The organism is Sphingomonas sp. CFBP 13733, assembly GCF_014841795.1.
Taxonomy (GTDB): domain Bacteria; phylum Pseudomonadota; class Alphaproteobacteria; order Sphingomonadales; family Sphingomonadaceae; genus Sphingomonas; species Sphingomonas aerolata.
Genome location: NZ_JACYUP010000002.1, coordinates 172006 through 402691, shown reverse-complemented (window position 1 = coordinate 402691; position 230686 = coordinate 172006). Strand labels below are relative to the sequence as shown.

General features: G+C 67.2%; 211 protein-coding genes, 2 tRNA genes, 1 other RNA gene and 1 pseudogene (2 of these 215 running past the window's edge). 114 read left to right on the top strand and 101 right to left on the bottom strand.

Features of this window, described 5'->3' with window-relative positions; all coding sequences use genetic code 11:
* From nusA to IFT71_RS05990, 10 genes are all read left to right on the top strand, one after another.
* Positions 1–474, top strand: partial view of a transcription termination factor NusA gene (gene nusA, locus IFT71_RS06035; protein WP_192139693.1) — the end only. It extends 1242 nt beyond the left edge of the window; only the last 474 of its 1716 coding nucleotides appear in the window; its start codon lies off the left edge, out of view; its stop codon occupies positions 472–474.
* Positions 474–713: a tautomerase family protein gene (locus tag IFT71_RS06030; RefSeq protein WP_031392998.1), complete on the top strand. Its 240-nt coding sequence runs from the start codon at positions 474–476 to the stop codon at positions 711–713. The genes nusA and IFT71_RS06030 overlap by 1 nt, the downstream gene beginning before the upstream one ends.
* A 196-nt stretch (positions 714–909) precedes the next feature.
* Positions 910–1596 (top strand): DUF448 domain-containing protein, encoded by a 687-nt coding sequence (locus IFT71_RS06025; protein WP_042466764.1) that lies wholly within the window; start codon positions 910–912, stop codon positions 1594–1596.
* Positions 1593–4442: a translation initiation factor IF-2 gene (gene infB / locus IFT71_RS06020; RefSeq protein ID WP_192139692.1), complete on the top strand. Its 2850-nt coding sequence runs from the start codon at positions 1593–1595 to the stop codon at positions 4440–4442. The genes IFT71_RS06025 and infB overlap by 4 nt, the downstream gene beginning before the upstream one ends.
* Before the next feature lie 117 nt (positions 4443–4559).
* Positions 4560–4949 carry a 30S ribosome-binding factor RbfA gene (gene rbfA / locus IFT71_RS06015; protein ID WP_031396110.1) on the top strand — a complete coding sequence of 130 codons (390 nt, stop codon included), beginning with the start codon at positions 4560–4562 and terminating at the stop codon, positions 4947–4949.
* 33 nt (positions 4950–4982) lie between these two features.
* The gene (locus IFT71_RS06010) at positions 4983–5558 is read left to right on the top strand and encodes a thymidine kinase (RefSeq protein WP_192139690.1); all 576 of its coding nucleotides are present in this window, start codon (positions 4983–4985) and stop codon (positions 5556–5558) included.
* Positions 5559–5687: 129 nt separating this feature from the next.
* Positions 5688–6596, top strand: a complete 909-nt coding sequence (gene truB / locus IFT71_RS06005) for a tRNA pseudouridine(55) synthase TruB (RefSeq protein ID WP_192139688.1) — start codon at positions 5688–5690, stop codon at positions 6594–6596.
* A gap of 21 nt (positions 6597–6617) precedes the next feature.
* A complete protein-coding gene (rpsO, locus tag IFT71_RS06000; RefSeq protein ID WP_031394369.1) occupies positions 6618–6887 on the top strand; it encodes a 30S ribosomal protein S15 in 270 nt (89 codons plus the stop codon).
* Between the two features lie 194 nt (positions 6888–7081).
* The gene (gene pnp / locus IFT71_RS05995; RefSeq protein ID WP_056405276.1) at positions 7082–9502 is read left to right on the top strand and encodes a polyribonucleotide nucleotidyltransferase; all 2421 of its coding nucleotides are present in this window, start codon (positions 7082–7084) and stop codon (positions 9500–9502) included.
* Positions 9503–9716: 214 nt separating this feature from the next.
* Positions 9717–10433 (top strand): hypothetical protein, encoded by a 717-nt coding sequence (locus IFT71_RS05990; protein WP_192139686.1) that lies wholly within the window; start codon positions 9717–9719, stop codon positions 10431–10433.
* A 67-nt stretch (positions 10434–10500) separates the two neighbouring features.
* Here the strand turns inward: IFT71_RS05990 and ssrA are convergent.
* Positions 10501–10856, bottom strand: a transfer-messenger RNA (tmRNA) gene (gene ssrA, locus IFT71_RS05985).
* A 60-nt stretch (positions 10857–10916) separates the two neighbouring features.
* On the opposite strand from ssrA, the gene IFT71_RS05980 reads away from it, so the two are divergent.
* Positions 10917–11348 carry an RrF2 family transcriptional regulator gene (locus IFT71_RS05980; protein ID WP_031394858.1) on the top strand — a complete coding sequence of 144 codons (432 nt, stop codon included), beginning with the start codon at positions 10917–10919 and terminating at the stop codon, positions 11346–11348.
* A 35-nt stretch (positions 11349–11383) separates the two neighbouring features.
* Here IFT71_RS05980 and mscL read toward each other — a convergent pair whose 3' ends face one another.
* Positions 11384–11854 carry a large conductance mechanosensitive channel protein MscL gene (mscL, locus tag IFT71_RS05975; RefSeq protein WP_056679956.1) on the bottom strand — a complete coding sequence of 157 codons (471 nt, stop codon included), beginning with the start codon at positions 11852–11854 and terminating at the stop codon, positions 11384–11386.
* Between the two features lie 104 nt (positions 11855–11958).
* On the opposite strand from mscL, the gene IFT71_RS05970 reads away from it, so the two are divergent.
* From IFT71_RS05970 to IFT71_RS05955, 4 genes are read left to right on the top strand one after another with little or no spacing between them, the layout of a single operon-like run.
* Entirely contained in the window at positions 11959–12558 is a 600-nt protein-coding gene (locus IFT71_RS05970) for a LemA family protein (RefSeq protein WP_192139684.1), read from the top strand.
* Between the two features lie 16 nt (positions 12559–12574).
* A complete protein-coding gene (locus tag IFT71_RS05965; protein WP_192139682.1) occupies positions 12575–13429 on the top strand; it encodes a TPM domain-containing protein in 855 nt (284 codons plus the stop codon).
* A gap of 1 nt (position 13430) precedes the next feature.
* The gene (locus IFT71_RS05960) at positions 13431–14102 is read left to right on the top strand and encodes a TPM domain-containing protein (RefSeq protein ID WP_192139680.1); all 672 of its coding nucleotides are present in this window, start codon (positions 13431–13433) and stop codon (positions 14100–14102) included.
* Positions 14099–14602: an NUDIX hydrolase gene (locus IFT71_RS05955; protein WP_197976044.1), complete on the top strand. Its 504-nt coding sequence runs from the start codon at positions 14099–14101 to the stop codon at positions 14600–14602. The genes IFT71_RS05960 and IFT71_RS05955 overlap by 4 nt, the downstream gene beginning before the upstream one ends.
* A gap of 57 nt (positions 14603–14659) precedes the next feature.
* Here IFT71_RS05955 and IFT71_RS05950 read toward each other — a convergent pair whose 3' ends face one another.
* Together IFT71_RS05950 and hrpB are read right to left on the bottom strand one after the other, a co-directional pair.
* On the bottom strand, positions 14660–14941 hold the full coding sequence (locus IFT71_RS05950) for an ETC complex I subunit (RefSeq protein ID WP_031440756.1): 282 nt from the start codon (positions 14939–14941) through the stop codon (positions 14660–14662).
* A 9-nt stretch (positions 14942–14950) separates the two neighbouring features.
* Positions 14951–17407 (bottom strand): ATP-dependent helicase HrpB, encoded by a 2457-nt coding sequence (hrpB, locus tag IFT71_RS05945; protein WP_192140218.1) that lies wholly within the window; start codon positions 17405–17407, stop codon positions 14951–14953.
* 140 nt (positions 17408–17547) lie between these two features.
* On the opposite strand from hrpB, the gene IFT71_RS05940 reads away from it, so the two are divergent.
* Genes IFT71_RS05940 through IFT71_RS05930 form a run of 3 tightly spaced genes read left to right on the top strand, consistent with a single transcriptional unit; the run spans position 17548 to position 21974 of the window.
* Entirely contained in the window at positions 17548–20067 is a 2520-nt protein-coding gene (locus tag IFT71_RS05940; protein ID WP_192139678.1) for a penicillin-binding protein 1A, read from the top strand.
* 57 nt (positions 20068–20124) lie between these two features.
* Positions 20125–21252, top strand: coding sequence for a peptide chain release factor 2 (prfB, locus tag IFT71_RS05935; RefSeq protein ID WP_031394840.1), 1128 nt, complete (start codon positions 20125–20127; stop codon positions 21250–21252).
* Between the two features lie 2 nt (positions 21253–21254).
* The gene (locus IFT71_RS05930) at positions 21255–21974 is read left to right on the top strand and encodes a class I SAM-dependent methyltransferase (RefSeq protein ID WP_107932122.1); all 720 of its coding nucleotides are present in this window, start codon (positions 21255–21257) and stop codon (positions 21972–21974) included.
* A gap of 34 nt (positions 21975–22008) precedes the next feature.
* On the opposite strand, the gene IFT71_RS05925 is transcribed toward IFT71_RS05930, so the two are convergent.
* Positions 22009–22401, bottom strand: a complete 393-nt coding sequence (locus tag IFT71_RS05925) for a JAB domain-containing protein (protein WP_192069827.1) — start codon at positions 22399–22401, stop codon at positions 22009–22011.
* 85 nt (positions 22402–22486) lie between these two features.
* On the opposite strand from IFT71_RS05925, the gene IFT71_RS05920 reads away from it, so the two are divergent.
* The 7 genes from IFT71_RS05920 to IFT71_RS05890 all read left to right on the top strand — a co-directional run bounded on the left by IFT71_RS05920 (position 22487) and on the right by IFT71_RS05890 (position 29436).
* The gene (locus IFT71_RS05920) at positions 22487–23281 is read left to right on the top strand and encodes a thymidylate synthase (RefSeq protein WP_192139676.1); all 795 of its coding nucleotides are present in this window, start codon (positions 22487–22489) and stop codon (positions 23279–23281) included.
* A 75-nt stretch (positions 23282–23356) separates the two neighbouring features.
* On the top strand, positions 23357–23875 hold the full coding sequence (locus IFT71_RS05915) for a hemerythrin domain-containing protein (RefSeq protein ID WP_031395906.1): 519 nt from the start codon (positions 23357–23359) through the stop codon (positions 23873–23875).
* Positions 23876–24040: 165 nt separating this feature from the next.
* Positions 24041–24505: a dihydrofolate reductase gene (locus IFT71_RS05910; protein ID WP_192139674.1), complete on the top strand. Its 465-nt coding sequence runs from the start codon at positions 24041–24043 to the stop codon at positions 24503–24505.
* 77 nt (positions 24506–24582) lie between these two features.
* On the top strand, positions 24583–25506 hold the full coding sequence (locus tag IFT71_RS05905) for a bifunctional riboflavin kinase/FAD synthetase (RefSeq protein ID WP_192139672.1): 924 nt from the start codon (positions 24583–24585) through the stop codon (positions 25504–25506).
* Positions 25507–25579: 73 nt separating this feature from the next.
* Positions 25580–28534 (top strand): isoleucine--tRNA ligase, encoded by a 2955-nt coding sequence (locus IFT71_RS05900; protein WP_192139670.1) that lies wholly within the window; start codon positions 25580–25582, stop codon positions 28532–28534.
* A complete protein-coding gene (gene lspA / locus IFT71_RS05895; RefSeq protein WP_031395901.1) occupies positions 28527–29030 on the top strand; it encodes a signal peptidase II in 504 nt (167 codons plus the stop codon). Before IFT71_RS05900 ends, lspA begins: the two co-directional genes overlap by 8 nt.
* Entirely contained in the window at positions 29023–29436 is a 414-nt protein-coding gene (locus IFT71_RS05890; protein WP_192139668.1) for a DUF3035 domain-containing protein, read from the top strand. Before lspA ends, IFT71_RS05890 begins: the two co-directional genes overlap by 8 nt.
* Before the next feature lie 218 nt (positions 29437–29654).
* Here the strand turns inward: IFT71_RS05890 and IFT71_RS05885 are convergent, their stop codons facing one another.
* The 6 genes from IFT71_RS05885 to phaR all read right to left on the bottom strand — a co-directional run bounded on the left by IFT71_RS05885 (position 29655) and on the right by phaR (position 34331).
* The gene (locus tag IFT71_RS05885) at positions 29655–30503 is read right to left on the bottom strand and encodes a TorF family putative porin (RefSeq protein WP_107932116.1); all 849 of its coding nucleotides are present in this window, start codon (positions 30501–30503) and stop codon (positions 29655–29657) included.
* A gap of 222 nt (positions 30504–30725) precedes the next feature.
* Positions 30726–31379: a 5,6-dimethylbenzimidazole synthase gene (gene bluB / locus IFT71_RS05880; RefSeq protein WP_192139666.1), complete on the bottom strand. Its 654-nt coding sequence runs from the start codon at positions 31377–31379 to the stop codon at positions 30726–30728.
* 42 nt (positions 31380–31421) lie between these two features.
* A complete protein-coding gene (gene metC / locus IFT71_RS05875) occupies positions 31422–32633 on the bottom strand; it encodes a cystathionine beta-lyase (protein ID WP_037530281.1) in 1212 nt (403 codons plus the stop codon).
* On the bottom strand, positions 32630–33490 hold the full coding sequence (locus IFT71_RS05870) for a sulfurtransferase (protein WP_159511741.1): 861 nt from the start codon (positions 33488–33490) through the stop codon (positions 32630–32632). The genes metC and IFT71_RS05870 overlap by 4 nt, the downstream gene beginning before the upstream one ends.
* Positions 33491–33574: 84 nt before the next feature.
* The gene (locus tag IFT71_RS05865; RefSeq protein WP_107932107.1) at positions 33575–33760 is read right to left on the bottom strand and encodes a hypothetical protein; all 186 of its coding nucleotides are present in this window, start codon (positions 33758–33760) and stop codon (positions 33575–33577) included.
* 1 nt (position 33761) lies between these two features.
* The gene (gene phaR, locus IFT71_RS05860) at positions 33762–34331 is read right to left on the bottom strand and encodes a polyhydroxyalkanoate synthesis repressor PhaR (RefSeq protein ID WP_166746851.1); all 570 of its coding nucleotides are present in this window, start codon (positions 34329–34331) and stop codon (positions 33762–33764) included.
* Positions 34332–34403: 72 nt separating this feature from the next.
* Here phaR and IFT71_RS05855 point away from each other — a divergent pair, with 72 nt between their 5' ends.
* Complete coding sequence (locus IFT71_RS05855) at positions 34404–35417, top strand: alpha/beta fold hydrolase (protein ID WP_244654784.1); 1014 nt, start codon at positions 34404–34406, stop codon at positions 35415–35417.
* Positions 35418–35449: 32 nt separating this feature from the next.
* Positions 35450–36637: an acetyl-CoA C-acetyltransferase gene (locus IFT71_RS05850; RefSeq protein ID WP_192139663.1), complete on the top strand. Its 1188-nt coding sequence runs from the start codon at positions 35450–35452 to the stop codon at positions 36635–36637.
* A gap of 89 nt (positions 36638–36726) precedes the next feature.
* Here the strand turns inward: IFT71_RS05850 and IFT71_RS05845 are convergent, their stop codons facing one another.
* A complete protein-coding gene (locus IFT71_RS05845; RefSeq protein WP_192139661.1) occupies positions 36727–39930 on the bottom strand; it encodes a TonB-dependent receptor domain-containing protein in 3204 nt (1067 codons plus the stop codon).
* Between the two features lie 468 nt (positions 39931–40398).
* Between IFT71_RS05845 and IFT71_RS05840 the strand changes: the two genes are divergently transcribed.
* The gene (locus IFT71_RS05840; RefSeq protein ID WP_192139659.1) at positions 40399–43656 is read left to right on the top strand and encodes a TonB-dependent receptor domain-containing protein; all 3258 of its coding nucleotides are present in this window, start codon (positions 40399–40401) and stop codon (positions 43654–43656) included.
* A gap of 141 nt (positions 43657–43797) precedes the next feature.
* Here IFT71_RS05840 and IFT71_RS05835 read toward each other — a convergent pair whose 3' ends face one another.
* The 3 genes from IFT71_RS05835 to IFT71_RS05825 form a co-directional block, all read right to left on the bottom strand.
* Complete coding sequence (locus tag IFT71_RS05835) at positions 43798–44841, bottom strand: alanine racemase (RefSeq protein WP_342212620.1); 1044 nt, start codon at positions 44839–44841, stop codon at positions 43798–43800.
* A gap of 88 nt (positions 44842–44929) precedes the next feature.
* Positions 44930–46999, bottom strand: a complete 2070-nt coding sequence (locus IFT71_RS05830; RefSeq protein WP_192139655.1) for a TonB-dependent receptor — start codon at positions 46997–46999, stop codon at positions 44930–44932.
* Between the two features lie 81 nt (positions 47000–47080).
* The gene (locus IFT71_RS05825; RefSeq protein ID WP_166746858.1) at positions 47081–48265 is read right to left on the bottom strand and encodes an acetyl-CoA C-acyltransferase; all 1185 of its coding nucleotides are present in this window, start codon (positions 48263–48265) and stop codon (positions 47081–47083) included.
* A 336-nt stretch (positions 48266–48601) separates the two neighbouring features.
* On the opposite strand from IFT71_RS05825, the gene IFT71_RS05820 reads away from it, so the two are divergent.
* Complete coding sequence (locus IFT71_RS05820; protein WP_234387580.1) at positions 48602–49051, top strand: hypothetical protein; 450 nt, start codon at positions 48602–48604, stop codon at positions 49049–49051.
* Positions 49048–49797 carry a TorF family putative porin gene (locus IFT71_RS05815; protein ID WP_192139653.1) on the top strand — a complete coding sequence of 250 codons (750 nt, stop codon included), beginning with the start codon at positions 49048–49050 and terminating at the stop codon, positions 49795–49797. Before IFT71_RS05820 ends, IFT71_RS05815 begins: the two co-directional genes overlap by 4 nt.
* A gap of 189 nt (positions 49798–49986) precedes the next feature.
* Here IFT71_RS05815 and IFT71_RS05810 read toward each other — a convergent pair.
* A tRNA-Val gene (locus IFT71_RS05810) sits at positions 49987–50061 on the bottom strand.
* Positions 50062–50105: 44 nt separating this feature from the next.
* The gene (cpdR, locus tag IFT71_RS05805; protein ID WP_031394969.1) at positions 50106–50483 is read right to left on the bottom strand and encodes a cell cycle two-component system response regulator CpdR; all 378 of its coding nucleotides are present in this window, start codon (positions 50481–50483) and stop codon (positions 50106–50108) included.
* A 97-nt stretch (positions 50484–50580) separates the two neighbouring features.
* On the opposite strand from cpdR, the gene IFT71_RS05800 reads away from it, so the two are divergent.
* The gene (locus IFT71_RS05800; RefSeq protein ID WP_192139652.1) at positions 50581–51459 is read left to right on the top strand and encodes an N-formylglutamate amidohydrolase; all 879 of its coding nucleotides are present in this window, start codon (positions 50581–50583) and stop codon (positions 51457–51459) included.
* Between the two features lie 305 nt (positions 51460–51764).
* On the opposite strand, the gene IFT71_RS05795 is transcribed toward IFT71_RS05800, so the two are convergent.
* Both IFT71_RS05795 and IFT71_RS05790 read right to left on the bottom strand, forming a co-directional pair.
* On the bottom strand, positions 51765–52532 hold the full coding sequence (locus IFT71_RS05795; protein WP_031394972.1) for a SapC family protein: 768 nt from the start codon (positions 52530–52532) through the stop codon (positions 51765–51767).
* 64 nt (positions 52533–52596) lie between these two features.
* On the bottom strand, positions 52597–54045 hold the full coding sequence (locus IFT71_RS05790) for an FAD-binding oxidoreductase (RefSeq protein WP_192139650.1): 1449 nt from the start codon (positions 54043–54045) through the stop codon (positions 52597–52599).
* Between the two features lie 66 nt (positions 54046–54111).
* Here IFT71_RS05790 and IFT71_RS05785 point away from each other — a divergent pair, with 66 nt between their 5' ends.
* Both IFT71_RS05785 and IFT71_RS05780 read left to right on the top strand, forming a co-directional pair.
* Positions 54112–54585, top strand: coding sequence for a hypothetical protein (locus IFT71_RS05785; protein ID WP_031439984.1), 474 nt, complete (start codon positions 54112–54114; stop codon positions 54583–54585).
* Between the two features lie 130 nt (positions 54586–54715).
* The gene (locus tag IFT71_RS05780; protein ID WP_192139648.1) at positions 54716–56296 is read left to right on the top strand and encodes a DEAD/DEAH box helicase; all 1581 of its coding nucleotides are present in this window, start codon (positions 54716–54718) and stop codon (positions 56294–56296) included.
* Between the two features lie 210 nt (positions 56297–56506).
* On the opposite strand, the gene IFT71_RS05775 is transcribed toward IFT71_RS05780, so the two are convergent.
* From IFT71_RS05775 to IFT71_RS05745, 7 genes are all read right to left on the bottom strand, one after another.
* Positions 56507–57124 carry a glutathione S-transferase family protein gene (locus IFT71_RS05775; protein WP_192139646.1) on the bottom strand — a complete coding sequence of 206 codons (618 nt, stop codon included), beginning with the start codon at positions 57122–57124 and terminating at the stop codon, positions 56507–56509.
* 117 nt (positions 57125–57241) lie between these two features.
* Positions 57242–58111 carry a dienelactone hydrolase family protein gene (locus IFT71_RS05770; protein WP_192139644.1) on the bottom strand — a complete coding sequence of 290 codons (870 nt, stop codon included), beginning with the start codon at positions 58109–58111 and terminating at the stop codon, positions 57242–57244.
* Between the two features lie 35 nt (positions 58112–58146).
* Complete coding sequence (locus IFT71_RS05765; protein WP_192139642.1) at positions 58147–59211, bottom strand: MBL fold metallo-hydrolase; 1065 nt, start codon at positions 59209–59211, stop codon at positions 58147–58149.
* 176 nt (positions 59212–59387) lie between these two features.
* Entirely contained in the window at positions 59388–60065 is a 678-nt protein-coding gene (locus tag IFT71_RS05760; RefSeq protein ID WP_081874195.1) for a DUF1013 domain-containing protein, read from the bottom strand.
* 111 nt (positions 60066–60176) lie between these two features.
* Positions 60177–61211 carry a glycosyltransferase family 4 protein gene (locus IFT71_RS05755; RefSeq protein WP_192139640.1) on the bottom strand — a complete coding sequence of 345 codons (1035 nt, stop codon included), beginning with the start codon at positions 61209–61211 and terminating at the stop codon, positions 60177–60179.
* Positions 61212–61256: 45 nt separating this feature from the next.
* Positions 61257–62138, bottom strand: coding sequence for a UDP-2,3-diacylglucosamine diphosphatase (locus IFT71_RS05750; RefSeq protein WP_159511757.1), 882 nt, complete (start codon positions 62136–62138; stop codon positions 61257–61259).
* Positions 62139–62297: 159 nt separating this feature from the next.
* A complete protein-coding gene (locus tag IFT71_RS05745) occupies positions 62298–63278 on the bottom strand; it encodes an NAD(P)H-quinone oxidoreductase (RefSeq protein WP_192140214.1) in 981 nt (326 codons plus the stop codon).
* Between the two features lie 118 nt (positions 63279–63396).
* Between IFT71_RS05745 and IFT71_RS05740 the strand changes: the two genes are divergently transcribed.
* From IFT71_RS05740 to IFT71_RS05675, 14 genes are all read left to right on the top strand, one after another.
* Entirely contained in the window at positions 63397–63591 is a 195-nt protein-coding gene (locus IFT71_RS05740; RefSeq protein ID WP_031394982.1) for a DUF1192 domain-containing protein, read from the top strand.
* Positions 63592–63734: 143 nt separating this feature from the next.
* A complete protein-coding gene (gene clpA / locus IFT71_RS05735; protein ID WP_031394983.1) occupies positions 63735–66053 on the top strand; it encodes an ATP-dependent Clp protease ATP-binding subunit ClpA in 2319 nt (772 codons plus the stop codon).
* A 151-nt stretch (positions 66054–66204) separates the two neighbouring features.
* Positions 66205–67851, top strand: a complete 1647-nt coding sequence (locus IFT71_RS05730; protein ID WP_192139638.1) for a GGDEF domain-containing protein — start codon at positions 66205–66207, stop codon at positions 67849–67851.
* A 75-nt stretch (positions 67852–67926) separates the two neighbouring features.
* A complete protein-coding gene (locus IFT71_RS05725; RefSeq protein ID WP_192139636.1) occupies positions 67927–68124 on the top strand; it encodes a hypothetical protein in 198 nt (65 codons plus the stop codon).
* 96 nt (positions 68125–68220) lie between these two features.
* Positions 68221–68460, top strand: coding sequence for an exodeoxyribonuclease VII small subunit (locus tag IFT71_RS05720; RefSeq protein WP_031394986.1), 240 nt, complete (start codon positions 68221–68223; stop codon positions 68458–68460).
* Positions 68461–68467: 7 nt separating this feature from the next.
* A complete protein-coding gene (locus tag IFT71_RS05715) occupies positions 68468–69367 on the top strand; it encodes a polyprenyl synthetase family protein (RefSeq protein WP_192139633.1) in 900 nt (299 codons plus the stop codon).
* Positions 69368–69388: 21 nt separating this feature from the next.
* Complete coding sequence (gene coaD, locus IFT71_RS05710; RefSeq protein WP_031394988.1) at positions 69389–69910, top strand: pantetheine-phosphate adenylyltransferase; 522 nt, start codon at positions 69389–69391, stop codon at positions 69908–69910.
* 116 nt (positions 69911–70026) lie between these two features.
* Positions 70027–70749 carry a peptidylprolyl isomerase gene (locus IFT71_RS05705; protein WP_192139631.1) on the top strand — a complete coding sequence of 241 codons (723 nt, stop codon included), beginning with the start codon at positions 70027–70029 and terminating at the stop codon, positions 70747–70749.
* Positions 70750–70756: 7 nt separating this feature from the next.
* Positions 70757–71812, top strand: coding sequence for a tRNA preQ1(34) S-adenosylmethionine ribosyltransferase-isomerase QueA (gene queA / locus IFT71_RS05700; protein ID WP_192139629.1), 1056 nt, complete (start codon positions 70757–70759; stop codon positions 71810–71812).
* Complete coding sequence (locus IFT71_RS05695; RefSeq protein ID WP_342212602.1) at positions 71784–72263, top strand: EF-hand domain-containing protein; 480 nt, start codon at positions 71784–71786, stop codon at positions 72261–72263. The genes queA and IFT71_RS05695 overlap by 29 nt, the downstream gene beginning before the upstream one ends.
* An 11-nt stretch (positions 72264–72274) precedes the next feature.
* Positions 72275–73408, top strand: a complete 1134-nt coding sequence (gene tgt / locus IFT71_RS05690) for a tRNA guanosine(34) transglycosylase Tgt (RefSeq protein ID WP_342212601.1) — start codon at positions 72275–72277, stop codon at positions 73406–73408.
* A 9-nt stretch (positions 73409–73417) separates the two neighbouring features.
* Entirely contained in the window at positions 73418–73633 is a 216-nt protein-coding gene (locus tag IFT71_RS05685) for a hypothetical protein (protein WP_197975095.1), read from the top strand.
* Positions 73634–73641: 8 nt separating this feature from the next.
* Entirely contained in the window at positions 73642–76479 is a 2838-nt protein-coding gene (locus tag IFT71_RS05680; protein ID WP_192139623.1) for a M16 family metallopeptidase, read from the top strand.
* 101 nt (positions 76480–76580) lie between these two features.
* A complete protein-coding gene (locus IFT71_RS05675; RefSeq protein WP_244654782.1) occupies positions 76581–77585 on the top strand; it encodes a cell wall hydrolase in 1005 nt (334 codons plus the stop codon).
* A gap of 76 nt (positions 77586–77661) precedes the next feature.
* On the opposite strand, the gene IFT71_RS05670 is transcribed toward IFT71_RS05675, so the two are convergent.
* From IFT71_RS05670 to IFT71_RS05645, 6 genes are all read right to left on the bottom strand, one after another.
* Entirely contained in the window at positions 77662–77886 is a 225-nt protein-coding gene (locus IFT71_RS05670; RefSeq protein WP_056405216.1) for a hypothetical protein, read from the bottom strand.
* Positions 77887–77989: 103 nt separating this feature from the next.
* Complete coding sequence (locus IFT71_RS05665; RefSeq protein WP_031394996.1) at positions 77990–78202, bottom strand: cold-shock protein; 213 nt, start codon at positions 78200–78202, stop codon at positions 77990–77992.
* 249 nt (positions 78203–78451) lie between these two features.
* Positions 78452–78865, bottom strand: coding sequence for a glycine zipper 2TM domain-containing protein (locus IFT71_RS05660; RefSeq protein WP_192003563.1), 414 nt, complete (start codon positions 78863–78865; stop codon positions 78452–78454).
* Positions 78866–78939: 74 nt separating this feature from the next.
* A complete protein-coding gene (locus IFT71_RS05655; RefSeq protein WP_192139621.1) occupies positions 78940–79383 on the bottom strand; it encodes a DUF3597 domain-containing protein in 444 nt (147 codons plus the stop codon).
* 25 nt (positions 79384–79408) lie between these two features.
* Complete coding sequence (locus tag IFT71_RS21690) at positions 79409–79693, bottom strand: hypothetical protein (protein ID WP_192139619.1); 285 nt, start codon at positions 79691–79693, stop codon at positions 79409–79411.
* Positions 79694–79720: 27 nt separating this feature from the next.
* On the bottom strand, positions 79721–81349 hold the full coding sequence (locus IFT71_RS05645; protein ID WP_192139617.1) for a hypothetical protein: 1629 nt from the start codon (positions 81347–81349) through the stop codon (positions 79721–79723).
* A 179-nt stretch (positions 81350–81528) separates the two neighbouring features.
* Between IFT71_RS05645 and IFT71_RS05640 the strand changes: the two are divergent.
* Positions 81529–81657, top strand: a pseudogene (locus IFT71_RS05640) (BrnA antitoxin family protein); the annotation flags it as partial.
* Here IFT71_RS05640 and IFT71_RS05635 read toward each other — a convergent pair.
* Positions 81648–81923 carry a type II toxin-antitoxin system mRNA interferase toxin, RelE/StbE family gene (locus IFT71_RS05635; RefSeq protein ID WP_192139613.1) on the bottom strand — a complete coding sequence of 92 codons (276 nt, stop codon included), beginning with the start codon at positions 81921–81923 and terminating at the stop codon, positions 81648–81650. The pseudogene IFT71_RS05640 and the gene IFT71_RS05635 sit on opposite strands and share 10 nt — an antisense overlap.
* Complete coding sequence (relB, locus tag IFT71_RS05630; protein ID WP_192139611.1) at positions 81920–82096, bottom strand: type II toxin-antitoxin system RelB family antitoxin; 177 nt, start codon at positions 82094–82096, stop codon at positions 81920–81922. Before relB ends, IFT71_RS05635 begins: the two co-directional genes overlap by 4 nt.
* Positions 82097–82399: 303 nt before the next feature.
* On the opposite strand from relB, the gene IFT71_RS05625 reads away from it, so the two are divergent.
* Together IFT71_RS05625 and IFT71_RS05620 are read left to right on the top strand one after the other, a co-directional pair.
* The gene (locus IFT71_RS05625) at positions 82400–83299 is read left to right on the top strand and encodes an RNA-directed DNA polymerase (RefSeq protein ID WP_192139609.1); all 900 of its coding nucleotides are present in this window, start codon (positions 82400–82402) and stop codon (positions 83297–83299) included.
* Positions 83300–83320: 21 nt separating this feature from the next.
* Positions 83321–84046 carry a hypothetical protein gene (locus IFT71_RS05620; RefSeq protein ID WP_192139607.1) on the top strand — a complete coding sequence of 242 codons (726 nt, stop codon included), beginning with the start codon at positions 83321–83323 and terminating at the stop codon, positions 84044–84046.
* Between the two features lie 29 nt (positions 84047–84075).
* Here IFT71_RS05620 and uvrA read toward each other — a convergent pair whose 3' ends face one another.
* A complete protein-coding gene (gene uvrA / locus IFT71_RS05615; protein ID WP_192139605.1) occupies positions 84076–86973 on the bottom strand; it encodes an excinuclease ABC subunit UvrA in 2898 nt (965 codons plus the stop codon).
* 137 nt (positions 86974–87110) lie between these two features.
* Between uvrA and IFT71_RS05610 the strand changes: the two genes are divergently transcribed.
* Positions 87111–87617 (top strand): hypothetical protein, encoded by a 507-nt coding sequence (locus IFT71_RS05610; protein WP_206757442.1) that lies wholly within the window; start codon positions 87111–87113, stop codon positions 87615–87617.
* Positions 87618–87656: 39 nt separating this feature from the next.
* On the opposite strand, the gene IFT71_RS05605 is transcribed toward IFT71_RS05610, so the two are convergent.
* From IFT71_RS05605 to IFT71_RS05555, 11 genes are all read right to left on the bottom strand, one after another.
* Positions 87657–88313, bottom strand: a complete 657-nt coding sequence (locus tag IFT71_RS05605; RefSeq protein ID WP_342212600.1) for a DUF4893 domain-containing protein — start codon at positions 88311–88313, stop codon at positions 87657–87659.
* A gap of 1057 nt (positions 88314–89370) precedes the next feature.
* On the bottom strand, positions 89371–90777 hold the full coding sequence (gene lpdA / locus IFT71_RS05600; protein WP_192139601.1) for a dihydrolipoyl dehydrogenase: 1407 nt from the start codon (positions 90775–90777) through the stop codon (positions 89371–89373).
* A 127-nt stretch (positions 90778–90904) separates the two neighbouring features.
* Positions 90905–92143 carry a 2-oxoglutarate dehydrogenase complex dihydrolipoyllysine-residue succinyltransferase gene (odhB, locus tag IFT71_RS05595; protein ID WP_192139599.1) on the bottom strand — a complete coding sequence of 413 codons (1239 nt, stop codon included), beginning with the start codon at positions 92141–92143 and terminating at the stop codon, positions 90905–90907.
* A gap of 164 nt (positions 92144–92307) precedes the next feature.
* Positions 92308–95247: a 2-oxoglutarate dehydrogenase E1 component gene (locus tag IFT71_RS05590; protein WP_192139597.1), complete on the bottom strand. Its 2940-nt coding sequence runs from the start codon at positions 95245–95247 to the stop codon at positions 92308–92310.
* A 160-nt stretch (positions 95248–95407) separates the two neighbouring features.
* Complete coding sequence (sucD, locus tag IFT71_RS05585; protein WP_031395407.1) at positions 95408–96292, bottom strand: succinate--CoA ligase subunit alpha; 885 nt, start codon at positions 96290–96292, stop codon at positions 95408–95410.
* Between the two features lie 54 nt (positions 96293–96346).
* Positions 96347–96643, bottom strand: a complete 297-nt coding sequence (locus IFT71_RS05580; RefSeq protein ID WP_192139595.1) for a GIY-YIG nuclease family protein — start codon at positions 96641–96643, stop codon at positions 96347–96349.
* 67 nt (positions 96644–96710) lie between these two features.
* Positions 96711–97673 (bottom strand): malate dehydrogenase, encoded by a 963-nt coding sequence (mdh, locus tag IFT71_RS05575; protein WP_192139593.1) that lies wholly within the window; start codon positions 97671–97673, stop codon positions 96711–96713.
* A 262-nt stretch (positions 97674–97935) separates the two neighbouring features.
* Entirely contained in the window at positions 97936–99027 is a 1092-nt protein-coding gene (gene zapE, locus IFT71_RS05570) for a cell division protein ZapE (protein WP_192139591.1), read from the bottom strand.
* A gap of 129 nt (positions 99028–99156) precedes the next feature.
* On the bottom strand, positions 99157–99627 hold the full coding sequence (locus IFT71_RS05565; RefSeq protein WP_192139589.1) for a PaaI family thioesterase: 471 nt from the start codon (positions 99625–99627) through the stop codon (positions 99157–99159).
* A 380-nt stretch (positions 99628–100007) separates the two neighbouring features.
* On the bottom strand, positions 100008–100790 hold the full coding sequence (locus IFT71_RS05560; protein ID WP_031393667.1) for a succinate dehydrogenase iron-sulfur subunit: 783 nt from the start codon (positions 100788–100790) through the stop codon (positions 100008–100010).
* Positions 100791–100924: 134 nt separating this feature from the next.
* Positions 100925–101506, bottom strand: a complete 582-nt coding sequence (locus IFT71_RS05555) for a ClpP family protease (RefSeq protein ID WP_031393666.1) — start codon at positions 101504–101506, stop codon at positions 100925–100927.
* 96 nt (positions 101507–101602) lie between these two features.
* On the opposite strand from IFT71_RS05555, the gene IFT71_RS05550 reads away from it, so the two are divergent.
* Both IFT71_RS05550 and brnA read left to right on the top strand, forming a co-directional pair.
* Positions 101603–101878: a BrnT family toxin gene (locus tag IFT71_RS05550; protein WP_031393665.1), complete on the top strand. Its 276-nt coding sequence runs from the start codon at positions 101603–101605 to the stop codon at positions 101876–101878.
* Positions 101856–102140, top strand: coding sequence for a type II toxin-antitoxin system BrnA family antitoxin (gene brnA / locus IFT71_RS05545; protein ID WP_197976043.1), 285 nt, complete (start codon positions 101856–101858; stop codon positions 102138–102140). Before IFT71_RS05550 ends, brnA begins: the two co-directional genes overlap by 23 nt.
* 2 nt (positions 102141–102142) lie before the next feature.
* On the opposite strand, the gene IFT71_RS05540 is transcribed toward brnA, so the two are convergent.
* Genes IFT71_RS05540 through sdhC form a run of 4 tightly spaced genes read right to left on the bottom strand, consistent with a single transcriptional unit; the run spans position 102143 to position 104962 of the window.
* Complete coding sequence (locus IFT71_RS05540; RefSeq protein WP_031393663.1) at positions 102143–102430, bottom strand: hypothetical protein; 288 nt, start codon at positions 102428–102430, stop codon at positions 102143–102145.
* Positions 102430–104232: a succinate dehydrogenase flavoprotein subunit gene (gene sdhA, locus IFT71_RS05535; protein WP_031440116.1), complete on the bottom strand. Its 1803-nt coding sequence runs from the start codon at positions 104230–104232 to the stop codon at positions 102430–102432. Before sdhA ends, IFT71_RS05540 begins: the two co-directional genes overlap by 1 nt.
* Entirely contained in the window at positions 104232–104618 is a 387-nt protein-coding gene (sdhD, locus tag IFT71_RS05530; protein ID WP_031440117.1) for a succinate dehydrogenase, hydrophobic membrane anchor protein, read from the bottom strand. Before sdhD ends, sdhA begins: the two co-directional genes overlap by 1 nt.
* Positions 104618–104962 carry a succinate dehydrogenase, cytochrome b556 subunit gene (gene sdhC, locus IFT71_RS05525; protein ID WP_446740756.1) on the bottom strand — a complete coding sequence of 115 codons (345 nt, stop codon included), beginning with the start codon at positions 104960–104962 and terminating at the stop codon, positions 104618–104620. The genes sdhD and sdhC overlap by 1 nt, the downstream gene beginning before the upstream one ends.
* Positions 104963–105259: 297 nt before the next feature.
* On the opposite strand from sdhC, the gene IFT71_RS21685 reads away from it, so the two are divergent.
* The 4 genes from IFT71_RS21685 to IFT71_RS05505 all read left to right on the top strand — a co-directional run bounded on the left by IFT71_RS21685 (position 105260) and on the right by IFT71_RS05505 (position 109739).
* Positions 105260–106603 carry a methyl-accepting chemotaxis protein gene (locus IFT71_RS21685; RefSeq protein ID WP_031393659.1) on the top strand — a complete coding sequence of 448 codons (1344 nt, stop codon included), beginning with the start codon at positions 105260–105262 and terminating at the stop codon, positions 106601–106603.
* 21 nt (positions 106604–106624) lie between these two features.
* Entirely contained in the window at positions 106625–108016 is a 1392-nt protein-coding gene (locus IFT71_RS05515) for a methyl-accepting chemotaxis protein (RefSeq protein ID WP_197976042.1), read from the top strand.
* A 66-nt stretch (positions 108017–108082) separates the two neighbouring features.
* Entirely contained in the window at positions 108083–108787 is a 705-nt protein-coding gene (locus IFT71_RS05510) for an SDR family NAD(P)-dependent oxidoreductase (protein WP_192139585.1), read from the top strand.
* On the top strand, positions 108777–109739 hold the full coding sequence (locus IFT71_RS05505) for a 50S ribosomal protein L11 methyltransferase (RefSeq protein ID WP_192139583.1): 963 nt from the start codon (positions 108777–108779) through the stop codon (positions 109737–109739). The genes IFT71_RS05510 and IFT71_RS05505 overlap by 11 nt, the downstream gene beginning before the upstream one ends.
* A 390-nt stretch (positions 109740–110129) precedes the next feature.
* Here the strand turns inward: IFT71_RS05505 and phhA are convergent, their stop codons facing one another.
* On the bottom strand, positions 110130–111005 hold the full coding sequence (gene phhA, locus IFT71_RS05500; RefSeq protein ID WP_192140208.1) for a phenylalanine 4-monooxygenase: 876 nt from the start codon (positions 111003–111005) through the stop codon (positions 110130–110132).
* Between the two features lie 22 nt (positions 111006–111027).
* Here phhA and IFT71_RS05495 point away from each other — a divergent pair, with 22 nt between their 5' ends.
* Complete coding sequence (locus IFT71_RS05495; RefSeq protein WP_192139581.1) at positions 111028–111693, top strand: TIGR02117 family protein; 666 nt, start codon at positions 111028–111030, stop codon at positions 111691–111693.
* 224 nt (positions 111694–111917) lie between these two features.
* Here IFT71_RS05495 and IFT71_RS05490 read toward each other — a convergent pair whose 3' ends face one another.
* Together IFT71_RS05490 and IFT71_RS05485 are read right to left on the bottom strand one after the other, a co-directional pair.
* Positions 111918–112196 (bottom strand): hypothetical protein, encoded by a 279-nt coding sequence (locus IFT71_RS05490; RefSeq protein ID WP_192139579.1) that lies wholly within the window; start codon positions 112194–112196, stop codon positions 111918–111920.
* Positions 112197–113201: a glycerophosphodiester phosphodiesterase gene (locus IFT71_RS05485; protein WP_192139577.1), complete on the bottom strand. Its 1005-nt coding sequence runs from the start codon at positions 113199–113201 to the stop codon at positions 112197–112199.
* Between the two features lie 129 nt (positions 113202–113330).
* Between IFT71_RS05485 and IFT71_RS05480 the strand changes: the two genes are divergently transcribed.
* The 6 genes from IFT71_RS05480 (at position 113331) to IFT71_RS05455 (ending at position 121246) form a co-directional block, all read left to right on the top strand.
* Positions 113331–113894: a 2Fe-2S iron-sulfur cluster-binding protein gene (locus tag IFT71_RS05480; protein WP_081874216.1), complete on the top strand. Its 564-nt coding sequence runs from the start codon at positions 113331–113333 to the stop codon at positions 113892–113894.
* On the top strand, positions 113891–114871 hold the full coding sequence (locus IFT71_RS05475) for an FAD binding domain-containing protein (RefSeq protein WP_037530016.1): 981 nt from the start codon (positions 113891–113893) through the stop codon (positions 114869–114871). The genes IFT71_RS05480 and IFT71_RS05475 overlap by 4 nt, the downstream gene beginning before the upstream one ends.
* Before the next feature lie 2 nt (positions 114872–114873).
* Positions 114874–117105: a xanthine dehydrogenase family protein molybdopterin-binding subunit gene (locus tag IFT71_RS05470; protein ID WP_192139575.1), complete on the top strand. Its 2232-nt coding sequence runs from the start codon at positions 114874–114876 to the stop codon at positions 117103–117105.
* Positions 117106–117467: 362 nt separating this feature from the next.
* The gene (locus IFT71_RS05465; protein ID WP_192139573.1) at positions 117468–119672 is read left to right on the top strand and encodes a xanthine dehydrogenase family protein molybdopterin-binding subunit; all 2205 of its coding nucleotides are present in this window, start codon (positions 117468–117470) and stop codon (positions 119670–119672) included.
* Between the two features lie 46 nt (positions 119673–119718).
* Entirely contained in the window at positions 119719–120642 is a 924-nt protein-coding gene (locus IFT71_RS05460; RefSeq protein ID WP_192139572.1) for an XdhC family protein, read from the top strand.
* Complete coding sequence (locus tag IFT71_RS05455; RefSeq protein WP_056405176.1) at positions 120629–121246, top strand: nucleotidyltransferase family protein; 618 nt, start codon at positions 120629–120631, stop codon at positions 121244–121246. The genes IFT71_RS05460 and IFT71_RS05455 overlap by 14 nt, the downstream gene beginning before the upstream one ends.
* Here the strand turns inward: IFT71_RS05455 and IFT71_RS05450 are convergent.
* The 4 genes from IFT71_RS05450 to IFT71_RS05435 all read right to left on the bottom strand — a co-directional run bounded on the left by IFT71_RS05450 (position 121221) and on the right by IFT71_RS05435 (position 126156).
* Positions 121221–122429, bottom strand: a complete 1209-nt coding sequence (locus IFT71_RS05450; protein WP_192139570.1) for an ABC transporter permease — start codon at positions 122427–122429, stop codon at positions 121221–121223. The genes IFT71_RS05455 and IFT71_RS05450 overlap by 26 nt on opposite strands.
* A 196-nt stretch (positions 122430–122625) precedes the next feature.
* On the bottom strand, positions 122626–123282 hold the full coding sequence (locus IFT71_RS05445; RefSeq protein ID WP_192140207.1) for an ABC transporter ATP-binding protein: 657 nt from the start codon (positions 123280–123282) through the stop codon (positions 122626–122628).
* A 55-nt stretch (positions 123283–123337) separates the two neighbouring features.
* Positions 123338–124723 (bottom strand): efflux RND transporter periplasmic adaptor subunit, encoded by a 1386-nt coding sequence (locus tag IFT71_RS05440; RefSeq protein ID WP_031440132.1) that lies wholly within the window; start codon positions 124721–124723, stop codon positions 123338–123340.
* Positions 124723–126156, bottom strand: coding sequence for an efflux transporter outer membrane subunit (locus IFT71_RS05435; protein ID WP_244654780.1), 1434 nt, complete (start codon positions 126154–126156; stop codon positions 124723–124725). Before IFT71_RS05435 ends, IFT71_RS05440 begins: the two co-directional genes overlap by 1 nt.
* A 362-nt stretch (positions 126157–126518) precedes the next feature.
* On the opposite strand from IFT71_RS05435, the gene otsB reads away from it, so the two are divergent.
* The 3 genes from otsB to IFT71_RS05420 all read left to right on the top strand — a co-directional run bounded on the left by otsB (position 126519) and on the right by IFT71_RS05420 (position 130500).
* Positions 126519–127277 carry a trehalose-phosphatase gene (gene otsB, locus IFT71_RS05430; protein WP_192098943.1) on the top strand — a complete coding sequence of 253 codons (759 nt, stop codon included), beginning with the start codon at positions 126519–126521 and terminating at the stop codon, positions 127275–127277.
* Positions 127278–127345: 68 nt separating this feature from the next.
* Positions 127346–129115 carry a glycoside hydrolase family 15 protein gene (locus IFT71_RS05425; protein WP_192140206.1) on the top strand — a complete coding sequence of 590 codons (1770 nt, stop codon included), beginning with the start codon at positions 127346–127348 and terminating at the stop codon, positions 129113–129115.
* Positions 129112–130500, top strand: a complete 1389-nt coding sequence (locus IFT71_RS05420) for an alpha,alpha-trehalose-phosphate synthase (UDP-forming) (RefSeq protein WP_031394052.1) — start codon at positions 129112–129114, stop codon at positions 130498–130500. Before IFT71_RS05425 ends, IFT71_RS05420 begins: the two co-directional genes overlap by 4 nt.
* 207 nt (positions 130501–130707) lie before the next feature.
* Here the strand turns inward: IFT71_RS05420 and IFT71_RS05415 are convergent, their stop codons facing one another.
* A complete protein-coding gene (locus tag IFT71_RS05415; protein ID WP_192139566.1) occupies positions 130708–131793 on the bottom strand; it encodes a mechanosensitive ion channel family protein in 1086 nt (361 codons plus the stop codon).
* Positions 131794–132054: 261 nt separating this feature from the next.
* Here IFT71_RS05415 and IFT71_RS05410 point away from each other — a divergent pair, with 261 nt between their 5' ends.
* From IFT71_RS05410 to IFT71_RS05345, 14 genes are all read left to right on the top strand, one after another.
* Positions 132055–133713, top strand: coding sequence for an MFS transporter (locus IFT71_RS05410; RefSeq protein WP_192139565.1), 1659 nt, complete (start codon positions 132055–132057; stop codon positions 133711–133713).
* Positions 133710–134906 (top strand): HlyD family secretion protein, encoded by a 1197-nt coding sequence (locus IFT71_RS05405; RefSeq protein WP_192139563.1) that lies wholly within the window; start codon positions 133710–133712, stop codon positions 134904–134906. The genes IFT71_RS05410 and IFT71_RS05405 overlap by 4 nt, the downstream gene beginning before the upstream one ends.
* Before the next feature lie 338 nt (positions 134907–135244).
* Positions 135245–136600 carry an efflux transporter outer membrane subunit gene (locus IFT71_RS05400; RefSeq protein ID WP_192140204.1) on the top strand — a complete coding sequence of 452 codons (1356 nt, stop codon included), beginning with the start codon at positions 135245–135247 and terminating at the stop codon, positions 136598–136600.
* Positions 136601–136812: 212 nt separating this feature from the next.
* Entirely contained in the window at positions 136813–137520 is a 708-nt protein-coding gene (locus tag IFT71_RS05395; RefSeq protein WP_192139561.1) for a phosphocholine cytidylyltransferase family protein, read from the top strand.
* Positions 137517–138623 carry a hypothetical protein gene (locus tag IFT71_RS05390; RefSeq protein ID WP_192139559.1) on the top strand — a complete coding sequence of 369 codons (1107 nt, stop codon included), beginning with the start codon at positions 137517–137519 and terminating at the stop codon, positions 138621–138623. The genes IFT71_RS05395 and IFT71_RS05390 overlap by 4 nt, the downstream gene beginning before the upstream one ends.
* 56 nt (positions 138624–138679) lie before the next feature.
* Positions 138680–139786 carry a CDP-alcohol phosphatidyltransferase family protein gene (locus IFT71_RS05385; protein ID WP_446740752.1) on the top strand — a complete coding sequence of 369 codons (1107 nt, stop codon included), beginning with the start codon at positions 138680–138682 and terminating at the stop codon, positions 139784–139786.
* An 85-nt stretch (positions 139787–139871) separates the two neighbouring features.
* Positions 139872–141200, top strand: a complete 1329-nt coding sequence (locus tag IFT71_RS05380) for a lipopolysaccharide biosynthesis protein (RefSeq protein ID WP_192139555.1) — start codon at positions 139872–139874, stop codon at positions 141198–141200.
* 95 nt (positions 141201–141295) lie between these two features.
* Positions 141296–141760, top strand: coding sequence for a DUF2141 domain-containing protein (locus IFT71_RS05375; protein WP_042467124.1), 465 nt, complete (start codon positions 141296–141298; stop codon positions 141758–141760).
* Between the two features lie 66 nt (positions 141761–141826).
* On the top strand, positions 141827–142864 hold the full coding sequence (locus IFT71_RS05370; protein WP_192139553.1) for a diacylglycerol kinase family protein: 1038 nt from the start codon (positions 141827–141829) through the stop codon (positions 142862–142864).
* Positions 142861–143754, top strand: a complete 894-nt coding sequence (locus IFT71_RS05365; protein ID WP_192139551.1) for a hypothetical protein — start codon at positions 142861–142863, stop codon at positions 143752–143754. Before IFT71_RS05370 ends, IFT71_RS05365 begins: the two co-directional genes overlap by 4 nt.
* Positions 143751–144521, top strand: coding sequence for a nucleotidyltransferase family protein (locus IFT71_RS05360; RefSeq protein ID WP_192139549.1), 771 nt, complete (start codon positions 143751–143753; stop codon positions 144519–144521). Before IFT71_RS05365 ends, IFT71_RS05360 begins: the two co-directional genes overlap by 4 nt.
* Positions 144522–144622: 101 nt before the next feature.
* Positions 144623–145351, top strand: coding sequence for a 4-hydroxy-tetrahydrodipicolinate reductase (gene dapB / locus IFT71_RS05355; protein ID WP_166747166.1), 729 nt, complete (start codon positions 144623–144625; stop codon positions 145349–145351).
* A 4-nt stretch (positions 145352–145355) separates the two neighbouring features.
* Positions 145356–146045, top strand: coding sequence for an endonuclease III (gene nth, locus IFT71_RS05350; RefSeq protein WP_192139547.1), 690 nt, complete (start codon positions 145356–145358; stop codon positions 146043–146045).
* Between the two features lie 23 nt (positions 146046–146068).
* Positions 146069–146145, top strand: a tRNA-Arg gene (locus IFT71_RS05345).
* A gap of 30 nt (positions 146146–146175) precedes the next feature.
* On the opposite strand, the gene IFT71_RS05340 is transcribed toward IFT71_RS05345, so the two are convergent.
* Positions 146176–146880, bottom strand: a complete 705-nt coding sequence (locus IFT71_RS05340; protein WP_192139545.1) for a dihydrofolate reductase family protein — start codon at positions 146878–146880, stop codon at positions 146176–146178.
* Positions 146881–147038: 158 nt separating this feature from the next.
* Here IFT71_RS05340 and IFT71_RS05335 point away from each other — a divergent pair, with 158 nt between their 5' ends.
* Together IFT71_RS05335 and IFT71_RS21835 are read left to right on the top strand one after the other, a co-directional pair.
* Positions 147039–148043 carry an SDR family oxidoreductase gene (locus IFT71_RS05335; RefSeq protein WP_192139543.1) on the top strand — a complete coding sequence of 335 codons (1005 nt, stop codon included), beginning with the start codon at positions 147039–147041 and terminating at the stop codon, positions 148041–148043.
* Between the two features lie 144 nt (positions 148044–148187).
* On the top strand, positions 148188–148982 hold the full coding sequence (locus tag IFT71_RS21835) for a retroviral-like aspartic protease family protein (RefSeq protein WP_192139541.1): 795 nt from the start codon (positions 148188–148190) through the stop codon (positions 148980–148982).
* A 57-nt stretch (positions 148983–149039) separates the two neighbouring features.
* Here IFT71_RS21835 and IFT71_RS05325 read toward each other — a convergent pair whose 3' ends face one another.
* The gene (locus tag IFT71_RS05325; protein WP_192139539.1) at positions 149040–149879 is read right to left on the bottom strand and encodes a hydroxypyruvate isomerase family protein; all 840 of its coding nucleotides are present in this window, start codon (positions 149877–149879) and stop codon (positions 149040–149042) included.
* Between the two features lie 154 nt (positions 149880–150033).
* Here IFT71_RS05325 and IFT71_RS05320 point away from each other — a divergent pair, with 154 nt between their 5' ends.
* Positions 150034–150309 carry a hypothetical protein gene (locus IFT71_RS05320; RefSeq protein ID WP_243845694.1) on the top strand — a complete coding sequence of 92 codons (276 nt, stop codon included), beginning with the start codon at positions 150034–150036 and terminating at the stop codon, positions 150307–150309.
* Between the two features lie 10 nt (positions 150310–150319).
* Here the strand turns inward: IFT71_RS05320 and IFT71_RS05315 are convergent, their stop codons facing one another.
* Both IFT71_RS05315 and IFT71_RS05310 read right to left on the bottom strand, forming a co-directional pair.
* Positions 150320–150847, bottom strand: coding sequence for a hypothetical protein (locus IFT71_RS05315; protein WP_192139537.1), 528 nt, complete (start codon positions 150845–150847; stop codon positions 150320–150322).
* 97 nt (positions 150848–150944) lie between these two features.
* On the bottom strand, positions 150945–151205 hold the full coding sequence (locus tag IFT71_RS05310; protein WP_037532231.1) for a hypothetical protein: 261 nt from the start codon (positions 151203–151205) through the stop codon (positions 150945–150947).
* Between the two features lie 244 nt (positions 151206–151449).
* Here IFT71_RS05310 and IFT71_RS05305 point away from each other — a divergent pair, with 244 nt between their 5' ends.
* Positions 151450–152568 (top strand): fatty acid desaturase family protein, encoded by a 1119-nt coding sequence (locus IFT71_RS05305; RefSeq protein WP_192139535.1) that lies wholly within the window; start codon positions 151450–151452, stop codon positions 152566–152568.
* Between the two features lie 77 nt (positions 152569–152645).
* The gene (locus IFT71_RS05300; protein WP_192139533.1) at positions 152646–152963 is read left to right on the top strand and encodes a hypothetical protein; all 318 of its coding nucleotides are present in this window, start codon (positions 152646–152648) and stop codon (positions 152961–152963) included.
* A gap of 76 nt (positions 152964–153039) precedes the next feature.
* Here the strand turns inward: IFT71_RS05300 and IFT71_RS05295 are convergent, their stop codons facing one another.
* The 4 genes from IFT71_RS05295 to IFT71_RS05280 form a co-directional block, all read right to left on the bottom strand.
* On the bottom strand, positions 153040–154101 hold the full coding sequence (locus tag IFT71_RS05295; RefSeq protein ID WP_244654779.1) for an acyl-CoA dehydrogenase family protein: 1062 nt from the start codon (positions 154099–154101) through the stop codon (positions 153040–153042).
* Positions 154102–154135: 34 nt separating this feature from the next.
* Entirely contained in the window at positions 154136–155344 is a 1209-nt protein-coding gene (locus tag IFT71_RS05290; RefSeq protein WP_192139529.1) for an acyl-CoA dehydrogenase family protein, read from the bottom strand.
* 167 nt (positions 155345–155511) lie between these two features.
* Positions 155512–157065 carry an alginate export family protein gene (locus IFT71_RS05285; protein ID WP_244654778.1) on the bottom strand — a complete coding sequence of 518 codons (1554 nt, stop codon included), beginning with the start codon at positions 157063–157065 and terminating at the stop codon, positions 155512–155514.
* A 52-nt stretch (positions 157066–157117) separates the two neighbouring features.
* Positions 157118–158464: a dicarboxylate/amino acid:cation symporter gene (locus IFT71_RS05280; protein WP_274602309.1), complete on the bottom strand. Its 1347-nt coding sequence runs from the start codon at positions 158462–158464 to the stop codon at positions 157118–157120.
* Between the two features lie 230 nt (positions 158465–158694).
* On the opposite strand from IFT71_RS05280, the gene IFT71_RS05275 reads away from it, so the two are divergent.
* The gene (locus tag IFT71_RS05275; RefSeq protein WP_197976041.1) at positions 158695–160455 is read left to right on the top strand and encodes an ATP-binding protein; all 1761 of its coding nucleotides are present in this window, start codon (positions 158695–158697) and stop codon (positions 160453–160455) included.
* Positions 160452–161777 (top strand): sigma-54-dependent transcriptional regulator, encoded by a 1326-nt coding sequence (locus IFT71_RS05270; RefSeq protein WP_056409201.1) that lies wholly within the window; start codon positions 160452–160454, stop codon positions 161775–161777. Before IFT71_RS05275 ends, IFT71_RS05270 begins: the two co-directional genes overlap by 4 nt.
* A gap of 330 nt (positions 161778–162107) precedes the next feature.
* On the opposite strand, the gene IFT71_RS05265 is transcribed toward IFT71_RS05270, so the two are convergent.
* The 15 genes from IFT71_RS05265 to rpiA form a co-directional block, all read right to left on the bottom strand.
* The gene (locus tag IFT71_RS05265; RefSeq protein ID WP_192139525.1) at positions 162108–163163 is read right to left on the bottom strand and encodes an AbrB family transcriptional regulator; all 1056 of its coding nucleotides are present in this window, start codon (positions 163161–163163) and stop codon (positions 162108–162110) included.
* A complete protein-coding gene (locus IFT71_RS05260; RefSeq protein ID WP_192139523.1) occupies positions 163160–163822 on the bottom strand; it encodes a spermidine synthase in 663 nt (220 codons plus the stop codon). The genes IFT71_RS05265 and IFT71_RS05260 overlap by 4 nt, the downstream gene beginning before the upstream one ends.
* Complete coding sequence (locus IFT71_RS05255; RefSeq protein ID WP_192071407.1) at positions 163819–165117, bottom strand: Hsp70 family protein; 1299 nt, start codon at positions 165115–165117, stop codon at positions 163819–163821. Before IFT71_RS05255 ends, IFT71_RS05260 begins: the two co-directional genes overlap by 4 nt.
* A gap of 100 nt (positions 165118–165217) precedes the next feature.
* Positions 165218–168496, bottom strand: a complete 3279-nt coding sequence (locus IFT71_RS05250; protein ID WP_192139521.1) for a PAS domain-containing protein — start codon at positions 168494–168496, stop codon at positions 165218–165220.
* A gap of 47 nt (positions 168497–168543) precedes the next feature.
* Positions 168544–169011, bottom strand: a complete 468-nt coding sequence (locus IFT71_RS05245) for a YaiI/YqxD family protein (protein ID WP_192140200.1) — start codon at positions 169009–169011, stop codon at positions 168544–168546.
* A gap of 252 nt (positions 169012–169263) precedes the next feature.
* Positions 169264–171030 (bottom strand): DEAD/DEAH box helicase, encoded by a 1767-nt coding sequence (locus IFT71_RS05240; protein ID WP_056409192.1) that lies wholly within the window; start codon positions 171028–171030, stop codon positions 169264–169266.
* Positions 171031–171087: 57 nt separating this feature from the next.
* Complete coding sequence (locus IFT71_RS05235; protein WP_274602308.1) at positions 171088–172260, bottom strand: NAD(P)/FAD-dependent oxidoreductase; 1173 nt, start codon at positions 172258–172260, stop codon at positions 171088–171090.
* A 363-nt stretch (positions 172261–172623) separates the two neighbouring features.
* Positions 172624–172806, bottom strand: a complete 183-nt coding sequence (locus IFT71_RS05230) for a hypothetical protein (protein ID WP_031396458.1) — start codon at positions 172804–172806, stop codon at positions 172624–172626.
* On the bottom strand, positions 172806–173261 hold the full coding sequence (locus tag IFT71_RS05225; RefSeq protein ID WP_031441771.1) for a GreA/GreB family elongation factor: 456 nt from the start codon (positions 173259–173261) through the stop codon (positions 172806–172808). Before IFT71_RS05225 ends, IFT71_RS05230 begins: the two co-directional genes overlap by 1 nt.
* A 4-nt stretch (positions 173262–173265) precedes the next feature.
* The gene (locus IFT71_RS05220) at positions 173266–174009 is read right to left on the bottom strand and encodes an HAD-IIB family hydrolase (protein ID WP_031441770.1); all 744 of its coding nucleotides are present in this window, start codon (positions 174007–174009) and stop codon (positions 173266–173268) included.
* Positions 174006–174815 (bottom strand): Cof-type HAD-IIB family hydrolase, encoded by an 810-nt coding sequence (locus IFT71_RS05215; RefSeq protein ID WP_342212599.1) that lies wholly within the window; start codon positions 174813–174815, stop codon positions 174006–174008. Before IFT71_RS05215 ends, IFT71_RS05220 begins: the two co-directional genes overlap by 4 nt.
* Before the next feature lie 8 nt (positions 174816–174823).
* Complete coding sequence (gnd, locus tag IFT71_RS05210; protein ID WP_056409181.1) at positions 174824–175807, bottom strand: phosphogluconate dehydrogenase (NAD(+)-dependent, decarboxylating); 984 nt, start codon at positions 175805–175807, stop codon at positions 174824–174826.
* A 147-nt stretch (positions 175808–175954) separates the two neighbouring features.
* Complete coding sequence (gene tal / locus IFT71_RS05205) at positions 175955–177079, bottom strand: transaldolase (protein WP_192139515.1); 1125 nt, start codon at positions 177077–177079, stop codon at positions 175955–175957.
* On the bottom strand, positions 177079–179172 hold the full coding sequence (gene tkt / locus IFT71_RS05200) for a transketolase (RefSeq protein WP_192139513.1): 2094 nt from the start codon (positions 179170–179172) through the stop codon (positions 177079–177081). Before tkt ends, tal begins: the two co-directional genes overlap by 1 nt.
* Positions 179173–179242: 70 nt before the next feature.
* Positions 179243–179917 carry a ribose-5-phosphate isomerase RpiA gene (gene rpiA, locus IFT71_RS05195; protein ID WP_192139511.1) on the bottom strand — a complete coding sequence of 225 codons (675 nt, stop codon included), beginning with the start codon at positions 179915–179917 and terminating at the stop codon, positions 179243–179245.
* Positions 179918–180446: 529 nt separating this feature from the next.
* On the opposite strand from rpiA, the gene IFT71_RS05190 reads away from it, so the two are divergent.
* The 3 genes from IFT71_RS05190 to IFT71_RS05180 are packed head-to-tail and all read left to right on the top strand — an operon-like array spanning position 180447 to position 186493.
* Positions 180447–181637 carry an efflux RND transporter periplasmic adaptor subunit gene (locus IFT71_RS05190; RefSeq protein ID WP_192140196.1) on the top strand — a complete coding sequence of 397 codons (1191 nt, stop codon included), beginning with the start codon at positions 180447–180449 and terminating at the stop codon, positions 181635–181637.
* 6 nt (positions 181638–181643) lie between these two features.
* Entirely contained in the window at positions 181644–184919 is a 3276-nt protein-coding gene (locus IFT71_RS05185) for a multidrug efflux RND transporter permease subunit (protein WP_192139509.1), read from the top strand.
* Positions 184919–186493 (top strand): efflux transporter outer membrane subunit, encoded by a 1575-nt coding sequence (locus IFT71_RS05180; RefSeq protein WP_446740751.1) that lies wholly within the window; start codon positions 184919–184921, stop codon positions 186491–186493. The genes IFT71_RS05185 and IFT71_RS05180 overlap by 1 nt, the downstream gene beginning before the upstream one ends.
* Before the next feature lie 46 nt (positions 186494–186539).
* Here the strand turns inward: IFT71_RS05180 and IFT71_RS05175 are convergent, their stop codons facing one another.
* Complete coding sequence (locus IFT71_RS05175) at positions 186540–186977, bottom strand: phasin family protein (RefSeq protein WP_236701822.1); 438 nt, start codon at positions 186975–186977, stop codon at positions 186540–186542.
* A 262-nt stretch (positions 186978–187239) separates the two neighbouring features.
* On the opposite strand from IFT71_RS05175, the gene acnA reads away from it, so the two are divergent.
* Positions 187240–189924 carry an aconitate hydratase AcnA gene (gene acnA / locus IFT71_RS05170; RefSeq protein ID WP_192139505.1) on the top strand — a complete coding sequence of 895 codons (2685 nt, stop codon included), beginning with the start codon at positions 187240–187242 and terminating at the stop codon, positions 189922–189924.
* 458 nt (positions 189925–190382) lie between these two features.
* On the opposite strand, the gene mtnP is transcribed toward acnA, so the two are convergent.
* The 10 genes from mtnP to IFT71_RS05125 all read right to left on the bottom strand — a co-directional run bounded on the left by mtnP (position 190383) and on the right by IFT71_RS05125 (position 199238).
* Entirely contained in the window at positions 190383–191246 is an 864-nt protein-coding gene (gene mtnP / locus IFT71_RS05165; protein WP_192139503.1) for an S-methyl-5'-thioadenosine phosphorylase, read from the bottom strand.
* On the bottom strand, positions 191243–192634 hold the full coding sequence (locus IFT71_RS05160) for an amino acid permease (RefSeq protein WP_192139501.1): 1392 nt from the start codon (positions 192632–192634) through the stop codon (positions 191243–191245). Before IFT71_RS05160 ends, mtnP begins: the two co-directional genes overlap by 4 nt.
* 167 nt (positions 192635–192801) lie before the next feature.
* On the bottom strand, positions 192802–193155 hold the full coding sequence (locus IFT71_RS05155) for a HesB/IscA family protein (protein ID WP_031441054.1): 354 nt from the start codon (positions 193153–193155) through the stop codon (positions 192802–192804).
* Positions 193156–193282: 127 nt separating this feature from the next.
* Positions 193283–193744 (bottom strand): SUF system Fe-S cluster assembly protein, encoded by a 462-nt coding sequence (locus tag IFT71_RS05150; RefSeq protein ID WP_192139499.1) that lies wholly within the window; start codon positions 193742–193744, stop codon positions 193283–193285.
* A complete protein-coding gene (locus tag IFT71_RS05145; protein ID WP_197976069.1) occupies positions 193741–194949 on the bottom strand; it encodes a cysteine desulfurase in 1209 nt (402 codons plus the stop codon). Before IFT71_RS05145 ends, IFT71_RS05150 begins: the two co-directional genes overlap by 4 nt.
* A gap of 2 nt (positions 194950–194951) precedes the next feature.
* On the bottom strand, positions 194952–196025 hold the full coding sequence (locus IFT71_RS05140) for a SufD family Fe-S cluster assembly protein (protein ID WP_192139495.1): 1074 nt from the start codon (positions 196023–196025) through the stop codon (positions 194952–194954).
* A 157-nt stretch (positions 196026–196182) separates the two neighbouring features.
* Complete coding sequence (gene sufC / locus IFT71_RS05135; protein WP_192139493.1) at positions 196183–196926, bottom strand: Fe-S cluster assembly ATPase SufC; 744 nt, start codon at positions 196924–196926, stop codon at positions 196183–196185.
* Between the two features lie 2 nt (positions 196927–196928).
* Entirely contained in the window at positions 196929–197198 is a 270-nt protein-coding gene (locus IFT71_RS21205) for a hypothetical protein (protein ID WP_206757441.1), read from the bottom strand.
* Positions 197195–198685: a Fe-S cluster assembly protein SufB gene (gene sufB / locus IFT71_RS05130; protein WP_056020496.1), complete on the bottom strand. Its 1491-nt coding sequence runs from the start codon at positions 198683–198685 to the stop codon at positions 197195–197197. The genes IFT71_RS21205 and sufB overlap by 4 nt, the downstream gene beginning before the upstream one ends.
* A 124-nt stretch (positions 198686–198809) precedes the next feature.
* Positions 198810–199238: an SUF system Fe-S cluster assembly regulator gene (locus IFT71_RS05125; protein ID WP_031441060.1), complete on the bottom strand. Its 429-nt coding sequence runs from the start codon at positions 199236–199238 to the stop codon at positions 198810–198812.
* A gap of 235 nt (positions 199239–199473) precedes the next feature.
* Here IFT71_RS05125 and IFT71_RS05120 point away from each other — a divergent pair, with 235 nt between their 5' ends.
* From IFT71_RS05120 to IFT71_RS05110, 3 genes are all read left to right on the top strand, one after another.
* Positions 199474–200505, top strand: coding sequence for a quinone-dependent dihydroorotate dehydrogenase (locus IFT71_RS05120; RefSeq protein WP_192139491.1), 1032 nt, complete (start codon positions 199474–199476; stop codon positions 200503–200505).
* 91 nt (positions 200506–200596) lie between these two features.
* On the top strand, positions 200597–202351 hold the full coding sequence (gene ggt / locus IFT71_RS05115) for a gamma-glutamyltransferase (protein ID WP_192139489.1): 1755 nt from the start codon (positions 200597–200599) through the stop codon (positions 202349–202351).
* A 199-nt stretch (positions 202352–202550) separates the two neighbouring features.
* The gene (locus tag IFT71_RS05110) at positions 202551–204341 is read left to right on the top strand and encodes an AMP-dependent synthetase/ligase (protein ID WP_192139487.1); all 1791 of its coding nucleotides are present in this window, start codon (positions 202551–202553) and stop codon (positions 204339–204341) included.
* Positions 204342–204374: 33 nt separating this feature from the next.
* Here IFT71_RS05110 and IFT71_RS05105 read toward each other — a convergent pair whose 3' ends face one another.
* Positions 204375–204860, bottom strand: coding sequence for a hypothetical protein (locus tag IFT71_RS05105; protein ID WP_192139485.1), 486 nt, complete (start codon positions 204858–204860; stop codon positions 204375–204377).
* Positions 204861–205011: 151 nt separating this feature from the next.
* On the bottom strand, positions 205012–207981 hold the full coding sequence (locus IFT71_RS05100; protein WP_192139483.1) for a M16 family metallopeptidase: 2970 nt from the start codon (positions 207979–207981) through the stop codon (positions 205012–205014).
* A gap of 153 nt (positions 207982–208134) precedes the next feature.
* Between IFT71_RS05100 and IFT71_RS05095 the strand changes: the two genes are divergently transcribed.
* The 12 genes from IFT71_RS05095 (at position 208135) to IFT71_RS05040 (ending at position 218786) form a co-directional block, all read left to right on the top strand.
* Positions 208135–209013, top strand: coding sequence for an aspartyl/asparaginyl beta-hydroxylase domain-containing protein (locus tag IFT71_RS05095; protein ID WP_192139481.1), 879 nt, complete (start codon positions 208135–208137; stop codon positions 209011–209013).
* An 83-nt stretch (positions 209014–209096) separates the two neighbouring features.
* Positions 209097–209669 carry a NifU family protein gene (locus tag IFT71_RS05090; protein ID WP_031396534.1) on the top strand — a complete coding sequence of 191 codons (573 nt, stop codon included), beginning with the start codon at positions 209097–209099 and terminating at the stop codon, positions 209667–209669.
* Positions 209669–210268, top strand: coding sequence for a malonic semialdehyde reductase (locus tag IFT71_RS05085; protein WP_192139479.1), 600 nt, complete (start codon positions 209669–209671; stop codon positions 210266–210268). Before IFT71_RS05090 ends, IFT71_RS05085 begins: the two co-directional genes overlap by 1 nt.
* 39 nt (positions 210269–210307) lie before the next feature.
* Positions 210308–210940, top strand: coding sequence for a tRNA (adenosine(37)-N6)-threonylcarbamoyltransferase complex dimerization subunit type 1 TsaB (gene tsaB / locus IFT71_RS05080; RefSeq protein WP_192139477.1), 633 nt, complete (start codon positions 210308–210310; stop codon positions 210938–210940).
* On the top strand, positions 210940–211449 hold the full coding sequence (locus IFT71_RS05075; protein WP_192139475.1) for a GNAT family N-acetyltransferase: 510 nt from the start codon (positions 210940–210942) through the stop codon (positions 211447–211449). The genes tsaB and IFT71_RS05075 overlap by 1 nt, the downstream gene beginning before the upstream one ends.
* 75 nt (positions 211450–211524) lie before the next feature.
* A complete protein-coding gene (locus IFT71_RS05070; protein ID WP_031394622.1) occupies positions 211525–211947 on the top strand; it encodes a Fur family transcriptional regulator in 423 nt (140 codons plus the stop codon).
* Positions 211948–212140: 193 nt separating this feature from the next.
* Positions 212141–212665, top strand: a complete 525-nt coding sequence (locus IFT71_RS05065) for a lysophospholipid acyltransferase family protein (RefSeq protein ID WP_342212598.1) — start codon at positions 212141–212143, stop codon at positions 212663–212665.
* Between the two features lie 286 nt (positions 212666–212951).
* Entirely contained in the window at positions 212952–214271 is a 1320-nt protein-coding gene (miaB, locus tag IFT71_RS05060; RefSeq protein WP_192139474.1) for a tRNA (N6-isopentenyl adenosine(37)-C2)-methylthiotransferase MiaB, read from the top strand.
* A gap of 428 nt (positions 214272–214699) precedes the next feature.
* Positions 214700–215704, top strand: a complete 1005-nt coding sequence (locus tag IFT71_RS05055) for a PhoH family protein (RefSeq protein WP_056409148.1) — start codon at positions 214700–214702, stop codon at positions 215702–215704.
* Between the two features lie 123 nt (positions 215705–215827).
* The gene (gene ybeY, locus IFT71_RS05050) at positions 215828–216337 is read left to right on the top strand and encodes an rRNA maturation RNase YbeY (RefSeq protein ID WP_031438936.1); all 510 of its coding nucleotides are present in this window, start codon (positions 215828–215830) and stop codon (positions 216335–216337) included.
* 8 nt (positions 216338–216345) lie between these two features.
* The gene (locus IFT71_RS05045; protein ID WP_031393856.1) at positions 216346–217245 is read left to right on the top strand and encodes a hemolysin family protein; all 900 of its coding nucleotides are present in this window, start codon (positions 216346–216348) and stop codon (positions 217243–217245) included.
* 215 nt (positions 217246–217460) lie between these two features.
* On the top strand, positions 217461–218786 hold the full coding sequence (locus IFT71_RS05040; RefSeq protein WP_192139472.1) for a PQQ-dependent sugar dehydrogenase: 1326 nt from the start codon (positions 217461–217463) through the stop codon (positions 218784–218786).
* 91 nt (positions 218787–218877) lie between these two features.
* Here IFT71_RS05040 and IFT71_RS05035 read toward each other — a convergent pair whose 3' ends face one another.
* Entirely contained in the window at positions 218878–219180 is a 303-nt protein-coding gene (locus tag IFT71_RS05035) for a polyhydroxyalkanoic acid system family protein (RefSeq protein ID WP_031396320.1), read from the bottom strand.
* Positions 219181–219190: 10 nt separating this feature from the next.
* Positions 219191–219610, bottom strand: a complete 420-nt coding sequence (locus IFT71_RS05030) for a VOC family protein (protein WP_192139470.1) — start codon at positions 219608–219610, stop codon at positions 219191–219193.
* Between the two features lie 642 nt (positions 219611–220252).
* Between IFT71_RS05030 and lnt the strand changes: the two genes are divergently transcribed.
* Complete coding sequence (gene lnt / locus IFT71_RS05025) at positions 220253–221812, top strand: apolipoprotein N-acyltransferase (RefSeq protein WP_192139468.1); 1560 nt, start codon at positions 220253–220255, stop codon at positions 221810–221812.
* Positions 221813–221884: 72 nt separating this feature from the next.
* On the top strand, positions 221885–223102 hold the full coding sequence (gene metK / locus IFT71_RS05020) for a methionine adenosyltransferase (protein ID WP_037530583.1): 1218 nt from the start codon (positions 221885–221887) through the stop codon (positions 223100–223102).
* A gap of 90 nt (positions 223103–223192) precedes the next feature.
* Here the strand turns inward: metK and IFT71_RS05015 are convergent, their stop codons facing one another.
* The 4 genes from IFT71_RS05015 to IFT71_RS05000 all read right to left on the bottom strand — a co-directional run bounded on the left by IFT71_RS05015 (position 223193) and on the right by IFT71_RS05000 (position 226229).
* Entirely contained in the window at positions 223193–224305 is a 1113-nt protein-coding gene (locus IFT71_RS05015) for an AI-2E family transporter (protein WP_107045674.1), read from the bottom strand.
* Between the two features lie 89 nt (positions 224306–224394).
* On the bottom strand, positions 224395–224679 hold the full coding sequence (locus IFT71_RS05010) for a hypothetical protein (protein ID WP_042466252.1): 285 nt from the start codon (positions 224677–224679) through the stop codon (positions 224395–224397).
* A gap of 33 nt (positions 224680–224712) precedes the next feature.
* Positions 224713–225381, bottom strand: a complete 669-nt coding sequence (locus tag IFT71_RS05005) for a phosphatase PAP2 family protein (RefSeq protein WP_192139466.1) — start codon at positions 225379–225381, stop codon at positions 224713–224715.
* A gap of 2 nt (positions 225382–225383) precedes the next feature.
* Entirely contained in the window at positions 225384–226229 is an 846-nt protein-coding gene (locus tag IFT71_RS05000; RefSeq protein ID WP_192139464.1) for a formate/nitrite transporter family protein, read from the bottom strand.
* A gap of 65 nt (positions 226230–226294) precedes the next feature.
* Between IFT71_RS05000 and trmB the strand changes: the two genes are divergently transcribed.
* On the top strand, positions 226295–226975 hold the full coding sequence (trmB, locus tag IFT71_RS04995) for a tRNA (guanosine(46)-N7)-methyltransferase TrmB (protein WP_192139462.1): 681 nt from the start codon (positions 226295–226297) through the stop codon (positions 226973–226975).
* Here trmB and IFT71_RS04990 read toward each other — a convergent pair.
* Positions 226972–228060: a GNAT family N-acetyltransferase gene (locus IFT71_RS04990; RefSeq protein WP_192139460.1), complete on the bottom strand. Its 1089-nt coding sequence runs from the start codon at positions 228058–228060 to the stop codon at positions 226972–226974. The genes trmB and IFT71_RS04990 overlap by 4 nt on opposite strands.
* Positions 228061–228182: 122 nt before the next feature.
* Between IFT71_RS04990 and IFT71_RS04985 the strand changes: the two genes are divergently transcribed.
* The 4 genes from IFT71_RS04985 to IFT71_RS04970 form a co-directional block, all read left to right on the top strand.
* Positions 228183–228659: a DUF2721 domain-containing protein gene (locus tag IFT71_RS04985; protein ID WP_192139458.1), complete on the top strand. Its 477-nt coding sequence runs from the start codon at positions 228183–228185 to the stop codon at positions 228657–228659.
* Entirely contained in the window at positions 228656–229069 is a 414-nt protein-coding gene (locus tag IFT71_RS04980; protein WP_056679477.1) for a DUF4345 domain-containing protein, read from the top strand. The genes IFT71_RS04985 and IFT71_RS04980 overlap by 4 nt, the downstream gene beginning before the upstream one ends.
* Before the next feature lie 39 nt (positions 229070–229108).
* Positions 229109–230305, top strand: a complete 1197-nt coding sequence (locus IFT71_RS04975) for a thiolase family protein (protein ID WP_192139456.1) — start codon at positions 229109–229111, stop codon at positions 230303–230305.
* A gap of 158 nt (positions 230306–230463) precedes the next feature.
* A protein-coding gene (locus IFT71_RS04970) for a peptidylprolyl isomerase (RefSeq protein ID WP_192139454.1) crosses the window boundary here: on the top strand, positions 230464–230686 show its start. It continues 449 nt past the right edge of the window; the window shows 223 of its 672 coding nt (coding positions 1–223); it begins with the start codon at positions 230464–230466; its stop codon lies off the right edge, out of view.

Genomic DNA, 230686 nt, shown 5'->3' with positions numbered 1-230686 from the left:
CGCGCGACCGAGGCGCTCGAGCGTCGCGACGCGGCCAGCCGCGAAGAGCGTACCGCGCTCGGCGTGGAGGACGCGCTGATCGACATGCCGTATCTGAACGAGGCGATGCTCGTCACGCTCGGCAAGGCGGGCATCAAGACGCTGGACGATCTCGCGGATCTTGCGACCGACGAGCTGGTCGAGAAGAAGCGCGCCGAACCGCGCCGCCGCAACGACGACGCGCCCAAGCGTCCCGAGCCCAAGGGCGGCATCCTCGCCGAATATGGTCTCAGCGACGAACAGGGCAACGAGATCATCATGGCCGCGCGCGCGCACTGGTTCGAGGACGAAGCCCCCGAGGCGGACGCGGACGAGACTCCGGTGGAAGCGGCTTCGGCTGAGGACACGGCGGTCGAGGACACTGCGGCGGATGACGTCGCGGCGGATGACGCTGCGGACACGACCGACGCGAAGAGCGAGGACGGCAAGGCCTGATGCCGTTTGTCAGCATCCGCATTTCGGGGTCCGCGACTAAGGACCAGAAGGCCGGCATCGTCGCCGACGTCACCCAGTCGCTCGTCGAGCGGCTGGGAAAGAACCCGGCTGCGGTGCAGATCGTGATCGAAGAGGTGTCGACCGAGAATTACGGCGCGGGTGGCCAGCTGCTGGTCGACCGCGACGCCCCGAAGACGACTCCGGCGCAGGAGGACGCACATGCGGAACCCTCCCGATGAGACGCTAGGCGCTACCAACGGCCTTCCTTCCTCCCCTCCCGCAAGCGGGAGAGGACCGAAGGGTGGGCGCCCGGCCTCGGCTAAGAACAAGGGTGCAGGTGGGCGCGAGCCTAACCCATCCCGCGTGCGCGAGGGGGATGAAGACGCCCCCATTCGCAAGTGCATCCTGTCGGGCGAGCGCGATGTTCGGCCGCATATGGTGCGACTCGCGCTGGCCCCCGATGGCCAGATTCATCCCGACGTGCGTGCCAAGGCTCCTGGCCGTGGCGCGTGGATCGGGGTGACACGAATCGAACTCGAAGCGGCGATCAAGAAGGGCAAGCTGAAGGGCGCGCTCGCGCGTGCGTTCAAGACCGGCGAGTTCGCGATTCCCCCCGAACTGCCTGCGCAGATCGAAGCCGCGCTTGAGCGCAACGCACTTGACCGGCTCGGGCTCGAATCGCGCTCGGGCACCGTGCTGATCGGCTCCGACCGGATCGAGCAGAATGCGCGCCAGGGCAAGCTGAAGGCGCTGTATCATGCGTCCGACGCGGCCGAGGACGGCAACCGCAAGCTCGACCAAGCGTGGCGCATCGGCAACGATGTCGAAGGCTCGGGTCTGCGGGGGTTGGCACTGCCCGCGTCACGTACCATATTGGCGTTGGCGCTGGGGCGGGAGAATGTGGTACACATTGGCCTGACTGACCGCGCTGCAGCAAAGCGGGTGAGCGAAGCGCTCGACCGTTGGCTGCATTTTATCGGCCCCGAACCTTCTCCCGTGTCTTGCGAAACGGCCTCGCAGGGCGCATCGGCGTCTCAACAAAACGGGACGTCACCCATAACAGGGGCGTCCGGATCGACCGGACACAGCCCGGCCGTGGACATGACTGAGGAATTTGAGTGAGCGACACGGACAACGAGAAGCCGAAACTTGGCATGCGCGCACCTTTGGGTGTGAAGCGCACGGTCGAGACCGGCCAGGTGAAGCAGAGCTTCAGCCACGGCCGATCGAATACGGTGATCGTGGAAACCAAGCGTGCGCGCGTCCTGCGCCGTCCGGGCGAGCCCGACGGTCCGGTCGCCGATGCGCCGGTTGCCGCGCCCGCGCCGGTTGCGGCCCCCGCACCGGCTCCGCAGGCGCGTGCGCCGCAGCCCGCCCCCGCACCGGTACGCCAGCAGGCACCGAGCAACCTGTCGCCGCAGGAGCGGCAGGCCAAGCTTCTCCGCGAGGCGGAAGAGCAGCGGATGAACACGCTCGAAGAAGGGCGTCGTCGCCAGGAAGCCGAGCGCGCCAAGGCCGCCGAGGACGAGCGCAACCGCATCGCCGAACGCGCGCGTGCCGAGGCGGAAGCCAAGGCTGCACCTGCGCCGAAGCCCGTTGAGGCGCCTGCACCTGCACCTGCACCGGCACCCGTCGTCGAAGCAGCGCCGATCGTAGCGCCGACGCCTGCTGCCGCGCCGGTTGAAGCCCCCGTTGCGGTGGCCCCTGCCCCCGCTGCGGCCCCGGCACCCGCGCCGACTCCGACGCCAGCTCCGGTAGCGGCGCCAGCACCGGCTCCCAAGCCGGCGCCCGCGCCTGTCGCACCGCCGGCCCCGCCGCCGATTCTCGAATTGTCGCGCGATCCGTCGATGCCGGCACCCCGCCGGTTCTCGCCAGTCGCCCGTCCCGAGCGTCCTCCGCCGCCGCCGAAGCCCGTCCCGGCACCTGCGCCTGCAGCGCCGGCGACGACGGCCAATGCCGGCACGACCGCAGCGCGCCCTGGTGCAACCGGTGCCAACGCGCCGGCTGGTGGCGTCCGTCGCGACGCACCCCCGGCACGGCCGCAGCAGCGTGACCGCAAGGGCGACGATCGTCGCACCTCGGGCAAGCTGACCGTCAACCGTGCCCTCGGTGATGGCGATGGCGCCCGCGCCCGTTCGCTCGCCGCGCTCAAGCGTGCGCGTGAGAAGGAGCGTCGTGGCACCGGTGGTCCGCGCGAGCCGCAGGCCAAGCAGGTCCGCGACGTGGTCGTCCCCGAGGCGATCACCGTGCAGGAACTCGCCATCCGTATGGCCGAGAAGGGTGCAGACCTCGTCAAGGCGCTGTTCAAGATGGGCATGCCCGTCACGATGACGCAAACGATCGACCAGGATACGGCCGAACTGCTCGTCACCGAATTCGGTCACAACCTGACGCGCGTCAGCGATGTCGACCAGGATCTGGCGAACGACACGATTGACGATGCCGAGGAGACTCTGCGTCCGCGTGCCCCGGTCGTCACGATCATGGGGCACGTCGATCACGGCAAGACGTCGCTGCTCGATGCCCTGCGCGGCACCGACGTGGTGCGCGGCGAAGCGGGTGGCATCACCCAGCATATCGGCGCGTATCAGGTCACGCTGAAGGACAAGTCGAAGATCACCTTCCTCGACACGCCGGGCCATGAGGCGTTCACGCAGATGCGTGCGCGTGGTGCGGATGTCACCGACATCGTCATCCTGGTGGTGGCGGCGGACGACGGCCTGATGCCGCAGACGGTGGAGGCGATCGCCCACACCAAGGCAGCAGGCGTGCCGATGATCGTCGCGATCAACAAGATCGACAAGGAAGGCGCCAATGCCCAGAAGGTGCGCGAGCGCCTGCTGAGCGAGGAGATCGTGGTCGAGGACATGGGCGGCGACGTCCAGGACGTCGAAGTCTCCGCGACCAAGAAGATCGGTCTCGACACGCTGATCGAGAAGATCCAGCTCCAGGCCGAACTGCTCGAACTGCGCGCCAATCCGGATCGCGCGGCCGAGGGTACGGTGATCGAGGCCAAGCTCGACAAGGGTCGTGGCCCGGTCGCGACGATCCTCGTCAATCGTGGTACGCTCAGGGTTGGCGACATCTTCGTGGTCGGCGGCGAGAGCGGCAAGGTTCGTGCTCTGGTCGACGACAAGGGCAAGCAGATCAAGGAAGCGGGTCCGGCGATGCCGGTCGAGGTCCTCGGTCTGTCGGGCGTGCCGTCGGCAGGCGATCCGTTCCAGGTTGTCGAGAACGAAGCACGGGCCCGCGAAGTCGCGGAATATCGTCGCAGCGTGAAGACCGACAAGCGGACGGCATCGGTTCCGGCCAGCCTCGAGAGCATGTTCTCGGCGCTGAAGGAAAAGCAGGCGATCGAATATCCGCTGGTCGTGAAGGCCGATACGCAGGGTACCGTCGAGGCGATCGTCGGGGCGATCAACAAGATCTCCACCGACCTGATCAAGGCGCGCGTGCTGAGCTCGGGCGTCGGTGGCATCACCGAGTCGGACGTCACGTTGGCGGCGGCATCGGGTGCACCGATCATCGGCTTCAACGTTCGTCCGAATGCCAAGGCTCGCGAGATCGCGGAGCGCCAGAAGGTCGCGTTCAAATATTATGACGTGATCTACGACCTGATCGACGAGATCCGGGCGGGAATGGCCGGCGAGCTTGGGCCGGAAGCGTTCGAGACGGTCGTCGGTCGTGCCGATATCCGCGAGGTCTTCTCGGCGGGCAAGCATGGCAAGGCGGCGGGTCTGCTCGTTACCGAGGGCAATATCCGCAAGGCGCTCAAGGCACGCATCACGCGCAACGACGTCATCATCTACCAGGGCGAAATCGCATCGCTGCGTCGCTTCAAGGATGATGTCGCCGAAGTCCGCGCCGGGCTGGAGTGTGGCGTGACGTTCACGTCGAACTTCGTCGACATCAAGGCCGGCGACGTCCTCGAGACGTTCGAAGTCGAGATGCGCGACCGCACGCTGTAATACTGAAGCCCTCTCCCCCTCGGGGAGAGGGTTGGGTGAGGGGCAGTACCGGGCGGTAACGCTTGCGGCCGCCCCTCACCCCCACCCTCTCCCCGGAGGGGCGAGGGAGTTAGAAGAATGAAGACCGATACCCCAGAGATCAAAACCGTCCGCGCGCTGCGCGTGGGCGAACAGGCGCGTCACGCGCTCAGCGACATCCTCGCACGCGGCGACGTGCATGATCCGGTGCTCGAAAAGCACCTCGTCACGATCACCGAGGTCCGCATGTCCCCCGACCTGCGCCACGCCACCGTCTTCGTGAAGCCGTTGCTCGGCAAGGACGAGGAAAAGGTGCTGAAGGCGCTGCGGACGAACACCGCCTATCTCCAGCGCGAAGTCGCGACCCGTGTGCAGACGCGCTATGCCGCCAAGCTGAAATTCGTCGCCGACGAGAGCTTCGACGAGGGCACGCATATCGATACGTTGCTACGCGATCCGCATATCGCGCGTGACCTGTCCGAGGATTGACGCCGCCGCGCGACGCGTCTTTGGGTTGAGCCGATGGCCAAGCTGTATTTCTATTATGCGTCGATGAACGCAGGCAAGTCGACCAACCTGCTTCAGGCGGACTTCAACTACCGCGAGCGCGGGATGAGGACGATGCTGTTCACCGCCGCGATCGACGATCGCTTTGCGGCGGGCACGATCACGTCGCGGATCGGGCTGGAGGCACCGGCGATCGCGTTCGACGCGGAGACCGATATCGGCGCCTGCATCGCCCGGCAGCACGCCGAGGATGCGATCTCCTGCGTACTCGTCGACGAGGCACAGTTCCTGACCGCATCCCAGGTCGACCAGCTTGCCCAGATCTGCGACGTGGTCGGCATCCCGGTGCTCGCCTACGGCTTGCGGACCGATTTCCAGGGCGCGCTGTTCCCCGGCTCTGCGCGACTGCTCGCGCTCGCGGACTCGCTGGTCGAGATCAAGTCGGTGTGCATGTGCGGGCGCAAGGCGACGATGAACCTGCGCGTCGACGCGAACGGCCGCGCGATCGCCGAGGGGCAGCAGACCGAGATCGGCGGCAATGACCGCTATGTCGCACTGTGCCGCCGGCATTTTACCGCGGCTTTGGGCTAGTACCCCTCCCCCTGCCCGTTCGTGCTGAGCGAAGTCGAAGCACTTGTGCCAAATGTCCTTCGACTTCGCTCAGGACGAACGGGAGGGACGGACGAGCCCCGCACTCCCCATATTCAAGGACCCCAAGACATGCATGGCTGGATCATTCTCGATAAGCCGCTGGGATTGGGCTCGACGCAGGGCGTGTCCGCGGTGAAGCGCGCGCTGCGCAACGGCGGCTATGCCAAGTTCAAGGTTGGCCACGGCGGCACGCTCGATCCGCTCGCGACCGGCGTGCTGCCGATCGCGGTCGGCGAGGCGACCAAGCTTGCCGGGCGGATGCTCGACAGCGACAAGATCTACGATTTCACCATCATGTTCGGGGTCCAGACCGACACGCTCGACGCCGAGGGCGTTAGCTTCGCCACCTCCAACGTGCGCCCGACGATGGCAGCGGTCCAGGCGGTGCTGGCGCAGTTCACCGGCCCGATCGCGCAGGTGCCCCCCGCCTATTCCGCACTCAAGATTGATGGCGAGCGCGCCTACGACCTCGCCCGCGCCGGGCAGGACGTGGTGCTCGCCAGCCGAAACGTGACGATCCACGCACTTACGCCCCACCCCACCCGTCTTTTGGATGACGAGGTCGCGGAGGAACTGGAGGCGGTCACCCTCACCGCGCATGTCTCCAAGGGCACCTATATCCGCTCCCTCGCGCGCGACATCGCCTTGGCGCTCGGAACCGTCGGTCACGTCACCATGCTGCGGCGCGTCAAGGCCGGCCCGTTCGACCTCTTATCGGCGATATCGCTGGACAAACTGGACGAACTCGCTAAGGCCTCCGCGCTTGAAGATGTACTACTGCCCTTGAGGGTGGCGCTGGACGACATCCCGGCTCTCTCCCTCACCCCCGACCAGGCAGGGGCGCTCCGACAGGGGCGTATCTTGGCCGGGATCGCCGCAGACGATGGCCAATACTTCGCCGAGCTGGACGCTGTCCCGGTCGCGCTGGTCGAGGTCGAGGACGGAGACGTCCGGGTCGTTCGCGGTTTCAATCTGTGATGTCGAAGGACTGAGAATTTCATGACGATTACCGCTGAACGCAAGACCGAGCTGGTCAAGATCCACGCACGCCAGGACGGCGACACGGGTTCGCCCGAAGTCCAGGTCGCGATCCTGACCGAGCGGATCAAGAACCTGACCGAGCACTTCAAGGGCCACAAGAAGGACAACCACTCGCGTCGTGGTCTCCTGATGATGGTCAACAAGCGCCGGTCGCTGCTGGATTATCTCCGTCACAAGGACGGCCAGCGCTATCTGGATCTGATCGCGAAGCTCGGTCTCCGCAAGTAAAACGAACGGCTCCCTTCGGGGGGCCGTTTTTGTATATACGACTTTGATCCCGCGCCATCGCGCGCGGAGGCAAACGCCAGGACGCAATTCGGTGGACTGGCAAGGAGCGACAACTCGCTCCACACCGCCGCGAGCCGGCTTAGCTCGCACATAGGCCCCGGTCGGCATCTGGCCGCCGGAGTGAAGGAAACGAAATGTTCGATACCAAAACCGTAAGCGCCCAGTGGGGCGGCAAGACGCTGACGCTCGAGACCGGCCGCGTGGCCCGTCAGGCAAACGGCGCCGTGCTCGCCACCCTCGGCGAGACCGTCGTTCTGTGCGCCGTCACGGCTGCACGGACCGTCAAGGAAGGGCAGGATTTCTTCCCGCTCACCGTCCATTACCAGGAGAAGTTCTCCGCAAGCGGCCGTATCCCCGGTGGCTTCTTCAAGCGTGAGCGCGGCGCGACCGAAAAGGAGACGCTGACCAGCCGTCTTATCGACCGCCCGATCCGTCCCCTCTTCCCAGAGGGTTTCTACAACGAGATCAACGTGATCTGCCAGGTTCTGTCGTATGACGGCGAGAACGAGCCGGACATCCTCGCGATGGTTGCGGCGTCGGCTGCGCTGACGATCTCGGGCGTGCCGTTCATGGGCCCGATCGGCGCAGCACGCGTCGGCTATGTCGATGGCGCCTACATCCTCAACCCGACGCTCGACGAAGCCAAGGCGGGTGATCTCGACCTCGTCGTCGCCGCCACCGGCCAGGCCGTGATGATGGTCGAGTCGGAAGCCAAGGAGCTCTCGGAAGAGATCATGCTCGGCGCGGTCCAGTTCGCGCACAAGGCTTGCCGCGAAGCCGCCAACCTGATCATCGATCTGGCCGAGCAGGCTGCCAAGGATCCTTGGGAAATGGCCGAGCAGGCCGACCTGTCGACCGCCAAGGACAAGCTGAAGAAGCTGATCGGCAAGGACATTGCGGCCGCCTACAAGGTGACCGACAAGTCCAAGCGTTCGGACCTGCTGAACGCCGCACGCGCCAAGGGCAAGACCGCCTTTGCCGATGCGACCCCGCAGGACCAGATGGCGGCCGGCAAGCTGATGAAGAAGCTGGAGGCGGAGATCGTCCGCGGCGCCATCCTCAAGGACGGCACCCGGATCGACGGCCGCACCACCACGCAGATCCGTCCGATCGAGGCGATGGTGCACTTCCTCCCGCGCACGCACGGCTCGGCCCTGTTCACGCGCGGCGAGACTCAGTCGATCTGTACCACCACGCTCGGCACGCGCGACGCAGAGCAGATGATCGACGGCCTCAACGGGCTTTCGTACGAAAACTTCATGCTGCACTACAACTTCCCGCCCTACTCGGTCGGTGAAGTCGGTCGCTTCGGTGCGCCGGGTCGTCGCGAAGTCGGCCACGGCAAGCTCGCCTGGCGCGCGCTGCACCCGGTGCTGCCGTCGAAGGAAGAGTTCCCGTACACGATCCGCGTTCTGTCGGACATCACGGAGAGCAACGGCTCATCGTCGATGGCGACGGTCTGCGGCGGTTCGCTGTCGATGATGGATGCGGGCGTTCCGCTCAAGCGTCCGGTGTCGGGCATCGCGATGGGCCTGATCCTCGAGGGCAAGAACTTCGCGGTTCTGTCGGACATCCTGGGCGACGAGGATCACCTCGGCGACATGGACTTCAAGGTCGCCGGCACGTCCGAGGGCATCACCACGATGCAGATGGACATCAAGATCGCCGGCATTACCGAAGAGATCATGGGCAAGGCGCTGGCACAGGCCAAGGAAGGCCGTGCGCACATCCTGGGCGAAATGGCCAAGGCGCTCGACCACACGCGTGAGGAGCTGTCGGCACACGCACCGCGTATCGAGACCTTCACGATCGAGAAGTCGAAGATCCGTGAAGTCATCGGCACCGGCGGCAAGGTGATCCGCGAGATCGTCGCGCAGACCGGCGCCAAGGTCGACATCGACGACGAGGGCGTGATCAAGGTGTCGTCGTCCGACCCCGCGCAGATCGAAGCCGCGATCAAGTGGATCAAGGGCCTCGTCGAGGAAGCCGAAGTCGGCAAGGTCTATGACGGCAAGGTCGTCAACCTCGTGGACTTCGGTGCGTTCGTGAACTTCATGGGTGGCAAGGACGGTCTCGTCCACGTGTCCGAAATCAAGAACGAGCGCGTCGAGAAGGTCTCGGATGCGCTGAGCGAAGGCCAGGAAGTCAAGGTCAAGGTCCTCGAGATCGATCCGCGCGGCAAGGTTCGCCTGTCGATGCGCGTCGTCGACCAGACGACCGGCGAAGAGCTGGAGGACACGCGTCCTGCCCGTGAGCCGCGCGAAGGCGGTGATCGTGGTCCGCGCGGTCCGCGTCGCGATGGCGATGGTGGTCGTGACGCCGGTAACGGCGGTGGCGGTCGTGGCCCGCGCGGCGAAGGCGGCGGCGGTGATCGTGGTCCCCGTGGCCCGCGTCGTGATGGTGATGGCGGTCGTGATGGCGGCAACGGCGGGGGCCGTGGCCCGCGTCGCGACGGCGGTGGCCAGGGCGGCGAGCGCGCTCCCCGCGCCGAGCGTTCGGACGGCGACAAGGCCCCCGAGTTCGCCCCGGCGTTCCTGACGGGCGATCGCGACTAAGCGATCTTGCCGACTGGCAACTAGCGAAAGGGGATCCGGGCAACCGGGTCCCCTTTTTCGTGGCGATCACGACTGCGGAAGCCGGCGGCGCGATGCCGCGGGATCCGCGCTCGGCAATTTGTACGAGAATGACGGCCGGACACGCTGCTATCGGCTTGCAGGGTCCAGCGTGCATGCGCATTCTCGGCCAAGGCAGCAGAGATGCGGGGGCATCATGGCAACCTTGGCGACCAGCGTGTCGGCGATCACCGCCGAGCGGCGTTTCTATCTCATGCTGGCTGCGATCATCGCGGTCACCGTCTTCGCGGGGTTCGGGCTGGACCTGCAGCGGACAGACTGGAACATCGTCGGGCTTCCCGCCCAGGTCCATCTGCACGCTGCCGTCTTCTTCGGCTGGATCATCCTCTACGTCGCGCAGAACTGGCTGGTCGACCGGGGGTCGATCGCAACGCACCGGCGACTGGGCGTCGCAACCGCGTGTCTGGTCCCGGTCATGGTCGTGGTGGGCGTCGCGACGACGGTCATGGCCGTCCGGCTAAACCGCGTCCCGCCCTTCTTCTCGCCGGGCCTTTTCCTCGCGCTCGACCTTCAGATCATCGGCTTTGCGATCCTGGCGGGCTGGGCGATCCAGTTGAGACACCGGTCCGACTGGCACAAGCGCCTGATGCTATGCGCGACGATCCTGATCATGTCGCCAGCGCTGGGGCGCATTCTGCCGATGCCGCTGATGGGCCCGTCCGGCACATGGGCGATCTTCGTCGCCACCATGGTCTATCTGGGGGCTGCGATGCTGTTCGATGCGCAACTGCGCGGGCGGGTGCACTTGGCCTATTGGTGGGGCGCGGGAATGCTGACCCTCGTCCAGCTGCTGATCGGCATCGTCGGGTTCAGCCCGCGGCTCGACAAGCTGGTCGCGCAACTTGCCGCCTGACGGCGGGCGCGCGCTTGAGTATGATTTGAGTGGGGAGCTTCTGTTGCTCGGTGCCCCCCGTACCGCCGGTTTCCACTTCTGTTGCCCGGTGTGGCCCGAACCGCGCTTTCGTCCGTATAACTTAGGTCGTTAGACCGTCAGTTATGCGGCAATTGCGAGTGCTTCGTTATCGTTGGCACTTGTGTATGGGCCGTTGCGGTGGTCCCATTCCGAGCGAAACATAGCGTCGTTGAACACACGTCGATCCTAGTTCGACCCCGTCATCGTCCCCCTCTTGCGAAGAGGGCGGTGGTGGAGTCGCCGGGTACTGCCCCCGGGTCCGCTGTGTCTATGACACGCCACGGTTTATCGCCATAGTCACCGAGAGAGAATTCCCCCGATGACGCTTGTGATATAGAGCGGCGGTCGGCCGATTAAAAGCCCGTGATTTTGCCCTTTGCGGCCTTTCGCTCGCCACAAACCGCGTGCATAGAAATCTGTATTATGTTGACGCAGCGCTCTCGCTACGCGCTTCGCGCGATGATCTTCCTTGGCGGCGCCCCGGTCGGTGGCCCACCGATCCCGATGACCCGCATCGCGGCCGAGGCCAATGTCCCGCGCAAGTTTCTCGAGCTGATCCTTGCGGACCTGCGCGAGTCCGGCTTGCTGCACAGCCATCGCGGCAAGATGGGCGGCTATCGCCTGTCGCGCCCCAGCCACCTGATCTCGCTCGGCGAGATCATCCGGATCATCGAGGGCCCGCTCGCGCTGGTGCCCTGCGTCAGCCGGACGGCCTATCGGCCCTGCCTCGACTGCAAGAGCGAGGCGGACTGCGCGATCCGCTTTGCGATGATGCGCGTCCGCGACGAGACTGCGCGGATCCTCGACGGCACGAGCCTGGCGGATGCCAACGCCGAGGATTTGGCCGCAGCCTGATCTCCCCCTCCCCCGCAGGGAGAGGGGCAGGACGGTCAGCCGCGTGCCTTGAGCTCGTCGCGAATCTCCCGCAACAGCGCGATCTCAACCGGCTCGGGCGCGGGCGCGACCGGAGTCGCTTCTTCCTCACGCTTGAGCCGCGCGGTTTCACGCTCGATCAGCGCCGCCGCGCGGTTCACGACGCGCAGGATCATGAAGATGATGAAGGCGACGATCACGAAGTTGACAAGTTGCGTCGCGAACGCGCCATAGCCGAGCAACGGCACCCCCGCCTTCTTCAGCGCCGCATAGTCGCTGAGCGACCCGACATAGTTTGCGGGGACGGGACCCATCCGCCAGAAATAGCTTGAAAAGTCTAGCCCGCCGAAAATCTTGCCGATCACCGGCATGAGCACGTCGTCGGTCAGCGAGGTGACGATCTTGCTGAACGCCGCCCCGATGATCACCGCAATAGCCAGATCAAGCACGTTGCCGCGCATGATGAACGCCTTGAATTCCTTGAGCATTTGCGCCCCCTTTTCCAGTCCACCGCACGCTAGCCATCGATTTCGGTTTCGCCAAGCCGGTCCGCTGTCCTATGGGGGTGATACAGACCAGCAGGAGAGCCCCGATGTCGTCCTATGCCCAGATTCTTCGCGGATTCGCCGTCGTTGCGCTCGCAACGATGCTTGGCGGCTGCGGGATCAACAGCATCCCGACCGCCGAGGAAAATGTGAAGGCGCGCTGGGCCGATGTCCAGAACGACTATCAGCGCCGTGCCGACCTGATCCCCAACCTCGTCGCGACGGTCAAGGCGGCCGGCGCGCAGGAAAAGAGCATTCTTGTCGAGGTGACTCAGGCGCGCGCCGCGGCGAGCACGGTGCAGGTGTCGGGCGACGATCTGACCGACCCGGCGAAGATCGAGCAGTTCTCGCGCGTGCAGGGTGCCGTCGGGCTGTCGCTGCAGCGGCTGCAGGAAGCCTATCCCGAACTCAAGAGCCAGGCCAATTATACCACGCTGATGAGCCAGCTCGAAGGCACCGAGAACCGCATCACGATCGCACGGCGCGACTATAACGGCGCGGTCCAGGCCTATAACACCAAGATCCGCACCTTCCCCGACGCGGTCGGCGCGAAGATCTTCCATGGCGCAAAGCCGATGGTGCCGTTTGCCGCGACCACGCCGGGGGCCGAGACGGCGCCGACGGTGAACTTCGGCAACGCGAGCTGATCGCGGGGCCGGCGGCATGATCCGCGTCCTCGCGGCGCTCCTCTTCGCGGTGCTGCTCGGCAGCGGCACCGCAGGCGCCCAGACCTTCCCGAAATTCACCGGCTTCGTCGTGGATTCGGCAAACGTGATCCCGCCCGAGCAGGAAGCGGCGCTCACCAAACGACTCGACGATCTGCAAAAGGCGACGGGCAACCAGCTGGTCGTCGCGACCGTCGCCGATCTGCAGGGCTATCCGATCGAGGATTATGGCTATCGCCTGCTGCGGAACTGGGGGGTCGGGCTGAAGGACGCCAATAACGGTGCGATCCTGCTCGTCGCGCCGAACGATCGCAAGGTGCGGATCGAGGTCGGCTACGGGCTGGAACCGGTCCTGACCGACGCGTTTTCGAGCGTCGTAATCAACCAGCAGATCCTGCCGCGCTTCAAGGCCGGGGACATGACCGGCGGTATCGTCGCGGGCACGAATGCGGTCGCGGACCAGCTCGCTTTGCCCGACGCCGAGGCCCGCGCGAAGGTCGGCGCGGCGGCGGCGGAATATGACAAGACGCATCGCCGCGCGCCGTCCGGCAGCGGTGGCGGCGTGCCGATCGGGCTGATCATCTTCGGGATCGTGGCCGCCGCGATCGTCATTCCGATGATCTCGCGACGTGCCGGTGGCACCCGCTATTCAAGCGGTGGCGGCGGCAACGGGACGCTGCCGATCGTGCTGTGGAGCATCGCCAACGAGATGTCACGGCGCGGCGGCGGTGGCGGTGGTAGCAGCTGGGGCGGCGGCGGTGGTGACAGCGGCGGCGGTGGCTGGATGGGCGGCGGTTTTGGCGGCGGCGGCGGCGGCTCTGCCGGCGGCGGCGGCGCATCGGGGAGTTGGTGACATGCGATTGAGCGAAGCCGATCACGGCCGCGTCACCGCCGCGGTGACGCAGGCCGAAACCACGACGACGGGCGAGATCGTCGCGATCGTCGCGCGCCAGTCCGACGCCTATCACGACGTCTCGCTGCAATGGTCCGTGCTTGCCATGCTGCTGAGCCTTGCGGTGCTCGCGCTGCACCCGGTGGCGGCCGACCAGATCTATGCGCGGCTCGTCGATCCGTGGGCGCAGTCGGCACCACAGGGCGCGTTGTTCGCGATCGCGCTCGTCCTGATGACGCTGGTGTTCCTGGGCATGCGCCTGCTGCTCACTATCCCCGCGTTGCGACTCGCGCTGACGCCGGGCGCGACGAAATCGCGGCGGGTGCGCAGGCGTGCGGTGATGCTGTTCCGGGCGGGCGCGGAAAAGCGCACGCGGGGCGCGACGGGCGTGTTGCTGTACCTGTCGCTTGCCGAGCACCGCGCGGAGATCGTCGCGGACTCGGGCATCCATTCGCGCGTGCCGAACGAGATCTGGGGTGCGGCAATGGCGGCCGTGCTCACCGCGGTGCGCGACGACCGGCCGGCGGACGGCATGGCCGATGCCGTCGCGCAGATCGGCACGGTGCTCGCCGAGCATTTCCCGCGAACCGGTGCGGCGAACAACGAACTTCCCGACAGGCTGATCGAATTATGAGCACGACCGTATGGGCGGGCAAGTTCCTGACCGTGCAGACCGAAGGCACCTGGGAATATGTGGAACGTCGCGGGCAGATCGCGGCAGCCGTGATCGTCGCGATCGACGCGGGCGACGTCATCCTGGTCGAACAGTTTCGCGTACCGCTGGGCCGCGCCTGCCTCGAACTGCCTGCCGGGCTGGTGGGTGACGAGACCGAAGGCGAGAGCGTCGCGGTCGCCGCCGGGCGCGAGCTCGAGGAGGAAACCGGCTACCGCGCGGCCGCGATCGAGGATCTGGGGCTCTTCTATTCGTCGCCGGGGATGACGTCGGAATGCTTCACCCTGGTTCGTGCGACCGGGCTGACCAGGGTCGGCGACGGCGGCGGCGATGGTGACGAGAACATCACCGTCTACCGCGTACCGCTCGCCGACATTCCCGCCTTCATCGCGGCAAAGCGCGAGGCGGGCGTTGCGATCGACGCAAAGATGCTGTTGATCCTCGCGGGATCGATCCTCTAGCGACGAGCGCGCTGAGCCGTTTTCAGCCCCGTCGCCGGAACGGCGGCGGGTTGCCGCTTACTTAAAGTTGTCCGCGTAGCTCTGCAGCTTCAGCGTCTTCTGCGGCGCCGGTACGACCGTGTAGCCGAACCCTTCACGCTCGCAATGCGCGATCGCGGCCTCGGCGGTCGGGAAGAACAGGCGGAGCTGGTCGCGCGTGTCGCCGCTGCCGGCCCAGCCGGTCAGCGGGTCGGGGCGCTTGGGCTCCGAGGGTTCGAATTCGAGCTGCCAGCTGTCGGTCCGGTGCTTACCGGACTGCATGGCGTTCTTGGGGCGCTGGAAGATACGGGCGGTTGGCATGGGCCCCCCTTATCGCGAAGTTGCGCCCCTTGCATCCGCCTTTTTCGTGCGCAGCGTCGCCGATGCCGCGGCGGGATCGTCGGGCCAGGGATGCTTGGGGTAGCGACCGCGCATTTCCTTGGCGACCGCGACCCAGCTCCCCGCCCAGAACCCGGGCAGATCGCGCGTCGTCTGGATCGGGCGTCCCGCCGGTGACGTGAGGCTCAGCACCAGCGGGACGCGCGCTTCGCCGATGGTCGGGTGCACGCCGAGCCCGAACAGCGCCTGGACGCGCAGCTCGACACGGGGCCCTCCCTCGGCGGCATAGTCGATCGCGTGCGTGCTGCCCGCCGGACTCGTGAAATCGGGCGGCGCGAGGCGGTTGATCGTCTGCATCGCGTCCCAGCCGAGCAGGTTGCGCAACGCCTCGACGAGTGCCCCCGGGGCGATCGCATCGAGTCGGCGCTTTCCGACGAGCAGCGGCGCGAGCCATTCGTCCAGGCGGTCGAGCAACGCCGCATCGTCGAGCGGCACACCCGCATAGGCGGCGCGGTCGCGCAACGCCTGCCCGCCGTCGCTCCACGGCAGCAGCGAAAGACCGTGCTCGCGAACCGCCTCCAGCAGCGCAGCGAGGATCGCGTCGGGATCAGCGCCGCTGTCCGGACCGCTCGACAGCCGGATCGCCCCGAGCCGCCGGTCTCGCAGCGCCTGAATGCCGCCGGTCGCTGGGTCGAAGCTGACCGTGCGGCGCGATTCGATCCGATCGGCGAACAGCGCCTCGACCGTCGCCTGATCGATCACCGCCGCAGACAAAATCCGCGCGCCCGCCGCGGCCCCCTGCGTGTCGGCCACTGCAAGCCACTCCGCACGCGCCAGCGGCGACGTCGGATCGAGCCGGAACCCGCGTCCGCCGACCGATGCCCAGGTTTCGCCGGACGGATCACGCCGCCGGGCGACGCGGTCGGGATAGCCAAGCGCGATGCACGTGGCGACGCCCCCGTCTGCCGGCGAGAGAGACCCGCGCGACGGTGCGAGGCGGGCCCACCGCTCGGCCATCCCGCGCGCGGCCTGCGCCTTCGCGCCGCGTTCGGTCTTCCAGCGGCGCAGGCGGGTTTCGACATCGACGTCCTGACCACCGATCCCGCGCTCGCCGAGCAGCACCGCGACCTGTGCAGCGACGTCCGCGAGTCCCCGCTCCCCGGCGCGCAACAGCATATGGGCAAGGCGTGGCGGCATTGGCAGCTTCGCGATCGCGCGACCATGCGCCGTCGGGCGACCGTCTGCGTCGATCGCCTGGAGCGTCGCCAGCCGGCGCAGCGCCTCGTCGATCGCCGCAGCGGGCGGCGCATCGATCCAGCGCAGGTCGCGGGGGTCGGCGACACCCCACAAGGCACAGGCGAGGACCAGCGCGGACAGATCGGCCTCGAGGATTTCGGGCGGATCGTATCGCGGCAGTCCCGCGGTCGCGGCCTCTTCCCACAACCGGTAGGCGGTGCCGGGGCCCAGACGCGCGGCCCGGCCGGCGCGCTGCGTGACCGCGGCCTGGCTCGCGCGTTCGGTGACGAGGCGGGTCATGCCCGCCGCACGGTCGTAACGCGGGCGCCGCGCAAGACCCGAATCGACGACGATCCGGATCCCGTCGAGCGTCAGGCTGGTCTCGGCGATGCTGGTCGCGAGCACGACCTTGCGGCGGCCGTCGGGTTCGGGAAGGATCGCCGCACGCTGCGCCGCCGGATCGAGGCTGCCATGGAGTTCGTGCACCACGATGCCGTCGGGCAGGTTCGCGAGCCGGTCCGCGGTCCGTTCGATCTCCGCGACGCCGGGCAGAAAGGCGAGAACGCCGCCCTGCTCCTCGCCGAGAGCCCGGCGGATCGCCGCCGCGATGCCATCCTCGATCCGCGCCTCTGCCGCGCGACCGATATGCCGCAGCGTCAGCGGATAGCTGCGCCCCTCGCTCTCGATCACCGGCGCGTCGTCCATCACCGCTGCGAACCGCGCGCCGTCGAGCGTGGCCGACATCGCAACGAGCCGCAGGTCGGGACGGAAGCCCGCCTGCACGTCGAGCGCGAGCGCGAGCCCGAAATCGCCATCGAGGCTGCGTTCATGCACCTCGTCGAACAGCACCGCGGACACCCCCGCCAGTTCCGGGTCGGACTGGATCCGCGCGACGAAGATGCCCTCGGTGACGACCGTAACGCGCGTCGCCGCGGATCGCTTGCTGTCCATCCGCGTCGCATAGCCATAGGTCCGGCCGACCGGCTCGCCCGCCGTCGCCGCCATGCGCTCCGCCGCGGCGCGCGCGGCCAGCCGGCGGGGTGAGAGCAACAGGATCTCGCCGGTGCACCAGGCTTGCTCGAGCAGCGCAGGCGCGACCGCGGTCGTCTTGCCCGCGCCCGGCGGCGCGACGAGCACGGCGGAGGACCGCGAACGCAGCGCAGCGAGCAGGTCGGGCAGGACGGCAAGGATCGGAAGCGGCGGCGGGGTCATCGCCGCCTGCTGCCACAGATCGATCGTGGTGCAACCGCTTTTCAGGGGTCCGCGCACCACCGCGACCGTCGTGTCCAGCCCCCACCCCGCCGAACGCGGCTGGCAAGGACGCGCGAACCTGCTAGACGCGGGGCACGAATATGGCGTCCGATCCTTCCCCAAACTCCTCGACGGCGACCCGCCGGACCACCGACAGGCTGCGCGGCAGTGTCGCGCGCGTCTGGGCGAGCCGCTGGACCAAGGCGGCGCTCGCGTTGTTCGGCCTCGGGCTGATCGCGCTGTTCGGCTTCTGGCTGATCGTCGTCCGCGACCTTCCTTCGGTCGATACGCTGCGCACCTACGAACCGCCCTTGCCGACCAATGTGCGCGGGATCGATGGGGCGCCGATCCACAGCTATGCGCGCGAACGTCGCGTCGAGCTCAGCTTCGCCGAATATCCGCCGATGCTGATCAATGCGTTCCTGGCGGCGGAGGACAAGTCGTTCTTCGAGCATCACGGCGTCGACTTTCCGGGACTTGCCGGCGCGGTCTTTGACTATGTCTCGAAGATCGGCAGCGGCCGACGCGCCCGCGGCGGATCGACGATCACGCAGCAGGTCGCCAAGAACCTTCTGATCGGCAACGAATATTCGCCGACGCGCAAGCTGCGCGAAGCGGTGCTGGCGTATAAGATCGAGGATACGCTGACCAAGCCTCAGATTCTCGAACTTTATCTGAATCAGATCGCACTTGGCCGGAACGCGTTCGGCGTCGAAGCCGCGAGCCACGCCTATTTCGACAAGGACCTCGACCAGCTCGATCTCGCACAGATCGCCTATCTTGCGATCCTGCCCAAGGGTCCGTCGAATTACGATCCGGTGCGCTATCACGACCGCGCAATGACGCGGCGTAACTATGTGCTCGACCGGATGCTCGAGAACGGGTTCATCACCCGCGCGCAATTCGACGCGGCGAACGCCGAACCGCTGGGCGTCGTGCTGCGACGCACGCCGCGGTTTGAAAGCGTCGGCGGCTATTTCGTCGAGGAAGTCCGCCGCCAGCTAATGGCCAAGTTCGGCGAAAGCGCGAAGGACGGACCTTACAGCGTCTACTCGGGCGGCCTCTGGGTGCGGACCTCGTTCGACACGCGGTTGCAGGATCTGGCGCAGCAAGCCTTGCGTGATGGCCTGGTCCGCTTCGACAGCGGGCGCGGCTGGAACGGGCCGATCCGCCATGTCGAGATCGAGGATGACAATTGGCTCCAGCCGCTGCTCAACAGCAACATCGCGCTCGATTACCGCAACTGGGTCGCGGCGATCGTGACCGGCAAGGACGGCAATAGCTGGAACCTCGGCTTCCGCACCGGCAAGACCGGCACGCTGCCGCGCTATGCCGCGCAGATGGCGGTGCGCGGCAAGGGCGGCAATGCGTTCGGGGCGATCAAGACCGGCGACATCATCGCGGTTGCGCCCGAAGGCGGCGAGTTCGCGCTCCGGGCGATCCCCAAGGTTTCGGGTGCGTTCGTCGTCGAGGAGCCTGCCAGCGGCCGCGTCCTTGCGATGCAGGGCGGCTTCGACGACCGGTTGCAGGCGTTCAACCGCGCGACCCAGGCGATGCGCCAGCCCGGATCGACGATCAAACCGATCGTCTATTCCGCCGCGCTCGACAACGGCATGACGCCCGCCTCGATCATCGTCGACGGGCCGTTCTGTGTCTATCAGGGCGCACGACTGGGGCAGAAATGCTTCCGCAACTTCGGCAATTCGCGCGGCGCCGGGCCGCACACGATGCGCTGGGGCATCGAACAGTCGCGCAACCTGATGACGGTCCGCGCCGCCGCGCAGACCGGCATGCCCAAGGTCGTTGCCACCATCAAGAAGATGGGCGTCGGCGATTACGCGCCTTATCTCTCCTTCGCGCTGGGCGCCGGCGAAACCACCGTGGGGCGGATGGTCAACGCCTATTCGATCCTCGCGAACAACGGCAAAGGCGGGCCGCCGTCGCTGATCGACTTCGTCCAGGATCGGCACGGCAAGGTAATCTGGCCCGAGAACTGGCGCGCCTGCGACCGGTGCAACGCCCCCGACTGGGACGGCAAGTCGATGCCGCGTCCGGTCGCGCGCCAGCGCCAGGTGCTCGACGCGATGACCGCCTATCAGATGGTCCACATCACCGAAGGCGTGGTGCAGCGCGGCACCGCCGTGACGCTGCGTGATCTCGATCGGCCGATGTTCGGCAAGACGGGCACGAACAATGGCCCGACCGACGTCTGGTTCATCGGCGGAACCCCGCAATATGTCGGCGGGCTGTATATCGGCTTCGATACGCCGCGGAACCTTGGCAGCGCAGCGCAGGGCGGCACGCTGGCGGCGCCGATCTTCAAACAGTTCGCGGTCAAGGCCTATGCCGATCTGCCCAAGCTGCCATTCCGCGCACCCGCGGGCATCCGGATGGTCCGGATCGACCGGGGGAGCGGCCGTCCGGTCTATGGGACATGGCCGAACACCGATGATCCCAAGCCGGGCGTCATCTGGGAAGCGTTCAAGCCCGAAAGCGAACCGCGGCGTGCCGCGCGCCGTGCGGGCCCCGCCCCCACCACCACCACCGCGCCGACCGCCGCCCCCAAGGCAGAGGCTCCGCGCGACAGCGATTTCTTGCAAAGACAGGGCGGAATCTACTAGCCGTCCCCATATTCCGGGGCTGGCTGTTCATGCCGACCCCAACACTGGAGAATACCCATGCGCGCCGAAGCGCAGGCTCACGTTGACACCATCAAGGACGCGCTGGCGTTGTTGCGCCGTTTTCTCGACTGGGACCGCGCACTGCGTCGTCTCGACGAGCTGAACGCGCGCGTCGAGGATCAGGCGCTCTGGTCGGACCCCAAGGCTGCGCAGGAGGTGATGCGCGAGCGTCGTCGGCTCGACGAGGCGATCAGCGCGACGCGTGCGATCGAGAGCGAGCTCAGCGACACGTCCGAGCTGATCGAAATGGCCGAGGCCGAGGGCGACACCGCGATGGAAGCGGACGGCGTCGCCGCGCTCGCCGAACTCGCCGCCCGCGCAGACAAGGACAAGATCAAGGCACTGCTCGCGGGCGAGGCCGATGCCAACGACACCTATATCGAGGTCAACGCCGGCGCCGGCGGGACCGAGAGCCAGGACTGGGCGGGCATGCTCAGCCGGATGTATTCGCGCTGGGGCGAACGCCATGGGCTGAAGGTCGAGCTGGTCGACCAGCATTCGGGCGAGCAGGCGGGGATCAAGTCCGCAACGCTGCTGCTGAAGGGCGAGAACGCCTATGGCTATGCCAAGACCGAGAGCGGCGTCCACCGGCTGGTGCGCATCAGCCCCTACGATTCGGCAGCACGCCGGCATACGTCGTTCGCCAGCGTCTGGGTCTATCCGGTCGTCGATGACAATATCGAGGTCGAGTATAACGAGAGCGACCTTCGTATCGATACGTATCGCGCATCGGGCGCAGGCGGCCAGCACATCAACACGACCGACTCGGCCGTGCGCATCACGCACGTCCCGACCGGCATCGTCGTGCAGTGTCAGAACCAGCGATCGCAGCACAAGAACAAGGCCGAGGCCTATAACCAGCTCCGCGCGCGGCTCTATGAACGCGAGCTCGCGATCCGCGAGCAGGCGGCCAATGCCGAGAATGCGTCGAAGACCGATATCGGCTGGGGCCACCAGATCCGGTCCTATGTGCTGCAGCCGTACCAGATGGTGAAGGATCTGCGGACCGGCGTGGTCTCGACCAGTCCGTCGGACGTGCTCGACGGCGATCTCGAGGCCTTCATGGCCGCCGCGCTGTCGCAGCGTGTAACCGGCGAGGCGGTCGAGGTGGAGGACGTCGATTGAAGATGACGCGCGTCCTGGCCCTGCTGCTGTCCCCAATCTGGCTGCTAGCGGCATGCGATGGCAGCAAACCGCTGATCCAGCGTGAACCCAAGGATGCGGGGCCCTTCCCCGCCGCCGACCGGCCGGTCGCGTCGATCGTTTCCGCGCGCTGGTCGAACGAGGAGGCGCGCGACCGGCTGAACGAGGCGGGCGAGGTCATGACCAAGGCGGACATCCGCAAGGGCATGACGGTCGCCGATATCGGCGCAGGCGAGGGCTATTACACGATCCGCGCCGCCGCGCGGGTCGGCAAGGACGGTCGCGTTCTCGCAGAGGACATCGTTGCGAGCGTGCGCGACCAGCTGGCGGAGCGCGTCGCGCGCGAGGACCTCGCCAATGTCAGCGTGCGACTCGGCGAAGCCAATGATCCGAAGCTGCCCCCGGCGAGTTTCGACCGCGTGCTGATGGTGCACATGTATCATGAGATCGAGCAGCCCTATGAATTCCTGTGGCGGCTTCGCCCATCGCTGAAACCCGACGGACTGGTCGTCGTCGTCGATGCCGATCGCGAGACGCGCAACCACGGCACGCCGCCCGCACTGCTCAAATGCGAGTTCGCGGCGGTCGGCTATACGCAGGTCGACAGGGACGAGATGCCGTCGGCAGGCGGCTATATGGCCATGTTCCGCGCGACCGGCCCGCGCCCCGCGCCCGAGGCGATCCGCGCCTGCCGGACGAAATAGCGCCACCGGGCGGAGCAAATGGTGCTCCGGACCGTCAGACCACCCCCATCGCGCGCAGGCTCGCCACCCGCTCGCCAGCGATCACCACGTGATCGAACAGTACGACCTCCACGGTCCGCAACCCGGCCGCTAGCGCACGGGTAAACGCCACGTCGCGCGTACTCGGTGTCACGTCCCCGCTCGGATGATTGTGCGCGATCACCACCCCCTGCGCCGCGAACGCCAGCGCATCGGCAGCGATACTGCGCACCGCGATCCGCACCTGGTCGCGCCCGCCCGCCACATGCCGCATGCCCAAAAGCCTCCGATTCGGATCAAGATAGGCGACCGCCACCGCCTCGGTCGGTGCATGCCCGAGTCTTGCGAACAGCGCGCATGCCGCTGCAAGGTCGGCAATGATCGGAGCGGAGGCGGGCGAGGCGGGCACCACCTCGACTGCCGCATCGCCGCCCCTGTCGCATCCACAACTGCATCCGCTTGAGCGATCCGTCCCGCATCGCTAGGCCGTCGCGATGCGCCAATATCTAGACCTCATGGACCGCGTGCTCTCGACCGGAGTCGAGACGATGGACCGCACCGGCACGGGCACGCTCAGCGTCTTCGGCGCGCAGATGCGCTTCGATCTCGCGCAGGGCTTTCCCGTGCTGACGACGAAGAAGCTTCACCTCCGCTCGATCATCGTCGAACTCCTGTGGTTCCTGCGCGGCGACACCAATGTCCGCTGGCTGCAGGACCGCAAGGTCGCGATCTGGGACGAATGGGCGGACGAGAGCGGCGATCTCGGCCCCGTCTATGGCAAGCAATGGCGCGACTGGGTGGCCGGCGACGGTCGCCATATCGATCAGATCGCCGAGCTGGTCGACCAGATCAAGACCAACCCCGCCTCGCGCCGCCAGATCGTCTGCGCGTGGAACCCGGGCGATCTGCATGCCATGGCGCTGGCCCCCTGCCACTGCCTGTTCCAGACGCATGTCGCGAACGGCAAGCTGTCGCTCCAGCTCTACCAGCGCTCGGGCGACATCTTCCTCGGCGTGCCGTTCAACATCGCCAGCTACGCGCTGCTGACGCATATGCTCGCGCAGCAATGCGGACTCGAGGTCGGTGAGTTCATCTGGACCGGCGGCGACTGCCACCTCTATTCGAACCATCTCGAGCAGGCACGACTGCAACTCGGCCGCACCCCCAGCCCGCTCCCGCGGCTCGAGATCGTGCGCAAGCCGGACTCGATTGACGCATATGAGTATGAGGATTTCGTACTCCACGACTACGTCGCGCAGCCGCATATCAAGGCGCCCGTCGCGGTCTGAACAGAGAGCGAATCGCAATAGGAACTGGTTGCCGTCCGCGCGGTTGACCGTCCGAACCCATTCGGAAGGCCTATCATGGACATCACCCAGCTCATCCTCGACGAACACGCGCAGCAGCGAGCGCTGTTCGCGCAGATCGACAGCATCGACGCCAAGGACACCGAGGCGCTGTCGGCACTGTGGACCCGCCTTAAGAACCTGCTCGACGCGCATGCCGAGGCGGAGGAGCGCTTCTTCTACCCGCGGCTGATGAAGATCGGCACCGGCGGCAACGACGCCGACTCGGCCGCCGAGGAGACCGAGGACGCGATCGAGGATCACAACGACATCCGCGAAACCGGCGAAGCGGTCGACAAGCACCCGGTCGGCTCGGACGCGTGGTTCGAAGCGGTCGGCGAATGCAACAAGGCGAACAGCGATCACCTCGCCGAGGAAGAGCGCCAGGGCCTGACCGACTTCCGCAAGCATGCGACGCTGGAAGAGCGGCACGAGCTGGGCGTCCGGTTCGCGGCGTTCGAGGCGAACCACCTGAACGGCGTGAAGGTCGTCGAGAAGGATCCCGAGGCGTACGTCAAGGAACACGCCCCGAACTGATCCACCCGCTTCTTACCACCCCGGCGAAGGCCGGGGTCCAGGTGGAAAGGTGGTCGTACGGAGCGCCGTCATTCACCACCAACGTCCCCCAACTGGGCCCCGGCCTTCGCCGGGGTGGTGATACAAGCATAGCCCCCCGCCCCCATATCCGCCATGATGCGCCGCATGATCACCTTCTACCTCGCCCGCGCCAGCAACGGCGTCATCGGCCGCGACGGCCAGCTCCCCTGGCGCCTCCCCGCCGATCTCAAGCGCTTCAAGGCGCTGACGATGGGCAAGCCGATGGTGATGGGCCGGAAAACGTTCGAGAGCTTCCCGAGCCCCCTCCCCGGCCGCCGCCACATCGTCCTCACCCGCGGCCACTGGCACGCCGACGGCGCGGAAGTGGCGCATTCGATCGACGAGGCGCTCGCGATGGCCGGCGACGACGTCGCGGTAATCGGCGGCGCGCAGATCTATGCGCAGCTGCTCCCCCATGCAGACCGGATCGAGCTCACCGAAGTCCATGACGAACCCGAAGGCGACGCCTTCGTCCCCGCGTTTGACGGCTGGCACGAGATCGCCCGCGAAGACTACCCAGGTGAAAAGCAGCGCCCACCCTACAGCTTCGTCACCCTCACCCGCCGCTGAGGATTGTTCTCCCACGAAGGCGCGTCAGCGTAAGGAAGGACTATCGTCATCCGCGGCGTCTGGGTACTGACCCGTGCATGCAACGGCTCGACGGTGGCGCATCCATCCCTTCGCATCTGGCGGACGGGATCGTGGCGCTGGGTAATTTCGACGGATTCCATCTCGGTCACCAGGCGGTGGTCGCGCGCGCGATCGCGTGGGCCAAGGCGGAGGGTCGCCCTGCGCTGGTGGCGACGTTCGATCCGCATCCGGTCCGCCATTTCCGCCCCGATACGCCCGCCTTCCGCCTCACCACGCTCGACCAGCGCGAGCGTCTGTTCGCAGACGCTGGCGCCGATGCGATGGTGGTGTTCCATTTCGACGGCGATCTCGCCGCGCTGACCGCCGAGCAGTTCGTCGCCGACCGGCTCGAACGCAATCTGCGGATCGGCGGCGTGGTGACGGGCGAGGATTTCACCTTCGGCCATGCCAAGAGCGGCACGGTCCACACGCTCGCCGCGCGCGGGCCGGTCCACGGTTTCCGCGCAGAAACGGTCGGCGCGGTTGCGCTGGATGGCGAGACGGTGTCCTCGACCCGGATCCGCGAGGCGCTGCGTGCCGGCGACATGGCGACCGCAACTCGGCTGCTGACGCGTCCGTTCGCGATCGAGGGCGTGGTGCAGCATGGCGACAAGCTCGGTCGCACGATCGGCTATCCGACCGCCAATCTCGACATGGGCAACTATCTGCGCCCCGCCTACGGGATCTACGCGGTGACCGGCCGGCTGGAGGACGGCCGCGTGCTCAAGGGCGCGGCGAACCTCGGCATCCGCCCGAGCTTCGATCCGCCGAAGGAACTGCTCGAACCGCATTTCTTCGATTTCACCGAAAACCTGTACGGGCAGACGATCGAGGTCGCGCTGATCGACTATCTGCGCCCCGAGGCGAAGTTCGACAGCCTCGACGCGCTGATCGCGCAGATGGACATCGACTGCGACCGCGCGCGCACCATTCTCGGCTGACCGCGGCGGCGCCGGTGCGTGCGGGAGGGGGGATGGCAACGCGCCCTCCGCTCGGCTACAGCCCGGCCCACTTATGACCGATACTCCTGCGCCCGCCCGCGATTACCGCGACACCGTCTTCCTGCCGAAGACCGACTTCCCGATGAAGGCCGGTCTCGCCGCCAAGGAGCCGGCGATCCTCGAGCGCTGGGCGAAGCTCGGCATTTACGACCGGCTGCGCGAACAGCGGCTTGGGCGCGAGCGGTTCATCCTGCACGACGGCCCGCCCTACGCGAACGGCGACATCCACATGGGCCACGCCATGAACAAGGTGCTGAAGGACATCATCGTCCGCTCGCAGTCGCTGATGGGCAAGGACGCGCCCTATGTCCCCGGCTGGGACTGTCACGGCCTGCCAATCGAGTGGAAGGTCGAGGAAGCGTATCGCGCCAAGAAGCTCAACAAGGACGACGTCCCCGTCGACCAGTTCCGCGCCGAGTGCCGCGCCTATGCCGAAAAATGGGTCGACGTGCAGAAGGGCGAGTTCGAGCGGCTCGGCGTGATGGGCGACTGGGCCGATCCGTACCTCACGATGAAGTACGATGCCGAGGCGACGATCGTCGGCGAGCTGCTCAAGTTCGCCGAGAGCGGCCAGCTCTACCGCGGTGCGAAGCCCGTGATGTGGTCGCCGGTCGAGAAGACCGCGCTCGCCGAGGCCGAGGTCGAATATGAGGACATCGTCTCGACGCAGATCGACGTCGCGTTCGAGATCGTCGACGCGCCGAACGCGGCCGAGCTGGTCGGCGCGCATGCGGTGATCTGGACGACGACGCCGTGGACGATCCCAGTGAACCAGGCGCTGAGCTATGGGCCTGAGATCGAGTATGTTCTACTCGCGGACGGCGATCGCCGGTTCCTGATCGCAGAGGCGCTCGTCGGCAGTTTCAATGCCCGTACCCTCTCCTCCCGTCATCCCGGCGAAAGCCGGGACCCATCTACCCAGGTGGGAGACGGCGGTAAGGTGGGTCCCGGCGTCCGCCGGGATGACGGAGCAGAAGGCGCGATCATGTGGCGCGGCAAGGGCTCGGATCTCGAAGGCGCGACCGCGCGGCACCCGATGCACGCACTCGGCGGGTTCTTCGCAAAGCCGCGCCCGTTCCTCCCCGGCGACTTCGTCACGACCGACGCGGGCACCGGGCTCGTTCACATGTCGCCGGATCACGGCGAGGACGATTTCGAGCTCTGCAAGCAGTACGGCATCGACCCCGTCTTCGCGGTCGACGGTGCGGGCATGTACCGCGCCGACTGGGCCTGGCTCGGCGGGCAAGGGTCCGTCATCAACAAGAAGTTCGTGGCCGCCGACGGCCCGATCTGCACCGACCTGCGCTCGACCGGCGCGCTGCTCGCGGCGAGCGACGACTTCAAGCACAGCTACCCGCATTCGTGGCGTTCAAAGGCCAAGGTGATCTTCCGCGCGACGCCGCAATGGTTCATCCCAATGGATGCGGCCACGTCGGTCGGCACCCAACGTGCTTCGACTTCGCTCAGCACGAACGGGGTTGGGGATGCGGCCGCACCCCCGTTCGCCCTGAACGAAGTAGCAGGGCCTGGGTCGAGCAACGGCGCAACCCTCCGCGAGATCGCGCTCGACGCGATCGCCGCGACCACCTGGATCCCCGCACGCTCGGAAAACCGGATCACGTCTATGGTGCAGGGCCGCCCCGACTGGGTCATCTCGCGCCAGCGCGCCTGGGGCGTGCCGATCGCGCTGTTCGTTAACCGCGCCACCGGCCAGTACCTCAACGACCCCGCCGTCAACGCGCGCATCGTCGAAGCCTTCCGTGCGAACGGTGCGGATGCGTGGTACGCCGACGGCCACCAGGCGCTGCTCGGCCCCGACTATGCGCTCGCCGACTATGAGGTCGTGAAGGACATCCTCGACGTCTGGTTCGATTCGGGCTGCACGCACGTCTTCACGGTCGAAGCACGCTACGGCGAGGGCACCCGCGCCAACCTGTACCTTGAAGGGTCGGACCAGCATCGCGGCTGGTTCCAGTCGAGCTTGCTCGAAAGCTGCGGCACGCGCGGTCGCGCACCCTATGACGCGGTCCTCACCCACGGCTTCGCGCTCGACGGCCAGGGCCGGAAGATGTCGAAGTCGCTCGGCAACGTCGTCGATCCGCTGAAGATCATCGGCGAGAGCGGCGCGGACATCCTGCGCATGTGGGTCGCCTCGACCGACTATTTCGACGACGTGAAGATCGGCAAGGAGGTGCTCGCCACCGCGTCGGATTCCTACCGCAAGCTGCGCAACACGTTCCGCTACATGCTCGGCGCGCTCGAAGGCTTCGACCAGTCCGAGCGTGTCGCGGTGTCCGACATGCCCGAGCTCGAGCGCTATGTGCTCCACCGTCTCGGCATGATCGACACCGAGCTGCGCCAGGCGGCGGAAGGCTATGAGTTCAACCGCTACACGCGGCTGCTGACCGACTTCGCGAACGAGGACCTGTCCGCGTTCTTCTTCGATATCCGCAAGGACTCGCTCTACTGCGACGCGCCCGGCGACGTGAAGCGCCGCGCGTACCGCACCGTCCTCGACGTGCTGTTCCACGCGCTCGTCCGCTACGCCGCGCCGGTGCTGTGCTTCACCGCGGAGGAAGTCTGGCAGTCGCGCTTCCCGAGCGACGACAGTTCGGTCCACTATCTCGAATGGCCATCGCTCCCGTCGCTCGACGCGGACGACGTGGTCGGCGCCAAGTGGCAGGAGATCCGCGCGCTGCGCGTCGCCGTCACCGAGGCGATCGAGCCGTTGCGCCGCGAGAAGACCGTGCGGTCCAGCCTCGAGGCAGAGATCACCGTCCCGTCGATGCTGCTCGACGCCGATGCGCTGGCCGAGGCGTTCATCGTCGCCAAGGTCACGCCGGGCGATGCGGTCACCGTGACGCGCACCGACTTCCACAAATGCGGCCGATGCTGGCGCCACCTCCCCGAGGTGACCACCGACGGCGAGCTCTGCGACCGGTGCGAAGAGGTGGTGGCGCATGCGTAACCTGCCAAAGGCCGGCTTCGGGGCGGCGATCGCCCTGTTCCTCGCCGACCAACTCAGCAAATGGGCCGTAACGCGCCCGCTCGGGATCGATTCGCTCGGCGATGCGCAAACGATCACGTCGTTCTTCGACCTGCGCTTCGTGCCCAATATCGGCATTTCTCTCGGGTTGCTGCCCGCCGATGGCCATCTGACGCGCTGGGCGCTGGTGCTGCTGACGGGCGCGATCTCGGTCGGGGTCGCAATCTGGATGACGCGCGAAAAGAACCGGGCGGATCAGATCGCGCTGGGCTTCGTGCTCGGCGGTGCGGTCGGCAATATCCTCGACCGGATCCGCCTTGGCTATGTCGTCGATTTCGCCGACCTGCATATCGGCGAGTGGCGCCCGTTTTTGGTCTTCAATGTCGCGGATGCAGCGATTACTGTCGGCGTGCTCGTCCTGCTTGTCCGGGCGCTGCTCGTGCGCGAGAAGCCCCCTGTGGAGAATTCCCATGCGTAAGTTTGTGCCCCTGGCTGCCGGTCTGGCGAGCGTCGCGTTGCTGTCCGGCTGTGGCGCTGGCAAGAGCCTCGATCGTGCGCGGCCGGACGAGTTCGCCGTCGCCCGCCAGGCCCCGCTGGTCATCCCGCCCGATTTCGCGCTGGTCCCGCCGCAGCCGGGTGCCGCACGGCCGCAGGATACCGCCGCAAATGCCCAGACGCTTGACGCGCTGTTCGGCGGCACCGCTGCGCGCAGCCCTGCCGAAGCCAGCGTGCTGAGCGAAGCTGGCCCCAGCGCCGCCGATCCCGGCATCCGGTCGAGCGCGGGCGATCCCGGCACGACCGTAATCGACAAGGGCTCGACCACGCGCGACATCGTCGCCGCCCCCGAAGGCGACGGCCAGGATGCGCGCGCCACTGCCAACTGATCGGTTGCTGCAAGACGTGAAAAAGGGCGGCTCCCGCAGGGGGGCCGCCCTTTTTCGTGTTCGGTCGATGGCCACCCCGCCCGCCCCTGCTCCGTAGGATACCCCAGCTTTCGCTGGGGTGACGAGAGGGAGGCAGGAACCAACCGTGCAAAAAGTCGCAACCGCGCGCTCCCGCCATCCCGGCCAAGCGCCAGGACGACGACAGCACTCGCGCTACGTCAGAACGCGGCGGTCAGCGACGCCAGCACCTTTCCGTTGGCGATCGAACCGACGCCGTCCTGCCCACGGCTGAAGCTCGGCTGGAGATACGCCGACTCCGCCTTGCTGATGTCGGTATCGACATAGGCGACGCCCAAGGTCAGCGGCGTGCCCGGAATCACGTAATCCGCACCCACCAGCCAGTCGAAATACTCCCCCGTCGGCGACACGCTGGTGGCGAACGGCCCGAGCCCCTTGTTGCCGTTCGAATAGCCGACATGCGCCTTCACGGTCAGGCCGGTATCAGGAATGCCGCTGCTGACATCGCCCCACAAATACAGGTTCGAATCCTTGGCGTTGACGCGGTCATAGACCCCGTTGGCGGCCGAGGTGCCGTTCGAATACCAGGGGCCCAGTGCCTGCTGCTTGGGCGCATAGGCGACGCCCGCGGTCAGCGCGACCGGGCCGGCGGTGCCCGAGAGCTTGGCATAGGGCTCGATGAAGTCGGTATTGTCGAAGCCCGACGGGTACATGTACCAGGTCGCGCCGACGTCGAGCGTGCCGCCGCCGACGGGAAGCTTGTACCCGGCGATCAGGTCGAGCTCCATGTTGGCGCCGCCGAACGTGCCCCAGCCGGCGAGGTTCGACCCCCAGGTGCCGATATAGACGCCGCTTTTGTGCGCGATCGTGATGCCGCCCTGGACCGCGAGATTTTCGTCCGACTGCGACACACCGCGAAAGCGATAGTCGCTGACAAGTCCGACCGATCCGCTGACCGTGACGTCCTTGGGTGGCGCCGTATCCTGCGCGAACGCAGGGGGTGCGGCAGCCAGCGCGAGGCTGCCGAAGAGGATAGTGGAGAAGCGCATCGTTTCCCTTTCGAAACTGGAAATTCGATGTCCCCGCCTGCACCCGCGGACGCCGCATCTATCGAGGCATGGCCTCCGAGCACGGTCTTTCCTGCGGTGACAAATGAATGACAGTCGTTGATGCACTGCACAAGCGATTATTGCGCCAGGCGCGGTGTTGACGCCATGGATGTTGCGCACCGGCCACACCGTCTCGGTCGCGACGCTTGGGTGCGCGCCGGCCTATCGACGCAGGATCGGCGTGCGACGCGGCGCTTCCCACCCCTCACGCGCCAATTCGGGCATGTCCGCGTCGCTTTCGGGATAACCGAGGCAGAGATAGCCGACGAACCGCCATCGCTCCGGCACGCCCGCAATGTGCGCGATCCGCGCGGGGTCTAGGATCGAGACCCAGCCGAGCCCGATCCCCTGAGCGCGCGCCGCCAGCCACAATGTGTGTATCGCGATCACGGCGGAATAGGCGGCGCTTTCCGGCATGGTCTGACGCCCCAGACCATGACCCTGGCTCGGATCGGGTTCGACGAACACCGCGATGTGAACGGGCGCCTGCTCGAGCCCGGCGAGCTTCAACCGGGCGTATAGCGCGGCACGCGTCTCGTCTTGCCCGGCCAGCGCGGCGGCATTGCAGGCGGCAAAGTCCGCGAGGATCGCGTCGCGTCGCGCGGAGTCATCGATCGTCACGAACCGCCAGGGCTGGCTGAGCCCCACCGACGGCGCGGCGTCGGCGATCGCGAGCAGCGCGTCCACTGCGCCTGCGGGCAGCGCGTCGCGCCGGAACCGGCGGACATCACGGCGCCAGCGGAACAGCAGGTCGAGCCTGGCCTGAAACGCCGTATCGAAGACCGGGCCTCCAGCGTCGGGCGGTTCTGTGTGCATGGCCGGCACGCTGTACCCGATCACGTCCGGCGAGCAAGGTCGCTAGCCGCGCACCGCCCGAAAGGCAGCAAGCCCGGCATCGAGATCGGCGATCAGGTCCGCCGGATCCTCGAGCCCGATCTGAAGGCGGATCATCGGCCCGGCGACCTCGCGGCGGGTGACGCTGCGATAGCGGTGCGGATCGACCGGCAGCGCCAGGCTTTCGAACCCGCCCCAGCTATAGCCGATCCCGAACAGCTCGAGCGTGTCGATCAGCGCGGCCCGCGACGCCTCGTCACCGCCGTCCAGCACGAACGAGAACAGCCCGCTCGATCCTTTGAAATCGCGCACGAACAGGTCGTGCCCCGGGCAACCGGGCAGGGCAGGATGCAACACCTGCGCCACCTCCGGACGCGCCTCCAGCCACTGCGCGATCGCCAGCGCGCTCGATTGATGCTGGGCCAGCCGGACCGCCATCGTCCGCAGCCCGCGACTGCCGAGCCAGCAGTCGTCGGGACTGGCGATCTGCCCCAGCTGAAAGCTCGTCTCGCGCAGCGCCTTGAAATGGCCGGGCCCTGCCGTCACCGATCCGAGCATCGCGTCCGAATGGCCGACGACATATTTGGTGCACGCCAGAATCGTCAGATCGACGCCGTGGCCGATCGCTGGAAAGAACAGCGGCGTCGCCCAGGTATTGTCGAGCAGGGTCGTCACGCCGCGTGCACGCGCCGCCGCGACGATCGCGGGAATATCCTGCACCTCGAAACTGAGCGAGCCGGGACTCTCCATGAAGATCGCGCGGGTCTTTTCGCCGATCAGGTCGGCGATCCCCGCACCGATCAGCGGGTCGTAGAAGCGGGTCGTGATGCCGAACCGCTTGAGCAGGCCGTTCGCCATCCCGCGCGTCGGGTCATAGGCGCTGTCGACCAGCAGCAGTTCGTCGCCCGGCGACAGCACCGAGAGCAAAGCCGCGGCGATCGCCGCAACGCCCGATCCATAAAGGAACGTGCCCTCCGCCCCGGGTTCGAGCGTGGTCAGCGCATCCGCAAGGCTCCACTGCGTCGGCGTGCCCTTGCGACCGTAGAACAACCGATGATGCGTATCGCGGGTCGCGCTGTCGCGAAGATGGCCAACGGAATCATACAGGATCGTCGACGCCCGCCAGACCGGCGGACTGACGATCGCCCCTTCCCCGACACCACGAGTCCATTCCGCGCGACGTCCGGCGAGCACCACCTTGGTGGCGTCGCCGACCGGCCTTGTCGTTTCGGTCATTGCGTTCCTGTCGCCTTCGCGCCCATTGCCTTCGGCGTCGACGGATCGCCGCCCCATTCCGACCAGCTGCCGTCGTACAGCGCGGCTTCGTTGCCAAGGAGGTGCGCGCCGAACGCCAGCACCGCCGCGGTGATTCCCGATCCACAGGTCGTCACGATCGGCCTTGCCAGATCGATGCCCGCGCCCTCGAATGCCGATCGCAGCGCGTCGCCCGTCTTCCACGTGCCGTCCGCGTTGAACAGCGTGGCATAGGGCAGTGATTTGGATCCGGGGATATGCCCCGATGCGGTGCCAGGTCGCGGGTCCGCCTCGGCACCGGTGAACCGGGCGGCGGAGCGTGCATCGACGACCTGCTCGGCGCCGCTCGACAGGTTCGCGGTCATCTGGTCCTTCGTGCGAACAGCCTTGTCGTCGGCCCAGATGGTGAAGTGGCGATGCCGCACCGCCTGCTTGCCCGACTCCGTCTCGCGCCCTTCGGCCTGCCATTTCGCCAGACCGCCGTCGAGGATCGCGACATTGTGCGCACCGAAGGTTCGCAGCATCCACCAGGCGCGTGCCGCCGTGCGCCAGGGCGAGCTGTCGTACAGCACGATGCGGCTGCCGTCGCCGAGCCCGAGCGACTGCATCCGGCTGGCGAACTTGGCGGGCGACGGCAGCATGTTGGGCAGGTCGCTGTCGGTGTCGCGAAGCTCGGCGAGGTTCATGAATACAGCGCCGGGAATATGCGCCGCCGCATAGTCCGCCGCGGCGTCGCGACCCTCGGCATAGGTTGCGTCGACGACCCTGAGATCGCCAGCGCCCGGGACGCTGGTCTCGAGCGCGTTCGCCAACCATTCGGTGCTCACCAGCGTGTCCATGCCCTGCCCTCCTGACGGTTGGCGCGGATAGTAACCGGCGCACGGCCGAACGTCGAGGCCGCGGCTCGGCCGCCGCCCCGCCAGCTAGGTCTTGAACGCCAGCCCGATCGTTACCGCCAGCCCGATGAGCGAAAGCATCTGGACGGTCGGCCAGTCGACCCAGCCGACCGCGTCGGGATCGCGCCGCCGATGGCGACGGCGGGCGCCCAGACCCGATGCGATCGCCAGCGCCGCGAAGCCGCCGCTCGCCGTCCACAGCAGCGGTGCCATGTCAGCTCCCGAGCTTTTCCACCTTGTCCTGAAGACTGGCGAGTTCGGTGCGCAGGGCAGCGATCTCCTCGTCCTTCGTCGCCACCGGCCTGGCTGCTGGTGCGGGGGATGCTGCACCCGCAGCATTGCCGGGGGCAAAGGCCTGCGCTGCAACGTCGAACATCGCCAGATTTCGCTTGGCAATGTCGGCGAAGGGTGAATGGGCAAACGCCCCTTCGACCGCTGTCTTGAACTGTTCCTGATTGCGGCGGAAGCTGTCCATCGATGCCTCGAGATAGCCGGGCACCATCTTCTGCATCGAATCGCCATACATCGAGATCAGCTGGCGCAGGAAATTGACCGGCAGCATCGTCTCGCCGCGGCTTTCCTCCTCCATGATGATCTGGGTGAGGACGTTGTGCGTGATATCCTCTTCGGTCTTCGCATCGACGACCTTGAAGTCACGGCCCTCGCGAGTCATCGTCGCGAGATGATCGAGCGTGATGTAGGATGATGTTTCGGTATTATAAAGCCGCCTGTTGGCGTACTTCTTGATGATGACAAGCCCGTCGACCGTGCTTTGCTTCTTCATATGCAGCCCCTCCACGTGACCGGAGCAAACGCTACGCGCTTTGACATTGCGCCGCAACATGGTCCACGGCCGTTGCCGCTGTTCCTTGCCATGTTGCGCAACGAAACCGCAGCATCGCCCGACCGCCGCGCGCGGGCGCTGGCCGGGCTCGACCGCTATCAGGCCGCGCCCCGGGATCTTCCCCTGCCACCCCGTCCCATCCGTGCGTCGGCCGGCCGGGCGGTCCTGCGCGACTATGGCGGTGGCACTACGGGCAAGCCGGCCGTCATCGTCATACCCTCGCTGATCAACCCGGCGGCGATCCTCGATCTTTCCGCGGACACGTCGCTGATGCGGTGGCTGGCCACGCGGGGCTATCATGCGCACCTGCTCGACTGGGGAACGCCGGGACCAGAGGATCGGGACCTCGACCTCGACGCGCACGTCGCGCGCATCCTCCTGCCCCTGCTGCACGGATTTGCCGAACCGCCGATCCTGGTGGGCTATTGCCTGGGCGGCACCCTCGCCGTCGCCGCTGCCGCCTTGACGCGGGTGGCGGGGCTGGCGACGATCGCGGCACCCTGGAATTTCGCCGGCTATGGCGAGACCGCGCGTGTCCAGATGGCGCGACTTTGGCGCGCCGCTGCTCCGTTCGCGCGCCAGACGGGGCTGTTGCCGATGGAAGTGCTGCAAAGCGGGTTCTGGCAGCTCGCGCCCTCGCAGACGATCGCGAAATACGAGACGTTCGCCGACCGCGATCCGACCAGCCCCGCCGCGCGCGCGTTCGTCAGGCTGGAGGACTGGGCGAATGCGGGTGCGCCGCTCCCCGCTGCCGCCGCCGCCGGACTGTTCGGTGACATGATCGCCCGGGACCTCCCCGGACGCGGTCTGTGGCGGATTGCCGGTCGCCCGATCGCCCCGCGGGCGTTGTCCTGCCCCGCGGTCGAGTTCGTCGCCCGCAACGACCGGATCGTGCCCACCGCCACCGCGATCGGGCTCGCGGACCGGCGCGACGTCGATGCCGGCCATGTCGGCATGATCGTCGGCAGCCGCGCCCGCGACCAGCTCTGGGAGCCGCTCGCGAACTGGATAGATTCGCTCGGCTAGCGTATTGCATCCTCGAAACGAGAGGACCCGTCATGACCGCCACCCACCCCAGCGACATCGTCATCACCGCCGCCAAGCGTACGCCGGTCGGCAGCTTCCTCGGCGCCTTCGCCACCGTCCCCGCGCATGAGCTCGGCCGGACCGCGATCGAGGCGGCACTCGCGCAGGCGGGTGTCGACGGTGCCGATGTCTCCGAAGTGATCCTCGGCCAGGTGCTGACCGCGGCGCAGGGGCAGAATCCTGCGCGTCAGGCGTCGATGGCGGCGGGCGTTCCCAAGGAAGTCCCCGCCTGGGGCGTCAACCAGGTCTGCGGCTCCGGGCTGCGCGCGGTGGCGCTTGCCTGCCAGGCGATTCAGACCGGCGACGCGACGATCGTCGTCGCCGGCGGTCAGGAATCCATGTCGCTGTCCGCGCACGCCCAGTCGATCCGTGGCGGGCAGAAGATGGGCACTCTCAGCCTCGTCGACACGATGGTCAGCGACGGTCTGACCGACGTGTTCAACGGCTATCACATGGGCATCACCGCCGAAAATCTCGCCGAGCAATATCAGGTTACGCGCAGCGAACAGGACGCCTTCTCGGTCGGCTCGCAGAACAAGGCGGAGGCGGCCCGCGGATCGGGCCGGTTCAAGGACGAGATCGCGCCGGTGACGATTGTGGGCCGCAAGGGTGACACGATCGTCAGCGACGACGAATATATCCGCGCGGGCGCGACGATCGAGAGCGTGTCGGGCGTCCGGCCGGCGTTCAAGAAGGACGGCACCGTCACCGCGGCGAATGCGAGCGGCCTCAACGACGGCGCCGCCGCGCTGGTGCTGATGCGCCGCGACGAGGCAGAGCGCCGCGGCAGTCCGGTGCTCGCGACGATCCGAAGCTGGGCCTCCGCCGGCGTCGACCCGTCGATCATGGGCATCGGCCCCGTCCCCGCCACGCGCCGCGCGCTGGAGAAGGCCGGCTGGACGATCGCCGATCTCGACCTGATCGAGGCGAACGAGGCGTTTGCCGCCCAGGCGTTGTCGGTCGGCAAGGAGCTCGGCTGGGATGCCGACAAGGTCAACGTCAATGGCGGCGCGATCGCGATCGGCCACCCCATCGGCGCGAGTGGCGCGCGTGTGCTGACGACGCTGATCTACGAAATGGAGAAGCGTGACGCCCGCAAGGGTCTCGCGACGCTGTGCATCGGCGGCGGCATGGGGATCGCCATGTGCCTCGAACGGTGAGACTGCCGTTGCCGCACTTATAAGCCTCAAACGAATAAAGGGGGCCGCTCGGTAAGACGAGCGGCCCCCTTTTTCATATTATCGCTCGGTCAGAACTTACCGGCAACGCTCACCGCGAACCGGCGACCGATCAGATCACTATAGCTGGCCGGGATGATGATCCCGTTATACTTTTCGCCGACCCTGTTGAAAAGATTGGTCACGGCAAAGGTAACCCGGAAACGGTCGCTCGCGTTGATGTAGACGCTTGGATTGACCGTCACGAAATCCTTCAGCTTGTCGATTTCCCGAATATCGGCCCCACGGCTGACGCGGGAGAAGAGCTGCTCGCCGGTATAGTTGAACGAGGTCGAGATGCCGAAGTCGTCATGAAAATAGGAAAGGTTGTACTGGCCCTGAAACGTCGGATCGCCCAGCGTTCCGTCGGTCCGCACGGGGGCAACGCCGGTGATGTCGTTGACGCGCTTGAGCGAGACGAAAAGATTTCCCCGCATCCCGACCGAGCCAGGAATGCCCAGCCCCGACAACGAACGATTATAGGTGAGTTCGGACTGGATCCCTTCGAATTTGATCCTGTTTCCGTTGACGAAACCACTTCCGACACCCGGGTTTAGGGGGTCGTTGACCACCTGGCCGCCATTGTTGCCACCGTTCGCCGATGCGCCGCCTTGTCCCTGTGCATAGCGTCGGATCTGTGAGCAGAACGCATTGCCGTTCGCCGGATCGGCGGCGTCGAACGTCGAATTGTCGAAACACGCCGATGCGATCTGCGCGACCGTCAGGCTGGCAATTGGATCCGAGATCTTGATGTTCACATAATCGACCGTCAGCGTCAGGCTGGGAATGAAACGCGGCTGCAGAACGACACCATAGGTGAAGCTTTTCGCCACTTCATTCGCAAGCCCGACATTGCCCCCGTTGCGTCCCGGGACGGTGGCGGCTGCGGCATCCAGTGGCGTGGCATTCGGGAATGCCGACAGGAAGGCCGCGCAGTTGCGGGCACGGTTTTCGGGCGCGGCACCGGCATTGATGTTGGCGGGCGAACACAGGTCGGGAACCGTGGTGAACACGTTCGCAACGGGGGAGAACAGCTCGGTGATGGCAGGTGCGCGGAACGACTTCGTATAATTGCCGCGCAGCGCGATATCCCGGATCGGCGCGAACGACACGCCGCCTGCATAGGCTGTAAAACCGCCATTGACGGTGTTGTTTACGTGACGGCCGCTAGCATTCAACTGAAGTGAATGCAGGAATGACAACCCGTTTTGCGCCGTGACAATCGGAAGGATGACTTCACCGAACACCTCGTCGACATTGTATCGTCCCGCGACCGGAAGGATGGCGACAGCACGCCCCTGCCCCAGTTGCTCGAAGGTGCTGGGGGTGAAGCTGCCGCGCTCCTCGCGATGTTCATAACCGAGGTTGAAGCCGGTCTCATTGCCGAACAGGTCGAACGGGCTGCCGCCGACATTGACGTTGTAAACGATCTGTTCGAGCCGGCTCCTCGTGATGTTCTCGGATACGATGTAAGACCGTGCCTCCGGGCTCGAAAGACCTTCACCCAACAGGTTGAGCGGCACGCAGGCGGCGTCTGCGACTGGCGTACCGCCCGGTGCAGCCTGCACCAACGGGGTTGCCGTGCACACGATCTGTCCCGAGGCGTTCCGCGTGACGTTCACCGCATTGATGAACCGCTGCGCGTTGATGTCCTGGCGCGTATCGCGAATATCAACCCGACCGATGTTGCTGCTGGCTTCATAGTTGAAACGACGACCACCAACATTGAAATCGCCGCGGACGCCGGCGACGGCACGATATTGCTTGTTGGTCGAGAAGCCCGTCAGGTCGGCCAGATCGAGCGATGCACGCGAGACCTGGAACCGCTGGACCCCGAGCGCCGTCAGCTGCGCGCGCGCCTGATCCGTCAGGAACGGGCTTGCGGTCGTGAACGTCAGCGCACCGCTGAGACCGCCGAAAAGGCTGCTGTTGAAGGTCGGCTGCTGAACCAGCTCGTCACCGCGCGACTGGAAATAGGTTGCCTCGATGAAGACCTTGAACGCATCGGAAAAGTCGTAACCGGCAAAGCCGTTAAACACGTTGCGCCGCAGATCGCTGGTGATCTGCGAATAATCGTTGAAGCGGAACCCGTCGCCGCCGCTGGCTTGCTGAACGCTGAGGAACCGAATGCCGCGATTGTACGGCACCAGATTACCGCTACGATCAAACTGATAATTCTGGACGGCCGCGGCAACAGCGCCGGTTCCATTCACGTTGGCGAACGCCGATGTGATCAGACCACCACCGGTCAGTAGCGGCAACGTCCGGTCGCGGATCAGGATCGATCCCGGAATCCCGTCGCTCGCAGAATTGTTGAAGCCGATCCCGCTATTGACGCGACCGTCATTGGCGGCCGTCGTACCGGCGGGACGACCAAGCTGCGCGGCCTGCGCGGTCGAGGGATTGTCGCCACTTCCGATATTGTCGCGCAGAAATCCCCGTGAATTGTACAGCAAGCCCTTTTGATAATCGCGCGTATAGGCCAGCGTGATGTTACCGCGGCCATCGTCAAAGTCGAAGCCACCCGCCAGCGCCAGGTTGTAACGGAATGCGTCGCCCTCTTCCGTGATACCGCTCAATGCGGTGTAGCGGACGCCCTTCAGGCGGGTGTCGAGAATGAAATTGACCGTCGAGGCAATCGCGTCCGAACCATAGGTGGTCGCCCCGACCGTCGAGGTCTGTTCGATACGGTCGAGCAACAGCGTTGGAATAACGTTGACGTCGACCTGCGTCCCCGCGCCGCCCTGGTTGAAGATCGTCGTCACGTTGGACGATACCGAGCGGCGGCCGTTGATCAGCGTGAGCGTCCGGTTCGAACCGAGGCCAAGTCCGTTGATGAAATTGACGCCTTGGCCAAACGAACCCTGCGCGCCCGCGGGCGTGATGCTGCCGCGAATGCCCGGCGTCTCGTTCAGCGCATCGGCGGCATTGGTCAGGCCACGATTGGACAGATACTGGTTGTTGATCACCGTGATCGGCACGGTGCCTTCGACGTTCGGCAGGCGGATACGCGATCCGGTAACGGTGATCTCTGCGGGGCCGGACTCGCGCCGCGTTGCGCCATCGGCGCCCACCGCCGACTCGCCCGCGACCGGCGCGCACAGCGACCCATCGGCCAAACGCTCCTGGCCGGGCGTGCATTCAGGGGTGGTCGAGGTTTGTGAATAGGCGGTGCCGGAAAATCCCGCAGCCAAGACGGCAAGCGCGGATACGCGAACGAGCAGATTGCATCGCATTAGTTATATCCCCCTGTGAACACGTGATTTTCTAGGGAGACATCGGACGAAGATCGACCCTTACATGACGGAATTGTCATTTGGCGCCGCACGCGTTGTAAGAATGCAACATATTTGTCACAATATGTCGATTTATAATCTATGTTTGTTGTAAAAAACCTCCACAAGGCCGCTTGGGTGTATTTTGGTTTAAACCCTATGGTTGCGATCGCACGGCGGAAGCTGTGAGCCTCGTTGACAACGACGCGGCCGCTATCGCCCCACTGCGGTGATAACGCCACCTCGCCTCTTCGAGTTCACAACATGGAATATGGAAGGGGATGTGTCGAATTGTTGCGTGAACGCTACAGTTTTGTGAAAACTCGGACTTCCGTTCATGCTGCAGCAATAAACCAATTGCGCGGCCAATCGCATGGCGTCACCCTCTCGCCATCGAATAGGGCATAAATGCCAACGCAAAGGGGTTTTATGAAATTTTCTCGCTTTCTGGGCGCGACGGCGATCGTCGGCGCGCTTGCGGCACTGCCCGGCACTGCGCTGGCACAAACCGCACCGGATCAGGTCGCACCTGTTGCGGAAGCACCCCAGCGCGAAGCGTCACAGCCCGCGAACGACGAGATCCTCGTCACCGGGTCGCGCATCGCCAGCCCGAACGGCGAATCCGCGGTTCCCGTCAGCACGATCAGTGCGGTCGAACTGACGACGACCGCCAAGACGTCGATCGGCGACGTCCTGAACGATCTGCCGCAGCTCCAGAGCACCTATAGCCAGGCGAACTCGACCCGCTTCCTCGGCACGGCCGGCCTCAACCTGCTCGATCTGCGCGGCCTTGGAACGCAGCGCACGCTCGTGCTCGTCAACGGTCGCCGGCATGTCGGGTCCGACATCCTCAACAACGCCGTATCGGTCGACACCAACACGATCCCGACTGACCTGATCCAGTCCGTCGATCTTGTGACGGGCGGTAATTCGGGCGTCTACGGATCGGACGCGCTGGCCGGCGTCGTCAACTTCATCCTGAAGGACAATTACGAGGGTCTGCAGGTCCGCGGCCAGGGTGCGATCAGCGAGCGCGGCGATGCAGGATCCTATTTCGGCAGCGTCCTGGCGGGCAAGGATTTCGCCGACGGTCGCGGCAACCTCGCGGTCAATCTGGAATATTCGCGGCAGAATGCGCTCTACGCGTCGCAGCGCGACTATCTGCGCCAGGCCAACGGCTTCATCGCAACCGATTCCGACTCCGCGGGCGTCGCTACCGGTCAGACGAACCTGAACTATGACGGCATTCCGGATTCGGTGTTCTTCCGCGATATCCGGTCGGCAACGATCTCGGCCGGCGGTCTTGTCGCCTTTGCAAGCCCGACCGGCGCGTGCGGGCGCGACAACACGCCGACGGCGACGTTCAACAATGCCGGACGCCCCTTCTCGTGCAACTTCCTGTTCCAGTCGTCCGGGGCCCTCGCGCAGCAAACCGGCTCGCGCGTCGGCCTTGCCGCAACGGCCGGCACGGGCAGTGCCACCAACCCGTTCCGCGCCAGCGCAGTGCCGGCCGGATCCTATCTGAGCGGCAATGGCGACACGCGCCGTGAAGGGCAGCTGATTCAGATCCTGCCAGAACTTAACCGGTACTCGGCCAATCTCATCGGCCATTTCGAGGTATCGGACGCCTTCGTCCCGTTCATCGAGGCCAAATATTCGCGCACCGATTCGGTCGGACAGGGGAGCTCGGGACCGGCCTTCTTCACCGGCCAAACGCTGGACCTTCTCTACGAGCGTCCGCGACTTGATAACCCCTATCTGTCGGCCGATGCGCGCAACACCATCGCTGCGCAGATCCTCGCAAGCGGTATCAATCCGACCACCAACGCACCGCTCACGGCCGCGAACATCACCGCGATCAACAACGGGTCCTTCCGCTTCATCCTGCGCAAGAACCTCACCGATCTGGGCGTCCGCACCGAAGCCGCGCGGCGCGAAACCTACCGTCTTGTCGGCGGTGTCCGGGGAACGTTCAACGACGACTGGCACTATGAGCTTGCGGGGAACTATGGCGAGTTCCGCGAAAAGACGAAGGTCATGGGCAATCTGAACCAGCAGCGCATGGTGCTTGCCCTCGACGCTGTCACCAATCCGGCAAACGGGCAGATCATCTGCGGATCGCAGCTGCCGGGTACGGGTCAGGCGCGCGCCGATGCGTCCTTCGGCGGCGACATCGCCGGAAACGCAGCCGTCCAGGCGGCGGATATCGCCGCCTGCCAGCCGCTCAATCCGTTCGGCACCGGGAATATCTCGCAGGCGGCCAAGAACTACGTCCTTCAGGACACGGTCTCGAGTGGCAAGATCACGCAGCTTGACATCAACGGCTTCGTCTCCGGCGATCTGAGCCAGCTGTTCAGCCTGCCCGGCGGCGACATCGGCTTCTCGGTCGGCGGCGAATACCGGCGCGAGACGGCCTTCTACGAGCAGGATCCCTTGGTCTCGTCAGGCTATACCTTTTACAACGCGATCGGAAAGTTCGACCCGACCTCGTTCGAGGTCAAGGAAGCGTATGGCGAAATCCGCATACCGCTGTTGAAGGACATCACGCTCATCCGCGAGCTGACACTGAGCGGTTCGGGCCGCGTGTCGGATTACAAGGGCTCGGCGGGCACGGTTTACGCATATAGCGGCAACGCGACCTATACGCCGATCGATGGGATCCGTTTCCGCGGAAACTATTCTCGCTCGGTCCGTGCGCCCAACCTGTCCGATCTCTACTCGCCGCAATCGCAGAACTTCGCCACCGTCACAGATCCGTGCTCGGCGCGAAACGTCGCGGGGGGCACGCAGTTCCGGGCCGGCAATTGCGCCGCGGCGGGCATTCCGACCACCTACGACTATGTCTACGCACAGACGCTGGAGATTGTCAGCGGCGGCAATCCGCAACTCGACGTCGAAAAGTCGGATTCCTACACCTATGGCGTGCTGCTCCAGCCCAGGTTTATCCCGGGCCTGACGCTGTCGGTCGATTACTACAACATCAAGGTCAACAATGTGATCACCGCGCCATCGGCGCAGGGCATCATCAACAGCTGCTACGATTCGCCAACGACCGGCAACCAGTTCTGCTCGCTCTTCACTCGCGTTCCCGCGGGTCAGACCGGTGCTGTCGGTGAAGAGCAGTATCGCATCGTCGAGGGCAGCCTTCAGCAGACCCTGCTCAACTATGCAAAGCTGCAGGTTCGCGGCATCGACGTCGACCTGAACTACACGCACACCTTTGGCGATGTTCGCCTGAACAGCCACATCATCTACACGCACGTGCTGACCAACAGCTCGTTCACCGACCCGACGCAGCCGGGCTTTGCTGACACGACGGTCGGCGAAGTCGGAACGCCCAAGGATCAGGTCAACTGGAACCTTGGCGCTGATTTCGGCTCGGTCTTCGGCAACTTGCAGATGCGTTACATCACGAAGCAGTCGGTCGGGGCCGCCGAGAACCGTCAGTCGTTCCAGGGCCGCGTCCCGCAGAACCTCGACGATTTCGACATCCCCTACTACCCCGACGTGTTCTACATGGACGTGAAGTTCGGCGTGAACGTCACGCGCGAAACGAACTTCTACTTCGGCATCGACAACCTGACCGACCGCCTTCCGCCACTGGGCTCGACGGGCATCGGCGCCGGCACCGCGATCTTCGAGCCGCTGGGCCGCAAATTTTACGCCGGGTTCCAGGCGAAGTTCTGACCTGATCGCGATTTTCGTGACAAACGGTATCCCTTGGGGGGCGGTGATTTCCACCGCCCCTTTTTTTTGTAACCCGCCGGTCCGCGGACACCTATGCGGTGCTTGCCGTGACCTAGTGCCGCGGCTTGCCCGCGCGAAGCGTCACGCAGATATACGCGGCGCGTCCCAAAGGCGCTGGAACCTGGTGCCCATCGCGGTCAGCAGTTCATATTGCGACATCCCCGACACAACGGCCGCATCCGGCAAGGCTGCGTCAAAGGCGATCCAGTCCCCCTCGCACACAGTCGCCGAGGTCACGTCGATCGCGACGAGATCCATCGAGACCCGGCCGATCACTGCCAGCCGGTCCTGGCCATGCCATGCGGTGCCGCAATTGGAAAATCCCCGGAAATACCCGTCGGCATATCCAAGATTGACGACCGCGACATCGGTGTCGGCCTTCGCGGTCCATGTCGCATTATACCCGACCGCGTCGCCTGCGCGCACCCGCCGGACCTGCAGGATCTCCGCCTCGGGATAAACCACCGGCGTAATCACTTCGCCCAGTTCCCCTCGCGGCACCCCGCCATACACCGCCAGCCCCGGTCGGGTCAGATCGAACGCATAGTCGTGCCCCAGCGCGATCCCCGCGGAGTTCGCAAGACTCATCCGACGCGCGCCCGTCATGCCCTGCAACGCCGCGAACCGATCGCGCTGTACCGCGTTCATCGCCGCGTCCTCATCGGCGCAGGCGAGATGGCTCATCAACGTCTCGATCGTCAGGCCGTCGAGCAGCCCGTCGGCAATATCCTGCGCGGACACGCCGAGGCGGTTCATCCCTGTGTCGACCATGACGTCGCACGCGCCCCCGCCCCCGGCCTTCCAGCGCGCGACCTGTGCCGGCGTGTTGAGCACCGGGCGCGCGATGCCGGCGCGGGCCGCCACCATGTCCTCGTCGCGGACCCCGTGCAGGACGGACACCGCGAGGCCGAGCGGCGCAAGCTCGACGGCCTCGCGCCAGTTGGAGACGAAGAAGTCGCGACACCCCGCCCCCGCCAGACGCCGCGCGACCTCGACCGCGCCGAGGCCATAGCCGTTCGCCTTGACCGCCGCGCCGCACGCGGCGCGGCCACTCATGCGGTCGAGCGTCTGCCAGTTGCGGACGAGAGCGTCGCCGTCGAGGCGCAGGCGGAGCGGGGCGGGAATATCGATCACCCGCGCGGGATAGAGCGCTCGCGCGGCATCGTCGATGACCTTCCCGCCTGCCCGCCCTCGCCCGGCCCCGATCCGTCCGTTACCGCATGGCGTAGCGCAGCCCGATCCAGAGCGTGCGCGGCGTCGCACGTTCGACGATCGTGCCGCTGCTGATTCCCGCCTCGACAGTTTCATCGAACAGGTTTTCCGCGCGCGCCTCGACGACCAGCGCGCGGGTAAGCGGATAGGCCGCATAGGCGTCGAGCGTGGTTGCGGGATCGAGGGTGCGGCTGTTCTGATCGTCGTCGAACTGGCGCGCGACATGGCGCACCGTCAGCGATGCGGCGGCGGCATCGCGGCGCCAGTCGACCGTCGCCGATACCTGGTCGCGCGGCGTCTGGGCCGGACGCAGCCCGTCGAGCGCGATCGCGGCGGCCGAGGCGTCCACGGTCGAATTGACGTGCGACCACGAGGCCTGGACGCCGATCGGGCCGGGGCGATACGCAGCATCGATCTCGAACCCATGCGCGCGGATCGCGTCGAGGTTGCGGCGGACGCGCGACGCGCTCGTCGCGGTCGACGAGAGCGTGACGTTGGCGATCGCGTCCTTCAGCCTGTTGTAGAAATAGGTCGCGGCGATGCTGACCCCAGGCGCGGGCGCCAGCGTGACCCCACCCTCGACCCCGGTCAGCCGCTCTGGCGACAGCAGCGCATTGGCCGCGGTCGTGTCGTTGCCGACGCGGAACGGTCGATAGAGTTCGTTGAGCGTCGGCAGCCGCCAGCCGCGATAGCCCGCGACACGCAGCGTAACCGCGTCGACGGGACGATAGGCGATCCCCGCGCGGCCCGTCGTTTCGGTGCCCTCGCGATCGGCATAGCGCAGGTCGGTGACCGGCAGCCCCCCGGCAAGCGGTCGTTCCGACAGATAACCCTGGTCGATCGTCCAGCGGTCGATCCGCCCGCCAAGGCTGAACGTCACATCGCCCGCGACGAGACTGCCGTCCGCGAACAGCCCCGACGTGGTCGAACTGCCCCCCGCCTCGCGTCGCCGTGTAGGATTGCCGCCGGCAAAAAAGAACAGCTCCTGCGTCTTGCCGCTGACGTCGCGAATGTCCGCGCCGAGCCGCAGCGTGATCGCCTCACCAAGCGGCGGCAGGAGTTCGAACCGCGCACCGAGCCCCGTCGCGGGCGTATTATACTGGTCGAGCGACTGGGTGGTCGTGCTGCGTGCCGCGTTGATGCTGCCGAAGCTCGAGGCAAAGGCGCGGGTCTGAAGATAACCGAGCAGCGAATAGCCCCAGCGTCCCCGCCCGACCAGTCGCAGGCTGGCATCCGCGCCCTCGCTGCGATTGGCGGTGAAATCGCTGCCGCGGTCGCGCGTGTCGGTGAAGGCGCTCGCGTTCAGCTGCAGCTCGGTGGTCGCGTCGACGGCGATCACCGTGCGCAAGGCGCCCGACGCCTGTTCATACGGCGCCTGGCGATCGACCGCGCCGCGCGACCCCGCGACCGTCGGCGTGAAGCCGTCGCCGCGCGTATAAGCGCCCGACACGACCGCGAAACCGCCGTCGCGGACCAGCGCCGCGGAGGCCTGCGCGTCGACCGAATCGCGGCTGCCATAGGCGATGCCCGCCTGGAACGGGGTCAGCTGGCCAGGACTGGCGCTTTCGAGCTCGACGGTGCCTGCAAGTGCGCCCGGCCCCTGATAGCCGCTGCCGCCGCCACGCGTGACGCGGATCCGGCCGAGCCGGCCCGTCGCATAGGCGGGAAACGCGACCCAGCCGCCGAACGGGTCAGCCTGTGGGACGCCGTCGAACAGCAGCAGCGCGCGGCTCGACGCATTGCCACCGATGCCGCGCAGCGAAATGCCCTGGCTGGTCGGGTTGGCGCTGCGTGAATCCGAGCGGCGGAACTGCTGCAGCCCCGCGACATCGGCGAGCACGGTTTCCAGCCGGTTGCTCGCGCTCGACTGGATGCGGCCGCGCTCGATCGTGACAATATCATAGGCCCGGTCACCTGGTGCATCCGCCAACCCGCGGCCGGTGACGACGATCACCGGCGGCGTCTCGGCGACGGGCGATGGGGCGACGCTCTGCGCGATGCCTGGCGTCGGGAGCGCGAGCGGAAGGAGAAGGACGGCGGACAGGCGACGCGATCGCGCGATAATGGTCATCGCGGGCTCATGCCAGCATTGCACCGCCGGCGAAAAGCCTCTTTCGCCAAAGACCTGACGCCAGGGCAAAGGCGGGCTGCGTCAGACGAGTTCGACCGCGACCGCCGTTGCCTCGCCGCCACCAATGCACAACGCCGCCACGCCCTTGCGCAGACCGCGCGCCTTGAGTGCGGCGACCAGCGTGGCGATGATCCGCGCGCCGCTCGCGCCGATCGGATGGCCGAGCGCAGTGGCGCCGCCATTGACGTTCAACCGGTCGCGCGGGATTGCGAGGTCGCGCATCGCGATCATCGCCACCGTCGCGAACGCCTCGTTCACCTCGAACAGGTCGACGTCCCCGACGGTCCAGCCCGCACGGTCGAGCACCTTGCGGATCGCCGAGACGGGCGCGGTCGTGAACTGCGCGGGGGCGTGCGCATGCGCGGCGGTCGCGACGATCCGCGCCTCCTGCGCCAGCCCCAGCCGCGCGGCGACGCTCGCCCGCGTCAGGACCAGTGCCGCGGCCCCGTCCGAGATCGAGGCAGAGGTCGCCGCGGTGATCGTCCCGTCCTTGGCAAAGGCGGGGCGCAGGCCCGGGATCTTCTCGGGCTTTGCCTTGCCCGGCTGCTCGTCCTCGACGACCGCGACGTCACCGCCGCGCGTCTTGACCGTCACCGGCACGACCTCGTCGCGAAAATGGCCCCCAGTGACCGCCGCACTCGCCCGCGCCAGGCTTTCGAGCGCGAACGCATCCTGGTCCGCCCGCGTGAACTGATAGGCCCCCGCCGTGTCCTCGGCGAACGCGCCCATCGGCTTGCCCTTTTCATAGGCATCCTCGAGACCGTCCAGCATCATCGAATCGGATACGACGTCATGGCCGATCCGCGCGCCGCCGCGATGCTTGGCGAGCAGGAAGGGCGCATTCGTCATGCTTTCCATTCCGCCCGCAACGACCACGTCGACGGTCCCGGCGGCAAGCGCCTCGAACCCCATGATCGCGGCCTGCATTCCGGATCCGCACATCTTGTTGATCGTGGTGGCCTCGACCGAATCGGGAAGCCCCGCACCGAGTGCCGCCTGCCGCGCGGGCGCCTGGCCCAGCCCGGCGGGCAGGACGCAGCCCATATAGATGCGGTCGATCACCGCCGGGTCGACCCGTGCGCGCTCGACCGCCGCCTTGACCGCGGTCGCGCCGAGTTCGGTCGCGGTGACCCCTGACAGGGCCCCCTGGAATCCACCCATCGGCGTACGGGCATAGCTGGCGATGATGATCGGATCGTCGGTCATGGTGATCGTTCCTGTAAACGGCATGCGGCGTGCGCCAGTGGACCGGGGCCGGCGTCGCCGCGCACGGGCGCGGACCATACCGGATCATCCAAAGTCGCTGCAACCGACGCTCTGATCGCCCTGCCATACCCGCGGTAAATGGCGTGTCAACACCACCGCGCCGCCGTGGCGCGCTGCCCCGAATTGCCGCACGCAGGACGTCGCACCCCCGGCCCGACGCGGTACCCGCGCAACGAACCGCCAGACGCGCGCGTTCACAGGCCATGGTCAATCGACCGTGCCCAGACTTGGAAGCGTCACCGGCCAGCATAAGCCGGGACCCGAAAGGAGACGAACATGACCCATATGTTGCTCGCCGGCCTCGCGCTCGCGACCGCCGCCACCATGGCCGCACCGACCATCGAACACACGACGCGGGTCGATCATCACAGCGGCCCCGTGGAGGTCCGTTATCGCGGCGCGGTCGTCGTCGAACACCGCCAGATCGGTGCGGTCGCACCCGCCGGACAATCCTCGACGCTGCGTTGTGCCTGGACCGCCAACATGATCGTCGACCGGCACGCCAAGGCGTCGTCGGGGACGCTGATGACGCGCAACTTCGCGCGCGATGGCGTCGCGGCGGGCCACCAGCCGGGATGGTGCAGCAGCAGCCGCGCCGCGATCGCGCGCGAGGTCGCCGCGAAGACGCGCGACCTGCATCAGGACGTGACCGCGATGGCACAGGAAGACCATGACGTACTCCGCGCCGAACTCGATCAGATCCACGGAGCGTTGGCCGCAGGATGACGCGCCCCTTCACGCATACACTCGCGCTGACCCTGTGCAGCACGGCAGCCTTTCTCCCAACGTCCGTGCGGGCACAGGTCGCGCCCTCCGGCGGGATCGAGGGCGCCACCGACGAGGCACGCCGCGGGCTCAGTTGGAGCGAGGGCCGCGCGGTACTGTCCGCGGACGCGGCGGCCTCGCTCGGCAGGATCGACGCGACAGCGCGCGTGACGACGCTCCGCAACGCCGACCGCCACGCGGGCGCCGACGCGGTCGTCGACGTGATGCTGGCAACCGGGTGGGATCTGGGCGCAGTCACGCTCCGGACGTCCGCGACCGGGCATCTGTTCGCCGGCGCGCGCACCGGGATGGACTATGCCGAGATCGGCGCGTCCGCGCGGTACAGCTATGGTCCGGCCCGTCTGGTCGGCGGGATCGAATTCGCCCCGTCGCAGGATGCGCTGGGGGGCAGCAACGTCTATCTTTATGCGAATGCCGATGCCGGGATCCCCGGGACGCCCTACACGCTGCTGGCAGGTATCGGGCACTCCTCGGGCACCACGACGGATCCGCTGCGCATACAGCGGCTGCGTCCCGGTGGCAGCTATACCGATTGGCGATTGGGCATCGAACGCCAGCAGGGGCCGCTGACGCTCGGGGTCGATTATATCGGCACCGACATCGCACGCGCCGATGCGACCGGCCCGTTTGCGGATGCGCGACACAGCGGCGACCGTATCGTCGCCCGCGCGCGGCTGGGCTTCTGATCCCGCGGGAGCGCACTGATCCGCGCTCCCGAGTCCGGCCCCCTTTAAGGGCCGTGCTCACGAAGATCCAGAAATGACATTATGGGGTTTGGGAAGCCCGGAAGTCCCTGAGGACATCCTCTGCTTCGAATTATCCCTACCCGGCTTTCTGTCTGCAAAGACGAGAAAAACCGGGTAGGGTCAATTCCATGGTGGGCGTGGCAAGGATTGAACTTGCGACCCCTGCGATGTCAACACAGTGCTCTACCACTGAGCTACACGCCCGCCGGAGCGCTCCACTAGCCGCGCTTATCGCGGGGCGCAAGCGCTCAATTGAAGCTTGTTGCATTATCCATCTCGAACAGCCGATCGACCTCGGCCACCAGGTCGCGGAGATGGAAGGGTTTGGACAGCACGCGCGCCTGCGGCATCGTCTTGCCCGCCTTCAGCGTGACCGCCGCAAAGCCGGTGATGAACATGACGCGGAGGTTCTTGCAGAGCTCGCCGGCACGCTGTGCCAGCTCGATGCCGTCCATCTCGGGCATCACGATATCGGTCAGCAACAGGTCGAACGTCTCGGTCTCGAGCAGCGGAATCGCCGCGGTGCCACGGTCGACCGCGGTCACCGCATACCCCGATCGCTGCAGGGCGCGGGTAAGATATTCGCGCATGACCTGATCATCCTCGGCCAGCAGGATTCGCAACATCGATATATTCCCGTGATTTAGCGGTCCGTTACTCCATAAGCAGTTAAGATTTCCAGATCGTTTGCCCGTTCATGCAATGCGCCCTACGCTTTTCCGCATGCAGTCTCCTTCGTTCACGCGCTTCGGCGACCTGCCGCCTGCCAACCCGGTGGTGATGTCGGTACCGCATGCCGGTCGCGACTATCCGCCCGCCTTGCGCGAGGCGTTGCGCGTCCCGTTCGACACCGTCGTGGCGCTCGAGGACCGTCATATCGACATCGTTGCCACCCGGGCACGGACGGTCGAGACGATGATCGTGCAGACCCGGGCACGCGCCTGGATCGACCTGAACCGCAGCGAGGCCGAACGTGATCCGCGCGTGGACGAGGGGGCGAACCCGATGGCGCAGCCTCAACCCTCCGCCAAGCTGCGAAGCGGCCTCGGCCTGGTGCCGCGTCGGGCAGCCGCCGCGCCCGACCTCTGGCGGCGCCGGTTTACCGACGCGGACATCTCCAGCCGGATCGCCAACGACCACCGCCCCTATCATGACGCGGTGCACGACGCGCTGGCTGCAGCGCAGGCGCGGTTCGGGATCGCAATCCTCCTCGACGTCCATTCGATGCCGCCGCTCTCGGCGGCGGGCGTACCGGGCGGCAGCCCGCCCCGGATCGTGCTGGGGGACCGTTTCGGCCGCAGCGCCGATCCCCGCTTCCTCGCCCGCCTCGAGACCGAGATCGCGGACACAGGCCTCCCCTTTGCCCGCAACGCGCCCTATGCCGGGGGGCATATCCTCGAACGGCACGCGCGTCCCACCGCGGGGATCCACGCGATCCAGCTCGAATTCGATCGGTCGCTCTATCTGGATCGCCAATTCGACGGGTTGGGCACCGGCGTGGATGCGACGGTGCGGCTGCTCAAGGCCCTTCTTACGACCTTGACGAACGAGGCGCTGGGAATGAGCGCATCGGCCACCACCCGAGCCGCAGCCGCCGAATAAGGGCCAGCGCCAGCGACACCAGTTCCCCGCAGCAGGACCCTAGCGTGGCCCATAAAAAAACCACCCCGTGCGCGAAGCACGAGGTGGCCAAGGTTCAGGGAGGAGGCACGCTGGAAGCGTGCCGTACGACGCCGCGAAAGGGGGGGACACGGTGCCGTACAGGTCTAAAATGGGCGAGCGGGATTTTGGTTCAACCCCGACGCGAAAAATTCTGCGCCGCAACGATCGCAGCCCGGGATCCCGGCGCGAGCGCGCGGTATCCGGTGCGCCGACAGACCGCGCTGTGATCGGTCGGCGCGGACGGATCAGCCGCCGAGCTGCGGCAGCGGCGTCTTGCCGAGCTGGACCTGGCGCGCAAAGATGTCGCGCATCAGCGCGAGCGAGAACAAATGTGCGTAGAGCAGCGGCAGCATGCCCGACTTGCTGATCTTGCGCAGCGCATCGCCGCGCAGGTCGATCAGCTTTTCCTCGTTGACCATCTGGAACCCGCGATAGACGAAGGGCTGCTCGGCACCGTCGGGCTGGATCGAGACTTCGCCGTCCATCAGCAAGCCGAGTTCGCGCAGCTCCTTCATGAAGTTCTGCGTGCGCGCGCCGGCCTGTTCGAACGATTCGTTGAACGCCAGGATCGACTTGGTGACCTCGGTCGGCGCGCCATCCGCGAACAGCGCGTCGCCCTCGTCGAACGCACCGAGCGCATCGGAGGTCGGATCGAAGCAGAGCGACAGCTCCTGCGCATCGGGATGCAGCCGCGCGAGCATGTATGGATAGCGGCGGATATAGGCGGGAACGTAGAAGGTGTTCTCTGTCAGCTTGCCGTCGTCGCCGATGAAGACGTTGACGCCCTCGTTGAGGCCCATCAGCGCCAGCGGGATCGCATCGTCGCCGACCGAGAAGACGATCGGCATGTGACGCTGCACCAGCGGGAATTCGTCGACGGTGATCGGGATCGCATGCTGGCCGACGAGGAACGGCGCGCTCTCCTGCGGGCGAACCTTGTAATCGGCGTGCGTGTCGCTCGAAAGCGGCTCTAGGCCGTTGTAGAAGAGCGGAAGCTGCGGTGCGCTGGCCATCATGTATCTCCAGTGTTTCGTCAGAGGATCTGGGCGGCAGGACGCCGGCGATTGGCGCGAGGCTCTATGGCGTGACGCCTGCCCGTGCAAGCGTGACGAGCTTGCCGGGGTTCAGCAGCCCGTGCGGATCGAATGCGGTCTTCACCGCGCGCAGGATCGTCAGCCGTGCGGGCGACGACAACCGCTCCAGCTCGCCAATCTTCATCTGGCCGATCCCGTGCTCTGCGGAGATCGATCCTCCGGCCGCGACGACCAGATCGTCGACGAAGCGCGTCACGACCGGCGCATCCTCGGCATACCAGCGCGCGGGATCGGTCCCCTGCGGAGCGCGGACGTGAAAATGGACATTGCCGTCGCCCAGATGGCCGAACCCGCTGGCATGCGTACCGGGAAACCGCGCCTCGCAGGCCCGCGCGGCATCGATCATGAAGCGCGGCATCGCCTCGACCGGGACCGAGATGTCGTGCTGCGTGGCGGGGCCGAGCGCGCGTTCTGCCGCCGACAGGGAATCGCGGATCCGCCAGAATGCCGCGGCCTGCGCCTCGCTGGCGGCGATCACGACATCCTCGGCCTGCCCTGCCTCCAGCGCGGCGCCCAGCAGCCGTTCGAGCAGCGCCGCGGGGGTCTCGCCGTCCATGGACGGTGCGGTTGCCTCGATCAGGACATGCCAGGCATGGTCGCCGTCGAGCGGGGGCCGCGTCCCTGGGAGATGCGCGACCGCTGCCGCTAGCGTTTCGCGGGGCAGGATCTCGAAGCTTTCGACACGGTCGGTCGCCGCCTGCAAGCGGCGGAGCAGCCGGAGCGCGCTGTCGGGTCCGGAGACCCCGACCCAGGCGACCGCACGTGCGGCCACGGCTGGCACCAGCCGCAATGTGGCTGCGGTGACGATCGCCAGCGTTCCCTCGGATCCGACGAGCAGCTGATCGATGTCGTAGCCGCGATTGTCCTTCTTCAGCGCGGACAGGCCGTCATGGACGCTGCCGTCGAGCAGCACCGCCTCGACCCCTGCGACCAGTCCGCGCATCGTCCCGAACCGCAGCACCTGCGTGCCGCCGGCATTGGTCGAGACCAGGCCGCCGATCGTGGCGCTGCCACGTGCGCCGAGCGTCAGCGGGAACCGCTGACCAACCGCCTGTGCGGCGTCGTCGAGATCAGCGAGGATTGCGCCTGCCTCCACCACCGCGAGACCGGCCTCGGCATCGATCGACCGGATGCGGTTGAGGCGGCGCAGCGACAGCAGGGCGGCACGGCCATCAGCGGGCGGCGTCGCCCCGCCGACCATCGACGTGTTGCCGCCCTGCGGTACCAGCGGGACGCGGAACGCCAGTGCGGCCTGGGCGATCGCCGATACCTCGGCCACCGACGACGGGGCGAGCATCAGCGGGGCTTCACCGTGGAACCGGCCGCGCCAGTCCTCGAGCCAGGGGGCGATATCTGTGGCATCGGTGACGATGGACTTGCGCTCAAGCTGCGGGGCAAGCGCGTCGAGCATCTGTATCTGTTCGGGCGTCATGACAGCGCCGCTAAGCGCAATTCACCTCCCGTTCAACGATCGCGGTTAACGCTGCTTAGCGACATCATGATTCACCCTGCGCTTCCCGCCTCCCTCCTCGCCCTCACCGCCCCCCTCGCGGCCGTGGCGAACCCCGCCGCGCCGACGCGCGCGCGCGTCGAGATCACGCAGGTCTCGATCCACGAGCGCATCATCATCCGCGTCCCCCGCATGTTCAGGCGATCGGCCCAACCCGTCGGTAGCGCGCCCTTGTCGAAGCCGCGCGAGTGGAAGGAGCGCAAGGGGCCCAAATGCGTCGCCGTCGCGGAGATAGCAGGCGCCTTTCTCGGCCAGCCGGGCTCGGTCGATCTCGTCATGCAGGACGGCACGCGATTGCGCGCGAAGCTTGATGGCGACTGCAAACCACTCGACTATTATCCGGGCTTTTACCTGCGGCCGAGCGGTGACGGTCTGATATGTCGCGATCGCGACGCGATTCGCATGCGGTCCGGGGCGCGCTGCGAAATCGATGACTTCAAGACTCTGAAGCTCAAGCAATAGACAAGACGGCAGGGGTGATGTGCGACTTTCGTCGTGCCGCCACCCGCTTTCCTTGACATTTTGCTGGAAATCCGCGAGCGGCGGGGCGCTTGAGGGAATAATGCGCGCCCTCCTTTTCCCGGACATATAAATGAGCTTTGCCGATCTCGGCCTTTCCGAAGAACTCCTGAAGGCGGTCACTGACGCCGGCTATACCGAGCCGACGCCGATCCAGGCCGGCGCGATCCCTTCGGTTCTGATGATGCGCGACATCATCGGCATCGCCCAGACGGGCACCGGCAAGACCGCGTCGTTCGTGCTGCCGATGATCGACATTCTTGCCCATGGCCGAAGCCGCGCCAGGATGCCGCGCTCGCTGATCCTTGAGCCGACCCGCGAACTGGCCGCGCAAGTTGCCGAAAACTTCGAGAAATACGGCGTCAATTCGCATCTCTCGATGGCGCTGCTCATCGGCGGCGTGTCGATGGGCGACCAGCTCGCCGCGCTCGAAAAGGGCGTCGACGTCCTGATCGCGACGCCGGGCCGGCTGATGGACCTGTTCGGCCGCGGCAAGATCATGCTCAACGGCTGTTCGCTGCTGGTCATCGACGAGGCGGACCGGATGCTCGACATGGGGTTCATCCCCGACATCGAGGAAATCTGCACCAAGCTGCCCAAGTCGCGCCAGACGCTGCTATTCTCGGCAACGATGCCGCCGCCGATCAAGAAGTTGGCGGACAAGTTTCTCTCGAACCCCAAGACGATCGAGGTCTCGCGCCCTGCATCGACCAACCTCAACATCAAGCAGTATCTGGTCCCGGTCGCCAGCCAGACCGCGAAACGCGAGACACTGCGCCGGATCCTGGCGCAGGACGAGGTCACCAACGCGATCATCTTCTGCAATCGCAAGACGACCGTGCGCGACCTCAACAAGGTGTTGAAGCAGGCGGGTTACAAATCAGGCGAAATCCATGGCGACATGGAGCAGCCCCAGCGCCTCGCCGAACTGGACCTGTTCAAGAACGGTGCGGTGACGATCCTCGTCGCCTCGGACGTCGCTGCGCGTGGTCTGGACATCAAGGGCGTGTCGACCGTCTTCAACTATGACGCGCCTTGGCATCCCGACGATTATGTCCACCGGATCGGCCGCACGGGCCGTGCGGGCGCGACGGGCACCGCTTATACCTTCGTCGCACCCGACGATTCCGAGAATATCCAGAATATCGAAAAGCTGACGGGCCAGACGATCGAGCGGCTCAAGCTGTCCGAGCCGAGAGCGCTGGCTCCGGCGGCTACCGCGCCGTCCGATAGCAATGAAGAGCTGCCACCGCGGCGCGAGCGGTCGCGGACGCGGCGGGTGCCGCGTGCCGATGTCGTTGCCCATGCCGTCGAGGACGAAGTGATGGCAGCTGCCGAAATCGCAGCGCCCATGGCCGCTGCCACGCCGAAACCATCGCGCTGGGCTCGGACGCCGATTGACGAACCGGTCCCAGCCGCACAGCCTGCGCTTCCCCGTGTTGCTCCGGCAATGCCCATCGCGCCGGTCGCGGAACGTCCTGCCGCGGCCCCGGTGCCGCCAGCACCGTCGACCGCCATGCCCGAGCAGGCACGCGAGCCAAAGGTCGATCCCGTGCGGGCCACCCGCCGCAGTACCGTGCCCGACGCGCCGGTTGACGGGTGGAACGGCCCCTTCCCCAGCTTCCTGAATGCCGTGATTGGCGGATACGAGTGATGCCGAGAGCTTAGCTTCAGGCTTGCCCACTATAGGAGCGATAGCGACACAAGCGCGCTTGCCGTTTTGATCGTTGATCCACGGAGCGATCGCCTTGGGAGTGCGGAGGTACGTGGCCGAGTCGACGAATGCCCGCACTATGGGGTCACAGGCGCTGCCGGGGGTTGCGTCTGGGCCACCTGATCGGGCATTCGACCTCCTAGCGCAACCTCATGACGCCATCTTGGCCATAGCGTCATCATCCAGCGCTGCTGCCCGCCGATAGGCCGCGCGTTCGGTCAGGCGGGCGGCATAGGCCTCGAATGCTGCAAGCTTCGGCATCGTGCCGAACTGTAATCCCCATATGACCTGGGCACCCACATAGACATCGGCTGCCGTGAAGCGTTCGCCCGCGATATAGGGATGCGCCGCAACGGCATGCTCAAGTCCCGCGATCGCGGCCTCGAAACTTCCATAACCGACCATCCGCTGCTGCGTCTCGGTCGGGACCACGCCGAGCGATCGGTTGGTAATCGCGGCCTCCAGAGGCCCGGCCGCGTAAAATAGCCATCGATAATAGTCGGCCCGCTCGTCGGCCGTCGGCGCCAATTGCGCCTCGGGCACGGCGTCGGCCAGATAGGCGCAGATCGCGCCGCATTCGGTAACGACGTGGCCGTCATGGACGATAGCCGGCACCTTGCCCATCGGATTGACCGAAAGATACGGCGCCGCCTTCATCGTCGTCGCATAATCGAGCATTACCGTATCGTAAGCGACCCCGGTCTCCTCGAGCATCCAGCGAGCAATACGCCCCCGCGACATCGGATTCGAATACAGTGTCAACGTCATGGCTCGCCCCTCAAGAACATAGAGTGAACGATGATCTCATGGCGATGCCGTGCCGTCAAGATGCGATCGCGGATCGCACCCAGCGGGTTGTGCCGTCGAACGAAGCAGCGATGAATCTTACGCCAGCGCCGTCGCGAACAGCGCGAGCATGCGGCCCCACGCACGGTCCGCCTGCACCGGATTATAGACCTTGCTGTCGGGCGGGCACCATCCGTGCATCGTTTGCGGATAGACCTCGATTTCGGCCGGACGCTTCGCTGTCGCGAAGGCCGCCCGCAGCACGTCCTTCTCGGTCGGTGCGCGCGCATCATCGTTCGCCGCTATCGCGATCAGATAGCTGCCTTTCAGTGCAGGGATCAGCCGGTGCGGGCTGTCGGGTGTGTCGGTCACGAACCCCCCGCCGTGGAACGTCGCCCCCGCGCGGATGCGTCCCGATACCGCAGCAGCGGTGCGGATTACCATCGGCCCGCCCATGCAATAGCCGGTGGTCGCCAGCCCGCGCTTGCGATCCACCTGCGGTTGCGCATCCAGGAAGGCGGTGAAGGACTTGGCGTCACGGACCGTAGCCTCGGGCGTAAGCGCGTCACGAAAGGGTGCAATTCGCGCGCGGATGGCCGGCTGGTCGTATGATTCGCCGGGGCCGAGAAACGGTGCCTTAGTCGACCGATAGAATTGATTCACGACGAGGACGGCATAACCCGACTGCGCGAGTCGATCGGCCATTTGACGGAACGCCGGGCGCAGACCCATGATGTCTGGCCAGACAAGCACGCCCGGATGAGTCCCGGTGGCTGGCGCGACGAAATAGGCGTCAGCCTGACCATCGGGCGTCTTGATCGACACGTCGCGTCCGCTGATCGGCTTCGCATCGGCCGGCACGGGCAACAGCATCGCAAGGCCTGCGGCCCCGGTCATCACGCCGAACTGGCGCCGCGACATGGCGGCGAGATAGTGTTCGTTATCGTCTGCGGTATGCTCGTCGCACATGGGGCCTCTCCTGCCGGCTTTGATCCGATGCTAGCTCACGTTGCGCGCCACCACCACACGCCATCGACGCTGTCCCGAACGGCGCGACCCTCGACCTCGAGCCGACGCAGATGCGCGAGCGCTTCGCCCGTCGCCATGCCGAGCAGATCGGGGCCGATTGCGCGCCGGAACAGCCGTCCGAAACACTCAACCGCACGACGCGGCTCGGCGAGAAAGGCAGCGAGTTCGTCGAGCCGTTCGCGGTGCTCACGATCCATCGCGTCAAGCCTAATATGAAGACCAGTAAACGGATCGCCATGCCCCGGCAGGACCAGCAGATCTGCGGGCAATGTCTTCAGCCGAGCGATCGCGGCAAACCATTCGCCCAGCGGATCCGCATGCGGCTCGGTGATGCCCAAAGAGATATTGGGGCTGATACGGGGCAGAACCTGATCCCCGGCAATCAGGATGCCCGATGCCTCGTTGAGAAGGCATGCATGCTCTGGGCTGTGGCCCGACCCGATCACGACCCGCCAGTCATCGCGCCCTACCGTCAACACGTCACCGTCGCTGATCCGCGTGTAACCCAAGGCAAGCGGCGTGATGATCTTGCGAAATCCCGCCCACCCCTTCGCGCTGGCATGCGCGATCTGCGTACTGTCCCAGCCCGCACCGCGCCAGAATGCCAGCATTTCGGCAGGAACGGCATCCCTGGCATCAGCGGCCAGCATTCGTGCGGTCAGCCATTCGCCCCGGGTCATGACGAGCGCCGCGTCGTGCGTTTCGCATAGCCAACCAGCGAGGCCGATATGATCGGGATGAAAATGCGTGCCGATCACGCGGGTGATGCGGACGCCCGACTTCGGCCCTGCCAGGATTGCGGTCCACGCGTCGCGCGCTTCCGGCGTATTCATGCCCGTATCGACGAGCGCGTCGCCGTCGCCGTCGGCGAGCATCCAGCAGTTCACGTGGCGCAGCGGACCGGGAATTTTGAGGCGTACCCAGTCAACGCCGGGAGCGATGCGAAATACGTTACCGGGTTCGGGCTCGCGGTGGCCCAAGGGGTAGACCAGCCCCTTGCGTGTTAGCGGTTCATCCTGTGGAGCCGGCAGCGACGTCATGTGTCGCAGGTAGCAACCGCAAGGCGCCAGAGATAGTCCCCGGGCCGACACGCGCATCAGCCATGCCGCATGCCCTCGACGCCCTAGGTCGCCGGCCATTCCCGCGCCGTCAGGACCGCAAACCTATCCGATAGCCCGTACCGCCCCCGCACCGCGCCACGCGGGCGCCGGGAACGTCAGCGCTTGAAGGGGTCGTCAAACAGCGGCTTGACCGGCAGGACACCGCCCTCTGCGACGAACTGCGCGTCCGCCGCTGCCTGCGTACGCTCGTTACGAAGCTGCTCGAGCAGCGCCTCACGATCACCTTCGAGACGCGTGTCGGTCGGTGCTTCCATACCCGCCGCCTTGGCGGCCTTGGCAACCGCGGCGTCGAGTTCGCGCTGCGACGTCAGGCCAAGCGTGACCGGGTCCTTTGGCGTGATGTTGGCGATGTTCCAGTGGCTACGGTCACGGATCGCAGCGATCGTCGTGCGCGTCGTGCCGATCAGCAGCGAGATTGCGCCATCGGTGATCTCGGGATGATTACGGATAATCCAGGCAATGCCATCGGGCTTGTCCTGGCGCTTGGACACCGGCGTGTAACGCGGGCCCTTGGTCCGGCGGACCTGCTCGGGACCCTTGATCATCTTGAGCTGATAATCGGGATCGGCCGCGCCCTTGTCGATCTCGTCCTGCGTGACCTCATGCGCGCGGACGGGATCGCGCCCCGTCAGCTTGGTCGACGTGGTGTCGTCGGCGATCGCCTGGATCTCGAGAATGTGCAGACCGCAAAAATCTGCGATTTGTTCGAAACTGAGCGCAGTGTTGTCGACCATCCAGGCGGCGGTCGCATGGGGCATGAGCGGCTGGGCCACGGCGGAAACTCCGTAAAAATAGAAAGGGCCGCCCCTTTCGGAGCGGCCTGACATGACACACGACTTAGTGCGCCCATGACTAACAGGCAAGCGCGCGATCGTCGCGTCGCATCATGCCGCCATGCGCGGTCGATCGAGTGGACGGGCAAGCGGAACAAGGGCACGCAGAAACTGGCGCGCACTTGCGGGCCAGCTGTAACGGGCAGCATAGGCGGCGCAGGCGACGGGATCGCGGGTCAGTGCCGCCGCGATCGCTTCGTCGAGATCCTCATGCATCACGCCAACGCGCGGGTCGAGTACGTCGATCGGGCCGGCGACGGGATAGGCTGCAACGGGAGTCCCGCACGCCAGCGCCTCGATCATGACCAGCCCAAACGTATCGGTGCGGCTCGGAAAGACGAGGACGTCCGCAGTCCGATAGGCCGCCGCCAGCCCTTGTCCGTCGCGCTGACCGAGAAACACGGCATCGGGGAAGCGACGTGCAAGCGCGGCGCGCGCGGGCCCGTCGCCGACCACCACCTTCGTTCCCCGATGCGCGGACGACAGGAAGGCCTCGACATTCTTCTCGACAGCGACGCGCCCGACATAGAGCAGGATCGGCCCGGGCAGCGCCGCCATCTCCGGATCACGGGCGCCGTCCAGCCCGAATTGTGCAAAATCGACGCCTCGCCCCCATTCGCGAACCTGATGCAGCCCCTGTGCAGTAAGTGTTGCCGCGACAGAGGGCGTGGAGACCAGGATCGACTCGGCGGGACGATGGAACCAGCGAATATAGCGCCATATCCAGGCGGGGTTCGCGCCCGTCCGTGCCGCGATGTAATCGGGAAACTGGGTATGATAGGCGGTCGTGAACGGCAGATCTCGGGCCAGGCACCAGGTTCGTGCGGCGAGGCAGACTGGACCTTCCGTCGCGAGGTGTATCGCATCGGCACCAAAGCTTTCGAGCATTCGTCCGACCGCGCCCGACCGTGCAAAGGCCAGCCGAATCTCGGGATAGGTCGGACACGGCATCGAGGCGAACTGCGCCGGGGATATGATCAGCACTTGATGACCCGTCGCTTCGAGTTCCCGCCGGACGGACTTCAGGGTGCGAACCACGCCGTTGACTTGCGGGCTCCAGGCATCGGTGACGATCGCGATACGCATCGGGGTCTCCTTGGGGAACCGCGGCATGAGCCGAATTGGCTTGGGTCAGGCGGCCAGCGTGACGACGTTGTCGATCTCACGCGCAGCTATTTCGTCTGCCCAGTGAAGCAGTTCCATCCGCCCGTCGAAATGCTCGACAAGTGCCGTGCAGCCTTCGACCCAGTCGCCGTCGTTATAATAGGCAACGCCGGCAATATCGCGCATTTCCGCGGTATGGATGTGTCCGCATACGACGCCATCGACCCCGCGGACGCCGGCCGCGTGCGCGACGACTTCTTCGAAATGCGATATGAAGGCGACGGCGTTCTTGACCTTGGCCTTGGCGTGTTTCGAGAGCGACCAATAGGGCATGCCGAGGCGTCGGCGCGCGCCATTCACCCACCGGTTGAGCCCCATGAGCAATGTGTACGCCGCATCCCCAATATGCGCGACCCAGCGATGCGCCAGCGTGATAGCGTCGAACTCGTCACCGTGCAGAACCAGCAGGCGGCGGCCGTCGGCGGTCTCGTGGATCGCCTTGCGCCGGATCGAGATCCCACCGAAGTCGAGCCCCGAATATTGCCGGAACACCTCGTCATGGTTGCCCGGAATATAGACGACCCGCGTACCGCGCTTCGCGCGCTTGAGCAGCCGCCACAGCACGTCGTTATGCGCCGCCGGCCAGTAGAATTTCTTCTTCAATCGCCAGCCATCGATCATGTCGCCGACCAGGAACATCGTCTCGCTGTCGACATGGTCGAGAAAGTCGTTGAGCATCGCCGCGTTGCAGCCACGCGTGCCGAGATGGACGTCGGAAATCCAGATCGTGCGATATTGCCGCCGGTCGACGACGCGTTCAGGCACAACGGGTCGCGAATGGATGAAGTCCGCGATGTCCGCCACATCGGCTATCGGCAACGCGTCGGTTGGAAACGTGACGGTGTCCATCGGCCTGCCCCGCAAATCTGTTCGTTGCGGTCCTGACTAGCGGCGCAATGTGACATGGCAGTCGCAGTCCGGTGACTGTTCTAAGTCATCGGACGACGCACAGCCTCCGTGACGAATTGCAGAGACGGCTCGGGGACAGCCTGGTCAGGCGTGCCCGCGTCACGTCATGGACAGCACGATCTTCCCGACGTGATCGCCCGCCTCCATCCGCGCATGCGCAGCCGGGGCGTCGGCAAAGGCAAAGACGCGATCGATCACTGGCTTGAGCTTGCCCGCCTCCACATGCGGCCAGACCGTCCGCGCCAGTTCATCGGCCACGAGCGACTTGAATGCGGTATCACGCGGGCGCAGCGTCGATCCCGTCAAGGTCAGACGACGGCGCATGATCTCGAACAGCGGCACCGTCGCATTCGCCCCACCCTGAACCGCGATCGACACGTGCCGCCCGTCTTCGGCCAGACATTGCAGATTACGCGCGACATAGTCGCCACCCACCATATCGAGTACTGCCGCAACACCCTTGCCGCCGGTGATCTGCTTGACCCGTTCGACGAAGTCCTCGGTCTTGTAGTCGATCGCGTGCGTCGCGCCGAGGCTGAGCGCGGCTTGGCATTTCGCCTTCGAGCCCGCGGTGACGATGATGTCGATCCCGAAGATGGCACACAAGCCGATCGCCATCGTGCCGATCCCGCTCGTGCCGCCATGGACGAGTACCGTATCGCCTTCGGTCGCATAGGCACGCTCGAACAGGTTGGTCCACACCGTGAACAACGTCTCGGGCATCGCCGCGGCTTCGACCATCGTCAGCGCTTCGGGCACGGAGAGGCACTGGCCGAACGGCGCAACCGCATATTCGGCATAGGCACCGCCCGTGATCAACGCACAGACCCGCTGCCCGATCTGTTCCTCGCCGACCCCGTCGCCGACCGCGACGATCGTCCCGGCAATCTCCATGCCCAAGATCGACGGGGCACCGGGCGGCGGCGGATATTTACCCTGCCGTTGCATCACCTCGGGACGATTGACGCCCGCCGCCGCGACCTTGACGAGGACCTCGCCGGCTCCGGGATGCGGCACGGCGCGCTCCACAAGGACGAGCACTTCAGGGCCTCCCGGAGCGTCGGGATCGATTGCCTTCATGACGTCAGGGACGATGTAACGCGGAGTCGCGGTTTTTGCAGTCATGTGATCGAGACGCCCCATTGGATTTCCGTGCCTTATTGACATCACTCCGGTGCGGGTCAACGTTACAGGCGCAATGGATCCGGATGACGCCCCCTCTCGTCCCGACGATTTCCTCGATGCGCTCGTGCGTCAGGACATCGACTCGCTCTCGGTCGCCGAGCTCGATGCGCGGATCACCGTGCTGCAAGGCGAGATTGCGCGCTGCCAGTTGAAAAAAGATCGAGCGATCAGCCACCGCGCCAGCGCCGACGACCTATTTAGACGGTGATGTCCTCGACCTCGTCTCGGCGGTCCGTGTTTGGACGGTGCAGGAACGCAGGCCGGCGGGGTCAAGTGCTTGATGCGATCGATTACCGTTCCGACATAGTGGCAAAGGGCCTGCGTCTGCGTGGCCCGACAGGAGTAATGTAAATGCCGTCATTTGCACCCGCCCTCGAGACCACCCTGCACAAGGCACTTGAGGCTGCATCGTCCCGACGCCACGAATATGCGACGCTCGAGCATCTCTTGCTGGCGTTGATCGACGACGAGCACGGATCGAAGGTCATGGGCGCCTGCAACGTTGATCTGGGCGAGCTGAAAACCACGGTCGCGCATTATCTCGACACCGAGCTCGATGCGCTCAAGGTCGATGCCGCGACCGATCCATCGCCGACGAGCGGCTTCCAGCGCGTCGTCCAGCGCGCCATCCTCCACGTCCAGTCTTCGGGCCGCGACGAAGTGACGGGTGCCAACGTGCTCGTTGCCTTGTTTAGCGAGCGGGAAAGCTATGCCGTCTATTTTCTGCAGCAGCAGGACATGAGCCGCCTCGATGCGGTTAGCTTCATCAGCCACGGCGTCGGCAAGGGCGGACAGCAGCCGACTGAAGCGTCGACACCCAAGGGTGCCGACGACGAGAAGCCGACCAAGGGACAGGAGAAGGGCAAGACGGAAAGCGCGCTCAAGCAATTCACGGTCGACCTGAACGAGAAAGCCAAGAACGGGAAGGTCGATCCCCTGATTGGGCGCGGGCCGGAGGTGGATCGCACGATCCAGATCCTGTGCCGCCGGTCGAAGAACAACCCGCTTTATGTCGGCGATCCCGGCGTCGGCAAGACCGCGATCGCGGAAGGTCTCGCCCGGAAGATCGTCGAGGGCGAGGTCCCCGATGTGCTCAAGCCGGCGGTGATCTATTCGCTCGACATGGGCGCATTGCTGGCAGGCACCCGGTATCGTGGTGATTTCGAGGAGCGCCTGAAGGCGGTCGTCAACGAGTTGGAGAAGATGCCGGACGCGGTATTGTTCATCGACGAGATCCACACAGTTATCGGTGCCGGCGCGACGAGCGGCGGTGCAATGGATGCGTCAAACCTGCTCAAGCCGGCGCTCTCGGGCGGCACGATCCGCTGCATCGGCTCGACGACCTACAAGGAATTCCGCAATCATTTCGAGAAGGATCGCGCCCTACTGCGGCGCTTCCAGAAGATCGATGTGAACGAGCCGACGATCGAGGATACGATCAAGATTTTGGCTGGCTTGCGGTCGGCGTTCGAGGATCACCACAACGTCAAATACACTCCCGACGCGATCAAGTCGGCGGTCGAACTCAGTGCGCGCTACATTAACGACCGCAAGCTGCCCGACAAGGCGATCGACGTGATCGACGAGGTCGGTGCGATGCAGATGCTGGTGCCGCCTAATAAGCGCAAGAAGACGATCACCCCCAAGGAGATCGAACAGGTCATCGCGACCATGGCGCGCATCCCGCCGAAATCGGTTTCGACCGACGACAAGCTCGCGCTCGCCACACTTGAAACAGATCTGAAGCGCGTGGTGTTCGGGCAAAATGCGGCAATCGAGAAGCTCAGTTCGGCGATCAAGCTGGCGCGAGCGGGTCTACGTGAGCCAGAGAAGCCGATCGGCAACTATCTGTTCACCGGCCCCACCGGCGTCGGCAAGACGGAGGTGGCCAAGCAGCTGTCTTCGATCCTGGGTATCCCGCTCCAGCGGTTCGACATGTCCGAATATATGGAGCGGCACTCGGTCAGCCGTCTGATCGGTGCGCCCCCGGGCTATGTCGGGTTCGATCAGGGTGGTCTGCTGACCGATGCGGTCGACCAGAATCCGCATTGCGTGCTGCTGCTTGACGAGATCGAGAAGGCGCATCCAGACCTGTTCAACATCCTGTTGCAGGTAATGGACAACGGGCGCCTTACCGACCAGCACGGCAAGTCGGTCGATTTCCGCAACGTCATTCTGATCATGACGACCAATGCGGGGGCCAGCGACATGGCCCGCGAGACGGTGGGCTTCGGCAACCTTACGCGTGAAGGCGAGGACGAACAGGCGGTGCAGAAGATGTTCACACCGGAGTTCCGCAATCGCCTCGATGCGATCGTGCCGTTCGGCTATCTGCCGACGACCGTGGTCGCCCGGGTCGTGGATAAGTTCATTCTTCAACTCGAGCTTCAGCTGGCGGACCGCGGCGTCCATATCCAGCTCGATGACGAGTCGAAGGCGTGGCTCACCGAGAAGGGCTATGACAAGCTCTACGGAGCGCGTCCGATGGGCCGTTTGATCCAGGAAAAGATCAAGCAACCACTTGCCGAGGAGCTGCTGTTCGGGAAACTGGTCCATGGCGGCGAGGTGACGGTGAAGATGAAAGATGGTGCGCTTTCGTTCGCGATTGAAAGTGCGGCGCCAAAAAAACCCAAGAAGAAGGGGAAGGCTGAACCCGTCTCTGCCAAGTAGCAGCGAGACGGCGTCAAGCCGCGTTTACGAGACCCGGCGGCAGCGCTTGCCGCCGGGTTTTTTTGTGCCATAGCCAGCTACGTTTACCGTTCTTTGCCGAACGCGCTTTACGAGGCATGTCATGGGGATACGGGCGTATATGCGGTGGGTCATGATCTTGCTGCTGTGGACGCTCGGCTTGGTGACTGCACCGCCCGCCGCCGCGACCGCCCTTCCCTTGGCGACCTGTCTCGTCCGCGCAGCACCCGGCATGACGGCGCCCGCCCTGTTCAAAACGCCGGAACGATTCGACTGCACCACCCCACAGCGCCGATTCGGCCCGGGTGATTTCTGGGTCCTGTCACAGCCGCTTCCCGCGGCTCAGCTACGCGGCACCAGCGCGCGTATCGGCAGCATCTGGATGACGCGCATCACGCTCTATGTCCGCTATGCCGATGGTGCGATTCGCCATGTCGGCGTCACGCCAAAAACCGCCCATGAGATCCTAAACCTCGGCGCCGTCCTCTCGCAACCGCTGCCGCGCCATGACGCGCCACCGGTGCGTCTCCTGTGGCATGTCGAAGGTGCCACGAACCTTCGCGGCGTCATCCTGCAGCCGGTACTGGCGGATCATGGCGAGGCGGCGACGACCGAGATCGTGCGCGGCGCACTTTACGGCGCGTTTGCCGGCATGGCGATCGCGCTGATCGTCTACAATCTGGCGCTATGGGGAGCGCTTCGCCAGGCTTTCCAGCCAGTCTACTGCCTCCTCGTCCTGTGCCTGCTGGCCTATGTATCGACGTCATCAGGTGCTGCGGGCCAAGTCTTTACGGGCCTTGACAATAACGACCGCCAGCGGCTCAACATACTGTTCCTGGCTGCATCCGCCAGCACAGCACTCCTTTTCGCCCGCAGCTTTTTCGAACGCGCCGTGTTCTCGGGTTGGGTACGGCCGCTCAGCAGTGCGGTGATGGTCGGGCTGGTCGGCATGGCGGGGCTCTGGGTTATACTCGCCCCCCGCGCGATCCATGTTCTCGATACCGGCATGTCGATCGCATATCTGGGGTTCATCGGGGTTGTGGCGATCATCCTGTGGCGCGCGTGGCGCGTCCGCAGCAATTATCTGTGGTTGTTTGCGCTTGCGTGGGGTGCACCGATCGTCATGTCCGGGCTTCGCATCGCCAGCAGCTTCGGGATGGTCGAGCCGAGCCTGCTGGTCGACAATTCGACGGTCATCGCGATGGCGATCGAGGCGCTTCTGTCGAGCACGGCGATTGCCTATCGCATCCTGTTGCTGAGCCGCGAACGCGACGCCGCGCGGGAACAGGAGATCGCGGCGCGCCTGCTTGCCGATACTGACCCGCTGACCGGCCTGCTCAATCGTCGCGCCTTCCTGGAACGTGCGATTGGCCGCCTCGGCCAGCAGACGCTGCTGATCGCCGACATCGACCATTTCAAGCGGGTCAACGAAACGATCGGCCATGATGGCGGCGACGAGGTGTTGAGGGCCTTCGCCCGTGCGCTTCGCAGCGCACTGCCAACCGATACGCTCATCGCCCGAATTGGTGGCGAGGAGTTTGCTATCCTCGTCGATGCCTCGACATCGGTTTCGCCCTGCGCAATCCGCGACCGTGTCCGCGGCCAGTCGATGCCGTATGATATCACCGTCACCGCCAGCATCGGTACGTGCACCGGCCCCCTGTTGCACGACGCCGACTGGAAGACGCTCTACCGCGACGCCGACCGCGCCTTATTCGAGGCCAAGGCGGCGGGCCGCGATCGATCGCGAAGCGCGGTCAGCCTCGTCTCGGCCGCCTGAGTGGGGTGCCTGGTGCCGCGGCTTGTCAAAGCGGATTGACGACGTCAGGATGCAGCTTCGCCCGGGAGAATGACGATGCGTAATCGTAAGGCTGCCCTCGTTGTCGCTGCGCTGGTGCTGACGCTCGCAGTAATGCCGCGACCGACGGCGGATATCCGCCTCATCACGCATGACCCGTCCGACCCCGCGCCGCACAGGATGCAGGCTGCAGTCGACCTGGGGCTGATCGGCATATCGGTGCTTTACACCTGGACCGTCGACCGGTTGCGCTAGAATTCGCGGCAAACTCGGCGCGTGCCGGTCACGGCATAGCCTCCGCCGTCGACGCGTCCTTGACCCCCGTCGCGCGCCTGCTCCATAGCAGCACCCATGGAAACGCCGACAGAAGACCTCTCATTCGAAGAGGCATTGAAAGAGTTGGAGACGATCGTGGGGCAGCTCGAGCGTGGCGATACGCCGCTGCAGCAGGCGATCGAGCTTTACGAACGCGGCAACAAGCTGCGCCAGCGTTGTGCTGATCGGCTGGACGCTGCGCAGGCGCGGATCGAAGCGATCCGGCTCGATGCCGAGGGTAAGCCGGCTGGGGTTCGCCCCTTTGCGGCAGGTTGAGCCGCGCATGACGACCTTGCCGCAATCGCTGGCGGAAGCGCTCGCTGAGGTTTCCGCAGAGATCGACGCGCAGTTCGACCTCCTTCTGGCGATCCCCGAAGATCCGCGTGCGGACCTGTATCACGCGATGCGTCACGCGGCGATCGGCGGCGGCAAGCGGCTACGCCCGTTGCTCGTTTTCGCGACCGCCAGCCTGTTCGGGGTCGACCGTGCTTGTGCGGCGCGGGTGGCCACGGCCATCGAGGCGATCCATGTCTATTCGCTGATCCATGACGATCTCCCGGCCATGGACGATGACGACATGCGTCGTGGCAAGCCGACCGTGCACAAGATGTTCAGCGAAGCATGCGCGATCCTCGCAGGTGACTGCCTTCACGCACTGGCGTTCGAGATCCTCGCCGACCCGTCAACGCACCCCGATCCGTTCGTGCGCGCCGATCTGGTGCTCGACCTTGCCAAGGCGTCCGGCCCGACTGGGATGGCCGGCGGCCAGATGATGGATCTCGAGGCGGAGAATGCCCGGTTCGATCTGAACACTGTCACCCGGCTTCAGCAGATGAAGACCGGTGCGCTGATTTTGGCGTCCGTCGAAGCAGGCGCCATTCTTGGCAGGATTGCGCCCGAGGGCCGGGTTGGCCTGCGCGGCTATGCGCACGACCTGGGACTTGCCTTTCAAATTGCTGACGATCTGCTCGACGCCGAAGGCGATGAGGCGGCGGCCGGCAAACGCCTCCGCAAGGATGCCGGTGCGGGCAAGGAGACGTTCCTGTCGCTGCTCGGCGCGGATCGCGCGCGCGAACAGGCCCGCATGCTTGTCGACCAGGCGATCGCACATCTGCACAGCTATGGCCGTGAGGCCGATCTGCTCCGCGCGATCGCACGCTTCGTGCTTGATCGCGACCGCTGACCTCTTCCGGAGACACCGACCATGACGGCAAGCCACGAGACCGTAAGGGTCGGTGTTTACCCGGGTACATTCGACCCGATCACGCTGGGCCATATGGACATCATCCGACGTGGCGCGAAGCTGGTCGACCGGCTGGTCGTCGGTGTTACGACGAACGCCTCAAAATCCCCGATGTTCACGATCGAGGAACGCATGGCGATGGTGAGGCGTGAGGTAGACGGCGTGGCCGGCGAGATCCACGTGGTCGCGTTCGATTCTCTGTTGATGGATTTTGCCGAGCGCGAAGGCGCGAAGGTCATCGTCCGCGGTCTGCGTGCCGTCGCCGACTTCGAATATGAATATCAGATGGCGGGGATGAACCAGCAGATCAATCCGCGGGTCGAGACGGTGTTCCTGATGGCGGATGTCGCGCTGCAGCCGATTGCGAGCAAGCTGGTCAAGGAAATCGCGCTCTTTGGCGGGGACATAGCCAAATTCGTCCCGCCTGCCGTCAGTGAAGAGGTCATTGCCCGCGTCAATCAGATCGGCCGCAAGGGAAGTTGAAGCGCGCGGGACGCCAGTTGGCGGACGATGTTCAGTTTGGCGCAAGCACGGATTTGTTCTAAGCGGCGGGCTTCGAGGTCGGCCCCGGCCCCATGGCCAATGCGAGTAGGGATTTGATGCGCTTTTTCGCCGGTATGTTTGCGATCCTCGGGTGCCTCGTCGCGGCACCTGCGTCCGCCCAGATCATCGATCCAGCTGTTGCCGGACGCGCCACTCCGCCGTTGACGACGGACACGCAGAACCTGCTACTGCTTGACCTGTCGACGGGGGGCCGGGTCACGATCTGGCTTCGTCCCGATGTCGCCCCTTTGATGGTCGAGCGCATCAAAACCCTGACCCGGCAGCGTTTCTACGACGGCCTGGCGTTTCACCGGGTGATCGACGGGTTCATGGCACAGGGCGGCGATCCAAAGGGTGACGGTACCGGTGGCTCACCCCTGCCCGACGTGAAGGCCGAGTTCAATTATCTGCCGCACGTTCGCGGCGCGGTGTCCGCGGCGCGTTCGGAAAAGGAAGACAGCGCGAACAGCCAGTTCTTCATCGTCTTTCAGCCGCGCCTCAGCCTCGACAAGAAATATACCGTGTTCGGCCGGGTGATCGACGGCATGCAATATGTCGACGCCATTGAGCGCGGCGAGCCGCCGGCAAACCCCTCGCGGATCCTGCACGCATATATCGCTGCGGACAGCCCGCCGGCCTATGTCGCCGCGCCCGTTACCCCGCCATCGGCACTGGGCGCGCCTGTAACCCTGCCGGGGACCGGCAGCAGCAAGTCGAGGCCAGCACAGGCGGTCGTTGCAAAGCCCAAGCTTGCCAAGAAGGCCCCCGCGAAGAAGTGAGAGTCCGTTGAACGTCGACCTTTTCGACTTCGACCTGCCGACCGACCGTATCGCACTCCGGCCCGAAACGCCGCGCGATGCCGCACGGCTGTTGGTCTTAGAAGGGGATGCAACACGCGACCTACGCGTCACGGATCTGGCTGGACAGCTGCGTCGCGGCGACCTGCTGGTGTTCAACGACACGCGGGTCATTCCGGCGCAGCTCGAAGGGCGTCGTGCTGGGATCGAGCAGGACGGGCAGCTATCGTCCGGGGCGAAGATCGGGGCGACGCTGCACAAGCGCGAAGGGCCGCGACGTTGGCGCGCCTTCATTCGCAATGCGCGCCGTCTGCGCGATGGGGATCCGATCGATTTCGGCAACGGCGTCGTCGCCCGGGCGGTCGACCGGGCAGAAGACGGCAGCTACGCGCTCGAATTCGCAGGCGACGAACCGGTCGAACTGCTGCTCGATCGTGCGGGGCGAATGCCCTTGCCTCCCTATATCGCGGCGAAGCGCCCGACGGACGCGCGCGACGCCGAGGATTACCAGACGATGTTCGCCGCCGAGCCCGGCGCGGTTGCCGCGCCGACCGCGGCGCTGCACTTCACCCCATCGGTGATGGCGGCGCTCGAGGCCGCGGGCATCGCGAAGGCCACGCTGACGCTGCATGTCGGTGCGGGCACCTTCCTGCCGATGAAGGTGGACGATACCGACGATCACCAGATGCATGCCGAATGGGGCCGGATCGATGCGACCACGGCGGACCGGCTGAATGCGGTCCGCGCCGCGGGAGGCCGGGTGATCGCGGTCGGCACGACGTCGCTGCGACTGATCGAGAGCGCGACCGGTGACGACGGCATCATTCGCCCGTTTGAGGGCGACACCGCGATCTTCATCACGCCGGGCTATCGCTTCAAGGGGATCGATGGCCTGATGACCAATTTCCACCTGCCGCGATCGACGCTGTTCATGCTGGTATCGGCACTGATGGGACGGGAACGGATGCAGGCCGCCTATGCGCATGCAATTGCGGCCAAGTATCGCTTCTACAGCTATGGCGATGCCAGCCTGCTGCTGCCATGACCGGCCCATGTTGATCCCATTGATTCTGGCCTTGCAGGTCGTGCCTTCCGCTGGGGTCGCGCAACCGCCCGCAACGATCTTTGCCGAACCGGCCGCAATGCTGGTCGCCGCCTGCGATGCGGATCGCGACGCGCGCGTGACCAGGCCCGAACTCGATACTTGCCTCGCACAAAGCTTTGCGGGCGCCGAGGGCAGCACGACGGGTAAGATCGGCTATATCGCCTATGCCGATTGGTCGCTGAAGTGGCTCGGTGATCGCAATGCCCTGCCCAGCCCCTTCGAAGTCGATCGCGATGGCGACAACGCGATCACCCTTGGCGAGCTTCAGGCCCGATTTGCGCAGTTCTTTCTCCGCTTCGACCGCAACCGGGACGGTGTGCTCGTGCGCGAGGAGCTGCTGACGATCAGGAGCTTCGCCCCCAACGCTCCACCGCGCGGCAAGCGCCGTTAATGGATCATCCCGTGTCCCCTCGTTTCGACTTCACCATTTCTGCCACCGACGGCGCCGCGCGCACGGGTCAGATCGCGATGCAGCGTGGCGTGATCCGCACACCCGCCTTCATGCCGGTCGGCACCGCCGCGACGGTCAAGGCGATGAAGCCCGACGACGTGGCGGCCGCGGGGGCCGACATCATCCTCGGCAACACCTATCATCTCATGCTGCGTCCCGGCGCGGAACGTGTCGCGCGACTGGGCGGGCTTCACGGTTTCATGGGCTGGTCGAAACCGATCCTCACCGACTCGGGCGGGTATCAGGTGATGAGCCTCGCGGATCTTACCAAGCGGTCCGAGGAAGGCGTGTCGTTCAAATCGCATCTCGATGGTACCCGGCACCTGCTCAGCCCCGAACGGTCGATCGAGATCCAGCGTTTATTGGGGTCGAACATCGTCATGGCGTTCGACGAGCTTGTCCCGACGACCTCCACGCGGGAGGTTCAGGCCGCCGCCATGGAACGATCGATGCGTTGGGCGAAGCGATCACGCGATGCCTTCAATGCAGGCGGTGCCCATGCGGATAACAACGCGATCTTCGGAATCCAGCAAGGCGCGCTGAACGAGTCGTTCCGCAAATCCTCGGCGGACGCGCTGATCGATATCGGCTTCGATGGTTATGCGGTCGGCGGATTAGCGGTCGGCGAAGGACAGGAGGCGATGTTCGGATGCCTGGATTTCGCCCCCGGACAATTGCCCGCCGACAAACCCCGCTACCTGATGGGCGTCGGCAAGCCTGACGATATCGTGGGCGCTGTCGAGCGCGGAATCGACATGTTCGATTGCGTCATGCCGACGCGATCCGGGCGGACCGGACAGGCGTTCACGCGCAAGGGCCCGATCAACATCCGCAACGCCCGGTTTGCCGAGGACCAGTCGCCGCTGGCGGCCGACTGTGCCTGCCCGGTCTGCGCCACCTGGAGCCGGGCCTATCTGCATCATCTCGTCCGCGCGGGCGAGATGCTTGGCGCGATGTTGATGACCGAGCACAATATCTGGTTCTACGAAACGCTGATGGCAGATCTGCGCGCTGCGATCGCCGCCGGCACATTGACGAAGTTCGCAAATGATTTCCGAGCGGAGTATGGTCGGAAATCGAGTTAGGAGAGTGACGTGACCGACCCCATCACAACGGCTGCCGACGACGATACACCCAACGAAATCCTCGCCGCAGCCAAGGAAGCAAAGCTTCACGCCGAAGCCGCAGCAAAGGCGACCGTCGAGAAGGCGAAGACCTGGCCGCTTGCAAAGATCGGGCTTGGCGTCGGCATAGGATCTGCCGCCATCGCCGGCGCGGTGCTTTTTAACCGCTCGCGTACCCAGAAGTAAGGACACAGATGCGCCTCCTCCGCTCCGCCTTGCTGCTTGGTGCAGCCTGTTGTCCTGCAGCGGTGGTGGCGCAGTCCGCCCCCCCAAAATCTACGTCGAACGTCTCGGTAAAGCCGCTCGCCTTCACTGAGCGCGTGCTGGCCAACGGTTTGCGTGTCTACGCCATCCGGGACACGGCGACACCCAACGTGTCGGTCCAGGTCTGGTATGACGTCGGGTCGAAGGACGATCCCAAGGGCCGGTCCGGCTTTGCCCATATGTTCGAACATCTGATGTTCAAATCGACCCGCAACCTGGTGTCAGAACAGATGGACCGGCTGACCGAGGACGTCGGCGGCTATAACAACGCATCGACCAACGACGACTATACGAATTATTACGAGGTGGTTCCGGCCAATCACCTGCAGCGTCTGCTGTTTGCAGAGGCCGACCGGATGGCGAGCCTCGTGGTCGAGCCCAAGAGCTTCGCCTCCGAACGCGACGTCGTGAAGGAGGAGCTTCGCCAGAGCACGCTGGCTCGGCCCTATGGCAAGCTGTTCTCGCTCTATTATCCCGCGCTCGCCTATGCGCGACATCCCTATGCACGTGGTACGATCGGCAGCCTGGAAAATCTCGAAGCCGCCGGCATCGACGACGTCCGCGCCTTTCATGCAACCTATTACCGACCCGACAATGCGGTCCTAGTCGTCTCGGGCAATTTCGAGCCTGCACAGCTCGACCGCTGGATCGACACCTACTTCGCCCCGATCAAGAAGCCGAGCGGGGAAATTCCTCGGGTGACGGTCGCCGAGCCGGCCCGTACCCAAGCCGTGACGCGTACCGTCTACGAGCCCAACACGCCGCTCCCTGCGGTGCTGATCAGCTATCACATCCCGGCGGACCGCGCTGCCGACATCCCCGCGCTCAGTCTCCTGAAAGCGATATTGTCGGAGGGCGAGAGCTCGCGGCTCTACGAAAGCGTCGTCTACCGCGATCAACTCGCACAGTCCGCGGACGCCATGATCGACAGCAAGCAGTCGACCGGCAATCTGGTCGTCTATGCCATCATGGCCGGGGGCAAGAGCGTTGACGCTGGCGAGGCCGCGCTCAAGCGAGAGATCGCACGGCTGCGCGATGCCCCCGTCACGCCTGCCGAACTGGCCGAGGCGAAGAACGAAATTCTGACAGCGTCGATCATCGCCCGGGAAACCGCCGAAGGAAAGGCGAGCACCCTTGCGTCATCGGTGATCGTGGATGGTGATCCGCGCGCCGCAGACCGCCAGCTCGCGGCTATTGCGCAGGTCACGGCCGCAGATATCCAGCGCGTCGCACGGACCTATCTGGCTGACGCGCAATCCGCGACCATCCGGTATCTCCCGCTCGATGCCAAGCCGGCCGCGACGCGGGTCGCGACGATCGATGTGGCCCCCACCGTCCTCGTCGCCGATCTTAAGGCGCCCGTTAGCGTCGAGATTGTTACCCCCGCCGCCGAAGGACAGCGCGTCCTTCCCCCCGCCCCCGGTACACCGATTTCGCCGACCCTACCCCAGCCGATCTCGACCCAGCTCGCCAATGGCATGCGGCTTATCACCGTAGAGCGGCACGATCTGCCGATCGTCACCGCCTATCTCGTTACCGGTGGCGGCGCGGCAACCGATCCTGCTAATCGGGCAGGTGTCAGCAGCCTGGCGGCCGAGTTGCTGACCAAAGGCACGCGCACGCGGACGGCCACGCAGATTGCGCGGCAGATAGAAGGGCTCGGCGGATCGATCGGCAGCGATGCGGGCAGCGACGGTGCCGCCGTCGATGTCACGGTGAAGGCGGATCAGCTCTCCCCTGCCCTGTCGATCCTCGCCGATGTGGCGATGCACCCCGCGTTCGCGCTCGACGAAATCGAACGGGCACGGACGCAGCAAATCGACGCGGTATCGCTCGCGCTCAAGGATCCGGCGCAGCTTGCCGCACTGGTCGCCGACCGGGCGGTTCTCGGCGCGTCCGCCTATGGCGCACCGATCGGCGGCACCCCGATCTCGTTGAAGGCGATCACCCGGGCCGACATCACCGCGGCCTATGCGCGCAGCTTCAGCCCCGATCAGGCTACGCTCATCATGGTCGGCGACGTCACCGCGGCGCAGGCGAAGACGCTGGCCGACGCCCAATTCGGCCCCTGGAAGAAGACCGGCGCGGCAACGACACCCGCCATGGCGATCGATTACCCGGCGCCTCGCGTGATCGTCGTCGACATGCCCGATGCGGGCCAGGCTGGCGTCGTCGTCGCCCGGCCGGCGATCGCGCGCACCGACCCCCGCTATTATTCGTTGGCGGTAGCGAACACCGTGCTTGGCGGAGGCTTCTCTTCACGACTTAACCAGGAAATCCGGATCAAGCGCGGTCTGGCCTATGGCGCAGGCAGCACGCTGAACGCGGGGAAGACGCAGGGAACGGTTGCCGCGCGGACACAGACCAAGAACCCTACCGCAACGGAAGTCGTCTCGCTGATCGCAGCGGAGCTGGCGGGCATGGGCAAGGCACCCGTGTCCCCGGGCGAACTGGAGACACGCAAGGCGGTACTTGTCGGGAATTTCGGGCGCGGGATCGAGACGACGTCCGGCGTTGCGGGAATTCTGGGATCTTATGTCCAGAACGGCGTCAGCGTCGATGAACTGCAGCAGTTTACGGCAAAGGTTGGCGCAGTTGATTCCGCGTCGGTCCAAACCGCAGCCGCGGCGCTGCTCGATCCCAAAAAGGCCAGTATTGTGGTTGTCGGCGATGCCAGGCAGTTCGCCCCCTCGCTCCGTCAAGCCTACCCGCAGACCGAGCTGATCCCCGAGGCTGCGTTAAAGCTCGATACCGCCGCACTTAAATGACTCTCGTCGGGACGACCGCGGGCATTCGGTAGCGGAACGGTAGGGTTTCCTGCGATATGGCTGGCCGTCTTTGATGACGGTGGCGCAAGGATAGCGGGATTTTGAACACGACGCGCTGGGCCTCCCGGTCATCGAGACGGCGATGGTTGCCGGTTGCCATATCCGGCGTGATCGCGTCGACCGCGCTGTTTGCGCACGCAGCGTTCCGTGACGCGCCAAGGGATGCCGGGACACCTTTGCGTGGCGGCAATGGCGAGGGGCGCCATAGCGATGCTCTTGAGAGCATTCCCAGGGACTTTGGGGCTCCCGTCCCCGGAGTGACGGGAACGACCGCCCTCCCCAAGATGCCCATTTTAGTTGATGCTTCCACGGGGGATCCCGGCGTCGTGGCGACACGTCCCTTTTCAATGACGCGGACGAGCGCGACCGACCGGGCGCGGGCGTTGTTATGCCTGACGACGGCGATCTATTACGAGGCCGCATCCGAGCCCGATGCCGGGCAACGCGCGGTTGCTCAGGTCATTCTCAATCGTGTCCGCCATCCCGCCTTTCCGGCAACCGTCTGCGGCGTGGTCTATCAGGGGCCGCATTCGGGCGGGGCACCAACTGCATGTCAGTTCAGCTTTGCCTGTGACGGTGCGACCGCGCGCGCACCGGCCAGGCTTGCCTGGGTCCGGGCTGAGCGGAATGCGGCGATGGTTTTGGCGGGCTATGTCTATGCGCCGGTCGGACTGGCGACGCATTATCATACCTATGCCGTCACGCCGCTATGGAGCCGCAGTCTGGTGATGACGGCGGTGGTCGGCGCACATTTCTTCCACCGGTGGAAAGGCTATTGGGGCACCGCTGCGGCCTTTAACCAGCACTATCTCGGCCACGAGCCGGTGCCCGGCGGGGCAACCGGGACGGCATTTGTAGCACTCTCGACCACAGTGCTGCCTGATAGTGCGGGTGGCGCTAGAGGCAATTCCGGTCTGGCTGAAACGATGTCGGTTACGGTTCCGACAAGTGGGGTCACTGGTGCCTCGACACCAGTCGAAGCGGATCGATTACCGCCGGCGCCGGAAATCCTCGACAAATGGAAGGATACAGGTGGACTGCGCTGACGGTGCGGCGTGTAACCACGCTCGAGCGCTGAATATGGAAACGGCCGCCGATAGCGGCGGCCGTTCGAAGCCGATCTTATTCGGCGGGGATCATCGTGGTATTTGCCATGCGCTCGCCACCGGGGGGGGCAGCTTCGCGGGCGGCGCGCAACGTCTGCGTGCGCTCGGCACGGTTGGCCATGTCGTCCCAGGCCTTTTCGGCGCGGCGGCAGCGGTCGCGGACATTGTCGAGCGAGGCGGCATCGCCGTTGCGACGCTCTTCTTCAGCGCGGGCCCGGTAGAATTCTGGATTATCGGCCATGCTGCTGCGCTCCTGAGGAACTAGAGGAAGTAGGCGCGGCGGCCATAGGAGCCGCCGCGCCGCGACCGAAATCAGTCATCGGCGGACAAGTCCGCCGACAGCCTCAGTCGGCCGGCTGGAGGTTCACAGCCGACTGCTTGCCGCGCTTGTCGGGCTCGAGCTCATAGGTGACGCGCTGGTTCTGGTTCAGCGTCGGCATGCCGGCGCGCTCAACCGCGGTGATGTGCACGAATGCGTCGTTGCCACCGCCATCGGGAGCGATGAAGCCATAGCCCTTGTCGGCGTTGAAGAACTTTACGGTGCCAGTGATAGCCATGCGATGGCTCCTTCTTTGTTATGGGGCAATCCGAGGTTCGGACCGCCCGATGCCGCGGAGCAGGGAAAGAAGGAGAAAGGTGCCGCAAAGCGCCAAGAACCGTCGATATGCGACTGTAGCAAATCTCCATATGGGCCAGACGACCCGAAATTGCAAATCTGGCGGTGTTTTTAGACGACCATTACCATCAGAAAGATCCCCCGCAGCGCCAAGGCCGGCGGCGTAACAGAACGCCGCCAGCCCCGGTCGTTAGCGGCAGCGTGCCGGGGTGTTGCTGCGATCGACCGCCCGTCCGGCGAGCGCGCCGCCGGCGGCGCCGAGCACGGTGCCGAGAAGACCCGAACCGCCGGGTGCGATGACGTTGCCGAGCACGCCGCCGGCCACGCCGCCGACGATCAGACCGGTCGTCCCGTCGTTGCGGCGGCAATAATAGCGGCCGTCATTGCCGCGATAGATGCGGTCGTTGTTCGACAGGCGGCGTTCGCGGTAGCGGCGGTCGTCGCGGTAGTAGCGGCCGGCGTCGTAGCTGCCATAGGCAGGGTCGGGCCGATTATAGTCATAGGACCGATAGCGCGGGTCGACGCCGTAGCGGTCGCCGCCACCGCCGACGCAGCCGGCGATCAGGGTGGAGGCGGCCATAAGGCCCAGCGTCATAGCGCGCATTTCGTGTCCTTTCAGAGGGTTGTCGGTATCACCTCAATGCTCGGCGCCGGCCTTTGTTGCCGGCGCCGATGCACTCAGTCCTGCAGACCTGCGGGGACGGTGCCGCCATTCTTGGCCAGTTCGCGCATCACGGCCTTGTGCAGCCAGATGTTCATCTCCGCGCTGCCGTCCTTGGCACCGGTATAGCCGAGCTCGGTGGCGAGTTCCTTGCGGTTGTCGAGGCTGGAGTCGAGGTCGAGCAGCTTCATCAGGTCGACGATCGAGCTGCGCCAGTTGAGGTCCGAATTCTTGCGCGACGCCATGCCCGAGAGCACCGCCTCGACATCGACCGGCTGGGTGGCGGCGGGGGCGGCCTGTGGGGCGGGGGCCGCCGGAGCAGCGGGGGCTGGTTTCGGGGCGATGGCGGCGGGGGCTGGCGCGGGTGCCGGGGCGGCGGGCTTGGGGGTGCCGAAATGGCCGCTGCCGAGCGGGCCCTTTTCGCCGAAGATGGCGGATTTGATCTTGCTGAAAATGCTCATGAAACTCTCCGTGAAAAAACTTGGATCAGGTGACCGGCAGCGTCGCGGGACGCAGCGAGTCATATTCCGCCTTGGTCGGGACCGCGGTGGGATCGGGGCGGAAGGCGTCGGGCGCGCGGTCGGCGGGGCCGGGATGCGGGCGGGCGGGGGCGAGATCGGGGGCGGCATGCTCGGCCGGATTGGCGGGCGCGCGGCGCAGCCAGGCCGCGAGCAGCGCGCCGGCCAGGCCGATCGCGGCGACCCCCGCGGCGATCGCGGTGCGGCCGAAGGTCTTGGGCTTGCGGTGCGGGTGACGCACGGGGGTTGGCATGACGAATGTCCTGGTTGTTGCGCAGCCTCAACGGCTTGCGTGCAACCCTGTTCCCGGATCGAGGCCGGGTTCGGCACCGGAACCGTCGCCGGGATCCGCCGACGCGGCGAGCTGAACCGTCAGGGCGGCGATCCGCGTCGTGACGCGCGCGAACCAGCGGTCGCGATCCTGCCGCTCCGACGCCGCGAGCGACGCGCGCGACAGATCCTGCGCCGCGTCCATCAGCTCGGCCTCGGCCGGCGTGAGCGCACGGGCATAGTCGTCGTCGCCATAGTCGCCGACCACCGCGCCCGCGAACCCGGCCGGCGGCGGGAAGCGGGTGCGCCACGCGCCGGTCGCCGCGCAGCGCCAGACCGGCGGGTCGAAACCGGGCAGCGCGCCCCCGACGTCCCCCGCCTCCGCATAGTCGTCATCGTCGTCATAATCATAGTCGTCGTCGTCCTCCTCCTCGGCCGAATGTTGCGAATGTTGAGACGATAGCGCGGTTTCGTCGTCCCCGGCGGGAGGGGGCGCAGGGGGCGGCGGGGCGAGTGCGACCATCCCGGCAGCCTCGGCGGGCGCCCATTGCTCGCCGCTCCAGCCGGCGCGCGCGGCGGGATCGAGATCGGCGATATCGACCTCGGCCGCGGTCGCGACGCCGGTGCGGACGAGCCGGTCGGCGGCGGCGAGCGCGTAGATCGGCGCGAGATCATGCGCATCGGCCCCCGCGGCATCATCGGCGCCCCCTGCCCCGGCCCCGCCCGTCCGCCGCGCGAGGAACAGCCCCGCGCGCGCCGCGCCCTGATCGCGCCCGACGAGATCGAGATAGGCGTCGAATTCCTGCGCGACGAGCCGCGCGGCCTTGGCATCGGCATCGGGCGCGCTCTCCGCCTGGCGATCGAGCCGGGCGAGCAGCGCGAGGCCGAGCCGGTTGTCGTATTTGTGCCGGGTGATGACCGTCTCGCCGCGGACGATCGTGTCGACCGTCCCCTCGAGCGCGCGGACAAGCAGCGTCTCGGCGATCGAATCGCGCGCGACGAGCGCGGCGGCGCGCCAGCCGAGCGCGAACACCGCGCCCTTGGCGGTGCGGCGGAACGCATAGGCCGAGGTGGCGGACAGGCCGACGCGGCGCGCGGCGACATCGACCCCGTGCCCCTCGGCGAGCGCCTCGAGAAAGCGGCGCTGGTTGGCGGCGGACCAGCCGTCCTGGCGGCGCGAGCCGCAGGCGGCGCCCGGTGGCATGAGGTCGAGCGCGTCGCGCGCGGGCTGGTGCGGGTCGGGGTCGTCGCCGGGCGTGTCCGGGTCGGCGGGCGCGCGGGGCGGCGCCGCGGCGGCGGGCGTGTCGAGGGGGTCGTCGTCGTCCACCTCCGCGCCGCCGGTGACGAAGGTGGTGGGCGGCGAGGCGATCACGGCCGTGTAGCGATCGTCCGTGCGGGGATAGCTCGCGGGGGCGCCGCCTTCGGGGACGACCGCGCGGGGGACCGCCAGACCGGGGCCCGAGACGGCGGAGCCGGGCTGCACGCGCAGCCGCGCAGGCGTGCCGCCCCATCTGGGGGTGTCGGCGGTCGAGGTGATCCGCGGCTTTATGGGCTCGGGCGCGTAGAGCGCGGCATAGTCGGTGCCGGGGACCGTCGCGAAGGCCGGTGCGCGGGGCGGCGTGTCGGAACGTTTGTTCACGTTTTGATCCTATCCCGAGGGGAGAGGACCGATCAGATATGCTGAAACGGGGGTAGTAGGACAGCCCTCCGGGGCGGTCATTCCGTACCTTTCGCCGAGGTGTTTCGTGCAATTCGGCGGTCGGGCGGCGGTGGGGGACCGGATCGGGCGGCAGAGACGGCGCGACTCGGCCGAGGGGTTGCGGGGTCAGGCAGCAAGGAACGGTGCGAGTCGATCCCGACGTGCTGGCGACTTTTCGCGAGGGCGGGCCGGGCTGGCAGGGGCGGATCAATGCGCCGATGCGCGCGGCGGCGGGGCTTCAGGGGTAGCGCTGGCGGGCGTGGAGGACGGCGAGGATCTCGATCGTCTTGGTGACGCGGTAGACGAGGACGTAGTTGGGATGGACCACCGCCTCGCGAGTGCCGGCGACGCGGCCGGGGCGGTAGAGATAGGGGTGATCGGGTAGCGTCTCCGCTGTGTGCCTGATCGCGGCGATCAGCCGTTGCGCGGCGGCGAAATTGCGCGGGGCGATATAGTCGGCGATCTCCAGCAGGTCGCTGGTGGCATCGTCCGTCCAGACGAGCGGCAGCGTCACCGCGGCCGATGCTGCTCGATGATCTCCTGCACCATCGCCATCACCTGATCGTGCGGGATGCTGGGCTCGGTGGACGTCATCGCCTTTTCGACCTTCGCGCGGAACCACGCGTCATAGGCTTCCGCCTCTTCGGTGGTCGCGAACTCGGACTCGATGGGCGAGAGCTTGGCCATGTGGGGAATTATAGCAGGCGGCGGGGTGGGCTGGAAGCTGGTTACGCGAACCGGCGTGCCAGTCATCGTGCTTGGCTGGAATGGCGCCGTCTAAGGCTGCCCCATGCTTCGCAGGTGCGTCGAGCAGCAGGGGCGTTGCGGTCTGATCCGAACGTAATACCCAAGTTATTCCCGATCCCCCGGTGGTAGGAATACGTCGACTAAATGTCGCGCTTCAACAGTCAACAGGGTTGCCAGATCTGTTCATTTGACGCAGCATTACATACTATGGCGTTAACGTAGCGCTTCGGAGTTACAACAATCATGCTCGAAGCACATTCCGCAGCTCGCGCGATTCTTCATCTGGCCGCGATGGGTGATACCGACATTTTTCCCCCGCCGTTCGAGTTCACTTTCTATGCCGAAGAGAGCGAAAAAATTTCCACAAGAATTGGTTTAATCGATGCAGCGTCTTACAAGCCAAAAAGCTGCTTCGAAGCCTTAACGCCTAAAAGCGCGCTATCATTTAGGATAGCTCATCAGCTCTACCCAGCCGATACGCTCTTATACACCGCTGCGGTCATCCAAATAGCACCGTCGATCGAAGCCATTCGCCTTCCCTCGACCGAAGGGCCTTTCTCGTATCGATTTATCGATGATGCCACCAACCCAAAGCTGTTTTCTGATTCGTCAAGCTTTCATGATTGGCTATCGTACCAGAGGGACACCCTTCACGATCCAAATCCCTTCTCAGACGTTAAGTATGTTATTGAGACAGACATTTCCGATTTTTATGCGCGCGTTTACTTCCACAGAATTGAGCATGTTCTTGACGATTGTGGCGCCTCCAATAGCGTACGCAAGATAATTGAAGGTATTATCAAATTTAGCCGAGCACGCCAGTCCCATGGATTGCCGGTTGGAACCTCCGCTTCACGACTGCTTGCCGAGGGCTTGCTAAACGATACGGACCGAATGATTTCGGCAAGATCTGAGAAATACACGCGGTATGTGGACGACTTTCGGATTGTGCTAAACCATCAAAATGAGGTTCACTCCACTCTCTGCAGACTAGCCGAGCATCTTATGCTAACAGAAGGTCTCAGCCTTAATGCGAGCAAGACTAAGACTTACACGTCAGATTTAGCTCACGGCATTATAGACAAAAAGCTCTCAGATATTTTTAATGATGACGAACTGGTGGCATTGAGCCAGTATATTTGAGCTGTCTACGACGAAGAGGACGTGTCGGTAGAAGACATTCAAGAAATTAATCCCGAGGATCTCGCTACAAAGCTCGAAGAAATAATTCATCGAGAAAATGTTGATTATACAGCTGTTCGCGTCGTCCTGAAGGCGCTCAGAGCCGTCGTTTACCCAGATCCTATTTCATTTGCTCATAGGTTTGCCGAGTTACTTTATTACACGCCTAGAGACTTTTGCATATTAATGGGCGCAATGGCTCAGCGTCAGCCAGACTCGGCCTCCCAGATCGCGGAAGTTCTGGTAAACCTGCTTAACTCGCCCCCTTACAAAGACATGGCCATTTCCCGTATCTGGGTTGGTTATCTATTTACTATACAGGCTTTGCCAATCAGCCATGAATTGCTCGCGATCTTGGAGCTCCAAGGATCGGTGATTGAGAAGCGGCAACATTTATTGATTCGTGGCATTTTGAATGATCGCGGTTATTTTCGCGAAATGAAAACGCGCTTTGATGAAGTGAGCGACTGGGAAAAGCCGGCTCTTATGTTTGGGGCGGCATGTCTAGCAAAAGGAGAATATATTACATGGCTTGATACTATAAAAGATCATATATCGGATCCCTTTTCGGAAATATATCGCAAGTGGCTTATTGCAAATCAAACTACGCTTAACGATAAGCTAAATGTCAGTCTATTTGTCAAATCTAGAAGCGACAAGATTCTAGAGGATTTTACAGCCCTTATCGATTTGGATCCGGCCTTCTAAGCAGTGATATCTACCGAATGGCCGAATAATCACTCCGCCGTCACCACCTTCTTCTCCAGCAACGGCGCCAGATACTTGCCCGTGAAGCTGCCCTTGGCCTTCGCGACCTTCTCCGGCGTGCCTTCGGCGACGATCTCACCGCCCTTGACGCCGCCCTCCGGCCCCAGGTCGAGGACCCAGTCGGCGGTCTTGATGACGTCGAGATTATGCTCGATCACGACGACGGTGTTGCCCTGCTCGACGAGCGCGTGGAGGACTTCGAGGAGTTTGCGGACGTCCTCGAAATGCAGGCCGGTGGTGGGCTCGTCGAGGATGTACAGCGTGTTGCCGGTCGCGCGGCGCGAGAGTTCCTTGGCGAGCTTGACGCGTTGCGCCTCGCCGCCCGAGAGCGTCGTCGCCTGCTGGCCGACCTTGACATAGCCGAGACCGACCTCGACCAGCATCGCCATCTTGTCGCGGATCGGGGGGACCGCCTTGAAGAACTCGGCGGCGTCCTCGACGGTCATGTCGAGCACGTCGGCGATGCTGTGGCCCTTGAACTTCACCTCGAGCGTCTCGCGATTGTAGCGCGCGCCGTGGCAGACGTCGCACTGCACATAGACGTCGGGGAGGAAGTGCATCTCGATCTTGAGCACGCCGTCGCCCTGGCACGCCTCGCAGCGGCCGCCCTTGACGTTGAAGCTGAACCGGCCGGGCTTGTAGCCGCGCGCCTGGGCTTCGGGGAGGCCGGCGAACCAGTCGCGGATCTGCGTGAAGCTGCCGGTATAGGTGGCGGGGTTGCTGCGCGGGGTGCGGCCGATCGGCGACTGGTCGATGTCGATGACCTTGTCGAGATATTGCAGGCCGGTGATCTTGTCGTGCTTGCCCTGGACGATGCGCGCGCCGTTCAGTTCGCGCGCGGCGGCGGCGTAGAGCGTGTCGATCGTGAAGCTCGACTTGCCCGACCCCGAGACGCCGGTGACGCAGGTGAAGGTGCCGAGCGGGATGCTCGCGGTGACGCCCGTCAGGTTGTTCGCGGTGGCGTTGTGGACGGTGAGCTTCTTGCCGTTGCCCTTGCGTCGCGTGGTCGGGACCGGCACTTCGCGCGTGCCGTTGAGATAGTCGGCGGTGATGCTGGTCTTCGACTTCAGGATCTGTTTCAGCGTGCCTTGGGCCACGACCTGGCCGCCGCGGACGCCTGCTCCCGGGCCCATGTCGATGATATAGTCGGCGGTGCGGATCGCGTCCTCGTCATGCTCGACGACGAGCACGGTGTTGCCGAGATCGCGCAGGCGGCGCAGCGTCTTGAGGAGCATGTCGTTGTCGCGCTGGTGCAGGCCGATGCTGGGCTCGTCGAGGACGTAGAGCACGCCCGACAGCCCGCTGCCGATCTGCGACGCGAGGCGGATGCGCTGGCTCTCGCCGCCGCTTAGGGTTCCCGAGGTGCGGTCGAGGTTGAGATAGTCGAGGCCGACATTGTTGAGGAAGCCGAGGCGCTCGACGATTTCCTTCAGGATGCGCTCGGCGATCGCGTTCTGCTGGTCGCCGAGATGCTGCGGCATGTCGGTGAAGAACTGGAGCGCGTCGACGACCGAGAGGTGGGTCGCGTAGCTGATGTCCTTCATCGCGATCTTGACCGCGAGCGCTTCGGGTTTCAGGCGCGCGCCGGCGCAGACCTCGCACGGGGCGGCGGACTGGTATTTGTTCAGCTCCTCGCGCATCCACGCGCTCTCGGTCTGGAGCAGGCGGCGGTTGAGGTTGCCGATGACGCCCTCGAACGGCTTGGAGACGTCGTATTTCTTCTTGCCGTCGATGAAGGTGAGCGTGACGGGCTTGCCCTTCGAGCCGTGCAGGATGACGCGCTGGACCTCCTCGGGGAGCTCGCCCCAGGGGGTCTCGATGTCGAACTTGTATTCGCGCGCGAGGCTGCCGAGGACCTGCATGTAATAGGGCGAGGGCGGGTTGGATTTCGCCCAGGGGACGACCGCGCCCTTCTTGATGCTGAGCATGTGGTTGGGGACGACGAGGTCCTCGTCGAACAGCAGTTTCTCGCCGAGGCCGTCGCAGGCCGGGCACGCGCCCTGGGGCGCGTTGAACGAGAAGAGGCGCGGCTCGATCTCGGAGATGGTGAAGCCGCTGACCGGGCAGGCAAACTTCTCGCTGAAGACGATGCGGCCGTCGGGGGCGTTGCTGCCGAGGATTTCGGACTTGGGGGTGTGCGGCTCGACCGGGTCGGCGGGGTCGACATAGGCGAGGCCTTCCGCGAGCTTCAGCGCGGTCTCGAACGATTCCGCGAGGCGCGTGGCGATCTCGCCGCCCACCACCAGGCGGTCGACGACGACCTCGATGTCGTGCTTGTACTTCTTGTCGAGCGCAGGCGCCTCGTCGATGTCGTGGATCGTGCCGTCGATGCGGACGCGCGTGAAGCCCGCCTTCTGCCACTCGGCGAGTTCCTTGCGATACTCGCCCTTGCGGCCGCGGACGACGGGGGCGAGCAGATAGAGCCGCGTGCCCTCGGGGAGCGCCATGACGCGGTCGACCATCTGGCTGACGGTCTGCGCGGCGATCGGCTCGCCGGTCGCGGGGGAATAGGGGATGCCGACGCGCGCCCAGAGCAGGCGCATGTAATCATAGATCTCGGTGACGGTCGCGACGGTCGAGCGCGGGTTGCGCGAGGTCGTCTTCTGCTCGATCGAGATCGCGGGGCTGAGGCCCTCGATATGGTCGACATCGGGCTTCTGCATCAGCTCGAGGAACTGGCGCGCATAGGCGCTGAGGCTCTCGACGTAGCGGCGCTGGCCCTCGGCATAGATCGTGTCGAAGGCGAGGCTCGACTTGCCCGAGCCGGACAGCCCGGTGATCACCGTCAGCGTGTCGCGGGGGATGTCGATATCGACGTCCTTGAGATTGTGTTCACGCGCGCCGCGTACGGAAATCTTGGTCAGCATAGGAGAGTCTGTTCCACATTTGTTCGGACGCGACAAGCCCGGGAGGGCGCCGGGCGGGTGCTCGCAAAGATGGGTAACGCCGAACCATTGTCCAAGGTGCCGACGATAGTTACATAGTGTATTGTTAGTACAATACAGTGCTGGAGACCGAGATGGGCAAGAAGAAGGAGCGTCGCGAACGCGAGGCGCGCGAGCGCGAGGCCGAGACGGGCGCGACGAAAAGCGAGGGGTTCGAGGCGCGCTGGTCCGCCAAGGCGGGCAAGCATGGCGGCGCGGCGCCGTTCGCGGGGATCGCGGCAGCGCTGACGCGGCAGATGGGCACGCCCGCGGGACGCCAGGTCATCGCGGCCGGGCTGATGATGGCGGCGACCGCGATCACGGCGAAGGATATGCGAGGCGCGACGCCGCCACCTGCACCGCCCGAGCCACCCAAGCCGCCCAGGCCGCCAGAATCCTCGGCCGAGGCTTCGCCGGAGGCTCCGGGCGCGTCGACGGCGGGCAGCGGGCCGTTCGCGGGCGAGACGCCGGAACCGCCCAGGAGCGACGCTGCTGCGCTGCCGCCCGAATTCGCCAAGGTGATCGACTCGTTCGCATCGGGCCTGGAGCGGTTTGCGGCGAACTTCGCCAAGCCGCCAAAGGGCTGATGCTTCCGATCCTCCCCCGCAAGGGGGAGGGTTCTACGCTCAGCGCGGCGTCGCGGGCGTCGCGGGCGGCACCGGGACCAACTCGTAGAGATCCAGGATCGCGCCCTGCCCCGCGCGCGTCATCACGAGGCGCCAGCGCAGCGGGCCGACGCGTTCGACGACGCCCGCGACGTCGCGCGCCGGGTTGGTGCCATAGGGCGGCGCGACCTGCGCGGGCGCGGTGCGGACGGTGCCGAGGAACACCTGCCGCCGGTCGGTGTCGGGGTGCAGCCAGCCGCCGGGCAGCGTCGTGCCGGTCTGCTTGGTGAAGGACAGCCCGGCGCCGTTGCCGTCGACATAGCAGAAATCGGGCGCGAAGCTCGCATAGCCCGCCCGCCCGCCGAGCCGGACCAGCCGGCAGCGATAGGAACCGGGCGACAGCGCGGGCAGGTCGAGCGCGCCTGCGGGATCGAGCAGCGCGCCCTCGGCCGCGACCCGGCCCGCGAGGCGTCTGGGCACCGCGGCGCGCGCGCGCGTCCAGCTGTCGCCGAGTGCGGCGAGCCGGGCGCGGTCGTCGGGCGTCGCGATCGTCGTCCAGTTTGGGGCGGCCGGTGCGGGGTCCGCGGCCGGCGCCTTGCTCGCGGTACCGCCCTGGGGCTGCGTCGCGCAACCGGCGAGACAGGCCGTTCCTATCGCCAGGATCATCAACGCACGCACGGCAGGCTCCTTGCACGGCCGGTCGCGACGGTGGCGTCGCCGCGGCGTGGAGACGAGTGGCTATGCCGGGCTGGTAAACGGATTGCTAACAACTGCACTAATCTGGCTCAGTTTCGACCCGAGGTGAGGGATGGATGCGGTGAGGTGCGGATGAGCGGTTGGTGGAGGTTGGCAGGGTACGAGGCAACCCCCTGCCTGTCGTCATTTCGGCCCGAACCGGGACTCAGGGCCGCGGGCGGGTGCGCTTGGGGCTCTGGGTCCCGGCTTTCGCCGGGATGACGGGAGGGGGCGGGTTGGGAGCGCTGCGGGTGCGGCGTACTGGGTTCACGCTGGATGCGGGCCGTTGCGGGTGCGGGAGCGATTTTGTCGCGCCTCTCCTTCCCGTCATCCCGGCGGACGCCGGGACCCATGGTCGCGGGCCGGGTTATGGCGGCACGGGATCGCCGGGTCCGCCGTAACCATGGGTCCCGGCGTTCGCCGGGATGACGGATGGGGTGCGGGTCGTTGCGGGTTTGCCTGCCGCTACGGCCCGGCGATCGATGGCGAGAGACATGATGCGCCCACCCCCTGCCGTCATCCCGGGCTCGACCCAGGACCCAGTGCCGCGGGCGGGTGCGCTTGGGGTTCTGGATCCTGGCTTTCGCCAGGATGACGGGAGGGGGGCGGGTTGTGGCGGGTGCGGGAGCGATTTTGTGGCGCCTCCCCTTCCCGTCATCCCGGCGGACGCCGGGACCCATGGTCGCGGACCGGGTTATGACGGTGCGGTATCGCCGGGTTCGCCGTGACCGTGGGTGCCGGCTTTCGCCGGGATGACGGAGGGGGGTGCGGGTCGCTCGCGGGGTTTGGGCTTGAGAGCGGGTATGTTTCGCGCGCGTTCGGCGGACGTGGAGAGGGCGCCGGTGGGGTTTCCACCGACGCCCTTCCGAAACGCAGTTTAGCCGGGGCTTGGTCGGACAGGGGCTAAGCCCCTGTCGTCGGACGGCGCTGGAGCGCCGCCGGCCGGTCTGACCGCGGGGTGCTCGGCCGTAGCTTCGCTACGGCCGTCGCGCGGTCGGACTCAGATGTGGATCGGCTTGCCCTGTACGGCCATCGCCGCTTCCTTGAGCGCCTCGGCATGCGTCGGATGCGCGTGGCAGGTGTAGGCGATGTCTTCGCTGGTCGCCCCGAATTCCATCGCGATGGCGGCTTCGGCGATCAGCGTGCCGGCGAGGCTCGAGACGATCCAGACGCCCAGCACGCGGTCGGTCTTGGCATCCGCGATGACCTTGACGAAGCCGTCGGTGTCGCGGTTGGTCTTGGCGCGGCTGTTGGCGGCGAAGGGGAACTTGCCGACCTTGATGCCACCCGATTCGGCGGTCATGTCCTTCGCGGCTTCCTCGGTGAGGCCGACGCCGGCGATTTCGGGCATCGTGTAGACGACGGACGGGATGACGTCCTCGTTGACGATGCCGGTCTGGCCGGCGATGTTCTCGGCCACCGCGACGCCCTCGTCCTCCGCCTTGTGCGCGAGCATCAGGCCGGGGACGCAGTCGCCGATCGCCCACACGCCGTCGACCTTGGTCTTGAAGCTGTGGTCGGTCTCGATCTGACCGCGCTTGTTGAGCTCGAGGCCGATGGCTTCGAGATTGAGGCCGTCGACGTTCGCCTTGCGGCCGATCGAGACGAGCACTGCGTCGGCGGTCATCGTCTCGGACGCACCGCCGGCAGCGGGCTCGACGGTGACGGTCGCGACACCGTTGTCGACGGTCACACCGGTGACCTTGGTCGAGAGCTTCAGCTCCATGCCCTGCTTCTTGAACAGCTTGGCGCTCTCACGGCGGACTTCGCCGTCGAAGCCGGGGAGGATCTGGTCGACGAATTCGACGACGGTCACCTTCGCGCCGAGGCGACGCCAGACGCTGCCGAGCTCGAGACCGATCACGCCGCCGCCGATGACGACCATGTGCTCGGGCACCTTGGGGAGCGCGAGCGCGCCGGTCGAGTCGACGACGGTCGTCTGGTCGACCGCGACGCCGGGGAGCGGCATGACGCTCGAGCCGGTGGCGATGACGATGTTCTTGGCGGTGACGGTCTGGCCGTTGACGTCGACGGTGTGCGCGTCCTGGAACGCGGCCTTGCCCTTGAGCCAGGTCACCTTGTTCTTCTTGAACAGGAATTCGACGCCGCCGGTCAGTTCCTTGACGGCCTTGGCCTTCTCGGCGTGCATCTGGTCGAGGTTGAGCGAGACGCCGGTGAACTCGACGCCGAACTTGGTCATGTGACCGGCCTTGGCCTCCTCGTACAGCTCGGATGCGTGGAGCAGCGCCTTGGACGGGATGCAGCCGACGTTGAGGCAGGTGCCGCCGAGCGTGTCGCGGCTCTCGGCGCAGGCGGTGCGCAGCCCGAGCTGTGCGGCGCGGATCGCCGCGACGTAGCCGCCGGGGCCTGCGCCGATTACGAGGACGTCATAGTCATAGTCAGCCATTGTCGCTTCTCTCTTACTTCCCCGGCGCAGGCCGGGGCCCAGTTGGGAGATATATGGGGAGGGCGAGGCGCTTCGTCACCGCGGCCTTCCCCACTGGGCCCCGGCCTGCGCCGGGTTGGTTAGATACTTACAGGTCGATCAGGATGCGCGTCGGGTCTTCGATCGCGTTCTTAAGCGCGACGAGGAACGTCACGGCTTCGCGGCCGTCGATCAGGCGGTGATCGTAGCTGAGGGCGAGGTACATCATCGGGCGGATGACGATCTGGCCGTTCACGACGACCGGGCGCTCCTCGATGCGGTGGAGGCCGAGGACCGCGGACTGGGGCGGGTTGATGATCGGGGTCGACATCAGCGAGCCGAACACGCCGCCGTTCGAGATGGTGAAGGTACCGCCCTTCATCTCGTCCATCTTGAGTGCGCCGTCCTTGGCGCGCTTGCCGAAGTCGCCGATCGTCTTCTCGATCGTCGCAACCGACATCTGGTCGGCATCGCGGATCACGGGGACGACGAGGCCGCCCGGCGACGAGACCGCGACCGAGATGTCGGCATAGTCGTGATAGACGATGTCGTCGCCGTCGATCGACGCGTTGACCGATGGGATGTCGCGCAGCGCCATGGTCGCGGCCTTCACGAAGAAGCCCATGAAGCCGAGGCGGACGCCGTGCTTCTTCTCGAACAAGTCCTTGTACTTGGCGCGCGCCTCGATCACCGCGGTCATGTCGACGTCGTTGAACGTCGTCAGCATCGCGGCGGTGTTCTGCGCTTCCTTGAGACGCTTGGCGATCGTCTGGCGCAGGCGCGTCATGCGGACGCGCTCTTCGCCGCGGCCCGAGGCTGCGGGCGCTGCGGCGGGTGCCGGCGCGGGTGCTGCGGCGGGCGCTGGCTTGCTCGAGGCGGCGGCGGTCACGTCTTCCTTGGTGATGCGGCCGTCGCGGCCGGTGCCCTTGACGGTGCCGGGGTCGACGCCGTGCTCGAGGACCGCGCGGCGGACCGATGGCGAGAGAGCTGCGGGCGAGTCGCTGGTGCCGGCGCCGGGCTGGTCGCCGTAACCTGCGCCGGACTCGTCCTTGGCAGGCGTTGCGGTCGCGGCGGGCTCGGGGGCCTTGGCGGGGGCAGCGGCGGCGCCGTCACCGGCGTCGATCGTGGCGAGCATCGCGCCGACCTGGACCGTGTCGCCGACCGCGACGGCGTGCTGGCCCATGACGCCGGCGACCGGCGACGGCACCTCGACCGAGACCTTGTCGGTCTCGAGGCTGGCGATGGGCTCGTCGACGGCGACGGGATCGCCGGGCTGCTTCAGCCACTCGCCGAGGGTGGCTTCGGTGATCGATTCACCCAGGACGGGGACGGTGACTTCGGTTGCCATTTTCTCGGTTCCTCCACCCCGGCGTAGGCCGGGGTCCAGTTACGAAACGCTGATTGGCCGGCGTTTCGCTCAATTATATCTACCATCCCAACTGGGCCCCGGCTTGGGTCCCATCAAAGTATTACTTTAATGGGTGCCCCTTCGCCGGGGTGGTAGAAGACAGTTCAGTTCGCGCGGGTGCGGCGGATTTCGTCGCGGACGCTGTGGCCGAGCGCGTCGGCGACGAGTGCGCCCTGCTCGGCCTGGTGACGCTTCATCAGGCCGGTCGCGGGCGAGGCCGAGGCGCTGCGCCCGGCGTAGCGCGCACGCTTGACCGGCGAATTCACGCTGGCCAGCGCCTCCTCGATCAGCGGCTCGACGAAGAACCAGTAGCCGTTGTTCTTCGGCTCTTCCTGCGCCCAGACGATCTCTTCCAGGTTCGGCATCCTGGCGACGCGCTCGGCGATCGGGTTGCCGGGGAAGGGATAGAGCTGTTCGACGCGGACGATCTGCGTGTCGGTGTCGCCCGCCGCATCGCGCGCCTCGATCAGGTCGTAGGCGACCTTGCCGGTGCACAGGACGAGACGCTTCGTATCGACGTCCGCCGCACCATTGGTGTCGGACAGGAGGCGGCGGAAGTGGCTGTCGCCCTGGAAGTCCTCGGCGTTCGACACCGCGAGCTTGTGACGGAGCAACGACTTGGGCGTCATCACGATCAAGGGCTTGCGGAAATTGCGGTGCATCTGCCGGCGGAGCAGGTGGAAATAGTTCGCCGGGCTGGTGCAGTTCGCAACCTGGATATTGTCGTCCGCGCAGGACTGGAGGAAGCGCTCGGGACGCGCCGAGCTGTGCTCTGGCCCCTGCCCTTCATAGCCGTGCGGGAGCAGCATCACGAGGCCGTTGGCGCGGAGCCACTTCGACTCGCCCGACGTGATGAACTGATCGATCATGATCTGCGCGCCGTTGACGAAATCGCCGAACTGCGCCTCCCAGAGGACGAGCGTCTTCGGATCGGCGAGCGCGTAGCCATATTCGAAGCCGAGCACGCCGTACTCGGACAGCGGGCTGTCGAGCACCTCGAAATTGCCGTGCTCGATCTCCTGCAGCGGCACGTACTTGTGCTCGTCGGTCTGGTCGACCCAGACCGCGTGACGCTGCGAGAAGGTGCCGCGGCCCGAATCCTGGCCGGACAGACGGACGCCGTATCCTTCGGAGAGCAGGCCGCCGAAGGCGAGCGCTTCGCCGGTCGCCCAGTCGAAGCCCTTGCCCGACTTGAACATCTCGCGCTTGGCGTCGAGCACGCGCGCGAGCGTCTTGTGGATCTTCACGCTCTCGGGAACGGTCGTCAGCGTGCGGCCGAGCGAGTCGAACAGCTTCTGGCTGAGACCCGTCTCGACGTTGCGGCGCGCGGAGGCGCCGTCGGTCGGCGCGCTGAGGCCGGTCCAGCGACCGCCGAACCAGTCGGCCTTGTTCGGCTTGTACGACGCACCCGCCTCGAACTCACCCTCAAGCCGCAATGTAAGCTGCTTCACATTCTCGTCGATCCAGGGCTGGTCGATGACGCCTTCCTTGATCAGGCGGTTGCCATAGACCGAGCTGACGCCGGGATGCTTGCGGATGATGTCGTACATCAGCGGCTGGGTGAAGGAGGGCTCGTCGCCCTCGTTGTGACCGAAGCGGCGATAGCACCACATGTCGATGACGATGTCGCGGTGGAACTTCTGACGGAATTCCATCGCCATCTTGGTGGCGAAGGTCACCGCCTCGGGATCGTCGCCATTGACGTGGAAGACCGGCGCCTGGACGCCCTTGGCGACGTCCGACGGGTAGGGCGACGAGCGCGCGAACTGCGGGCTGGTCGTGAAGCCGACCTGGTTGTTGATGATGAAGTGGACGCAGCCGCCGGTGTTGTAGCCGCGGATCCCTGAGAAGCCGAGGCACTCCCAGACGATCCCCTGCCCCGCGAACGCCGCGTCGCCGTGGATCAGCACGGGGAGCGAGGCGACATGGTCCTTCAGATCGTTGTTGAGCGTCTGGATCGCGCGCGTCTTGCCGAGCACGACCGGATCGGCAGCCTCGAGATGCGACGGGTTGGCGACGAGGCTCATATGAACCTTGTGGCCGTCGAACTCGCGGTCGGTGCTGGTGCCGAGGTGATACTTCACGTCGCCCGAGCCGCCGATGTCATCGGGGTTGGCCGATCCGCCGGCGAATTCGTGGAAGATGACGCGGAGCGGCTTTGCCATCACGTTGGCGAGCACGTTCAGACGACCGCGATGCGCCATGCCGATGACGATCTCGCGCACGCCCATCTGGCCGCCGTACTTGATGACCGATTCGAGCGCGGGGATCATCGATTCGCCGCCGTCGAGCCCGAAGCGCTTCGTGCCGACATACTTCTTGCCGAGGAACTTCTCCCACTGCTCGGCTTCGATGACCTTGTTGAGGATCGCCTTCTTGCCGTCGACGGAGAACTCGATCGCCTTGTCCTGGCCCTCCATGCGCTCCTGGAGGAAGCGGCGCTCCTCGACATCGGCGATGTGCATGTATTCGAGGCCGACATTGCCGCAATAATTCTTGCGCAGCGTGTCGACGAGCTCGCGGATGGTCGCCCATTCGAAGCCCATCGTGCCGCCGAGATAGACCTTGCGGTCGATGTCGGCGTCGGAGAAGCCGTGATATTCGGTCTTCAGATCCTCGGGCATCTCGCGCTTCGAGAGGCCGAGCGGATCGAGATTGGCGGCGAGGTGACCGCGGACGCGGTAGGTGCGGATCAGCAGCTGCGCGCGGATCGCGTCGGCCGCGGCCTTGGCGATCTCGTCCTTCGAGACGGGGGCGGGCGCGGCGGCGGCGGGAGCAGGCTTGCCGCCACCCTTTGCGGGCTTGGGCGCGGGCTCCATCTGGGTCGGGTCGAGCGCCGCGGTCAGATCGTCCGTGGTGGTCAGCGGCCAGCGCGCGCTTTCCCAGCTCGGGCCCTGCGCGGAGCCTTCGAGCCCCTCGAAGAACGTCCGCCAGCCGGATTCGACCGAGGCCGGATCGGCGGTGAACTTGGCGTAGAGCGTCTCTACGAACGCCGGGCTGACGCCGGCTGCGATATCGCTGAAATCCTGGCCTTCGTAGCCCATGTCGTTCGTCCTCAGTTTCCCGCTCCCCCGCGGGGGAGTGGGAGGGGCCCGCCCGCACTTGCGGGTGGGAGGGTGAGGGCACGGGCGGTCACGTGCCCTCACCCTTCCGCCGCCACATGGCGGCTCCTTCCCTCTCCCCGGGGGGAGAGGGGTAGTAAGATCAACCCTTCAGCACGCTCAGCAGCGTCTCGCCGAGCAGGCTGGGGCTTTCCGAGACCTTGATCCCGGCAGCTTCCATCGCCGCGATCTTGCTCTCGGCATCGCCCTTGCCGCCCGAGACGATCGCACCGGCATGACCCATGCGACGACCCGGAGGGGCGGTGCGGCCCGCGATGAAGCCGGCCATCGGCTTCTTGCGGCCACGCTTGGCCTCGTCGATCAGGAACTGCGCGGCCTGCTCCTCGGCGTCGCCGCCGATTTCGCCGATCATGATGATCGACTTGGTCTCGTCGTCCGCCAGGAACAGCTCGAGCACGTCGATGAAGTTCGTGCCGTTGACCGGATCGCCACCGATGCCGACCGCGGTCGTCTGACCAAGGCCTGCGTTCGAGGTCTGGAAGACCGCCTCATAGGTGAGCGTGCCTGAACGGCTGACAACGCCGACCGAGCCCTTCTTGAAGATCGAACCGGGCATGATGCCGATCTTGCACTCGCCGGGGGTCAGGACGCCGGGGCAGTTCGGGCCGATCAGGCGCGACTTGGAGCCCGCGAGCGCGCGCTTGACCTTGACCATGTCGAGCACCGGAATGCCCTCGGTGATCGCGACGATCAGCTCGATCTGCGCGTCGATCGCCTCGAGGATCGAATCGGCCGCGAAGGGAGGCGGCACGTAGATCACGGACGCGGTCGCGCCGGTGACCGACTTCGCCTCGGCGACGGTATTGTAGACGGGGAGGTCGAGGTGAGTCGTGCCGCCCTTGCCGGGGGTGACGCCACCGACCATCTGGGTGCCGTATTCCAGCGCCATCTTGGTGTGGAAGCTGCCGGTTTCGCCGGTCATGCCCTGCGTGATGACCTTGGTGTTCTTGTCGACGAGGATGCTCATCTTGTCTCGTTCCTTACCACCCCGGCGAAGGCCGGGGCCCAATTGGGAAAGCGGTCATGGTTGTGCGATGCGATCGTAAAGGTCGTCCCAGCCGGGATTGAAACCATTGATCTCTCGCAATTTCCAGTCCCGCTTCCACTCCTTCATGTGCAGCTCGCGCTGCCGGGCGGCTTCCCAACTGCCGAGCAATTCGTACCAGACGAGTAGCTTGCAGTCGTACTTCTTCGTGAACCCTGCGACGACGCCGTTGCGGTGTTCCCACACGCGTTTCGCCAAGTTCACCGTCGAGCCGAGATAGATCGTACCGTTATACCCGCTGGCCATGATGTAGACGAACGCCTGGTCTTCCATCACGGGGGCCTTCCCAATTGGGCCCCGGCCTTCGCCGGGGTGGTATTACCTACCTCAGCTCAAATCCTCAGTTCAGGCTACCGTCGATACCCTTGCAGGCCACGATCAGTTCCTTGACCGCGTCGACCGAGACCTGGAGGTTGCCCTTGGCTTCGTCGTCGAGCTTGATCTCGACGATCTTCTCGACGCCGCCGGCGCCGATCACCACGGGCACGCCGACATACAGGTCGTCGAGGCCGTATTCACCCGAGACATAGGCCGCGGCGGGCAGGACGCGCTTCTGATCGTAGAGATAGGCTTCGGCCATCGCGATGCCGCTGGTGGCGGGCGCGAAATAGGCCGAGCCGGTCTTGAGCAGCGCGACGATCTCGCCGCCGCCGCCGCGCGTGCGCTTGACGATCGCATCGATCTTCTCCTGCGTGGACATGCCCATCGCGATGAGATCGGGAACCGGGATGCCCGACACGGTCGAATACTGGATCACGGGGACCATCGTGTCGCCATGGCCGCCGAGCACGAAGCTGGTGACGTCCTTGACCGAGACCTTGAACTCGTCGGCGAGGAAGTGGCTGAAGCGCGACGAGTCGAGCACGCCGGCCATGCCGACGACCATGTGGTGCGGCAGGCCCGAGAACTCACGCAGCGCCCACACCATCGCGTCGAGCGGGTTGGTGATGCAGATGACGAATGCGCCGGGTGCGTTGGCCTTGATGCCCTCACCCACGGCCTTCATGACCTTGAGGTTGATGCCGAGCAGGTCGTCGCGGCTCATGCCGGGCTTGCGCGCGACACCGGCGGTGACGATGATGACGTCCGCACCGGCGATGTCAGCATAGTCGTTCGAGCCGGTGATCGTCGAGTCGAAGCCTTCGACCGGGCCGCACTGCGACAGGTCGAGCGCCTTGCCCTGGGGGATGCCCTCGGCCACGTCGAACAGGACGATATCGCCCAGACCCTTGAGTGCTGCGAGGTGCGCGAGCGTGCCGCCGATGTTACCGGCGCCGATCAGCGCGATCTTCTTGCGAGCCATTCCAATCCGTCTCCGTCTGATGTGCGGGGTGATTGGTGACGCCGGTTACGCGCATTATGGCGCTACGGCAACCGTTAAAGCGGAAAAGTGGTCTCGTTATTGCAAATCGTTCGCAGGAGCAATAAGCCTGCGGACGTGCGCTGAACCACCCCGGCGGAGGCCGGGGCCCAGTTGGGGGACGGTGCAAACTGAGTATCGCGCGCTGTTACTACGGCCTTTCCAGCTGGGCCCCGGCCTTCGCCGGGGTGGTGCTTGGGGTGCGTCAGATGTGCCCTTCCGCCAGATACTCCTCGGAGCGCATCTCTTCCAGACGACTGATCGTGCGGTCGAATTCGAACCGGCCGTCGCCGCTCGCGTAGAGATCGCCCGGCTGCGCATCCGCGGCGGCGAGCAGCTTGACCTTGTGCTCGTAGAGCGCGTCGATGAGACCGACGAACCTTGCGGCCTCGTTGCGGTTCTCGGGCCCGAGCTTGGGGATACCGACGAGGATGATCGTGTGGAATTTGCGGGCGATGGCGAGATAGTCGGCCACCCCCCTCGCCTCGCCGCACAGCTTCCTGAAGCTGAAGACCGCGACGCCTTTCAGCGACTTGGGCACGCGCAGGGCCCGGCCCTGGACGATCAGCTCCTCGGACGGGACATGCTCGCTGTCGTCGGGCGAGAAGTCGGTGAGGCGGAAGAAGGCGGCGGAGAGCTGCGCGGTGGCCTCGGGGCCGTTGGGGACGAGCCAGGTGTCCTGGCTGCCGAGCCGGTCCCGGCGGTAATCGACCGGGCCGTTGAGCGGGAGGACGTCGAGCCGCTGTTCGATCGTCGCGATGAAGGGGAGGAAATGCTCGCGGTTGAGGCCGTTCTTGTAGAGATCGGCGGGCGGGCGGTTCGAGGTGGTGACGATCGTCACGCCGGAATCGAGCAGCGAGGTGACGAGCCGCGACAGGATCATCGCGTCGGGGCTGTTGGTGACCATCATCTCGTCGAACGCGAGCAGCCGGGTCTCCTCGGCGATCGCGGTGGCGACGGGGACGATCGGGTCGCCGACCTCCTTGCGACGCTCGGCGGCGATGCGGGCATGGACCTCGAGCATGAACTCGCCGAAATGGACGCGGCGCTTCCGCTCGACCGCGACCTCGGCGAAGAACAGGTCCATCAGCATCGACTTGCCGCGGCCGACCCCGCCCCAGAGATAGACGCCGCGCGGGGCTGATTTTTTCGAGAAGCGCGCGAAGAACCCGGTCGCGACGGGCGCGGCAAGTTCGGTGGCGAGCGTGTTCAGGCGCGCGGCGGCGGCGGCCTGTTCGGGGTCGGGGCGGAGTTCGCCCGAGGCGACGAGCGCTTCGTAGGCGGCGAGGACGGTCATTGGTCTTTACCACCCCGGCGGAGGCCGGGGCCCAGGGGGAAAGGTTGCCGTGATAGAACGCTACGCTTGAACAATGATCGTGTCCCAACTGGGCCCCGGCCTTCGCCGGGGTGGTGATAGCGGTCGGGGTCAGCCCTTCGGCGGCTTAGGCGACGGCTTGCGGATCGTCGCGGAGAAGGCCGCGATCTTTGCCTCGTCGTCGCCTTGCACCACGAGGCCCCGCAGGAACAAGAGGCGGCCGGTTTCCTTGAGCACCTCGACCTGCGCCTCGATCGGGGCGCCGATCCGGCCGCCACCGATGAACTGGGTGTTGAGGTCGAGCGTCACCGCGGTGCCGGCGGTGATCAACCCGAAGCCGCGCGCGGCGGCGAACAGCGCGACGTCGATGAAGCCGAGCAGCGCGCCGCCGTGGACATTGTCCTGCAGGTTCGAATGGCGACGCTCTGGCGTGATGCGGACGCGGACGCGGTGGCCGTCGACGCGGTAGAGCATGGGGCCGAGGAGCGTGTTGAACCGGGTCGGGTCGGACAGGGTCCAGCTGCGCCAGCCGGGGCTTGCGGGGTCTTCGGCGTCGAGGAAATGGGGGGTGGTCAACGGCATGTCCTTCGAAGCTTGCGAACGGCGCCCCTTTTTGGTCCCGCCTCCGGGCCCTCTCCGTTCGTCCTGAGCGAAGTCGAAGGACTTGGGAAACGTCGTCCTTGGCCCCGGGCCTGTGCTTCGACTTCGCTCAGCACGAACGGAATTGGGGGAGCGTCGTCCCTGGCCTCGGGCTTGTGCTTCGACTACGCTCAGCACGAACGGGGTTGGGGGAGCGCTGTCCCCGGCCCCGGGCGGCGCTTCGACTTCGCTCAGCACGAACGGGGGTGGGGGAGCGCCGCGCCCTGCCCCGGGCCTGTGCTTCGACTTCGCTCACCACGAACGGAGGGTGGAGCGAGGCGGGGCGAGAGCGGGGTGGAGGGGACCGCCCTCCCCCTGCCGGATCAGACGATCCGTTCGGCTTCCATCTTCTTGATCTCGGCGATCGCCTTGGCGGGGTTCAGCCCCTTGGGGCAGGCGTTGGCGCAGTTCATGATCGTGTGGCAGCGATAGAGGCGGAACGGATCCTCGAGCTCGTCGAGCCGCTCGCCGGTCATCTCGTCGCGGCTGTCGGCGAGCCAGCGATAGGCCTGGAGCAGGATCGCGGGGCCGAGGAACTTGTCGGCGTTCCACCAGTAGCTCGGGCACGAGGTCGAGCAGCAGGCGCACAGGATGCACTCGTACAGGCCGTCGAGCTTCGAGCGATCCTCGGGCGACTGGAGACGCTCCTTGCCCGAGGGCGGCGGGGTGACGGTCTGGAGCCAGGGCTTGATCGACGAATATTGCGCGTAGAAATGCGTGAAGTCGGGGACCAGATCCTTGATCACGTCCATGTGCGGCAGCGGCGTAATCTGGACCTCGCCCTTGCAATCCTCGATCGCGGTGGTGCAGGCGAGGCCGTTCTTGCCGTCGATGTTCATCGAGCAGGAGCCGCAGATCCCCTCGCGGCACGAACGGCGGAAGGTCAGCGAACTGTCCTGCTCGCCCTTCATCTTGATCAGCGCGTCGAGCACCATCGGGCCGGTCTCGTCGAGGTCGAGCTCGAACGTATCGTAGCGGGGATTCTCGCCGCTATCGGGATCGTAGCGATAGACCTTGAACGATTTCAGCCGCTTGCCCCCGCTGGTCGAGGCATGCTTGACGCCCTTCTTAACGACGCTGTTTTTCGGGAGCGAGAATTCGGCCATTGCGAGCGGTCCGTCCGTGGTGTGATGACAAGGTTGTCAGAGCCGATACATGACAGGGGCCCTGCCCGCAAATCCTTAGCTTCGCGGGTGCAACATGGGTCATATGTGGGGCGGGGCACGGACCGCCGCAACCGTCAGATGATGTCGAGGATCAGCCCGAGATCGCGCGCTTCCTCCGCCTCGATATACCAGTTGGACGGCGCCTTGGCCTTGAGCTCCTCGATATCGACCTTGGTGCCGCGGACGAGATCCCGAAAGCCCTCTTCCTGGATGTTGATCGAATCCTCGATCTCGTGGAGCTTGGCCTTCAGCGTATAGGACAGCGCGTTGAGCGGGCCGTTGAGCTGGATCGTGCTCGTCATCTGGCGCTCATGGATCATCAGGCGGCTGTTGCGCGTGAGGAACCGGCTGTCGGCGGGGAAGGCGGACATGAAGGTGGCGCCAGCCGAATAGACCGCGACCTTGCCGAGAAACAGCGTCTCGCGGTCGGTATATTCACGCAGCAGGCGGATATGGTCGCCCATCGCGCGCGCCATTTCGGGGTCGCCGCCGAGCGTGGTGATCGAGACGACGAGCGGCCCCTCGGTCGGCGCGGCCGCGACCTGCGCCTTGAAGCTGTCGTACATCGCGTCGTCGACGGGGCCGTGCAGCTGGACATGGGGGACGGCGAGCAACGGATAGTTGCGCGCGTTCGAAGCGGGGGAGGTGTCGGTCATGCGCGGGCAAACTTACCGCGGTATCGCGCGGTTCCGATGTCGTCCGCAAAAGACCGGGAGTATAGATTCTATACCGAAATTGCGGTAGAGTTGGCCATGTTCGAATTCGACCCGGACAAGAGCGCGGCCAACGCGGTCAAGCACGGAATTGATTTCGTCGAAGCTCAGGCGCTGTGGGGCGATGACGAGCGGATCGTCGTCGGATCGGCCCAGCGCCATGTGGGCGAAGACCGGCAACTGGTGATCGGCCGGATCGGCGATCGCCTGTGGACGGCGATCGTCACCGATCGCGGTACGGCGACCCGGATCATCTCGGTTCGCCGCGCGAGAGATTATGAGGAACTGGCTTATGAACGCGCCCGCACCGGCTAAATCCGTGCTGCACAAGGCTATCTCAGCCGACGAACTCGACCGGCGGTTCGACGAGGGCGAGGATGTCAGCGCGTATTTCGACTGGTCCAGCCCGCGCAAGCCTGCGCTGGAGGCCAAGCGCGTGAACGTCGATTTCCCCACGTGGATGGTAGAGAGTCTCGACGTGCAAGCCCGCAAGCGTGGCGTCACGCGTCAGGCGCTCATCAAGATGTGGCTGGCAGATCGTCTGGAAGCGGCAGCGAATGCGCCCGCCGCCCCCTGAGGTCAGACGTCCCGGTCGAGTGCCGGATCGGCCTGTCGCTTGTGCTGGAGGATCCAGCCGACCAGGCCGCCGGGGACGCCGCCGGCGAGCGAGAAGAGCGCGAAGAAGGTGATGGCGATCTTCTGCGGGTCTTCGCCGGGGGCGCGCGTTTCGATGCCGTAGATATAGATCGCGGTGCCGATCGCGACGATCGCCGGCCAGAGAAAGCCGGCGATCATCGGCGGGAACCGCGTCAGCAGCCCCACCGCGACGGGCACGAGGAACCCGATCGCGATGATGGCCCAAATCATCAATAGACCCGCTTCTTGGGCTTGATGTAGTCGACGTCGTCGGTGAGCGTGTAGTCGTGCACCGGGCGGAAATCGATCTTGGTCTGACCGCCCTTGCCGCCCCAGCCGTCGAAGGTGGTGATGGTGTGCTTCATCCAGTTGGCATCGTCACGCTCGGGGAAATCCTCGTGCATGTGCGCGCCGCGCGACTCGGTGCGGTTGGCGGCCGAGTTCATCGTGACGACGGCCTGGCCGATCAGATTGTCGAGCTCCATCGTCTCGACCAGATCGGTGTTCCAGATCATGCTGCGATCCTTCACGGCGACGTCGGTCATCCGGTTGTAGATGCCCGCCATCTTCTCGACGCCCTGGTTGAGCAGTTCGGTGTCGCGGAACACGGCGCAATGCTTCTGCATCGTCTGCTGCATGTCGAGACGGATCTGCGCGGTCGGCGACCCGCCGCTCGCGTTGCGGAACGTGTCGAGACGCGTGAGCGCGAGGTCTTCCGAGCCCTTGGGCAGCGGCGCGTGCGCGGTGCCGGGCTTGAGCGTGTCGCGGATCCGCAGGCCGGTCGCACGGCCGAACACCACGAGATCGATCAGGCTGTTCGAGCCGAGACGGTTGGCGCCGTGAACCGAGACGCAGGCGGCCTCACCGACCGCGAACAGGCCGGGGACGACCGCGTCGGGGTTGCCGCCGACGAGGTTGACGACCTCGCCGTGGAAGTTGGTCGGGATGCCGCCCATGTTGTAATGCACGGTTGGCGTGACGGGCAAAGGCTGGCGCGTGAGATCGACGCCCGCGAAGACCTTGCCGGTCTCGGTGATGCCGGGCAGGCGCTCTGCCAGAACCTTCGGATCGATGTGATCGAGGTGCAGGAAGATGTGGTCGCCATTCTTGCCGACGCCGCGGCCTTCGCGCATTTCGAGCGCCATCGAGCGGCTGACGACGTCGCGCGAGGCGAGATCCTTCGCCGACGGGGCATAGCGCTCCATGAAGCGCTCGCCCTCGGAGTTGGTCAGGTAACCGCCCTCACCGCGTGCGCCCTCGGTGATGAGCACGCCCGCGCCGTAGATGCCGGTCGGGTGGAACTGGACGAACTCCATGTCCTGGAGCGGCAGGCCGGCGCGGAGCACCATCGCGTTGCCGTCGCCGGTGCAGGTGTGCGCCGAGGTCGCGGAGAAATAGACGCGGCCATAGCCGCCGGTGGCGAGCACGGTCTGGTGGCTGCGGAAGCGGTGGATCGAACCGTCTTCCATGCACAGCGCGATCACACCGCGGCAGACGCCGTTTTCCATGATCAGGTCGAGCGCGAAATACTCGACGAAGAAGTCCGTGTTGTACTTCAGGCTCTGCTGGTAGAGCGCGTGCAGCATCGCGTGACCGGTACGATCGGCGGCAGCGGCGGTGCGCTGGACCGGGGGGCCCTCGCCCATGTTCTGCATGTGGCCGCCGAACGGACGCTGATAGATCGTGCCGTTCTCGTTACGGCTGAACGGCATGCCGGCATGTTCGAGCTCGTAGACCGCCTGCGGGGCCTCGCGGCACAGATATTCGATCGCGTCCTGGTCGCCGAGCCAGTCGGAGCCCTTGACGGTGTCGAACATGTGCCAGGTCCAGTGATCCGGCGAGTTGTTGCCGAGCGACGCGGCGATGCCGCCCTGGGCGGCGACGGTATGCGACCGGGTCGGGAAGACCTTGGTGATGCACGCGGTCTTCAACCCGCTCTCGGCGATGCCCATCGTGGCGCGCAGGCCCGAGCCGCCGGCCCCGACGACGACCGCATCATAGGTATGATCGATGATCTTGTAGGCAGCTGACATTACGCAGGAGCTCCGGAGAAGGCGACCTTCAGGATCGCGAACAGGGCGATGCCGCCCAGCGTGAAGGTGAACAGGTTGAGCAGGATCATCGTCACGACGCGGCTTTCGCCGTGCATGTAATCCTCGATCACGACCTGCAGACCGAGACGGAAATGGTAGAAGACCGACAGGATCAGCAGCGCCATCGGGATCGCCGCCCAGGACGACTGGAGCCACAGATGCACCGAGGCATAGTCATAGGCGGGCATCCGCGCGACCGCGACCATCAGCCAGGCCATCAGGAAGATGTTGGCGCCGGCGGTCAGCCGCTGCTGCCACCAATGCTGCGTGCCGTGCTTGGCGCTGCCCAGACCGCGGACGCGGCCGACTGGCGTACCCGAACCCATTACTTCATCCCCATGTAGAGCCAGAAGGCGACCGTCAGCAGCGTGCTGGCGACGATCGTCGCGCGCGCACCCATGCGGTTGCGCTTGAGTTCGAATCCGGCACCGGTGTCCATCACCAGATGGCGGATGCCCGTCATCATGTGCTGGAGCAGCGACCAGGTCAGGCCGATGCCGATGACATAGCCCAGAATGTTCAGCCCGCCCGTATCGGTCGTGAACACGTCGACAAAGGTCGCATAGGCCTGATCCCCCGAGGCGATCGCGGCGAGCCACCAGACGAGCAGCAGGCTGCCGACGGTCGCCATGCCGCTGCCGGTCGCGCGGTGCAGGATCGAGACCAGCATGTGCGGGCCCCATTTATAGACCTGCAGATGGGGAGAAAGCGGGCGTGCCGGGTTGCGCGATGCCAAGGGCTGTGTCCTCGAGTACGAAGGGCGAGTAACGAACGGTTTGCCGGTCTATTAGACGCCATGTGCTGCGATGCAACCCATCGCCGCCCGGCTTGATAACCCAGGGCAATGCGCAGGCGGTGCCGGGCGCCCCCTGTCCCGCGGCATCGATCCCTAACCTGGCCTTAAGGAATCACCGTTAGCGCTGGCCGGGCAACGCGATCCGGAGTTTACCCTTTGACCTCACTCGACATGCCGGCCCCCGGGTCGATCGCCACCCAGATCGACCTGGCCGCACGGCTGCGCGCGTTCGACTTTGACGGCTCGCTCGCGGCGGCCAGCCGCGAGCTCTGGGCGCTGATCGAACCGCATGTCGTCACGATCTCCCAGGCCTATTGGGAACAGTGGCAGCGCTGTTTCAGCAACGAGCGCATCTGGTCGCCGCACGAGGCCGACGCGATGATCGAGGTCGGCTGCAATTTCCTGCGCGACCGCTTCCTCAACACCAATGCGCGCGGCTGGGTCGAATCGGTCGAGCGGTCGGTCGCTGCGGCCTATGCCGCCGACGTGTCGCCGATGGCGTTGCTGTCGATGATCAGCGCGAGCGACCGCGCCGCGCTCGGCGTGCTGATGCAGAGCGTGGCGCGCGACAATGACCGACTTTCCTTGTATATCGACACGCTGATGAGGCTGTCGGCGCTGGAAGGTGAGATCACCGTGGCGATCTATACCAAATATCGCAACTTTTCGGCGCAGGGCGCGCGCGACACGCTGGCGGTCGAATTCCGCGACGGAATCGCGACGATGGTCGAGACCGCGACCGACGAGGGGCATGTCCTGCGCGAACAGGCGGTCCGCAGCTCGGCCTCGACCCGCGCGGTGCTGGGCAAGGCGAGCGAGGTGGCGGCCGCCGCCGAACAGTCCGCGGTCGCGATGCGCGAGGCCGCGCAGACCGCCGCGGGGCTGATCCGCGCGATCGAGGATGCGCGCAGCGAGGTCGAGGCCGCGGCCGAGATCGCCAATCGCGCATCCGCACAGGCGACCGACGCGGTCGGCATGTCCGAGGCGCTGAGCGATCACGCCAAGTCGATCGAGTCGATCCTGGGGCTGATCCGCGACATTGCCGGCCAGACCAACCTGCTCGCGCTCAACGCGACGATCGAGGCGGCGCGCGCGGGCGATGCGGGACGCGGCTTCGCGGTGGTGGCGCAGGAGGTGAAGAGCCTCGCCAGCCAGACCGCACGCGCGACCGACGACATCGCCGCCAAGATCGCCGCGATCCAGTCGGCGACGCGCGGCACGGTCGCGACCAATGCGAGCATCAAGGCGACCGTCGCCGAGGTGCAGGACAGCGCCGACCGGATCCGGCACGCGATGGAGGCGCAGGCGCAGACCGTCACCGCGATCACCGCCGCGGTCGACGAGACCGCGCTCGCCGCCGATTCGATGTCGACGACGATCGCGGCGATCAGGGCGGATACCGAAATGGTGGCGACCGAGATCGACGGCGTCGGCCGGGGCTTCGACATGCTCGACAGCCGGCTGAGCAATCTGAAGACCAGCGCGGGCGTATTCATCGCGAAGGTGGCTGCATAACGGACGGCACAAGGGGGGAGCATGACCGCGCCAATCGACCGCATGAGCAATGGCGTGCCGCACGGCACGCTGGACTGGGGCAATGATGGCCGGCCGCTGTACGAACGCGTGCGCGACTATGACTGGGACGGCGCGATCGGGCCAAGCTGCGCGACGCTGACCGCGATGCTGGATGCCGCCGACCACCGGCTGATCGCGGAGACGTTCTGGCGGCATTACCTCTCGCTCGAGAGCGCACTCCATGTCCGGCCCGCCTTCACCCCCGAGCGACTCGAGCGCAGCATCGTCGCGAGCGCGGACTATGTCCGGCTGAAATATCTCTCTCCCTATGACCTGGCGTGGCGGGACATCGCGATCGACCATGCGGTCCAGTCGCGCAAGGCGAACATCCCGCTGCCCGCCTTGCTCGCCGCGCTGGCGTTCGCGCACAGCGTCACGCTCGGGCTGATCGCCGAACGGGTCGGCACCGACACCGCGTCGATGCGGATGCTGGGCGACGTGATCCAGCGGCTCGCGCTGATCGAGGCGGACATCATGGCGTCGCATCTGAGCGCGTCCGATGCCGAGGCGGCGCGGATCGCCCGCAGCGCGCGGGCGGCGGCGTTCCGTGAGAGCATCGCGACGTCGATCGAGGACACCGCCGAGCTGGGCGCGCGGATCCGCGTCCAGGCGATGGGCGCGTCGAGCTCGACCCGCAGCGTGCTGGGCAAGACGAGCGAGGTCGCCGCCGCCGCCGAACAGTCCGCGCTGGCGATGCGCGAGGCCGCGCACACCGCCTCGGGACTCATCTGTGCGATCGAGGGCGCGCGGATCGAGGTCGAGGCGGCCGCCGAGATCGCCAACCGCGCGTCGGCACAGGCGACCGACGCGGTCGGCATGTCCGAGACGCTGAGCGCGCATGCCCAGTCGATCGAATCGATCCTGGGGCTGATCCGGACGATCGCGGGGCAGACCAACCTGCTCGCGCTCAACGCGACGATCGAGGCGGCGCGCGCGGGCGATGCCGGGCGCGGCTTTGCGGTGGTGGCGCAGGAGGTGAAGAGCCTCGCCAGCCAGACCGCGCGCGCGACCGACGACATCGCGACCAAGATCGCCGCGATCCAGGCGGCGACGCACAGCTCGGTGACGACCAGCGTTGGCATCCGCACGACCGTCGGCGAGGTCCAGGACAGCGCGGTGCGGATCCGCCAGGCGATGGACGCGCAGGCGCGGACCGTCGCGTCGATCACCGCCGCGGTCGACGAGACCGCGCTGGCCGCCGACACCATGTCCGCGACGATCGACATGATCCGCGGCGATGCGGAGGCGGTCGCCAACGAGATCACGCTGCTGGGCCAGGATTTCGGGCTGATCGACGACAAGCTGAGCGTGCTGCGCGGTGCCGCCGACGGGTTTTCGTCCAGCGTCGCGTGAGCGACCTCACCGCTGTGCAATCGGGCAGGTGACGGACCCTTACCGGGCGCGCTAAGGCCCTGGGTCATGACCATCCTACTCACAGGGTCGAGCCGGGGCATCGGCGCGGCCATTCACCAGGCGCTGACCGACGCAGGCGCCACCGTCATCGGGCACAAGAGCAGCAACGGGGGCAGCGCGAGCGGGCTCCCCGCCGACTTTGCCGATCCCGCCGGGCCGACCGCGCTGTGGACCGCCGCGCTGGAACAGGCGGGCGGCACGATCGACGTGCTGATCAACAATGCCGGGGTGTTCGAGGCGAGCCCGCTCGAGGATGCGGACTGGACCGCTCAGTGGGAGCGGACGATGCGGATCAACCTGACCGCGTCTGCCGAACTGTGCCGGCTCGCGGTGCTGCACTGGCAGGCGCGCGGGTTTGCGGGCCGGATCGTCAACATCGCCAGCCGCGCCGCCTATCGCGGCGATTCGCCCGCGCACTGGCATTATGCCGCGTCGAAGGCGGGGATGGTGGCGATGACCAAGACGATCGCGCGCGGCTATGCCCGCGAGGGGATCCTCGCCTTTGCGATCTGCCCCGGCTTCACGATGACCGGGATGGCGGAGGACTATCTGTCGAGCCGCGGCGGCGATGCGCTGCTCGCCGACATTCCGCTCGGCAAGGTCGCGGACCCCGCCGAAGTGGCCTCGGTCGCACGCTATTGCGCGCTCGAGGCGCCGCCCTCGATGACCGGCGCGGTGATCGACGTGAACGGGGCCAGCCATGTCCGCTGAGAGCTGGAAACTCACCCTCCCCTGCACGCGCGCGGAGGCGGAGGCGATCGATGCAAGCGGCGATCTGGGGGATGCGATTCCCGCCGACGCGGTGCTGATGACCACCGAGGAGATCGAGGACGACGTCGAATCCTGGCGGCTCGACGCGTATTTCGAGCATGAGCCGGGCGCCGACACGGTCGCGGCGGTGCGCGCGCTGGTGCCGAGCGCGGCGGGGGCCAGAATCGCGGTCGAGCGGCTGGCCGCGGCGGACTGGGTGACGATGAGCCAGGCGGGGCTCGAGCCGCTGTCGGTCGGGCGGTTCTTCGTCCACACCCGCGCGCATGCCGACGCGGTGCCCGAGGGCAAGCGCGCCTTCCTGATCGAGGCGAGCCGCGCGTTCGGGACGGGGCATCATGAGACGACCAGCGGGTGCCTGGCGATGCTCGACGGGCTGGCGGATGCGGCGTCGGGCGAGCGGTTCGGCAACGTCATCGACATCGGCACGGGGACCGGGCTGCTCGCCTTTGCCGCGGCGGATCTGTGGCCCGATGCGGCGGTGATGGGGACGGATATCGATCCGGTCTCGATCGAGGTGACGCAGGAGAATGCGGACCTGAACGGGGTCGCGGGGATCGACCTGGTGGTGGCCGACGGGACGCTCGACGACGCGATCGTCGCGCGCGCGCCCTATGACCTGGTGATCGCGAACATCCTGGCGGGGCCGTTGGTGTCGATGGCGCCCGAGATCGCGTCGATCGCCGATGCGGGGGCGACGATCGTGCTGGCGGGGCTGCTCGAGACGCAGCGCGCGGGCGTGGTCGCGGCCTATGCTGCGTGCGGGTGCTCGCTGGAGGCGGTCGACCGACGCGGGGACTGGAGCGTGCTGCGGCTGCGCGCGGGGGCGACGCGGTTCGTGGCGGACGGGCCGTTCGATCCCAAGGGGCGCGACGGGTGGGCGCTGGATATCTGATCCTGCGGGCGCCTCGCCGCACACCCGACACCACCCCGGCGGAGGCCGGGGCCCAGTTGGGATGGCGGTTCGGTTCCATCTCTGAGGTTCGCCCAACTGGGCCCCGGCCTTCGCCGGGGTGGTTTGTGGGTGGGGGGGCGTTCGATCGTATGCGGTGATACGGCTCGGCGCTGAAAGTCTGAGAGCCCCTCCCCAGGAAGCTTGTTCCCCCGCGAAGGCGGGGGTCCAGTCTGGGCCCCCGCCTTCGCGGGGGAACATGAGGGTACGGCCCGTGCCTCGACTCACATCCGACACCACCCCGGCGGAGGCCGGGGGCCAGTTGGGATGGCGGTTCGGTTCCATCTCTGGGGTTCGCCCAACTGGGCCCCGGCCTTCGCCGGGGTGGTGGCATTATGCGGCGCGTGTGGCCTTGGCCTTTGCATAGGCCTGCGTGCCGTGTGTCAGCACGACGTCGCCGGGTTCGATCTGCGCGACGGGGATGTCGGGCTGGGCCTTCAGCTCCTCGTACAGTGGTGCGAAATCGGTCTCGACCGTCAGGCGCAGCAGTTCGTCGAAGCTCGGGATGACGAAGTAATTCTGCTGGAAATCGTCGATCCGGTACTCCGTCCGCATCACGCGCGCGAGGTCGAGCGCGATGCGGTTGGGGCTGGGGTCGTCGAGCGCGAAGCGGGTTTCGGCGAAGCTCGAGACGATGCCCGAGCCGTAGATGCGAAGCCCCTCGGGCTCGGCGATCAGGCCGAATTCGACCGTGTACCAGTAGAGCCGGCCGAGATATTTGAGCGCGTCGAGCCCGAGCGCGCGCTGGCCGCCGCGGCCATAGGCGGCCAGATAGTCCGCGAAGACCGGGTCGGCGAGCATGGGCACGTGCCCGAACACGTCGTGGAAGACGTCGGGTTCCTGGAGATAGTCGAGCTGGTCGGGACGGCGGATGAAGTTGCCCGCGACGAAGCGGCGATTGGCCATGTGATCGAAGAACACGTCGTCGGGGACGAGGCCGGGCACCGCGACGACCGACCAGCCGGTGAGCTTCATCAACCGTTCGGACAGTTCCTCGAAATCGGGAATGCCGGGCTTCGACAGTTTCAGCACGTCGAGCCCGCGCAGCCACGCGTTCGACGCGCGGCCGGGGAGCAGTTTCGACTGGCGCGCGAACAGCGTGTCCCAGGTCGCATGATCCTCGGCGGTATAGCTCGACCAGTTTTGCGGGATCGTCCAGTCGGGTGCCCCTTCGGGCGGCGTGCTGAGCACGTGCGTTTCTTCTAGCATGGCCATCGTCTAGCATGACCGAATGACAACGGAAACGCGCTGGATTCATTGGTCGTTAAGGATCCTTGCGGTCGTCCTCGGGCTCGTTGCAGCCTATGCGGTGGCGGGGCTGGTCGGCGGAGCGATCCCGACCAACCGGAACTGGCGCCCTCCCCCGCGCGGCATACGCATCTTCGTCGAGAGCAACGGGGTGCATACCGGGATCATCGTCCCGAAGGTCGCGGCAGGGGTGGACTGGCGCGGGTTTGCCCGGCCCGCCGACCTGCGCGACCCGCGTTATGCCGCGTCCGATCACCTTGCAATCGGCTGGGGGGAGAAGGCGTTCTTCCTCGAGACGCCGACCTGGGCGGACGTGAAGCTGCGGACCGTGCTGGCGTCGGCGATCGGCAGCGACGCGGTGCTGCTGCACGTCGAGCATCTCGCCGCGCCGGTGCCCGGTGGCGACGTGCGCGCGGTGATGCTGAGCAAGCGCGAGTATCGGCGGCTGGCGGGGTATATCGCGGCGACGATCCGGCCGGGGGGGCGGGCCTATCCGGGCTATGCCGGTTATGACGCGTTCTACGACGCGCGGGGGCATTATAGCGGGGTGGCGACGTGCAACGCGTGGACGGGGAATGCGCTGCGGTTTGCAGGCGTGCGGGTCGGGTGGTGGACGCCATTTCCGGCTACGGTGATGTGGTGGTTTTGAGCTGAGATTGTTCTCCCGCGAAGGCGGGAGTCCAGACTGGGCTCCCGCCTTCGCGGGAGAACAAAGAAGCAGAGGGACTGATCTCCTCAGCCACCACCCCGGCGGAGGCCGGGGCCCAGTTGGGGGACGGCGGTAACAGCGCGCTGCCCCTTGCCAGCAGCGGCCCCCAACTGGGCCCCGGCCTTCGCCGGGGTGGTATTGAGCGTTGGGGGTGCCCCCTCCCCTCACTCCCCCGCGCGGTACCCCTGATATTGCCCGCATTCGCCGCGCCGGGGGTCCTTCTTGCAGCGTTTGGCGAGTTCCTTGCGCTGCTTGCCCTCCTCGGCCTCCTGCTTGCGCATCTTGCGGCCGTAATTGCGGTCCGATTCCTCCTGGCTGGTGGTGGTCCAGTCGACCGCCTTGCCGGCGACCTGGAACGGCGCCTTCACGATCGACGTCGCAGTGCTGATGCAGCCTGCGGCCATCAGGGGCAGGATCGCCAGAACGGGAAGAACCTTACGCATCTACTTCACTCCCGCGCGCAGCCGATCGCGCGCCTGCGCCCCGTATAGCGGAAAATCGGTGAAGAATCCGTCGATACCTTGCGCGAGCCCGGCGTCGATCTCCGCGGCGATGTCGGCGTGCGCGGCGGGGTCGGTGCCGCGGCGGAAGCGGTCGGGGACGAACATGTTCTCCGCACGATAGGTCCAGGGATGGACGCGCAGGCCCGCTTCATGCGCGTCGGCGACGAGCGGCGACGGCGTCGTGCCCGACCACAGCATGCCCTTGTTCGGGCCGATCCCGTACGCATAGCCCGCCACCGCCTTCAGGCCCGCGGGCGTGATCATCGCGGCATAGCTCGACTGCGCACCGTCGGCGGGGCCGCCCTCGCCGTCGATCAGCTGGATCAGCCGCACCCGGGTGACCGCATGGAGGCGCTGGAGGTTCTTCACCTCGAACGACTGGATGAAGACCGGTGCCGTCGCCGAATCCCAGCCTGCCGCCTTGAGCTGCGCGACCAGCAGCAGGTCGGTCGGGTGGCCGATGCCGGCGAAATAGGTTGGGTGCTTGGTCTCGGGATAGATGCCGATCGTTCGGCCCGTCTCGGCGGAGCGCCGCTTGGCGAGTGCGATGATCTCGGCGAGCGTCGGGATCTCGAACCGGCCGTCATAGGCGGTGTTCGCGGGGCGGAGTTTCGGCAGCCGCTCCTTCGCGCGCAGCGTCTTCAGTTCGGCGAGCGTGAAATCCTCGACGAACCAGCCGGTGAGGTTGTGCCCGTCGATCGTCTTGGTCGTGCGGCGGCTGGCGAATTCGGGATGGTCGGCGACGTCGGTCGTGTCGGCGATCGCATTTTCATGCCGCGCGACGAGCACGTCGTCCTTCGTCGGCACCAGATCGGGCTCGATGAAGTCCGCGCCCTGCTCGATCGCGAGGTCGTAGGCGGCGAGCGTATGTTCGGGCCGGAGCCCGCTCGCACCGCGGTGCGCGATCACGATCGGAGGTGTCGAGGGAGGATTTTTCGGTGTCATCGCAACAGATTGCCCGCCGGCGACGCCAAGTACCAGCGCGGCGATTCGTGAGAGCCAATCGCAATAGGAAACCATTCGACGCATCGGCGTTCAGTCCTCATATTTCCCGGATCCAGAAGGGGCGACCCCATGCATTTCACGATCAATGGTCAATCATATGACGCCGAGCCCGATATCCGCACCTCGGTGCTCGACCTGTGCCGCGAGCATCTCGGCCTCACCGGCTCGAAAAAGGGCTGCGACCACGGTCAGTGCGGGGCGTGCACCGTCCTGATCAACGGCCGCCGGGTCAATTCCTGCCTGACGCTCGCGGTCATGCACCAGGATGACGAGATCACGACGATCGAGGGTCTCGGCCAGCCGGGCAACCTTCACGCGCTGCAGGATGCGTTCGTGCGGCATGACGGTTACCAGTGCGGCTATTGCACGCCGGGGCAGATCTGCTCGGCGGTCGGCATGCTCGACGAGGTCAAGAAGGGCTGGGCCAGCCACGCATCGGGCGACCTGACCGATCCCAAGTTCGACGATGCCGAGATTTCGGAGCGGATGAGCGGCAATCTGTGCCGCTGCGCCGCCTATCCGAACATCGTCGATGCGATCCGCGAAGTCGGCGACACCGCGCCCAAGGGCCGGTCCGCGGACGAAAAGGACGCGGCGATGGACGCCGATGCGCGCGGGGAGATGGTGGCATGAAGACCTTCACCTATGAGAAACCCGCGACCCCCGAGGCCGCGGTCCGGGATGCCGGGACGACCGGCGCGCGGTTCATCGCGGGCGGGACCAACCTGCTCGACCTGATGAAGCTGCAGGTCGAGACGCCCGACACGCTCGTCGACATCAGCCGCCTCGATCTCGCGAAGATCGAGGAGCGCGAGGATGGCGGGCTGACGATCGGTGCGCTGGTGCCGAACAGCGACCTCGCCGCCGACCGCCGCGTCGTCGCCAAGTACGAGGTGCTTAGCCGCGCCCTGCTCGCCGGCGCATCGGGCCAGCTGCGCAACAAGGCGTCGACCGGGGGCAACATGCTCCAGCGGACGCGCTGCTATTATTTCTACGACACCGCCGCCGCGTGCAACAAGCGCGAGCCCGGCAGCGGCTGTTCAGCGATCGGCGGCTTCAACCGCATCCTCGCAGTGCTCGGCACCAGCGAGCAGTGCATCGCGACGCATCCGAGCGACATGGCGGTGGCGATGCGCGCGCTCGACGCGACGATCGTGACCTTGAAGGCGGACGGCGATCGTCGGCGCATCTCGGTGCACGAATTCTACCGCCTGCCGGGATCGACGCCCGAGATCGAGACCGTGCTCGAGACGGGTGAGCTGATCACGCATATCGAGCTGCCCGCACCGCCCAAGGGCAAGCAGGCCTATCGCAAGGTGCGCGACCGTGCGTCCTACGCCTTTGCGCTCGTCTCGGTCGCGGCCGTGGTCGACGTGCAGGACGGCGTGATCGCGTCGGCCTCGCTCGCGTTTGGCGGGCTCGGGCCGATGCCGTGGCGCAATCCGGCGGTCGAGGCCGCGCTGGTCGGCAAGGCGCCGTCGGACGAGGCCTTCGAGGCCGCGGCGACCGCGCTGCTCGCCGATGCCAAGGGCTATGGCTCGAACGACTTCAAGATCCCCCTCGCGCGTCGCACGCTTATCGCGACGCTGCGCACCGTAACGGGAGCATAAACATGTTCGGTTTTGGAACCACCAACAGCCTGACGATGGACAAGCCGCATCCGGACAGTCTTCTGGACAGCGGCGTTCAGGGCGTCATCGGCAAGCCGCTCGACCGGATCGACGGTCCGCTGAAGGTCAGCGGCACCGCGACCTATGCGGCCGAATATCAGTTCGACGACATGGCCTACGGCGTGCTCGTCGGCACGAAGATCTCCGCGGGCAAGGTCGTGTCGATCGACGTCGACGCGGTGAAGAGCATCCCCGGCGTGCTCGACGTCGTCACCGACTTCGACCAGTTCATCCGCGTGTCCGCACAGGGCGGCGCGACCGATGCACCGACTCAGGGCGTCAAGGACATCGCGTTCTTCGGCCAGATCGTCGCGATCGTGCTCGCCGAGAGCTTCGAGGTCGCGCGCGATGCGGCCGCCCGCCTGCCGATCGTCTATGACGAGGCGGAGGGCCAGTATGACTTCGCCGCGCATCGCGACGAGACGCGGACACCCCCCGACGACGCTGCGCCTGCGCATTTCAAGCAGGGCGATGTCGACACGGCGATGGCCGATGCGGCGGTGACGGTCGATTCGACCTATGTCACGCCGAGCCAGAATTCGGCGGCGATGGAGCCGCACGCCTCGACCGCGGTGTGGGAAGAGGACGGCTCGCTGACGCTGTACGGTGCCTATCAGATGCCGACGTCGGACGCGCAGCAGCTGGCGAAGTCGCTTGGGCTGTCGGAGAAGAAGGTCCGGATCGTCGCGCGCTATATCGGCGGCGGGTTCGGGTCGAAGCTCGGCATCGCGCCCGAGAGCGTCGCGGCGGCGATCGCCGCCAAGCAGCTCGGCCGTCCGGTCAAGGCGGTCATGTCGCGCCCGCAGGTCTTCGAGGCGACCGTGCGTCGCTCGAACACCGAGCAGCGCGTCCGGCTCGCGGCGAACGCCGAGGGCAAGCTGACCGCGATCGGGCACGAGACGCTCGCGTCGAACCAGTCAACCGAGGATTATTTCGAGCCCGCCGGTATCGGCACGCATTTGCTCTACGGCGGCGAGAACCGGCTGATCACGCATGAGCTGGTCGACGTGAACCTCGTCCTGTCGGGATCGATGCGCGCGCCGGGCGAAGCGGTCGGGATGCTGGCGCTCGAGGGTGCGATGGACGAGCTCGCCGAAAAGCTCGACATGGATCCGATCGAGCTGCGCAAGCGCAACGATCCGCGGATCGATCCGGAGAAGGACGTCCCCTATTCGTCGCGCAACCTGACGCGCGCGCTCGACGAGGGTGCGGCCCGGTTCGGCTGGGACAAGCGCCAGAAGGCCGGCACGCGCCGCGAGGGCGAGTGGCTGATCGGCATCGGCGTCGCGTCCGCCGTGCGCGGCAACATGATGATGGAATCGTCCGCCAAGGTCGAGATCCATCCCGACGGCACCGCGACCGTGTCGTCGGCGATGACCGATATCGGCACGGGCAGCTACACGATCCTCGCGCAGATCGCGTCGGAGATCCTGGGCATACCCGTCGAGAACATCACCATGTCGCTGGGCGATACCAATGATCCCCCCGCGGCAGGTTCGGGCGGGTCCTGGGGTGCGGCCTCGTCGGGGACCGCGGTCTACCTCGCCTGCGAGATGCTGCGCGGCAAGATCGCCAAGGCGATGGGCGTCGACGAGGACGGCCTGACGCTGAAGGACGGAAAGGCGATCGGCGATAACCGCTCGACCCCGATCGGCGAGCTGGTCGGCAAGGGCCTCGAGGCGACCGGGCATATCAAGCCGGGCAAGCAGGAGAAGGAGACGTCGCAGGCAGGCTTCGGCGCGCATTTTGCGGAGGTCGCGGTCAACGTGATCACCGGCGAGACGCGCGTGCGGCGGATGCTCGGGTCGTTCGCGGCGGGGCGCGTGCTCAACGCGAAGACCGCGCGGTCGCAGTGCCTGGGCGGCATGACCTTCGGCATCGGCACCGCGCTGACCGAGGATCTGATCCACGACACGCGCACCGGCAAGCTGGTGAACCACGATCTCGGCGAATATCACGTGCCGGCCAATGCGGACGTGCCGCAGATGGACGTCCACTTCGTCGACGAGCGCGACATCCATGCGAACCCGATCCACGCGAAGGGGATCGGCGAGCTGGGGATTTCGGGCGCGGGCGCCGCGGTTGCGAATGCGGTGTATAATGCGACGGGGATCCGGGTGCGGGAGTTCCCGATTACGTTGGACAAGCTGCTGGATCAGCTCCCCGCCGTCTGACCTGTTCCCCCGCGAAAGCGGGGGTCCAGGAGCCACAACGCGCACCCTTGGTAAAGCTGGATCCCCGCCTTCGCGGGGAAACAAGTTGGGGTGGGCGCTACCCTCCTTACTACCACCCCGGCGAAGGCCGGGGTCCAGTTGGGGGACTTTCCCGACAGCGGATCGTCCTTCGTCACGACGACCTTCCCAACTGGGCCCCGGCCTTCGCCGGGGTGGTGGTTGAGGGGGCGGCACCAGCCCTCGCTTGGGTCCGGCTGGCGCTGCGCCATCCTGCATCGGGGCGGCGTTGAGACAACACCCCCACCCTCGTCAAACACCCCCGCCCCTCCTATCTCAGACCCTCCACACCCGAGGACGAGCCTATGACCGACCATGTAATGGACGCCGCGTTCCGCCCGGCCGGGCTCGACCGGGCGACGCAGGGGGTTCTCGGGCGCGGGATCGATCGGGTCGAGGGGCCGGCGAAGGTCACCGGCGTCGCCGATTATGCCTATGAGGGCACACCCGAGCGGGTCGCCTATGCCGCGATCGTGGGCACGCCGATCGGCAGCGGCCGGATCCTCAGCATCGACGCGCGTGCCGCCGAGGCGATGCCCGGGGTGATCGCGGTGCTGCACGGCGATCCGCGCATGCCCGCGGGCGAATCCAATTCCAGCGCGCTGCCGCTGTTCGATACCGACACCATTCTTCATCTCGGCCAGCCCGTCGCGGTCGTCGTCGCCGAGGACCAGGCGATCGCGCGCGACGCGGCAGCCCTGGTCCGCGTCGAGACCGAAGCGGGCGAGGACCGGTTCGACGTCGAGGCGCAGCCGGTCGATACCGATCCCGCGATCGGCTTCGTGCCGCCGGTCGACATGGGCGACCTCGATGCGGCAATGCGCGACGCGGCCGTGACGCTCGATGCGACCTATACGACACCGGTGCATTTCCCCGCCGCGCTCGAACCGCATGCGACCACCGCCTGGTGGGACGGCGACCGGCTGACGGTGCGCTCGAGCAACCAGGTGATCGGCGCCGCGCGCAAGACGATCGCCAAGGTGCTCAAGATCGACGCCGACAAGGTCCGCGTGCTCGCCCCCTATGTCGGCGGCGGCTTTGGCGGCAAGACCGGGGTCGGCCCCGAGGCGATCCTCGCCGCGATCGCCGCGGAGGCGGTCGGCCGCCCGGTCAAGATCGCGCTGCCGCGGCGCCAGACCGCCTATATCGTCCACCACCGCTCGCACACGACGCAGCGCATCCGCATCGCCGCGGACGAACGCGGCGTGATCCAGGGCATGGGGCATGAGAGCGTCGCCGCGCAGAATGACGACGCGCCGTTCCTCGAACCCGTGCCGTTCGGGACGATCCCGCTCTATCGCGGGGAGTCGCGGCGGTTCAGGACCGACCTCGTCCGCGTCGACCTGCCCGCGAGCGGTGCGGTCCGGGCGCCGGGCGAGGCGGTCGGCACGTTCGGCGTCGAATGCGCGATGGACGAGCTCGCGGTCCAGCTCGGGATCGACCCGATCGAGCTGCGCCGCCGCAACGAGCCCGACTGCGATCCGGGCAGCGGCAAGCCCTTCTCCACGCGGCGGATGCTCGACTGCTACACGCAAGGGGCAGATCGGTTCGGCTGGCCCGCAGCCGTCCCCGCGCCCGCATCGGTGCGCGAGGGCGAATGGCTGATCGGGATCGGCATGGCGGCGAGCCTGCGCGGCAATTTCACCGTCCAGGCGCAGGCGCGCGTGCGGCTCGAGGCGGACGGCCGTGCGGCGGTCGAATGCGACATGACCGATATCGGCACCGGCACCTACACAATCCTGGCGCAGGCCGCGGGCGAGATGCTCGGGCTGCCGGTCGCGGACGTCGATGTCCGGCTGGGCGACACCGACTTCCCGCCGACCGCGGGGTCGGGCGGGTCGTTCGGCGCAGGCAGCGCGGTGTCCGCGGTGGTGCTGGCGTGCGAGGACATCCTGGCCGAGCTCGCGCTGCGGATGAACGCGGCGCCCGAGGAGCTGAGCCTTCGCGACGGGTGCGTCAGCGCGGGCGGGCGGCAGGTCACGCTTTCCGACCTGCTGCGCGGTGCGCCGATCGTCGCGATGGGCAAGACCGGCCCCGGCAAGGAGAGCAAGCGCACCAGCCAGGCGAGCCACGGCGCGCATTTCGTCGAGGTCGCGGTCAACGCGGTCAGCGGCGAGGTGCGGGTGCGGCGGATGCTCGGCGTGTTCGACGTCGGCCGCGTGCTCAACCGCAAGACCGCGACCAGCCAGATCATCGGCGGCATGGCCTGGGGCATCGCCTATGCGCTGACCGAGGAGGGCGTCGTCGACACGCGTACCGGCGCGTTCGTGAACCCCGATTTCGGCGAATATCACGTCGCGGTGAACGCCGACATTCCGCAGCTCGAGGCCTATTTCATCGAGGAGATCGACGATTCGGCCAACCCTGCGGGCGCCAAGGGGGTCGGCGAGCTCGGCATTTCGGGCGCGGGCGCGGCGGTCGCCAACGCGATCTACAATGCGACGGGGGTGCGGGTGCGCGATTTCCCGGTGACGCTCGACAAGCTGCTCGAGGGCTTGCCCGCGGTATAACGTCTGTTCCCACGCCGATGCGGAGGAACGAGAAGAGAGAGAAGACATGGCCGAAAACGATAGCGTGATTGCCGCGGCGAAGACCTGGAAGGGCGAGAAGATGGCGATCGCCACGGTCGTCTCGACCTGGGGCTCGGCGCCGCGCCCCAAGGGGAGCCACATGCTGGTCCACGAGGACGGCCGGTTCGAGGGCTCCGTGTCGGGCGGCTGTGTCGAGAGCGACATCCTCGCCACCGCCGCCGACGTGATCGCAGGCGCGCCGTTCCAGCTGCGGAACTACGGTGTCGCGGATGCCGCGGCGTGGGAAGTCGGGCTGCCCTGCGGCGGCGAGATCGCGGTGATGGTCCAGCCGGTCTCGGCCGAGGGGTTCGACCCCGAATTGTTCGACCGGATCGCCGATGCGCGCGACCAGGGCGATGCGCTGACCGTCACCACCGACCTCGCCACCGGGCACAGCGATGCGCGGCCGGCGGAGACGGGCGAGGTGTTCGTCAACCGCTATGATCCGCCGCGCCGCCTGCTGATCGTCGGCGCAGTGCAGATCGCGCAGGCGCTGGCGGGCCTCGCGCGTGAGCTGGGGATCGCGACGGTCGTGATCGACCCGCGCGCGCGCTTCCTGACCGACGAGCGGTTTCCCGGCGTCACGCTCGACGACCGCTGGCCCGACGAGGCGATCGCCGCGCTGCGCCCGGGTCCGTCGACCGCGGTCGTGACGTTGAGCCACGACATCAAGATCGACGATCCCGCACTGATCGCCGCGCTGGCGACCGACGCCGCCTATGTCGGTGCGCTCGGCAGCCGCAAGAGCCATGCGGCACGGCGCGAGCGGCTCGCCGCGGCGGGGGTGACCCCTGAGAATATCGACCGGATCGACGCGCCCGTCGGGATCGACATCGGCGCGATCGGGCCGTCCGAGATTGCGCTGTCGGTCGCCGCCGCCATGATCGGAGCCTTCCATGATCGCCGCTGAAGACGTCGTCCTTATCCTGCTCGCCGCGGGCCGATCGCAGCGGTTCGGCATCCCGAACAAGCTCGAGGTGCCGTTCCTCAACAAGCCGGTCGGGCTGCACGTCGTCACCGCGTTCGAGGCGATCCCGTTCCGCGACCGGCTGGTCGTCACCGATGGCTGCACGCTCGATTTCGCGAGCCATGGCTATGCGGTGGTGCATAATGACGATCCCGCGGCGGGGATGGCGCAGTCAGTCAAGCTGGGCGTGCAGCGCGCCAAGGACGACGGCGCGCAGGCGGTGCTGATCGCGCTGGCCGACATGCCGCGCGTGACCGCGGCGCATGTCTACCGGATGCTCGACGCCGCCGACAGCGCGGATGCGGTGGTCGCGTCGAGCGACGGGGTGAAGCCGTCGCCCCCTGCCCTGTTCGCCCGCGACCGGTTCGACTTCCTGCTCTCGCTCGATGGCGATGCGGGCGCGCGCGACCTGGTGCGCGCGGGGCGGCACGTGGTGACTGCGCCGGCCGAGCTGATCGACATCGACACGCCCGAGGATCTGGAGCGGCTGCAGGCGCTGGTCCACGACCCGCGCGCGGCGATCACTCGTGCCTTAACGCGTCGATAGGGTTCATCGCGGCGGCGCGCCGCGCGGGGAAATAGCCGAAGACGACGCCGATCACCGCGGAGATGCCGAACGCGAACAGGTTGATCTCGGGCACGAACAGCCACTGGACCTTGATCAGCGGCGCGATGATCGCGATCGCCAGCTGTGCGATCACCAGCCCGATCAGCCCGCCCAGACACGACAGCACGATCGCCTCGACGAGGAACTGCAACAGCACCTCGCGCGCGACCGCGCCGATCGCGAGCCGGATGCCGATCTCGCGCGTGCGTTCGGTCACCGACACCAGCATGATGTTCATGATCCCGATCCCGCCGACGACCAGGCTGATCCCCGCGACCGCCGCGACGATGCCGGTCAGCAATGTCGTCGTGCCGGTCAGCGTGTCGGAAATCTGCTTGGTGTCGAAGATGTTGAAATCATCCTCCTTGCCCGCGGTGATCGTCCGGCGTTCGCGCAGCAGATCGGTGATCGACGCCTGCACGGTCGCGGTCGAGAATTTCTGGTCGACGCCCACCAGCATCAGCCGGATGTCGCGATTGCCCGTGAAGCGACGCTGCACCGCCTTGATCGGCATGATGACCACGTCGTCCTGATCGCCGCCGAACCCCGCCTGCCCGCGCGTCGACAGCACGCCGATCACGTCGCAGCTGATCGCGCCGATCCGCATGCGTAGGCCGACGGCGTCCCCCCCGCGGAACAGGTTGGTGCGCACGGTATTGCCGATGATACACACCGCCTTGCCCGAGGCTTCCTCGGCCGATGTGAAGATCCGCCCGGTCGCCAGCGGCCAGGGCTGGACCTGGAAATAGGCGCTGGTGGTGCCGTTGATCGTCGTCGACCAGTTCGCGCCTTCATAGATCGCGGTGGCGGTCGCCTGCGCCTGGGGGGCGACCGCGGTGACGCCGGCGATCTGGTTGGCGACCGCGGTGACGTCCTCGGGCTTGAAGTCGGGCGGCCGCGGTCCGCCGCCGCCGCGGCCAAAACCCTGACCCGGCCGGATCTGGAGGATGTTGGTGCCGAGCGCGGAGATCGACTGCTGCACCGCCGCGGTCGTCGCCTTGCCGAGCGTGACCATCGTCACGACCGCCCCGACGCCGATGACGATGCCGAGGATCGTCAGGAACGACCGCAGGATGTGGCGGCGGATCGAGCGCAGCGCGAGCGAGAGGGTGGTGCCGAACATTACCGGGTCATCCCGCCAGCGTGGTCCCGTCGAACCTGGCTCAAAGACTGACAGAAGAGACCCGTCATCCCCGCGCAGGCGGGGATCCAGATGCTCGAGGGCTGGCGGGCCTGCGGCGACGGTTGCCGGTCTGGATTCCCGCCTGCGCGGGAATGACGGTGGCGGGTGGGGGCGTGAGTGTATGGTGTCCGGGCCATCACGACTCGACCCTTTCGCCTTGCTCGTGGCGGCTTTCGATGCGTTCGACCAGGCCGTCCTTGAAGTGGACGACGGTGCGCGCGAAGGCGGCCATTTCGGGTTCGTGGGTGACCATCAGGACGGTGATGTTCTGTTCCGCGTTGAGCCGGGTCAACAGCTGCATGATCTCGACCGAGCGTTCGCTGTCGAGGTTGCCGGTCGGTTCGTCGGCGAGCAGCACGTCGGGGTTCGTCACCAGCGCGCGCGCGATCGCGACGCGCTGTTGCTGGCCGCCCGACAGCTCGGCGGGGGTGTGGTCCCACCAGTCCGCCAGCCCGACCGTATCGAGGCTCGCCATCGCCGCCGCGCGGCGCGCGCGCTTCTCGTCGCCGCGATAGAGCAGCGGCAGCTCGACATTCTCGAGCGCGGAGGTGCGCGACAGGAGGTTGAACCCCTGGAACACGAAGCCGAGATATTTGCGGCGGAGCAGCGCGCGCTGGTCGCGGTCGAGCGTCTCGACATGATGCCCGCGGAACAGGAAGGTGCCGGCGCTCGGCACGTCGAGACAGCCGAGGATGTTCATCGTCGTCGACTTGCCCGACCCCGACGGCCCCATCACCGCGACGAAATCGCCGCCGGCAATGTCGAGGTCGACACCTTTCAGCGCCTGGAACATCGTCGCGCCCGCGCCGTACGTCTTGGTGACGCCGCGCAGCGAGATCAGGGGCGGATTACTGGCCACCGCCCCCGCCCTTGCTCGCGCCACCACCGCGCCGACCACCGCCGCCGCGCTTGGTCTCGTCCGACCCGCTCGCGAGCTGGCCGGTGATGACCTGCGCGCCGGGCTGGAGATTGCCCGACAGGACCTCGGTCATCGTCCCGTTGGTGTCGCCGGTGGTGATCTGTACCGGCTGCGGCGTGCCGTCGGCGCCCTTGACGTAGATGGTCTGCTGCGCGCCACGGCCGAGCGTCGCGGTGCGTTCGGCCCCGCCGCCGCGCCGCGGCCGGAAGGTCAGTGACCCGGCAATGCCGCCGCCCGCATCGCCCGACGCGGCGGTCGGCTTGAAGCGCAATGCGGCGTTGGGGACGAGCAGCACGCGCTGCTTGTCCGACGTCACGATGTCCGCGGTCGCGGTCATCCCCGGGCGCAGCGTCAGCGACGGATTGGCCACGGTCAGGTCGGCGGCGTAGGACACGACCTGGCCGGTGGTGGTCGTCGTGCTGGTGCTCGAACTCGACGACGTCGCCGAGCTGACCGTCAGGTTCGAGCCAAGATCGACACGCGTGATCGTCGCGGGGAAGGTCTTGCCGGGAAAGGCGTCGACGGTGAAGTTGGCGCGCTGGCCGATCTTGACCTCGCCAACGTCCGCCTCGTCGATCGCGACCTCGAGCTTCATCTTGGTCAGGTCCTCGGCGATCACGAACAGCGTCGGCGTGTTGAACGACGACGCGACGGTCTGGCCGGGATCGATCTGCCGCGCGAGCACGACGCCGGTCACCGGCGAGCGGATGATCGCGCGCGCACGCTGCGTCTGGCTCTGCGCGAGTGCGGCGCGGCTGGCGACGACATTGGCCTCGGCGACCTTCTGCGCGGCGAGCGCGCGCTGATAGTCGGCGCGGCCGGCCTGAAGCTCGGTCTTGGACGGCACGCGCCCGCCCGACAGCCGCGCGACCTCCTCAAGCCGGTTGAGCTGTGCGCGCGATTCGGCGACGGTCGCCTGCGCCTGATTCACCTGCGCCTGGTTGGCGGCGAGCTGCGCATTGCCCTGGCGAATCTGGTCGTCGAGCTGTTCGGGATCGATCAGCGCGAGCGGCTGGCCCGCGACGACGCGGTCGTTGACGTCGGCGACCACCTTGGTGACCAGCCCCGACAGCTGCGATCCGACCGTCACCTGGTTGGTCGGCGCGAGCTTGCCCGTCGCGGACACCGTCACGGTCAAATTGCCGCGCTCGGCCGCCTGGGTCGAATATTGCGTCTGCTCCTTCGCGCCGAAGCATTTGGCGAGCAGCAGGCAGAGCAGCACGACGCCGACCGCGATCGCGACCCATTTGATGTAGCGTTTCCAGGGGGCCTGCGGCCTCACGCCCAGAAAGTCGTCGATTGATGCGTCGGCCATCAGCGTGCCTCTGGATTGGAGATGGGCGCTTGCGGGATCACGGTCGCGTCCCAGCCGCCGCCAAGCGCGGCATAGAGCGCGACCAGCGCGGTCGCGGCATCGGCGCGCGCCTGGGTCGCGCCGTTGCGCGCGGACAGCAGCGCGACCTCCTGCTGGTTGAGCGTGGTGAAGTCGGTCAGCCCGGTGCGATACTGGCTGCGGCTGAGGATCGCGGAGTTGTTCGCGGCATCGAGCGCGATCGCGAACTGGCGCTCGCGCTCCTGTGCGGTCTGGAGCGCGACGACCGCGTTCTCGACATCCTCGAGCGCGGTCAGCACGGTCGACTTGTAGAAGGCCAGCGCGCCGTCGGCGGCGGCCTCGCTGGTCCGCACCTGGCTGCGCAGCCGGCCGCCGTTGAAGATCGCCTGGGTCAGCCCCGCGAACAGCCCGCCGGTGATTGCATCGCCGATATTGCCGATCGAGGTCGCATTGGTGTTGATGTTGCCGGTGATCGCGAGCGCGGGATAGAGCTGGGCCTTGGCCACCCCGATCCGCGCGGTCGCCGCGGCCAGCGCGCGCTCCGCCGAGCGGATGTCGGGACGCTGGCGCAAAGTGTCGCCAGGAATGCCGACGCCGACCGCCTTCGGCCCGACCGGGATCGGCTTGACTGGCGCGAGCAGCGGCCGGAGCGCGCCCGGCGCCTGCCCGGTCAGCACGCCGATCCGCGCGACCGCGGCGGCATATTGCTGATCGAGGCTCGGGATCGTCGCCGCGGTCTGTGCTCGCTGCGCACGCGCCTGTTCCTGGTCGAGACTGGAGACGAGCCCTGCCTGGACGCGGAACCCGGCGATTTCGAGATTGTCGTCCTGGATCGTCAGCGACGCGCGCGCATTGGCGAGCTGTTGCTGATACAGCCGGGCGAGCACGTAATTGCGCGCGACCTCGCTCTCGATCGAGATCAGCACGGTCGCATAGTCGTAGCCAGAGGCTGCGTACTCCGCGCGGCTTGCCTCGATCGTGCGGCGGATCTCGCCGAACACGCCAACCTGGTAGCTGGCGCTCGCGCCCAGCGAGAAGCTGTTGGTGCCGCCGCCGCCGGTGTCGACGACGGTGCCGTCGGGCAAGGTGAACGACCGCCCGCCGCCGCGCAGATTCTCGTTGCGCTGATAGCCGCCCGAGCCGCTGAGCGTGGGGAGCAGCGACGCGCGGTTCTGGATCAGGCTCTCGCGCGCCTGGCGGAGGCGGGCGACGCTCTGCGCGATGTCGAGATTGGTCGCCGCCGCCTGTTCGACGAGCTGGCCGAGCACGGGGTCGTCGAACCGCTGCCACCAGCGTGTCAGGTCCTCGGGGCTGGTCGCGGGGGTAACGGAATAGGCGTCGGGCACCCCCAGCTCGGCCGCCGCCTTCGGACGATAGTCCGGCCCGACCGAACAGCCGGCGAGCAGGACGGGCATGAGGAGGAAAGCTCGGACGCGGGACATGGGCGGCAGGCATGACGCAATGCCCCTTCCCTCGTCCAGTGGTTTCGTGTCGCAACCTGTCGCAACCGGGGCGAGCTGTGGGTGGGTGCGTGCGGCCGTGCGGCCATCCCTCTCCGCCGTCATCCTGACGAAAGTCAGGATCCAGGGTAACACAGGGTGACGCTCCTGGCTCTGGATCCTGACTTTCGTCAGGATGACGGAGAGGGTTGGGGTTGGTGACGGCCCCGAAGCATCGCCCCGAACCCCAACCCCTGCTATGAGCGGCAATCGAACCGCACCCGTTCCAATTTTGCAGTGCAGCGGAACGGAGCGTCACAGCCGGGGGTTAGACGACCATGCTTGCCGAACGCCAGCCTGCGACTGAAGTCCTCGCACCCCCGCCGCACGTCCGCGACGACGCCAGCCTGTTCTTCGATTTTGACGGCACCCTGGTCGATCTGGCCCCGACCCCCGATGCGGTGGTCGTCGATGCCGGCCTGCTCGACCAGCTCGACCGGCTCGCCCTGCGCTTCCCCGCACGCGTCGCGATCATCAGCGGGCGATCGATCGCGCAGCTCGACGCGATGCTCGGCCAGCATGCGCGCCGGTTCGCGGTCGCGGGCAGCCATGGCGCGGAACGCCGCACGCCCGAGGACGGCCATGTCGCCGCCGAACGCCCCGCCTCGCTCGAAACCGCCGCCGAGGCGCTGCGCGCCTATGCCGAGGCGAACGCGCTGGTCTATGAGGCGAAATCGCTCGGCGCGGGGCTGCATTACCGGATGGCGCCGGCGTTCGAGGCAGATGCGGTAAGCCTCGCCGAGGATCTTGCCCGCACGCACGGCCTGACGCTTCAGCGCGGCAAGATGATGGTCGAGCTGCGCACGCCCGGCGACAAGGGCGCGGCGCTGCGCGACTTGATCGCTGCACCCGCGCTGGTCGGCAGCCGCCCGTTCTTCTTCGGCGACGACGTCACCGACGAGGATGGTTTCGTCGCCGCACACGCTCTGGGCGGCGCCGGGATCCTGATCGGCCCCGAACGCCCTACCGCCGCCACCTACCGCCTCGACGATGTCGCGGCCCTTCGCGGCTGGATTGCCGCCATATTGGAATCATGATGACCGCTACCCCGCTCGCCGCCCGCCCGTCCGACACTGGCCTGTCCGACACCAACCCGACGCCGGACATGAACCTGTGGCCGATCGGCAATTGCCAGGTGTCCGCGCTGATCGACAGGACCGGCACGTTCGTCTGGGGCTGCGTGCCGCGGGTCGATGGCGACCCCGCCTTTTGCGCGCTGCTCGGTGGTGACGCCCCCGAGACGGGGCTGTGGGCGATCGAGCTCGAGGGCAGCGCGAAGACCACGCAGGCCTATATCCGCAACACCCCGATCCTGGTCACCCGGCACGAGGACGAGGCGGGCAACGCGGTCGAGGTCACCGATTTCTGCCCGCGCTTCGTGCGCGAGGGGCGGACCTATCGCCCGACCAGTTTCGTGCGGATCGTCAAGCCGGTCGCGGGCAGCCCGCGGATCCGCATCCGCCTGCGCGTCGCGACCAACTGGGGCCAGCCGACCACGCATACGCAGGGGTCGAACCATATCCGCTTCCTGATGGACGACCAAACGCTGCGGCTCACCACCGATGCGCCGGTCGGGCATATCGTCGGCGAGCGCTGGTTCCGGCTCGAACGGCCGATGCACCTGTTCCTGGGCCCCGACGAGAGTTTTGCCGGCGTGCTGCACGAGGCGGCCGAGGCGATGCTGACGCGGACCAAGGACGAATGGCGCCACTGGGTGCGCGGCCTGGCGACCCCGGTCGAATGGCAGGACGTCGTCATCCGCGCGGCGATCACGCTGAAATTGTGCCAGCACGAGGAGACCGGCGCGATCGTCGCCGCGCTCACCACCTCGATCCCCGAACATGCGGGGTCCGAGCGCAACTGGGATTACCGCTATTGCTGGATCCGCGACGCCTATTACACGGTGCAGGCGCTCAACCGCCTGGGGGCGCTCGACGTGCTCGAAGGGTATCTCGAATATCTGCGCAACATCGTCGATGCGTCGAAGGGCGGGCATGTCCAGCCGCTTTACGGCGTCGGTGGCGAGGCGACGCTGGTCGAGCGCGTCGCGCCTGCGCTGCCGGGCTATCGCGGCATGGGGCCGGTCCGCGTCGGCAACCAGGCGTATGAGCAGATCCAGCACGATGCGTACGGCCAGATCATCCTGTCCGACGTCCAGGCGTTCTTCGACCAGCGGCTGTTCCGCATGTCGAGCCACGAGGATTTCAAGAGCCTCGAACTCGTCGGCGACCGAGCCTGGGAAACCTATGACAAGCCCGATGCGGGGCTGTGGGAGTTGCGCACCAAGGCGCATGTCCACACCTATTCCGCGGCGATGTGCTGGGCGGCGTGCGACCGGCTCGCCAATGCAGCGGGCGTGCTCGGCCTCGAGGATCGCCGGACGTTCTGGAATGCGCGCGCGGACACGATCCGCAAGACGATCGAAACCTCGGCGTGGCGCGAGGAGACTCAGCGCATCTCCGCGACGTTCGGTGGCGACGATCTCGACGCGAGCCTGATCCAGCTGCTCGACCTGCGCTTCTTCGCGCCCGACGATCCGCGTTTCCAGTCGACGCTGAAGGTGGTCGAAGAGGGTCTGCGCCGCGGCAGCCACATGCTGCGCTATGCGACCGAGGATGATTTCGGCCTGCCGCATACCGCGTTCAACGTCTGCACCTTCTGGCTGATCGAGGCGCTGCACGCGACCGGCCGCACCGCGGATGCGTGCGCGCTGTTCGCCGAAATGGTCGCGCGGCGCACGCCCGCGGGGCTGCTGTCCGAGGATATCGACCCCAACACCGGCGAGCTGTGGGGCAATTATCCGCAAACCTATTCGCTGGTGGGGCTCATCAACTGCGCCGTCCTCCTCAGCAAACCCTGGAGCGCCGTCCGATGAGTCGCCTGGTCGTCATTTCGAATCGCGTGCAATCGGTCGATGCGCCGTCGGGCAATCAGGGTGGCCTCGCGGTCGCGCTACTCGCGGCGCTGCGCGAAAAGGGCGGGGTCTGGTTCGGCTGGTCGGGCGCGACCACCGAGACCTTTACCGGGCATATCAACTTCCAGCAGGGCAAGGGCGTCACCACCGCGACGATCGACCTGGAGGAACAGGATTTCGACGAATATTATAACGGCTATGCGAACCGGACCTTGTGGCCGCTGTTCCACTACCGGATCGACCTGACCGAGTTCGAGCGCGATTTCTCCAGCGGCTATGCGCGCGTGAACAAGCGCTTTGCCGAGACGGTGCTGCCGCTGATCGAGCCCGACGATCTCGTCTGGGTGCACGACTATCATCACGTGCCGCTGGGGCGCGAACTGCGCAAGCTCGGCGTCGAGAACAAGATCGGCTTCTTCCTCCACATCCCCTGGCCGCCGATGGCGATGCTGCTGTCGCTGCCGAGCCACCGCGCGCTGGTCGAATCGATGTTCGCGTACGACGTGGTCGGGTTCCAGACGCAGGACTGGCTCGACAGCTTCCTGCATTACGTCACCAGCCAGCTCGACGGCGTGGTCGGCGAGGATGGCTGGGTGACGGTCGGCGACCGGACGATCAAGGCGATCACCACGCCGATCGGGATCGAGACCGCGGATTTCGAGAAGTCCGCGAGCAGCGACACCGCGCGCCATGCCAAGGAGCGCATGTACATGTCGGCGACCGGGCGCAGCCTGATCGTCGGGGTCGACCGGCTCGATTATTCGAAGGGGCTGGCCGAGCGCTTCTCGGGCTATGAGCGGTTCCTGGCGTCGCATCCCGATCACCGCGGGCTGGTCTACATGCTCCAGATCGCGCCGCCCAGCCGTGAGAAGGTCGACACCTATCAGGAGATCCGCGCGAACCTCGATTCGATGTCGGGGCGGATCAACGGCGAATTTTCGGATATCGACTGGACGCCGATCCGCTACGTCAACCAGGGCTTCCCGCGCGACGTGCTCGCGGGGATCTACCGCGCGGCGCGGGTCGGGCTGGTGACGCCGCTTCGCGACGGCATGAACCTGGTCGCGAAGGAATATGTCGCGGCGCAGGATCCCGAGGATCCCGGCGTGCTGATCCTGTCGCAATTCGCGGGCGCGGCGGCGCAGCTGTCGGATGCGGTGCTGGTCAATCCGTACAGCCCGGAGGAGATGTCCGACGCGATCGCGCGCGCGCTGAAGATGCCGCTCGCGGAGCGCAAGGCGCGCTGGGAAAAGCTGATCGACAACGTCCGCAAGGAGGACGTGATGTGGTGGTGCGAGCTGTTCATCACCGCGCTCGAGGATGCGCCGGAGCATGTCGAGGCGTAACTAACTTCGTCATCCCCGCGCAGGCGGGGATCCAGACTGGCTACCCCCGCGAGTCCTCGTCATGGCCAGCCAATATGGATCCCCGCCTCCGCGGGGTTGACGGCTTGAGCGGGGATGACGGCTTGGGTTGGGATGGTGCCGAGCGGTGACGGGTTCTCCTCATAACCCGTCATCCTGACGAAACAGGTGGCGTGCGCCGCGCCCGTGTTACGACGCGGTGCCGCGCACCGGGTCCGGGGCCATCAGCAGGCGGCCGCGGGGCATCGCCTCGGGCATTTCTGCCGTAATATACGCCAGCATCGCCTCGCGGACGTCGCAGCGCAGGTCGAACGCGACCGAGGCGTTCTTGGCGGTCATCAGCGCGCGGAGTTCGACCGCGTCGGCCTTCATGTCGGTGACCTGCAGGTTGAAGAACCGGCCGTCCCAGCGCGGATTGGCCTTCACCACCTCGGCGAGCTTCTCGCGCAGGCGGGGCACGTCGGTCGACGGGTCGACATACCAGAAGACCGAGCCCATCAGCTGGCTGGTCTCGCGCGTCCAGTTCTGGAAGCTCTGTTCGAGGAACTTCGACACCGGCACGACGAGGCGGCGCTCGTCCCAGATCTTGATGACGACGAAGGTCAGGTTGATCTGCTCGACGCGGCCCCATTCGCCGTCGACGATCAGCACGTCGTCGAGCCGGATCGGCTCGGTGAACGCCATCTGTACGCCGGCGATCAGATTCTTGAGCGCGGGCTGGGCGGCGGCACCGACGACGAGGCCGGCGATACCCGCCGACGCCATCAGCGTGACGCCGATCGAGCGGATGCCGGGGACGCTGAGCAGCATCAGGCAGACGCTGATGAAGATGATGAAGAAGGTGCCGATCCGGCCGAGGATCGCCGCGCGGGTGCGCTTGCGCCGCGCGCGCAGATTGTCCTCGACGGTGATGTCCGAGCGGATCTCGATCACGTCCTGGAACGCGCGCAGCGCCGCGACCGCGAGCCAGCCGAGCAGAGCGGGGACGAGGAAGCCGAGGATCTGCTTCCACAATTCCTCGATATCGTCGTCCATCGGCAGGATCCGCGCGACGAACGCGACGCTGACCGCGACGAACACCGCGCGCAGCGGCCGGCGGACGCGTGCGAGGACGAGGCCGTCGGTCTTGGCGGTCGACCGCCGCTGCGCATGGCCGGCGATCCGCATCGTCAGCCAGTGCGCGACCAGCGCGAAGAGCACCGCCGCGGAGACCACGGCGACGCTTTCCAGCCAGACCCATTCGGGTGGTATGTGGAGCGATCTGAATATGCGCATGACAGCGCAACGGTGCGGGTGCTGGGATGTTCCGCTGCGGTGCAGCATGGGGGATCCGCTTTAGATGAGGAGCACCTCCCCGGCGGAGGCCGGGGCCCAGTTGGCAAGGTCGCAGTAATGGAGGGCGGCCCGTCGTTACCGCCGTCCCCCAACTGGGCCCCGGCCTTCGCCGGGGTGGTGTGCTTTTCTGACGCGGGTCGCTCGCAAACACCCGCGTTCCCGGATGACGCGCCCCCGTGATCATGCCACAAGACAGCGACCATGATCGCCCGGAGAATCAGACGCTTCCTGAGCGAGGAAGACTGGACGTTCGCACCGCACGAACTGCCCGTCCTCCCCGGCTCACCGGGCTCGCCCGCGCATCCGCGGCACCGCCAGATCGCCTATGCGCTGATCGGCATTTTGCTCGGGCTGACGGTCGGCTTTGGCAATGCGCTGATCAGTGCGAACACCTATACGCTGCAGGGTGCGCTCGGCCTCGATCCCGCCGAGATCGCGTGGCTGCCGACGGTCTATGTGATGACCAACGTCAGCATCAACCTGCTGATGATCAAGTTTCGCGCGCAGTTCGGGCTCAGGCCCTTCGCGCTGATCTTCCTCACGCTCTACGTGCTGGTGACGCTCGCGCATCTGTTCGTCCACGGCTTTGCCACCGCGATCGCGGTGCGGGCGATCAGCGGGATGGCGGGGGCCGCGCTGAGCAGCCTGTGCCTCTATTATGTGATGCAGTCGCTGCCCGCGAAATGGCGGCTGAAGGCAGTCGTGCTCGGCATTGGCATCCCGCAATGCGCGACGCCGCTCGCGCGGCTGTTCTCGCCCGACCTGCTCGCCATGTCGCAGTGGCGCACGCTGTATTTGTTCGAGCTCGGCCTCGCGCTGCTGTCGCTCGCTGCGGTCGCGGCGCTGCGCCTGCCGCCGACGACGCGGAGCAAGGCGTTCGAGCCGCTCGACTTCCTCACCTTCGTGCTGTTCGCAGGGTCGACCGCGCTGTTCGCCGCGGTGCTCGGGCTCGGGCGGATCCTGTGGTGGACCAATGCGCCGTGGATCGGCTGGGCGCTGATCGTCGCGATCCCGATGTTCGCCGCCGCGATCGTCGTCGAGCATCACCGCGTCAACCCGCTGCTCAACACCCGCTGGCTCGGCAGCGCGGACATATTGCGCTTCACCGTCGTCATCGTGATGGCGCGGATCGTGTTGTCCGAACAGACCTATGCCGCGGTCGGCCTGCTGACCGTGCTGGGGCAGAACAACGACCAGCTCATCCCGTTCTTCCTGATCATCTTCGTCGCCTCGGTCGCGGGCGTGATCGCGAGCGCGGTGACGCTCGACGTCGAGCGGCTCGGCCACCCGATCATGCTCGCGATCGGGCTGGTCGCGGTGGCGGCGTGGTTCGATTCCTATGCGACCAGCCTGACGCGCGCGCCGCAGATGTACGTGACGCAGGCGATCATCGGTTTCTCCGCGACCTTCTTCCTCGGCCCCGCATTGCTGTTCGGGATGACGCGCGCGCTGAAGGAGGGTGCGGGCCACATCATCAGCTTCATCGCGCTGTTCGGGATCATCAACTCACTTGGCGGGCTCGGCGGCACCGCGCTGCTGGGCAGCTATCAGGTGGTCCGCGAGAAGGCGAACAGCGCGGCGCTGGTCCAGCAGATCTCGCCGACCGACCCGATCGTCGCGCAGCGCATCGCCGCGGGCGGCGCCGCGGTCGGCCAGGTGATCGTCGACCCGACGCTGCGCAGCGCGGAGGGCGCGGCGATTCTGTCGCAGACCACGACGCGCGAAGCGAACGTGCTTGCCTATGCCGACGTCTTCCGCTTGGTCGCGATTCTCGCCGGAGGGACGTTCGGGTATCTCGTCTTCCTGATGGTGCGACGCCAACGACGCGAACGCCGTGCGCGACTTGAGAGGACGACATGACCGACGCCCGCAGCCCGGTGGCAGAAGGACCCGCGACGGAGGAGAAACAGGCGGAGACGGCTGCCGCCCCGACCGCCCCCGCCGCTACCGCCGCGCCTGCGCCCGCCGCGACGCCCGCCACCCCGGTCGGCTCGGGCTGGCGACCGCAGCCGCCGAGCCCGCGGGTCATCGGCGTCATCGTCCTGCTCGTGATCGCGGGCGTCTGCGCGGTGCTCGCGGCGTGGCGGCTGCCGCCGTTCGCGACCAGCTACCAGTCGACCGACAATGCCTATGTCCGCGGCCGCACCACGGTGATCAGCCCGCAGGTCAGCGGTTATGTGACGCAGGTGCTCGTCCGCGACTTCGCCGATGTGAAGGCGGGCGATCCGCTGGTGAAGATCGACGACCGCATCTATCGCCAGCGGATCGACCAGGCGCAGGCGCAGGTCGATGCGCAGGCGGCGACGCTGTCGAACAGCCTCCAGACCGCGCGCAGCCGCCAGGCGAGCCTCGCCGCGCAGGACGCCGCGGTCGCCAATGCCGCGGCGCAGCTGATGCGCGCGCAGGCGGACATGGCGCGCGTCAACGACCTCGTCACCGACGGCTCGGTCAGTCTGCGCGAACGCGACCAGACGCTCGCCGCGCTCCGCCAGGCGGAGGCGCAGGTTCAGCAGGCCAAGGCCGCGCGCGAGATCGCCCGCCAGGACATCCGCACCGTCGAGGTCGGGCGCGGCGGCCAGGAGGCGGGCGTCTCGGGCGCAGAGGCCGCGCGCCAGCTCGCGCGGATCGACCTTGCCAACACGGTGATCCGCGCGCCCGAGACGGGGCGGCTGAGCGAGGTCGGCGTCCGGCTCGGCCAATATGTGACCGCGGGGTCGCAGCTGATGTTCCTGGTGCCGCCCGAAACCTGGGTGATCGCGAATTTCAAGGAGGCGCAGACCGCGCGGATGGCGGTCGGCCAGCCCGCGTCGTTCACGGTCGACGGGCTCGCGAACGAACGGCTGACCGGGCGCGTCGAGCGGATCTCGCCCGCGGCGGGGTCCGAATTCGCGGTGCTGAAGGCGGACAATGCGACGGGCAACTTCACCAAGGTTCCGCAGCGCATCGCGGTCCGCATCCGCGTCGATCCGGGCCAGCCGCTGAGCGCGCGGTTGCGGCCGGGGATGTCGGTGCAGGCGCGGGTCGATACGGCCGGCGGGCCGGGGCCGCGGTGATGTTGCCCCGGTTCGACGCCCCCTGCTTTCCCGCGAAGGCGGGAGCCCAGACTGGGTTCCCGCCTTCGTGGGGAAACAATTTGGGGGAAGGTGCTGCGCCGACCCACGCCGCCACCCCGGCGGAGGCCGGGGCCCAGTTGGGGGGCGGCGATGACGAAGCACTGTCCGCCGTTACTGCGGCCTTCCCAACTGGGCCCCGGCCTTCGCCGGGGTGGTGGTTGACAGTGCGGGTGCGGCGCGGCGTGCCGGGGTGGTGGCTAACAGTGCGGACGTGGGGCGGCGTGCGGACGTGGCGCCGCAAACACGCATGGCGGACAGCCGCCGCCCTCCCCCTCGCGCTGCTCGCCACCGCGTGTATCGGCCCCCGCCCCGAGGCGCCCGCCGCGACCGCGGTTGCGCCGCCGCCCGCGTGGCGGACCGCGCTCGGGGCCGGCGCGCCGATCCGGGCGGACTGGTGGAGCGCGTTCGGGGATCCGGTGCTGACGAGCCTCGTCGCGCGGGCGCTTGCGAACAGCCCCGATCTGGGGGCGGCCGCCGCGCGGATCGACGAGGCGCGGGCCGCCGCGCGGCTGGCACGGGCGCAGCAGACGCCGCTGGTCAACGGATCCGCGCCCGGCACCACCGGGCAGACGGTCGGCGCGCTCGGCACGCCGATCGATGCGATCGGTGCGCAGCCCGCGGTCAGCATCAGCTATGATCTCGACCTGTTCGGCCGGCTGCGCCAGGCGAGCCGCGCGGCGCAGGCGCAGTTGCTCGCGAGCGAAGCGTCGCGCGACACCGTCCGCCTCGCGATCGCAAGCAGCGTCGCGACCGGCTACATCACGCTGCGTGCGCTCGACCAGCGGCTCGCCGTCGCGCGCCAGACGCTCGACGCGCGGGCCGAGGGGCTGCGCATCGCCCGCCGCCGCGCCGAGACCGGCTACACCTCGAACCTCGAGCTGCGCCAGGCCGAGGCGGAATATCACGCCACCGAACAGCTCGTCCCCGCCGCCGAACTGTCGATCAGCCGCCAGGAAAACGCGCTCAGCCTGCTGCTCGGCGATGTCCCCGGGCCGATCCCGCGCGGCCTGCCGCTCGACCGGCTCGCCGCGCCTGCGATCCCCGATGGGCTGCCCGCCGACCTGCTCCGCCGCCGGCCAGACCTGTATCAGGCGGAGCAGACCCTGGTCGCGACCGACCGCTCGCTGGACAGCGCGCGCGCGGCGATGCTGCCCAATCTCGCGCTCACCGGCTCGGCGGGCGTCGTGCTGTCGAGTGCGCTCGCCGATCCGATCGCGGTGTTCTCGATCGGTGCGAGCGTGCTCAGCCCGATCTTCGACGGCGGGCGGTTGGGCGCGCAGGCCGATGCCGCGACCGCACGCCGCGACCAGGCGGCGTTCGCCTATCGCCGCACCGCGCTCCAGGCGTTCCGCGAGGTCGACGACAGCCTTGCGGGCGTCCGCCGCTCGGGCGAACAGGCCAATGCCTTCGCCGCGCAGCGCGATGCGCTCGCGGGCGCGCTGCGCAACGCCTCGAACCGCTACCGCGCGGGCTATTCGGCCTATATCGACCAGCTCGATGCGCAGCGCGGGCTGCTGACCGCGGAGCTGTCGCTGGTCCAGGCGCGCGCAGACCGGCTGACGGCCTATGTGACGCTCTACCAGGCGATGGGCGGCGGCTGGTCGCGCGACGATGCGGCGATCGTGCAGCGCTGAGGGGCGTGCCCCCAGCGTTACGCAGGACACCGCCCGTAACCCTGGGCTCCCGCCTTCGCGGGAGAACAGTTTCTGCCACACCGGATCCGCCACCGTTCCCCCGCGCAGGCGGGGCCCCAGGATCAAGCAGGACGGCACGCGCGACTTTGCCCCGCGCATACACGGACGAAGCGCTGCATTTTCCTGCCACAGTTGATGCATAAGCGGGTGCCATGAAGGCCATCATCCTTGCCGCGGGCCACGGATCGCGGCTCCTGCCGCTGACGCTCAGCACGCCGAAATGCCTGGTGCAGGTCGGTGGGCGGGCGATCCTCGATTCGCAGCTCGACGCGGTCGCGGCGGCGGGGTTCGATGGCGCGGTGATCGTCGGCGGGTATCGTATCGACCAGATCGCCGCGCATCTGGCCGGGCGGTGCGGCGACCCGCCGACGACGTTGCTCTTCAACCCCTTCTGGTCGGTCGCCAACAGCATCGGCAGCGTCTGGGCGGCGCGCGCGCATCTGGGCGCCGCGTTCGCGCTGATGAACGGCGACACGCTGTTCGACGCCGCGATCCTGCAGGCGGCGCGCGCCGAGCCCGCGCCGGGCGTGACCCTGGTGGTCGAGCCGCTCCACGAACCCGGGCTCGACGACATGCTGGTCGAGGCGGAGGGCGAGCGGGTGATCGCGGTCGGCAAGCATCTGGTCGGGCATCAGGCGACCGACCGGTCGCTCGGGCTGATCCTGTCGGGCGGCGGCACCGCCTATGCCGACGCGCTGCGCGCGGTGATCGGCGAGGACGAGGGGATCCATGCCTATCACCACGCGGTCGTCCGCCGCGTGGCCGAAGGGGCAGGCGTCCGCGCGCTGCGGATCCCCGCCGGCGCGCGCTGGCAGGAGATCGACCGGCCCGAGGACATTGCGCATTGGCAGGCGTCATGACCCGCAAGGTCGCGTTCCTGTTCCTCGGCGAGACGCTGCTGATCCCGCATCTCTATCCGATTGTCGAGGCGCTCGCCGCCGCCGAGCCGACACTGCCGATCGAGCTGTGGGTCAGCACCTCGGTGCACGAGGCGCTGCTTGCACGCTGGAGCACGGGGCTTGGGCAGGTCACGATCCGCCGCGCACCGGGGTTTCGCGCGCTGCCCGACCATGCGGAGGGCGACAACCCGCCGCTGCCGCCCAAGCTGCCGACGCTGTTCCGCCTCCTGCCGCATCTGCTGCGCACGCCGGTGGTGGTGTGCGCCGAACAGACCAGCCTGTGGCTGCCCGCGACGCTGCCGCTGCGGACGCGGTTCATCGACACGTTCCACGGTGCGGGGTCGATGATGGCGCGCGGTCACTGGCGGCGGCGCGCGGGCTGGCGCACCTTGGTCGCGGCCGAGCGCGACCGGCAGGCGCTGATAAACGGCGGCGACGCGCCCGAGCGGATCGTCACCACCGGCTATGTGAAGGCCGCGTTCCGCCAGCGCACCGCCGCCGCGCGGCTGTTCGCCGATCCGCGGCCGGTGATCCTCTACACCCCGCACTGGCAGGCGCACCGTTCGTCCTGGTGGCGCTGGGGGCCCGAGGTGGTCGAACGCATTCTCGCCGATGGCCGCTACAACCTGATCTTCGCGCCGCACCAGCGGCTGGTCGAGCGCGCGCCCGAGCTGCGCGGCTTCGTCGCCGGGCTCGCCGGCCGCGCGGGCGTGCATGCCGATCTCGACAGCTTCGCGATGGTCGATGGCAGCTACACCGCCGCCGCCGACCTGTATCTCGGCGACACGTCGAGCCAGGTGGTCGAATATATGATGCGCCCGCGGCCGTGCGTGTTCCTGAACGCGCTGGGCGCCGACTGGGTGGACGATCCCTCCTATGCGATGTGGGGCGCAGGCGCGGTGGTCGATAGCCTCGACGCGCTGATCGCCGCGATCGACGCAGCGCCCGCCCTGCATCCCGGATATCGGGATTTCCAGACGCGGTTCGTCGAGACCGCGCTCGGCGACGTGGCGGGCGGCGCACCCGCGCGCGCGGCGCAGGCGGTGCTCGCCGCGCTGCGCTGAACCAGCCCGGGCTCGCAATCCGCGCGCAATCGGCTATCGGGCAGCGGATGCAAGACATGCCAGCACTCGTGCCCCTGGGCGACAATCCGACCCTGCTCTGGGGGATGCGCAATGACGAGCGGCTGCGTCGGATCGGCGTGGCGCAGGGCTTTGCCGGAAGCGACGCGGCGGACGGCCCCGCGATCCTCGCCAACATGGCGTTCGCGTTCGACCCGGTCTGGACCGCGCATCTGAAGACGCGCCCCGGCACCGTGATGACGCGCGCGGGCGTTCCCGTGCTGGCGCATGTCCGGACCGCCGAGGAGCGCGCGCGGGTCGCCGCGGCGATGCACGCGGACGCAACCCTCGACGCCGCGAGCGGGCTGACGCTCATCGCCGCCGAGTCGGACGAGGGGATCCTCAACGAGGCGCTGCGCAAGCGCGAAAAGCCGTTTGCCGAGCGGCTCGTCCCCGCCGCGGTCCCCGCGATCGAGCGGGCGAGCTATGTCGGCGCGTACAAGGGCGTCACCGACCTGCTGACCAAATATCTCTGGCCCGAATGGGCGCTGGCGATCACCCGGGTCTGCGCGCGCGCGGGGATCACGCCGAACCAGGTCACCGCGATGGGATCGGTGCTGTGCATCGTCGCGACGATCGCCTTCTGGTATGGCTGGTTCTGGACCGGGCTCGCCACCGGCCTCGTCTTCATGGTGCTCGACACCGTCGACGGAAAGCTTGCGCGCTGCACGATCACCGCGTCGAAGCTCGGCAATGCGTGGGATCACGGCGTCGATCTGGTCCATCCGCCCTTCTGGTGGTGGGCCTGGGCCGCGGGCTGCGCGCCGTACGGCCGGCCGCTCGACGATGCGACCTTCTGGGCGGTGATCGGCACGATGCTGTTCGGCTATGTCGCGCAGCGGCTGATCGAGGGGGCGTTCATCGTCCGGTTCGGGATGCACATCCATGTCTGGGAACGCTTCGACAGCTGGTTCCGTCTGATCACCGCGCGGCGCAACCCGAACATGGTGATCCTGTTCGCGGGGCTGGTCGTGACCCGGCCCGACTGGGGGATCATCGGCGTGGCGGCGTGGACCGCGATCTCGCTGGTCGTCCATCTCGTCCGGCTGTTCCAGGCGATGGCACGGCGCGCGAAGGGCGGCGCGATCACGAGCTGGCTCGCCTGATCGCGTCGGATCGGGCGGTTCGGCGGGCGGTCTTGCGGCCGCGACTTGCCGCACCGCACCGCGCGCTTTAGGGGCCGCAGGGCGCATGACTCAGGCCCCCGCCCCTTCCCCCACGACCAAGGATTTCGGTGGCGTGCTGCGTTCGGCGGCGCGCAACCTGGGCTGGCTGCTCGCGAGCCGCAGCGTGCTGGCGATCCTGTCGCTCTTCTATCTTGGCTTTGCGACGCGCACGTTGGGCGTCGTCGATTTCGGTCGGTTCGCGCTGATCACCGGTGCGGTCCAGGCGCTGACGACGTTCGTCGGCTTCCAGACGTGGCAGATCATCGTCCAGTACGGCGTCCAGCCGCTCCACGACGGTGACAGCCCGCGGCTCGCGCGGCTGTTCCGGCTGGCGGCGCGGCTCGACCTGTCGAGCGCGATCCTCGGCGCGCTGCTGACGATCGGCATCCTCCAGATCTGGGCGAGCGCGTTCGGCATCCCACGCGACCTGATGCACTACACGCTCGTCTTCGCGGTGATCCAGCTGCTGACGATCCGCTCGACCCCGCTCGGCATCCTGCGGCTGCGCGACAAATTCTCGCTCTCCGCACTCGCCGACAGCATGACGCCGGTGATCCGCTTCGTCGGCGCGGGCGCGGCGATGCTGTTCGATCCGACGATCCGCGGCTTCATGATCGCCTGGGCCGCGGCCGAGCTGGTCACCGCGGCGACCTACTGGATCATGGTGTGGCGCAGCGGCGACTTCGCGCTGCTGCTGGGCGGGCGCAGCGGCTGGCGCGCGCTGGTCGCGGAGAATCCCGGCGTGGTGAAGTTCGCGCTGAGTACCAACGCCAGCGCGACGCTCGGCCTGTCGAGCAAGCAGATCCCGCTGCTGCTCGTCGGCGCGTCGATCGGCCCGGCCGCGGCGGGCGCGTTCCGCCTGGCGGCGCAGGTCGCGCAGGCGCTCGCCAAATTGTCTCAGCTCCTGTCGCGCGCCGCCTTCCCCGAGATCGTCCGCGCGGTCCGCACCGCGGCGCCCGAGCGGCTGCGCTATATCCTGGTGCGGACGATGCTGGCGAGCAGCGCGGCGGCGCTCGCGATCCTCGCGGTCGTCGCGCTGATCGGCGAACCGATGCTGAAACTGGTCGGCGGCAAGTCGTTCGGCAGCGCCTATCCGGTGCTGTTGTGGCTCGCGGCGGCGGGGTGTTTCGACCTGGCGACCGTCAGCCTCGACACCGTGCTGACCGCGGTCAACCGCGCGGGAACGGTGTTCGCGATCCGCGTCGTCGGCGTCATCCTGCTATTCATCGGCGCGTTCGCCTTGATGCCGCTCTATGGTTCGTCCGGGGTGGCGATGGGCGTCGCGATCGGCTCGGTCGCGGTCGCGATCCTGCTCGGCTTTGCTGCGGCGAATCTGACGCGCAGCCGTCCCTGAGGGCGGCACGCCCCGCCGCGGTCGATAAAGCCCGGGTTCACAGAGCCGACGTCATTGGCCTCCAAATTGCCGTTATGCGATTGCAAGGGTCCCCCATGACGAATCTGCCTCTCCTGCTCGCGCTCGCCGCGGGTGCAACGCTCGCCTCGACGTCCGCGGCTGCCGCGGAGACGTGTGTCGGCACGCCCGGGAACGGCGCGGCCAAGCTCGTGCTCGAGGCGACCACGCTGCACAATGCGGTCGGCGAGGTCGCGTTCACCGTCTATCCCGACGACAAGGGCCGGTTCCTGTCCAAGGGCGGCAAGCTGGCGCGCGCGCGCGTGCCCGCCGCGCAGCCGCACGCCTGTTTCTGGCTGAAGCCCGGTTATTACGCGATCGCGCAATATCACGACGAGAACAGCGACCATGATTTCAACCGCACGCTGTTCCTGCCGAAGGAGGGGTTTGGATTTTCGAACGACGCCCCCACATCGGTCGGCCTGCCCTCCTTCGCGTCGGCGCGGGTGGCCTTGCCGGCCGGGGGGACGGTCGTGCGGATGAAGATGCGGTATCGGCGCTAGCGTCGATCAGGGGCAGACGTGCCATAAAAATGTAGCGATACTAGCCTGCGACAGGTAGCCAAGAGTGTGAGCGACGCCGTTTCCAATTTCCAGGCCTTTGATGGCGTGCCGTTTCCAGCGGCCAGACGCGGCGCGGCACCGGACGTGACCGCGCGCAGTGCTGCGTCGCAGATCCGCACCGGGATCATCTGCAACCCCAAGAGCCACCGCAACCGCAGCAGCGTCGAGGCGACGCGGCCCTTCGTGTCGGGCACGGTGCTCGCGGTCACGCCGCGGACCCAAACCGAGCTGGCCGCGGTGCTGAGCGATTTCGCGCAGCACGGGATCGAGCTCTTGGTGATCGATGGCGGCGACGGCACGATCCGCGACGTGCTGACCGCGGCGGCGACGGTGTGGACGGGCGCGATGCCGCGCGTCGCGATCGTGCCGTCGGGCAAGACCAACGCACTCGCGCTCGATCTGGGCATTCCCGATCACTGGACGCTCGACCAGGCGCTCGCCGCGGCGCGCGACGGCGCGAGCATCGTCCGGCGCCCGGTCGAGGTCGAACGCGCCGGCACCGGCCAGAAGCTACGCGGCTTCCTGTTCGGCGCGGGCGCGTTCGTCGAGGCGACCGGGCTCGCCCAGCGCGCGCACCGCGCGGGCGCGTTCAAGGGCTTCGCGGTCGGCGTCGCGCTGAGCTGGGCGATCGTCCAGACCTTGTTCGGTCGCGCATCGGGGATGTGGCGCGCGGGCAACCGGATGCACGTCCGCTACGATCCCGCCGCCGATGCCGGCCGGGTCGCGGACACCGACACGCATCGCTACATCCTGCTCGCCTCGACGCTGACGCGGATGCCGCTGGGCGTCCAGCCATTCGGGGCCGCGCGCGACGGGCTGAAGACGCTGCTGGTCGATGCGCCGCCGCGCTGGCTCGCCGCCGCCGCACCGCTGATCGTCGCGGGCTCGCCGGCGAAATGGCTCGACCGGGCGGGCTATCACCGGATCGACACGCCCGCGCTCGACGTGACGATGGAGGCGGGCTTCATCCTCGACGGCGAAGTCTATCCGGGCGGCGCGCTGACGATCCGCCAGGCGGCGCCGATCAGCTTCGTCGTTCCGTGAGCGCGACGCTCGGCGCGCTCGTCCGCGACCAGCTCGCCACCCCGGTGATCCCCGCGGTGCGGCACGTCGCCGAGGCGCTTGCGGCGACGCCCGGCGCGGTCGGCATCCTGTTCTACGGCTCGAACCTGCGGACCGGCGCGACCGAGGGCGTGCTCGACTTCTACGTGCTGACGGCGGGCGCGCCCGAACGCGGCATCTGGCCGACCGTCAGCTACCGCGAGTTCGACGAGGCGGGCGAGACGCTGCGCGCGAAGATCGCGACGATGCGGCTGTCGACCTTCGCCAGGGCGGCGGACGCGGGGACGCTCGACACGACGATCTGGACGCGCTTCGTCCAGCCCTGTGCGCTGGTGTGGTCGCGCGACGAGGCGACGACCGCGCGGATCGCCGAGGCGATCGCCGCCGCCGCACGCTCCGCCGCGCGGTTCGCCGCCGCGCTCGGCCCCGAGACGGGCACCCCGCGCGACTATTGGCGGGCGCTGTTCCGCCAGACCTATGCCGCTGAATTCCGCGTCGAAAAGGGTGGACGCGAGGATCAGATCATCGGTTTCGACCCAGACCGCTATAACCGGCTGCTTCCGCTCGCCTGGGCAGCGGACGGGATCGCGGTGACCGCCGAGGGCCAGGCGCTGCGCCCTGCCCTGCCGCCCGCGCGCCGCGCCGCGGTGCTGCGCGCGTGGCGACTGCGGCGGCGCGCGGGCAAGCCGATCAACATCGCCCGGCTGATGCGCGCCGCCTTCACCTTCGACGGGGCGGCCCGCTACGGCGCGTGGAAGATCGAGCGGCACACCGGGATCGCCGTGCCGCTGTCGCCCTGGGCCGAGCGGCATCCGATCCTTGCCGCGCCCGGCGTGCTGTGGCGCGTCTGGCGCGCGCGGCAGGCGGCATGACGGACGCCGTGCCTACCCCGTTCAACGCGCTGATCCTCGCCGGGTCGCGCGGCGGCGTCGATCCGCTCGCGGCCTATGCGGGCGTCGCGCACAAGGCGCTCATCCTGCTCGAGGGGCGGACCTTGCTCACGCGGGTCGCGGACGCGCTGCGCGAGGCGGGCGCGGGCGTGATCGCGGTATCGGTATCGGACGACGCGGTGCGCGATCATGCGGTCGCGCTGGGGCTGCGGGTACTCGACGCCGCGAGCGGCCCGAGTCTGAGCGTCGGCGACGGGATCGCCGCGCTCGGCACCCCGCTGCTCGTCACCACCGCGGATCATGCGCTGCTCCGCCCCGAATGGATCACGCGGTTCCAGGCCGACATTCCCGCCGACGCCGATGTCGCGGTGCTGCTCGCGCGCCGCGACGTGGTCGAGGCGGCAGCGCCCGGGACGCGGCGCACCTATCTCCGCTTCGCGGACGGCGGCTGGTCGGGGTGCAATTTGTTCCGCTTCGCCACCCCCAGGTCGATCGCCGCGATCGATCTGTGGCGGCAGGTCGAGGCGGATCGCAAGCGGCCGTGGCGGATCGTCCGCCGGCTCGGCCCGGGGCTGTTGCTGCGCTATGCGCTGGGCCAGCTGACGCTGGGCGATGCGATCGCGCATCTCGGGCGCAAGGCGGGGCTGGTCGCGGCAGCGGTCGCGACGCCGTACGGGCTGGCCGCGGTCGATGTCGACAAGCCCGCCGATCTCGACCTCGTCCGGTCGCTCCCGCCCGTCCCGCGATAACGCTATCGCGCGGATTTGGGGTCTATTCGCGACCCCCCGCTTCGTGCGAAAGCGCGCGCATGATTGCACCGACCTCGCCTCCGTCCGCCCCCCGGGCCCGCATGACCGCGATCGGCATTTATGGCAGCGCCGGCCGGATGGGCCGCGCGATCACCGACGCGATCGAGAGCGCGGGCGCGACGCTCGCAGGCGGCGTCGATGCCGGCGACGACCCCAGCCCGCTCGCCGCCGCCGCCGACGTGCTGGTCGACTTCTCGACCCCCTCGGCGATCGAGGCGCATCTCGCCGCCGCGCGCGCGGCGGGCACCGCGCTCGTCATCGGCACGACCGGCCTGACCCCGCAGCACCAGTCGCTGATCGACGCCGCCGCCGCCGACATCGCGATCCTCCAGACCGGCAACACCTCGCTCGGAGTCACGCTGCTCGGCATCCTGGTGCGCGAGGCCGCGGCGCGGCTCGGCCCCGACTGGGACGTCGAGATCGTCGAGATGCATCACCGCCACAAGGTCGACGCGCCCTCGGGCACCGCGCTGCTGCTCGGCGAGGCCGCCGCGCGCGGGCGTGATTCGACGCTCGCCGAGCTGCGCGTCGACAGCCGCGCCGGGCTGGTCGGCGCACGCAGCGAGGGGACGATCGGATTCGCGTCCCTGCGCGGCGGATCGGTGATCGGCGACCACAGCGTGATCTTCGCGGGCGAAGGCGAGCGGATCGAGCTCAACCACCGCGGCGACGATCGCAGCATCTTCGCCCGCGGTGCGGTGCGCGCCGCGCTCTGGCTCGCCGACCAGCCCGCCGGCCGCTACCGGATGGGCGACGTGCTCGGGCTGTGAGCCAGTGAAGAAGGCCGACGTCGTCGACTTCTATGCGCGGCTCGCCGAGGCCGATCCGCATCCCGAGACCGAGCTCGAATTCGTCAATCCCTACACGCTCGTCGTCGCGGTCGCGCTGTCTGCGCAGGCGACCGACATCGGCGTCAACAAGGCGACGCGCGCGCTGTTCCGCATCGCCGACACGCCGCAGGCGATGCTCGCGCTCGGGCTCGACGCGCTGAAGGAGCACATCAAGACGATCGGCCTGTACAACACCAAGGCCAAGAACGTCATCGCGCTGTCGCAGATGCTCGTCGACGAATATGACGGCATCGTCCCGAACGACCGCGCCGCGCTCGAACGCCTGCCCGGCGTCGGGCGCAAGACCGCCAATGTCGTGCTCAACGTCGCGTTTGGCGCGGAGACCTTCGCGGTCGACACGCACATCTTCCGCGTCGGCAACCGCACCGGCCTTGCGCGCGGCAAGACCCCGCTCGCGGTCGAGCTGAAGCTCGACGCGGCCACCCCCCAGCCCTTCCGCCTCCACGCGCATCACTGGCTAATCCTGCACGGCCGCTATGTCTGCAAGGCGCGCACCCCCGAATGCTGGCGCTGCCTCGTCGCGGACCTGTGCGCGTTCAAGCCCAAGACCCCGCCGCCCAAGCTCGCCGCCAAGATCAGCGCGGCCAAGAAAATGGCTGGCGCACCCGACTAGGCTTTGCTACGCGCACGCCTCAGGCACCCGTAGCTCAGCTGGATAGAGCGCTGCCCTCCGAAGGCAGAGGCCACTGGTTCGAATCCAGTCGGGTGCACCAATTCCGTTCCGCCATGTACGCCGACTGCGCTTAGCCGACCGCCTCCACCCGGTACCGCAAATTGACCGCCCCGGCGGCCAATTGTTCGCATCCGAGCAGTGACAGCGTCACCTTGCCCTTCAGGCCGTCGCCCGCCGCGACGATCCGCTCCGCATCGGCGCCGCCGTCGAGTGCGGGTGCGATGACGAGGCTGAGTTCGTCGACCAGACCGGCAGCGAGGAACGAGCCGTTGATGCCGGCGCCGCCTTCGAGCAGCAATGTTTCGATGCCGAGTTCGCGCCGCAACGTTGTTAGCGCACCGGCGAGGTCGATCTCGTCGCTATCCGACACGAGGTAGGACACGCCATTGGCGGCGAGCTCCGCGAGATGGGCGTCGCTCACCCCGCGTCCGAGCAGCACGACCACAGGGTCGCCGCCGATGTCGGGCCCGGCGAAGCGGATCTTGCCGGCGCGATCGAGCGTGATCGCGAAGGACGCGGCATCGTGCGCCTGGAACAGCGACGGTCGCGCGGGCGCGTCCGCCGTCGTCGACGCACGCGGCTCTCCCTTCGCCATCTCCGCCATGGTGACGCGTCCGACGATCCAGCCATCGGCGTCGAGGCGCTCGTGCAGCGACTCATAGGCGCGCGTCCACTCGCTGGCGGTGCCATCCGGGCTGTCGGTGTAGCGGCTGGGATGCAGGCCACCATCGACCGACGCGGTCATGAGGCAGATGATGCGCGGGCGGTCGGTCATGGTGGGATACTCGCAGGTGCAGATCGGGATGAACGCCGCTCGGCATCCGCGGTTTCCGCAGTATCGGGCCGGATGACCGCGCCGATGGAACGGTCCGCGCCGCGGTTCGTCGAGCAGGGACCAGCCCGCCGGCGACCCCGACCGACAAGGATCCGATCATGAGCAACGGTGAAACCTCCCGCCGCAGCATCCTGGGCAGTGCCGCCGTCGGCCTCGCAGCCGCGGCCGCGCCGGGCATGGCGCGGGTGCAATCGACCGGGGCCTCCGCCACCGGGCCCGCCCCCAGCCTGCGCGACCCGCGCAATGCGTACACCCGCACCCCCTTTCCCGAGCAGCGCCAGGCTTGGCCCGCGCTCGCAAGCAAGATGACCCCCCGCCCCGATCATGGCGAGCAGAGCTATCGCGGCAGCGGCAAGCTGGTCGGTCGCAAGGCGCTGCTCACGGGTGGCGACAGCGGGATCGGGCGCGCCGCCGCGATCGCCTTTGCGCGCGAGGGTGCGGACGTCGCGATCAACTATTATCCCAGCGAGGAGCCGGACGCGCGCGAGGTCGCCGACCTGATCCGGCAGGCGGGGCGCAAGGCGGTGCTGCTGCCCGCCGACATCCGCACGCAAAAGGCCTGCGAGGATACCGTCAGAAAAGCGATCGCGCAGCTCGGCGGTCTCGATATCCTGGTCAACAATGCCGCCTATCAGCAGTCCAAGGCGGACATCATGGAGATCAGCGACGAACAGTTCGTCCGCACCTACGAGACCAACGTGTTCCACGTCTTTCGCTTTTCGAAGGCCGCGATCCCCGCGATGCCGCCGGGTTCGGTGATCATCAACACGATCTCGCAGAACGCCTATGATCCGAACGACGACCTGATCGATTATGCCTCGACCAAGGCGGCGATCCAGAATCTGACGCGCGGCATGGCCAAGCAGCTCGCCAAGAAGGGCATCCGCGTCAACGCCGTGTCGCCCGGCCCGATCTGGACACCGCTCCAGGTCGCGGGCGGGCAGCTGCCGGGCAAGATGCACGAATTCGGCCAGGACACGCCGCTCGGCCGCGCGGGACAGCCGTCCGAACTCGCGATATTGTTCGTCGCGCTGGCGTCCGGCGAGGCGAGCTACTCGACCGGGACCGCGGTCGGCGCGCATGGCGGTGCGGGCTTCCCCTGATCCCGGACCGCGCCCGCGCCGCCAAGCACCATGGACGTCGACCGCAGCGCGTCCTGCCGCGCTAACCAACTGTAAACACACTGCCGCTAGGGTTCCTTTGATCCTCCGGGACGGATGTCCGTGGATGAGGAAAAGAGGACTGCCGTGGGCATCAGAGCAACCGTCCGCGCAGGGGCACTCGCGATCGCGCTGGCGTCCGCGCTGACCGCTACCGCTGCCGCCGCGCAGGTCCGCGTCGCGATCGGCGGGCAGATCCAGGATGTCCCGGCGAACACCGTGCGCACCGTCACCACGATCAACGGTCATACCCGCATCGTCGACACCGCCTGGCGCGGCGGCACGGCGACGCCGGGCATGGCGGTGATCACCACGACCGAGACGACCGACGAGGACGACGAGGGGCACATATTGTCGCGCACCGTCGTCACCTGCATCGAGCCACAGCGGACGATGGTCGCCGCGGTGAGCTATGCGCCGCCGCCCGCCCCCCGCATCGAGATCGACCCCGCCGACCTCGACGAGCCGGTCACCTTTGGGCAGCCGCATGTCCTGCGGATCAATCGCGATCCCTGGGGCGGGCATTTCGTCGCGGCGATGATGGTCAACGGCGTCCGCATCCGTGCGATCGTCGATACCGGCGCGGCCTACACCATCCTGTCGGCGGACGATGCGCGCGCGACAGGGGCCGACCGTGCGGTGCAGCGCGAGGAAACGGCGATCGGCATCGGCGGCTATACCCGGCTCGGCGTCGCGCGTGTCGCCTCGGTCGAGATCGGCGGGCAGAGTCTGGGCCGGATGGCGATGCGCATCGGCCAGCGCGGCATGCCCTATACGCTACTCGGCCAGCCCGAGATCGCGCGGCTGGGACGCGTGACGATCGAGGACGGGGTGATGACGATCACGCCGCGCGCGCTGACGACGCAGCTCGCGATGCGCTGAGTCCCGGGCCACGCGCTGGCCCCGGCAGTTACGAAGCGTCGACCGTCCGGCTCCCGGTCACACCGTGCAGGTCCGGACCGCTTGGGCGAGCGCCGTCAAGGGATCGCCGACCGGCACGAATTCATGCGCGAAATAACCCTGGAATTTGAGATCGGCGACGCTGCGCGCGACTGCCCGCCAATCGACCTCCTGCGTGCCGTCGAGATTATGCCGCCCGGGAACCCCGCCGGTATGGAAATGGCCGATCCACGCGATGTTCTTGCGGATCGTGTCGATCAGGTCGCCTTCCATGATCTGCATATGATAGATGTCGTAGAGCAGCTTCACGCGGGGCGACGCGACTTCCTTGGCGACCTGCACGCCCCAGGCGGTATGGTCGGCCATGTAATCGGGGTGGTCGACCTTGCTGTTGAGCAGCTCGACGCAGATCGTCACATCATGATCCTCGGCGATCCGCTTGAGACGGTTCAGCCCGGCGACGGCGTTGTCGGCGCCCTCCGCGTCGGACAGGCCCCGGCGATTGCCTGAAAAGGCGATCACATTGGGGACGCCTGCCTTTGCGGCCTGCGGGATACCGATGCGGAACGCCCGTTCGATCGCCGCATGGTTTTCCCGCCGGTTCAGACCATTGGGGATCGTCATGATGTCGGCGGCATAGCCCATGGTGCACCGCAGTCCGTGCCGGCGCGGCACCGCATATTCGGCGGGCTGCAGCAGATCGATGCCGTCCAGCCCAATGCGCGCCGCGGCGGCGCACAGGGCATCGAGCGGCATGTCCTGATAGCACCAGCGGCTGACGGACTGCTTCAAACGGCCACGCCGCGCGGGCGCCGCGGCGATCGCCGGGGTTGCGCACAGGGCGAGAGAAGAAGCGATGACGGTGCGCCGAGTAATCATGCCCGCACACTAGGCCAGACGGGCCTGCCTGCAAGCTGTATTGCGCCCCGAAGCCACGCGCCGCGGTCGGCATGCGACCAAGCTCTTGATCACGGGGAGATTTCGTGGTGGTCGGGGTACAAAGCGAACCTCGCTTGTCAGGGACCGGGGGCGCATGATGGAGATGCCGGCGATGTCCGACGATTATGCACGCGGACGGCGGGACGGGCTTCGTCTCGCACTCTCGATCCTCGCGGCCGAGGAGGCCAAATGGGAGGCGCTGCTCGGCGAGAGCTCCTCCTGGCGGACGAACGCAACTCGCGCGATCCGGCACAAGGCGTATCAGGTCGCCACCAAACGCGTGCAGACCGCACTCAACCGCCTGTTGCCCAAGGCGGAAACCGCGTTGCCGGCCGAGATCGCATCGATGATCGATCAGGCCGGATTATAGGGGAATCGTGTCAGCGGCGGTTGGCGTTGAACGCAGCCTTTTCGGCCTCGGTGGCGCGGCGCGGCGCGGATTCGAGCTGGGGCAGGCGCAAGGGCGGGCGTGATGGATCGCGACGGGTGGTCGTGGCGTCGGTGCTTGCCGCGCGGCGCGGGGTGGGCGTCGCAGCGGCGGCGGGCGGCACGGGCGGCGGTGCGTCCTGCAGCGCATAGGCCTTGGCTTCGACGGCCGCGAGACGGCCCTTGAGCAGGTCTATCTCGACCGTCTCGGGCGTGGTCTGCATCTCCGCGAGCGATTTTTCGAGCGCCTCGATACGCTTTTCGGCAATCGCGAGGCGGACGGACTCTTCGGTGCGGGCGATATCCTGCGCGACGCGTTGCGTCTCGGTGCGCCTGAAATCGGCATCACGCCGCGCCATCGGGTCGCGGCTGTCCGTATCGGCGCCGCCGCGCGCCCAGCGTGGCGGATCGCAGGCCGACAATGCCAGGGGCAGTGCGAGCGACGGGACGATCAGGGCGCAGCATCGGACGATACGGGTCATGTCCCAGCCCTACACGGCGCGGCCTTGAAACGTCTATCGCCCGATACCGGGCGACAGAGGTTGCGGGGGCGGCGCGACCGCCGCCCCCGCGCTTAACTCAGTTGCTGTCCGAGTTGTCGTCGTCATTTTCCTTGTCGATGACAAGGTAGGTGACGCCCGCGAGCATGCCGACGCCGATGACGAGCGGTGCGATGCTGTCCGCTGCGATCTTGCTCGAGCGCTTGGTGGCGGTGCCGGTGCGAACCGACGACGCGACCGACAGCGACTTTGCAGCGTTGCCGGTTGCCGGTGCTGCGCTCGCCGCGACGGGGAGGGCAGTCATGGCAAGCGCGGCTGCGCCAAGGATCAATGTCTTCATAAAATTCGCTTTCTCGAAAATGAGCCCGGTTGGGAACCACCGCCCTAACGATTGCGCCAGCAAAGCGTTCCTAATTCAGATCAACGATGCAGGCGGGTCTTCTCGGCCCCGCATGTCTGTCGCGACGGCGACACGCAATCGGTCGCGGCCCGGCCGGGTGGTTGATTCCGGTCGTCCCATCACCATTTTTCAGCCTGAATTCTTCTGTATCGACGACGATACGTCACCCGAAAATGGTATGATCATGGCAACCGCATTCGTCACGCCCGACCCCCTTGCTGCGACCCTGTCGCGGGCCTCGGCCGCGCTCGCGCGTCCCAAGGCGGCGCAGGCGGGACGCGAGGATATCGCGATGATCAAGGCCGCGGCGTCGCTGACGCGCGACCTGCATGCGGCGCGCCCGATCGTCTACTGGACCGATCTGATCGCGTCGGCGGGCCTCGGCTATGCGGGCATGGCAGTGGCGATCGTCGCGACGCCGCTCTGGGCCAAGCTGCTCGGCGCGGTCGTAGCCGTGCTCGCCTTGTACCGGGCGCTCAGCTTCATCCACGAACTGTCGCACATGAAGCCGAACGCCGTGCGTGGCTTCACGGCGGGGTGGAACATCCTGTTCGGTGTGCCGGTGATGATGCCGTCGCTGATGTATGAGGGCGTCCATACGCTGCATCACGCCAAGACGCGCTACGGGACGAACCGCGATCCCGAATATATGCCGCTCGCCCGCGGGCCGGCGGCGACGCTCGCGATCTTCGTGCTGGTGTCGGCGCTGCTGCCGATCGGCCTGATCCTGCGCTACGGCGTGCTCGCGCCCTTGTCGCTGCTATCGCCCAAGCTGCGCGAGATCGTCGTCACGCGCTATTCCGCGCTCGCGATCAACCCGCAGTTCCGCCGCAAGCCTCCCGAGGGCGCAGCGCTGCGCAGCTGGCGGATCTGGGAGACCGCGGCGAGCATCTGGGCGATCAGCTTCGTCGTGCTGACCGCGACCGGCGTGTTCCCGCTGGCCGCCTCGCTCACCTTCCTCGCCATCGTCTCGGCGATCGCGGTGCTCAACCAGGTCCGGACGCTGGTCGCGCATCTGTGGGAGAATGAGGGCGATGCGATGAGCATCACCGACCAGTATCTCGACAGCGTCAACGTGCCGCCGCCGGGCCTGCTTGCCGAGATCTGGGCGCCGGTGGGGTTGCGCTATCACGCGCTGCACCATCTGCTGCCGGGGCTGCCCTATCATGCGCTGCCCGAGGCGCATCGCCGCCTGACGGGCGAGCTTGGTGACGGGTCGTCCTATCACCATGCCAATTATTCGACGCTGTCGGGGCTGATCGTCAATCTGGTCAAGGCGTGCCGCAAGGCGGTGCGCGGCTGATCACGCCGGTATCGCTTCGCCGATCATCACGGTAAGCCCCCGCCCGGGCAGCACCCTGCCCGCGGCGGAGGCTCTACGTGTTACCCAAACTCTACCATCAGTGGATCGACTGGGTCGGCGACGGCACCGGTTTGCCCGACACCATCCTGCATATCCATGCGGGCATGGCGCTGCTGATGATCGCACGGCTGATCACGCGGCGCTCGTTCGGCACCTTCATCCCCTGGACCGTGGTCGCGGCGGGCGAGGCGTTCAACGAGATCATGGACCGGCTGAATTACGGGTCGTGGCGCTGGGACGACACGCTGGTCGATGTCGCGAACACGATGTTCTGGCCGACGGTCATCTGCCTTGGTGTCCGCCTGCGGCCGATCATCGGCAAACGCGCGCGGTAGGTCGGGCGCGCATCCGCCCTTCCGTCATCCTGGCGAAAGCCAAGATGACGGAGCGGGTGAGGCCGCTCGACGGACCTCAGGCAGCCTTGGCGAGGTCGATATAGCGCTGGAGGTGATGATCCTCGTCGCCGAGCTGGTGGTCGATCATCACCAGCCGCTTGGCATAATGCGACACCGCATATTCCCAGGTCATGCCGATCCCGCCGTGGAGCTGGATCGATTCCTCAGCGACCAGCGCGCCCGTCCGGCCGATCGTGTATTTCGCCGCCGCCAGTGCGCGCGCGCGCGCGGTCGCATCGTCGCCGTCGAACGCCGCCGCCGCGTTGATCACCGCGGACTGCGCCTGCTCGATCTCGAGCAGCACGGTCGCCATGCGGTGCTGGAGCGCCTGGAACTTGCCGATCGGCACGCCGAACTGCTTGCGACCGCGCAGATAGCCGAGCGTCGCCTCCTTGACGAACGCCATCGCGCCGAGCGCCTCGGCGGACAGCGCGAGCAGCCCCGCCTCGATCGCCGCATCGACGATCGCACGCCCCTGCCCGTCCGTGCCGATCCGGGCGTCCGGGCCGAGCGCGACGCCGTCGAACGTCACCTCGCCAGCGCCGCCGCCCTCGACGACGCTGTAGCGGCGGACCGACACCCCGGCGGCGTCGGCGGGGACGAGCAGGACGAGCGGATCGCCCGGCTGTTCGACGCTGACGACGAAGACCGATGCGGCGCCTGCCTGGTGCACGACCGCCTTCGTGCCGTTCAGTGTCCAGCCGTCGCCGTCGCGCGTCGCGGTCACGGGCGCTTGTGCATCCTCGTGCGCGAAGGCGGCGATCGTCTCGCCCGAGACGATTCTTGCCAGCACCGCGTCGTGCCCGCCCGCCGCAGCCAGCGCGCGACCGGCCATCAGCGCGCCGAGGAACGGCTCGACCACCAGCGCGCGGCCGAGCGCCTCGAACACCACCATGATGTCGAACCCGCTGCCGCCGAACCCGCCCGCGGCCTCGTCGAACAGCGCGGAGACGATGCCGAGCTCGGTCAGCTGCTGCCAGACCGCGGGGTCGTAGCCCGCTTCGCCATAGGCACCCGCGTTGCGCGTCTCGATCGGATAGCCGTCGCGGAGTGCCCGGACGAGCGTGTCGGCCAGCATCCGTCGGTCATCGCTATGCTCGAAGTTCATATGCTCAGAGACCCAATATGGCTTTGGAGATGATGTTCTTCTGGATCTCGTTGGATCCGCCGAAGATCGACAGCTTGCGGTTGTTGAAATAGCTCGGCGATGCGGTCGCCGCATCGTCGGGCCCGACCGGCTCGCCATTCCACCCCGCCTCGAGCGCCTCGGGGATATAGGGCGCGGCATAGGAGCCATAGGCGCGCCGCGTCAGCGCGGTGATCTCCTGGCGGATCTCGGTCCCCTTGATCTTGAGCATCGAGCTTTCCGCGCCCGGCGCACCGCCACCCGCCACCGCCGCGACGACGCGCAAATTGGTGGTCTGCATGTTGGCGAGGTCGATCTCGACGCGCGCCATCCGCGCCGCGAACAGCGGATCGTCGGCGAGCGGCCGGCCATTCTTCGTCTGCGTCCGCGCGACCGTCTTCAGCTGCTCGAACGATGCGATCGAGAAGCCGACGCCGGCGATGTTGGTCCGCTCATAGGTCAGCAGATACTTGGCATAGGTCCAGCCATCATTCTCGGTACCGACGAGATTTTCGACCGGCACCTCGACATCGGTGAAGAACACCTCGTTCACCTCCTGCTCGCCGTCGATCAGCGTGATCGGGCGGACCTCGATGCCGGGGGTCTTCATGTCGATCAGCAGGAAGCTGATCCCCTCCTGCTTCTTGGCGGCGGGATCGGTGCGGACGAGGCAGAAGATCATGTCGGCATGCTGGCCGAGCGTCGTCCAGGTCTTCTGCCCGTTGACGACATAAACCTCGCGACCATCCCGCGTCTCGCGCACCGCGGTGGTCTTGAGCCCCGCGAGATCGGAGCCCGCGCCGGGTTCCGAATAGCCCTGGCACCACCAGTCGGAGCCGTCGAGAATGCGCGGCAGCCAGTGGCGCTTCTGCGCCTCCGAGCCGTATTTGATCAGCACCGGCCCCAGCATGTTGACGCCGAACGGCACGACGCGCGGCGCGTGCGCGAGCGCGGATTCATTGTCGAAGATAAACCGCTGGATCACGCTCCAGCCCGGCCCGCCCCATTCGCGCGGCCAGTGATTGGCGAGCCAGCCGCGGTCGTTGAGGATCGCGTGCCATTCCTCCATGTCGGCCTTGCGCAGCCGGCGGCCCTCGCGGACCAGCGTCGAGAGACGCGCGGGGAGTTTTTCGCGGAAGAAGTCGCGCACCTCCTCGCGGAAGGCCTCTTCGTCGGGTGTGAAGCTCAGATCCATGACCATGTGACTCCTGATGATGGAGTCCATGTGCCACAGTCGATCACGAAATTGAAGGACCGGTATGGTCGGGAGGACGGAAAATACGGGTGGGTGCGACGCAGGTTAATCCTGACGGTATTGCGTGCCGTCACGATCCTCCCCCGCCAGGGGGAGGATCAAGGTCATCAGAAGCGGTAGCTGAGCCAGCCGGCGAGGAAGTCCGAGTTCTTGTACCCGGCGCGGGTCAGTGACGACCCCGCGATCAGATGCTCGTAGCGGCCGGTGAAGGACAGCCGCGACGAGATCGGATAGACCGCCTGGAAACGGATCGTGTCGGCGATCTTGCTGCCCGACACATTCTGCGTGCCGGCAAAGGCGCTGCCATTGGCGCGGTACACGGCGTCGTTCTGCGAATCGCGCCACGACAGCTGATATTCCGCAGTCAGACGCAGCTTGTCGAGCACGGTGAAGCTGACGTTCGGCGCGACCGCGATCAGGTTGGTCGGCGTCGCGAACAGCTGATAGCTGTAATAGATGTTGTTGCCGAACGGCGCGAGCGCGGTGCGCAGCGTGCCGTTGCCATAGGCACCACCACCGCTGGCATAATCCGCATGGAAGCCGACGCGCGGCGCGTTGCGGCCCTTGCCGAGCTTGTAGGTCTGCGCGAGCAGGATCAGCCACGCCTTGATCGAGCGGTTGTCATAGCTGCCGCCCTGATAATTGACGGTCCAGTCGAGATTGACCGGTCCGGCATCGCCCCAGAAATGCAGGCCGTAGAAATTGCGGACCTCGCGCGCATTGTCGGTGCCCCAGACGGCATTGCGGTTGCGCAGCCGCCAGAGGAACGGATCGAGATAGAGCTTCGACCCGCCGAACAGCGTGTCGGGCAGGACGACGCCGGTCGAGATGCCCGAGAAGCGCCGCGCGCTCTCCGCATCGTCGTCGCGCGTGCCCTGCGTGCCGTAGGCGGTCGGCTTGAAGTCGAACACGTCGGCGCGCACGCCCGCGGTCCGCGCCCAGGCGCGAAAGCCGTTGAACCCGAAATACAGCGTGTTGTTGTCGCGCGGCACGACCATCAGGTTCGGGCCGTCAGCAAAGGTCTGGCGACCATAGCGCACCCCGACATCGACATCGGCGACCGTCCCGGTCAGGTCGACGAACGCCTGCTGCACCGCGAGCTTGTTGCGCAGGTTCGGCAGCACGTTGCCGAGATTTTCACCCTCGAGCGTGCCGTGCGCGACTTCGCCGTAGAAGCGCAGATGCTCGCGGACATGCAGGTCGGCGCCGCCGAACAGGCGAAGGATGTCCTGCCGCTGCGCCTCGCTGTCGCGCAGATTGGGGTTGGTGGTGTGGTTGACGCGCAACCGCGCCTCGCCCGACAGCGTCAGGTAGACGTCGCCGTCGCCCGCGATCGAGATGAATTTCAGCTGGTCGATGATGTCCTTGCGCTTGGCCGGGTCGCGCAGTTTCGACCAGTCCTCCGCCCAGCGTGACTGGTTGTAGCCGCCCGCGGTGACGCCGTCGCCGACCGCGGCATTGGGATAGCTCTCGGCGATCGGCGAGGCCGCGCTGGTGCCGGCGGCGTCCTTCGACACGGGACCGAGCCGTTCGCGCGCCTTGGGCGGCGCGCTTTCGGGAGCAGCCTGTTGCGGCGCGGCCTGGGCGAGCGCCATTGCGGGAAGGGTCGCGACGGCAAAGCCGGGCGCATGGCGCACGCGGCGCATCATCATCGAGGTCATAAAAGCTATCCGGTACTGGTCGCGGGGCCGGCCAGCGCCGGCCCCGTCGGGATCATGCGGCAGGAGCGGCGGCGGTCGTGATCGGCGCCGGTGCGAGTTCGGGCAGCTGGCCCGACAGCGCCGCGTTCAGCTTGTCGCGGTCGAGCGCACCTTCCCAGCGGGCGACGACGATCGTCGCGACCGCATTGCCGATGAAGTTGGTCAGGCTGCGGCACTCGCTCATGAAGCGGTCGACGCCGAGGATCAGCGCCATGCCCGCGATCGGCACGGTCGGCACGATCGACAGCGTGGCCGCCAGCGTGATGAAGCCCGCACCGGTCACGCCAGCGGCGCCCTTTGACGAGATCATCGCGACGACGAGCAGCAGCAGTTCCTGGCCCAGCGTCAGGTCGGTGTTGGTCGCCTGTGCGATGAACAGCGCGGCCAGCGTCATGTAGATGTTGGTGCCGTCGAGGTTGAACGAATAGCCGGTCGGCACGACGAGCCCAACGACCGACTTCTCGCAGCCTGCAGCCTCCATCTTCTGGATCAGGTTCGGCAGCGCGGCTTCCGACGACGAGGTGCCGAGCACCAGCAGCAATTCGGCCTTCAGATACTTGATCAGCTTGAAGATCGAGAAGCCCGTCAGACGCGCGACGGTGCCGAGGATGACGACGACGAACAGCGCCGCGGTCAGGTAGAAGGTCGCGACCAGCGCGCCGAGATTGGCGAGGCTGCCGATCCCGTATTTGCCGATCGTGAACGCGATCGCGCCGAACGCGCCAAGCGGGGCGGCGCGCATCAGGATGCCGACCAGCTTGAAGATGATCAGGCTGAGACGCTCGAGGAAGTTGAGGACGGGCTTGGCAGGCTCGCCGACCAGGCTAAGCGAGATGCCGAACAGGATCGCGATCAGCAGGATCTGCAGGATGTTGCCGTCGGTGAACGCGCTGACCATCGTGTCCGGGATGATGCTCATCAGGAACCCGGTGATCGTCGTCTCATGCGCCTTGACCGTATAGTCGGCGATGCCCTTGGTATCGAGAGAGGCGGCGTCGATGTTCATCCCCGCGCCCGGCTGGACGACATTGGCGACGATCAGGCCGACGATCAGTGCGAGCGTCGAGAAGAACAGGAAATAGGCGAACGCCTTGCCCGCGACGCGACCGACCGCGCCCAATTCCTTCATTCCGGCGATACCCGTGACGAGCGTCAGGAAGATCACCGGGGCGATGATCATCTTCACCAGCTTGATGAACGCGTCGCCGAGCGGCTTGAGCGCCGCGCCGTACGTCGGATAGAAATGCCCGAGCGCCGCACCCAGCGCGATCGCGATCAGCACCTGTATATAGAGCTGGCTGGTCCAGCCTTTGCGTGCCGGCGTTTCCGCGACCGCATATGTCTGGGATGGTAGGGTCAACATCGCCTCCTGAAAGTCTCGTCCACTCACGCGGGACGTTAGTGAGGGCGGTAATGCCGGGCCGGACCCCGGACTACAAGTGATCACGTCAAGCACGTCAAACCCTTGGATTCGCGTGAGTTTGCTCCGTACCGATGCTTCGAATGTGCGGAAAATGCACATTTTTGCTGATGGCGTCACACGAATGTGTGTGATAATCCGCACAGATGAGACGGACTCGATCCTCGCTGGTGACGACCGCGTTGGCGGTGCTGATGGCGTTCGCCGCGCTCGGTGTGATCGTCTCGGTGGTCGCCTCCGTCTATGGCCGGCGGACGGTGGCGGATGCGACCGCCGCGGTCCGGCTGCGGGCGATGCAACAGACGCGCAGCAACCTGCGGCTGCTCGAATCGGAGCTGCAGACCTATCGCCTGCTCCCGGTCATGCTCGGCGAATATACCGATGTCCGCGCGGCCCTCGCATCGGGCACGGTCGATCCGGCGCTCAATGCCAAGCTCGCGCTGCTCGCCGCACGCACCGGTGCACCGGTCATCTATGCGCTCGATACACAGGGGATGACGATCGCCGCGTCGAATGCGGACCGCCCCGACAGCTTTCTCGGCCACGACTATCGCTACCGCGACTATTTCACCAAGGCGATGGCCTCGGGCGCGACCGAGTTCTTCGCGCTGGGCAGTGTCAGCGGACGCCCCGGCCTCTATCTCTCGCGTCGGATCGACCGCGCGGGACGGCCGCTCGGTGTCGTCGTCGTCAAGGTCGAGTTCGACCGCATCGCGCAGGCCTGGATCCAGGATCACATGGCGACCTTCGTCGTCGATGCGGACGGCGTGATCCTGATCTCCAGCGATCCGCGACTCGAATTCCACACGACGCGCGCGCTGTCCCCTGCGCGGCGTCGGACACTCGCGCAGACGCGGCAGTTCGGCACGCTGCCGCTGCTCCGCGCACCGCTGACGCTGGCGGACGACCGGTCGCGCCTCGGCGACGGGACGCCCGCGGTGACGGTGTCGCTGCCCGTGCCGATCGCGGGCTGGCATCTGGTCCATATGGAGCCGCTCGACGCCGCGCTGCGCAGCGCGGCCGTGCGGACGCGCTCGGCGACGACGATCGCCGCGCTGGCGACGATCGCGGCGATGCTCGGCGCATGGTGGCTGCACCAGCGCCGCAAGCGCAACGCCGGCGCGCGTGCCGAACTCGAGGCCGAGGTGGCACGCCGCACCGCCGAGCTCAGCGCCACCGCCGACCGGCTGCAGATCGAGGTCGAGCAGCGCGAGGCCGCCGACCAGCGCTTTCGCCAGGCGCGCGAGGAGCTCGCCCATGCCAACCGCGTCGGCTCGATCGGCACGATCACCGCGAGCGTCGCGCACGAGATCAACCAGCCGGTCGCCGCGATCCGCACCTTTGCCGACAATGCCGCCGCGTTCCTCGCGCGCGACGAACCCGCGCGCGCCGCGACCAACCTCCAGGCGATCGTCGAGCTGACCAGTCGGATCGGTACGATCACCGCGGGGCTGCGCCGCTATGCCAGGCGCGGCGCGGGCTCGATCGGCCCGGTTGCGCTCGACGCGGCGATCGATGGCGTCCGCCTGCTGATCGGCGACCGGTTCCGGGCGAAGGGCGTGACGCTCGATTTGCCGAGCGGGCCCGAGGCGCGGCTGACCGTGATCGCCGGCCGCGTCCGCCTCGAACAGGTGCTCGTCAACCTGCTCCAGAACGCGCTCGACGCGGTCGCCGAGCGGCCCGATGCGCGCGTCGACGTCACCGTCGGGCGCAAGGGCCGCGACGTCGTGCTGACCGTCGCCGACAACGGCCCCGGCATCGATCCCGGCATCGCCGACGACCTGTTCACCCCGTTCGCGACCAGCAAGACCGACGGCCTCGGCCTCGGGCTCGGCATCGCGCGCGACATCATGACCGAGTTCGGCGGCACGCTCGACCTCGTCCCTGCTCCACGAGGCGCCGTCTTCCGCATGATCCTGGTAAAAGCATGAGCGAGCAGAGCGTCCTGCTCGTCGACGACGACGACGTGCTGCGCGGTGCGCTCGAACAGTCGTTCGAACTCGCCGGCATCGCGGTGATCGCCGAGCGCGACCCGACCGTCGCACTCGCGCGGATCGATGCGGGGTTCGACGGCGCGGTGGTGTCCGACATCCGCATGCCCAAGATGGACGGGCTGGAGCTGTTCCGCCGCATCGCCGCGATCGACCACGAGATCCCCGTGCTGCTGATGACCGGCCACGGCGACGTCGCGATGGCGGTGGCCGCGCTCAAGAACGGTGCGTTCGACTTCATCCCCAAGCCGTTTGCGACCGATCACCTAATCGCGGGCGCGAGGCGTGCGCTCGAGATGCGCCGCCTCGTCCTCGACAATCGCCGGCTGCGCGCCGCCGCCGAGGAGACGATCGGCGCCGAACCGCTGATCGGCGAGACCCCGGTGATGGTCCGCCTGCGCGAGACGATGCGCCAGATCGCGCAGGCCGATATCGACGTGCTGGTCGAGGGCGAGACCGGCACCGGCAAGGAACTCGTCGCGGTGCTGCTCCACCGCTGGAGCAACCGCCGGTCGCGGCCGTTCGTCGCGGTCAACTGCGCCGCGCTGCCCGAGGCGGTCGCGGAGATCGAGCTGTTCGGCCATGACGGCGATTCGCGCCTGCCGCGCACCGGCCGGATCGAGGCGTCGAACCGCGGCACATTGTTCCTCGACGAGATCGAGAGCACCTTGCCCGCGGTCCAGGCCAAATTGCTCCGCGTGCTCGAGGAGCGCGAGGTCATGCCGGTCGGCGGCGACCTGCCCCGCGCGCTCGACCTGCGGGTAATCGCGGCGGCGAAACCCGGGCTCGACCAGGCGGTCGAGGATGGCCGGTTCCGCGCCGAACTGCTGTTCCGGCTCGATGCGGTGCGGCTGCGCATCCCGCCTCTACGCGAACGGCGCGACGACGTGCCCTTGCTGTTCGGGCATCTGCTCCACCAGGCCGCCGAGCGGTTCGGGCGCGAGGTGCCGACGATCGACACCGCGACGCTCGCCTATCTCGGCCAGCATGACTGGCCGGGCAATGTCCGCGAGCTCGACAATCTGGCGAAGCGGCTGGTGCTGCGCGTCGAGGCGGATGCGCCGGCGGACGAGGACGGCGACCTGCCGCTCCCCGCGCGCGTCGACAAGTTCGAGGAAGCGACGATCCGCGCGACGCTCCACCAGGTCAGCGGCGACGTCCGCTCCGCGCTCGCCGCGCTCGGCATCCCGCGCAAGACCTTCTACGACAAGCTGAAACGCCACGAGATCGACGTCGAGGCCTATCGCCCGACCAAGGGGTGACAGGCGCAACCCCGTTCGCCCTGAGGGAAGTCGAAGGGCAGGCCGAGACTACCGGTCCCCCCAACCCCGTTCGCCCTGAGCGAAGTCGAAGGGCAGGCCGAGACTACCGGTAACGCCCCCAACTCCGTCCGCCCTGAGCGAAGTCGAAGGGCAGGCCGGGACTACCGGTAACGCCCCCAATTCCGTTCGCCCTGAGCGAAGTCGAAGGGCAGGCCGCGCGCGCAGGTGCTTCGACTTCGCTCAGCACGAACGGACGGACGGACGGACGGACGGACGGACGGACGGACGGACGGACGAACGGCCGGGGGTTCGGTACGCGGGTACGGCGCGTCAGGTCGGAATGACCGGCACCACCCCGCCCTGCCGCGTCGCCACGAACCGCGCGAGCGGCGGTCCGATCAGCAAGACGCCCAGGAACCGCATCACCTGCAACGCCATCACGAACGGCACGTCGACCGGGCTCGACGCGGCGATGATCGCGACCGAATCCATCCCGCCGGGGCTCGACGCAAGATAGGCGGTGACCGGATCGATCCCCGCCCAGCGCGTCAGCGCCGCCGCGATCCCGCCGCAGAACAGGATGAGCAGCCCGACCGACAGCAGGATCCGCGGCATCGCCTTGCCCGCCACGCGGAGCGTATCGCGCGTGAAAGACAGCCCGATCTTCCACCCGACCACCGCATAGCTGATCGCGAGCAGCCATTGCGGCAGCACCGGCTGCGCGATCCCGGTGACGTTGAGCACCCCGCCCAGCACGAGCGGTCCGAGCAGCGCGCCCGCCGGCAGCCGCAGCTTGACGCCAAGAATCGCGCCGACGCCGGCAATCGCCACCGTCCGCAGCACCGCGACCGGATCGACGCCCACGAACCACGCCGCGGCCGGATGGTGCCCGCTGCCGCCGCCGACCATCACCGCCGCCAGCACCGAGGCAACGACCGCGACGCACACGACGCGCGTGTAGGTCATCACCGCGACCAGCCGCGAATCCGCGCCGTACGCCTGCGCCATCAGCACCATCGCGCTCGCCGCGCCCGGCGTCGAACCCCACACCGCGACGGTGCCCGGCAGCACCTGCCAGCGGCTGAGCAGATAGCCGAGCACGCTGCTGGCCGCGAGCGTCGCGACATTGACCGCGAGGAACACCGGCCAGTGCTGCGCGACGGTCGCGACGATGCCGGTGGTGATCGACCCCGCGATCAGCGTCCCGACCGCCGCCTGTGCGCCGCGAAAGGCGAGGATCGGCACCCCCAGCGACCCGCCGCGCACCGCGAGCACGACCGCTGCGATCATCGGTCCGAGCAACAGCCCCGCGGGCAGTCCGATCCATTCCAGCGCCCCCGCCACGAGCGCCGACAGCGCGACCAGCAGAGCCCAGCGCCAGATCATGCCTTGGTCGCGAACCAGATCACGTGGCGCGCGCCGCCCTTGCGCGTCGCGCGCGCGACGACCTCGTCGACCGCGAACCCCGCCTCGTCGAGCCGCCTGGCGAACGGCTTGCTCGGCGCCGACGACCACACCGCGAGTACCCCGCCCGACCGCAGCGCCGCGCGCGCCCGCGCCAGTCCCGAAGCGCCGTAGAGCCGGTCGTTGCCCGGCCGCGAAATCCCGTCGGGACCATTGTCGACGTCGAGCAGGATCGCGTCCCACTCCCCCTCCGCGATCGCCGCGGCGACATCGCCCTCGAAGATCCGCGTGCGCGGGTCGGTCAGGCTGTCGCCGTGCAGCGCCGCCATCGGCCCGCGCGCCCATTCGACCACCGCGGGCACGATCTCGGCGACCGCCACCTCGGCATCGGGCCCGAGCCGCGCGAGCGCTGCACGCAACGTGAAGCCCATGCCGAGCCCGCCGATCAGCATCCGCACGCCCGGCCGCGCGCCGATCCGGTCGCACGCCTGCTCCGCCAACGCTTCTTCCGAGCCGCTCAGCCGGCTGTTCATCAGCTCGTTCGCGCCGAGCATGATCGAGAATTCCGCGCCGCGCTGGAGCAGCCGCAACTCGCCGCCGCCCGGCACCTGCGCCGTCCCGAGAAGAACCCGCGGGATCATGCAGACCACGCCGCGATGTCGTCCTGCTCGCCGATCAGCGCGAGGCCGTGCGCGATCGAGGTCAGCTCGCCGCCGCTCATGATCGCCGCCTCGCCGAACCGCTCGACGAAGATCTGCCGCACCCGCGGGATCAGCGACGACCCGCCGGTCAGGAAGACGCGGTCGATATCGCCGCCGCCGACCTTGGCCGCCGCCAGTGCCTGGTCGACGGTCGCCTCGATCCGCGCGACGTCGTCGGCGATCCAGCCCTCGAACTGCGCGCGCGTCACCTCGGCCTCAATCTCCAGCCCCGCGCCCGCAAAGTGGAAATGCGCGTCCTCGCCTTGCGACAGCGCGCGCTTCAACGTGCCGACCGCGTCGTACAGCGGATAGCCGAGCTCGTTCTCGATCACCGCGATCATCCGCCCGATCGCATCCGGGTCGATCGCGGTCTTCTGCAACCGCTCGAGCTCGGTCATCGTCTTGCGGTTGCGCATCAGCGCGAGCCTGGACCAGTCCGCGAAATCGGCGAAATAGGCGCGCGGGATCTCGAGCTCCTTGCCGAACGACTTGTACGCGCCGCCCTTGCCCAGCATCGGCAACACCAGCCGGTCGAGGATGCGGTAGTCGAACCGGTCACCCGCAATCCCGATGCCCGCATGGCCGAGCGGCGTACAGCGTCGCGCCGCACCCGGCTCGGCAACGCGCACGACCGAGAAGTCGCTCGTGCCGCCGCCGAAATCGGCGACCAGGATCGTCGCGGGCTCGGTCAGCCGCGTCGCATAGCTGTAGGCAGCACCAAGCGGTTCGTAGACATAATGGATCTCCGCGCCGAACCCCTTGAACATCGCGTCGTAGCGCGTCCGCGCGAGCGCCTCGTCGGGCCGCGCGCCGGCATATTCGACCGGTCGCCCGACGACGATCCGCTGCGGCCGCGTGTCGAGTTTGCCGCCCGCATGCGCGATCAGCTTGTCGAGGAACAGCTTGCCCATCTCCTCGAAGCGATAGCGCTTGTCGAAGACCGAGGCCTGCTCGAACGTCTTCATCGCCGCGACCGACTTGAACGACTGGATGAACCGGCTGTCGAGCGGATATTCCATATATTCCGCGATCGCCCACGGCCCCGCATCGACCGCGAGCCCCTTGCCGCTGTCGTCCTGCCAGAAGCAGAGCGCGGAGCGGAACACCGGGCTGGTCTCGGCGGGCGCGGCGAAGGTCACGAGTTCGGGCGTGCCGCCGGGCGTCCCGAGCGCCACGACGCTGTTGGTCGTGCCGAAGTCGAGCCCCAGTGCGGGACTCGCGGCTGGCGTTTGCATGAAGGTCTCCGGGAGCGGGTGGCGCCTGCCTATGCCGACCGGGGCCCCGGGATGGCAACCGGTAAAGTCACGCGCAGCGCGTCTTCGCGCTCGCCCGGGGTCAGCGCGCGACCATCTCGCGGATCCGTTCGGCGAGCATGTCGAGCGCGAACGGCTTGGTGATCATCTCCATCCCCGCACCCAGAAACTCGCCGCGCACCGCCGCCTTTTCGGCATAGCCGGTGACGAACAGGATGCGCAGATCGGGGCGATGCCGCCGCGCGACCTCGGCCAGCTGGCGCCCGTCCATCCCGGGCAGGCCGACATCGCTGACCAGCAGGTCGATCCGACGCTCGCTTTCGAGAATCGGGATCGCCGCGTGCGCGTCGCCCGCCTCCATCACGCCGTAGCCGAGGCTGCCGAGGATATCGACGATCAGCATCCGCACCGCGACATCGTCCTCGACCACCAGCACGCATTCGCCGTCCGCGCGCGGCAGGTCGCGGTCCGCGGTCGGCACGCTGGCCGCCGCAGTGCCGTGGAAGCGCGGCAGGTACAGCTTGACCGTCGTGCCCTCGCCCTCCTCCGAATAGATCCGGACATGCCCGCCCGACTGGCGCGCAAAGCCATAGATCATCGACAGGCCGAGCCCGGTGCCCTGCCCGATCGGCTTGGTGGTGAAGAACGGGTCGAACGCCTTCTCGATCACCGCCTTCGACATGCCCGTGCCGGTGTCGCTGACGCCGATCGCGACATAGTCGCCGGGCGCCAGATCCCCGATCGCCTCGGTATAGTGCGCGTCGAGATGCGTATTCTCGGTCTCGATCGTCAGCCGCCCGCCCTCGGGCATCGCGTCGCGGGCGTTGATCGCGAGGTTGAGCAGCGCGCTTTCGAGCTGGTTGGCATCCGTCGTCACCGGCCAGGTCGCCCCCTGCCGCCGGATCTCGAGCCGCGCATTCTCGCCGAGCGTCCGTGCGAGCAGATCCTCCATGTCGGCGATCAGCCGGTCGACATCGGTCGCCTTCACGTCGAGCGACTGGCGCCGCGAAAAGGCGAGCAGCCGCTGCGTCAGCCCGGCCGCGCGCTGCGCGGAGACCGTCGCCGCCTCCAGATAGCGGTCGACCTTGTCCGGGCGCGGTTCGGGCACGTTGCGCCGAACCATGTCGAGCCCGCCCAGGATACCGGTCAGCATGTTGTTGAAGTCGTGCGCGATGCCGCCGGTCAGCTGGCCGACCGCCTCCATCTTCTGCGCCTGGCGCAGCGCATCCTCGGCGCGCGCGAGCTGTGCCTCGCGCTCCTTGTCCGCGGTGACGTCGCGCCCGACCGCGTTGATCAGCCCGTCGCCCGGCCGCGCCGCCCAGCTGATCCAGCGATAGCTGCCATCCTTGTGGGCATAGCGATTGTCGATCCGCGCGACCGCCTCGCCGCGGGCGATCCCCGCCGCCGCCAGGCCGGTATGCGCGACGTCTTCGGGGTGGAGCAGCGCGAAGAGCTGGCGTCCGACAATCTCGTCCATCGACCAGCCGAGCATGTCGGTCCAGGCGGGATTGGCGGCGACGATCGTGCCGTCGAACTCGGCGCGCAGCATGATGTCGGACGACAATTCCCACAACCGGTCGCGGTCGGCGGTCGACACCTCGACCGCTTCGGCCAGTCCCTCGTTGATCGCGCGCAGCTGGCGCTCCGCCGCCTTGCGCGTCGACTGGTCGAGGATCGCGCCGATCATCCGCGTCGGCGCGCCGTCCTCGTCGCGGATGACATAGCCGCGGTCAAGCACATCGGCATAGCGGCCGTCGGCGCAGGCGAACCGGTATTCGTCGGTCCAGTCGCTGTCCTGCCCGTAAATCACCGCATCGATGCTCGCATGGATCCGCGCGCGATCCTCCGGATGGACCTGGTCCAGCCACCAGTCGCCGGTCGACTTCGCATCGGGCAGGACATGGCCATAGGCGCGCGTCAGCGCCTCGTTCCACAGCACCGAGTTGCTCCGCAGGTCCCAGTCCCAGATCGCGTCGTTGGTCGCACGGCTGGCGAGCCGCAGCCGCTCGCTCGTCTCGCGCAGCGCCGCCTGTGCGCGGCGATCGTCGCTCATGTCGACGACCGTCCCGACCAGCCGGATCGGGATATCGCCATCGAAGAACGCGATACCGTGCGCGACGATGTGGCGCTCGACGCCGTCGCTCTGGCCGATCGTGCGATATTCCGAATCGAACACCCGCGTGCCCCGCGGATCAAGCGCGGCGGCGACTTGCGCATCGGCAGCTGCCCGGTCGTCGGGGTGGAGATTGGCGAGGAAGGCGGACTCATACTCGACCGGCGCGCCCGCCGGGATCCCGAACAGCGCGCGGCACCGGTCGTCCCAGCGCAGCATGCCGTCCGCCGGCCGATAGTCGAACCGCCCCAGCCGCGCGACCCGCGTCGCCAGTTCCAGCTCCTCGCGGCTTTCGGACAGCGCGACCTCGTTGCGACGGCGCTCGCTGATGTCGTTGAACAGCACCGCGACATGATGCTGCTCGGGCGCATCGACGCGGTAGGCATAGACCTCGAACCAGCGATCCTGCAGCGCGGAGGCGGGATCCTCGAACCGCAGCGGCTCGCCGGTCGTCGCGACATGGCCGTACAGGTCGAACCAGCGCTGTTCCATGTCGGGCGCGACGTCGCGCATCGTCCGCCCGATCATGTCGTCGAGCCCGGTGTTGCGCGCAAACGCCCGGTTCACCTCGAGGAAGCGATAATCGTACGGCGCACCGTCGGCGAACAGCACCTCGATCACGCAGAACCCCGCATCGATCGATTCGAAGAGCGACCGATAGCGTGCCTCGCTCGCCTTCACCGCGATCTCACCGCGCACCCGGTCGACCGCGTCCGAGGTGCGCAGCGCGACGTCCTCGACCAGCGCGATATCCGCCCTGGTCCAGTCGCGCGGCGTGGCCTCGTGCAGATACAGGACCGCCGCCAGCCGCCCGTCACGGAGCAGCGGCGCGGCGATCAGCGCGCCGACGCCGGCCTGCGCCCAGCACCGCGCGGTCGCCGGATCGCGCGCGCGTGCGTCGGTCGCGCAATCGTCGACGATCACGGTGAGCCCGCGCCGCAGATCGGCGATCACGCCCGCGCCCAGTGCCGCGTCCCCGTCCCCGTCTCCGGCTCCGTCTCCGTCTGGCGTCGCGGCGAGGCCGGGCAGCGTCCCGTTCGACCAGTCACCGACGCCCCGGGTCATCGCGCCGTCCGCCGACACCTCGTCATAGCCGCAGCGCGCGACGTCGAGATGCGAGCCCAGCGCCGCTGCGGCCGCCGCCATGATGTCGTCGGGCCGTGCCATCGTCCGGAACAGGTCGACCAGCGCGAGCTGGAACGCCTGTCGCGCGAGCAGTTCATCACGATCGAGCAGAGGGGGACGCATAACCTATGTGTGCCCGGAGAGACCGGGGAAGTCGAGCCATGCGTGGCTCAGCCGCGCTTCAACCGGACCAGCGCAGCGTCGAGCGCGGACAGGAAACGCGACCGGTCGGCCTTGGCAAAGGGTGCAGGGCCACCGATCACGTCGCCGCCCGCGCGCAGATCGGCCATGATCGCGCGCGTGGCGATCGCACCGCCGATCGAGCTGGTGGTGAACGGCTTGCCGGTATTCGCGAGCACGGTCGCCCCCGCCTTCACGCAGCGATCGGCGAGCAGGATGTCGGCGGTGATCACCACCGCCTTCGCATCGGCCTGCTCGGCGATCCAGTCGTCGGCGGCGTCGAACCCGTCGCTGACGACGACGCGGTTGACGAGCGGGTGGACGGGTATCCGGAAATGGCTGTTCGCGACGATGGTGACGGGCACCTCGTGCCGCCACGCGACCTTGTAGATCTCGTCTTTGACGGGACACGCATCGGCGTCGACGAGGATGCGGAGCGAGGGTGGCGTGTCGGTCATGGTCATTTTCCGCCCCTACCCCTCCCGTCATCCTGACGAAAGTCAGGATCCAGGGTCAAGCAGGACGGCGTCCGCGGCTCTGGATCCTGACTTTCGTCAGGATGACGGAGCTGAGACGGCTCCCGGCATCATCAGGATGACGGCGCCGGAGGCGGCCCGCGCCCCCACCCCGTTCGCCCTGAGCGAAGTCGAAGGGCATGCCCCAGGCCGGGGCGCCGCGACGTCGCTCAGCACGAACGGAAGACAGCAGATTCAGCTACGCTCGCGATTGCCGCGATACGGCGCCTTGCGCGCCGGCGCCGGACCGCCGCGCGGGGCCGCGCGGTGCAGCGTCGAGCGCGGGGCGCCCGCGTTGCTGCGGCCACCGCCACCGGCATGGCGTGCGGTGCTCTCGGGCGCGCCCTGCATCGCCTCGATCGCGACGCCGCTCTCCTCTTCGCCCGCTTGCGCGGTACGCTGGATCGCTGCCGAGAAGCGCGACGCGACGGCACGCGGGATCTCGAACGCGGTCTCGTTCGGGCCGATGCGGATCGCACCGATCTCGGACTTGGTGATGTGCCCGCGACGGCAGATCAGCGGCAGGATCCAGCGCGGATCGGCATTCTGACGACGACCGATATCCATGCGGAACCAGACGGTGTCCTCGAACCCGGCGCGCGGCCCCTGCGAACGATCGTCGCTGACCGACTGCTTGCTCTGATCGATCAGATCCTCGGCCTGCGGCATCGTCGCGCGGTGCATGTGCACCAGCGCCGCGGCAATATCCTCAGGGGTCTTCTCGGCCATCAGGCGAGTCGCCAGCTCGCGATCCTCGTCCTCGACCTCGACCGGCTGCATCAGCATCGTGATCAGACGCTCATGGTCGTTCTTGCGGATGTCCTCGGCGGTCGGGGCGTTGACCCACTCCGCGTTGATCTTCGCACCTTTCAGCATCATGTCGACGCGACGGCGACGCGGGAACGGCACGATCAGCACGGCGGTGCCCTTCTTGCCCGCACGACCGGTACGACCCGAGCGATGCTGGAGCGTCTCGGCATCGCGCGGCAGCTCGACATGCACGACGAGGCTGAGCGTCGGCAGATCGATGCCGCGCGCGGCGACGTCGGTCGCGACGCAGACGCGCGCACGGCGGTCACGCAGTGCCTGGAGCGCCGCGTTACGCTCGTTCTGCGAATGCTCGCCCGACAGCGCGACCGCGGCGAAACCGCGCTCGACCAGGCTCGCATGCAGATGGCGCACGTTGTCGCGAGTCGCGCAGAACAGCATCGCCGTCTCCGCTTCGTGGAAGCGCAGCAGGTTGATCACCGCATGCTCGATCTCGGACGGCGAGACCGTGACGGCCTGGTACGAGATGTCGCCATGACCGCGATCCTCACCGACGGTCGAGATCCGCACCGCGTCGCGCTGGTAGCGCTTGGCGAGCGCGACGATCGGCCGTGGCATCGTCGCCGAGAACAACAGCGTCCGGCGCTGCTCGGGCGACGCGTCGAGGATCTGCTCGAGATCCTCGCGGAAGCCCATGTCGAGCATCTCGTCGGCCTCGTCGAGCACTGCGACCTTCAGGGCCGACAGGTCAAGCGCGCCGCGCTCGAGATGGTCGCGCAGACGGCCGGGCGTCCCGACGACGATATGCGCGCCGTGCGCGAGGCTGCGACGCTCCTTCGACGCGTCCATCCCGCCGACGCAGGTCGAGATGCGCGCACCCGCCTTGGCATAGAGCCACATCAGCTCGCGACTGACCTGCAGCGCGAGTTCGCGCGTCGGTGCGATGCACAGGACGAGCGGCTTGTGCGGCGCCGGCAGGCGCTGAACGCCGTCCTCACCCGCTTCACCGAGCAGTTCGCCGGCCATGGCCAGGCCAAACGCGACGGTCTTGCCCGAGCCGGTCTGTGCGGACACGACGAGATCGCGACCGACCGCATTCTCCTCGATCACATGCGCCTGGACGGGGGTGAGCGCGGTATAGCCACGCGCGGCGAGCGCTTCGGAAAGAAGCGACGGAATATTTGAAAAAGGCATGTACGTCCTAATTGGTGGCCGGCTTGACGCTACGGCAAAGCACTGGCGTGGTGGTCCCTACAGGACTTGGCCCGCGGCCCACCCGCTCGCCCATGCCCATTGGAAGTTGTAGCCGCCGAGCCACCCTGTGACATCGACCGCTTCGCCGACCGCATACAGGTTTTTTACGCGTTTGGCTTCCATTGTTTGTGAAGAAAGCTCAGCAGTGCTGATTCCGCCCGCCGTCACCTCCGCCTTGGCATAGCCTTCGCTGCCATTTGGCGTGAATTGCCAGTGGCTTAGCGCACGCTCCGCGTCCTGCAGCCGGCGATCGGTGAGCGTGGAAATCTCCCCCGTCATCCCCAGCCGCTCGCTCAGCGTCTCCGCGAGTCGGTCGGGCAGCGTCCCCCCGAGCAGCTTGCGTAGCGTCGTGCGCGGCGTGGTGCGCTTCGCCGCGGGGAGCCAGCCGGAGTCGCGGTCGGGAACGAAATCGATGCCCACGGGCTGACCGTGCCGCCAATAGGACGAGGCCTGCAGGATCGCCGGGCCCGACAGTCCGCGATGCGTGAACAGCGCCGCCTCACGAAACGCGGTCTTGCCGGCGGTGGCCACGACGTCGGCGGCGACGCCCGACAATTCGCGGAACAGGATCTCGTCGCCGCCGAGCGTCAGCGGGACGAGCGCGGGCCGCGGCTCGACCACCTTCAATCCGAATTGCCGCGCCAGATCATAGGCAAAACCGGTCGCGCCCATTTTCGGGATCGACGGCCCACCGGTCGCGATCACCAGCGCGGGGGCGGTGACCGCGCGGCCGTCGAGCGACACGCGGTAGCCGCCGTCACCCTGCTCGACCCCCGTGACGCCGCGTCCCAGCGACAGGTCGACCCGCCCCTTGTCGCATTCGTCGAGCAGCATCTCGACGATCTGTTTCGCCGAGCCGTCGCAGAACAGCTGCCCCAGCGTCTTTTCGTGCCACGCGATCCCGTAGGACTCGACGAGGGCGAGGAAATCCTGCGCGGTGTAGCGACCGAGCGCGGACTTGGCGAAATGCGGATTGGCGGAGATATAGCGGTCGGCGGCGGTGTGCATGTTGGTGAAATTGCACCGCCCGCCGCCCGAGATCAGGATCTTCTTCCCCGCCTGCTCGGCATGGTCGACGAGCAGGATCCGCCGCCCGCGCTGGCCCGCGACCGCGGCGCACATGAGCCCGGCGGCGCCTGCCCCGAGGATGATCGCGTCGTAATCGGACAAGGTTCGCTCCGTGCGGCGCGGGGTGCGGGCCGCTGGTCAAAGGTGTTTCCCCGCGAAGGTCGGGACCCGGACTGGGCTCCCGCCTTTGCGAGAGAACAAGGCCGGATTCAGCGCGTTCGGGATCGCCCATATAGGCGCCACCGGCTCCTAACGAAAGCACCACCCCGGCGAAGGCCGGGGCCCAGTTGGGGGACGGCAATGACGCACGTCGCGCGCCGTTACCCCCACCTCTCCAACTGGACCCCGGCCTCCGCCGGGGTGGTGAATTCTAGAATCGTCATCCTGACGAAAGTCAGGATCCAGAGCCACAAGCGGCGACGCCAGCTGCTCTGGATCCTGGATCACGTCCAGGACGACGAGCGGCTACCGCAGCTTCGCGATATTCAGCGAATCTTCCTTCGCGCGCGTCTTCACCGATTCCTCGCTCCGCGTCAGCGCCTTGGCGATCGCCTTCAGCGCCATGCCCTTCTTGGCGAGCGTGTGCAGCTTCTGGATCTCGTCCTGGGTCCAGGGCTGGCGATGCCGTTCGAATTTTGCCTCGGCCATTATGCGATCTCCACTATCTCGATCGCATCAGCCTTGCCGGCAAACGCCACCGTCTCGCCCACCGCGGCGCCCATCAGCGCGCGCGCGAGCGGGGCCGAGAAAGCGAGGCGATCCTCGCCCGGCTCCGCCTCGTCGCCGCCGACGATTGCAATCGTCCGTTCCGCGCCATTCATCCGCACGCGCACCGACGATCCGATCCCGACCTCACCCTCTTCAGGCTCCGGCGCCAGTTCGGCGGTCGTCTGGCGCGTGTGCCAGTAGCGCAGGTCGCGCAGCAGGACCTTGCGTGCTTCCTCGTCGGTCTCGGCCGCCACCGCCGCCTCGATCGTCTCGACGCGCTCGCCGATCAGCGCAAGGCCGCGCGCCGTGACCAGATTGGGCCCCGGCGCGATCGGCTGTTCGAATTTCGGCTCGAGATGTTCCTCGTCGCTTTCGCGGCGAAACGCGACGCTCATGCGCTTACTTCAGACACGCGACGATGCCCGCAATCGCCGCCAGCGTGCCGTCGACGTTCTTCACCTTCACGACGTCGAGCCCGAGCTGCTCGGCCGGATAGTCGTTGCCGCCCGGGAAGATCGCGTCGCCGATGAACATCATCTTGTCGAGCGCGATGCCGCTCGCCTCGTTGAGCTTCTTCAGGCCGTACGCCTTGTCGACACCCTCGCGCGTGATGTCGATCGAGGTCGCGCCGCCCATGTTGATCGACAGACCCGGCAGACGCTGGCGCAGATCGGCCTGGATCACCTTGCGCTTGGCGAAGTCCGGATCCCAGCTGTGCTTGGCGTCGATCGGCGCTTCCTGGCCGAGCGCGGAGAAGGTGATCTGGCTGCCGCGATCCTCGATCCGCTCGCCCCAGGTCTGCTCGGGCACGAACCCGGTCGCCTCGAGCGACTCGTCGAATGCCTTGAGGATCTTCTGCTTCTCGTCGTCCTCGAACAACTCGGCATAGACCGCACGCCATGCGTCGTCGAACCGGTACAGCTTGGTACCGGTCGTCGGCATCAGCCACAGCTTGGTGCGATCGGCGCGCTCGGGCAGACGGCTCGCGACCTGCTTTTCGAACTGCGGCCAGTCACCGCCCGAGATCACCGCGACATGCGCGACGTCGAGCAGATCGGCGAGCGCCTCGCCCATCGGCTCCTGCAAGGGCTGCTTGCTTTCGGCCAGCGTTCCGTCGAGGTCAAAGGCAACCAACTCTTTCATGCGGAAACTCCAGTCAGGATAAATGTGTCGATCGCGTGCGCGACGCCATCGGCATCGTTCGCGGTGGTAATCTCGTGCGCGACGTCGCGGACGGACTGCGGCGCATTGCCCATCGCGATCGCCAGCCTGGCCCGCTTGAGCATCGCAATGTCGTTCGCCTGGTCACCGATCGCCGCGGTCTGCGTCAGGCTGATGCCGAACGCGTCCGCGAGTTCCTCGATCCCGCTGCCCTTGTTGCCCGCCACGGGCGTGATGTCGAGATAATAGGTCTGGCTCTGGACGATCGTCGCCTGCGCGTCGAACTTCGCCGCGACCCTGGCGTGCAGGTCGCGCAGCAGGTCCTCGTCGTCGCTGACGAACGTCACCTTGTCGGCCTTGCCGAGCAGCTCGGTGAAGTCGGCGACGATCACCGGGTCCTGCGCCGAGGCCTTGCGCTCACTGTCGACATGGCTGCCCTGGTCGGTGCTGGCATACCAGATGTCGTCGGCGAAGATCCAGGTATCGACCGGCGCGTCACCGATGATCTCCATCGCGCCGCGCACGACGTCGACATCGACCATGTGATGCTCGATGACCGTGCCGTCGCGCTTGAACACGATGCCGCCGTTGAACGCGCCCATCGGCTCGTCGACGCCGAGCAGGTCGGCGATCGGCATCATCCCCGATCGCGGCCGCGCGCTGATGATCGTGAAGCCGAGCCCCGCCGCCTTCAGCCGCTTGACCGCATCGACGGTCGCGGGTGCGACCTTCTTGTCCTTGTCGACGAGCGTGCCGTCGACGTCGGACACGAGCAGCTTGATGGTCACTTGCCCGTTCACTGGGGCATCTCGACGTGCCCGCCGAAACCGAAGCGCATCGCCGACAACAGCTTGTCGCCGAACGTATGGTCGACCCGGCTGCGATAGCGTGCGTAGAGCGCGGCGCTCAGCACGTTGGCAGGCACCTTCTCCTCCATCGCCGCGTCGATCGTCCACTGGCCCTCGCCCGAATCCGCGACGCTGCCGCTGAACCCTTCGAGCGTGCCGTCCTTGGCCAGCGCGATCGCCGACAGGTCGAGCAGCCACGACGAGATCACGCTGCCGCGACGCCACACTTCGGCGACGTCGGTCAGGTTGATGTCGAAGCGCTGGTCCTCGGCGACATGCTCGCCCGACTTGCCCTTGAGGATGTCGAAGCCCTCGGCATAGGCCTGCATCAGGCCGTATTCGATGCCGTTATGGACCATCTTGACGAAATGCCCGGCGCCCGGGGGGCCTGCATGGATATAGCCCTTTTCCGCACGCGGATCGGCCTGCCCCTCGATGCGGCCCGGCGTGCGGACGATCTCGCCCATGCCCGGCGCCAGCGTGTCGAAGATCGGGTCGAGATAATCGACCGTCTCCGTCTCGCCGCCGATCATCATGCAATAGCCGCGCTCGAGGCCCCAGACGCCGCCCGACGTGCCCACGTCGACGTAGCGGATGCCCTTTTCGGCAAGGTCCTTCGCACGGCGGACGTCGTCCTTGTAGAAGCTGTTGCCGCCATCGATGATGATGTCGCCCTCGGCGGCCTTCTCGGCGATCGCCTGCACGGTCTGCTCGGTCGGCTCGCCTGCGGGCACCATCACCCACCAGATCGCCGGCGTGTCGAGCTTGCCACGCATGTCGTCGAGCGAGTCCGCACCGATCGCACCATCCGCCGCAAGCTTCTTCACCGCCTCCGCATCGCGATCGAACGCGACGACCTCATGGCCGTTCTTCATCAACCGGCGCGCGATATTGCCGCCCATCCGGCCGAGGCCGATCAGTCCGATCTTCATGATTCACTCCGCGCTTTCGCTGGAAAATACCTGCCGTTCGTCCCGAGTAGACGTCGAGCGTGTCGAGACGACGTATCGAGGGACATGTACCTCGATACGGTCTCTCGGCTTCGCTCGATCCCTACTCGGCACGAGCGGGAACGTGTCTTACGCCGTCGCCGGCTGCTTCTTCGCGATCGACCCGAGAAGGTCATCGAACGCCTTCACGAACGACGCGACGCCCTCTTCGACCAGCGTGCCGGTCACGCCGGTCAGGTCGAGGCCGAGCCGCTCGGCTTCGGCGAGCGTGCGCTTGGCCGCATCGACATCCGCGGTGATCGTCTCCGCTGCCGTGCCATGGTCGCGAAACGCGTCCATCGTCTTTGGCGGCATCGTGTTGACCGTGTCACGACCGATCAGCGTGTCGATGTAGAGCGTGTCGGGATAGCTCGGATCCTTGACCCCGGTCGACGCCCACAACAGCCGCTGCGGCTGCGCGCCCTTGGCGGCGAGCGCCTGCCAGCGATCCGACTTCAGGAAGTCGAGATACCATTGATACGCCATCTTCGCGTTGGCGATCGCGACCTTGCCGCGCACCGCCTTCAGCGCATCCGCCTCGGCATCACCCTTTTCGAGCCTTGCATCGATCTGCTTGTCGATCATCGTATCGATCCGGCTGACGAAGAAGCTCGCGACGCTGGCGATCTTGTCGATCGGCTTGCCCTCGGCCACGCGCTTCTCGAGCCCTGCCGCATAGGCCTCGGCGACGCGGACATAGGCGTCGATCGAGAACAGCAGCGTGACGTTGACGTTGATCCCTTCCGAGATCGCAGTCGAGATTGCCGGGCCGCCCGCGAGCGTCCCTGGGATCTTGATCATCAGGTTCGGCCGGTCGACCGCCGTCCACAGCTTGCGCGCCTCGGCGATCGTCGCATCGGTATCGTCCGAGATATAGGGCGACACTTCGAGGCTGACATAGCCGTCCTTGGCATCGAGCTTGTCGTACACGGGCTTCAGCGTCTCCGCCGCCGCCTTGATGTCCTGAATCGCAAGATGCTCATACCGGTCGATCGTCGCCGCGCCGGAATTCTCCTCGTCGAACTTCGCGAGCGTCGAGTCATAGGCGTCGCCATGCCCCATCGCCTTTTCGAAGATCGACGGGTTGGACGTGACACCGGTCAGCCCGTCCTCATCGACCAGCTTCTGAAGGCCACCGGCCTCCAGGAACTTCCGGTCGACGAAATCGAGCCATACCGCCTGGCCGAAGCCTTCGAGATCGTTGAGCGCACCCATCACTTGGTCTCCATAACCTGGCGGGCAACCTTGACGACATTGTCGACGGTGAACCCGAACTTGTCCTGCAGTTTGGCGAGCGGTGCCGAAGCACCGAAGGTAGACATCGTCACGGTCGCGCCGTCGAGCCCGACATAGCGGTCCCAGCCGATCGAGCCGGCCATCTCGATCGCGACGCGGGCGCGCACTTCACGCGGCAACACGCTTTCCTTGTAGGCGGCGTCCTGCAGTTCGTAGCGATACCAGCTCGGCATCGACACGACCCGGCTCTTCACGCCGTCCGCGACCAGCTTCTCGTGCGCGTCGACCGCGAGCGACACTTCGCTGCCCGTCGCGATCAGGATCACGTCGGGCGTGCCGTCGGAGTCGGCCAAGACGTAGCCGCCCTGTTCGACGCCATCCGCGCTCGCATATTTCGTGCGATCCAGCGTCGGCAGCGCCTGACGCGACAGGATCAGCGCGGCCGGCGTGCTGGCGTCCTTCAGGACCGCCTTCCACGCCGCGACGACTTCGTTCGCGTCGCTCGGGCGGATCGTGTCGAGCCCGGGGATCGCACGCAGCGTCGCCAGATGCTCGATCGGCTGGTGCGTCGGGCCATCCTCGCCGACGCCGATCGAATCATGCGTGAACACCCAGACCGCGCCGACCTCCATGATCGCCGACAGGCGCACCGGTGCGCGCATGTAATCAACGAACACGAGGAAGGTGGAACCGTAGGAGCGCAGATGCGACAGCGCCATGCCGTTGACGATCGCGCCCATGCCATGTTCGCGAATGCCGAAATGGAAGTTGCGGCCGGCATAGTTGTTCGCCTCGAACGAGGGCTGGCCCTTGATGTCGGTCTTGGTCGACGGCGCGAGATCCGCCGAACCGCCGATCAGCCACGGCACCTTGGCGGCGATCGCGTTGAGCACCTTGCCACCCGAATCGCGGCTGGCGACACCCTTGGGATCGGCCTCGAACACGGGAATGTCCGCGTCCCAGCCCTCGGGCAGCTCGTCCTTGAGCAGCAGGTCGAGCTCGGCCGACAGCTCGGGATATGCACCCCGATATTTGTCGGTCAGCGCGACCCATTCGTCACGCAGCTTGGCGCCACGCTCTGCGATCGCACCGTTGAAATGCTCGATCACGCCGTCCGGAACGTAGAACGACTTGTCCTCGGGCCAGCCATAGGCCTGCTTGGTGAGGCGGATATTCTCGTCGCCGAGCGGCTCGCCATGCGCCTTCTCGCTGCCCGCCTTGGGGCTGCCGTAACCGATCACCGAATGCACGACGATGAAGGTCGGCTTGTCGGTGGTCGCCTTGAACGTCTCGATCGCACGGCTCAGCGCCGCCGTGTCGTTCGCGTCGTCGACATGGATGACGTTCCAGCCATAAGCGTCGAAGCGCAGGCCGACATCCTCGTCGAACGCGAGATCGGTCGCGCCCTCGATCGAGATGTGGTTGCTGTCGTAGATCCAGCACAGATTGCTGAGCTTCAGATGCCCGGCCATGCTCGCCGCCTCGGCCGAGACGCCCTCCATCATGTCGCCATCGCCACAGATGGTGTAGACGTCATGGTCGAACAGCGTGAAGCCGTCCTTGTTGTAGCGCGCGGCGAGCCAGCGCTCGGCGATCGCCATGCCGACCGAATTGCCGCAACCCTGGCCGAGCGGCCCGGTCGTGGTCTCGACACCCGTGGTGTGGCGATATTCGGGGTGACCCGGCGTCTTGGACGAAAGCTGGCGGAACTGCCGGATGTCCTCGAGGCTGACCGCCTCCTTGCCGCTCTTCTCGCCGTCCGCGCTGATCTCTTCGATCTTGGCGAGGTGGATCAGCGCATAGAGCAGCATCGACGCATGGCCGACCGACAGCACGAACCGGTCGCGATTGGGCCAGTCGGCGTGCTTGGGGTCGTAACGCAGGAATTTCGACCAGAGCGTGTAGCCGACCGGCGCGAGCGCCATCGGCGTGCCGGGATGGCCCGAATTGGCCTTCTGCACCGCGTCCATCGACAGCGTGCGGATCGTATCGATCGTCAGACGCTCGGGCGACCCGTCCTCGTGCAGGTTCGGATCCGCCTTCATCGTGGGGGCGGTTGCGGTATCGGTCATGAAAGAAAGCCTCGCTCTAGACGGTGACCGAACGCCGCGCATCCGATCTGGTTGCCAACATAGGATGCCTTTAGGCGGATGCACCCGAGCGTTCCAGTCGCGTAACGACGCCTTTCGATGCAATATACGCGGCATCGACCTCGTCGAGGAACAATCCGTGGCCCAGCACGCCCGGAATCGCCGCCAGCACCGCAGCGAGCGCGTGCGGGTCGCCGAGCGTCGGAAATCGGCAATCCGCAACCAGATTGTCCTGATCCGTCCGATAGTTGGGACGAATCACCGGCGCTCCGCCAAGGTCGGCCAGCACGCGCATCACATAAGCCCGTGCGAAGGGCAGCAGCTCGACCGGCAGCTTCGCCGCGCCGATCCGTTCGACCCGCTTCGATCCGTCCGCAATCACGACCATCCGTGCCGAGCTTGCGGCGACGATCTTCTCGCGCAACATCGCCCCGCCCGCGCCCTTGATCGCGAAACACCGCGCATCGATCTCGTCCGCGCCGTCGATCGTCAGGTCGACCTGCGCGATATCGGCGAAGTCGAGCACCGCAATGCCCACCTGCCGCGCCAGCGCGCCGCTCGCCTCGGACGTGACGACCGCGCGGACGTCGAGCCCCGCCGCGACCCGCTCGCCCAGCGCACGGATCGCGAACGCCGCGGTCGACCCGGTGCCCAGCCCGACCAGCATCCCGTCCCGAACCTCCGCCACCGCCGCCACCGCCGCCGCCTGCTTGTCGTCATCGATCATGTGTTGCGCCTTTTCAAATCAACTGCCCGCCCCCTCCCCGTTCGCCCCTCCCGTTCGCCCGCCCCCCTCCCCCTCCGTTCGCCCGCTCCCTCCCCGTTCGCCCTGAGCGAAGTCGAAGGGCATGCCCCGAGAGAAGGTGCTTCGACTTCGCTCAGCACGAACGGGGGGGACGGACGGGTTTGGAATACGAACGGATCAGGAGAACGAACCGCCCCGGGGATCCTCGCAACAGCCCCCTCCAAAAAACCACCCGTCATCCTGACAAAAGTCAGGATCCAGAGCCCCCAACGATCCCCTCGCCCCCTGGATCCTGCCCTCCAGCACCACAACCGACCGCGAAGAAACCCCACCCCGGAAACACCACAAAACACCCCCACCAACAAACCAGGTTACTCTTTCTTCCCTATTTTTCGCGTCCGCTTTTCAACTGACATACTTCTGGTACATCCGCATGGTTTAGCCGGCCCTCATCTGATCGCGGATACCCCACTTGATAGCCAAACGACTTACCCCTTGGCGCTACGCCGTGATGGCACCCGCGCTGATCGGCCTCGCGGCCTGTTCCGGTGGCGGCGGCGATGCCGCAAAAGGCAAGGGCAAGGGCGGTCAGCCGGGCCAGGGCACCCCCACCGTCGGCTATGTCGTCATCCAGCCGTCGAGCGTCGCGATGACAACCGAACTCAGCGGCCGCACCACCGCGTTCGAAAGCTCGGACGTCCGGCCCCAGGTCACCGGGATCATCCGCCGCCGCTTCTTCACCGAAGGCACGCTCGTCAAGAAGGGCCAGCCGCTCTACGAGATCGACCCGCGGCTCTACCGCGCCGCCGCCAACGAGGCGCAGGCCAATCTGCAGAGCGCACGTGCCAATGCCGAGGCGCAGGGCATCCTTGCGCAGCGGTACAAGCCGCTCGCCGAGATGGAGGCGATCAGCAAGCAGGATTACACCAACGCGATCGCCACCTCGCGCCAGGCGACCGCGTCGGTCGCACAGACCCGCGCCGCGCTCGAGACCGCGCAGATCAACCTGAAGTTCACGACCGTCCCCGCGCCGATCACCGGGCGGATCGGCCGCTCGCTGTTCACCGTCGGCGCGCTCGTCTCCGCGACGCAGACCGATCCGCTGTCGCAGATCCAGCGGCTCGACCCGATCTTCGTCGACATCCAGCAAGCCTCGGGCGACCTGCTCGCGCTGCGCCGCTCGCTCGGCCAGAACGGCATCGTCCCGACCCGCGCCGAGGTCCGCCTCGAGCTCGAGGATGGCAGCGATTACGGCGCGACCGGCTCGGTCGAATTCGCCGAAGCTCTGGTCAACACCGAGACCGGCACCGTGACGCTGCGCGCGCGCTTCCCCAATCCCCAGGGGCTGTTGCTGCCCGGCATGTTCGTCCAGGCGAAGTTCGCGCAGGCAATCAACCAGCGCGCGTTCCTCGTGCCGCAGGCGGGCGTCGCGCGCGACGCGAAGGGCAATGCGACCGTCTATGTCGTCAGTGCCGACAACAAGGCGGTGCAGAAGACGATCAAGGCCGACCGGACGCAGGGCCCCTATTGGGTCGTCACCAGCGGGCTCAACCCCGGCGACCGGATCATCACGCAGGGGCTGTCGAAGATCGCCCCCAATCAGAGCGTGAAGCCGGTCCCCGAAAACACCGCGCAAAAGATCGAAGCGCCCAAGGGCGACTCCTCGGGTGGCGATAAGGCCAGCCAGAAAAAGGCCGGCTAGACCCTTATGTTATCCCGTGTCTTCATCGATCGCCCGATCTTTGCCTGGGTGCTCGCGATCATCGTGATGCTCGGCGGCATCGGCGCGATCATGAGCCTGCCGATCGCACAATATCCCGACGTCGCGCCGCCACAGGTAACGATCCGCGCGACCTTCCCCGGTGCCAACGCACAGACGATCCAGAACAGCGTGACGCAGGTCGTCGAACAGTCGCTGACCGGGATCGACGGGCTGATCTATTTCAGCTCGTCCTCGTCGTCGCGCGGCTCGGTGACGGTCACGGTCACGTTCGAAAAGGGCACCGATCCCGACATCGCGCAGGTCCAGGTCCAGAACCAGATCCAGCAGACGCTGTCGCGCCTCCCCACCCAGGTGCAGCAGCAGGGCCTCGTCGTCCGCAAGTCGAACCCGGACAATCTGCTGATCGTCGGCGTCTATGACGAGACCGACAAGCTGACCAACCAGGACGTTTCGGACTATCTCGTCTCGAACCTCCAGGATCCGCTCGGCCGTATTCCGGGCATCGGCGACAGCAACGTCTTCGGTGCGCAGTACGCGATGCGGATCTGGCTCGACCCGAACAAGCTGGCGAGCTTCCAGCTGATCCCGAGCGACGTGACGACCGCGATCCAGGCGCAGAATACCGAGGTCGCGGCCGGCGAACTCGGTGGTCAGCCGCAGCCCGACACGCAGATGCTCAACGCGACCGTGACCGCCCAGTCGCGTCTCCAGACGCCCGAGCAGTTCGCCAACATCATCCTGAAGACCACCAACACCAGCGCGACGGTCAAGCTGCGCGACGTCGCGCGGATCGAACTGGGCGCCGAAAACTACAACGCGCGCAGCCGCGTCAACGCGCATCCGGGTGCGGGCATCGCGGTGCTGCTGGCCCCTGGCGCCGACGCGCTCAAGACCGCCGAGCTGGTCAAGGCCTATGTCGAGAAGTCCGCCAAGAGCTTCCCGCCCGGCCTCAAATTCGCTTACGCCAACGACACGACCAACTTCATCAAGCTGTCGATCGAAGAGGTCATCAAGACGCTGATCGAGGCGGTCATCCTCGTCGTCATCGTCATGTTCGTCTTCCTGCAGAGCTGGCGCGCGACGCTGATCCCGACGATCGCGGTGCCGGTCGTGCTGCTCGGCACCTTCGGCGTCTTCTATCTCGCGGGCTTCTCGATCAACACGCTGACGCTGTTCGGGCTCGTGCTCGCGATCGGGCTGCTCGTCGACGACGCGATCGTCGTCGTCGAGAATGTCGAGCGCCTGATGGAGGAAAATCCCGACATGTCGCCGCGCGAGGCGACGATCGAATCGATGAACGAGATCACCGTCGCGCTGGTCGCGATCGCGCTCGTGCTGTCCGCGGTGTTCCTGCCGATGGCGTTCTTCGGCGGATCGACCGGCGTGATCTACCGCCAGTTCTCGCTGACGATGGTGTCGGCGATGGTCCTGTCGGTGCTCGTCGCGCTGATCCTGTCGCCGGCGCTGACCGCGACGTTGCTCAAGCAGAAGAAGACGGATGCCGACGGCAATCCCGAACAGAGTCGGGGCGAGCGCAAATTTCCGAAGGTCGCGCATTTTTTCACGCGCGCGGGCGACAAGTTCAACGACACGTTCGAAAAGGGTACCAGGAAATACGTCGGCGCCGTCCAGTCGGTGGTCAATCGCAAATGGCTGTTCCTGCTGATCTATGCCGCGGTCGTCGCGCTGCTGGCGGTGATGTTCCTCCGCCTGCCCACGGGCTTCCTGCCGACCGAGGACCAGGGCACCGGCATCGTCCAGTTCCAGCTGCCCGCGGGCGCGACGCAAGGGCGCACCTTCGCGCTGCAGAAGCAGATCGAGAAATATTACTTCACGAACGAGAAGGCGAATGTGAGCACGATGTTCACCGTCAGCGGCGGCGGTGGCGGTGGTGCGAGCGGCCAGAACACCGGCCAGGGCTTCGTCTCGTTCGCGCCGTGGGAAAACCGCGAGGGCAAGGAAAACACCGCCGAGGCGATCACCGGCCGCGCGGCCCAGGCCTTCGCAGGGTTCCGCGATGCGCAGGTCTATTCGCTCGTCCCGCCGGCGATCCGCGGTCTCGGCTCGTCGAACGGCTTCACGATGCAGCTGCAGAACAGCGGCAGCCTGAGCCAGACCGAGTTCAACGCCGCGCGCGACAAGTTGCTCGCGCTCGCCCGCGCCGATTCGTCGCTGACCGCGATCCGCCTGACCGAGCTGCCCGACGTCGCGACGCTGCGCGTCGATGCCGACCAGCAGAAGCTCTCGACGCTCGGGCTGACCCAGGCCAACGTGAACTCGACGCTGTCGACCGCCTGGGGCGGCCAGTATGTCAACGACTTCATCGACCGCGGCCGCGTCAAGCGCGTCTATGTCCAGGGCGACGCACAGTTCCGCGCCGCACCCTCGGACCTGAGCCAGTGGTTCGTCCGCGGGTCGAACGGCCAGATGGCGCCCTTCTCCTCCTTCGCGCGCACCAGCTGGTCGCAGGCACCGACGACGCTGTCGCGGTTCAACGGCATCTCGTCCTACGAGATCCAGGGGTCGGGCGCGGCGGGCGTCAGCTCGGGCGACGCGATGACCCGGATCGCCGAGCTTGCCGGGCAGATCCCCGGCACCTCGGTCGCGTGGTCGGGGCTCTCCTACCAGGAACGCCTGTCCTCGGGTCAGGCGCCGATCCTCTACGGGCTGTCGCTGCTCGTCGTCTTCCTGTGCCTCGCCGCGCTCTATGAAAGCTGGTCGATCCCGATCGCGGTGCTGCTCGTCATCCCCCTGGGCCTCGTCGGCGCGATCCTCGCGGTGACGCTGCGCGGGCTCATCAACGACGTGTATCTCCAGATCGGGCTGCTGACGACGATGGGGCTCGCGGCGAAGAACGCGATTTTGATGATCGAGTTCGCCGAACAGGAAGAGCGCAAGGGCAAGCGCGTCATCGAGGCCGCACTGTCCGCCGCCAAGATCCGTCTTCGTCCGATCCTGATGACGTCGTTCGCGTTCATCCTCGGCGTGCTCCCGCTTGCGCTGTCGACCGGTGCGGGCGCGAACAGCCGCATCGCGATCGGCACCGCGGTGGTCGGCGGGATGCTGACCGCGACCTTGCTCGCGATCTTCTACATCCCGCTGTTCTTCGTGCTCGTCCGCCGCGGCGCGCGCGACGGCATCGCCAAGCTGCGTGGTCGCCCGACCGGCTTCCACGGCGGCGAGGATGACCATGACGGTCGCGATTCCGAAAAGCTCGGCCCTCCCGAACAACCAGGCCCCCACCGGCCGGAGCCCGCATGATGCGTTCGCCACTCCTGATCTTCGCCGCGTCGACCGCGCTCGCGGGCTGCTCGCTCGCCCCCAAATATGTCCGGCCCGAGCTGCCCACGCCGGTGTCCTGGCCGGTCGGCGACGCCTATCTGCGTCAGTCCGAAGCGGCGCTGCCGGCCTTCACCTACCGCGACGTGTTCCGCGACCCGCGGCTCCAGCAGATCATCGTCCAGGCGCTGGCAAACAACCGCGACCTGCGCGTCGCCGCGGCGAACATCGCCGCGACCCGCGCGCAATATCGCATCCAGCGCGCCGACCTGCTCCCCCAGATCGATGCGAGCGGCCGCTACAGCTATTCGGGCGGCGGCAATGGCGCGCGCAGCACCGCGACCAGCAACACGGGCACAGGCACGGGCACCGGCGGCACAGGAACCGGGACAGGCACCGGCACGGGCGGGACCGGCACGGGGACCGGCGGCACCGGCACGGGCGGGACCGTCGTCAGCTCGTCCAGCTCGAACAGCGCCTTCTCGGTCGACCTCGGCACCACCGCGTTCGAGCTCGACCTGTTCGGCCGCATCCGCTCGCTCACCGGTGCCGCGCTCAACCGCTATTTCCAGACCGAGGCCGCGGCGCGTGCGACCCGGCTGACGCTGGTCGGCGACATCGCCGACGCGTGGCTGACCTATGCCTCCGACCAGAGCCTGCTCCGAATCGCGCAGGACACCGTCGCCAGCTCGCAGCGCAGCGTGACCCTCACCCAGGCGCGGCTCCGCGGCGGCGTCGCGCCGCGCACCGACCTGCGTCAGGCACAGCAGATCCTGTTCACCGCGCAATCCGATCTCGCGACCCAGAAGACCGCACTCGCGCAGGATATCAACGCGCTGCAACTGCTCGTCGGCGCGCCGGTCGACACCGCGTTGCTGCCCGCGTCGATCGAGCAGGCGCTGCCGACCGTCGCCACCCTGCCCGCCGGCCTCGACAGCGGCATCCTGCTCCGCCGCCCCGACGTCGTTCAGGCGGAATATGAGCTGCGTGCGACCAATGCCGAGATCGGCGCGGCGCGTGCCGAGCTGTTCCCGCGCGTCTCGCTCACCGGTCTGCTCGGCTTTGCCAGCAGCGCGCTGACCTCGCTGTTTTCGGGCGGCGCGTTCAACTATTCGGTCGCGCCCTCGATCAGCTACCCGATCTTCCGCGCCGGCGCGGGCGTCGCCAATGTCGAATACACGAAGGCGCAGCGTGATGCCGCGCTCGCCACCTACGAGAAATCGATCCAGACCGCGTTCCAGGAAACCGCCGACGCGCTCGCGCGCCAAGGCACGATCGCCGATCAGCTCGCCGCCAACGTCAATTTCGCGGCGGCGGCGCAGGACACCTATCGCCTGTCCGACGCGCGCTATCGCGGCGGGATCGACACCTTCCTCAGCTCGCTCGACGCGCAGCGCTCGCTTTACACCGCACAGCGCAACCTCGTCGCGACGCAGCTGGTCGGCGCGAGCAACCGGGTCACGCTCTACCGAGTGCTCGGCGGCGACTCGACGCTCGAGGCGACCGCGAACGGACCTCGGCCGGTCACCGCCACCGGCGCACCACGCGCCGAATAGGCTGGTCGCGCCGGGCCGATCGTGTCGGCCCGGCGCGGATCGATGATCAGCCGCCCTTCATCGGCGTGACCGCGTCGCGCCCGAACCGCATGATCAGCTCGCCGATCTCACGCGCCTGGCTCATGCTGCGCTCGCTCTGTGTCCGCAGATAGTCGCTCTGGATCTTCATCACGTCGGTCAGGTCCTTCGCGGACGCCGCCTCGCGCATCGCCGCGAACGCCTCGCGCGTATTCTGTTCGGCCTGGTCGATCATCTTTGCGCCGATCGTCGATCCGTTCTCCGCCATCTTGCGCCCCGATTCCTTCAGCGCCTCGCCGGCGCGCTTGGCGGGTTCACCGAAATGATCCGAAAACGCGGCCTGCGCGCTCTGCGCATCCGCCTGCATCCGGTCGGTCGCGGTCTTCGCCGCACCCGCGGCCTGATCGGTCGCCGCCTTTGCCCGATCGGCACCCTTGTCGATCGCGGCTTTGACATCGTCTGACATATTTATGGTCCTCTCCATTCCGGCGTGCTTGCTGCATCGGCCCTCGACGGAGCCGGAGCATAACCGGTTGTGGCCCGGTCGCAATGTTAGTCGCGCACGCGAAACCGCGTCTCAATCAAAACCCGCCCTTCCCCCGCCCGCCCCCCCTTGCTAAGGCCCCGGCAGTAACCGCATTCAGGTCGGTCCCCTACGCGCCCCCGCGGTCCCATAGGCCGCTTTCCCCTCGGCGTCCGGCGGCCCGACGCCCACGGGAAGGACCCCTATGACTGCCATCGGCCAGGACACCCTCAAGACCCGCACGAGCCTTTCGACCGGCGGCAAGTCGTATGACTATTACAGCCTCGCCAAGGCCTCCGAACAGCTCGGCGACATCAGCCGCCTGCCCTTCTCGATGAAGGTGCTGCTCGAGAACCTGCTGCGCTTCGAGGACGGCGTCACCGTCACGCGCGACGACATCCAGGCGATCGTCGACTGGCAGAAGGAGCGTCGCAGCGACCGCGAGATCCAGTATCGCCCCGCGCGCGTGCTGATGCAGGATTTCACCGGCGTGCCCTGCGTGGTCGATCTCGCCGCGATGCGCGACGCGATGACCAAGCTCGGCGGCAACCCCGAGAAGATCAACCCGCAGGTTCCCGTCCACCTCGTCATCGATCACTCGGTGATGGTCGACGAGTTCGGCACGCCCAAGGCGTTCGAGGACAACGTCGACCTCGAATATGAGCGCAACATCGAGCGCTACGAGTTCCTCAAGTGGGGCAGCAAGGCGCTCGACAATTTCCAGGTCGTCCCCCCCGGCACCGGCATCTGCCACCAGGTGAACCTCGAATATATCGGCCAGGCCGTCTGGTCGTCGGCCTCGTCGGGTGATCATGGCGACGGCACGATGATCGCCTATCCGGACACGCTGGTCGGCACCGACAGCCACACGACGATGATCAACGGTCTCGGCGTGCTCGGCTGGGGCGTCGGCGGGATCGAGGCCGAGGCCGCGATGCTCGGCCAGCCCGTGTCGATGCTGATCCCCGAAGTCGTCGGCTTCAAGCTGACCGGCGCACTTAACGAGGGCATCACCGCCACCGATCTCGTGCTCACCGTCACGCAGATGCTGCGCGCCAAGGGCGTGGTCGGCCGCTTCGTCGAGTTCTTCGGCCCCGGCCTGTCGTCGATGACGCTCGCCGATCGCGCGACGATCGCCAACATGGCGCCCGAATATGGCGCGACCTGCGGCTTCTTCCCGATCGACGACAAGACGCTCGACTACATGCGCCTCACCGCGCGCTCGGACGAGAATGTCGAGCTGGTCGAGGCCTATGCCAAGGCCAACGGCTTCTGGCGCGACGAGAATGCCGAAGACCCCGTCTTCACCGACACGCTCGAGCTCGACATGGGTTCGGTCGTCGCATCGCTCGCCGGCCCGAAGCGCCCGCAGGACCGCGTCAGCCTCAACAAGGTCGACGAGGTGTTCAACAGCGACCTCCACAAGCTCTACCACAAGGAGCAGCCCGAGCGCGTCGCGGTCGAGGGGCGTGAGCACGACATCGGCGACGGCGACGTCGTGATCGCCGCGATCACCAGCTGCACCAACACGTCGAACCCGTCGGTGCTCGTCGCCGCCGGTCTCGTCGCCCGCAAGGCGAACGCGCTGGGCCTCAAGTCGAAGCCCTGGGTGAAGACCTCGCTCGCGCCGGGTTCGCAGGTCGTCACCGACTATCTCGACAAGGCCGGCCTCACCGCCGACCTGAACGCGCTCGGCTTCAACCTCGTCGGCTATGGCTGCACGACCTGCATCGGCAATTCGGGCCCGCTGGCGCCGGCCATCTCGTCGGCGATCAACGAGAACGACCTCGTCGCGGCGTCGGTCCTCTCGGGCAACCGCAACTTTGAGGGCCGCGTCTCGCCCGACGTCCGCGCCAACTTCCTGGCCAGCCCGCCGCTCGTCGTCGCCTATGCGATCAAGGGCACCGTCACGACCGACATGATCGAGACGCCGCTGGGTCAGGGCATCGACGGCCAGGACGTGTATCTGCGCGACATCTGGCCGACCAACGAGGAAGTCCGCAGCACGATGGACGCCAACATCGACGCATCGATGTTCGGTGCGCGCTACGGCGACGTCTATGCGGGCGACTCGAAGTGGCGCGAGATCGACGTCACGGGTTCGGACACCTACGCCTGGCGCGCAGGGTCGACCTATGTCGCCAACCCGCCCTATTTCGAGGGCCTCAGCATGACGCCGTCGCCGGTGCAGGACATCATCGACGCCAAGCCGCTCGCGATCCTCGGCGATTCGATCACCACCGATCACATCTCGCCCGCAGGCTCGATCAAGGCGGACAGCCCGGCCGGCCGTTTCCTCCAGGAGCATCAGGTCAGCAAGGCCGACTTCAACAGCTATGGCGCACGCCGCGGCAACCATGACGTGATGATGCGCGGCACCTTCGCCAACATCCGCATCAAGAACGAGATGGTCCCTGGCGTCGAAGGCGGCATGTCCAAATATGACGGCGAGGTCATGGCGATCTACGACGCCGCGATGCGCTTCAAGCAGGACGGCACGCCGCTCGTGATCGTCGCAGGCAAGGAATATGGCACCGGCTCGTCACGCGACTGGGCGGCCAAGGGCACCAACCTGCTCGGCGTCCGCGCGGTCATCACCGAGAGCTTCGAGCGTATCCACCGCTCGAACCTGGTCGGTATGGGCGTGCTGCCGCTGCAGTTCGCCGAAGGCACCGATCGCAAGACGCTCGGCCTCGACGGCTCGGAAACGTTCACCATCCTCGACGTGGCAAGCATCCGCCCGCGTCAGGACGTGAGCGTCAAGATGACCCGCGCCGACGGCACCAGCGAGACGTTCCAGACCAAGTGCCGGATCGACACCGTCAACGAGCTGGAATATTTCCTCAACGGCGGCATCCTGCACTACGTCCTGCGCAAGCTGGCCGCCTGATCCGGCGACGTCGTCCCGGAGCGATCCGGGGCGACGCCTGCCCCCTGAACGACCGTCATCCCAGCGAAAGCCGGAATATCCCCGTGAGGCGCATGTCGCCCACCACAAGGGATATCCCGGCCTTCGCTGGGATGACGTGTTTCAGGTCAGGAGCGTGGCGGACGGCGCGTCTCGAACGCGACCCAGGCCCGGCAGAAAAAAGCGGGGCGACCATGACGATCGCCCCGTAGTTCAGGGAGGGACCGGGAGGGGGAACAACCCGGCCACGTCGCCGTCCACAGGGGGAGAGGGAGCGGCGACCCCCACCTCATCGCGCCGATATGTTGCACCAATGTGTCGGAGCCCACGGATCGCCGCAATTCTTCCGCCGATCACCGCACCCGGTGGCAAACCGCCACTTCCCCCAACCGTCATCCTGACGAACGTCAGGACCCAGAGCCTCGCGCGTCACGCCGCCGCTAGAGCGCCCGCCCCGCCACCGCGTCGAGCTTCGCCACCAGCGCCGGATCCCGCGCGCCCTGCGCCGTGATGATCGCACTGTCGAGACAGGTATCGATCGGCGACGCCGGCCGCTCCGCCGGCAGCCCGCGCAGCAACGCCATCACCATCGCGCGCGCCTTGGCCGCATTCGCGCCGAGCTGCGCAATCACCTCCGCGACATCGACCCCCGCCGCCTCCTCGCGCCAGCAGTCATAGTCGGTCACCATCCCGACCAGCGCATAGGGCAGCTCCGCCTCACGCGCGAGTTTCGCCTCGGGCATCGCGGTCATCCCGATCACGTCGCAGCCCCATTGGCGGTACAACCGGCTTTCCGCGCGCGTCGAGAATTGCGGCCCCTCCATCGCCAGATAGGTGCCGCGATCGTCGACCTGCGCGCCGGCCTGACGCGCGGCATCGGCGGCATGGCCCGACAGGCGCGGACACACCGGGTCCGCCATCGAGACATGCGCGACCAGGCCCGTGCCGAAGAAGCTCGACACCCGCCCTTTGGTCCGGTCGATGAACTGGTCGACGATCGTGAAGCTCCCCGGCGGCCGCGCCTCGACCAGCGACCCGACCGACGACACCGCCAGCACATCGGTCACCCCCAGCCGCTTCATCGCATCGATATTCGCGCGCGCGTTCAACTCAGAGGGCGAAATCCGGTGCCCTCGCCCGTGCCGCGGCAGGAACGCCACCCCGACAGGCCCGACCCGCCCGGTATAGATCGCATCCGACGGCGCACCCCAGGGCGTCTCCACCGTCTGCCAGCGCCCGTCCTCGATCCCCTCGACCGCGTACAGCCCCGATCCGCCGATGATCCCGATCGTCCAGCCACTCATTCGGCAAGCGCCCGCGGTCGCGCATAGACGAAGTAGATCACCAGCCCGAGCAGGTTCCACAGCCCGAAATAGAGTTGTGTCTTCGAGGGCAGGCTGAAGAACAGGTACAGGCAGCCGAGAATGCCGACGATGCCCACCAACGTCGCGGCCGGCGCGCGGAAGGTCCGCACCGCGTCAGGCGCCCGGCGACGCATCACCAGCATGCACGCGCACACCGCGACGAACGCCGCGAGCGTGCCGGCATTGGCGAGGGCCGCGATCTCGGCGAGCGGCAACAGCCCCGCGATCACCGCGACGATCGCCGCGGTGATCCACGTGATCCGCACCGGCGCGCCGCGCTTCGACACCTTGGCGAGGCCCAGCGGCAGCAAGCCGTCACGCGCCATCGTGAAGAAGATCCGGCTCTGCCCGAACAGAAAGGCGAGCAGCACGGTCGGCAACGCGATGACCGCCGACGCGCCCAGGAACGTCGCGAACCCCGGCCGCCCGATCTCGCGCAGGATCAGCGCGAGCGGCTCTGCCGAGCCGGCGAACCGCGTGTAGGACAGCGCCCCCACCGCGGCGACCGCGACGAGGATATAGATCGCGATGCACGCCACCATCGACCCGAGGATGCCGATCGCGAGGTCGCGGCCCGGATTCTTCGTCTCCTCCGCCGCGGTCGAGATCGCGTCGAACCCGTAGAATGCGAAGAAGATGATCGCCGCCGCCGCCATCACGCCGCGCTCCGCACCGTCGGGCTGGACGGCCTTGGGGAAGCCATAGGGCATGAACGGCTGCAGGTTCGCGCTGTTGAAATAATGGAGCGCGATGAACACGAACACGGTCAGCGCGATCATCTTCACCGCCACCAGCACCGCGTTCAGCGTCGCACTCTCGCGCGTCCCGAACGACAGCACGCCTGCAACGACCGCGATGATCACGATCGCCGGCACGTTCAGAACGCCGCCCAGCTCGGGGCTGAGCGTCAGCGCCTCGGGAAACCCGAACGCGCCGCGCAGCAACGGTGCAGCATAACCCGACCAGCCGACCGCGACGGTCGACACGACCAGCGAATATTCGAGGATCAGGCTCCAGCCGATCACCCAGGCGATCAGCTCGCCGAGCACGACATAGCTGTAGGTATAGGCGCTGCCCGACGCCGGGATCATCGTCGCCATCTCGGCATAAGCGAGCGCGGCGCAGGCACAGATCCCGCCGGCGATGATGAACGACAGGATGACCGCGGGGCCCGCGAGCCCCGCCCCGACGCCGATCAGCGTCAGGATCCCCGTGCCGACGATCCCGCCCACGCCCATCGCGACCAGATGCGGCCACGACAAAGTCCGCGCGAGCTGATGCTCGGGCGGCTGCTCGGTGACGATTTTTCGGCGAAACAGACTGGCCACGTAGATCCCCTCTTCTTCAGGGGGGAGTGGCACAGGACGGGATGGGCAAGCAAGGCGGCCGGTCGGCCGGCATCGACTTGGCTCGGCCGGATCTTTGTTCTCCCGCGAAGGCGGGAGCCCAGTCTGGGTCCCCGCCTTCGCGGGGACACATTAGCTCACGGCAGAATTTAGACCGTGAAGCTCTCCCCGCACCCGCACGCACCCTTGGCGTTGGGGTTCTGGAACACGAACCCGGCGGTGAAGTCGTCCTCGACCCAGTCCATCGTCGAGCCGATCAGGTACAATATCGACCCGCCATCGACGAACAGCGTGCCGCCGGGCGTGTCGATCCGTTCGTCGAACGGCTTGGCCTCGCTCACATAATCGACCGAATAAGCGAGCCCCGAACAGCCGCGCTTGGGCGTCGACAGCTTGACCCCGATCGACTCCTCCGGCGCGCGCGCCATCAGGTCCGCGATCCGCGCATGCGCGGTCGCGGTCAGGTTCAGCGCCGCGGGCCGTGCTCGTAATGTCGTCGCCATGGCTCGTTCCTTCCATCTAAAGCCCCTCCCCTTCAGGGGAGGGGTTGGGGTGGGGCGCTCGACCGGGTCGCGCGCTTGGGGTAAGGCCCCACCCCCGTCCCCTCCCCTGAAGGGGAGGGGCACGTCGTTACAGCATGCCCAGTTCGAGCTTCGCCTCGTCGGACATCTTCTGCGGATCCCATGCCGGATCCCACACCAGATTCACCTCGGCGACACCGACACCCGGCACCGCACCGACGCGCATCTCGACCTCCATCGGCATCGATTCCGCGACCGGACAGTTCGGCGTGGTCAGCGTCATCGTGACGACCGCATGCCCGTCCTCGGTCACCTCGACGCCGTAGATAAGCCCCAGGTCATAGATGTTCACCGGGATCTCGGGATCATAGATGTCCTTCAGCGCGTCGATGATCGCATCATAGACCGCGCCGCCCGGTTCGCCGGGGGAGTCCACCTGCGGCTTCTGCGCCAGGAACCCGGCGAGATAGTCGCGCTTGCGCTCGGCATCCGTGTCGGTGTCCAGCACGACGCGCGCCTTGGGCGGCGGCTGCACCGCCTCGACTTCCTCGATCTCGAACCGATCGCTCATCCAAATATCCTCGTTACTCGCGCGATACCGCGCACCAGCGCATCCACGTCTGCCGGACCGTTATAGACACCGAAGCTCGCCCTGGCCGTCGCCTCGACGCCCAGCATCTCCATCAGCGGCTGGGCGCAGTGATGGCCCGCCCGGATCGCGACGCGCTCTTCGTCCAATATGGTGCCGATGTCGTGCGGATGAACCCCTTCGATCGTGAACGAGACGATCCCCGCCGAATCCGCCGGCCCATAGAGCCGCACCGAATTGATCCCCGACAGCGCCTCGCGCGTCGCGGTCACCAGCGCGGTCTCATGCGCGTGGATCGCCGCCAGCCCGATGCTCTCGACATAGTCGATCGCGGCATGCAGCCCGAGCGCACCGACGATATGCGGCGTTCCCGCCTCGAACCGTCCCGGCGCCGGCGCGTACGTCGTCTTCGCGAACGACACCTTGTCGATCATCGACCCGCCACCCTGATAGGGCGGCATCGCCTCGAGCAGCTCGGGCTTTGCCCACAGCACGCCGATCCCGGTCGGGCCGTACAGCTTGTGGCCTGAGAACACGTAGAAGTCGCAGCCGATCGCAGACACGTCGACCGCGATCCGCGGCACCGACTGGCAGCCGTCGAGCAGGATCTTCGCGCCGACCGAGTGCGCGATCTCCGTCGCGCGCTTGGCGTCGAGCACCGAGCCGAGAACGTTCGACACATGGCCGAGCGCGACCAGCTTGTGCGCGGGCGTGATCATCCGCTCCATCGCGTCGAGATCGATGCAGTGGTCCGCGGTCAGCGGCAGCACGTCGATCGCGACACCGCGCGCCTCTGCGATCATCTGCCACGGCACGATGTTCGAATGATGCTCGAGCATCGACAGCAGGATGCGGTCGCCCGCCTTCAGCTGAGTCCCCGCCCAGCAGGTCGCGACCAGGTTGATCGCCTCGGTCGCGCCGCGCACGAACACGATCTCGTCGGGCGATCCTGCGCCGATGAACCGCGCCACCGCCCGCCGCGCCGCCTCGTACGCGACGGTCATGTCAGCCGAGCGCTGGTACACGCCGCGGTGCACGGTGGCATAGGTCTCGCCGTACGCGCGCGTGATCGCGTCGACCACGGCTTGCGGCTTCTGCGCGGTGGCAGCGGTATCGAGATACGCCCAGCCCTCGGGAATCGCCGGGAAGTCCGACACCCGGTCGAGCGGGCGCGTTTCGAGCGTCAAAGTCACAGCGCCGCCTCCAGCCACGCATCTGCGTCCGCGACGAATGCGTCGCGCACCGTCTCGTCCGCGATCTGCGCGAACGCGTCGCCGACGAACGCGCGCGTCAGCAGCGCCTGCGCCTTGGCATGCGGGATGCCGCGGCTCTGCATGTAGAACAAGGCGCGCTGGTCGAGCTCGCCGACCGTCGCGCCGTGCGCGCACTTCACGTCGTCCGCGAAGATCTCGAGCTCGGGCTTCAGATTGACCGTCGCGGTCCGCTTGAGCAGCAATCCGCGCAGCGACTGCACGCCGTCGGTCTTCTGCGCATCGCGCGCCACCTCGACGCGCGCCGCAAGGCTCGCGGTCGACGTGTCCGCTGCGACCGCGCGCCAGATCTGCTTGCTCTGCCCGTTCAGCGCGGCATGCCGCACCGACAGCGCGCATTCCTGCCGCTGGTCGCGCCGCGTCAGCAAGGCGCCGCCATATTCGGCGAACGCATCGTCGCCCGACACGGTGATCGCGCCATCGATCCGCGTCCCCGCATCGCCCGCGCCGAGCATCGTCACGATCAGGCTCGCCCCTGCGCCGACATCCGCCTCGTCGCGCACCGACACGAAGCCCGCGGTCTGCAGCAACCGCACCGCGCGCGTCAGCTTCGCGCCCGCGCCGAGCGTCATCCGCGTCGACCGGTTCGACCAGCCGGTCCCGACATAGGTCTCGACCACCGACGCCTGAGCGCCGTCCGCGAGGATGATCTCGGCGGGAACATGGTTCTCGCCCCCGGTCGCGATATGGACGATCTGGATCAGCTCCGCCGAAGCGTGCGCCTCGACACGCAGCGACCAGCCATGACCGGTCGTTCGCGCGCCCAGCACATGCGTACCACCCTCGAGCGGCGCGATCGCGACATGCCGAAGATCGCTGCGACCCTCGTCGAGCACGCCATCGACGAACACCGCCCGCGCGCTCTCGAGCTCAAGGAACCACGACCCCGCCAGCGCCTCACCCCGCGGCAGCCCCGCCGCCGCCGCGATCGCCGCCGGATCACCCCAGCGCCACGATTCCTCGCGCGTGGAGGGAAGTTCGAGAACGCTCATGATGCGGCCCACGAAAACGAGGATGGTTCACGCGAAGGCGCGAAGGCGCGAAGAAGCGTTGGAAGGATATTGCTGACGAGATTATTGACCACACGCCCTTCGCGCCTTTGCGCCTTCGCGTGAGCCCAATCTTTCCTGCCTGCGGCGCGAAGGGAGATCATGCGGCGATCCCCACATAGCCTTCGCTCTCGAGCTGCTGCGCGAGTTCCTTGCCGCCCGACCGGACGATCCGCCCGTCGGCAAGCACATGGACAAAGTCCGGCTCCACATAATCGAGCAGCCGCTGATAATGCGTGATCAGCAGCACCGCCTTGTCGGGGGCGCGCATGATGCGGTTGATACCGTCGCCGACAACGCGCAGCGCATCGATGTCGAGCCCTGAATCGGTCTCGTCGAGGATCGCGAACTTCGGGTTGACGATGCCCATCTGCACCATCTCGTTGCGCTTCTTCTCGCCGCCCGAAAAGCCGACATTCACCGGCCGCTTGAGCATGTCGTAGTCCATGCCGAGCAGATCCGCCTGCGCGCGCGCAAGCTTCAGGAACTCGCCGCCCGACAGCGCCTTCTCGTCGCGCGTCGCACGCTGGGCGTTGAGCGCCTCGCGCAGGAACTGGACGTTCGACACGCCGGGGATCTCGACCGGATACTGGAAGCCGAGGAACACGCCCGCTGCGGCGCGCTCATGCGCCTCGAGCTCGAGCAGGTCGACGCCGTCGAACGTCACCGAACCAGACGTGACCTCGTACCCGGGCCGCCCGCCGAGCACATAGCCCAGCGTCGACTTGCCCGCGCCGTTCGGCCCCATGATCGCGTGCACCTCGCCCGCATTCACCTCGAGCGAGAGCCCCTTAAGGATTTCATTGCCGTCGATCTCGGCGTGGAGGTTTTCAATTTTCAGCATTTTCACTTCATCTTCTGTAAAGATTTCGACCACTGTCTTGATTTATGACCATATATCCGAGCACCACAGATCATTCCCAAGTAGGCAATGACCGCTTCGACAATAGCTGTGCCGGCTTCAATAGGTCGGTGGTCAAGCCAATAAGATACGCCAACGATGCCCAAACAACATACAATCCAGTAGAACCGACGCTGCGTTATGATGCCCAGAACAACCCCGCCTAGAAAATACGGGATGACCATTCCAATCATCATGGGAACGAAGGCAGTCACCCCACAGACCCTTCCAGCGAAATCCCCAGCAGCTTCTGCGCCTCGACCGCGAACTCCATCGGTAGCTGCTGCAGCACCTCCCGCGCGAAACCATTCACGATCAGCGCGACCGCGGCCTCCGCATCCAGCCCGCGCGACATCGCGTAGAACAGCTGGTCCTCGGAGATCTTCGACGTCGTTGCCTCATGCTCGATCTGCGCGGACGGGTTGCGGACCTCGATATAGGGCACGGTATGCGCGCCGCACTGGTCGCCGAGCAGCAGGCTGTCGCACTGGGTGAAGTTGCGCACGCCTTCCGCAGTCGGCGCGACGCGCACCAGCCCGCGATAGGTGTTGTCCGACCGCCCCGCCGAAATCCCCTTCGACACGATCGTCGAGCGCGTGTTCTTGCCAAGGTGGATCATCTTCGTGCCGGTATCGGCCTGCTGGCGATTGTTCGTCACCGCGACCGAATAGAATTCGCCGACCGAGCCATCCCCCGCCAGCACGCACGACGGATATTTCCACGTGATCGCGCTGCCGGTCTCGACCTGCGTCCAACTGACCTTCGAATTCTTCCCCTGGCACAGCGCGCGCTTGGTGACGAAATTGTAGATCCCGCCGACGCCGTTCTCGTCGCCCGGATACCAGTTCTGCACGGTCGAGTACTTGATCTCGGCATCGTCGAGCACGACGAGTTCGACGACCGCCGCATGCAGCTGGTTCTCGTCGCGCATCGGCGCGGTGCAGCCCTCGAGATAGGAGACGTACGACCCCTTGTCGGCGACGATCAGCGTGCGTTCGAACTGACCGGTATTCTCGGCATTGATCCGGAAATAGGTCGACAGCTCCATCGGGCAGCGCACGCCCTCGGGAATGTAGACGAACGTGCCGTCGGAGAAGACCGCCGAGTTGAGCGTCGCGAAGTAATTGTCACGCTGCGGCACGACCTTCCCGAGCCATTTCCGCACGAGATCGGGATATTCCTTGATCGCCTCGGAGATCGACCGGAAGATCACGCCCGCGGCCTCCAATTCCTTGCGGAACGTCGTCGCGACCGAGACGCTGTCGAACACCGCGTCGACCGCGACGCGACGCTTCGGCGTACCGTCCTCATTCAGCGGATCCTCGACCACGCCCGCGAGCATCTTCTGCTCGCCGATCGGGATGCCGAGCTTTTCGTAAACGCGCAGGATCTCGGGATCGACCTCGTCGAGGCTCCCGAGCTTCGGCTTCGCCTTGGGCTCCGCGTAATAATAGGCGTCCTGATAATCGATCGGCGGCACGTTGAGCTTCGACCAGTCGGGTGCTTCCATCGTCTGCCACAGCGCGAACGCCTTCAGACGCCAGTCGAGCATCCACTGCGGCTCGCCCTTCTTGGCGGAAATGAAGCGCACCGTGTCTTCCGACAGGCCCTTGGGCGCGAATTCCTGTTCGATGTCCGAGGAGAAGCCCCACTCGTACGTCTTGTTCGCGGCGGCATAGGCCTCTGCGTTCCGGGTAGCCATCATTCCATCTCCGCCGCAACGCGGCTCTCTAAAAACTCTGCGATCTCTGCGTCTCTGCGCGAATATGAGATTTTGCGCGCGGAGGCGCAGAGATCGCGGAGAAAGGGGTAAGTCGCTGCGCGCGTCATGCGGGCACCGGCGAATTCGGGACTTGCAAAAGGCTGGCGAGCGTCACGCCGGCGAGCGCGCCGCGGACTGCGCCGTTGACCGCGTTCCAGTGCGGCTTCACCTTGCACGTCTGGTCGATGCAGCAATCCTGCGCCGCACCGTCGACGCATGCGGTCAGCGCGATCGGACCCTCGACCGCCTCGATGATGTCGGCAAGCGAGATCGACGCAGGCGGCCGCGACAGGCGAAACCCGCCGCCGGTCCCGCGCGTGCTCTCGATCAGCCCCGCCGCCGACAACCGGCTGACCAGCTTCTGCACGGTCGGCAGCGGCACGCCGGTCTCCTCGCTCAGCAGCGTCGCGTTCAGCCGCGCGATACCACCGCAATGACGCGCCGCGGCGCTCATCATCACGACCGCATAGTCGGCTAGGCTGGAAAGACGCATGGTGGCTTGTGAGTCCAATCGGACCGATATGATCCGATTGACAAATGGGCTTTGCAAGGGGCAGCGTCAACCCGTCCGCCAGTGCTAACGACTCGCAACTGAGTCCACTTCGTCATTCCCGCGGAGGCGGGAATCCACTCTGCCTTTTGCGCCTGCGGACGGATGGATTCCCCGCCTGCGCGGGGATGACGGAAGAAGGGTTTGGCCGCCCCAGCCGATCTGGGTAAGAGCGCGCATGGCATTCTACCACCCGCTTCTCTTCCGCCTCGACGCCGAACGCGCGCATGGCCTGACGATCGCCGCGCTCGCCGCATGGGGCAAGGCGGGCACGCCGCTCGCGCCATCCGTCCCGCGGCTTGCGACCAGCGTGGCGGGGATCGCCTTCCCCAACCCGGTCGGCCTCGCCGCCGGCGTCGACAAGGACGGTCGCGCGATCGACGGGTTCTTCGGGCTCGGGTTCGGCAGTGTCGAGATCGGCACGCTCACCCCCCTGCCCCAGCCCGGCAACCCGAAGCCGCGCATCTTCCGTCTCCCCGAAGACCGCGCGGTGATCAACCGCCTCGGCTTCAACAATGGCGGCCTCGACGCGGCGCTCGACCGTGCGAAAGCCCATGCGCGCGGCAAGGGCGTGCTCGGCATCAATGTCGGCGCGAACAAGGATGCGAGCGATCGCACCGCGGATTACGTCCACGGCGTCACCCGCGCCGCGCCGCACGCCGATTACATCACGATCAACATCAGCTCGCCCAACACGCCGGGCCTGCGCGATCTGCAGCATGGCGCAGCTTTGCGCGACCTGCTCGCCGCCTGCACCGCCGCCAAGGGCACCACGCCGATCTTCCTCAAGGTCGCGCCCGACCTAGAGCCCGCGGATATCGACGACATCGCCCGCGCCGCGATCGACAACCGGATCGACGCGCTGATCGTCAACAACACGACGATCGGCCGCCCCGGCCTGCGCTCGGCGAACGCGACGGAAACCGGCGGCCTGTCGGGCGCCCCGCTCGCCCCGCTCGCGCGCCAGCGCCTCGCCGACTTCCGCAAGGCCACCGGCGCCGCGATCCCGCTGATCTCGGTCGGCGGCATCGGCAGCGGCGCGGAAGCCTATGCCCGCCTCCGCGCGGGCGCGAGCCTCGTCCAGCTCTACACCGCTCTGGTGTATGAAGGCCCCGGCCTCCCCGCACGGATGCTGCGCGAGCTCGACGCGCTGCTCACCCGCGACGGCTTCGCCAGCATCGCCGACGCGATCGGCGTCGACGCCCGCTGACACATTTCGTCATCCCGGCGAAAGCTGGGATGACGGCGAGTTTGCGGCGGACGCCTTGCCTCGCACCCGATCCGCGCTAGGTTCGCACGCGATGAAGACTCCCCTCCTAGCGCTCGCCCTCCTCCTCCCCACCGCCACCGCCGAAGCCCGCCGGACCGCCCCCACCCCCGCCCCCGCCCCGGCGAAGGACCAGGGCATGGTCAGCGCCGCCGACCCCCGCGCCGCCGCCGCGGGTGTCGAGATCCTGCGCGCGGGCGGCAGCGCGACCGATGCGGCGATCGCGACGATGCTCGCGCTCAACGTCGTCGAGCCGCAGAGCTCGGGCATCGGCGGCGGCAGCTTCTGGGTCAGCCATGCGGCGAATGGCGGGCTCAGCACGATCGACGCGCGCGAAAAGGCGCCTGCCGCCGCCGACCCGCGCTGGTTCTACGCCGCCGACGGCACCCCGCTCAGCCACCGCGACGCGGTCCCCGGCGGTCGCAGCGTCGGCGTCCCCGGCGCGCTGCGCGGCATTGCGCTCGCGCACCGCGCCTCGGGCAGGCTTCCCTGGACGCGGCTGTTCGACCCCGCGATCCGGCTCGCGACCACCGGGTTCAAGGCGTCGCCGCGGCTCGTCAACGGGATGAAGGCGTATGGCGGCCACATCACGCCTGAAACGCGCACGCTCTTTTCCGCCCCCGACGGATCGCCCGTCGCGATCGGCGCGATGATCAGGAACCCCGCCCAGGCCGCCTTGCTCCAGCGGATCGCCGCGCGCGGCGCCGACAGCTTCTATGTCGGGCCCGAGGCGCAGAAGATCGTCACCACGGTCAACACCGCCGCGCGCAACCCGTCGAAGATGACGACCGGCGACCTCGCCAGCTATGACGCGAAGACCCGCGCGCCGGTCTGCGTCACCTACCGCGTCCACCGCATCTGCGGCATGGGCCCGCCCTCCTCGGGGGGCATCACCGTGCTGATGATCCTGAAACAGCTCGAACGCTTCGACATGGCCAGGCTCGGCAAGGACAGTCCGCAGGCGTGGCACCTGTTCGCCGAAAGCTCGCGGCTCGCCTATGCCGACCGCGACCTCTATGTCGGCGATCCCGATTTCGTGTCGGTGCCGGTCAAGGGCATGCTCGATCCCGCCTATCTCGCCTCACGCTCGGCACTGATCCAGCCGACCACGACGATGGCCAGCGTCAGCGCAGGTTCGCCCCCCGGCGCCCCGGCCCGGCAATCCGCGCCGGTCAGCGAAGTCCCCGGCACCACCGACCTCGCGGTCGCCGATTCGCGCGGCAACGTCGTCGAGGTGACGACCACGGTCGAGGGCTATTTCGGCTCGGGGCTGACCGTCGACGGCACCGTGCTCAACAACCAGCTGACCGACTTCGACACCGTGCCTGAAAAGAACGGCTATCTCGTCGCCAACCGCGTCGAGGGCGGCAAGCGTCCGCGCAGCTCGATGTCGCCGACGATCGTCTACGGCCCCGACGGCAAGGTCCGGCTCGCGGTCGGTGCGGCAGGCGGCTCGACGATCATCGCGCAGGTCGCGAAGGCGATCATCGGCGTCGTCGACTGGAAACTGTCCGCACAGGATTCGATCGCGCTCGGCCTGATCTACGCGCCCGGCCATGTCGCCGCGGTCGAGAAGGGTACCGAACGCGAGGCGATGATCCCCGCGCTCGAGGCACTGGGCGAGACGGTGCAGGTCACCGCGCTCGGCCTCAAGGCGAACGCGGTCGAGCGCGTGAACGGCCGCTGGGTCGGCGCGGCGGACCCGCGCAGCGAAGGCGTCGGAATCGCGCAGGACGGCACCGTGACACAGATCCAGCGCGTCGGCGCGCTCCAGCGCGCGCCGGAATAGCATGCCCCGCCCCTTTGTCGTCATCCCCGCGCAGGCGGGGATCCATAGGCGCTGACGTCGGTGACCCCACATGCCGGTCAGCCAATATGGGTTCCCGCCTCCGCGGGAATGACGACGGACCGTTAGCAGACTATACCGCACCAAAGACCGAGCGGCCCCGCGAGGGGACACAGTTCGCAAGAGCGCCCCAGGAGAGACCATGCCCCGCCAGCTCGAACCCTTTCCCAACCTCGTCACCATGTTCTTCGCGCGCGCCGCGGAGCGGGGCGACTCGCCGTTCCTCTGGACCAAGCAGAGCGGCACCTGGGTGGCGACCAGCTGGGCCGACGCCGCGCGGCAGGTGGCGAGCCTCGCCACGGCGCTCACCGCGATCGGGCTCAAACGCGGCGACCGGGTGATGCTGGTCAGCGAGAATCGCCCCGAATGGTGCCTCAGCGACCTCGCGATCATGGCCGCGGGCTGCGTGACGGTGCCGACCTATGTCACCAACACCGAACGCGATCACCTGCACATCATCGAGAATGCGGGCGCCTGCGCGATCATCGTCTCGACCGCCAAGCTGGCAAAGACGGTGCTCCCCGCGGTCCTGCGCTCGAACCAGGCGCAGATCGTGATCGGGCTCGAGGACATGCGCGTTCCCGCCGCGATCGACTTCCACAACTGGCACGCACTGATCGCCGCGCACCCGACGAAGCCCGAGACCGCGGCGGCGCGCGCGACCTTCGCCCGCGACGATCTCGCCTGCATCATATACACCTCGGGCACCGGCGGCGCGCCGCGCGGCGTGATGCAGCATCATGGCGCGATCCTGCACAATTGCGCAGGCTGCGCTGCGGTCATCTCGGAGGATTTCGGCTGGGACGACGAGGTCTTCCTGTCGTTCCTGCCGCTCAGCCACGCCTATGAACATACCGGCGGACAGCATTTCCCGATCTCCTTGGGCGGCCAGATCTATTATGCCGAAGGCCTCGAAAAGCTCGCCGCCAATATCGAGGAAACGCGCCCGACGATCATGTTCGTCGTCCCCCGCCTGTTCGAGGTGCTGCGCACGCGCATCTCGAAGACGATCGAGAAACAGGGCGGCGCGTCGGCCTATCTGCTCGCCCGCGCGCTCGACATCGGCGCCAGGCGCTATGCGGGCAAGCTCCGCCTGATCGACCGGCCGGCGCAGGCCGCGGTCGCGACCTTGTTCAAGCCCAAGATCGCCAAGAAGTTCGGCGGCCGGCTGAAGGCGATGATCTCGGGCGGCGCGCCGCTCAACCCGGAGGTCGGGCTGTTCTTCGAATCGATCGGCCTCACCTTCCTCCAGGGCTATGGCCAGACCGAGGCCGCGCCCGTCATCTCGTGCAACCGCCCCAAGGCGGGCGTGCGGATGGACTCGGTCGGCCCGCCGCTCAAGGATACCGAAGTGCGGATCGCCGAGGATGGCGAGATCCTGGTCCGCGGCGAGCTCGTCATGCACGGCTATTGGCGCAACGACGCCGAGACCGCGAAGGTGCTGAAGGACGGCTGGCTGCACACCGGCGACGTCGGCGAGATCGACGCGCAGGGTCGCATCCGCATCACCGACCGCAAGAAGGACCTGATCATCAACGACAAGGGCGACAATGTCGCCCCGCAGAAGATCGAGGGGATGCTGACGCTCCAGCCCGAGATCGTCCAGGCGATGATCGCCGGCGACAAGCGCCCCTATATGGTCGCGCTGATCGTCCCCGATCCCGAATGGACGCAGCAATGGTGCGCGTCGAACGGCGATGCGTGCAATTTCAGCAGGCTGGCCGAGAACAGCGAGTTCCGGACCGCGCTGGGCCACGCGATCGAGCGCGTGAACAAGGACCTGACCGTCACCGAACGCGTCCGCCGCTTCGTGCTGGCGGACGGGCCGTTCACGATCGAGAACGAACAGCTGACGCCGAGCCTCAAGATCCGCCGCCACGTCATCCGCCAGGCCTATGGCGACCGGCTCGACGCGCTCTACCTCAAGGGCTGACGAATGGGGGGCCACATTGGACCCCCCGCCCCCTCAGGCTGCGCCCAGCGGAAGGTTGCTGCGCTTGCAGACATAGGTCGCCAGCTCCTCGCGCAGCGGCAGCCCGGCGATCGGGCGCAACGGACCGTCATAGGCGATGCTCGTCTCGACCAGCGAACGGCGCGGCGCGACGCCCAGGACGTGGAACAGGCGACGCTCGCAATCGACTTCGGTGCGGGCATAGGCGACGCGGCCGGCATGCTCCTGGCGGATGATCGCGATCACCGTACCGCCGATCGCCCGGCGCTCGCGCAGCAGGAAATAGCGCGAGGCGGTGTCCGACGGGGTCGGGATCAGGTCGCCCTTGACCGTCAGCGCGGGCGGCGCCGGCGCTGCGACGTCGGTTTCGCCCAGATTGCGCAGCGATACGCCTGCAGTGCTCATCGCATTGTTATCGACCGCATCGGTCGACGGCGCACCCGAACAGGCGGACACGCCCAATCCGCCGGCAACCGCCAGCGCTAACCACGTCTTCTTCATCAATACACTCCCGGGTATGAATCAGGTTCAAACGCCCGCAGCATGACGATCGATCCGGTGGTGCGGATCGATCCCCGCCGCCCGGCGTTGCGCGAGGAAATTTTCTTCGGCGAAGGGCGCGCACCGACCGGCACGCGCCCTCCGGGTCCGCCTATTTCGCCGCCGGCTTGGGCGCCGCGGCGGGCACCACCGCCATCGTCCAGTCGCGGTCGGGGCGCAGATATTTCGCCGCGACCGCCTGCAGGTCGGCGGGCGTCGTCGACACCAGATCCTCGGCGATCCGCTTGGTCGCGTCGATCCGCCGCGGATCATAGGTCGCCCCGCCGAGCTGCTGCATCCAGAACTGGTTCCCGGTCGAGGCGCGCATGATATACTGCCCCATCGGCCGCTTGATCCGCTGCAGCTCGTCATCCGCGATCGGCGTCGAGACGAGCTCGGCGGCGATCTTGCGCGCGGTCTCGAAGAAGAACGCGACCTTTTCCGGCGCGACCTGGCCGATCGCGACGAGGCGACCGCCGCTGTTCATGCCGGTCGGCCACTGGCTCTGCACGTTCGGGCTGTAGCTCGCGCCCGCCGCCTGGCGGAGACGCTCGAACAGCCGGTCGGCGAACACCTGCGCCAGCACGTCGAGGCGACGGCTCTCGGTGATCGCCTCGATCCCGCCGCCGGTCGGCCAGGCGATGACCGCCGCCGCCTGGTTCTGCGGGCCGGTATGCGTGCGCATCACCGGGGTCGCGACATGCGCGGGGAAGCGCACCGGCGCCGCCACCGCGGTCGATGCGGACCGCGGGGCGATCGCGCCGAAGCTCTTGGCGACCGCGGCGATCGCCTCCTCGCTCTTCACGTCGCCGAACACCGACACCTCGATCGGCCCGGTCTTGAGCAGCGGCTCCCAGAACTTGCGGAAGTCCTTGGCGTTGAGCGCCTCGACCGACTCGCGCGACGGCGTGCCCCAGCGCGGATCGCCCGCACGCAACAGCTTCTCCAGATCGCGCGACAGCACGCCGTCGGGCGACGATTCATAGCCCGCAAACGCCGCCAGCGCCGCGACCCGCGCGCGCGCGACCGGGGCTGCGTCCCACGCCGGGAAGGCGAGCTTGGCGGCCATCAGCGTCAGCTGGTCGGCATAATCCGCAGGCGAGGTCAGCGCGCCCAGCGTGAACGCGTCGTCGTCGATCCCGAAATCGAGGCCGATGCGACGCCCGGCGGTCAGCTGGTCGAGATCGCCCTGGTCGAGCTTGCCGATCCCGCCCGCGACCAGCGCGAGGTCGCCCGCCCAGGCGGGACTCGGCTTGTTCGCCGGGATCGCGCTGTAACCGCGCCCGAACCGGACGCGAACATAGACGCGGCCGGTCTCGCCCGTATTGGGGAACAGCAGCAGGCGGGTGCCATTGGCATAGGTCACCTGCTCCATGTCGAACGCGGCGATCTTTTCGCGCGACGCCACGACGCCGGGCTTGCCGAGCGGCGGCAGTGCGGCGAACGTCACCGCATTCTGCTGGCGACGCAGCCCCGCGAGACCCGAGACATCGGCCTTCAGCGCGGTCTCGAGCTTGGCCGGCGCCGCCGGATCGGGCGTGATCGTGTTGACCAGCACGCGCGTCGCGGTCCCCTCGAAGATCCGCTTCGACGCGGCGAGCAGCGTGGCGGGGGTGAACATGCCCTTCGCCTTGGCGTCCTGCAGGATCTTGTACGATGTCTCGGGCCCCGCGACCGTCTCGCGGATGTCGAGCGCCCCGACCATGTCGTCGGCCTGGCGCGCGCCTGCCTCGACCCGGGCGGTCTCGACCTGGGTGCGCATGATCGTGTCGAAATCGGCATATTCGCGGTCGACCTCGGCCTGGCTCGGCGCGTTGGTCTGCGCGTCGGCGATCACCGCGCGCACATCCTTCAGCGCCGCTTCCCAGTCGGTCCCGATCGGCACGATGTTGACGCTGGTCAGGTTCGCCGACCGCGACACGTCGTCGATCGACACCCCCGCCTGGAGGTAGCTGCCGCCGGCGCGCGCGCGCGTCTCGAGCCGCCGGCTGATCAGCCGCGTCGCCAGCACGTCGACCAGCCGCGTCTGGTTCATGATCGCGGTGTCGTCCTTGTACACCCAGGGCCGGACCACACCGAGCGTGACGACCGCGGGCAGCGACGGCTCGGCGATCGCCTGTGCGGCGGGGGCGGCGGGATCAGGCTTGCCGAAATCGGGCGCCGCGGTGAACGCGCCGACCGGTTTCCAGTCCGCGAAGTTCTTGACGATCAGCCGTCCGAACAGCGCCGGGTCCATGTCGCCCGAAATGATGACGACGGTGTTCTCGGGCCGGTACCAGCGATCGTGGAACGCCTTGATACTCGCGCCGGTCGCCGCCTCGAGTGTCTTGATGCTGCCGATCGGCGACCGGTCCGCGAGCGGCTGGCCGGCGAAGAAGGTCGACCGGATCGCATCGCCGATCCGCACCTGGGGTCCGGGCTGCTCGCGCTGTTCGGCGAGCACCACCGGGCGCTCGGCGGTGACCGTCGCATCGGTCAGCACCGGCTGCTCCATCATCCCCGACAGGATCTTCAGGCTGTCGTCGAGCCCCGCCTCGCTCGCCGAGGGCAGGTCGAGCTTGTACGTCGTCGAGACGGGCGTCGTCTGCGCATTGGTGTCCGATCCGAACGTCGCGCCGAACCGCTGCCAGACGCGCTTGGCCTCGCCGTCGGGGACGTATTTCGACCCGCGGAACGACAGATGCTCGATGAAATGCGCATAGCCGCGCTCGGCGTCGCTCTCGTTCAGCGACCCGGCATCGACCCGGACGCGCACCGACACCTGGCCCGGCGGGACGCCGTTCTTGCGCACCGCGAACCGCAGCCCGTTGGGCAGCGTGCCGAACTTCCACTCGGGATCGCGGGTGAGATCGCTGCCCTTGTAGAGCCACGCGGTCGTGTCGATCCCGGGCAGCCCCGGCAGCGTCGGCGCCTCGCCGGGCATCGCCACGGTCTGCGGCTGGACGGGTGCCGCAGGTGCCGCCGCGGGCGGCTTGGCGCGGGACGCGGGCCGCGCTCCCGATTGGCCGATGGCAGGGATCGCCAGGCACAGCACGAGCGACAGGAAGACGGGAGCGCCGAGCGCGCGGGGGGTAAACGCCATGCCGTCCTGTAGCGCCCCCGGCCGCCGACCGCCAGCGCCGTGCCCGTCGCGCGCGCCGCGCCATCATTTCGTCCCATAGCCGCGCTATCTCAATCACCTGCAAGCGCGGATACGGGCGCGCGGTACGAGCGAACGACGAAGAGTGGAGTGCGAATGCAAGCCGAAGTCAGGGCGAAGACCGGGACCGCGACGGGTCCGGCAATGTGGCGAAATTCTGGTCGTGATCCCCGCAGCACCCCCCACCGCACCCCCGATCTGACGGTCATTTCGGGTGCGCCCCGGCCCGGCGCGCCGCTCGCGGCGGAACCCGGCCGGCCGCTGATCATCCGCGTCGGCAAGCATCTGCGCGGCGTGTTCGACCGGCTGATCGCAAGCTCGTCGCTGGTGTCGAACGATCCGGTGCTCGACGTCCGCGACTTCGCCTGGACGCAGATGTTACGCGAGCATTGGCGCGATATCCGTGACGAGGCGGTCGCGGTCGCGCTGCGCGGCGAGGCTTCGCCCAGCCTCGCGACGATCTCGCCCGATCACCGCGCGATCGCCGAGATCGACAAGTGGCGCTCGTTCTTCCTCTGGGGCTATGGCTATCCGATTAACGAGAATCTGGTGCGCTGCCCGCGCACGCGCGATCTCGTCGCGCAGATCCCCGGCCTCAACAGCGCCTTCTTCTCGATCCTCGCGCCCGGCACGCACATCCCCGAGCATCGCGGCGTGACCAAGGGGCTGATCACCTGTCACCTGGGCCTGATCGTGCCGCGCGACGGCGACGTCCGGATGCGCGTCCACGACCGCACCGTGCGCTGGTCGGAGGGCGAAACGCTGGTGTTCGACGACACCTATAACCACGCGGTCTGGAACGACACGAGCGGCACGCGCGTCGTCCTGCTCATCCAGTTCGAACGGCCGCTGCGCAATCCGGGCAAGTGGATCGCCGACGCCTTCCTGAAGGTCGTCCGCCGCTCGGCCTTCGTCCAGGACGCGGTCCGCAACATCGGCGACTGGAACGCCGCGGTGAAACAGCTCGACGTCTGACGGCATCCGGCCGCTCAAACGCTATGCCGGTGCCAAAGAAGAGTTTGCTTGATCCCTCCGCCCCCCGTCGCCACATGCACCCCATGCTGATCGAAACGGAATCCACCCCGAACCCCGCGACGTTGAAGTTCCTGCCGGGACGCACCGTCATGGAGTCCGGCACCCGCGACTTCGCCACCCCCGAGGAGGCCGAGGCGAGTTCGCTCGCCGACGCGATCTTCCGGCTCGGCGACGTGACCGGCGTGTTCTTCGGTCGCGACTTCGTCTCGGTGACCGCCGCGCCCGGCGTCGCCTGGTCGGACCTGAAGCCCGACGTGCTCGCGATCATGCTCGACCATTTCTCCGCCGCGATGCCGCTATTCCGCCCCGCAAGCGCAGGCTTCTCGGTGCCATCCGACGATACCGTGCTGACCGACGACCCCGCCGATGCTGATATCGTCGCGCAGATCCGCGACCTGATCGAGACGCGCGTCCGCCCGGCGGTCGCCAATGACGGCGGCGACATCGTCTATCGCGGCTTCGACAAGGGCAAGGTGTTCCTCCAGCTCCAGGGTGCGTGCGCCGGCTGCCCCTCGTCGAGCGCGACGCTCAAGAACGGCATCGAGCAGCTGCTGAAATATTACGTCCCCGAAGTCACCGAAGTGCGCGCCGTCTGATGACCCCGCGCGGTCCCCAGCCCGACGCCGTGCTCGACGCGGTCTTTCGCGAGGCGCGCAGCTATAACGGCTATGCCGACCGCCCGGTCGCGACGGCCGATCTGCACGCGATCTGGGATCTGATGAAATGGGGTCCGACGTCGGCCAACCAGCTGCCCGCGCGGCTGGTCTGGTGCGTCAGCGACGAATCCAAGCAAAAGCTCGCCGACGCGTGCAGCGCGCAGAATCAGCCCAAGATCCTGAACGCCCCCGTCTCGGTGATCATCGGCATGGACACCGAATTCCACGAGCATCTGCCCGAGCTGTTTCCGCACGCCGATGCCAAGTCCTGGTTCACGGGCAGTGCCGAACTGCGCGCGACCTCCGCGTTCCGCAATTCGACGCTGCAGGGCGCCTATTTCATCATCGCCGCGCGGATGCTCGGGCTCGACACCGGACCGATGTCGGGATTCGACGCGGACAAGGTCGATGCGGCCTTCTTCGCCGACACGCCCGCGGTCCATACCAACTTCATCGCGACGCTCGGCTATGGCGATCCTGCGACGATCTTCGCCAGGTCGCCACGCCCCGACTTCGCGAAGTTCAACAGCATCGCCTGACATGACGCCCTCTTCCCGGAGGGGAGAGGGACTAAAGATATGCGTACGCTGATCATAGAGACGTCCACCACCGCCTGTTCGGTCGCGCTCGCCGATGACGGCGTGATCGTCGCGCGGACGCATGACGTCGTCGGGCGCGGCCATGCCGAACGGCTCGTGCCGATGATCGCCGCGCTGCCCGGCGGCGGCCGCGCCGACCGCATCCTCGTCGATGTCGGCCCCGGCAGCTTCACCGGCGTCCGCGTCGGCATCGCCGCCGCGCGCGGGCTGGCACTCGGCTGGTCGGCGACGGTCACCGGCTTCTCGTCGCTGCCTTTGGTCGCCGCGGCGGGATTCGACGATCGCTTAACCGATGATATTGCAGTAGTTTTAGAGGGCGGGCATGGCGAGGTCTTCATGCAGTGCTTTGCCGCCGATCTGTCGCCGCGCACCGACATGGTGTCGCTGAAGCCCGACGCGGCGCTCGCGGCGCTGGCGGGACGGCGCGCGGTCGGCAATGGCGTGCGCTGGCTCGCCGCGCTCGCCGATGATCTCGACCTGACCGAGGCGCTGCCCGATGCGGGCGCCGCGATCCTGCTGCCCGGGACGCTCACTGCGCTGCCGCCCGTCCCGATCTACGGCCGCGCGCCCGATGCGAAGCCCGCCGCGGTCCGTCCGGTGGTGCCGCGCTGATGGCGACCCACGCCGTGCCCCCGCCCTCCGACGAAGACACGGCATCCGCGGTCGTGCTGCGCGCGGGCGACGCGCGCGACCTCGCGATCGTCGACGCGCTGATGGGCGACGCGTTCGACCCAGCGTATGGCGAGGCGTGGACGCGCACCCAGTGCCTCGGCGTGCTCGCGCTGCCCGGCATCCAGCTCGTCCTCGCCTTTGTCGATGATCGCCCCGCGGGCTTCGCGATGACGCGGACCGTGCTCGATGAGGCGGAGCTGCTGCTGATCGCGGTCGCGACCGATGCGCGCCGCCGCGGCATCGGCACCGCGCTGGTCGGCGCGGTGATCGCCGACTGCATCGCCGCGAACGTCGCCACGCTGCATCTCGAGGTGCGCGCAGGCAATGAGGCGGTCGAACTCTACACCGCGCACGGCTTTGCCAAGGTCGGCGAACGCCGCGCCTATTACCGTGGCCGGTCGGGGGTGGCGCATGACGCGCACACCTATTCGCGCGCGATCGGCAGCTGAGGCTTATTGCGAGTCACTATCCCTTTTCGCAACAGCGTTAACCGCCTACATGGAGGTTTACCAAGGGAATGACACATGCCGCGCAAGATCGATCTGGAAGCCCTCTGTAACGAGAAGGGCCTGCGCATTACCGAGCAGCGCCGCGTCATCGCGCGCGTCCTCTCGGAAGCGGATGATCATCCCGATGTCGAAAAGGTCTATGAGCGCGCCTCGGCGATCGACCCCGGCATCTCGATCGCGACCGTCTATCGCACCGTGCGTCTTTTCGAGGAGGCGGGCATCCTCGATCGCCATGATTTCGGCGACGGCCGCGCGCGCTACGAACCCGCGCCCGAGGCGCATCACGACCATCTGATCGACGTCGAGAGCGGCAAGGTGATCGAATTCGTCGATCCCGAGCTCGAACAGCTGCAAAAGGCGATCGCCGAGAAGCTCGGCTTCCGGCTCGTCGATCACCGCATGGAACTCTACGGCGTCGCGCTGACCCGCAAGGACTGATCCGATCGGGCGCCTGCGTCTCGTCGCGCGGCTCGCGGCGCTGCTGATCGCGCTGCTGCTCGCGCTGCCGGTCCACGGGCTGTGGCGGCTGTTCGGCCGGCGATCGCCCTGGCCGCCGCGCTTTCTCGGACTGGTCGGCCGGATCATCGGCGCGCGGCGACGGATCGTCGGCACGCCGCTGCGCCATGACGTGGTGTTCGTCGCCAATCATCTCAGCTGGATCGACATTTTGCTGCTGTCGGGCGCGACCGGCACCGCGTTCGTCGCCAAGGCCGAGTTGCGCGGCGTACCGCTGGTCGGCTGGCTCTGCACGCTGAACGCGACCATCTTCGTCAGCCGCGCCGATCGCATGGCGGTGACCGCGCAGATCGCGCAGCTCCGCGACACGCTTGCACGCGACTGGCCCGTCACGCTCTTCCCAGAGGGCACCACCGGCGACGGCGTCACGCTCCTCCCCTTCAAGGCCGCGCTGCTCGCCGCGCTCGACCCGCCCCCGCCCGGCGTCCGCGTCCAGCCGGTCCGCATCGACTATGGCTCCGCCACGCACGAGCTCGCCTGGGTCGGCGACGAACCCGGCCAGCACCACGCCGCCCGCGTCCTGAAACGCCGCGGCAGCTTCGTCGCGACCTTGCACTTCGCCGAACCCTTCGCCCCTGCCGACCACGGCAACCGCAAAGCCATCGCCACCGAAGCCCGCCGCCGCATCGAAGCCCTTTAAGACTATGTTTCCCCGCGAAGGCGGGGACCCAGGCTGGGCTAACGCCTTCGCGGGAGAACAAGGGGGAGCGCGCTGCCCCCACCCAGCCCTCAAACACCACCCCGGCGAAGGCCGGGGCCCAGTTGGAAAGGTCGCAGTAACAAAGCGCCGTCCCCGGTCAGCAACGTCCCCCAACTGGACCCCGGCCTCCGCCGGGGAGGTGCAGATGGTGCGTATCGCAGCGTGCTGTCACGAACGAGCCGCAACGCCACTCCCCCCACGCACACAAATTTGGTACGGCGCGCGCATGACCTCGAAACCCAAGACCTATCACGTCAAGTCGTTCGGCTGCCAGATGAACGTCTATGACGGCGAGCGCATGGCTGAACTGATGGCCGCCGACGGGCTGACCCAGGCCGATGCGGTCGACGCCGACATCGTCGTGCTCAACACCTGCCACATCCGCGAACGCGCGACCGAAAAAGTCTATTCGGACATCGGCCGGCTGCGCAAGGACCAGCTGCGCAAGAACGGCAAGACGCCGATGATCGCGGTCGCCGGCTGCGTGGCGCAGGCCGAGGGGCAGGAGATCTTCACCCGCGCCAAGGTCGACGTCGTCGTCGGTCCGCAGGCCTATCACAACCTCCCCGACCTCGTCGCCAAGGCGGCTGCAGGCACGCCGTCGCTCGACACCGACATGCCGCTGCTGTCGAAGTTCGGCGCGCTCCCGACCCGCCGCAAGGTCGCGCCGTCGGCGTTCCTGACCGTGCAGGAAGGCTGCGACAAGTTCTGCACCTATTGCGTCGTCCCCTACACCCGCGGCGCCGAGATCAGCCGGCCGTTCGCGGCGATCGTCGACGAGGCCAAGGCGCTGGTCGACGCCGGCGCGCGCGAGATCACGCTGCTTGGCCAGAACGTCAACGCCTGGTCGGAAGACACGCGCGGCCTCCACGACCTGATCCGCGACCTCGATCGCATCCCCGGCCTCGCGCGGATCCGCTACACGACCAGCCACCCCAACGACATGACGCAGGGCCTGATCGACGCGCACCGCGACGTCGAGAGCCTGATGCCGTTCCTCCACCTCCCCGTCCAGGCGGGCAGCGACCGCGTGCTCAAGGCGATGAACCGGTCGCACACCCGCGACTCCTATCTCCGTCTGCTCGACCGCGTCCGCGCGGTGCGCCCCGACATCGCGCTGTCGGGCGACTTCATCGTCGGCTTTCCCGGCGAGACCGATGCCGAATTCGAGGACACGCTGAGCCTCGTCGACGCGGTCGGCTATGCGCAGGCCTACAGCTTCAAATACAGCCCGCGCCCCGGCACCCCCGCCGCGTCGATCGTCGAGCAGGTGCCCGAGGCGGTGATGGACGAGCGCCTCCAGCGCCTCCAGGCCGCGCTCAACCGCGACCAGCACGCGTTCAACGCCGCCACCGTCGGCCGCACCTGCACCGTGCTGCTCGAACGCCCCGGCAAGCTCCCCGGCCAGCTGATCGGCAAGTCGCCCTGGCTGCAATCGGTCCACCTGATCGGCGACCACGCGATCGGCGATCTGGTGGAGGTCACGCTCGCGGCGGCCGGGCCCAATTCGCTGACGGGCATCGAACGCATCGCGCAGGCCGCCTGAAAAACCGCCCCCACCTTTTACCACCACCCCGGCGAAGGCCGGGGCCCAGTTGGGGGACGGGCATAACGACGGACGATCCTCCGTTACATCGACCTTCCCAACTGGGCCCCGGCCTCCGCCGGGGTGGTATGGTGATCGTGGCAATTGCGTGCGCCCCGCCCACCCGCTGAGGCTTTCAGGCAACGCCCCCCAGCCTTCGCACACCACACCAAAACTACCGCTGTCCCCCACCCGAATCCCCTGCCACACTCCCCCTCGATGCAGCTTCGCCCACGCGACTCGAATCATCGCCAGCCAGGCGCTCCGGCGCCGCTTGAACGCGCGGCCTCCCATGCTCATCTCTGGTCGAACGCCACCCCAGGCGTGATGCGTGCCGGCCCGACCATACCCAATCACCGATCCGACACGTCTGCCCCCGAAAGGACCGCATGAGCCGTAAACCCGTTCCCGCCCAGTCCGGTGACCGCGCCCGAGTCGAGCTGCTGTTCGACAAGCCCCAACTCCTCGTCCGGCTCTTCGGCCAGTACGACCAGAATCTGGTAGCGCTCGAAAACCGCCTCGGTGTGTACATCACCGCACGCGGCAACAAGATTGGTCTGGAGGGCACCGCGGAACAGGTCGCCAAGGCGCGCGACGTGCTCCACGATCTCTATGCCCGGATCCAGCGCGGCGAGGATGTCGACACCGGCCTCGTCGACGCGTCGATCGCGATGGCGGACGAACCCGTGCTCGAAGGCATCATCCGCGCCGATGCCGGCGGCGGCGCTGCTCCGCCGATCATGATCCGCACGCGCAAGAAGACGATCGTCCCGCGCACGCCGGCACAGGCGCATTACATGCGCGAGCTGACCAACAACGACATGATCTTCGCGCTCGGGCCAGCAGGCACCGGCAAGACCTATGTCGCGGTCGCACAGGCGGTCCAGCAGCTCATCACCGGCAGCGTCCAGCGCCTGATCCTGTCGCGCCCCGCGGTCGAGGCGGGCGAGCGGCTGGGCTTCCTCCCCGGCGACATGAAGGAGAAGGTCGATCCCTATCTCCGCCCCTTGTACGATGCGCTCTATGACTGCCTCCCCGCCGAGCAGGTCGAACGCCGCATCGCGAGCGGCGAGATCGAGGTCGCGCCGATCGCCTTCATGCGCGGCCGCACGCTGGCCGACGCGTTCGTCATCCTCGACGAGGCGCAGAACACCACGCCCGCGCAGATGAAGATGTTCCTCACGCGCTTCGGCCAGAACAGCCGGATGGTGATCTGCGGCGATCCCAAGCAGGTCGACATTCCCGGTGGCGTCGCCGCCTCGGGTTTGGCCGACGCGGTCCGCCGTCTGGAGGGGGTCGAGAGCATCTCGATGTGCCGCTTCACCGTCGGCGACGTCGTCCGCCACCCGATCGTCGGCCGCGTCGTCGAAGCCTATGAAGGCAGCGACGCCTGATCCCTGCGCGGCTATTCCGGACATGCCGGGATAGCCGCCGGGCCGTCCGCATACCACAAGGGGTGCGGAACTTTGCCACCTGTGTAATGATTTCGTCCTGACGTTTCCGCCGGAAGGACCCGCATGCTCGAAATCGCGCTCTCTTCGGAGGCTCCCTGGCCCGACCAGGACTGGGACGGCCTCGCTAAGCGCGCCGCGACCGCGGCGATCGAACGCACGCCGCACGGCCAGCTGCTGACCGGCGCCGCCACGGTCGAGATCTCGTTCCGGCTCGCGTCCGACGACGAGGTCCACACGCTCAACAAACAGTATCGCCAGAAGGACAAGCCGACCAACGTCCTGTCCTTCCCGATGGTACAGGCCGATCTGCTCGAGACGATCGCGCAGAATTCGGACGATGGCGAGGTGCTGCTCGGCGACATCATCCTCGCGCACGGCGTCTGCGTCGCGGAAGCCGCGGAGCGCGGCATCTCGGTCGAGGATCATGCGATGCATCTGATGGTGCACGGCACGCTGCATCTGCTAGGCTATGATCATATGGACGACGACGAGGCGGAGGGTATGGAGCAGATCGAACGCGACGCGCTCGCCGCGCTCGGGCTCCACGATCCCTATCTCATCACAGAGGACTGACGACCACGATGGCCGATGGCCCCAATGCCGGAAACGGCGATAGTACCGACAGTATCTGGCGCGGGCTGAAAGGCCTGATCTTCGGTGCCCCCGACGAATCGCTGCGCGATCAGCTCGAGGATGCGATCGACCGGCACGAGGGCGATCCCGCCCCCGATGCCAAGGGCGATCTCACCCCGCTCGAGCGCCAGATGGTCCGCAACCTGCTGCATTTCAGCGAGCGGGACGCAGGCGATGTCGGCGTGCCGCGCGCCGACATCATCGCGGTCGAGGAGGAGACGTCGTTCGCCGACCTCGTCAAGCTGTTCGCCGAGGCCGGCCACAGCCGCCTGCCGGTCTATCGCGACAATCTCGATACGATCATTGGCATGGTCCATATCAAGGACGTCTTCACGATCCTCGCAACCGGCGCCGAGCATCCGACGACGCTCGCCGGGCTGATCCGCGAGCCGCTCTACGCGCCGATGTCGCGCGGCGCGCTCGATCTGCTCGCCGACATGCGGCAGAAGCACGTCCATCTGACGATCGTGCTCGACGAATATTCGGGCACCGAGGGCCTCGTCACGTTCGAAGACCTGATCGAGGAGATCGTCGGCGATATCGAGGACGAGCATGACGACGCGCCGCAGGTGCTGATGACGCCGATCGACGGCGGGGCCTGGGACGTCGACGCGCGCGCCGAGCTCGAGGATGCCGCCGAACTGATCGACCCGCGGCTTGCCGAGGTCGATGGCGATATCGACACATTGGGCGGTCTCGCCGCGCTGCTCGCAGGCCATGTCCCGCAGATCGGCGAATGCGTCGATCATCCGAGCGGCTGGAAACTCGAAGTCACCGAAGCCGACGAACGCCGCGTCAACCGCCTCCGCCTCCACCCGCCGGTGGTACTGGTAGAGGACGACGACTGACACGAAGGGGGCGGTGCGTCGGCCGACACGACCCGCCCCCCCCCGCCCCCCAACGTCATTCCCGCGAAGGCGGGAACCCATACCGGCTGACCGTCCGACGGCACGCAGACCCTGCCGCTCTGGATCCCCGCCTCCGCGAGGATGACGAAGCTCGCGGGATACCCAACCGCAATCGCGCCATTGCCCCCGCCCGCACTCCCGCCTAACTCTCCTGCATGCGCAAACACATCCTCATCGTGCTCGGGCTGATCATCTTGGTCGGGATCGCCGGGTTCACCTGGCTCGCCTGGCCCGATACCGCCCGGCTCGACGTCAACCAGGTCACCGGCAAGCGGCCCGACATCACCGCGCCGCGGATCCAGATGCTGCCGACGATCGGCGTCGCCAAGGCGGTCGGCTGGCCCCAGGGCGCGATGCCGACCGCGGCGGCGGGGATGAAGGTCCAGCCGTTCGCGGCCGGGCTCGATCATCCGCGCTGGCTCTACCGCCTGCCCAATGGCGACGTGCTGGTCGCCGAGACCAATTCGCCACCGCGTAAGGGTCCCGGTATCGTCACGACGGTGATGAACTTCCTGATGGGCCGCGCGGGCGCGGGCGTGCCCTCGGCCAACCGCATCACGCTGCTGCGCGACGCGGACGGCGACGGCGTGGCGGAGACGCGCTCGGCGTTCATGACCGGGCTCAACTCGCCCTTCGGCATGACGCTGATGGATGGCCAGCTCTATATCGGCAACACCGACGCGCTCGTCCGCGTGCCCTATACCGAGGGCGCGACCCGGATCACCGCCAAGCCCGAGCGTGTCATCCCGCTCAACGGCGGCGGCAATCACTGGGCGCGCAACGTGATCGCCGCCCCGGACGGCAAGACGCTCTATGTCGGCGTCGGCTCGGCGTCGAACATCGCCGAAAACGGCATGGATGCGGAGAAATACCGCGCCAACATCCTTCAGGTCTGGCCGAAGGACAAGAACTGGCGGATCTACGCCGCCGGTCTGCGCAACCCCAACGGCATGGCGATCAACCCCAAGTCGGGCCAGCTCTGGACCGTCGTCAACGAACGCGACATGCTCGGCTCGGACCTCGCGCCCGACTATCTGACGCAGGTCGAGTTCGGCGATCACTTCGGCTGGCCCTGGTATTATTGGGGCGGCTATCCCGACGATCGCGTCGAGCCGAAGAACCCCGCGCTCCAGCAATATGCCAAGCGTCCCGACTATGCGCTCGGACCGCATGTCGCCGCCCTCGGCCTGACCTTCGCGGGCGACGCGAAGCTCGGCGACCGCTTCACCAACGGCGTGTTCGTCGGCGAGCACGGCTCGTGGAACCGCAAGCCGCTCTCGGGCTACAAGGTCGTCTACATCCCGTTCGGCGACACCGGCTTCCCGGCGGCGAACGCAAAGCCCGTCGACGTGCTCGGCGGCTTCCTCAACAAGGATGGCGAGGCGCAGGGCCGCCCTGTCGGCGTCATCACCGACAAGAGCGGCGCGCTGCTGGTCGCCGACGACGTCGGCAACACGATCTGGCGCGTCAGCACGAAGTAAGTGCGGGGAGGCACGAGAACGCCTCCCCCTCCCCCGTCATCCTGACGAGCGTCAGGATGACGGGCATGGCCGTATCAAGCCGCGCAAACCCTCAGCGCAGCAGCTTCGGCCCTTCCTTGCGGATCATGTCCTGCACCTTGCCCGCGAACAGCCCGAGCAGCCCGGGCAGGTCGACGATCGCATGGACATTGTCCTCGAACACCGTGACCTTGCTGCCGATCACCTGCCCCATCGCGCTGACGGTGAAGTGCAGCGTATCGCCTTCCCAGCGCCGATCGGTCACCGATCCGCCGGGGATCTTCGACCCGATCGTGTCGATGCCGCTGTCGAGCCGCGAGCGCACCCCCGCCTTGCCGAGCTTGTGGGGGATATCGACCGAAATGGGATTGGACATTCTTTGATCCTCAGTGTGCGAACAGCATCGCGTCCTGTGCGAACGCCTTGAACTCGAGCGCGTTGCCGCTGGGGTCGCAAAAGAACATCGTCGCCTGCTCGCCGACTTCGCCCTTGAAGCGGACATGCGGCGCGATCCCGAACCGGACCCCCGCCGCCGCGACGCGCTCGGACAGGCTGGTCCAGTCCTCCATCGTCAGCACGACGCCGAAATGTGGCACCGGCACCTGATGCCCGTCGACCGCATTCTCGACCGCGATCGCCTTCGCCGCCGGATCGAGATGCGCGACGATCTGATGCCCGAACAGGTCGAAATCGATCCAGTGGTCACTCGACCGCCCCTCGGGACAGCCAAGCGTCCCCCCGTAAAAGGCCCGCGCGGCGGCGAGGTCATGGACGGGAAAGGCGAGATGAAAGGGGCGCAGCGTCATGCGGGCAGGATAGAGCGGATGATCCCCCCCGTCACCCCGCCCCCGCTATGCAATGCCCCCGCGCGTCCGCCGCCCTCCTCCAAGGTATCGCGCCCCCGCTCTCCCCATAAGCGGCGCGCCCCTGTTCTCCCGCGAAGGCGGGAGCCCAGACTGGATCCCCGCCTTCGCGGGGAAACAGCTCCACGTGCGTTGCAGTAACGCCGCCCCGCCACCCCACAACCACCCCGGCGAAGGCCGGGGCCCAATTGGGGGACGGTGGTAACAAAGGACATCGCGTCCTTACTGCGACCTTCCCAGCTGGACCCCGGCCTCCGCCGGGGAGGTGCAAGGGATGCGGCCTGCACGATGCTATTTGTCGATAAAGTACCAGCCGGCCGCAAAGGAGATGGCACCACCCCGGCGAAGGCCGGGGCCCAGTTGGGGGACGGTGGTAACTAAAGGTTGCGCGTCGTCACGGCGACCTTCCCAGCTGGACCCCGGCCTTCGCCGGGGTGGTCATGTGTGGGGGTAGATTCAGGAGTTGGTACCGAGTCCAACGAAAGCGCCCACCGCACGAGGCCCGGCACCCCCTCCAGCCCCGCCGCCACGTCAGATGCAGCCTCAGATATTGCCCGCCCCCCGCCGCCACGCCATAGCGCGGGCGTGACCCGCTCTCCCGCCCGCGCCGCCCTCACCTCCCCCGCGCTCGCCAGCCTCCTGCTCGGCGCGATCGCCGCGACGGGGTTTGCGCCGCTCGATCTCTGGCCGCTCGCGCTCGTCGCGGTCGCCGCGTGGCTCGCGCTCGTCCACGACGCAGGCTCGTTCCGCCAGGCGCTGTGGCGCGGCTGGCTGTTCGGGCTCGGGCATTTCACCGTCAACAACAACTGGTTCCAGCACGCGTTCGACTTTCAGGACGCGATGCCACCGGTGCTCGGCTATTTCGCCGCGGTCGGGCTCGCGCTCTATCTCGCGATCTTCCCGATGGTCGCCGCGGGCCTCGCCTGGCGGTTAGGACGCCGCGCGACCGCAACGCCCGACCCCGCCTTCATCCTCGTCTTCGCCGCCGCGTGGATCGCGACCGAGTGGCTGCGCAGCGTGCTGTTCACCGGCTATGCCTGGGATCCGCTGGGGGTGATGTGGCTGCCCGCGATCGGCATCGCGCGGCTGTCGGCCTGGATCGGCACCTATGCGCTGTCGGGGGTGACGATCGTCGCGGCGGGATCGCTGTGGATGCTCGCGCGTCGCCGCGTCGCGATGCCTGCGATCGTCATACCGCTGCTCGCGCTCGCCGCGCTGTCGGCGCTGTGGACCGACGCCCCCGCCGCGCCCGCCAACGCCCCCCGGGTCCGCGTCGTCCAGCCCGATATCGGCCAGGAGGATCGCAGCGAATCGGACGGCGAACGCGTGCTGTCCGCGCTCGAAAAGCTGTCGGGCACCCCCGGCGCCACCCCCCGCCTCGTCGTCTGGCCCGAGGGCGTGGTGCGCGACTATCTCGAGGATGGCTATCCCTTCTACGCCTATGACTGGTCGAGCCCGGCCTATCTGCGCCGCCGGATCGCGCGGCTGCTCGGCCCCGACGACATCTTGCTGACCGGCGGCACCTCGCTGTCGTTCGACCGCGAGGACCGGATCGCGGGCGCGACTAACTCAGTGTTCGCGATCGACGCGCAGGCGCGGCTGCGCGGCCGCTACGACAAGGCGCATCTCGTCCCCTACGGCGAATATCTGCCGATGCCGTGGCTGCTGAAACCCCTCGGGCTCGCGCGGCTCGTCCCCGGCGACATCGACTTCACCTCGGGCGAGGGGCCGGGCAACCTGACGCTGGCGGGCTTCGGGTCGATCGGCATCCAGATCTGCTACGAGATCATCTTCTCAGGCCAGACGGTCGACCGCGCGCACCGCCCGCGGCTGTTGTTCAACCCCTCGAACGACGCCTGGTTCGGGAGCTGGGGCCCGCCGCAGCATCTGGCGCAGGCACGGATGCGCGCGATCGAGGAGGGGCTGCCGATCGTCCGCGCGACCCCGACCGGCATCTCCGCAATCATCGCCGCGGACGGCCGCCTGCTCGCCACCGTCGCGCATGAGACCGCGGGTGCGGCCGAGCTGCCGATGCCGCCCGCGCTGCCCGTGACGCCGTTCGCGCGGCTCGGCAATCTGGCGGCGGGGCTGGTCATGGCGGCGATGATCGCCTTGGCCGTTGCCCTGCGCCGCCGCGAACGCTAGAAGGACATATAAAGCTTTCCTTATATGATGCTCCGCGGTGTCTCACCGCCGGGCCTTTTGCGAAGAGGTTTCATGCGCAAGTCCTTTCTCTTCACCTCCGAGTCGGTCTCCGAAGGCCATCCCGACAAGGTCGCCGACCAGATCAGCGACACGATCGTCGACCTGTTCCTCGCCAAGGATCCCGAGGCGCGCATCGCCTGCGAGACGCTGACGACCACGCAGCTCGTCGTCCTCGCCGGCGAGATCCGCGGCAAGGGCATCTATGAGAACGACCAGTGGGCCGATGGCGTACTCGACGAGATCGAGGCGGCCGTCCGCAACACCGTCAAGGAAATCGGCTACGAGCAGTCGGGCTTCCACTGGAACGAGTTCCGTTTCGAGAACAACCTCCACGGCCAGTCCGCGGAGATCGCGATGGGCGTCGACGAGAGCGGCAACAAGGACGAGGGTGCCGGCGATCAGGGCATCATGTTCGGCTACGCGACCGACGAGACGCCCGGCCTGATGCCCGCGACGCTCTACTACAGCCACAAGATCCTCGAGCGGATGGCCGCCGATCGCCATTCGGGCGCAGCCCCGTTCCTCGAGCCCGACGCCAAGAGCCAGGTGACGCTCGCCTATGAGAACGAGAAGCCGGTCCGCGCGACCGCGCTCGTCGTCTCGACCCAGCACGCACCGGGCTATTCGGAAAAGGGCAAGAACCCCGATCCGGCCAAGTACGCCGAGCTGCGCGACTATGTCATGGGCGTGTTCACCGACGTGCTGCCCGCAGGCTTCATCTCGGACGAGACCGCGATCTACATCAACCCGACCGGCGCGTTCGAGATCGGTGGCCCTGACGGCGACGCAGGCGTCACCGGCCGCAAGATCATCGTCGACACCTACGGCGGCGCAGCCCCGCATGGCGGCGGCGCGTTCTCGGGCAAGGATCCGACCAAGGTCGATCGCTCGGCCGCTTACGTCGCACGCTATCTGGCGAAGAACGTCGTCGCCGCCGGGCTCGCCCGCCGCTGCACGATCCAGCTGAGCTACGCGATCGGCATCGCCGAGCCGCTGTCGGTCTATGTCGACACGCACGGCACCGGCACGGTCGAAGAGGCCAGGCTCGAGGCGGTCCTGCCCAAGCTCGTCCGCCTGACGCCCAAGGGCATCCGCGAGCACCTCAAGCTCAACGCGCCGATCTACAAGAAGACCGCGGCGTACGGCCATTTCGGCCGCGAGCCCGAGGGTGACAGCTTCACCTGGGAGCGCACCGATCTGGTCGACAAGCTGAAGGCCGCAACCGCCTGACGCACCTCGCCCGATAGGTGATACAGAAAAGCCTCCCCCGGACCGTCCGGGGGAGGCTTTTTCATGTCCGCTACGCCGGATCGAAAGCGATCAGCCGGGCGCCGACCGGTCGGTCCCCGCCGCGTCGCCGACCAGCGGCGCGCTCGCGCGCTGCCGATGCCGCTGCTCGGTCAGGATCTGCCACGACGCCAGGAACAGCGCCGCGACCAGCGGCCCGACGACGATGCCGCTCAGACCGATCAGCTCGATCCCGCCCAGCGTCGTGACCAGCACGACGAAATCGGGGATCCCCGTGTCGCGCCCGACCAGGATCGGCCGCAGGATATTGTCCGCCATGCCGATCACGACGACGCCCGAGATGATCACCACCAGCCCCTGCCAGATCGCAGTGGTCGCCAGCAGATAGACCGCGACCGGGACCCAGACGATCGCCGGCCCGAGCGCGGGCAGCAGCGAGGTCAGCGCCATCAGCAGGCCCCAGAGCAGGGCCGCGGGCAGCCCGACGATCCAGAAGGTCGCCGCGCCCAGCCCGCCCTGGACCAGCGCGACGATCACCGTCCCCTTGATCGTCGCACGCACCACTGACACGAACTTGTCGACCAACGCGGCGGTGACCGACCGCTCGAGCGGCAGCGCGTCGCAGATCTTCGGCCCGATCGTCTCGCCGTCGCGCAGCAGGAAGAACATCACGTACAGCGCGATACCAAAGGCGAGCAGGAAGGCGGCGGCGTTGCGCCCGATCGACAGCGCCTGGCTGGCGATCGTCCGCACGCTGTTGCCCATCGTCTGCGACAGTCGCGCCTGGATCCGCTCGATCGAATCGAACCCGGCCTTGTCGAGCAGCGTCTGCAGGCGCGTCGGCAACGCATCATGCACCTGGTTGAAATAGGCGGCGAAATTGATCTCGCCATTCTGGATGCGGGTATAGACCGTGCCCGCCTGGTCGACGATCATCCCGCCGATGATCATGCTCGGCACGACGACCGCGAACAGGATGATCAGCAGCGTCAGTGCAGCGGCGGTGTTGCGACGCGTCGGCATCCGCTCGAGCAGACGCTGGAACAGCGGCTGGAACAGGATCGCGGCGAGCGCGGCCCACAGCAGCGCCAGGGCGTACGACCAGACGACCACGACGAGCGCGATCGTGATCACCACCAGGAATATCAGGAATCCGCCCGTTTCGAGCCGGCGCCGGTTGATCATCATGCATCCCCCCCAACATCGTCGGTCGGCCCCAGGCGCCGCCGACGATACCGCCCCCGCCCGAATCGGCGGGGACGGCATCATTGTACTTAGCGCAGCGCGGCGCTGCCGTTGACGAGGGCCGCCTTCTGCTCGTTCGACATCGCGGCGGCGTTCACGTCCGCGTCGTCGACCGCCTCGCCCTGCTTCTCGCCCTGATCGCGAACCGCCTCGGCGCGATCTTCGAGATTGTCGGCAGCCGCCTCGAGCGCGTCGGCGCGGTTTTCCGCGGCGCCTTCGACCTGGCTGCCCAGCTTGTCGTCACCCTTGCCGCCACAGGCTGCGAGCGGAATGGTCAGCGTTGCGAGCATGAGCGCGGTAGCAATGGTCTTCATGTATAAATCCCTCTTGTGAGGCCATCCAAACCGTCACGCAGGCGGAACGGTTCCCTCGGCCCTGTTTGGTACCGTCGCGGGGTCGTGATCCGCGGATCTTTCCCTGTTTTCAGTGACATGCTCGACGACCGGCGCGACTCGGTCGAACAGTGCGCTGACCGCCGCCTCGGCGATCCAGCCGACCGCCGCGCCGACGACCAGGTCGGACAGATAATGCTTGCCGTTGACCGGTTGCGCCGCCGCCACCGCGACCGTCGCCAGCGCCGACGGCATCGCCGCGCCGTCGATGTCGCGCGACGCCGCACGCGCGACCGCCACCGCGCCTGCGGTATGGCCCGACGGGAAGGACGTCTGCTTGTGATCGTCGCTGTCGCCCGTCTCGAACCGCGCCTTGCCGGTGTCGAGCGCATGGCCCGGCCGCGTCCGGTCGACCGAATGCTTGATCACCGATTTCGCCGCGGTCGCCGCCAGATGCGAGGCGAGCATCCGTGCGCCGCCGCGGATCAGGTCGGGCCGCCGCGCGACCAGCCCGATCACCAGCGTGCCGATCGACGTCGCGATCAGCTGCGGCTGGTCGGCGACCTCGGCGAGAAAGCCGGTCGCCTTCACCACCGGCGCGTCGCGGTGTTCGGCCAGCTTGTAGGTCGCCTTGCGGTCAGCCTCGGCGATCTTGGCCGCCGCACTCTTGCTCTTGCCCGTCATCATCAGTCCTTCTGTCGCATTTCGCCGCGCACCTGCGCATGCGCCAGCAGCGCGAACACCCCCGCACCACCGACGAGATTCCCCATGATCGCCGGCAGCAACAGTCCCGCAAAGGTCCGGACCAGGTCGACATGCCCGGTGAACAGCAGCAGGAACGCCTCGTCCGATCCGACGATCGAATGGCTGAACCCGCCGATCGCGACCACATAGGTCACCGCGAAGATCACCATGAACGCCTCGCCGCGCGCATTGGGCAGCGACCAGGCGAGGATCGCGATCATGAACCCGGCCGGGATCGCGTTGACGAACGTCGCCCAGGCACCAAGCTCGGTGATCCGCATCGACACCGCGATCATCGCTTCGCGCAGCTCCGCCCCGCCGAGCACACCGCCCGCGATCGCCGCCGCGGTCAGCGCGGTGCCGAGCAGGTTGGCGCCCAGCACGATGCCCCACAGCCGCAACGTCCGCCGCAGCGCCCAGCGCGACGGCTTGGTCACCAGCGGCAGCATCGCGCTGATCGTGCTCTCGGTGAACAATTGCATCCGCCCGAGAATGACGACCAGGAACCCCGCCGGATAGCCGAGCGACACGACCAGCTCGCGCCACGGCGTATCGGGCAGCGCGGCATGAAGCGCACCCTCGGCGACCAGCGACGCGGTGATCGCGAGCCCCGCCGCGAGCGCGGAGAAGAACAGCGAGACCCCCGGGCGCGCGAGTTCATCCTCACCCGCCTCGCGCACCGCGCGGTGGAGATCGCCCGCGTCCGCCGCCTTCAGGTCCTCGACGTCCTGCTCGGGCCCCTCGGGCGCGGACCCGGTGTCCGCCGTGGTGGTGCTGTTTTCGGCCATTACGGCCTTGTAACGGACCGCTACGTGCTTTGCTCCCGCGCAATCGACCGCTAGAGCGCGCGGCGATGAACGATCCCGCCACCATTCGCCGCCTCTATGGCCGTCGCCAGGGCCACAAGCTTCGCCAGGGCCAGTCCGCGCTCGTCGAGGAGATGCTCCCGCGTCTGTCGGTTCCCGACACGGGGATTGTCGACGCCGCCACCCTGTTCGGCGACGACCGCCCGCTGCATGTCGAGATCGGCTTCGGCGCGGGCGAACATCTCGCCGGCCAGGCCGCGGCCAATCCGGATGTCGGCTTCATCGGCTGCGAACCGTTCCTCAACGGCGTCGTCGGCGCGCTCGGCCACATCCGCGACGGCGGGCTGACCAATGTCCGGCTCTATATGGGCGACGCGCTCGAGGTGATCGAGCGGCTGCCCGATGCCAGCCTCGACCGGCTCTACCTCCTCCACCCCGATCCCTGGCGCAAGGCGCGGCATGCCAAGCGGCGCATGGTCAATCACGGTCCGCTCGACACGATCGCCGCCAAGCTGAAGCCCGGCGCCGAATTCCGGCTCGGCACAGACGATCCGACCTATTGCCGCTGGTCGATGATGATCATGGACCAGCGCCGCGACTTCACCTGGCAGGCGCGCACCCCGCAGGACTTCCTGACCCGCCCCGACGACTGGCCCGAGACGCGCTATGAGCGGAAAGCCCGGCGCCAGGGCCACGAGGTCTGGTATTTCCGCTATATCCGCGACTAGCGCCCGCCGCTGCGCCGCCACCAGCCGGCCAGCGCGCGACCCGCAATCGCCGGCAGGCCCGGCCTGAGCAACAGCCAGTCGCGGATCGGTGCGCCCTCCGCCGCGCCGATCACCCGCTTGTAGCCGCTGTCGCCCGCGCCCCAGTCGACCCTGGTCGCGCCGCGCGTCATCGCCGCGACCAGGTTGCGCCAGTAGAGCAGCTTGCCCGGCGAATGCTTGGCGAAACGCGGATCGTAGCTGTTGGCGATCGCGTAGATCAGCGCCCCCGTGTCGATGTCGAACGAGAAGGCGGCGGGCACGCCGTCGACGCGGAGCAGCGCCGCGCGGAACATCCCTGCCAGCACCGGATCGACCGCCGCCGCCTGCCAGAAGGCGAGATGCCCGTCGGTCGTAAATTTCATGTCGCGGCGATCGGTCTCCTGCGCGACCCAGCTCGTCTGCTCGACCGCGCCCAGATCGGCGAACCGCGCCGGCCAGTCCGCCCCCGCCAGCGCCTGCCAGTCGAGCGCGCCATGCTCGGCCAGATGCTTTTCGTGAAAGCGGTTCTTGCGCAGCGTCGAGTTGCGCGGCCAGCGCTCGCCATCGACGCTCGGCGCGAGGTCGAGCACCCAGGCGTCGCCGACATGCCGGTCGATCGCGCACCATCCCGCCGCCCGCGCGCTCGCGATCAGCGCGTCCGCCGCCGGATCGCCATCCTGAACCGGGCCGATCCGCAGGCCGTTGCACTGCGCAGATAGTCCGCGCAGCGCCGCCGCGCGTGCCGCCTCGCTCGCCCCCATCGCCATGCCGAAACTGCGGAACGGCCAGTAACAGCCCGGCACCGTCGCCAGCCGCAGCCACGCCGGGCCGAGCGCGACGAACGGCAACGCGATCGCCGCGACGCCGTCCTCCTCGACCACCAGCGTCTTCGCACGCCCGCCATAGGCACTCAGCGCGGCGGCATACCAGCCATAGCGCAGGAACCGGTGGCTCGGCGCCGCGCGCGCGGCGACCGCGTCGATCGCGATGCTCAGGCCCTCGACCACGCTTGCCTGCACGCTCGGTGGCACCGGCACGCGGTCGGACAGGAGCATCGGCTTCGACATCGCACGCCCCCTAGCAGCAATCCCTTACCAGGTAGTGCAGGATCGCACCGGGCGCCGCGGCGCTTCAGGCGGGGGGCGGGATTGGCTTCCCTCCGGCGCGGTTATTCCGCATGATGATCAGGATGATACCCATTCCCGCCGTTTCGACGATCGCGCAGACGATCCAGCTGTCGCTTGCGCCCGTCTTTATGCTCGCGGGCATCGGCCAGCTGCTCAACGTGCTCGCCGGTCGCCTCTCGCGCGTCATCGACCGCGCCCGCCAGCTCGAAAAGCTCCATCCCAGCAGCGCGGGGCCTGAACGCATCCGCCATATCTGGGAGTTGCGGCTGCTCGACCGGCGGATGACGATCATCAACGCCTCGCTCTTCCTCGCGGTGTCGAGCGCGATCATGACCTGTATCGTCATCGCGCTGCTGTTCATCGCCGAACTCGCCAAGCTGCACTTCGGGACCTATGTCGCGGTCTCGTTCATCCTTGCGATGATCCTGCTGATCGCCGCCTTTGCCAGCTTCATGATCGAGGTGCGGATCTCGTTGGTCGCCTTCCGCATCCGCCCCGAACTGCTCGACAACCCCGAACTGCTCGACAAGCTGACATGACGCTCGAACACCGCCTGCTGCAGGGCGTCGTCGCGATCGCCTGCCTCCTGCCGCTGCTCGTCGGCGGTCAGGGGATCGTCCACGGCCCAGCCCCGTTCGGCCACCTCGCCGACGTGCCGCGCGATCTCGACAGCCATTTCCGCTATATTTCGGGGATCTTCTTCGCGACCGGGCTCGGCTTTCTCAGCTGCATTCCGCATATCGAGACAAAGGGCCCGCGCTTCCGGCTGCTCGGCGGGCTGATCGTGGTCGGCGGCCTCGCGCGGCTCGTCTCGCTGATCGATGTCGGCATGCCGTCGCGCGGACATGTGCTGGGGCTCGGCATGGAAATCCTCGTCGTGCCGCTGCTGATGCTCTGGCAGGCGCGCCTCGCCCGCCGGGCCCTTTCCAACGCCGGACCGAATCCCTAGACGACGCTTGACCATACCCGGTCCTCGAAAGGTCCAAGCATGCGTGAAGCCGCCATCGTCTCGACTGCCCGTACCGCCATCGGCAAAGCCTATCGCGGCGCGTTCAACGCGACCGAGGCACCGGTGCTCGGCGGACACGTCATGAACGCGGCGGTCGAGCGCGCCGGGATCGACCCCGCGCGCATCGACGAGGTGTTCTGGGGCGTCGGCAACCAATGGGGGACGCAGGGCGGCAATGCCGGACGCATGGCGCTCTTCGCCGGCGGCCTGCCCGAATCGGTCCCCGCGGTCACGCTTGACCGCAAATGCGGCTCGGGACTGACCGCGGTCGCGCTCGCCGCGCGCACGATCATCTGCGACGAGGCCGATGTCGCGCTGGCGGGCGGGATGGAATCGATCAGCTACACCGTGACGAAGGACGCGCCGCGCTACGTCAATCAGAGCGTCACCGCGCGCGAGCCCGCCGCCTATATCCCGATGATCGAGACCGCCGAGATCGTCGCGCGCAAATACGGCATCAGCCGCGAGGCGCAGGACGCCTATGCCGCGATGAGCCAGCAGCGCGCCGCCGCCGGCCTCGCCAGCGGCGCGTTCGCCGAGGAGATCGTGCCGATCACCGTCGAGAAGGCGCTGTTCGACAAGCAGGGCGCGCGCACCGGCAGCGAGAACGTCACGCTGAGCCAGGACGAGGGAATCCGCGCGGGCACGACTGCGGAGGCGCTCGCCGGGCTCAAGACCGTCTGGCCGGGCGGCGATTTCTCCAGCCCGGGGACCAGCGTCACCGCGGGCAATGCCAGCCAGCTTTCCGACGGCGCGTCCGCGCAGCTGCTGATGGACCGGCGGACCGCGGAGGCCGAGGGCAAGGAGATCCTCGGTATCTATCGCGGCTTCCAGTCGGCGGGCTGCGACCCCGCCGAAATGGGCATCGGCCCGGTCTTCGCGATCCCCAGGCTGCTCGACCGCGCCGGGCTGACCGTCGCGGACATCGGCCTGTGGGAGCTGAACGAGGCGTTCGCGTCGCAATGCCTCTACTGCCGCGACCATCTCGGCATCGATCCCGAAAAGTACAACGTCAATGGCGGCGCGATCGCGGTCGGCCACCCCTTCGGCATGACCGGCTCGCGCCTCGTCGGCCACGCACTGATCGAGGGCCGCAAGCGCGGCGTCCGCTATGTCGTGGTCTCGATGTGCACCGCCGGCGGCATGGGCGCCGCGGGCCTGTTCGAGATCGTCTGACGTGACGGGGGCGGGCGCCGCCTCCCGTCATCCTGACGAAAGTCAGGACCCAGGGTAACGGGGTGCGGCGCATGTGGCTCTGGGTCCTGACTTTCGTCAGGATGACGGGACGTATACAGGGCGACCCCTGTTCAGAATGACAAGGTCCTGCCCCGCCTATGCGTTTCCTCCTCCTCCCGGCGCTAGCGCTGCTGGCCACCCCGGCCTCCGCCGCCCCTCAGAAACCCACCCCCGCGAAACCCGGCACCGTCCGCGTCCGCCTCACCACCTCCGAAGGCCCGATCACCCTCGCGCTCGACACGCGCCATGCCCCCAAGACCAGCGCGAACTTCCTCGCCTATGTCGATGACGGCCGCTTCGACGGGACCGATTTCTACCGTG

Bases quoted from the DNA above. Each gene is read 5' to 3' on its own strand.
- IFT71_RS06030 (WP_031392998.1), top strand. From the start codon at position 474: ATGCCGTTTGTCAGCATCCGCATTTCGGGGTCCGCGACTAAGGACCAG.
- IFT71_RS06025 (WP_042466764.1), top strand. From the start codon at position 910: ATGGTGCGACTCGCGCTGGCCCCCGATGGCCAGATTCATCCCGACGTG.
- rbfA (WP_031396110.1), top strand. From the start codon at position 4,560: ATGAAGACCGATACCCCAGAGATCAAAACCGTCCGCGCGCTGCGCGTG.
- IFT71_RS06010 (WP_192139690.1), top strand. From the start codon at position 4,983: ATGGCCAAGCTGTATTTCTATTATGCGTCGATGAACGCAGGCAAGTCG.
- truB (WP_192139688.1), top strand. From the start codon at position 5,688: ATGCATGGCTGGATCATTCTCGATAAGCCGCTGGGATTGGGCTCGACG.
- rpsO (WP_031394369.1), top strand. From the start codon at position 6,618: ATGACGATTACCGCTGAACGCAAGACCGAGCTGGTCAAGATCCACGCA.
- pnp (WP_056405276.1), top strand. From the start codon at position 7,082: ATGTTCGATACCAAAACCGTAAGCGCCCAGTGGGGCGGCAAGACGCTG.
- IFT71_RS05990 (WP_192139686.1), top strand. From the start codon at position 9,717: ATGGCAACCTTGGCGACCAGCGTGTCGGCGATCACCGCCGAGCGGCGT.
- IFT71_RS05980 (WP_031394858.1), top strand. From the start codon at position 10,917: ATGTTGACGCAGCGCTCTCGCTACGCGCTTCGCGCGATGATCTTCCTT.
- mscL (WP_056679956.1), bottom strand. From the start codon at position 11,854: ATGCTCAAGGAATTCAAGGCGTTCATCATGCGCGGCAACGTGCTTGAT.
- IFT71_RS05970 (WP_192139684.1), top strand. From the start codon at position 11,959: ATGTCGTCCTATGCCCAGATTCTTCGCGGATTCGCCGTCGTTGCGCTC.
- IFT71_RS05965 (WP_192139682.1), top strand. From the start codon at position 12,575: ATGATCCGCGTCCTCGCGGCGCTCCTCTTCGCGGTGCTGCTCGGCAGC.
- IFT71_RS05960 (WP_192139680.1), top strand. From the start codon at position 13,431: ATGCGATTGAGCGAAGCCGATCACGGCCGCGTCACCGCCGCGGTGACG.
- IFT71_RS05955 (WP_197976044.1), top strand. From the start codon at position 14,099: ATGAGCACGACCGTATGGGCGGGCAAGTTCCTGACCGTGCAGACCGAA.
- IFT71_RS05950 (WP_031440756.1), bottom strand. From the start codon at position 14,941: ATGCCAACCGCCCGTATCTTCCAGCGCCCCAAGAACGCCATGCAGTCC.
- hrpB (WP_192140218.1), bottom strand. From the start codon at position 17,407: ATGACCCCGCCGCCGCTTCCGATCCTTGCCGTCCTGCCCGACCTGCTC.
- IFT71_RS05940 (WP_192139678.1), top strand. From the start codon at position 17,548: ATGGCGTCCGATCCTTCCCCAAACTCCTCGACGGCGACCCGCCGGACC.
- prfB (WP_031394840.1), top strand. From the start codon at position 20,125: ATGCGCGCCGAAGCGCAGGCTCACGTTGACACCATCAAGGACGCGCTG.
- IFT71_RS05930 (WP_107932122.1), top strand. From the start codon at position 21,255: ATGACGCGCGTCCTGGCCCTGCTGCTGTCCCCAATCTGGCTGCTAGCG.
- IFT71_RS05920 (WP_192139676.1), top strand. From the start codon at position 22,487: ATGCGCCAATATCTAGACCTCATGGACCGCGTGCTCTCGACCGGAGTC.
- IFT71_RS05915 (WP_031395906.1), top strand. From the start codon at position 23,357: ATGGACATCACCCAGCTCATCCTCGACGAACACGCGCAGCAGCGAGCG.
- IFT71_RS05910 (WP_192139674.1), top strand. From the start codon at position 24,041: ATGATCACCTTCTACCTCGCCCGCGCCAGCAACGGCGTCATCGGCCGC.
- IFT71_RS05905 (WP_192139672.1), top strand. From the start codon at position 24,583: ATGCAACGGCTCGACGGTGGCGCATCCATCCCTTCGCATCTGGCGGAC.
- IFT71_RS05900 (WP_192139670.1), top strand. From the start codon at position 25,580: ATGACCGATACTCCTGCGCCCGCCCGCGATTACCGCGACACCGTCTTC.
- lspA (WP_031395901.1), top strand. From the start codon at position 28,527: ATGCGTAACCTGCCAAAGGCCGGCTTCGGGGCGGCGATCGCCCTGTTC.
- IFT71_RS05890 (WP_192139668.1), top strand. From the start codon at position 29,023: ATGCGTAAGTTTGTGCCCCTGGCTGCCGGTCTGGCGAGCGTCGCGTTG.
- IFT71_RS05885 (WP_107932116.1), bottom strand. From the start codon at position 30,503: ATGCGCTTCTCCACTATCCTCTTCGGCAGCCTCGCGCTGGCTGCCGCA.
- bluB (WP_192139666.1), bottom strand. From the start codon at position 31,379: ATGCACACAGAACCGCCCGACGCTGGAGGCCCGGTCTTCGATACGGCG.
- metC (WP_037530281.1), bottom strand. From the start codon at position 32,633: ATGACCGAAACGACAAGGCCGGTCGGCGACGCCACCAAGGTGGTGCTC.
- IFT71_RS05870 (WP_159511741.1), bottom strand. From the start codon at position 33,490: ATGGACACGCTGGTGAGCACCGAATGGTTGGCGAACGCGCTCGAGACC.
- IFT71_RS05865 (WP_107932107.1), bottom strand. From the start codon at position 33,760: ATGGCACCGCTGCTGTGGACGGCGAGCGGCGGCTTCGCGGCGCTGGCG.
- phaR (WP_166746851.1), bottom strand. From the start codon at position 34,331: ATGAAGAAGCAAAGCACGGTCGACGGGCTTGTCATCATCAAGAAGTAC.
- IFT71_RS05850 (WP_192139663.1), top strand. From the start codon at position 35,450: ATGACCGCCACCCACCCCAGCGACATCGTCATCACCGCCGCCAAGCGT.
- IFT71_RS05845 (WP_192139661.1), bottom strand. From the start codon at position 39,930: ATGCGATGCAATCTGCTCGTTCGCGTATCCGCGCTTGCCGTCTTGGCT.
- IFT71_RS05840 (WP_192139659.1), top strand. From the start codon at position 40,399: ATGAAATTTTCTCGCTTTCTGGGCGCGACGGCGATCGTCGGCGCGCTT.
- IFT71_RS05830 (WP_192139655.1), bottom strand. From the start codon at position 46,999: ATGACCATTATCGCGCGATCGCGTCGCCTGTCCGCCGTCCTTCTCCTT.
- IFT71_RS05825 (WP_166746858.1), bottom strand. From the start codon at position 48,265: ATGACCGACGATCCGATCATCATCGCCAGCTATGCCCGTACGCCGATG.
- IFT71_RS05820 (WP_234387580.1), top strand. From the start codon at position 48,602: ATGACCCATATGTTGCTCGCCGGCCTCGCGCTCGCGACCGCCGCCACC.
- IFT71_RS05815 (WP_192139653.1), top strand. From the start codon at position 49,048: ATGACGCGCCCCTTCACGCATACACTCGCGCTGACCCTGTGCAGCACG.
- cpdR (WP_031394969.1), bottom strand. From the start codon at position 50,483: ATGTTGCGAATCCTGCTGGCCGAGGATGATCAGGTCATGCGCGAATAT.
- IFT71_RS05800 (WP_192139652.1), top strand. From the start codon at position 50,581: ATGCAGTCTCCTTCGTTCACGCGCTTCGGCGACCTGCCGCCTGCCAAC.
- IFT71_RS05795 (WP_031394972.1), bottom strand. From the start codon at position 52,532: ATGGCCAGCGCACCGCAGCTTCCGCTCTTCTACAACGGCCTAGAGCCG.
- IFT71_RS05790 (WP_192139650.1), bottom strand. From the start codon at position 54,045: ATGACGCCCGAACAGATACAGATGCTCGACGCGCTTGCCCCGCAGCTT.
- IFT71_RS05785 (WP_031439984.1), top strand. From the start codon at position 54,112: ATGATTCACCCTGCGCTTCCCGCCTCCCTCCTCGCCCTCACCGCCCCC.
- IFT71_RS05780 (WP_192139648.1), top strand. From the start codon at position 54,716: ATGAGCTTTGCCGATCTCGGCCTTTCCGAAGAACTCCTGAAGGCGGTC.
- IFT71_RS05775 (WP_192139646.1), bottom strand. From the start codon at position 57,124: ATGACGTTGACACTGTATTCGAATCCGATGTCGCGGGGGCGTATTGCT.
- IFT71_RS05770 (WP_192139644.1), bottom strand. From the start codon at position 58,111: ATGTGCGACGAGCATACCGCAGACGATAACGAACACTATCTCGCCGCC.
- IFT71_RS05765 (WP_192139642.1), bottom strand. From the start codon at position 59,211: ATGACGTCGCTGCCGGCTCCACAGGATGAACCGCTAACACGCAAGGGG.
- IFT71_RS05755 (WP_192139640.1), bottom strand. From the start codon at position 61,211: ATGCGTATCGCGATCGTCACCGATGCCTGGAGCCCGCAAGTCAACGGC.
- IFT71_RS05750 (WP_159511757.1), bottom strand. From the start codon at position 62,138: ATGGACACCGTCACGTTTCCAACCGACGCGTTGCCGATAGCCGATGTG.
- IFT71_RS05745 (WP_192140214.1), bottom strand. From the start codon at position 63,278: ATGAAGGCAATCGATCCCGACGCTCCGGGAGGCCCTGAAGTGCTCGTC.
- IFT71_RS05740 (WP_031394982.1), top strand. From the start codon at position 63,397: ATGGATCCGGATGACGCCCCCTCTCGTCCCGACGATTTCCTCGATGCG.
- clpA (WP_031394983.1), top strand. From the start codon at position 63,735: ATGCCGTCATTTGCACCCGCCCTCGAGACCACCCTGCACAAGGCACTT.
- IFT71_RS05730 (WP_192139638.1), top strand. From the start codon at position 66,205: ATGATCTTGCTGCTGTGGACGCTCGGCTTGGTGACTGCACCGCCCGCC.
- IFT71_RS05725 (WP_192139636.1), top strand. From the start codon at position 67,927: ATGCGTAATCGTAAGGCTGCCCTCGTTGTCGCTGCGCTGGTGCTGACG.
- IFT71_RS05720 (WP_031394986.1), top strand. From the start codon at position 68,221: ATGGAAACGCCGACAGAAGACCTCTCATTCGAAGAGGCATTGAAAGAG.
- IFT71_RS05715 (WP_192139633.1), top strand. From the start codon at position 68,468: ATGACGACCTTGCCGCAATCGCTGGCGGAAGCGCTCGCTGAGGTTTCC.
- coaD (WP_031394988.1), top strand. From the start codon at position 69,389: ATGACGGCAAGCCACGAGACCGTAAGGGTCGGTGTTTACCCGGGTACA.
- IFT71_RS05705 (WP_192139631.1), top strand. From the start codon at position 70,027: ATGCGCTTTTTCGCCGGTATGTTTGCGATCCTCGGGTGCCTCGTCGCG.
- IFT71_RS05695 (WP_342212602.1), top strand. From the start codon at position 71,784: ATGGCGATGCCAGCCTGCTGCTGCCATGACCGGCCCATGTTGATCCCA.
- IFT71_RS05680 (WP_192139623.1), top strand. From the start codon at position 73,642: ATGCGCCTCCTCCGCTCCGCCTTGCTGCTTGGTGCAGCCTGTTGTCCT.
- IFT71_RS05670 (WP_056405216.1), bottom strand. From the start codon at position 77,886: ATGGCCGATAATCCAGAATTCTACCGGGCCCGCGCTGAAGAAGAGCGT.
- IFT71_RS05665 (WP_031394996.1), bottom strand. From the start codon at position 78,202: ATGGCTATCACTGGCACCGTAAAGTTCTTCAACGCCGACAAGGGCTAT.
- IFT71_RS05660 (WP_192003563.1), bottom strand. From the start codon at position 78,865: ATGCGCGCTATGACGCTGGGCCTTATGGCCGCCTCCACCCTGATCGCC.
- IFT71_RS05655 (WP_192139621.1), bottom strand. From the start codon at position 79,383: ATGAGCATTTTCAGCAAGATCAAATCCGCCATCTTCGGCGAAAAGGGC.
- IFT71_RS21690 (WP_192139619.1), bottom strand. From the start codon at position 79,693: ATGCCAACCCCCGTGCGTCACCCGCACCGCAAGCCCAAGACCTTCGGC.
- relB (WP_192139611.1), bottom strand. From the start codon at position 82,096: ATGGCCAAGCTCTCGCCCATCGAGTCCGAGTTCGCGACCACCGAAGAG.
- IFT71_RS05625 (WP_192139609.1), top strand. From the start codon at position 82,400: ATGCTCGAAGCACATTCCGCAGCTCGCGCGATTCTTCATCTGGCCGCG.
- uvrA (WP_192139605.1), bottom strand. From the start codon at position 86,973: ATGCTGACCAAGATTTCCGTACGCGGCGCGCGTGAACACAATCTCAAG.
- lpdA (WP_192139601.1), bottom strand. From the start codon at position 90,777: ATGGCTGACTATGACTATGACGTCCTCGTAATCGGCGCAGGCCCCGGC.
- odhB (WP_192139599.1), bottom strand. From the start codon at position 92,143: ATGGCAACCGAAGTCACCGTCCCCGTCCTGGGTGAATCGATCACCGAA.
- IFT71_RS05590 (WP_192139597.1), bottom strand. From the start codon at position 95,247: ATGGGCTACGAAGGCCAGGATTTCAGCGATATCGCAGCCGGCGTCAGC.
- sucD (WP_031395407.1), bottom strand. From the start codon at position 96,292: ATGAGCATCCTCGTCGACAAGAACACCAAGGTCATCACGCAGGGCATG.
- IFT71_RS05580 (WP_192139595.1), bottom strand. From the start codon at position 96,643: ATGGAAGACCAGGCGTTCGTCTACATCATGGCCAGCGGGTATAACGGT.
- mdh (WP_192139593.1), bottom strand. From the start codon at position 97,673: ATGGCTCGCAAGAAGATCGCGCTGATCGGCGCCGGTAACATCGGCGGC.
- zapE (WP_192139591.1), bottom strand. From the start codon at position 99,027: ATGACCGTCCTCGCCGCCTACGAAGCGCTCGTCGCCTCGGGCGAACTC.
- IFT71_RS05565 (WP_192139589.1), bottom strand. From the start codon at position 99,627: ATGCCGTTGACCACCCCCCATTTCCTCGACGCCGAAGACCCCGCAAGC.
- IFT71_RS05560 (WP_031393667.1), bottom strand. From the start codon at position 100,790: ATGGCCGAATTCTCGCTCCCGAAAAACAGCGTCGTTAAGAAGGGCGTC.
- IFT71_RS05555 (WP_031393666.1), bottom strand. From the start codon at position 101,506: ATGACCGACACCTCCCCCGCTTCGAACGCGCGCAACTATCCGTTGCTC.
- IFT71_RS05550 (WP_031393665.1), top strand. From the start codon at position 101,603: ATGTTCGAATTCGACCCGGACAAGAGCGCGGCCAACGCGGTCAAGCAC.
- brnA (WP_197976043.1), top strand. From the start codon at position 101,856: ATGAACGCGCCCGCACCGGCTAAATCCGTGCTGCACAAGGCTATCTCA.
- IFT71_RS05540 (WP_031393663.1), bottom strand. From the start codon at position 102,430: ATGATTTGGGCCATCATCGCGATCGGGTTCCTCGTGCCCGTCGCGGTG.
- sdhA (WP_031440116.1), bottom strand. From the start codon at position 104,232: ATGTCAGCTGCCTACAAGATCATCGATCATACCTATGATGCGGTCGTC.
- sdhD (WP_031440117.1), bottom strand. From the start codon at position 104,618: ATGGGTTCGGGTACGCCAGTCGGCCGCGTCCGCGGTCTGGGCAGCGCC.
- sdhC (WP_446740756.1), bottom strand. From the start codon at position 104,962: ATGCTGGTCTCGATCCTGCACCGCGCGACCGGCAGCGGCATGGCGACC.
- IFT71_RS21685 (WP_031393659.1), top strand. From the start codon at position 105,260: ATGCCGGCCCCCGGGTCGATCGCCACCCAGATCGACCTGGCCGCACGG.
- IFT71_RS05515 (WP_197976042.1), top strand. From the start codon at position 106,625: ATGACCGCGCCAATCGACCGCATGAGCAATGGCGTGCCGCACGGCACG.
- IFT71_RS05510 (WP_192139585.1), top strand. From the start codon at position 108,083: ATGACCATCCTACTCACAGGGTCGAGCCGGGGCATCGGCGCGGCCATT.
- IFT71_RS05505 (WP_192139583.1), top strand. From the start codon at position 108,777: ATGTCCGCTGAGAGCTGGAAACTCACCCTCCCCTGCACGCGCGCGGAG.
- phhA (WP_192140208.1), bottom strand. From the start codon at position 111,005: ATGCTAGAAGAAACGCACGTGCTCAGCACGCCGCCCGAAGGGGCACCC.
- IFT71_RS05495 (WP_192139581.1), top strand. From the start codon at position 111,028: ATGACAACGGAAACGCGCTGGATTCATTGGTCGTTAAGGATCCTTGCG.
- IFT71_RS05490 (WP_192139579.1), bottom strand. From the start codon at position 112,196: ATGCGTAAGGTTCTTCCCGTTCTGGCGATCCTGCCCCTGATGGCCGCA.
- IFT71_RS05485 (WP_192139577.1), bottom strand. From the start codon at position 113,201: ATGACACCGAAAAATCCTCCCTCGACACCTCCGATCGTGATCGCGCAC.
- IFT71_RS05480 (WP_081874216.1), top strand. From the start codon at position 113,331: ATGCATTTCACGATCAATGGTCAATCATATGACGCCGAGCCCGATATC.
- IFT71_RS05475 (WP_037530016.1), top strand. From the start codon at position 113,891: ATGAAGACCTTCACCTATGAGAAACCCGCGACCCCCGAGGCCGCGGTC.
- IFT71_RS05470 (WP_192139575.1), top strand. From the start codon at position 114,874: ATGTTCGGTTTTGGAACCACCAACAGCCTGACGATGGACAAGCCGCAT.
- IFT71_RS05465 (WP_192139573.1), top strand. From the start codon at position 117,468: ATGACCGACCATGTAATGGACGCCGCGTTCCGCCCGGCCGGGCTCGAC.
- IFT71_RS05460 (WP_192139572.1), top strand. From the start codon at position 119,719: ATGGCCGAAAACGATAGCGTGATTGCCGCGGCGAAGACCTGGAAGGGC.
- IFT71_RS05455 (WP_056405176.1), top strand. From the start codon at position 120,629: ATGATCGCCGCTGAAGACGTCGTCCTTATCCTGCTCGCCGCGGGCCGA.
- IFT71_RS05450 (WP_192139570.1), bottom strand. From the start codon at position 122,429: ATGTTCGGCACCACCCTCTCGCTCGCGCTGCGCTCGATCCGCCGCCAC.
- IFT71_RS05445 (WP_192140207.1), bottom strand. From the start codon at position 123,282: ATGTTCCAGGCGCTGAAAGGTGTCGACCTCGACATTGCCGGCGGCGAT.
- IFT71_RS05440 (WP_031440132.1), bottom strand. From the start codon at position 124,723: ATGGCCGACGCATCAATCGACGACTTTCTGGGCGTGAGGCCGCAGGCC.
- IFT71_RS05435 (WP_244654780.1), bottom strand. From the start codon at position 126,156: ATGCCCGTCCTGCTCGCCGGCTGTTCGGTCGGGCCGGACTATCGTCCG.
- otsB (WP_192098943.1), top strand. From the start codon at position 126,519: ATGCTTGCCGAACGCCAGCCTGCGACTGAAGTCCTCGCACCCCCGCCG.
- IFT71_RS05425 (WP_192140206.1), top strand. From the start codon at position 127,346: ATGAACCTGTGGCCGATCGGCAATTGCCAGGTGTCCGCGCTGATCGAC.
- IFT71_RS05420 (WP_031394052.1), top strand. From the start codon at position 129,112: ATGAGTCGCCTGGTCGTCATTTCGAATCGCGTGCAATCGGTCGATGCG.
- IFT71_RS05415 (WP_192139566.1), bottom strand. From the start codon at position 131,793: ATGCGCATATTCAGATCGCTCCACATACCACCCGAATGGGTCTGGCTG.
- IFT71_RS05410 (WP_192139565.1), top strand. From the start codon at position 132,055: ATGATCGCCCGGAGAATCAGACGCTTCCTGAGCGAGGAAGACTGGACG.
- IFT71_RS05405 (WP_192139563.1), top strand. From the start codon at position 133,710: ATGACCGACGCCCGCAGCCCGGTGGCAGAAGGACCCGCGACGGAGGAG.
- IFT71_RS05395 (WP_192139561.1), top strand. From the start codon at position 136,813: ATGAAGGCCATCATCCTTGCCGCGGGCCACGGATCGCGGCTCCTGCCG.
- IFT71_RS05390 (WP_192139559.1), top strand. From the start codon at position 137,517: ATGACCCGCAAGGTCGCGTTCCTGTTCCTCGGCGAGACGCTGCTGATC.
- IFT71_RS05385 (WP_446740752.1), top strand. From the start codon at position 138,680: ATGCCAGCACTCGTGCCCCTGGGCGACAATCCGACCCTGCTCTGGGGG.
- IFT71_RS05380 (WP_192139555.1), top strand. From the start codon at position 139,872: ATGACTCAGGCCCCCGCCCCTTCCCCCACGACCAAGGATTTCGGTGGC.
- IFT71_RS05375 (WP_042467124.1), top strand. From the start codon at position 141,296: ATGACGAATCTGCCTCTCCTGCTCGCGCTCGCCGCGGGTGCAACGCTC.
- IFT71_RS05360 (WP_192139549.1), top strand. From the start codon at position 143,751: ATGACGGACGCCGTGCCTACCCCGTTCAACGCGCTGATCCTCGCCGGG.
- dapB (WP_166747166.1), top strand. From the start codon at position 144,623: ATGACCGCGATCGGCATTTATGGCAGCGCCGGCCGGATGGGCCGCGCG.
- IFT71_RS05340 (WP_192139545.1), bottom strand. From the start codon at position 146,880: ATGACCGACCGCCCGCGCATCATCTGCCTCATGACCGCGTCGGTCGAT.
- IFT71_RS05335 (WP_192139543.1), top strand. From the start codon at position 147,039: ATGAGCAACGGTGAAACCTCCCGCCGCAGCATCCTGGGCAGTGCCGCC.
- IFT71_RS05325 (WP_192139539.1), bottom strand. From the start codon at position 149,879: ATGATTACTCGGCGCACCGTCATCGCTTCTTCTCTCGCCCTGTGCGCA.
- IFT71_RS05320 (WP_243845694.1), top strand. From the start codon at position 150,034: ATGATGGAGATGCCGGCGATGTCCGACGATTATGCACGCGGACGGCGG.
- IFT71_RS05315 (WP_192139537.1), bottom strand. From the start codon at position 150,847: ATGACCCGTATCGTCCGATGCTGCGCCCTGATCGTCCCGTCGCTCGCA.
- IFT71_RS05310 (WP_037532231.1), bottom strand. From the start codon at position 151,205: ATGAAGACATTGATCCTTGGCGCAGCCGCGCTTGCCATGACTGCCCTC.
- IFT71_RS05305 (WP_192139535.1), top strand. From the start codon at position 151,450: ATGGCAACCGCATTCGTCACGCCCGACCCCCTTGCTGCGACCCTGTCG.
- IFT71_RS05295 (WP_244654779.1), bottom strand. From the start codon at position 154,101: ATGCTGGCCGACACGCTCGTCCGGGCACTCCGCGACGGCTATCCGATC.
- IFT71_RS05290 (WP_192139529.1), bottom strand. From the start codon at position 155,344: ATGGATCTGAGCTTCACACCCGACGAAGAGGCCTTCCGCGAGGAGGTG.
- IFT71_RS05285 (WP_244654778.1), bottom strand. From the start codon at position 157,065: ATGACCTCGATGATGATGCGCCGCGTGCGCCATGCGCCCGGCTTTGCC.
- IFT71_RS05270 (WP_056409201.1), top strand. From the start codon at position 160,452: ATGAGCGAGCAGAGCGTCCTGCTCGTCGACGACGACGACGTGCTGCGC.
- IFT71_RS05265 (WP_192139525.1), bottom strand. From the start codon at position 163,163: ATGATCTGGCGCTGGGCTCTGCTGGTCGCGCTGTCGGCGCTCGTGGCG.
- IFT71_RS05260 (WP_192139523.1), bottom strand. From the start codon at position 163,822: ATGATCCCGCGGGTTCTTCTCGGGACGGCGCAGGTGCCGGGCGGCGGC.
- IFT71_RS05255 (WP_192071407.1), bottom strand. From the start codon at position 165,117: ATGCAAACGCCAGCCGCGAGTCCCGCACTGGGGCTCGACTTCGGCACG.
- IFT71_RS05250 (WP_192139521.1), bottom strand. From the start codon at position 168,496: ATGCGTCCCCCTCTGCTCGATCGTGATGAACTGCTCGCGCGACAGGCG.
- IFT71_RS05245 (WP_192140200.1), bottom strand. From the start codon at position 169,011: ATGACCGACACGCCACCCTCGCTCCGCATCCTCGTCGACGCCGATGCG.
- IFT71_RS05240 (WP_056409192.1), bottom strand. From the start codon at position 171,030: ATGCCTTTTTCAAATATTCCGTCGCTTCTTTCCGAAGCGCTCGCCGCG.
- IFT71_RS05230 (WP_031396458.1), bottom strand. From the start codon at position 172,806: ATGGCCGAGGCAAAATTCGAACGGCATCGCCAGCCCTGGACCCAGGAC.
- IFT71_RS05225 (WP_031441771.1), bottom strand. From the start codon at position 173,261: ATGAGCGTCGCGTTTCGCCGCGAAAGCGACGAGGAACATCTCGAGCCG.
- IFT71_RS05220 (WP_031441770.1), bottom strand. From the start codon at position 174,009: ATGAAAGAGTTGGTTGCCTTTGACCTCGACGGAACGCTGGCCGAAAGC.
- gnd (WP_056409181.1), bottom strand. From the start codon at position 175,807: ATGAAGATCGGACTGATCGGCCTCGGCCGGATGGGCGGCAATATCGCG.
- tal (WP_192139515.1), bottom strand. From the start codon at position 177,079: ATGGGTGCGCTCAACGATCTCGAAGGCTTCGGCCAGGCGGTATGGCTC.
- tkt (WP_192139513.1), bottom strand. From the start codon at position 179,172: ATGACCGATACCGCAACCGCCCCCACGATGAAGGCGGATCCGAACCTG.
- rpiA (WP_192139511.1), bottom strand. From the start codon at position 179,917: ATGATCGATGACGACAAGCAGGCGGCGGCGGTGGCGGCGGTGGCGGAG.
- IFT71_RS05190 (WP_192140196.1), top strand. From the start codon at position 180,447: ATGGCACCCGCGCTGATCGGCCTCGCGGCCTGTTCCGGTGGCGGCGGC.
- IFT71_RS05185 (WP_192139509.1), top strand. From the start codon at position 181,644: ATGTTATCCCGTGTCTTCATCGATCGCCCGATCTTTGCCTGGGTGCTC.
- IFT71_RS05180 (WP_446740751.1), top strand. From the start codon at position 184,919: ATGCGTTCGCCACTCCTGATCTTCGCCGCGTCGACCGCGCTCGCGGGC.
- IFT71_RS05175 (WP_236701822.1), bottom strand. From the start codon at position 186,977: ATGTCAGACGATGTCAAAGCCGCGATCGACAAGGGTGCCGATCGGGCA.
- acnA (WP_192139505.1), top strand. From the start codon at position 187,240: ATGACTGCCATCGGCCAGGACACCCTCAAGACCCGCACGAGCCTTTCG.
- mtnP (WP_192139503.1), bottom strand. From the start codon at position 191,246: ATGAGTGGCTGGACGATCGGGATCATCGGCGGATCGGGGCTGTACGCG.
- IFT71_RS05155 (WP_031441054.1), bottom strand. From the start codon at position 193,155: ATGGCGACGACATTACGAGCACGGCCCGCGGCGCTGAACCTGACCGCG.
- IFT71_RS05150 (WP_192139499.1), bottom strand. From the start codon at position 193,744: ATGAGCGATCGGTTCGAGATCGAGGAAGTCGAGGCGGTGCAGCCGCCG.
- IFT71_RS05140 (WP_192139495.1), bottom strand. From the start codon at position 196,025: ATGAGCGTTCTCGAACTTCCCTCCACGCGCGAGGAATCGTGGCGCTGG.
- sufC (WP_192139493.1), bottom strand. From the start codon at position 196,926: ATGCTGAAAATTGAAAACCTCCACGCCGAGATCGACGGCAATGAAATC.
- sufB (WP_056020496.1), bottom strand. From the start codon at position 198,685: ATGGCTACCCGGAACGCAGAGGCCTATGCCGCCGCGAACAAGACGTAC.
- IFT71_RS05125 (WP_031441060.1), bottom strand. From the start codon at position 199,238: ATGCGTCTTTCCAGCCTAGCCGACTATGCGGTCGTGATGATGAGCGCC.
- IFT71_RS05120 (WP_192139491.1), top strand. From the start codon at position 199,474: ATGGCATTCTACCACCCGCTTCTCTTCCGCCTCGACGCCGAACGCGCG.
- ggt (WP_192139489.1), top strand. From the start codon at position 200,597: ATGAAGACTCCCCTCCTAGCGCTCGCCCTCCTCCTCCCCACCGCCACC.
- IFT71_RS05110 (WP_192139487.1), top strand. From the start codon at position 202,551: ATGCCCCGCCAGCTCGAACCCTTTCCCAACCTCGTCACCATGTTCTTC.
- IFT71_RS05105 (WP_192139485.1), bottom strand. From the start codon at position 204,860: ATGAAGAAGACGTGGTTAGCGCTGGCGGTTGCCGGCGGATTGGGCGTG.
- IFT71_RS05100 (WP_192139483.1), bottom strand. From the start codon at position 207,981: ATGGCGTTTACCCCCCGCGCGCTCGGCGCTCCCGTCTTCCTGTCGCTC.
- IFT71_RS05095 (WP_192139481.1), top strand. From the start codon at position 208,135: ATGCAAGCCGAAGTCAGGGCGAAGACCGGGACCGCGACGGGTCCGGCA.
- IFT71_RS05090 (WP_031396534.1), top strand. From the start codon at position 209,097: ATGCTGATCGAAACGGAATCCACCCCGAACCCCGCGACGTTGAAGTTC.
- IFT71_RS05085 (WP_192139479.1), top strand. From the start codon at position 209,669: ATGACCCCGCGCGGTCCCCAGCCCGACGCCGTGCTCGACGCGGTCTTT.
- tsaB (WP_192139477.1), top strand. From the start codon at position 210,308: ATGCGTACGCTGATCATAGAGACGTCCACCACCGCCTGTTCGGTCGCG.
- IFT71_RS05075 (WP_192139475.1), top strand. From the start codon at position 210,940: ATGGCGACCCACGCCGTGCCCCCGCCCTCCGACGAAGACACGGCATCC.
- IFT71_RS05070 (WP_031394622.1), top strand. From the start codon at position 211,525: ATGCCGCGCAAGATCGATCTGGAAGCCCTCTGTAACGAGAAGGGCCTG.
- miaB (WP_192139474.1), top strand. From the start codon at position 212,952: ATGACCTCGAAACCCAAGACCTATCACGTCAAGTCGTTCGGCTGCCAG.
- IFT71_RS05055 (WP_056409148.1), top strand. From the start codon at position 214,700: ATGAGCCGTAAACCCGTTCCCGCCCAGTCCGGTGACCGCGCCCGAGTC.
- ybeY (WP_031438936.1), top strand. From the start codon at position 215,828: ATGCTCGAAATCGCGCTCTCTTCGGAGGCTCCCTGGCCCGACCAGGAC.
- IFT71_RS05045 (WP_031393856.1), top strand. From the start codon at position 216,346: ATGGCCGATGGCCCCAATGCCGGAAACGGCGATAGTACCGACAGTATC.
- IFT71_RS05040 (WP_192139472.1), top strand. From the start codon at position 217,461: ATGCGCAAACACATCCTCATCGTGCTCGGGCTGATCATCTTGGTCGGG.
- IFT71_RS05035 (WP_031396320.1), bottom strand. From the start codon at position 219,180: ATGTCCAATCCCATTTCGGTCGATATCCCCCACAAGCTCGGCAAGGCG.
- IFT71_RS05030 (WP_192139470.1), bottom strand. From the start codon at position 219,610: ATGACGCTGCGCCCCTTTCATCTCGCCTTTCCCGTCCATGACCTCGCC.
- metK (WP_037530583.1), top strand. From the start codon at position 221,885: ATGCGCAAGTCCTTTCTCTTCACCTCCGAGTCGGTCTCCGAAGGCCAT.
- IFT71_RS05015 (WP_107045674.1), bottom strand. From the start codon at position 224,305: ATGATCAACCGGCGCCGGCTCGAAACGGGCGGATTCCTGATATTCCTG.
- IFT71_RS05010 (WP_042466252.1), bottom strand. From the start codon at position 224,679: ATGAAGACCATTGCTACCGCGCTCATGCTCGCAACGCTGACCATTCCG.
- IFT71_RS05005 (WP_192139466.1), bottom strand. From the start codon at position 225,381: ATGACGGGCAAGAGCAAGAGTGCGGCGGCCAAGATCGCCGAGGCTGAC.
- IFT71_RS05000 (WP_192139464.1), bottom strand. From the start codon at position 226,229: ATGGCCGAAAACAGCACCACCACGGCGGACACCGGGTCCGCGCCCGAG.
- trmB (WP_192139462.1), top strand. From the start codon at position 226,295: ATGAACGATCCCGCCACCATTCGCCGCCTCTATGGCCGTCGCCAGGGC.
- IFT71_RS04990 (WP_192139460.1), bottom strand. From the start codon at position 228,060: ATGTCGAAGCCGATGCTCCTGTCCGACCGCGTGCCGGTGCCACCGAGC.
- IFT71_RS04985 (WP_192139458.1), top strand. From the start codon at position 228,183: ATGATACCCATTCCCGCCGTTTCGACGATCGCGCAGACGATCCAGCTG.
- IFT71_RS04980 (WP_056679477.1), top strand. From the start codon at position 228,656: ATGACGCTCGAACACCGCCTGCTGCAGGGCGTCGTCGCGATCGCCTGC.
- IFT71_RS04975 (WP_192139456.1), top strand. From the start codon at position 229,109: ATGCGTGAAGCCGCCATCGTCTCGACTGCCCGTACCGCCATCGGCAAA.